Annotated in this window: 209 protein-coding genes, 1 tRNA gene, 3 rRNA genes and 3 pseudogenes (2 of these 216 only partly in view); 125 read left to right on the top strand and 91 right to left on the bottom strand. The window is 45.0% G+C overall.

Going from position 1 to position 230,686, the window contains the following annotated elements; genetic code table 11:
* Positions 1-348, bottom strand: partial view of a hypothetical protein gene (locus ACRRSW_RS22695; protein ID WP_432460540.1) — the 5' portion only. It extends 123 nt beyond the left edge of the window; only the first 348 of its 471 coding nucleotides appear in the window; its start codon is at positions 346-348; its stop codon lies beyond the left edge, outside the window.
* A 78-nt stretch (positions 349-426) separates the two neighbouring features.
* Positions 427-705, bottom strand: coding sequence for a hypothetical protein (locus ACRRSW_RS22690; protein ID WP_432460539.1), 279 nt, complete (start codon positions 703-705; stop codon positions 427-429).
* Between the two features lie 181 nt (positions 706-886).
* Between ACRRSW_RS22690 and ACRRSW_RS22685 the strand changes: the two genes are divergently transcribed.
* Both ACRRSW_RS22685 and ACRRSW_RS22680 read left to right on the top strand, forming a co-directional pair.
* The gene (locus tag ACRRSW_RS22685) at positions 887-2,584 is read left to right on the top strand and encodes a mechanosensitive ion channel domain-containing protein (protein WP_432460538.1); all 1,698 of its coding nucleotides are present in this window, start codon (positions 887-889) and stop codon (positions 2,582-2,584) included.
* Positions 2,585-2,800: 216 nt separating this feature from the next.
* Positions 2,801-3,487, top strand: coding sequence for a DUF2786 domain-containing protein (locus ACRRSW_RS22680; RefSeq protein ID WP_432455290.1), 687 nt, complete (start codon positions 2,801-2,803; stop codon positions 3,485-3,487).
* A 161-nt stretch (positions 3,488-3,648) separates the two neighbouring features.
* Here the strand turns inward: ACRRSW_RS22680 and pyk are convergent, their stop codons facing one another.
* Positions 3,649-5,085 (bottom strand): pyruvate kinase, encoded by a 1,437-nt coding sequence (gene pyk, locus ACRRSW_RS22675; RefSeq protein WP_432460537.1) that lies wholly within the window; start codon positions 5,083-5,085, stop codon positions 3,649-3,651.
* Positions 5,086-5,708: 623 nt separating this feature from the next.
* Here pyk and nadE point away from each other — a divergent pair.
* Positions 5,709-6,539 (top strand): ammonia-dependent NAD(+) synthetase, encoded by an 831-nt coding sequence (nadE, locus tag ACRRSW_RS22670; protein WP_432455292.1) that lies wholly within the window; start codon positions 5,709-5,711, stop codon positions 6,537-6,539.
* Between the two features lie 104 nt (positions 6,540-6,643).
* Complete coding sequence (locus ACRRSW_RS22665) at positions 6,644-7,264, top strand: trimeric intracellular cation channel family protein (protein WP_432460536.1); 621 nt, start codon at positions 6,644-6,646, stop codon at positions 7,262-7,264.
* 1,327 nt (positions 7,265-8,591) lie between these two features.
* Here the strand turns inward: ACRRSW_RS22665 and ACRRSW_RS22660 are convergent.
* Positions 8,592-9,950 (bottom strand): MATE family efflux transporter, encoded by a 1,359-nt coding sequence (locus tag ACRRSW_RS22660; RefSeq protein WP_432460535.1) that lies wholly within the window; start codon positions 9,948-9,950, stop codon positions 8,592-8,594.
* A 168-nt stretch (positions 9,951-10,118) separates the two neighbouring features.
* Between ACRRSW_RS22660 and ACRRSW_RS22655 the strand changes: the two genes are divergently transcribed.
* The 3 genes from ACRRSW_RS22655 (at position 10,119) to glgX (ending at position 13,770) form a co-directional block, all read left to right on the top strand.
* Positions 10,119-11,240: a 1-acyl-sn-glycerol-3-phosphate acyltransferase gene (locus tag ACRRSW_RS22655; RefSeq protein ID WP_432455295.1), complete on the top strand. Its 1,122-nt coding sequence runs from the start codon at positions 10,119-10,121 to the stop codon at positions 11,238-11,240.
* Between the two features lie 79 nt (positions 11,241-11,319).
* Positions 11,320-11,502 carry a hypothetical protein gene (locus ACRRSW_RS22650; protein WP_432455296.1) on the top strand — a complete coding sequence of 61 codons (183 nt, stop codon included), beginning with the start codon at positions 11,320-11,322 and terminating at the stop codon, positions 11,500-11,502.
* 177 nt (positions 11,503-11,679) lie between these two features.
* Complete coding sequence (glgX, locus tag ACRRSW_RS22645) at positions 11,680-13,770, top strand: glycogen debranching protein GlgX (protein WP_432460534.1); 2,091 nt, start codon at positions 11,680-11,682, stop codon at positions 13,768-13,770.
* Here glgX and ACRRSW_RS22640 read toward each other — a convergent pair.
* The 4 genes from ACRRSW_RS22640 to pgi all read right to left on the bottom strand — a co-directional run bounded on the left by ACRRSW_RS22640 (position 13,767) and on the right by pgi (position 19,450).
* The gene (locus tag ACRRSW_RS22640) at positions 13,767-13,904 is read right to left on the bottom strand and encodes a hypothetical protein (protein WP_432455299.1); all 138 of its coding nucleotides are present in this window, start codon (positions 13,902-13,904) and stop codon (positions 13,767-13,769) included. The genes glgX and ACRRSW_RS22640 overlap by 4 nt on opposite strands.
* Positions 13,905-14,077: 173 nt before the next feature.
* Positions 14,078-16,420 (bottom strand): DNA polymerase II, encoded by a 2,343-nt coding sequence (locus ACRRSW_RS22635; protein ID WP_432460533.1) that lies wholly within the window; start codon positions 16,418-16,420, stop codon positions 14,078-14,080.
* 152 nt (positions 16,421-16,572) lie between these two features.
* Positions 16,573-17,655 carry an acyltransferase family protein gene (locus ACRRSW_RS22630; protein WP_432455301.1) on the bottom strand — a complete coding sequence of 361 codons (1,083 nt, stop codon included), beginning with the start codon at positions 17,653-17,655 and terminating at the stop codon, positions 16,573-16,575.
* A 142-nt stretch (positions 17,656-17,797) separates the two neighbouring features.
* Positions 17,798-19,450, bottom strand: a complete 1,653-nt coding sequence (gene pgi, locus ACRRSW_RS22625) for a glucose-6-phosphate isomerase (protein WP_432455302.1) — start codon at positions 19,448-19,450, stop codon at positions 17,798-17,800.
* A gap of 288 nt (positions 19,451-19,738) precedes the next feature.
* Here pgi and ACRRSW_RS22620 point away from each other — a divergent pair, with 288 nt between their 5' ends.
* The 8 genes from ACRRSW_RS22620 (at position 19,739) to ACRRSW_RS22585 (ending at position 27,206) form a co-directional block, all read left to right on the top strand.
* Positions 19,739-20,887: a diguanylate cyclase gene (locus ACRRSW_RS22620; RefSeq protein ID WP_432455303.1), complete on the top strand. Its 1,149-nt coding sequence runs from the start codon at positions 19,739-19,741 to the stop codon at positions 20,885-20,887.
* Between the two features lie 2 nt (positions 20,888-20,889).
* Positions 20,890-21,156 carry a YihD family protein gene (locus ACRRSW_RS22615; protein WP_432456120.1) on the top strand — a complete coding sequence of 89 codons (267 nt, stop codon included), beginning with the start codon at positions 20,890-20,892 and terminating at the stop codon, positions 21,154-21,156.
* Between the two features lie 81 nt (positions 21,157-21,237).
* Positions 21,238-22,653 carry a cytochrome c oxidase accessory protein CcoG gene (gene ccoG / locus ACRRSW_RS22610; RefSeq protein WP_432460532.1) on the top strand — a complete coding sequence of 472 codons (1,416 nt, stop codon included), beginning with the start codon at positions 21,238-21,240 and terminating at the stop codon, positions 22,651-22,653.
* A 6-nt stretch (positions 22,654-22,659) separates the two neighbouring features.
* Positions 22,660-23,055: an MAPEG family protein gene (locus ACRRSW_RS22605; protein WP_432460531.1), complete on the top strand. Its 396-nt coding sequence runs from the start codon at positions 22,660-22,662 to the stop codon at positions 23,053-23,055.
* 80 nt (positions 23,056-23,135) lie between these two features.
* Positions 23,136-24,107, top strand: a complete 972-nt coding sequence (locus tag ACRRSW_RS22600; protein ID WP_432460530.1) for a serine/threonine protein kinase — start codon at positions 23,136-23,138, stop codon at positions 24,105-24,107.
* Between the two features lies 1 nt (position 24,108).
* A complete protein-coding gene (locus ACRRSW_RS22595) occupies positions 24,109-24,582 on the top strand; it encodes a CYTH domain-containing protein (RefSeq protein ID WP_432460529.1) in 474 nt (157 codons plus the stop codon).
* 108 nt (positions 24,583-24,690) lie between these two features.
* Positions 24,691-26,352 carry an AMP-binding protein gene (locus ACRRSW_RS22590; protein ID WP_432460528.1) on the top strand — a complete coding sequence of 554 codons (1,662 nt, stop codon included), beginning with the start codon at positions 24,691-24,693 and terminating at the stop codon, positions 26,350-26,352.
* Positions 26,353-26,597: 245 nt separating this feature from the next.
* Positions 26,598-27,206, top strand: coding sequence for a thiol:disulfide interchange protein DsbA/DsbL (locus tag ACRRSW_RS22585; protein ID WP_432455309.1), 609 nt, complete (start codon positions 26,598-26,600; stop codon positions 27,204-27,206).
* Between the two features lie 177 nt (positions 27,207-27,383).
* Here the strand turns inward: ACRRSW_RS22585 and ACRRSW_RS22580 are convergent, their stop codons facing one another.
* Positions 27,384-28,115, bottom strand: coding sequence for a substrate-binding periplasmic protein (locus tag ACRRSW_RS22580; protein ID WP_432460527.1), 732 nt, complete (start codon positions 28,113-28,115; stop codon positions 27,384-27,386).
* Positions 28,103-29,779 carry an ABC transporter substrate-binding protein gene (locus ACRRSW_RS22575; protein WP_432460526.1) on the bottom strand — a complete coding sequence of 559 codons (1,677 nt, stop codon included), beginning with the start codon at positions 29,777-29,779 and terminating at the stop codon, positions 28,103-28,105. The genes ACRRSW_RS22580 and ACRRSW_RS22575 overlap by 13 nt, the downstream gene beginning before the upstream one ends.
* Positions 29,780-30,195: 416 nt before the next feature.
* On the opposite strand from ACRRSW_RS22575, the gene ACRRSW_RS22570 reads away from it, so the two are divergent.
* Positions 30,196-30,630 (top strand): HIT domain-containing protein, encoded by a 435-nt coding sequence (locus ACRRSW_RS22570; protein WP_432460525.1) that lies wholly within the window; start codon positions 30,196-30,198, stop codon positions 30,628-30,630.
* A gap of 35 nt (positions 30,631-30,665) precedes the next feature.
* Positions 30,666-30,905: a hypothetical protein gene (locus ACRRSW_RS22565; RefSeq protein WP_432455313.1), complete on the top strand. Its 240-nt coding sequence runs from the start codon at positions 30,666-30,668 to the stop codon at positions 30,903-30,905.
* Positions 30,906-31,006: 101 nt separating this feature from the next.
* Here the strand turns inward: ACRRSW_RS22565 and trmH are convergent, their stop codons facing one another.
* The 4 genes from trmH to gmk form a co-directional block, all read right to left on the bottom strand.
* The gene (gene trmH / locus ACRRSW_RS22560) at positions 31,007-31,723 is read right to left on the bottom strand and encodes a tRNA (guanosine(18)-2'-O)-methyltransferase TrmH (RefSeq protein WP_432455314.1); all 717 of its coding nucleotides are present in this window, start codon (positions 31,721-31,723) and stop codon (positions 31,007-31,009) included.
* Positions 31,724-31,738: 15 nt separating this feature from the next.
* The gene (gene spoT / locus ACRRSW_RS22555; protein WP_432460524.1) at positions 31,739-33,850 is read right to left on the bottom strand and encodes a bifunctional GTP diphosphokinase/guanosine-3',5'-bis pyrophosphate 3'-pyrophosphohydrolase; all 2,112 of its coding nucleotides are present in this window, start codon (positions 33,848-33,850) and stop codon (positions 31,739-31,741) included.
* 107 nt (positions 33,851-33,957) lie between these two features.
* Positions 33,958-34,233 (bottom strand): DNA-directed RNA polymerase subunit omega, encoded by a 276-nt coding sequence (rpoZ, locus tag ACRRSW_RS22550; protein ID WP_432455316.1) that lies wholly within the window; start codon positions 34,231-34,233, stop codon positions 33,958-33,960.
* A gap of 83 nt (positions 34,234-34,316) precedes the next feature.
* Positions 34,317-34,943 (bottom strand): guanylate kinase, encoded by a 627-nt coding sequence (gmk, locus tag ACRRSW_RS22545; protein WP_432455317.1) that lies wholly within the window; start codon positions 34,941-34,943, stop codon positions 34,317-34,319.
* Between the two features lie 232 nt (positions 34,944-35,175).
* On the opposite strand from gmk, the gene ppk2 reads away from it, so the two are divergent.
* Both ppk2 and ung read left to right on the top strand, forming a co-directional pair.
* Positions 35,176-35,955: a polyphosphate kinase 2 gene (gene ppk2 / locus ACRRSW_RS22540; protein WP_432455318.1), complete on the top strand. Its 780-nt coding sequence runs from the start codon at positions 35,176-35,178 to the stop codon at positions 35,953-35,955.
* Positions 35,956-36,028: 73 nt separating this feature from the next.
* Entirely contained in the window at positions 36,029-36,697 is a 669-nt protein-coding gene (gene ung / locus ACRRSW_RS22535; protein ID WP_432455319.1) for a uracil-DNA glycosylase, read from the top strand.
* A gap of 62 nt (positions 36,698-36,759) precedes the next feature.
* On the opposite strand, the gene ACRRSW_RS22530 is transcribed toward ung, so the two are convergent.
* From ACRRSW_RS22530 to ACRRSW_RS22515, 4 genes are all read right to left on the bottom strand, one after another.
* Positions 36,760-37,245, bottom strand: a complete 486-nt coding sequence (locus ACRRSW_RS22530; protein WP_432460523.1) for an LEA type 2 family protein — start codon at positions 37,243-37,245, stop codon at positions 36,760-36,762.
* Between the two features lie 169 nt (positions 37,246-37,414).
* Positions 37,415-37,873 (bottom strand): NfeD family protein, encoded by a 459-nt coding sequence (locus ACRRSW_RS22525; RefSeq protein WP_432460522.1) that lies wholly within the window; start codon positions 37,871-37,873, stop codon positions 37,415-37,417.
* Positions 37,874-37,876: 3 nt separating this feature from the next.
* Positions 37,877-38,812 carry an SPFH domain-containing protein gene (locus ACRRSW_RS22520; RefSeq protein WP_432460521.1) on the bottom strand — a complete coding sequence of 312 codons (936 nt, stop codon included), beginning with the start codon at positions 38,810-38,812 and terminating at the stop codon, positions 37,877-37,879.
* A gap of 210 nt (positions 38,813-39,022) precedes the next feature.
* Positions 39,023-39,967: a LysR family transcriptional regulator gene (locus ACRRSW_RS22515; protein WP_432460520.1), complete on the bottom strand. Its 945-nt coding sequence runs from the start codon at positions 39,965-39,967 to the stop codon at positions 39,023-39,025.
* Positions 39,968-40,124: 157 nt separating this feature from the next.
* Here ACRRSW_RS22515 and ACRRSW_RS22510 point away from each other — a divergent pair, with 157 nt between their 5' ends.
* The 5 genes from ACRRSW_RS22510 (at position 40,125) to ACRRSW_RS22490 (ending at position 44,092) form a co-directional block, all read left to right on the top strand.
* Positions 40,125-40,508, top strand: coding sequence for a DoxX family protein (locus ACRRSW_RS22510; RefSeq protein WP_432455324.1), 384 nt, complete (start codon positions 40,125-40,127; stop codon positions 40,506-40,508).
* Positions 40,509-40,569: 61 nt separating this feature from the next.
* Complete coding sequence (locus tag ACRRSW_RS22505) at positions 40,570-41,409, top strand: pirin family protein (protein ID WP_432460519.1); 840 nt, start codon at positions 40,570-40,572, stop codon at positions 41,407-41,409.
* Positions 41,410-41,431: 22 nt separating this feature from the next.
* Positions 41,432-42,421: a glutathione S-transferase family protein gene (locus ACRRSW_RS22500; protein WP_432460518.1), complete on the top strand. Its 990-nt coding sequence runs from the start codon at positions 41,432-41,434 to the stop codon at positions 42,419-42,421.
* Positions 42,422-42,491: 70 nt separating this feature from the next.
* Positions 42,492-43,487, top strand: coding sequence for an ABC transporter substrate-binding protein (locus tag ACRRSW_RS22495; RefSeq protein ID WP_432460517.1), 996 nt, complete (start codon positions 42,492-42,494; stop codon positions 43,485-43,487).
* Positions 43,488-43,594: 107 nt separating this feature from the next.
* Complete coding sequence (locus ACRRSW_RS22490) at positions 43,595-44,092, top strand: DUF1456 family protein (protein ID WP_432460516.1); 498 nt, start codon at positions 43,595-43,597, stop codon at positions 44,090-44,092.
* A 67-nt stretch (positions 44,093-44,159) separates the two neighbouring features.
* Here ACRRSW_RS22490 and ACRRSW_RS22485 read toward each other — a convergent pair whose 3' ends face one another.
* Positions 44,160-45,521 (bottom strand): MFS transporter, encoded by a 1,362-nt coding sequence (locus tag ACRRSW_RS22485; RefSeq protein WP_432455329.1) that lies wholly within the window; start codon positions 45,519-45,521, stop codon positions 44,160-44,162.
* Positions 45,522-45,959: 438 nt separating this feature from the next.
* On the opposite strand from ACRRSW_RS22485, the gene ACRRSW_RS22480 reads away from it, so the two are divergent.
* Positions 45,960-46,724, top strand: a complete 765-nt coding sequence (locus tag ACRRSW_RS22480) for a DeoR/GlpR family DNA-binding transcription regulator (RefSeq protein ID WP_432455330.1) — start codon at positions 45,960-45,962, stop codon at positions 46,722-46,724.
* Positions 46,725-46,746: 22 nt separating this feature from the next.
* A complete protein-coding gene (glmS, locus tag ACRRSW_RS22475; protein ID WP_432455331.1) occupies positions 46,747-48,579 on the top strand; it encodes a glutamine--fructose-6-phosphate transaminase (isomerizing) in 1,833 nt (610 codons plus the stop codon).
* A gap of 398 nt (positions 48,580-48,977) precedes the next feature.
* Here the strand turns inward: glmS and ACRRSW_RS22470 are convergent, their stop codons facing one another.
* Positions 48,978-49,238 carry a tyrosine-type recombinase/integrase gene (locus tag ACRRSW_RS22470; RefSeq protein WP_432456121.1) on the bottom strand — a complete coding sequence of 87 codons (261 nt, stop codon included), beginning with the start codon at positions 49,236-49,238 and terminating at the stop codon, positions 48,978-48,980.
* Positions 49,239-49,281: 43 nt separating this feature from the next.
* Entirely contained in the window at positions 49,282-49,617 is a 336-nt protein-coding gene (locus tag ACRRSW_RS22465; protein WP_432455332.1) for a phage integrase N-terminal SAM-like domain-containing protein, read from the bottom strand.
* A gap of 254 nt (positions 49,618-49,871) precedes the next feature.
* Here ACRRSW_RS22465 and ACRRSW_RS22460 point away from each other — a divergent pair, with 254 nt between their 5' ends.
* The 3 genes from ACRRSW_RS22460 to ACRRSW_RS22450 all read left to right on the top strand — a co-directional run bounded on the left by ACRRSW_RS22460 (position 49,872) and on the right by ACRRSW_RS22450 (position 51,596).
* Complete coding sequence (locus ACRRSW_RS22460; protein ID WP_432455333.1) at positions 49,872-50,540, top strand: hypothetical protein; 669 nt, start codon at positions 49,872-49,874, stop codon at positions 50,538-50,540.
* Positions 50,541-50,660: 120 nt separating this feature from the next.
* Complete coding sequence (locus ACRRSW_RS22455; RefSeq protein WP_432460515.1) at positions 50,661-51,077, top strand: hypothetical protein; 417 nt, start codon at positions 50,661-50,663, stop codon at positions 51,075-51,077.
* Between the two features lie 123 nt (positions 51,078-51,200).
* Positions 51,201-51,596, top strand: coding sequence for a hypothetical protein (locus ACRRSW_RS22450; RefSeq protein WP_432460514.1), 396 nt, complete (start codon positions 51,201-51,203; stop codon positions 51,594-51,596).
* A 1,424-nt stretch (positions 51,597-53,020) separates the two neighbouring features.
* Here ACRRSW_RS22450 and ACRRSW_RS22445 read toward each other — a convergent pair.
* Positions 53,021-54,175 (bottom strand): IS110 family transposase, encoded by a 1,155-nt coding sequence (locus ACRRSW_RS22445; RefSeq protein ID WP_432455334.1) that lies wholly within the window; start codon positions 54,173-54,175, stop codon positions 53,021-53,023.
* Between the two features lie 124 nt (positions 54,176-54,299).
* On the opposite strand from ACRRSW_RS22445, the gene ACRRSW_RS22440 reads away from it, so the two are divergent.
* Positions 54,300-54,695 carry a DUF3465 domain-containing protein gene (locus ACRRSW_RS22440; protein ID WP_432455335.1) on the top strand — a complete coding sequence of 132 codons (396 nt, stop codon included), beginning with the start codon at positions 54,300-54,302 and terminating at the stop codon, positions 54,693-54,695.
* A 36-nt stretch (positions 54,696-54,731) separates the two neighbouring features.
* Here ACRRSW_RS22440 and ACRRSW_RS22435 read toward each other — a convergent pair whose 3' ends face one another.
* Positions 54,732-55,682, bottom strand: coding sequence for an IS110 family transposase (locus ACRRSW_RS22435; RefSeq protein WP_432460513.1), 951 nt, complete (start codon positions 55,680-55,682; stop codon positions 54,732-54,734).
* An 882-nt stretch (positions 55,683-56,564) separates the two neighbouring features.
* On the opposite strand from ACRRSW_RS22435, the gene ACRRSW_RS22430 reads away from it, so the two are divergent.
* The 8 genes from ACRRSW_RS22430 (at position 56,565) to ACRRSW_RS22395 (ending at position 65,043) form a co-directional block, all read left to right on the top strand.
* Positions 56,565-57,302, top strand: coding sequence for a glucose 1-dehydrogenase (locus tag ACRRSW_RS22430; RefSeq protein WP_432455336.1), 738 nt, complete (start codon positions 56,565-56,567; stop codon positions 57,300-57,302).
* A gap of 230 nt (positions 57,303-57,532) precedes the next feature.
* Positions 57,533-58,687: an MFS transporter gene (locus ACRRSW_RS22425; RefSeq protein WP_439037768.1), complete on the top strand. Its 1,155-nt coding sequence runs from the start codon at positions 57,533-57,535 to the stop codon at positions 58,685-58,687.
* A 136-nt stretch (positions 58,688-58,823) separates the two neighbouring features.
* Positions 58,824-59,030: a hypothetical protein gene (locus ACRRSW_RS22420; protein WP_432460511.1), complete on the top strand. Its 207-nt coding sequence runs from the start codon at positions 58,824-58,826 to the stop codon at positions 59,028-59,030.
* A gap of 227 nt (positions 59,031-59,257) precedes the next feature.
* On the top strand, positions 59,258-59,608 hold the full coding sequence (locus ACRRSW_RS22415) for a hypothetical protein (protein ID WP_432460510.1): 351 nt from the start codon (positions 59,258-59,260) through the stop codon (positions 59,606-59,608).
* A gap of 152 nt (positions 59,609-59,760) precedes the next feature.
* Positions 59,761-60,549, top strand: a complete 789-nt coding sequence (locus ACRRSW_RS22410; RefSeq protein ID WP_432460509.1) for a DUF2971 domain-containing protein — start codon at positions 59,761-59,763, stop codon at positions 60,547-60,549.
* Between the two features lie 167 nt (positions 60,550-60,716).
* Positions 60,717-61,295 (top strand): HD domain-containing protein, encoded by a 579-nt coding sequence (locus ACRRSW_RS22405; protein WP_432460508.1) that lies wholly within the window; start codon positions 60,717-60,719, stop codon positions 61,293-61,295.
* Between the two features lie 964 nt (positions 61,296-62,259).
* Positions 62,260-63,615 (top strand): GGDEF domain-containing protein, encoded by a 1,356-nt coding sequence (locus ACRRSW_RS22400; protein ID WP_432455343.1) that lies wholly within the window; start codon positions 62,260-62,262, stop codon positions 63,613-63,615.
* A 69-nt stretch (positions 63,616-63,684) separates the two neighbouring features.
* Positions 63,685-65,043, top strand: a complete 1,359-nt coding sequence (locus tag ACRRSW_RS22395) for a GGDEF domain-containing protein (protein ID WP_432460507.1) — start codon at positions 63,685-63,687, stop codon at positions 65,041-65,043.
* 32 nt (positions 65,044-65,075) lie between these two features.
* Here the strand turns inward: ACRRSW_RS22395 and ACRRSW_RS22390 are convergent, their stop codons facing one another.
* The 3 genes from ACRRSW_RS22390 to ACRRSW_RS22380 form a co-directional block, all read right to left on the bottom strand.
* Entirely contained in the window at positions 65,076-65,609 is a 534-nt protein-coding gene (locus tag ACRRSW_RS22390) for an MltR family transcriptional regulator (protein ID WP_432455345.1), read from the bottom strand.
* 304 nt (positions 65,610-65,913) lie between these two features.
* Positions 65,914-67,074 (bottom strand): mannitol-1-phosphate 5-dehydrogenase, encoded by a 1,161-nt coding sequence (locus ACRRSW_RS22385; protein ID WP_432460506.1) that lies wholly within the window; start codon positions 67,072-67,074, stop codon positions 65,914-65,916.
* A 59-nt stretch (positions 67,075-67,133) separates the two neighbouring features.
* On the bottom strand, positions 67,134-69,089 hold the full coding sequence (locus tag ACRRSW_RS22380) for a PTS mannitol transporter subunit IICBA (RefSeq protein WP_432455347.1): 1,956 nt from the start codon (positions 69,087-69,089) through the stop codon (positions 67,134-67,136).
* Positions 69,090-69,738: 649 nt separating this feature from the next.
* Between ACRRSW_RS22380 and ACRRSW_RS22375 the strand changes: the two genes are divergently transcribed.
* The gene (locus ACRRSW_RS22375) at positions 69,739-70,575 is read left to right on the top strand and encodes a mechanosensitive ion channel family protein (RefSeq protein ID WP_432455348.1); all 837 of its coding nucleotides are present in this window, start codon (positions 69,739-69,741) and stop codon (positions 70,573-70,575) included.
* Between the two features lie 135 nt (positions 70,576-70,710).
* On the opposite strand, the gene ACRRSW_RS22370 is transcribed toward ACRRSW_RS22375, so the two are convergent.
* Both ACRRSW_RS22370 and ACRRSW_RS22365 read right to left on the bottom strand, forming a co-directional pair.
* The gene (locus tag ACRRSW_RS22370; protein WP_432460505.1) at positions 70,711-72,825 is read right to left on the bottom strand and encodes a methyl-accepting chemotaxis protein; all 2,115 of its coding nucleotides are present in this window, start codon (positions 72,823-72,825) and stop codon (positions 70,711-70,713) included.
* A 169-nt stretch (positions 72,826-72,994) separates the two neighbouring features.
* Entirely contained in the window at positions 72,995-73,978 is a 984-nt protein-coding gene (locus tag ACRRSW_RS22365; protein WP_432460504.1) for an SLAC1 anion channel family protein, read from the bottom strand.
* Between the two features lie 576 nt (positions 73,979-74,554).
* Between ACRRSW_RS22365 and ACRRSW_RS22360 the strand changes: the two genes are divergently transcribed.
* Positions 74,555-76,117, top strand: a complete 1,563-nt coding sequence (locus ACRRSW_RS22360; protein WP_432460503.1) for a M14 family zinc carboxypeptidase — start codon at positions 74,555-74,557, stop codon at positions 76,115-76,117.
* A gap of 198 nt (positions 76,118-76,315) precedes the next feature.
* The gene (locus tag ACRRSW_RS22355) at positions 76,316-77,476 is read left to right on the top strand and encodes an endonuclease/exonuclease/phosphatase family protein (RefSeq protein ID WP_432460502.1); all 1,161 of its coding nucleotides are present in this window, start codon (positions 76,316-76,318) and stop codon (positions 77,474-77,476) included.
* A 147-nt stretch (positions 77,477-77,623) separates the two neighbouring features.
* On the opposite strand, the gene ACRRSW_RS22350 is transcribed toward ACRRSW_RS22355, so the two are convergent.
* From ACRRSW_RS22350 to uxaC, 3 genes are read right to left on the bottom strand one after another with little or no spacing between them, the layout of a single operon-like run.
* Positions 77,624-79,123, bottom strand: coding sequence for a UxaA family hydrolase (locus ACRRSW_RS22350; RefSeq protein WP_432460501.1), 1,500 nt, complete (start codon positions 79,121-79,123; stop codon positions 77,624-77,626).
* Entirely contained in the window at positions 79,116-80,573 is a 1,458-nt protein-coding gene (locus ACRRSW_RS22345; RefSeq protein ID WP_432460500.1) for a tagaturonate reductase, read from the bottom strand. Before ACRRSW_RS22345 ends, ACRRSW_RS22350 begins: the two co-directional genes overlap by 8 nt.
* Entirely contained in the window at positions 80,573-81,988 is a 1,416-nt protein-coding gene (gene uxaC / locus ACRRSW_RS22340) for a glucuronate isomerase (RefSeq protein ID WP_432455355.1), read from the bottom strand. Before uxaC ends, ACRRSW_RS22345 begins: the two co-directional genes overlap by 1 nt.
* 546 nt (positions 81,989-82,534) lie before the next feature.
* Here uxaC and exuR point away from each other — a divergent pair.
* The 6 genes from exuR to uxuA all read left to right on the top strand — a co-directional run bounded on the left by exuR (position 82,535) and on the right by uxuA (position 89,518).
* Complete coding sequence (gene exuR, locus ACRRSW_RS22335; RefSeq protein WP_432455357.1) at positions 82,535-83,308, top strand: transcriptional regulator ExuR; 774 nt, start codon at positions 82,535-82,537, stop codon at positions 83,306-83,308.
* Between the two features lie 560 nt (positions 83,309-83,868).
* Positions 83,869-84,399, top strand: coding sequence for a TRAP transporter small permease (locus ACRRSW_RS22330; protein WP_432460499.1), 531 nt, complete (start codon positions 83,869-83,871; stop codon positions 84,397-84,399).
* Between the two features lie 44 nt (positions 84,400-84,443).
* The gene (locus ACRRSW_RS22325) at positions 84,444-85,757 is read left to right on the top strand and encodes a TRAP transporter large permease (protein WP_432456122.1); all 1,314 of its coding nucleotides are present in this window, start codon (positions 84,444-84,446) and stop codon (positions 85,755-85,757) included.
* Positions 85,758-85,784: 27 nt separating this feature from the next.
* Complete coding sequence (locus ACRRSW_RS22320) at positions 85,785-86,750, top strand: TRAP transporter substrate-binding protein (protein ID WP_432455360.1); 966 nt, start codon at positions 85,785-85,787, stop codon at positions 86,748-86,750.
* Positions 86,751-86,882: 132 nt separating this feature from the next.
* Complete coding sequence (locus tag ACRRSW_RS22315) at positions 86,883-88,376, top strand: mannitol dehydrogenase family protein (RefSeq protein WP_432460498.1); 1,494 nt, start codon at positions 86,883-86,885, stop codon at positions 88,374-88,376.
* A gap of 77 nt (positions 88,377-88,453) precedes the next feature.
* Positions 88,454-89,518 carry a mannonate dehydratase gene (gene uxuA / locus ACRRSW_RS22310; protein WP_432460497.1) on the top strand — a complete coding sequence of 355 codons (1,065 nt, stop codon included), beginning with the start codon at positions 88,454-88,456 and terminating at the stop codon, positions 89,516-89,518.
* An 81-nt stretch (positions 89,519-89,599) separates the two neighbouring features.
* Here uxuA and ACRRSW_RS22305 read toward each other — a convergent pair whose 3' ends face one another.
* The 3 genes from ACRRSW_RS22305 to ACRRSW_RS22295 form a co-directional block, all read right to left on the bottom strand.
* Positions 89,600-89,956 carry a DUF6172 family protein gene (locus tag ACRRSW_RS22305; protein WP_432455365.1) on the bottom strand — a complete coding sequence of 119 codons (357 nt, stop codon included), beginning with the start codon at positions 89,954-89,956 and terminating at the stop codon, positions 89,600-89,602.
* Between the two features lie 190 nt (positions 89,957-90,146).
* Positions 90,147-90,626, bottom strand: a complete 480-nt coding sequence (locus ACRRSW_RS22300; RefSeq protein WP_432460496.1) for a DUF4234 domain-containing protein — start codon at positions 90,624-90,626, stop codon at positions 90,147-90,149.
* A gap of 345 nt (positions 90,627-90,971) precedes the next feature.
* Positions 90,972-91,934, bottom strand: coding sequence for a MerR family transcriptional regulator (locus ACRRSW_RS22295; RefSeq protein WP_432460495.1), 963 nt, complete (start codon positions 91,932-91,934; stop codon positions 90,972-90,974).
* A gap of 386 nt (positions 91,935-92,320) precedes the next feature.
* Here ACRRSW_RS22295 and ACRRSW_RS22290 point away from each other — a divergent pair, with 386 nt between their 5' ends.
* From ACRRSW_RS22290 to ACRRSW_RS22260, 7 genes are all read left to right on the top strand, one after another.
* Entirely contained in the window at positions 92,321-92,593 is a 273-nt protein-coding gene (locus tag ACRRSW_RS22290; protein ID WP_432455370.1) for a type II toxin-antitoxin system HigB family toxin, read from the top strand.
* Between the two features lie 49 nt (positions 92,594-92,642).
* The gene (locus ACRRSW_RS22285) at positions 92,643-93,065 is read left to right on the top strand and encodes a helix-turn-helix domain-containing protein (RefSeq protein ID WP_432455371.1); all 423 of its coding nucleotides are present in this window, start codon (positions 92,643-92,645) and stop codon (positions 93,063-93,065) included.
* A gap of 437 nt (positions 93,066-93,502) precedes the next feature.
* Positions 93,503-93,793, top strand: coding sequence for a helix-turn-helix domain-containing protein (locus ACRRSW_RS22280; protein WP_432460494.1), 291 nt, complete (start codon positions 93,503-93,505; stop codon positions 93,791-93,793).
* Positions 93,783-95,108: a type II toxin-antitoxin system HipA family toxin gene (locus ACRRSW_RS22275; protein ID WP_432460493.1), complete on the top strand. Its 1,326-nt coding sequence runs from the start codon at positions 93,783-93,785 to the stop codon at positions 95,106-95,108. The genes ACRRSW_RS22280 and ACRRSW_RS22275 overlap by 11 nt, the downstream gene beginning before the upstream one ends.
* Positions 95,109-95,180: 72 nt before the next feature.
* Entirely contained in the window at positions 95,181-96,185 is a 1,005-nt protein-coding gene (locus ACRRSW_RS22270) for a YecA family protein (RefSeq protein WP_432460492.1), read from the top strand.
* Positions 96,186-96,195: 10 nt separating this feature from the next.
* A complete protein-coding gene (locus tag ACRRSW_RS22265) occupies positions 96,196-97,314 on the top strand; it encodes a hypothetical protein (protein WP_432460491.1) in 1,119 nt (372 codons plus the stop codon).
* A 342-nt stretch (positions 97,315-97,656) separates the two neighbouring features.
* Complete coding sequence (locus ACRRSW_RS22260) at positions 97,657-97,953, top strand: transcriptional regulator (RefSeq protein ID WP_432460490.1); 297 nt, start codon at positions 97,657-97,659, stop codon at positions 97,951-97,953.
* A 331-nt stretch (positions 97,954-98,284) separates the two neighbouring features.
* Here ACRRSW_RS22260 and fic read toward each other — a convergent pair whose 3' ends face one another.
* The 3 genes and pseudogenes from fic to radC (ACRRSW_RS22245) all read right to left on the bottom strand — a co-directional run bounded on the left by fic (position 98,285) and on the right by radC (ACRRSW_RS22245) (position 101,622).
* Positions 98,285-99,388 (bottom strand): protein adenylyltransferase Fic, encoded by a 1,104-nt coding sequence (gene fic, locus ACRRSW_RS22255; RefSeq protein ID WP_432460489.1) that lies wholly within the window; start codon positions 99,386-99,388, stop codon positions 98,285-98,287.
* 632 nt (positions 99,389-100,020) lie between these two features.
* Positions 100,021-100,938, bottom strand: a pseudogene (gene istA, locus ACRRSW_RS22250) (IS21 family transposase); the annotation flags it as partial.
* Between the two features lie 210 nt (positions 100,939-101,148).
* On the bottom strand, positions 101,149-101,622 hold the full coding sequence (gene radC / locus ACRRSW_RS22245) for a RadC family protein (RefSeq protein ID WP_136996110.1): 474 nt from the start codon (positions 101,620-101,622) through the stop codon (positions 101,149-101,151).
* A gap of 207 nt (positions 101,623-101,829) precedes the next feature.
* On the opposite strand from radC (ACRRSW_RS22245), the gene ACRRSW_RS22240 reads away from it, so the two are divergent.
* Together ACRRSW_RS22240 and ACRRSW_RS22235 are read left to right on the top strand one after the other, a co-directional pair.
* A complete protein-coding gene (locus ACRRSW_RS22240; protein WP_432460488.1) occupies positions 101,830-103,404 on the top strand; it encodes a DUF262 domain-containing protein in 1,575 nt (524 codons plus the stop codon).
* Between the two features lies 1 nt (position 103,405).
* On the top strand, positions 103,406-103,897 hold the full coding sequence (locus ACRRSW_RS22235) for a HEPN domain-containing protein (RefSeq protein WP_432460487.1): 492 nt from the start codon (positions 103,406-103,408) through the stop codon (positions 103,895-103,897).
* Positions 103,898-103,930: 33 nt separating this feature from the next.
* Here the strand turns inward: ACRRSW_RS22235 and ACRRSW_RS22230 are convergent, their stop codons facing one another.
* The 3 genes and pseudogenes from ACRRSW_RS22230 to ACRRSW_RS22220 all read right to left on the bottom strand — a co-directional run bounded on the left by ACRRSW_RS22230 (position 103,931) and on the right by ACRRSW_RS22220 (position 107,308).
* Positions 103,931-105,517, bottom strand: a complete 1,587-nt coding sequence (locus ACRRSW_RS22230; RefSeq protein WP_432460486.1) for a DNA cytosine methyltransferase — start codon at positions 105,515-105,517, stop codon at positions 103,931-103,933.
* 148 nt (positions 105,518-105,665) lie between these two features.
* Positions 105,666-106,169: pseudogene (locus ACRRSW_RS22225) on the bottom strand (site-specific integrase); the annotation flags it as partial.
* Positions 106,170-106,447: 278 nt separating this feature from the next.
* Positions 106,448-107,308, bottom strand: coding sequence for a YicC/YloC family endoribonuclease (locus tag ACRRSW_RS22220; protein ID WP_432460485.1), 861 nt, complete (start codon positions 107,306-107,308; stop codon positions 106,448-106,450).
* A gap of 125 nt (positions 107,309-107,433) precedes the next feature.
* Here ACRRSW_RS22220 and rph point away from each other — a divergent pair, with 125 nt between their 5' ends.
* Positions 107,434-108,150, top strand: a complete 717-nt coding sequence (gene rph, locus ACRRSW_RS22215) for a ribonuclease PH (protein ID WP_432460484.1) — start codon at positions 107,434-107,436, stop codon at positions 108,148-108,150.
* Between the two features lie 14 nt (positions 108,151-108,164).
* Positions 108,165-108,809 carry an orotate phosphoribosyltransferase gene (gene pyrE / locus ACRRSW_RS22210; RefSeq protein ID WP_432456123.1) on the top strand — a complete coding sequence of 215 codons (645 nt, stop codon included), beginning with the start codon at positions 108,165-108,167 and terminating at the stop codon, positions 108,807-108,809.
* Positions 108,810-108,872: 63 nt separating this feature from the next.
* On the opposite strand, the gene ACRRSW_RS22205 is transcribed toward pyrE, so the two are convergent.
* Positions 108,873-109,541, bottom strand: coding sequence for a potassium channel family protein (locus ACRRSW_RS22205; RefSeq protein ID WP_432455383.1), 669 nt, complete (start codon positions 109,539-109,541; stop codon positions 108,873-108,875).
* A gap of 209 nt (positions 109,542-109,750) precedes the next feature.
* On the opposite strand from ACRRSW_RS22205, the gene ACRRSW_RS22200 reads away from it, so the two are divergent.
* Entirely contained in the window at positions 109,751-110,206 is a 456-nt protein-coding gene (locus ACRRSW_RS22200; RefSeq protein ID WP_432455385.1) for a hypothetical protein, read from the top strand.
* A 63-nt stretch (positions 110,207-110,269) separates the two neighbouring features.
* On the opposite strand, the gene mscS is transcribed toward ACRRSW_RS22200, so the two are convergent.
* The 4 genes from mscS to coaBC form a co-directional block, all read right to left on the bottom strand.
* Positions 110,270-111,100: a small-conductance mechanosensitive channel MscS gene (gene mscS, locus ACRRSW_RS22195; RefSeq protein ID WP_432460483.1), complete on the bottom strand. Its 831-nt coding sequence runs from the start codon at positions 111,098-111,100 to the stop codon at positions 110,270-110,272.
* A gap of 294 nt (positions 111,101-111,394) precedes the next feature.
* Entirely contained in the window at positions 111,395-111,988 is a 594-nt protein-coding gene (gene slmA, locus ACRRSW_RS22190) for a nucleoid occlusion factor SlmA (protein ID WP_432455387.1), read from the bottom strand.
* A gap of 50 nt (positions 111,989-112,038) precedes the next feature.
* On the bottom strand, positions 112,039-112,494 hold the full coding sequence (gene dut, locus ACRRSW_RS22185; RefSeq protein WP_432455388.1) for a dUTP diphosphatase: 456 nt from the start codon (positions 112,492-112,494) through the stop codon (positions 112,039-112,041).
* Between the two features lie 5 nt (positions 112,495-112,499).
* A complete protein-coding gene (gene coaBC / locus ACRRSW_RS22180) occupies positions 112,500-113,765 on the bottom strand; it encodes a bifunctional phosphopantothenoylcysteine decarboxylase/phosphopantothenate--cysteine ligase CoaBC (protein WP_432460482.1) in 1,266 nt (421 codons plus the stop codon).
* Between the two features lie 77 nt (positions 113,766-113,842).
* Between coaBC and radC (ACRRSW_RS22175) the strand changes: the two genes are divergently transcribed.
* The 5 genes from radC (ACRRSW_RS22175) (at position 113,843) to mutM (ending at position 116,476) form a co-directional block, all read left to right on the top strand.
* Positions 113,843-114,517: a RadC family protein gene (radC, locus tag ACRRSW_RS22175; RefSeq protein ID WP_432455389.1), complete on the top strand. Its 675-nt coding sequence runs from the start codon at positions 113,843-113,845 to the stop codon at positions 114,515-114,517.
* A 133-nt stretch (positions 114,518-114,650) separates the two neighbouring features.
* The gene (gene rpmB, locus ACRRSW_RS22170; protein ID WP_432455390.1) at positions 114,651-114,887 is read left to right on the top strand and encodes a 50S ribosomal protein L28; all 237 of its coding nucleotides are present in this window, start codon (positions 114,651-114,653) and stop codon (positions 114,885-114,887) included.
* Between the two features lie 23 nt (positions 114,888-114,910).
* The gene (gene rpmG, locus ACRRSW_RS22165) at positions 114,911-115,066 is read left to right on the top strand and encodes a 50S ribosomal protein L33 (protein ID WP_285762680.1); all 156 of its coding nucleotides are present in this window, start codon (positions 114,911-114,913) and stop codon (positions 115,064-115,066) included.
* Between the two features lie 136 nt (positions 115,067-115,202).
* Positions 115,203-115,664: a hypothetical protein gene (locus ACRRSW_RS22160; protein ID WP_432460481.1), complete on the top strand. Its 462-nt coding sequence runs from the start codon at positions 115,203-115,205 to the stop codon at positions 115,662-115,664.
* The gene (gene mutM, locus ACRRSW_RS22155; protein ID WP_432460480.1) at positions 115,664-116,476 is read left to right on the top strand and encodes a bifunctional DNA-formamidopyrimidine glycosylase/DNA-(apurinic or apyrimidinic site) lyase; all 813 of its coding nucleotides are present in this window, start codon (positions 115,664-115,666) and stop codon (positions 116,474-116,476) included. The genes ACRRSW_RS22160 and mutM overlap by 1 nt, the downstream gene beginning before the upstream one ends.
* A gap of 37 nt (positions 116,477-116,513) precedes the next feature.
* On the opposite strand, the gene coaD is transcribed toward mutM, so the two are convergent.
* Positions 116,514-116,999 (bottom strand): pantetheine-phosphate adenylyltransferase, encoded by a 486-nt coding sequence (gene coaD / locus ACRRSW_RS22150; protein WP_432455393.1) that lies wholly within the window; start codon positions 116,997-116,999, stop codon positions 116,514-116,516.
* A gap of 121 nt (positions 117,000-117,120) precedes the next feature.
* Here coaD and ACRRSW_RS22145 point away from each other — a divergent pair, with 121 nt between their 5' ends.
* On the top strand, positions 117,121-118,164 hold the full coding sequence (locus tag ACRRSW_RS22145) for a glycosyltransferase family 9 protein (RefSeq protein WP_432455394.1): 1,044 nt from the start codon (positions 117,121-117,123) through the stop codon (positions 118,162-118,164).
* Entirely contained in the window at positions 118,161-119,234 is a 1,074-nt protein-coding gene (locus tag ACRRSW_RS22140) for a glycosyltransferase family 9 protein (RefSeq protein ID WP_432455395.1), read from the top strand. Before ACRRSW_RS22145 ends, ACRRSW_RS22140 begins: the two co-directional genes overlap by 4 nt.
* Before the next feature lie 2 nt (positions 119,235-119,236).
* On the opposite strand, the gene ACRRSW_RS22135 is transcribed toward ACRRSW_RS22140, so the two are convergent.
* Together ACRRSW_RS22135 and ACRRSW_RS22130 are read right to left on the bottom strand one after the other, a co-directional pair.
* A complete protein-coding gene (locus ACRRSW_RS22135) occupies positions 119,237-120,016 on the bottom strand; it encodes a glycosyltransferase family 2 protein (protein WP_432455396.1) in 780 nt (259 codons plus the stop codon).
* Positions 120,013-121,059 carry a glycosyltransferase family 9 protein gene (locus ACRRSW_RS22130; RefSeq protein WP_432460479.1) on the bottom strand — a complete coding sequence of 349 codons (1,047 nt, stop codon included), beginning with the start codon at positions 121,057-121,059 and terminating at the stop codon, positions 120,013-120,015. Before ACRRSW_RS22130 ends, ACRRSW_RS22135 begins: the two co-directional genes overlap by 4 nt.
* A gap of 89 nt (positions 121,060-121,148) precedes the next feature.
* Here ACRRSW_RS22130 and ACRRSW_RS22125 point away from each other — a divergent pair, with 89 nt between their 5' ends.
* On the top strand, positions 121,149-121,868 hold the full coding sequence (locus ACRRSW_RS22125; RefSeq protein WP_432460478.1) for a 3-deoxy-D-manno-octulosonic acid kinase: 720 nt from the start codon (positions 121,149-121,151) through the stop codon (positions 121,866-121,868).
* Here ACRRSW_RS22125 and waaA read toward each other — a convergent pair.
* From waaA to rfaD, 4 genes are read right to left on the bottom strand one after another with little or no spacing between them, the layout of a single operon-like run.
* The gene (gene waaA, locus ACRRSW_RS22120; RefSeq protein WP_432455399.1) at positions 121,865-123,121 is read right to left on the bottom strand and encodes a lipid IV(A) 3-deoxy-D-manno-octulosonic acid transferase; all 1,257 of its coding nucleotides are present in this window, start codon (positions 123,119-123,121) and stop codon (positions 121,865-121,867) included. The genes ACRRSW_RS22125 and waaA overlap by 4 nt on opposite strands.
* Positions 123,122-123,132: 11 nt before the next feature.
* Positions 123,133-124,176, bottom strand: a complete 1,044-nt coding sequence (locus ACRRSW_RS22115) for a glycosyltransferase family 9 protein (protein WP_432455400.1) — start codon at positions 124,174-124,176, stop codon at positions 123,133-123,135.
* Between the two features lie 13 nt (positions 124,177-124,189).
* Complete coding sequence (gene waaF, locus ACRRSW_RS22110; protein WP_432455401.1) at positions 124,190-125,227, bottom strand: lipopolysaccharide heptosyltransferase II; 1,038 nt, start codon at positions 125,225-125,227, stop codon at positions 124,190-124,192.
* A 43-nt stretch (positions 125,228-125,270) separates the two neighbouring features.
* Positions 125,271-126,227, bottom strand: a complete 957-nt coding sequence (rfaD, locus tag ACRRSW_RS22105) for an ADP-glyceromanno-heptose 6-epimerase (protein WP_432455402.1) — start codon at positions 126,225-126,227, stop codon at positions 125,271-125,273.
* Positions 126,228-126,383: 156 nt separating this feature from the next.
* On the opposite strand from rfaD, the gene ACRRSW_RS22100 reads away from it, so the two are divergent.
* The 3 genes from ACRRSW_RS22100 to tdh all read left to right on the top strand — a co-directional run bounded on the left by ACRRSW_RS22100 (position 126,384) and on the right by tdh (position 129,332).
* Positions 126,384-127,028, top strand: coding sequence for a TetR/AcrR family transcriptional regulator (locus tag ACRRSW_RS22100; RefSeq protein WP_432455403.1), 645 nt, complete (start codon positions 126,384-126,386; stop codon positions 127,026-127,028).
* A gap of 82 nt (positions 127,029-127,110) precedes the next feature.
* A complete protein-coding gene (locus ACRRSW_RS22095) occupies positions 127,111-128,304 on the top strand; it encodes a glycine C-acetyltransferase (RefSeq protein WP_432455404.1) in 1,194 nt (397 codons plus the stop codon).
* A gap of 2 nt (positions 128,305-128,306) precedes the next feature.
* Positions 128,307-129,332 carry an L-threonine 3-dehydrogenase gene (gene tdh / locus ACRRSW_RS22090; RefSeq protein ID WP_432456125.1) on the top strand — a complete coding sequence of 342 codons (1,026 nt, stop codon included), beginning with the start codon at positions 128,307-128,309 and terminating at the stop codon, positions 129,330-129,332.
* A 32-nt stretch (positions 129,333-129,364) separates the two neighbouring features.
* Here the strand turns inward: tdh and ACRRSW_RS22085 are convergent, their stop codons facing one another.
* From ACRRSW_RS22085 to ACRRSW_RS22055, 7 genes are read right to left on the bottom strand one after another with little or no spacing between them, the layout of a single operon-like run.
* Positions 129,365-130,246: a methionyl-tRNA formyltransferase gene (locus ACRRSW_RS22085; protein ID WP_432455405.1), complete on the bottom strand. Its 882-nt coding sequence runs from the start codon at positions 130,244-130,246 to the stop codon at positions 129,365-129,367.
* Complete coding sequence (gene rffA, locus ACRRSW_RS22080; protein WP_432455406.1) at positions 130,243-131,385, bottom strand: dTDP-4-amino-4,6-dideoxygalactose transaminase; 1,143 nt, start codon at positions 131,383-131,385, stop codon at positions 130,243-130,245. The genes ACRRSW_RS22085 and rffA overlap by 4 nt, the downstream gene beginning before the upstream one ends.
* Positions 131,386-131,436: 51 nt before the next feature.
* Entirely contained in the window at positions 131,437-132,351 is a 915-nt protein-coding gene (locus ACRRSW_RS22075) for a hypothetical protein (RefSeq protein ID WP_432460477.1), read from the bottom strand.
* Positions 132,352-132,353: 2 nt separating this feature from the next.
* A complete protein-coding gene (locus ACRRSW_RS22070; RefSeq protein ID WP_432455408.1) occupies positions 132,354-133,157 on the bottom strand; it encodes a hypothetical protein in 804 nt (267 codons plus the stop codon).
* A complete protein-coding gene (locus ACRRSW_RS22065; RefSeq protein ID WP_432455409.1) occupies positions 133,154-134,014 on the bottom strand; it encodes a glycosyltransferase in 861 nt (286 codons plus the stop codon). The genes ACRRSW_RS22070 and ACRRSW_RS22065 overlap by 4 nt, the downstream gene beginning before the upstream one ends.
* Positions 134,011-134,925 carry a glycosyltransferase family 2 protein gene (locus ACRRSW_RS22060; protein ID WP_432460476.1) on the bottom strand — a complete coding sequence of 305 codons (915 nt, stop codon included), beginning with the start codon at positions 134,923-134,925 and terminating at the stop codon, positions 134,011-134,013. Before ACRRSW_RS22060 ends, ACRRSW_RS22065 begins: the two co-directional genes overlap by 4 nt.
* A gap of 32 nt (positions 134,926-134,957) precedes the next feature.
* A complete protein-coding gene (locus ACRRSW_RS22055; RefSeq protein ID WP_432455411.1) occupies positions 134,958-136,760 on the bottom strand; it encodes a polysaccharide deacetylase family protein in 1,803 nt (600 codons plus the stop codon).
* 133 nt (positions 136,761-136,893) lie between these two features.
* On the opposite strand from ACRRSW_RS22055, the gene ACRRSW_RS22050 reads away from it, so the two are divergent.
* Together ACRRSW_RS22050 and ACRRSW_RS22045 are read left to right on the top strand one after the other, a co-directional pair.
* Entirely contained in the window at positions 136,894-140,055 is a 3,162-nt protein-coding gene (locus ACRRSW_RS22050; RefSeq protein WP_432455412.1) for an ABC transporter substrate binding protein, read from the top strand.
* Positions 140,056-140,223: 168 nt separating this feature from the next.
* Positions 140,224-140,868, top strand: a pseudogene (locus tag ACRRSW_RS22045) (class I SAM-dependent methyltransferase); the annotation flags it as partial.
* A 385-nt stretch (positions 140,869-141,253) separates the two neighbouring features.
* Here the strand turns inward: ACRRSW_RS22045 and ACRRSW_RS22040 are convergent.
* From ACRRSW_RS22040 to ACRRSW_RS22000, 9 genes are all read right to left on the bottom strand, one after another.
* A complete protein-coding gene (locus ACRRSW_RS22040; RefSeq protein WP_432460474.1) occupies positions 141,254-141,694 on the bottom strand; it encodes a GNAT family N-acetyltransferase in 441 nt (146 codons plus the stop codon).
* Positions 141,695-142,002: 308 nt separating this feature from the next.
* Positions 142,003-143,649 (bottom strand): diguanylate cyclase domain-containing protein, encoded by a 1,647-nt coding sequence (locus ACRRSW_RS22035; protein WP_432460473.1) that lies wholly within the window; start codon positions 143,647-143,649, stop codon positions 142,003-142,005.
* A 164-nt stretch (positions 143,650-143,813) separates the two neighbouring features.
* Positions 143,814-145,286 carry a dihydrolipoyl dehydrogenase gene (locus ACRRSW_RS22030; protein WP_432460472.1) on the bottom strand — a complete coding sequence of 491 codons (1,473 nt, stop codon included), beginning with the start codon at positions 145,284-145,286 and terminating at the stop codon, positions 143,814-143,816.
* 72 nt (positions 145,287-145,358) lie between these two features.
* Positions 145,359-146,087, bottom strand: coding sequence for a glutathione peroxidase (locus ACRRSW_RS22025; protein ID WP_432455416.1), 729 nt, complete (start codon positions 146,085-146,087; stop codon positions 145,359-145,361).
* A 483-nt stretch (positions 146,088-146,570) separates the two neighbouring features.
* Positions 146,571-147,428, bottom strand: a complete 858-nt coding sequence (locus ACRRSW_RS22020; RefSeq protein ID WP_432455417.1) for an ABC transporter permease — start codon at positions 147,426-147,428, stop codon at positions 146,571-146,573.
* 3 nt (positions 147,429-147,431) lie between these two features.
* A complete protein-coding gene (locus tag ACRRSW_RS22015) occupies positions 147,432-148,673 on the bottom strand; it encodes an ABC transporter permease (RefSeq protein WP_432455418.1) in 1,242 nt (413 codons plus the stop codon).
* A 52-nt stretch (positions 148,674-148,725) separates the two neighbouring features.
* Positions 148,726-149,772 (bottom strand): ABC transporter substrate-binding protein, encoded by a 1,047-nt coding sequence (locus tag ACRRSW_RS22010; RefSeq protein WP_432455419.1) that lies wholly within the window; start codon positions 149,770-149,772, stop codon positions 148,726-148,728.
* A gap of 23 nt (positions 149,773-149,795) precedes the next feature.
* On the bottom strand, positions 149,796-150,905 hold the full coding sequence (locus ACRRSW_RS22005; RefSeq protein WP_432455420.1) for an ABC transporter ATP-binding protein: 1,110 nt from the start codon (positions 150,903-150,905) through the stop codon (positions 149,796-149,798).
* A 446-nt stretch (positions 150,906-151,351) separates the two neighbouring features.
* Complete coding sequence (locus ACRRSW_RS22000; RefSeq protein WP_432455421.1) at positions 151,352-152,251, bottom strand: LysR family transcriptional regulator; 900 nt, start codon at positions 152,249-152,251, stop codon at positions 151,352-151,354.
* Positions 152,252-152,380: 129 nt separating this feature from the next.
* Between ACRRSW_RS22000 and ACRRSW_RS21995 the strand changes: the two genes are divergently transcribed.
* Positions 152,381-153,376: an NADP-dependent oxidoreductase gene (locus tag ACRRSW_RS21995; protein WP_432460471.1), complete on the top strand. Its 996-nt coding sequence runs from the start codon at positions 152,381-152,383 to the stop codon at positions 153,374-153,376.
* Between the two features lie 111 nt (positions 153,377-153,487).
* On the opposite strand, the gene ACRRSW_RS21990 is transcribed toward ACRRSW_RS21995, so the two are convergent.
* A complete protein-coding gene (locus ACRRSW_RS21990; protein ID WP_432460470.1) occupies positions 153,488-154,108 on the bottom strand; it encodes a glutathione S-transferase family protein in 621 nt (206 codons plus the stop codon).
* Positions 154,109-154,212: 104 nt separating this feature from the next.
* Here ACRRSW_RS21990 and ACRRSW_RS21985 point away from each other — a divergent pair, with 104 nt between their 5' ends.
* The 9 genes from ACRRSW_RS21985 to ACRRSW_RS21945 all read left to right on the top strand — a co-directional run bounded on the left by ACRRSW_RS21985 (position 154,213) and on the right by ACRRSW_RS21945 (position 161,209).
* On the top strand, positions 154,213-155,061 hold the full coding sequence (locus tag ACRRSW_RS21985; protein WP_432460469.1) for a LysR substrate-binding domain-containing protein: 849 nt from the start codon (positions 154,213-154,215) through the stop codon (positions 155,059-155,061).
* Between the two features lie 59 nt (positions 155,062-155,120).
* Positions 155,121-156,068: a chemotaxis protein gene (locus tag ACRRSW_RS21980; RefSeq protein ID WP_432460468.1), complete on the top strand. Its 948-nt coding sequence runs from the start codon at positions 155,121-155,123 to the stop codon at positions 156,066-156,068.
* 103 nt (positions 156,069-156,171) lie between these two features.
* The gene (locus tag ACRRSW_RS21975) at positions 156,172-156,888 is read left to right on the top strand and encodes a substrate-binding periplasmic protein (RefSeq protein ID WP_432460467.1); all 717 of its coding nucleotides are present in this window, start codon (positions 156,172-156,174) and stop codon (positions 156,886-156,888) included.
* A gap of 69 nt (positions 156,889-156,957) precedes the next feature.
* Positions 156,958-157,779, top strand: a complete 822-nt coding sequence (locus tag ACRRSW_RS21970; RefSeq protein WP_432455427.1) for a DUF2797 domain-containing protein — start codon at positions 156,958-156,960, stop codon at positions 157,777-157,779.
* 35 nt (positions 157,780-157,814) lie between these two features.
* Positions 157,815-158,105 carry a hypothetical protein gene (locus tag ACRRSW_RS21965; protein WP_432460466.1) on the top strand — a complete coding sequence of 97 codons (291 nt, stop codon included), beginning with the start codon at positions 157,815-157,817 and terminating at the stop codon, positions 158,103-158,105.
* 40 nt (positions 158,106-158,145) lie between these two features.
* On the top strand, positions 158,146-158,784 hold the full coding sequence (locus ACRRSW_RS21960) for a ZrgA family zinc uptake protein (RefSeq protein ID WP_432460465.1): 639 nt from the start codon (positions 158,146-158,148) through the stop codon (positions 158,782-158,784).
* Position 158,785: 1 nt separating this feature from the next.
* Positions 158,786-159,502, top strand: a complete 717-nt coding sequence (locus ACRRSW_RS21955) for an ABC transporter ATP-binding protein (protein ID WP_432455430.1) — start codon at positions 158,786-158,788, stop codon at positions 159,500-159,502.
* Positions 159,489-160,715 carry an ABC transporter permease gene (locus ACRRSW_RS21950; RefSeq protein WP_432455431.1) on the top strand — a complete coding sequence of 409 codons (1,227 nt, stop codon included), beginning with the start codon at positions 159,489-159,491 and terminating at the stop codon, positions 160,713-160,715. Before ACRRSW_RS21955 ends, ACRRSW_RS21950 begins: the two co-directional genes overlap by 14 nt.
* A gap of 14 nt (positions 160,716-160,729) precedes the next feature.
* Positions 160,730-161,209, top strand: coding sequence for a DUF3299 domain-containing protein (locus ACRRSW_RS21945; protein WP_432460464.1), 480 nt, complete (start codon positions 160,730-160,732; stop codon positions 161,207-161,209).
* Here ACRRSW_RS21945 and ACRRSW_RS21940 read toward each other — a convergent pair.
* Positions 161,206-161,451 carry a DUF6868 family protein gene (locus ACRRSW_RS21940; protein ID WP_432460463.1) on the bottom strand — a complete coding sequence of 82 codons (246 nt, stop codon included), beginning with the start codon at positions 161,449-161,451 and terminating at the stop codon, positions 161,206-161,208. The two genes, ACRRSW_RS21945 and ACRRSW_RS21940, sit on opposite strands and share 4 nt — an antisense overlap.
* Before the next feature lie 244 nt (positions 161,452-161,695).
* Positions 161,696-162,703 carry a DUF2914 domain-containing protein gene (locus tag ACRRSW_RS21935; protein WP_432460462.1) on the bottom strand — a complete coding sequence of 336 codons (1,008 nt, stop codon included), beginning with the start codon at positions 162,701-162,703 and terminating at the stop codon, positions 161,696-161,698.
* Between the two features lie 367 nt (positions 162,704-163,070).
* Between ACRRSW_RS21935 and ACRRSW_RS21930 the strand changes: the two genes are divergently transcribed.
* The 3 genes from ACRRSW_RS21930 to ACRRSW_RS21920 all read left to right on the top strand — a co-directional run bounded on the left by ACRRSW_RS21930 (position 163,071) and on the right by ACRRSW_RS21920 (position 165,742).
* A complete protein-coding gene (locus ACRRSW_RS21930; RefSeq protein ID WP_439037767.1) occupies positions 163,071-163,538 on the top strand; it encodes a hypothetical protein in 468 nt (155 codons plus the stop codon).
* A gap of 165 nt (positions 163,539-163,703) precedes the next feature.
* A complete protein-coding gene (locus ACRRSW_RS21925; protein WP_432460460.1) occupies positions 163,704-164,450 on the top strand; it encodes a gamma-glutamyl-gamma-aminobutyrate hydrolase family protein in 747 nt (248 codons plus the stop codon).
* Between the two features lie 14 nt (positions 164,451-164,464).
* Entirely contained in the window at positions 164,465-165,742 is a 1,278-nt protein-coding gene (locus ACRRSW_RS21920) for an NAD(P)/FAD-dependent oxidoreductase (protein WP_432460459.1), read from the top strand.
* A gap of 143 nt (positions 165,743-165,885) precedes the next feature.
* Here ACRRSW_RS21920 and ACRRSW_RS21915 read toward each other — a convergent pair whose 3' ends face one another.
* Positions 165,886-166,896 (bottom strand): substrate-binding domain-containing protein, encoded by a 1,011-nt coding sequence (locus ACRRSW_RS21915; RefSeq protein ID WP_432455438.1) that lies wholly within the window; start codon positions 166,894-166,896, stop codon positions 165,886-165,888.
* A gap of 451 nt (positions 166,897-167,347) precedes the next feature.
* On the opposite strand from ACRRSW_RS21915, the gene hemB reads away from it, so the two are divergent.
* The 3 genes from hemB to ACRRSW_RS21900 are packed head-to-tail and all read left to right on the top strand — an operon-like array spanning position 167,348 to position 169,669.
* A complete protein-coding gene (gene hemB / locus ACRRSW_RS21910; protein ID WP_439022904.1) occupies positions 167,348-168,316 on the top strand; it encodes a porphobilinogen synthase in 969 nt (322 codons plus the stop codon).
* 46 nt (positions 168,317-168,362) lie between these two features.
* The gene (locus tag ACRRSW_RS21905; RefSeq protein ID WP_432460458.1) at positions 168,363-168,599 is read left to right on the top strand and encodes a hypothetical protein; all 237 of its coding nucleotides are present in this window, start codon (positions 168,363-168,365) and stop codon (positions 168,597-168,599) included.
* Positions 168,569-169,669, top strand: coding sequence for a hypothetical protein (locus ACRRSW_RS21900; RefSeq protein ID WP_432460457.1), 1,101 nt, complete (start codon positions 168,569-168,571; stop codon positions 169,667-169,669). The genes ACRRSW_RS21905 and ACRRSW_RS21900 overlap by 31 nt, the downstream gene beginning before the upstream one ends.
* Here ACRRSW_RS21900 and ACRRSW_RS21895 read toward each other — a convergent pair.
* From ACRRSW_RS21895 to rhlB, 5 genes are all read right to left on the bottom strand, one after another.
* Positions 169,666-170,565, bottom strand: a complete 900-nt coding sequence (locus ACRRSW_RS21895; protein WP_432460456.1) for an EamA family transporter — start codon at positions 170,563-170,565, stop codon at positions 169,666-169,668. The two genes, ACRRSW_RS21900 and ACRRSW_RS21895, sit on opposite strands and share 4 nt — an antisense overlap.
* A gap of 88 nt (positions 170,566-170,653) precedes the next feature.
* Positions 170,654-171,730: a 5-(carboxyamino)imidazole ribonucleotide synthase gene (gene purK / locus ACRRSW_RS21890; RefSeq protein ID WP_432460455.1), complete on the bottom strand. Its 1,077-nt coding sequence runs from the start codon at positions 171,728-171,730 to the stop codon at positions 170,654-170,656.
* Between the two features lie 13 nt (positions 171,731-171,743).
* A complete protein-coding gene (gene purE / locus ACRRSW_RS21885; RefSeq protein ID WP_432460454.1) occupies positions 171,744-172,241 on the bottom strand; it encodes a 5-(carboxyamino)imidazole ribonucleotide mutase in 498 nt (165 codons plus the stop codon).
* A 391-nt stretch (positions 172,242-172,632) separates the two neighbouring features.
* Positions 172,633-174,126: a guanosine-5'-triphosphate,3'-diphosphate diphosphatase gene (gppA, locus tag ACRRSW_RS21880; RefSeq protein WP_432460453.1), complete on the bottom strand. Its 1,494-nt coding sequence runs from the start codon at positions 174,124-174,126 to the stop codon at positions 172,633-172,635.
* A gap of 14 nt (positions 174,127-174,140) precedes the next feature.
* On the bottom strand, positions 174,141-175,436 hold the full coding sequence (rhlB, locus tag ACRRSW_RS21875; protein ID WP_432455445.1) for an ATP-dependent RNA helicase RhlB: 1,296 nt from the start codon (positions 175,434-175,436) through the stop codon (positions 174,141-174,143).
* A 194-nt stretch (positions 175,437-175,630) separates the two neighbouring features.
* On the opposite strand from rhlB, the gene trxA reads away from it, so the two are divergent.
* The 5 genes from trxA to fre all read left to right on the top strand — a co-directional run bounded on the left by trxA (position 175,631) and on the right by fre (position 180,804).
* Positions 175,631-175,957, top strand: coding sequence for a thioredoxin TrxA (trxA, locus tag ACRRSW_RS21870; protein ID WP_432455446.1), 327 nt, complete (start codon positions 175,631-175,633; stop codon positions 175,955-175,957).
* 200 nt (positions 175,958-176,157) lie between these two features.
* A complete protein-coding gene (rho, locus tag ACRRSW_RS21865; protein ID WP_432455447.1) occupies positions 176,158-177,423 on the top strand; it encodes a transcription termination factor Rho in 1,266 nt (421 codons plus the stop codon).
* Between the two features lie 38 nt (positions 177,424-177,461).
* Positions 177,462-178,364, top strand: a complete 903-nt coding sequence (locus ACRRSW_RS21860; RefSeq protein WP_432460452.1) for a hypothetical protein — start codon at positions 177,462-177,464, stop codon at positions 178,362-178,364.
* A gap of 36 nt (positions 178,365-178,400) precedes the next feature.
* Positions 178,401-179,867 carry a 4-hydroxy-3-polyprenylbenzoate decarboxylase gene (gene ubiD, locus ACRRSW_RS21855; RefSeq protein ID WP_432455449.1) on the top strand — a complete coding sequence of 489 codons (1,467 nt, stop codon included), beginning with the start codon at positions 178,401-178,403 and terminating at the stop codon, positions 179,865-179,867.
* Positions 179,868-180,108: 241 nt separating this feature from the next.
* Positions 180,109-180,804 (top strand): NAD(P)H-flavin reductase, encoded by a 696-nt coding sequence (gene fre, locus ACRRSW_RS21850; protein WP_432455450.1) that lies wholly within the window; start codon positions 180,109-180,111, stop codon positions 180,802-180,804.
* A 54-nt stretch (positions 180,805-180,858) separates the two neighbouring features.
* Here fre and ACRRSW_RS21845 read toward each other — a convergent pair whose 3' ends face one another.
* From ACRRSW_RS21845 to hemC, 4 genes are read right to left on the bottom strand one after another with little or no spacing between them, the layout of a single operon-like run.
* Entirely contained in the window at positions 180,859-182,028 is a 1,170-nt protein-coding gene (locus ACRRSW_RS21845; RefSeq protein ID WP_432460451.1) for a heme biosynthesis HemY N-terminal domain-containing protein, read from the bottom strand.
* The gene (locus ACRRSW_RS21840) at positions 182,028-183,191 is read right to left on the bottom strand and encodes a uroporphyrinogen-III C-methyltransferase (protein WP_432460450.1); all 1,164 of its coding nucleotides are present in this window, start codon (positions 183,189-183,191) and stop codon (positions 182,028-182,030) included. The genes ACRRSW_RS21845 and ACRRSW_RS21840 overlap by 1 nt, the downstream gene beginning before the upstream one ends.
* A complete protein-coding gene (locus ACRRSW_RS21835) occupies positions 183,178-183,948 on the bottom strand; it encodes a uroporphyrinogen-III synthase (RefSeq protein WP_432455453.1) in 771 nt (256 codons plus the stop codon). Before ACRRSW_RS21835 ends, ACRRSW_RS21840 begins: the two co-directional genes overlap by 14 nt.
* A gap of 6 nt (positions 183,949-183,954) precedes the next feature.
* Positions 183,955-184,884: a hydroxymethylbilane synthase gene (hemC, locus tag ACRRSW_RS21830; protein ID WP_432460449.1), complete on the bottom strand. Its 930-nt coding sequence runs from the start codon at positions 184,882-184,884 to the stop codon at positions 183,955-183,957.
* A gap of 250 nt (positions 184,885-185,134) precedes the next feature.
* Between hemC and ACRRSW_RS21825 the strand changes: the two genes are divergently transcribed.
* Positions 185,135-187,609 carry a class I adenylate cyclase gene (locus ACRRSW_RS21825; protein ID WP_432460448.1) on the top strand — a complete coding sequence of 825 codons (2,475 nt, stop codon included), beginning with the start codon at positions 185,135-185,137 and terminating at the stop codon, positions 187,607-187,609.
* Positions 187,610-187,658: 49 nt separating this feature from the next.
* Here ACRRSW_RS21825 and cyaY read toward each other — a convergent pair whose 3' ends face one another.
* The gene (gene cyaY, locus ACRRSW_RS21820) at positions 187,659-187,976 is read right to left on the bottom strand and encodes an iron donor protein CyaY (protein WP_432456128.1); all 318 of its coding nucleotides are present in this window, start codon (positions 187,974-187,976) and stop codon (positions 187,659-187,661) included.
* 79 nt (positions 187,977-188,055) lie between these two features.
* On the opposite strand from cyaY, the gene lptM reads away from it, so the two are divergent.
* The 7 genes from lptM to uvrD are packed head-to-tail and all read left to right on the top strand — an operon-like array spanning position 188,056 to position 194,842.
* Positions 188,056-188,193: an LPS translocon maturation chaperone LptM gene (lptM, locus tag ACRRSW_RS21815; RefSeq protein WP_432455455.1), complete on the top strand. Its 138-nt coding sequence runs from the start codon at positions 188,056-188,058 to the stop codon at positions 188,191-188,193.
* Positions 188,194-188,220: 27 nt separating this feature from the next.
* Positions 188,221-189,474: a diaminopimelate decarboxylase gene (lysA, locus tag ACRRSW_RS21810; protein ID WP_432460447.1), complete on the top strand. Its 1,254-nt coding sequence runs from the start codon at positions 188,221-188,223 to the stop codon at positions 189,472-189,474.
* Between the two features lie 4 nt (positions 189,475-189,478).
* A complete protein-coding gene (gene dapF, locus ACRRSW_RS21805) occupies positions 189,479-190,309 on the top strand; it encodes a diaminopimelate epimerase (RefSeq protein ID WP_432455457.1) in 831 nt (276 codons plus the stop codon).
* The gene (locus tag ACRRSW_RS21800) at positions 190,306-191,010 is read left to right on the top strand and encodes a DUF484 family protein (RefSeq protein WP_432455458.1); all 705 of its coding nucleotides are present in this window, start codon (positions 190,306-190,308) and stop codon (positions 191,008-191,010) included. The genes dapF and ACRRSW_RS21800 overlap by 4 nt, the downstream gene beginning before the upstream one ends.
* A gap of 8 nt (positions 191,011-191,018) precedes the next feature.
* Positions 191,019-191,912, top strand: coding sequence for a tyrosine recombinase XerC (gene xerC / locus ACRRSW_RS21795; RefSeq protein WP_432460446.1), 894 nt, complete (start codon positions 191,019-191,021; stop codon positions 191,910-191,912).
* Between the two features lie 14 nt (positions 191,913-191,926).
* Positions 191,927-192,634, top strand: a complete 708-nt coding sequence (locus ACRRSW_RS21790) for an HAD-IA family hydrolase (RefSeq protein ID WP_432460445.1) — start codon at positions 191,927-191,929, stop codon at positions 192,632-192,634.
* A 33-nt stretch (positions 192,635-192,667) separates the two neighbouring features.
* A complete protein-coding gene (uvrD, locus tag ACRRSW_RS21785) occupies positions 192,668-194,842 on the top strand; it encodes a DNA helicase II (RefSeq protein ID WP_432460444.1) in 2,175 nt (724 codons plus the stop codon).
* 19 nt (positions 194,843-194,861) lie between these two features.
* On the opposite strand, the gene rarD is transcribed toward uvrD, so the two are convergent.
* The 3 genes from rarD to ACRRSW_RS21770 all read right to left on the bottom strand — a co-directional run bounded on the left by rarD (position 194,862) and on the right by ACRRSW_RS21770 (position 197,164).
* Positions 194,862-195,728: an EamA family transporter RarD gene (gene rarD / locus ACRRSW_RS21780; RefSeq protein ID WP_432460443.1), complete on the bottom strand. Its 867-nt coding sequence runs from the start codon at positions 195,726-195,728 to the stop codon at positions 194,862-194,864.
* Between the two features lie 122 nt (positions 195,729-195,850).
* Positions 195,851-196,462 (bottom strand): AbiTii domain-containing protein, encoded by a 612-nt coding sequence (locus ACRRSW_RS21775; RefSeq protein ID WP_432455463.1) that lies wholly within the window; start codon positions 196,460-196,462, stop codon positions 195,851-195,853.
* 237 nt (positions 196,463-196,699) lie between these two features.
* Complete coding sequence (locus tag ACRRSW_RS21770) at positions 196,700-197,164, bottom strand: thioesterase family protein (RefSeq protein ID WP_432455464.1); 465 nt, start codon at positions 197,162-197,164, stop codon at positions 196,700-196,702.
* A 142-nt stretch (positions 197,165-197,306) separates the two neighbouring features.
* Here ACRRSW_RS21770 and recQ point away from each other — a divergent pair, with 142 nt between their 5' ends.
* The 4 genes from recQ to polA all read left to right on the top strand — a co-directional run bounded on the left by recQ (position 197,307) and on the right by polA (position 203,987).
* On the top strand, positions 197,307-199,094 hold the full coding sequence (gene recQ / locus ACRRSW_RS21765) for a DNA helicase RecQ (protein WP_432460442.1): 1,788 nt from the start codon (positions 197,307-197,309) through the stop codon (positions 199,092-199,094).
* A gap of 30 nt (positions 199,095-199,124) precedes the next feature.
* Entirely contained in the window at positions 199,125-200,546 is a 1,422-nt protein-coding gene (locus ACRRSW_RS21760) for a protein adenylyltransferase SelO (protein ID WP_432460441.1), read from the top strand.
* Positions 200,534-200,842, top strand: coding sequence for a DUF3630 family protein (locus tag ACRRSW_RS21755; protein WP_432460440.1), 309 nt, complete (start codon positions 200,534-200,536; stop codon positions 200,840-200,842). Before ACRRSW_RS21760 ends, ACRRSW_RS21755 begins: the two co-directional genes overlap by 13 nt.
* A 385-nt stretch (positions 200,843-201,227) precedes the next feature.
* A complete protein-coding gene (gene polA, locus ACRRSW_RS21750; protein ID WP_432460439.1) occupies positions 201,228-203,987 on the top strand; it encodes a DNA polymerase I in 2,760 nt (919 codons plus the stop codon).
* A 789-nt stretch (positions 203,988-204,776) separates the two neighbouring features.
* Here polA and yihA read toward each other — a convergent pair.
* Positions 204,777-205,397: a ribosome biogenesis GTP-binding protein YihA/YsxC gene (gene yihA, locus ACRRSW_RS21745; RefSeq protein ID WP_432460438.1), complete on the bottom strand. Its 621-nt coding sequence runs from the start codon at positions 205,395-205,397 to the stop codon at positions 204,777-204,779.
* A gap of 144 nt (positions 205,398-205,541) precedes the next feature.
* On the opposite strand from yihA, the gene ACRRSW_RS21740 reads away from it, so the two are divergent.
* The 5 genes from ACRRSW_RS21740 (at position 205,542) to hemN (ending at position 209,271) form a co-directional block, all read left to right on the top strand.
* On the top strand, positions 205,542-206,153 hold the full coding sequence (locus tag ACRRSW_RS21740; RefSeq protein WP_432455470.1) for a c-type cytochrome: 612 nt from the start codon (positions 205,542-205,544) through the stop codon (positions 206,151-206,153).
* A gap of 108 nt (positions 206,154-206,261) precedes the next feature.
* Positions 206,262-206,894, top strand: coding sequence for a class I SAM-dependent methyltransferase (locus ACRRSW_RS21735; RefSeq protein ID WP_432455471.1), 633 nt, complete (start codon positions 206,262-206,264; stop codon positions 206,892-206,894).
* A 12-nt stretch (positions 206,895-206,906) separates the two neighbouring features.
* Complete coding sequence (gene yihI / locus ACRRSW_RS21730; RefSeq protein ID WP_432460437.1) at positions 206,907-207,434, top strand: Der GTPase-activating protein YihI; 528 nt, start codon at positions 206,907-206,909, stop codon at positions 207,432-207,434.
* A 5-nt stretch (positions 207,435-207,439) separates the two neighbouring features.
* Positions 207,440-207,886 carry a DUF2489 domain-containing protein gene (locus ACRRSW_RS21725; protein WP_432460436.1) on the top strand — a complete coding sequence of 149 codons (447 nt, stop codon included), beginning with the start codon at positions 207,440-207,442 and terminating at the stop codon, positions 207,884-207,886.
* An 11-nt stretch (positions 207,887-207,897) separates the two neighbouring features.
* Complete coding sequence (gene hemN / locus ACRRSW_RS21720; protein WP_432460435.1) at positions 207,898-209,271, top strand: oxygen-independent coproporphyrinogen III oxidase; 1,374 nt, start codon at positions 207,898-207,900, stop codon at positions 209,269-209,271.
* Positions 209,272-209,322: 51 nt separating this feature from the next.
* Here the strand turns inward: hemN and znuA are convergent, their stop codons facing one another.
* The gene (znuA, locus tag ACRRSW_RS21715; RefSeq protein ID WP_432455475.1) at positions 209,323-210,213 is read right to left on the bottom strand and encodes a zinc ABC transporter substrate-binding protein ZnuA; all 891 of its coding nucleotides are present in this window, start codon (positions 210,211-210,213) and stop codon (positions 209,323-209,325) included.
* Between the two features lie 121 nt (positions 210,214-210,334).
* Here znuA and znuC point away from each other — a divergent pair, with 121 nt between their 5' ends.
* From znuC to aroE, 6 genes are all read left to right on the top strand, one after another.
* Positions 210,335-211,084: a zinc ABC transporter ATP-binding protein ZnuC gene (gene znuC / locus ACRRSW_RS21710; RefSeq protein WP_432455476.1), complete on the top strand. Its 750-nt coding sequence runs from the start codon at positions 210,335-210,337 to the stop codon at positions 211,082-211,084.
* A 3-nt stretch (positions 211,085-211,087) separates the two neighbouring features.
* Complete coding sequence (znuB, locus tag ACRRSW_RS21705) at positions 211,088-211,876, top strand: zinc ABC transporter permease subunit ZnuB (RefSeq protein WP_432455477.1); 789 nt, start codon at positions 211,088-211,090, stop codon at positions 211,874-211,876.
* Positions 211,876-212,457: a Sua5/YciO/YrdC/YwlC family protein gene (locus ACRRSW_RS21700; protein ID WP_432455478.1), complete on the top strand. Its 582-nt coding sequence runs from the start codon at positions 211,876-211,878 to the stop codon at positions 212,455-212,457. The genes znuB and ACRRSW_RS21700 overlap by 1 nt, the downstream gene beginning before the upstream one ends.
* A gap of 20 nt (positions 212,458-212,477) precedes the next feature.
* A complete protein-coding gene (gene hemF / locus ACRRSW_RS21695) occupies positions 212,478-213,416 on the top strand; it encodes an oxygen-dependent coproporphyrinogen oxidase (RefSeq protein WP_432455479.1) in 939 nt (312 codons plus the stop codon).
* 123 nt (positions 213,417-213,539) lie between these two features.
* The gene (maoP, locus tag ACRRSW_RS21690) at positions 213,540-213,926 is read left to right on the top strand and encodes a DUF413 domain-containing protein (protein WP_432460434.1); all 387 of its coding nucleotides are present in this window, start codon (positions 213,540-213,542) and stop codon (positions 213,924-213,926) included.
* A 108-nt stretch (positions 213,927-214,034) separates the two neighbouring features.
* Positions 214,035-214,853, top strand: a complete 819-nt coding sequence (aroE, locus tag ACRRSW_RS21685) for a shikimate dehydrogenase (protein WP_432455481.1) — start codon at positions 214,035-214,037, stop codon at positions 214,851-214,853.
* Positions 214,854-214,886: 33 nt separating this feature from the next.
* Here aroE and ACRRSW_RS21680 read toward each other — a convergent pair whose 3' ends face one another.
* Entirely contained in the window at positions 214,887-215,336 is a 450-nt protein-coding gene (locus ACRRSW_RS21680) for a GNAT family N-acetyltransferase (RefSeq protein ID WP_432460433.1), read from the bottom strand.
* Between the two features lie 90 nt (positions 215,337-215,426).
* Between ACRRSW_RS21680 and ACRRSW_RS21675 the strand changes: the two genes are divergently transcribed.
* On the top strand, positions 215,427-215,687 hold the full coding sequence (locus ACRRSW_RS21675) for a DUF1488 domain-containing protein (protein WP_432460432.1): 261 nt from the start codon (positions 215,427-215,429) through the stop codon (positions 215,685-215,687).
* 66 nt (positions 215,688-215,753) lie between these two features.
* On the opposite strand, the gene ACRRSW_RS21670 is transcribed toward ACRRSW_RS21675, so the two are convergent.
* The gene (locus ACRRSW_RS21670) at positions 215,754-216,284 is read right to left on the bottom strand and encodes a gamma carbonic anhydrase family protein (protein ID WP_432460431.1); all 531 of its coding nucleotides are present in this window, start codon (positions 216,282-216,284) and stop codon (positions 215,754-215,756) included.
* Positions 216,285-216,933: 649 nt separating this feature from the next.
* Between ACRRSW_RS21670 and ACRRSW_RS21665 the strand changes: the two genes are divergently transcribed.
* From ACRRSW_RS21665 to rrf, 4 genes are all read left to right on the top strand, one after another.
* Positions 216,934-218,476 (top strand): 16S ribosomal RNA (locus tag ACRRSW_RS21665).
* Positions 218,477-218,581: 105 nt separating this feature from the next.
* Positions 218,582-218,657: transfer RNA gene (locus ACRRSW_RS21660), tRNA-Glu, on the top strand.
* A gap of 242 nt (positions 218,658-218,899) precedes the next feature.
* Positions 218,900-221,787, top strand: a 23S ribosomal RNA gene (locus tag ACRRSW_RS21655).
* A gap of 110 nt (positions 221,788-221,897) precedes the next feature.
* Positions 221,898-222,013: ribosomal RNA gene (gene rrf / locus ACRRSW_RS21650) — 5S ribosomal RNA — on the top strand.
* The 16S, 23S and 5S rRNA genes sit together here with 1 tRNA gene alongside, the layout of an rRNA operon.
* A 266-nt stretch (positions 222,014-222,279) precedes the next feature.
* Here the strand turns inward: rrf and ACRRSW_RS21645 are convergent.
* Positions 222,280-223,893 (bottom strand): methyl-accepting chemotaxis protein, encoded by a 1,614-nt coding sequence (locus ACRRSW_RS21645; protein WP_432455485.1) that lies wholly within the window; start codon positions 223,891-223,893, stop codon positions 222,280-222,282.
* Between the two features lie 1,103 nt (positions 223,894-224,996).
* On the opposite strand from ACRRSW_RS21645, the gene ACRRSW_RS21640 reads away from it, so the two are divergent.
* From ACRRSW_RS21640 to ACRRSW_RS21625, 4 genes are all read left to right on the top strand, one after another.
* Positions 224,997-225,755 carry a flagellar basal body L-ring protein FlgH gene (locus ACRRSW_RS21640; protein ID WP_432455486.1) on the top strand — a complete coding sequence of 253 codons (759 nt, stop codon included), beginning with the start codon at positions 224,997-224,999 and terminating at the stop codon, positions 225,753-225,755.
* 7 nt (positions 225,756-225,762) lie between these two features.
* Positions 225,763-226,977 carry a flagellar assembly protein T N-terminal domain-containing protein gene (locus ACRRSW_RS21635; RefSeq protein WP_432460430.1) on the top strand — a complete coding sequence of 405 codons (1,215 nt, stop codon included), beginning with the start codon at positions 225,763-225,765 and terminating at the stop codon, positions 226,975-226,977.
* 13 nt (positions 226,978-226,990) lie between these two features.
* Positions 226,991-227,713, top strand: coding sequence for a hypothetical protein (locus ACRRSW_RS21630; protein ID WP_432460429.1), 723 nt, complete (start codon positions 226,991-226,993; stop codon positions 227,711-227,713).
* A gap of 285 nt (positions 227,714-227,998) precedes the next feature.
* Entirely contained in the window at positions 227,999-230,581 is a 2,583-nt protein-coding gene (locus ACRRSW_RS21625; protein ID WP_432460428.1) for a S8 family peptidase, read from the top strand.
* A gap of 57 nt (positions 230,582-230,638) precedes the next feature.
* Here ACRRSW_RS21625 and ACRRSW_RS21620 read toward each other — a convergent pair whose 3' ends face one another.
* Positions 230,639-230,686 carry the end of a hypothetical protein gene (locus tag ACRRSW_RS21620; protein WP_432460427.1) on the bottom strand. Its footprint extends 459 nt past the window's final position, so the window shows 48 of its 507 coding nt (coding positions 460-507); its start codon lies beyond the right edge, outside the window; it ends in the stop codon at positions 230,639-230,641.

Genomic DNA, 230,686 nt, shown 5'->3' with positions numbered 1-230,686 from the left:
CTGGTAACTAATGGAGGCATTCAGATCGGCTAAATAACCCTTCACTTGGTCAATTTTTAGATAAAAAAATTGACTATGAGCATTCAGTGTCCAATCGTCGGTTAATTGATAATGGGTCCATAAGCCGATATCAGGTAGCGGTGCGGTGGCCGATTCATCAACCACTTCACCTTTGGTCGCGGTTGAATTACAAATAATATTCCCTGCATTATTGACACAAGCTGAGATATCGCCGCTAAAGCCCATTTCAATAAACATCACATGCAAACCAAGTGAGCCACCAATTTCAGTTTTAGCATTTTGATAAAATGAATAGCCATAACCAGCACTCAGAATATCAATATCCATCCGGGTATTTAGATTTGCGCCAGCGATTACGCCAGAATCGGGATGATTCGGTAAGGTAAACCCAAAATTGGTTTTGCTCTATGCGCTTCGATGTATACGACGCCAATCGGCGTAGACGTGGTGGCGTTGATTAAATTTGTAACCCAGCTCGAAAAAGGGTAACAACAGATGTTTTTCTAGCTGTAAACTATCTTCAAAATCTAAGGTAATATCTTGGTTATCGAAGCTTTTAGTTGTGACTGATGAGTCTGTTTGTGACCAAAACGCTCCAGTTTTGAAGGTCCATTCTCCAGCACTGAGCGGAAAACTGACTAAACTCACTAACCAAAGTTTACTTAGCCAACGCGCTATATTCATATACTGTCCTTAGTTGAGTGCTCTGTGATATCCGTAATCATGATTGTAAACCGAGCCATGTCCTATTCATTGTTGCTTATGATTTAGGATTAAGCGGCCCCTTTAGATCATAAAACATAATTTAATTATGAGTTGTTGGCTTATTTTTTATAGTTGTTTGTAGTTTATTTAGGAGGCAGAGATGAAAACGGAATTTGTTCGGTGGTATCAGAGTTTGATGAAGTGGGCTTTACTATTTTTTTCGAGCGCTGTTTTTTGCTTGCATGCGGCTGATTCCGGCAGCGACCAAGCGCAGCTATTGTTGGAAAAATATCAGCGTCAACAGCAGCGGATTGAAAAGATACAAGCCAATAGAAATACGGTCTCTGCTATCGAGCAAGCGGCCATCGATTATCGTTTAGTTGAGCGTCATTTAAGTTCCTTTGAAACGATTAATCAGCTCACCCAATACTTAATTAAACAACAAGCTCTGGGTTTGACGGAACCTGCTATAAACCATCAAGTTAAGCAAATTATCATCGATAATTATCAAAGTTTAATTCAGAGGATCGAGCAACAGCAGCAGTTGTTCAATAAAGCCTACGCACAACAACCTTCGGATAATATTAAGTCTTTTCAGTTATATATTGATTACTTGAATCGATCTGATGTGATTTTTTCGGCCTTGGTACAGCAAATTAATAATCTCCAAGCCCTTGGTTTTGAGGTAACGGATCAAAATCATCATCTGATCGATTTGCTTTATCTGCGGGCTGAATCATTTTCTGGGATGGTTGGCTTACTCGAAAATAAAACCAGGGAGCTTAGTCAATTTATTAAATTGACTCCCAATGATCAAGCACTAAAAGACCAATTAGCCGTGGTCAAAGAGCAATTATCGGTCGCAGGGTTAAGCTTCAAATTAACCGTTGAATTACTCACTCAGCTTGGTTTTAATACCGGATTTTATCAACAGACATTGCTTAAATTAGGTGGGCAAATCACCACCGATGTGTTGGATATCAACGTATTGAACGGTATTGCTAAACGTTGGGTCGTTCGACTTAGTGAGTATTTTGTTGAGCACGGCGGAGAGTGGATCTTCAAAATATTTTTGTTGTTACTCATTTATTTTGTATTTCGTGCTCTTGCTCGTTTAACCCGTAAGTTACTGATTAAAAGTTTAGATTCTTCCAAGCTACGGTTATCTTCGTTGATGAAAGAGATGATAGTGTCCTCGGTGACTCGGGTCGTGGTTATTGTTGGAATTTTATTTGCTTTGGCCCAAGTTGGTATATCACTGGCACCGGTTTTAGCGGGGTTAGGCGTCGCTGGTTTCATTATTGGGTTTGCCTTGCAAGATACCTTGAGTAATTTTGCCGCTGGGATGATGATTCTTATTTATCGTCCCTATGATGTGGGCGATATGGTGGAAGTGGGCGGTGGCGTCTTTGGCAAAGTGAAAAGTATGAATTTAGTTTCGACCACTATTTTAACCATCGATAACCAAACCTTAGTGATCCCAAATGGTAAAATTTGGGGGGATGTGATTAAAAATGTAACTGCACAAAAACTGCGTCGCGTTGATTTAGTTTTTGGGATTGGCTATAGCGATGATATCGATAAAACGGAAGCCGTGTTGAATGAATTATTAGCCAAGCACCCATTGGTGTTAGCCGAACCTGCTCCTATGGTTAAACTACATATTTTAAATGAATCTTCGGTAGATTTTATCGTGCGTCCTTGGGTAAAAACCGATGATTATTGGAACGTTTATTGGGATATTACTCGACAAGTGAAAATGCGCTTCGATCAAGATGGTATCTCGATCCCTTTCCCACAGCGCGATGTTCATGTTTATTCTACAGGCAATGGTGGTGAGGGACATTCGAATGGATAAGTGCCTCGTTTGCTTCTAAAGCGAGCTGTATTCGACGCTGGCACGACTGGAAAGTGACCCATTGCATTGCCAGAGGGTTTTCTTTTCGGTGTTTCAAGTGGAAAATTGAGTCTAAATTCTAAACGAAGCGCTGGCTCTGGGCTCGGTATTACTGGAAAATTTGGCTAAAACCAGTAAAATGACGCTTCATTTTTGAACAGAGGTTGTAGCAATTTCGTGAGTCGTCAACGAGCCCTAGAAAAAATTGCAAAGTGCTTAGAGTTGGGTAACTCCTCTAATGTTCATGAGGCTGCTCAAGCGATCCGTATGGCGCATCGCTTAATGCTTAAACACGGCTTAGAGCAAGCCGATATTGATTTAATTCAAATGGGGAAAACCTCTACTCAAACCTTGTTACCCGCCAATGTAAACGAAAATATCTTACGCATTATTCGTGGTATTAACTCACGTTTTGGTGTGGAAGCGGTACTGGTTAATCATAAAGGTTTAAAAAGAGCTGAATTTGTTGGCATGGCCGAGCGTGCCGTATTTGCCGCCTTTGCATTTGATATTGTTTATCGAGAAATGAACCAACAGGTGGGTTCATTTCGAAATAGCTTTGCCGGTTCCGGTACCGATAATGTCACTGTGGCACGACGGGTTACTTCTTTTACTGCCGGTTGGTTGGAGGGGGCTTTAGAAAAACTCCCCGATCTAACAAGCGATGGACGCAATGAACATATGGATGACTACTTGGATGAGATGTTTGAGAAGTTAGACCGTGAAACCTTTAAGGCGAAAATTAAGGCCTCAATGGGTCAGCTTACCCCAGATTTTCAAACCGGGATCACCAAGGGACGCAAACTATCTGTGAATCGTCCTGTGGAAGGTACTCGAGCAAGTCCGCAGTTAAACCACAATTAATATTCATTGATACGCACACATTGGGTATTTTTGCTGTTTCGGATGTGATCCTGTATTGCTTTAGTGATTTAAATTGATCTTCGTTTGAATGCTCTGGTCATTATTTTTCGATAGTTAGCTCGGTGTATACACCGAGCTAACTAAGCGCTCATGTTTAGCGCTTAACCGACTTTTAATATCTTACTGGTATTGGTATGCCCGGTTTGGTCGAATACATCACCATGGGTCAAAATCACTAAATCACCTTTATTCAAATAGCCTTGTTGTTTCAACAAATTAATCGCGCTATGTGATACTTGGATGATATCGTGGTTGGTTTCGTCGAAGTAAATCGGGTATACGCCTCGGTATAAGGCGCAACGACTCAAGGTTGCTTGGTGGCGAGATAAAGAAAAAATGGGTAAGCCACTACTGAGGCGAGACATTAATAAAGGCGTGCTGCCTGATTCGGTGAGTGCAATAATGGCGGTCATACCTTGCATGTGATTGGCCGCAAACATGGTACTCATCGCCACTGTTTCCGAAATACTCTCAAAGGTTTCATTGATTCGATATTTGGATACGTTAATGCTGCGTTGTTTTTCAGCACCTAGGCAAACCGAAGCCATGGCCTGGACGGTTTCTACAGGGTATTGGCCAGCGGCTGTTTCGCCGGATAACATCACCGCATCGGTACCGTCCAATACTGCGTTGGCTACATCCATGACCTCAGCGCGAGTTGGCATCGGCGCACTAATCATTGATTCCATCATCTGAGTTGCGGTAATCACCGCGCGATTGTATTTTCGAGTCAGACGAATAAGAGTCTTTTGCACTCCCACTAATTCGGCATCGCCAATTTCAACACCGAGATCGCCACGAGCTACCATCACTGCGTCGGAAGCGGTAATGATATCGATCATCGCTTCTTCGGTGGCAACTGTTTCTGCTCGTTCAACTTTTGCCACTAGTTTTGTTGCGAGTCCGGCTTGTTGAGTCAGACGTCTGGCATAGTGCATATCTTCACCGCTATTTGGGAAGGATACAGCTAAATAGTCGACATTGATTTTGGCTGCGGTGAGGATATCGGCTTTGTCTTTATCGGTTAAGGCTGCGGCAGATAAACCACCACCGAGTTTATTAATCCCTTTGTTGTTGGATAAAAATCCGCCAATGGTCACTTCGGTGGTGACTTTATTGCCTTCTACGGCGGTGACTCTCAATTGAATTCTACCGTCATCAAGTAACAGGGTATCGCCAGGGGCCACGTCTTTAGGCAAGTATTTATAATCGAGGCCAACTTGTTGTTGATCTCCCAAGCCTTTTGCTAAATCACTATCGAGTAAAAAGCTATCCCCAACTTGCAATTTAACCTTACCTTCTTTAAAGGTGGATACGCGTATTTTGGGACCTTGTAGGTCACCCAAAATAGCCACGTGTAGTTTATGTTTGGCTGCAAGTTCTCTGACCTTATTGGCGCGAGCGATATGGTCGTCGGCGCTGCCGTGAGAAAAGTTGAGTCGCACCATATTTGCGCCGCTGAGCAGCAGTTGTTCTAAAATGTCGTCTTTATCGGTGGCTGGGCCTAAAGTTGTCACAATTTTGGTGCGTCGTAGCATAGTTTTATCCTTAAAATGAAATATTCAATCAGAAGCTGTCGCTCCTTGGCGCCAATTGATTTATATCCAACAGCTAGGGAAAATAAATTCTAGAGACTCTAGATGAATATTTGACAACTTATCTGAAAAAATAATGCGCATCTTTAGCGCTAAAATTCCCATTTTGGGTTGCTCACTCAAATAGAAAAACTAAAGTTATTCTCTTTCCTTGCCAAATGGCTCTGTTGTTTGACCAATAGCATACCTTAGATGGCTAGAGGCGGTTCTTTTGTGAGCTACTTTTTCGAGAAAAAAGCATTTTTATCGTGGCGAGAGGTGTCTCGCTTAGAGTGCTAAGCAGATACCTCTAATCAACGGTAAAACGCTTCTAGTCAAATTGTTTAGGCAGTATTTGTGGTGCATTACTGCAGTGTATTGTTATGAGCTATACCGCTAGCGATATTTCACATGACTTGCCTAAATGAGTCACAAACAGCTGTAAAAGTCATCACCAAAGATTAACAGCCCCTAATTATATTAATCTGTTTAGTGATTAATTGTATGTAAATCAGCTTGTCTCTTGGTTTTTTTTTATCTCTCAAGTACATTGCCTGATGAGGATTACATTTGTTGTGGGGGATGAGATGAAACAAGCAATATTAGCGGAGATGAAGGTTCTACCTGAAATTGACCCGGGGTTTGAAGTAAAACGTCGCATAGACTTTATCAAACAGTGTTTACAACAGGCGAACTTAAAAACCTTAATCTTAGGTATTAGTGGTGGTGTTGATTCTACGACCACCGGACGGCTCGCTCAGTTGGCTGTAGAACAGCTTAATCAAGAGCACTCGACTCAAGACTATCGTTTCATTGCGATGCGCCTCCCTTATGGAGAGCAGAAAGATGAAGCAGATGCGCAATTAGCTTTAGATTTTATTAAACCCTCCTATATCGTGACCACAAATATTAAAGATGGCACCGAAGGGGCACACTCAAGCGCACTGTTAGGTTTGCAGAACGCGGGTTTAGCCTTACCGCAACAAGCTGGGATCGATTTTGCTAAGGGCAACGTAAAGGCGCGGATGCGAATGATTGCTCAGTATGAAATTGCGGGACTAACTGGTGCATTGGTGATTGGTACCGATCACTCGGCTGAGAATATTACCGGTTTTTACACTAAGCATGGGGATGGTGCCTGCGATTTAACGCCTATCTTTGGTTTAAATAAGCGTCAGGTTCGCCAAGTGGCGAGTTACTTGGGTGCGCCAGAGAAGTTGATTGGTAAAGCGCCAACAGCTGATTTAGAGGAAGATCGCCCGCAGCTGCCAGATGAAGTGGCGCTTGGTTTAACTTACGATCAAATTGATGACTTTTTAGAAGGTAAATTGGTTGATGCTGGGGTAGAAGAAAAATTAATAGGTATTTATTTACGGACCCAACATAAACGGCAAGCCATTCCGACTATTTATGATTGATTTATTTACCGGACCCACCCGGGTTCGGTGTTGTTTGATCGGTCTCTTATATTGTTCAGCAAACATGTTGCCTCATTGCAGCCTATTTTTTTGAGGAGCCGACATTGGGCAACACCATTATTTTTAGTCTCGATCTTTTTGGTACGGCGGTATTCGCCATTTCTGGGGTATTGATCGCTAGTCGGCGACGTATGGATCTATTTGGAGCCCTAGTACTTGCCTGCGTGACCGCGATTGGTGGGGGCACCATTCGTGATATGGCATTAGGAGCTAGCCCAGTTTTTTGGGTGGAAAATGGTTTATATTTGTGGGTGATCTTAGCGGCTAGTCTGGGGGCAATTGTTTTGCTCAATAATTTTCCTAGTCCTCCTCGTTGGTTATTACCAGTTGCCGATGCTATTGGTATGGCTGTATTTATGGCTATTGGTGCGAATAAGGCCTTACAAATGGGCGCTCCGGTGATTGTTTCGATCACTATGGGGGTGATTACGGCCTGTGGTGGGGGGATGATCCGTGATGTACTGGCCAACCAGGTTCCTTTAGTACTGCAGCGCGAGATCTATGCAACGGCTTGTATTGTCGGGGGTTGTGTGTGGGCGATTACAGAGAACTTAGGTTTTTCCACGACCATTGCAACTAGCAGTTGTATTATTAGTGCTTTAGTCATCCGTTTAGTTGCAATTCGTTATCATCTATCTTTACCTAAGCTTTCAAAAAATCGTTAGCTTAGTCTAAAGACTGCACTCTTTGTGAGAGATCTCTTACAAGGTTGTAAGTTAAAGGCAGTAAATCTTGCAGATAGATAATAACAATATCCATATATATCAATTGCTTATTTATTTTTGATGCTGTTTATGTAAAAAAAGATGAGTTTTTTTTGTTCTGGAGCTTTTTCTCAAGTATTAATGCCGTATAGTTAGTTCTGCACGGAGGCACTGACGTTTATCAGGATGAGAAACGTAGCAGGAGCTGAAAGGACAACTACAGGATGTAGTAAGGGACACCTCCTAGGAAGGAGACGTGCAACTGGTATGGACAACCGGTTATGCCAATGAAGGCTAAAGGACAGCTCAAAGGATTTGAGAAAAGGACAACTACAGGATGTAGTAAAACAGTCAAAAAGGATTGCAGGGAGCAATTACCCGTTCACGGATTTGAGCGATATGACTACTAGGGGCGACACGTAAGTGTCGCCCCGACTTTTTAGGCCAGCTTAATGCTGGTTTTTTTGTGACTACAATTTATGCTATGCCAATCTGATTCATTATATGACCAACTTATTGTGTCGTATAAATCTGCCGATAAATAGGCATGAAGTGCAGTAACTAGTGGCTCTAATTACCAGATAACGCTGTTAGCGGTGATTTAGGTTTATGTCGTCTACCAACAGCGTTTTTTTTATTCCTCTTCGCTTTTATCTTGAACAAACATTAGTAAGCCAAAATTAAGGTTTCTAGGCTTGACGATAAGCCCCGAGGTGCTGTGAGAGATCGACTACGCTTGAGCGCTGATATGGCTGCTCTATATTGCGTAAAAATTATTTAAATGCTTTAAATTCAAATAATTAATTAAATTCGATGATTCTTGATTGAATCAATTCAAAAATTATTTCACGGGCTCATCTAGGTTTTATTGAACCAAAGCGTAAAGTAGCTCATACAAGGACGGGCAGGGAAAGCAGCCAAAGCATGAAGCTAGCGGCATTATAGGAACGCTTAGGATGAGCGGCTTGTCAGGATCGATGAGCTAGGGATGTGAGCACAGGAGTGCGATTAGCCTTGGTGACACAAGAGCTTAAGGATGATTTTCAGGACACCTCCAGGATGGAGCGAGCAACCGCTTAGGATGAGCAGTTAGGCCACAGAAGGCTAAAGGATAGCGCTAGGGAAGGAGCAAGGGGAAACACTAAGGAATGGTGTGCTACAGTCAAAAGGATTGCAGGGAGCGATTAACGTTCATGGATTTGAGCGATATGACTAGCTTAAGGGCGATACTTCGGTATCGCCCTTAATTTTTTATTCGATTAAACATCATGAGATCGATGTTGTCTTTTTAATGCTGGGCTTGCCACCAACTTGCTTTTTTCATGAGGTAGGTCAATAGAATTAAACTGCAGAGGCCAGCCACCGTATGGGCGACAATGATTGCTAAGAAGATCACTTGACTGTTCGCAGCTAAGGCGCCTAGGTAAATGGCTGGCAACATAAAGACAAACAAACGAATGAGGTTAATCATCACTGCCATCATCGGTAGAGCCAAGGCGTTGAGTGTTTGTGCGAGTAATAAGGGAACCGCCATCATTCCGTAGCAAAAAGGCACCAGTTGTAGGTAATATTGGCTTAATCTGGCGACTTCGAGATCTTGATTGAAACTGCGACTGATCAGCGGTGCCAGGTAATACATGAGTATGGCTAACAGTAATTGCCAAATAACCGCTAAACGAATGGCTTGATGCACAATTTGCTGCGCTCGATTTAAGTTCCCTGCCCCGACATTTTGTCCCACGAGCATTGGGATCACTGAGTTTATCGCCATCACTCCGATAAATAGTAAGGCTTCTACTCGTGTGGCAAAGCCATAAGCGGCCACGGTTGCGGTTCCGGCGGTTGCCAATATAGCCATTGTAATGGTGGTGGCGATAGGGGTGAGCAATTGGGAAAATACAGCCGGTATTGCAATACTTAATAGTTTGTTCCAAGAGTTCATTAACTGCTGAAGGGAACAGGTTTCAAATTTGAGCAGTTGTAGTTTGTATTTGAGTAAGTAAATCGCCATGCAAAAAGTGAGTAGCCAAGCGATGGCGGTCGCTAATGCCGCACCTTTCACACCTAAAGTGGGTATCGGGCCCCAACCAAATATTAGAATTGGGTCTAAAAGACCATTCATTATCCCGGCGACTAGCATCATGAGGCTTGGCGTTTTGCTATCGCCACTGGCTCGGATTGCACTGTTGCCGACCATGGGGATAACTAATAGAGGGATCGAAAGGTACCAGATCTGCATATATTGTTCGATATAGGGCATAACTGGTAATTCCGCACCGAGGGATAAAAATAATCGTTCAATATTGAAATAGCCTAAAGCGGCTAGGGTAGTAATTAATAGTAAACTAAACAATAAACTATGGCTGGTTAATTGGGCCGCTTGTTGTTTTTTCTCGGCCCCTAATAGTCGTCCAACATGAGACGAAAGGGCGATGCCTAAGCCCATGGCGATGCTGGTAATTGCAAAGGTTATAGGGAAAGTAAAAGAGACTCCTGCCAGCGGATCTGTGCCCAACATAGCGACAAAAAATGTGTCGACTAAATTAAAAAAAATGATCGAAAAGATGCCCACTAAACTGGGGAGGGCTTTATGAATAATGAGAGGCGTGATGGGGGCATCAAGCAATTGTTGGCGTTGTTGTTCCATTCACATTGGATTGGGAAAACTTGTTATCAGTATACTTGGCAAATAAGCACAGTGAAAGTCGCAGGATAGCGCTTGAAACAACTGTGAGCTGCTTGTTTTTTAACCGCTTCGGTTGTTTTTAGGGTGGGAAAGCGGTAAATTGCGCCTTCCTAAATTGCGAGAGAAGTTATGTCTGAGTTTGACAGTATTCGCCCTTATCAAGATTCTGAAGTAGAACAAATACTTAAACGTCTTATCAATGATCCTGAATTGATTACTACACTGATTAAATTTCGCTTTGCCAAGGCGAAGGGCGTTTTTCTTTGGCTGACTTCTTTTATTTTGCGAAAGATACTTAAATTTAAGGTCAGGAATATTCGCTCGGTATATGATTTTCAAGTGATGGTTGAAACTTATATGGCGCATATGATCAAAACTACCACCAGTCAATTGAGCTCTAGCGGCTTGGATCATTTAGATTTAACTAAACCACATCTATTTATTTCTAATCATCGGGATATCGCACTGGATTCGGCATTTATTAATTACATCTTACATAATAATGGCCAAGATACCGTGCAAAATGCCATCGGTGATAATTTGTTAACCAAGCCTTGGGTTTCTGACCTGATGCGTTTAAATCGTAGTTTTATTGTTAAACGTTCGGCGACCACAAAACGTGAAAAATTAGAGAACTCAAAACAGCTATCCGCCTATATTCAGCACACCTTAAGTCATACTAGTGATCACATATGGATTGCGCAACGTGAAGGACGAGCCAAAGACGGTTTAGATGTGACTAATTCAGCATTAATTTCTATGTTGGCCTTAAATAAACCGAAACAACAAAGTTTTGCGGATTACATCAATCAGTTAAACATTGTGCCCGTTTCTATTTCCTATGAATTTGACCCCTGTGACGTGGCCAAGGCAAATGAACTGGTTTCACAAAATCAGCATGGCGAATATTTAAAACAAGAACATGAAGATATTTCGAGTATTTCTCGAGGGATTGTTGGTCAAAAAGGCCGGGTGCATGTGCATTTTTCCGAGACCTTGCAAGGGGAGTTTGAGTCGGCAAAACAAGTTGCTCAAGCCTTAGATAAGGCCATTATTGGTAACTATCAATTGATGCCGACTAACTGGCTTGCTCTGGGTGATGCTATACCTGAAGACGTTTCCGCGAATGAGTTGGCAGAAGCGAAGCGCTATTTTGAGGCGAAGTCTCGCGATATTAGTGCAGAGGTCCAAACTCAGTTGTATGCCATGTATGCAAATCCAGTCAAAGCTAGAATGCAACTATATGATTAATAATCAAATTTTTATAAAATAATACAATTGGCACTTTAGCTGCATACCCCCTTATAGGTATTATTTAAAAGGGTATGTTATGTTCCGTAGTAAAACTAGCCAAACCATCGCAAACGTTTTAGCCAATGGCGATAAACTTGAGCAATTGCTTTCTTTGATGTTGCCCGATGAAGTTTCGGAATTGGATCAACTTGGTTCGCAACATTGTCGTAGAAAGCGTCAATGTGGTGGTCGTTCACATTCTATATCGGCAAAGTTCTGAGCTATAACAAAAGTTGGACCTAATCACGAAGTTACCTATTCGCACGACTGAGGCTTAATTAGTCGATCTATCTGTGCTGTCTAAAGTTCTGATGCTGCTAAACTATACTGAAGAGCCAATTATAGGCTCGTCATCTCAGGTTATTTGCATTTAAACTTTAATAAGACAGCACAAATTATGGATCTAAATATACAAGCGGGGAGCTCATTTCCTCTGGGTGCCAGTTACAAAGGCACTGGCGTTAATTTCAGTATTTTTTCAAAAAGCGCAACGGCAGTTAATCTATTACTATTTAAAGAGATTAATTCACGTAAACCGTTCGCGAATATCCCACTAAACCCAACTATTAATCGTACCGATCATTATTGGCATATTTATGTTGAAGACCTTGATGTCGGGACTCTTTATGGCTTTCAGGTCGATGGTCCATGGTTACCGGAACTCGGCTTACGTTTTGATCCAAGTAAGGTTTTATTGGATCCCTATGCCAAGGTGACCCACTTTCCGGATAATTATTTACGTTTGGTGGCTGCGCGCCATGGCCACAATAATGTTGATCAGTGCATTAAAGGGGCGGTGGTTGATTTGCGTGGCTTTGATTGGCAAGGCACTCAGCCAATTAAGCGTTCATTGCAAGATACCATTATTTATGAACTACATGTTGCTGGTTTTACCAAGCATCCTTCTTCGGGGGTAGCGGCCCATAAACGTGGCACCTATGCGGGAGTTATCGAAAAAATCCCATATTTAAAGGCGCTTGGCATTACCGCTGTTGAGCTGATGCCTGTGCAACAATTTGATTTGCAAGATGCTCCGCTGGGTAAGCAAAACTATTGGGGTTATAGTCCCATCGCTTTCTTTTCTCCGCATAATGCTTATAGCTCAGATAAAAGTGTTTGTGGCGCTTTTAATGAATTCCGGATCATGGTGCGAGAGCTCCACAAAGCTGGCATCGAGGTGATTCTGGATGTGGTCTTTAATCATACCGCAGAGGGAGGGCATGATGGCCCAACCTTGAGTTTAAAAGGCTTACAAAATGATAGTTACTACATGCTGCAGCCAGAGAAACGTTGGTATGGAAATTACTCTGGATGTGGCAATACTTGTAATGCAAATCATTCGGTCATGCGCAGGATGATCCGTGACTCGTTGCGTTTTTGGGTCAATGATATGCATGTTGATGGTTTTCGTTTTGATTTGGCCTCGGTATTGGCTCGAGATTCACAGGGAAATGTGATGAAAGAGCCGCCTTTATTGTGGTCGATTGATTCAGATCCCTCGCTTGCTGGCACTAAAATTATCGCAGAGGCTTGGGATGCCGCGGGACTGTATCAAGTGGGTGAATTTGTTGGTGATCGTTGGAATGAATGGAATGGTCAGTTTCGCGATGATGTTCGAGCCTTCTTCCGTGGCGATCGTGCTGTTGTGAGTAAGTTCTCTGGTCGTTTATTAGGTAGTCCTGATATTTACTATAAAGATCATCATTCACCTCAGCGTTCCGTGAACTTAGTCACCGCACATGATGGTTTTACCCTCAATGATTTAGTCAGTTATAACGAAAAGCACAATTTAGAAAATGGGGAGAATAATCGAGACGGTGATAATCATAATGTGAGCTATAACCATGGGGTAGAGGGGCCAACTTTAAATCCCAAGATTAATCAATTACGTGAACAGCAAATGAAGAATTTCTTTACCACCTTGCTGTTATCTCTAGGAACGCCAATGATCACTATGGGTGATGAGGTGAAGCGTAGTCAGAATGGGAATAACAATGCTTACTGCCAAGATAATGAAATCTCTTGGTTTGATTGGAATCTGGTGGATGAAAACAGTGATCTCCTAAATTTTGTGCAAAATTTAATTAAATTACGCTGTTACGATGACGTGTTAGAGGAAAAAATCCACCTCAGTTTATCGGATGTGATCCATGATGCGAACATTGAATGGCATGGTGTGCAACAAGCTGAACCGGATTGGTCTGAAGATAGCCATTCTATCGCGGTGACCTTCTTAGACCCTTATTCAAAAGATCGTATGTATATGGTGTTTAATGCTTACTGGGAAGACTTAGAGTTTGTGGCTCCCGATATTGAAGGGTATTGGGTGATGTTAGTCGATACAGCGGCTAAACCGCCTAACGATATTTACGATTTTAAATCGGCTCCAATGTTACAAAATTCTTCGTTTAAAGTGGCGGCTCACTCGGTAAAAGTGTTTGTGGCGAATCCACAAATTGATAAACGTATTGAAAATTGCTTTGTTTAACTAGAGGTCGTTTGCTGAGATGCAGCAATAGTCAGCTGAGTTAAAAAACACGAGGGGGAGTGTTGGTCGTGAAATACACTCCCCAGCATCACCATTAATACCAATATACGAATACTCATAGAAAAAATAGCCACTAGTTTTACCTCTTTAGTTTGCCCTTCCCTATGGCCTCAGATGATTTAAGTCTTTAGTTATTGGAAGGGTAAACTAAGTAAAAGTTTCAAGTAGTTGATATTTTTTGGGTTTATATTTAATTACTGTGATGTTTCCCTAATTCTCAGGGCAAAGGTCTCAGCAGCTTCCAAGCTTAAAACAAGCCCAGTTGAGCACTAATTATTTGCTCAAAATCTAAGTTAATGAAAGGTAATATTGCATCAGCAATGGGTTGCAATTGCTTATCTAAGTAATGTTGATAATCGATTTGACTGCGGCAATAAGCAACAGGTTCAGGCCCATTTACGGTCATCCAATAATTAATAGTCCCTTTATTTTGATATTGCTGTGGTTTACCTAAAGCCTGATTATGTTGGTCGGCGAGGCGTGCAGCCCGAACCTGTGGTGGCACGTTTTTTACGTACTCATCGAGCTTGCGGCGTAAGCGCTTGTGGTAGATCAGTTGTGGGTCGTATTCACCCGCTAACAGCTTAGCGACGGTATCTAGAACAAATTGGCGTGGGTCTTGGTCGGAGAATAGCCGCTCTAACAATCCCGTTTGAAAAATCTTCGCCAGTTCGCTCCAGTCAGAACGTACCGTTTCTAGTCCTTTAATCACCATTTGGTTGTGCGCAGTTAAACCCGCATAGCGTTTTTTACTGCCAGTTTCTGAGCCGCGTATAGTCGGCATTAAGAAGCGTGAAAAGTGAGTTTCAAATTCAATTTCTAGGTAGCTCTCTAGCTGCATTTCTTGGCTGAGCTTATTGCGCCAAAAAAGGTTGATTTCTTTGGCTAGTTGTTGACCAATGGCACTCGCTTGTTCTGGACTTAGTTCTTGATTGAGCCAGACAAAGGTAGAGTCGGTATCACCATAAATCACTTGGTAGCCGTGTTCGGTGATCCAGTCTGCGGTTTGTTGCATCAGCTGGTGGCCGCGCATGGTAATTGAGCTTGCCAAGCGGGGATCGTGAAAGCGACAACCGGTAGAGCCAAGCACTCCATAGAAGCTATTCATCAAAATTTTGATCGCCTGCGAACGGGCTTTGTCTTGATTCGCTTTGGCTTGATCGCGCTGTAACCACAGCTGATTAATAATATCGGGTAAGAAATGTTTGTCGCGGCTAAATACGCCGCCTCTAAAGCCCTCAATGGCATTGTCTGGGCTTGCTAGGCCTTCAATTAAGCCTAAGGGATCAATTTTAAAAGTGCGAATAATAGAGGGGTAGAGGCTCTTAAAATCGAGTACCAGTACATTTTTATATAGCCCAGGCTTAGAGTTCATCACAAAGCCGCCAGGGCTGTCGGCGACAAAGTCATGGCTTAAGTTAGGCGCGATATAACCCGCGCGATGCAGCTTGGGTAAGTAAACATTGGTGAAAGCTGCAACACTACCGCCACTTCTATCCAGCATTAAACCGGTGAGTTGTGCGCGTAAGCAAAGAAATTCAAGGAGTTGGGTATGCTTGAAAATATCGAGTACTAACTTACAGTCTTCTAAATTGTAAGCGGCTAGCTGTGGCTTATCATGGGCAAAATTGTGGTTTATTTCGGCCATTCTATCTTCAACTTCGGCTACCAATTTGCCTCGGTTTAATAGCTGCCGAGCCACATTTTCTAGGCTAAAGCTATCAAAGTGGTAGGTCGCTGATTTTAGCGAGTCGATGCCATCGATCACCACTCGCCCGGGGATACTAATAAAACCGATGTGAGGCATATCGTGACGTTCACGCCATCTGGCAATGCCATGATGGCGACCAATGGCCAATTTAATCCCATGCACGGCAGCGCGTTTAACCAGCAGTCGAAAATCAAAATTGATGACATTCCAACCAATGATGATGTCTGGGTCGAGGTTTTGAAACTCTACTTCTAATTGTTTTAATAGTGCGTACTCATTGGCTAGCCAAGTGATTGGCGTGTCGGCGGCTTGCTCTGGGCCGATCATCAGTACCCGTTGGTAGTTGTCACTATATAAACCAATTGAATATAGCTGACCTTTTTCACTGCACTCAATATCTAGCGATAATACCGACAGTTGGGGCGTATATTGCGCCGCTTTAATTTTTGCCTGCTGCAAGGCGGGGTAACGAGAGTCATGACTCTGCAGGCCAGTAAACAGCATGCTGCCATAACAAAAGCGTTCCGTGAGAAAACGCTCATGCAGTTTTATATCGCTCTCAAAACAGCTTAATCCTGCCTGTTTTAACTGTTGCGCAGCTTGGCTGTGGTTTTTGATACTAGAAAAATAGAGTGCGCTTACCGGCTGGTGTTGGAAGGTTTTTAGGGACACCGAAGCATGACGGTTTAGCTGTGATCCCAGCAGGGCGAGCACCGCATTTAACTGATGGTTGAGAACAAAAAAAACTGGCTGTTGATCATCTATCTCGAGGCAAATAGCACCTTGTTCGCTGGCCAACCACAGCTGAATATGAGCCTGACCTTGACGGTCATAGCTATTGGCTGTGAGTAGAAATCCTTGAATTGCTTGGCTGGTCACGATTGGCTCGGTCTATATTATAGGTTTAGCGGCGAATGTACTAAAGGAACTTAGCATACAACTAATTGCTTTAGCCAATGGCTATTTCTAGAGTGTTTCGTGCTTCGTTGGATTCGCTTGAACAATAATGGAATGAATAAAATTAATCTGCTTTAGGACGACGGCTGGTATAAATGTCTCTTGAGTGCCAAAGCGGGTTTTTCTATGTAATTCCAAGAGCAATAAGCGAGTAGCAGGGTTAAACAGAAAGCCATCACAAACATATGAATCGCTGTCACTTTCGGGATTGTGGTGGCTATCAGTTGCTGTATTGGCCATGCATAAATGTACATGCCGTAAGAATAGTCGCCCAAGTGATTGTAATGCAGAATTTTTCCTTTAGGTAGATAAGCAAAACACATGATTAAGTAGGGAGTGATGATTAGGTAGCTAATAAAAAACAAACTCTGGTTGAGGCTGAAGAATGCCAACAGCAGTATCAGTATGGCGGCTAACATGCCTTTGTAGTTGATGCCAATCCAAGCCCTAAAAACGTAGAGATTACCGCCGATAAAGAAGGCGCTCGCGAAACGATAGAATTTACTATAAAACCAATGCGGCTCGCGACCACTTAGCTGGTCATGAATAAATAACATTAGGCAGATAAGGGCGGTGAGGACGATCACTGTCGGTAGCCAGTTTACGGCAACTTTTAGTTTTCTAGCAAACTGATAAGTCACTCCAAACCCAGTTAATATTAAATACATCTTTAGTTCCCATGGCAGGGTCCATAGCGAACCATTCACACTGCGGTTGTAGGGAGCACTGGTAAATACATCGGGTAGCATTTGGTAGTCGCCAACAATAATAGAGCTATTGTAGATCAGAAAATTTTGGGTCTCGTTATGGCTCAAATATTGGCCTAGGCTTAATTTAGAAAGTTGTAAACCGAGTAAGCAACAAAAAATAACAGAGGTGATCAGTGCAGGGTAGATCCTGAGGCATCGGGATAATACAAAAATAGTTAAAGATCTTGCGGTAAGTAAACTTTTACAAACTAGCAAACCACTGGTAATGAAGAAAATATCCACCGCAATATAGCCTAAGGATAAGCCTAGATATTGGGCGATGGGCTCACTGTGTTCATTACCTGTCGCCAAGCAAAAGCTGTGGCTGTATACCACTAAACATGCCGCTAACATCCTTATTAGCTTGAAGTTATTATCTTTGGTTTTCAGTAATTCTTGTAGCTGCATTGATTGGCCAATATTTATATTTTGAGTATAGGCTTGTTTATATTAGTTGATTATTTATTGCTCGTTGTTGGAATGGTGGGCATAAAAAAAAGCTGGCCTGGGCCAGCTCTTTGCATTTAGTTTTACGTTTAAAAGCTAAAGTTTAGCTCCAGGCTTTAAAGGTATTAATTAAGCCGTTGGTTGAACTGTCGTGAGCGGTGACGGCTTGCTGGCTTTTTAGTTCGGGCAAAATTTGGTTGGCCAACTGTTTGCCAAGCTCTACGCCCCACTGGTCGAAGCTAAAGATGTTCCAGATAACGCCTTGTACGAAGATTTTGTGCTCGTACATCGCAACCAGTGCACCTAAAGAGTAAGGGGTGATTTTCTTAAGCAAAATAGAGTTGGTTGGTTTGTTACCAGTGAATACTTTAAACGGTGCCAGTTCAGCAATTTCTTCAGCTGATTTACCTGCGGCCACTAACTCTGCTTCAACGGTATCGCGAGACTTACCAAAGGCTAAGGCTTCGGTTTGGGCAAAGAAGTTAGACATTAATTTCTGATGATGATCAGACAAAGGATTGTGGCTCACTGCTGGTGCGATAAAATCACATGGGATTAACTTGCTGCCTTGGTGAATTAATTGGTAGAAGGCGTGCTGACCGTTAGTTCCCGGCTCACCCCAAATAATTGGGCCGGTTTGGTAATCAACCGGGTTGCCATTACGGTCGACATTTTTACCGTTGGACTCCATGTCACCTTGTTGGAAGTAAGCTGCAAAGCGGTGCATGTATTGGTCGTAAGGCAGAATCGAAACGCTTTCCGCACCGAAGAAGTTATTGTACCAAATGCCAAGCAAGGCAAGGATTACCGGTAAGTTTTGTTCAAAATCGGTTTCAGCAAAGTGCTTGTCCATGGCATGCGCGCCTTCGAGCAATTCGATGAAGTTATCGTAACCTACCGTTAACGCGACTGATAAACCAATCGCCGACCAAGAAGAGTAACGACCGCCAACCCAATCCCAAAATTCAAACATGTTGTCGGTGTCGATACCAAATTCGGCAACTGCAGGGCCGTTGGTTGACAGGGCTGCAAAATGTTTAGCCACGTGGGCTTGATCGTTCGCCGCCGCTAGGAACCAATCGCGTGCGCTATGCGCATTAGTCATGGTTTCTTGGGTGGTAAAGGTTTTTGATGCCACTAGGAATAAGGTGGTTTCGGGGTCGACTTGTTTTAGAATTTCGGCAATATGAGTGCCATCTACATTCGAAACAAAGTAGGTTTTGATATGTTCAATTTTGTAAGCACCCAACGCTTCAGTAAGCATCACTGGACCCAAGTCTGAACCACCAATCCCAATATTTACAATGCTGCGAATGGCTTTGCCTGTATAACCTTTCCATTCACCGGAGTGGATTTTTTGACAGAAGCCTTGCATTTTTTCCAATACCGCATTAACCGCAGGCATGACGTCTTCGCCGTCTACGATGACCGGGGTATTGCTACGATTTCGTAAGGCGGTATGTAATACAGAACGCCCTTCTGTTTGGTTGATTTTCTCACCAGAGAACATTGCCTTAATCGCGCCATCGAGCTTGGTTTCTTTGGCGAGTGCAAACAGCTGCTGCATAGTGTCGTTAGTGATCAGGTTTTTCGAGTAATCGAGTAAAATTTGCTCGTTAAACGAAACTGAAAAACGCTTGAAACGCTCAGCGTCAGCGGCGAATAATTCGCTGAGTTGAACATCTTTCTGTGCCTCGAAATGCGCTTGTAGCGCTTTCCACGCTTGTGTATGAGTTGGATTGATATTGTCCAGCATTGACCTTGTTCCTTAGATACTTAACCTAATTGACCGAGTTGCAAGTTTATTGACCGTCACTTGCGGCTAGCACTTTACCCTTTCTGGGAAAAAAGACGCAAGCAATCAGATCAAAATACTATGAAAGCCTGTGTTTTGTATTTGCCAAATGTGGCACATTTATCGAAAATTCATTATTTTTTAAGTTTTTTGTCTAGTTTTTAACTCTTGTTTTGGTGTGCGGGCTGTTCGAGTTGTTGTTACAATGACCACAAATTGTTCACTAATGTTGCTAACAAGGATCGATGTTTGCGCAATGTACAGCTTCAAATAAAGTCTGATAATGCCCATTATTTACTGAATAGTGGTCGTTTGGTGGCATTAATGACCGCGCTGTATAGTTTGTTATGGTGGTGGCTATTTTCTCCTGATTATCGTTTTGTACCGGGTTTCATTTGGTTACTGTGCATGTTGCTTTTAGCGGCGGCATTTTATTTTTTCTTGCGCCTAAATCGTGACTTTTCGGCGCATTCAGCGCCTGCTTCACAGCTCGTTCGTTACTTTAGTTTGTCGACTAGTAGTGGGATCTTATGGGGGGTTGGTATCTTGCTATTTGCCCCAGACTTAGGTGGCGCAGAGCGCCTGTTGTTAATGATTTTACTCGGGTCACTGTTATCCTTGGTGGTGGTTCCCAATTTATTAAGCATTAGTAGCTTCAATGGTTTTTGTTTGCCCATTTTATTGGCGCTAACGGTAGTTTCGGTGGATCGTAGTCAAGTCGAATTGGTGGCCTGTTTAGTGCTGTGGCTGAGCTGGGTGCAGCTAAATTTAGTTTTGAAGCGTGCTGAAGCCTTGGTTCAGGCAAATTTTACCGAGGGTGCGCGAAATCGGCTTAAAGTTTTAGAGTTGGCCGATAGTCATGCCTTGATGCGTGAACAAAGCGAGCGAGATGCACTGACCGGTTTATATAATCGGGCGATATTTGAGCAATCCTTGGCTCAGCATTGGCGTTTAAGTGGCCGAGCTAAAACTTCCTTAAGTTTATTATTGATCGACGTTGATTTCTTTAAGCCATATAACGATCATTACGGGCACGTCGCTGGAGATCAGTGTTTAAGCTTGGTTGCGAGTTTGTTTACACAAGCCTTACAGCGTGAAGATGATATCGTTGCGCGCTATGGCGGCGAAGAGTTTGTAATGATCTTGCCCAATACCGATACTAAAGGCGCATTGCAAGTTGCGGAACGAATCAGAACACTACTTGCAGAGGCAAAGTTGCGGCACGAGTACTCCACGGTGGCTAGCTATGTGACCGTGAGCATTGGAATAGCCTGTCTTATTCCTGTGGCGCAACAGAATGCTAAAGACTTCGTAAACAAGGCTGATATAGCCCTATATAGAGCCAAGCAGTTAGGTAGAAACCAAGCTGTAGTGGCCGCTCGTGGAGAAATAGAATGAGTATGCAGTTACATCGTATTGAAGAGCTAATCGATTTACTCAAGCCGGTTTGGCGTCAACAGCCGGAGTTAAATTTAGTCGAAATGCTCACCCAAATCGCCGACCAAGCAGGGTTTAAACAACCTTTGAGTGAGTTAACTGACGATGTTTTAATTTATCAATTGAAAATGTTGAATCTAGCCAAGGATGAGATGATCCCTGGTCTAGCTAAAGATTGCGAAGATGATTTTAAAACTGCGTTACTAAAAGCTCGAGGTATTAAAGCTTAGTATTGCCCGCCAGTTTGTTAGGGCTTACTTGTTTTATAGGTAAGCCTGTAAACGATTGATGCCCCTCAAAAGGATTGAGTGATGAGTGAACGAATTCCCGTTAAAGACGTGAGTCCACCCGCTAGAAAAACAAATGCCAAGAAACGTGCGCCGGTCGATCGATACAACCCTCAAGAACAGATTTATGTACGTGAACAAAAAGGCTTGTTCCAACGTGTACGCAAATATATGGGGTGGTTATTTATTGCCGCTTTTGTGCTTGTGCCATTTATCCCCTACGGCGATCGCCAAGCGATTTTGTTTGATATCGCAGCTCGGCAATATCACTTTTTTAGTCTTACTCTGTGGCCGCAAGATTTATTGCTACTGGCTGGCTTTTTCATTATTGCCGCCTTCGCTCTATTTTTTATAACCACCTTCTTAGGGCGGGTTTGGTGTGGCTATCTTTGTCCGCAAACGGTGTGGACTTTTATTTTTATCTGGTTTGAAGAAAGAATTGAAGGCAGTGCTAATAAGCGGCGTAAGTTAGATCAATCTGCCTGGAATGTGAATAAAATTTGGCGTAAAACCGCTAAGCATGCCGCTTGGGGCGCTGTATCGGTGTTTACGGCACTATCTTTTGCCGCCTATTTTGTACCCGTTAAACAGTTGTGGTGGGATTTTTTTACGTTCAACGCAACCAGCGGCGTGACCTTCTCTATTATTTTCTTCGCGGTTGCCACTTACGCCAATGCAGGTTGGATGCGCACCATTGTATGTACTCATATGTGCCCCTATGCGCGTTTTCAATCAGCGATGTTTGATAAAGATACCTTCATCGTGGGTTACGATACTCAACGCGGCGAAACGCGAGGACCGCGTAAACGTAATGCCGATCCCAAAGCGCTTGGTTTAGGTGATTGTGTGGATTGTGATCTCTGCGTACAAGTCTGTCCCGCGGGGATCGATATTCGTGAAGGTTTGCAGTATGAGTGTATTAACTGTGGCGCTTGTATCGATGCTTGTGACCAAACCATGGAGCGTATGCACTATCCGAAAGGTTTGATCCGTTATACAACCGAACATAATTTAGCGGGTCAGAAAACCGCAATCCTGCGACCCAAACTGATTGGTTATGGAGTGGTTTTAACGGTGATGTTAGTCGCCTTTGTGATGACTTTGATTAATATTAAACCGATGCAACTGGATGTATTGCGTGATCGCTCATCTTTATACAATGAAAATGCCGAGGGCTTAATCGAAAATACTTACACCCTCAAGGTGATTAATAAGTCCTCTGAAGCGCAAGCGTTTCAGTTGAGTGTGCTCGGTCTAGAAGAGGTTGAATGGCTGGGTGCTCAGCAAGTAGAGGTTAAGGGTGGCGAAGTGCTTAATTTACCGGTAACTCTGGTGAGTGACCCTTATTTACTACCGCGACCGATCACCGATATTGAGTTTGTCATGCAAAGTAATGGCCAGCAGGTCACGCAACATAGTCGCTTCATTAGTGGTGGTTAACGTCGCATGAGCGTGGCGTTAAGCTGCTTGGCTTTACTGTTAATGCTGCCCTATTTATTGGCAGCATTTGGCTCTTGGATGCGTAAACGGCAGCTGGGACGAGTGGATAATCAGGACCCTCGCCAGCAAGCGCTACAATTGGATAAACGTGGGCAGCGGATCTACGCTGCCCAACAAAATTCCTGGGAAGCCTTAGTTTTATTCATCGCTGTTATCGTGATTGCTTACTTTTCTGGTTTAGATCCGCAATTGCTCGATGTGCCTGCCGTTGTATATTTGTTGGTCAGGATCTTACATCCCTTGGTTTATCTTTTGGGCCAAGCTTATTTGCGTTCAGCCTTAGCCGCGGTGGGCTGGTTAAGTTGTATTTACATTGTCGTTTTGGCTTTTCAGCAAAGCTAAGCCTCCTTGTCGGCTGGCTAGGCTGATCGTTTTACTGTTACACTGCGCGGATAACTTACCCATAGTGCTGAAGTCATTCTATGAGCGCCTTCCTATTTGCCGAATTGCATCCCGATCTAATTTTAGATGCCATTGAATCACAGGGGATCTACCCCAGTAGTGGTTTACTTGCCTTAAATTCCTATGAAAACCGGGTCTATCAGTTTATGGCTGAAGATGACTTGCGTTATGTGGTTAAATTTTATCGTCCTGAGCGTTGGAGCGAAGCACAGATTATCGAAGAGCATCTATTTAGTTTAGCGATGGCTGCGTCTGACATTCCTGTTGTTGCTCCGATTGTTCGCGATGGTCAAAGCTTGTTTGCGTATCAAGGTTGGTGGTTTGCCCTTTTTCTTAGTGTGGGTGGGCGAGGCTTTGAAGTGGATAATCTTGATCAACTGGAACGGGTTGGTCAATATTTGGGACGGATGCACCAACGTGTGGGGCGTCAGTTATTTGAACATCGTTTATCGATCAATACCGAAGAGATGTTAGAGCAACCTATTGCCTTGCTTAAGGATTGGTTACCTAAGGGCCTCGCCTTACCCTTTTTTACTATTGCCGAACAAGTTGCGGATGCGGCGAAAGTGGCCTACAAGCCCAATAAAATTATTCGCTTACATGGCGATTGTCACCCCAGTAATATTTTGTGGCGTGATGGGCCGATGCTGGTGGATTTGGATGACGCGCGTAATGGTCCAGCTGTGCAAGATATTTGGATGATGTTGGCGGGCGATGATAACGAGCGTCGTTTGCAATTAGAGGTTTTTCTTGAAGGTTATGAATCATTTTGTGAATTTGATAAGCGAGAGTTGGCGCTGATTGAGCCACTGCGGGCGATGCGGATGATCCATTATATGGGGTGGTTGGCACGTCGCTGGGAAGATCCTGCTTTTCAACGTGCCTTTCCTTGGTTTAATTCACAGCGTTATTGGGAAGATCAGATTCTGGCGCTTAAAGAGCAATTATCTGCCTTGCAGCAGCCGCCATTGTCATTAACGCCAGGGTATTAATATGAGCCTCGAAATTGAGCGTAAGTTTTTAGTGAAAAATATGGATTTTGTTGCCCAAGCGACAGCCTCTTTGCGGATAGTGCAGGCCTATCTCAACAGCGATAAGCAGCGTACGGTTCGGGTGCGGATCCAGGGAGAGCAGGGCTACTTAACGATTAAAGGCGTGAGTAATGCCGCTGGTTTGAGTCGTTTCGAATGGGAACAGCCTTTGGCTTTGGCCGACGCCGAGCAATTATTAAATTTGTGTGAGCAGGGGGCTATCGATAAGTTGCGTTATTTGGTACCAGTGGGTCAACATACCTATGAAGTAGATGTTTTTACTGGAAATAATCAGGGGCTGATCGTAGCAGAAGTTGAATTAAACAGCGAACAAGAGCATTTTGAAAAGCCCGATTGGTTAGCAGAAGAAGTCACCGGACAGCGGCAATATTACAATAGTATGTTAGCGAAAACGCCCTTTAAAACTTGGCTTTAAACCGAGTGTTTGTCACATTCCCTAGGCTAATATTTTGATTTAGCTGGCATCCTGTAGTTATCGATATAGGATTAACTGTAAAGGTTGGTTTTTTGTAAGGGGTTTGTTATGAAAAAGTTTGTGACACCAGTGGACGCTTTGATGCATTGGCAACGCATACAACCACAACAGGTCTATTTACGCCAGCCGATTGATGGTGTATTTCATGAAAAAACTTGGGCAATGGTGGCTCGTGAAGCTGGGCAAATTGCTCAAGGGCTGCGACAACAAAATTTAGCGCCGGGTGACAAAGTGGCGATTTTGGCCAAAAATAGCGCAGAATGGTTTATCGCTGATTTGGCTATTATCATGGCCGGTTGTATTAGTGTGCCTATTTATGCCACCGCCAGTGTCGATACCATCCGCTTTGTGTTGCAGCATAGTGAAGCAAAGTTATTGTTTGTTGGTAAGTTAGATGATTGGGATAAGCAAGCGGCCGCAATTCCTAATGGTTTAACTACGGTGGCAATGCCTTACCACACTATGGCTTGCGATATTCAATGGCAAGACTGGTTAGACCGTTTGTCGGCCATCGACAAACATCATCTTTGGTCGGCGCAAGACATTATGACCATTATTTATACCTCTGGTAGTACTGGTGAGCCGAAAGGTGCTGAAATTAGTTTTGCTGCTTATCGCTATGCCTGCGAGCGTCTGATTGTGGTATTAGAGGCCAATCGTGATGACCGGATGATTTCCTACCTCCCCTTAGCCCACATTACTGAGCGTGTTTATATACAAGGCACGAGTATTTTTAGCGGTCAACCTACGGTATCTTTTGTTGAATCGTTAGCCGCTTTTGCCGACAATTTACGCAGTGTTCAACCAACCTTATTTATTTCGGTACCGCGGCTATGGGCTCGTTTTCAGCAAGGCGTATTTGAAAAAATCCCCCCTAAGAAGCTTAAGTTGTTACTGACGGTTCCGCTGTTGTCGAGTTTGATCAAATTAAAAATAAGAAAGGCTTTGGGGTTGAATAAGGCGCGTATTTTAGGTTGTGGCAGCGCACCGATTGCCCCCGCCTTATTACACTGGTATCAAACGCTCGGTCTTAACATCTCAGAAGCGTGGGGGATGACCGAAAACTTAGCCTATGGCAGTTTAAATGTGCCTTTTAGAGCCGATAAGATAGGAACCATCGGTAAAGTTGGCCCTGGGGTAGAATTGAAGCTGTCCAATCAAGGTGAAATTCTGGTGAAAGGCAAAGCGATGATGCGAGGCTATTATAAACACCCAGAGTTGAGTGCCGAGGCGTTGGTCGATGGTTGGCTGCACACTGGTGATAAGGGAACCATCGATAGCGACGGTTATCTAAAAATTATAGGCCGGCTTAAAGAAAGTTTTAAAACGGCGAAAGGAAAGTATGTTGCGCCAGTTCCTATTGAACAGCGCCTTGCGGAAAATTCGATGATAGAACAGGTGTGTGTGGTTGGTAGTGCATTGACTCAGCCCTGCGCCTTAGTTGTGTTAGCTGCTGAGCTGAAGCAGCATTCGCAGCAGCAAATCGAAACCAGCTTAGGCCGTACACTAACTCAGGTAAATCAGCATCTGGAAAGCCATGCCAAGCTGTCTCATTTGATAGTGGTAGAGCAGGATTGGAATGTTGATAATGCCTTGCTCACGCCCACATTAAAAATTAGGCGCAGTGAAATTGAGCACTGTTATGCAAGCTTAATTCATCAGCCTGCAGAGGCTGAAGTGATGTTTGAAAACGGACACTGGTACACTTAAGTCGCGCGGGATTGTTGAGCGCTGCTATTCATCTTGTTGTAGGTTGTAGGCGTTAATGCTTACCTAGATAAACTTAAGTATTTGTTTTTATTTTTATTTTATATATAAATGGAAGCTAATGACTCTTATTATCATCCCTTCGCTCTCGCGGAGGGGGTGATAAAGTCATGGTAAAGCGATTGACCGAGTACTTGCTTATCTTTATGCTCGGTTTTTTATGGGTACATTGAAGGAATTTTAGATTGATGAAAAAAATACTGATTGCTCTCATGGCGCTGTTGGTTATACCGATGGCATTGGCGACAGACTTTAAGCAAGGCACACATTATGAAGTGATCAAGCAAACCGCCACCGCAAAGCCCGAAGTTATGGAGTTTTTCTCTTACTACTGTCCCCATTGTTATAAGTTTGAACCGGTAGCGAAAAGCATTCAATCCTCTTTGCCTGCTGGAGTTGCATTTAAGAAGAACCATGTGAGTTTTCTCGGTGGTAAAGTCATGGGCGAAGAAATGGTTCGTGCCTATGCTGTGGCAGAAATGCTAAATGTGGATTCGCAAGTAAGCAGCGCTATTTTTGATGCAATCCATGTTAAGCGCCAGCGTTTTTCTAGTCGTGATGATATTCGCGATATTTTTGTTGCTAATGGTGTGGATGCCAAGAAATTTGACAGTGCTGCCAACAGTTTTGTGGTCAATGGCATGGTGTCGCAGATGGATAAAAATACCATTAACTATAAAATTCGTGGGGTACCCGCTTTAGTGATTAATGGTAAATATCAAGTGAACACTGGATCGGTTAAATCTCTTGAAGAGCTCAATCAATTAGTGACTTACTTGGTTAACTTAAAAGTCTAATCCTTCACAATTCCTTATAAGAAAACAGTCTCTTTAGGCTGTTTTTTTGTTTGTCTTCATTGGCTAGATATTGATATGTATTATCGGTGCTAATTTCGCGCTTTTAGTACCAATCTAACTCATTATTTATTCATGTTGGCGGGCCTAAATCACCGCTAACTGCGCCCAATGGCTCTATCAATCTGTGTTTATCCCATATAGTCGTTGATAGTGCTGTATCAGTTTGTTTATCTCTCCGGAGCGTTGTAGTTGGTTTAACTGCTCTTGTAGGCGCTGCAATATAGCTGGATTACTTTGTTTATTACAGGCGATGGCTTCTAATGAGCTATAAAACTCAAATCCTTGCGGGTTAATATCTAAATTATTATTTTCCAGTATATAGGCGGTTAATAATGTATCACTGGCCCAGGCATCGATTCGTTCTCGGTGGAGTTTTTCGGCGCTGTTTAGGTTGGTTGTTGTTAAGTCTAGTTTCAAATTAAAACTACTTAAGTACTCGCTCACGCTACTACCGAGGTAGCTGCCTATTTTTATACCATTAAAATCAGCCAAACTACGTAAGTTTTTGGCATTCTTATGTCGTTGATACAGGGCGAAACGATTGGCGAATAGTGGACTTATCCAAGTAAATAAGCTTTCTCTTGATTCAGTTCGTTCAATCGTAAATACGCAGCTATTGGGGGAGTAGAGAGTGAGCTTGTAGGCTCGTTTAGGAGACAAAACCCTGAGTTGGAGATCGAGTCCACTTTTTTGTTTGAGTAATTGAAATATATCAATATTAAGCCCCGAGAGTTGTTGTTGCTCTTGAATTACATAGGGTGGGTTGACATGAGTATAAAAAATCAAGGGGCTGGCATTTGCGGTCAGTGCCATCAGCCCCAAATAAAGTGCGATGATTACTTTTTCCATGATTGTAACAAGTCTGAGTAGTTGATTGTTTTACCTTGCGGTTTTTCATTGCTCAGGGGCGGTTTAGGTGAACCGGGTTGATTTAACCAATACTGTTTATCTTCGATGGGATTGAGTTGAGGGTTGCATTGAGTTTGGCTGTGTTGATTGAGTTTTGCTAAACCCCTATCCATGTGTTCGGCGAGTTCATTCATGATGAGTGGAATGTTGGCTCCCGGTTGATTCACTCGACCAATGTATTGCCACCAAAGCTCCGATAAGCTTGGGTAGTGGGGGACATTAAAGCCCGTGGGAGTCCATTCGTTACGAGCCTCACTTTGGTAAAACTCGACTAAGCCTCCCAATTCTGCAGAGCGTGCGCTGAAATTGTCTGAGTTGACATCACTGAGTCGGATCGGCGTGAGGCCGACCATGGTTTTTTTCAGAGAGACGCTTTTAGCAACATTAAATTGAGCATACAGCCAAGCCGCTTGCTGTTTTTTTAAGCTTGTTGATTTTAATAAGGTCCAACCGCCCACGTCTTGATAACCCGATTTCATTCCCTGTTGCCAGTAAGCGCCGCGTGGTGCAGGTGCAACCCGCCAAAGCGGTAATCCTTGGGAGTCAGTCAATGGTAGGTTGGGATGGCTTAAATCGGGGATAAAGGCGGTATACCAAAATATCTGTTGGGCAATGTGTCCCTTTTTTAGTTCGGCTTGGGCTTGATATAAATCTAAATTGATAGCCTCAGGGGGGGCGAAACGTTTCAGCCAATCGGCATATTTTTCTATCGCGTAAATGGCCGCGGGTGAGTCGAGAGCCCCGCCTCGTTTTACAGTTGCGCCTACAGGGTGGCAATCTTGGTTACGGATCCCCCATTCATCGACTGGTAGACCGTTTGGTAGACCAACATCCCCCACCCCTGCCATCGATAACCAACTATCGGAGATCCGCCAACCCAATGAAGGGTCGTTTTTACCAAAGTCCATATGACCATATACTTTTTGTCCGTCAAGCTCTTTGACGTGAATGGTGAAAAACTCAGCGATGTCTTCATAAGCTGACCAGTTCTGAGGTACTGCCAGTGGATAGCCATATAGTTGAGCAAATCGTTGTTGCAGTTCTGGGCGCTCAAACCAGTCTTGTCGATACCAATAGAGGTTTGCAAATTGTTGATCCGGCAACTGTAATAAGTTGCCATATGGATCGGTGGTGAAGGCAAGTCCCATAAAGTCGCTTAAGTCTAAATTTGGCAGGGTAACGGCTTTGCCTTCTTCCTGCATAAAATGACTTAAATTGAGTATTTTATTGGAGCGGTAATGGCCACCAATGAGATCGCTGTCACTCACATAAATGTCGTAATGGTTGATGCCTAAATCGATTTGATTATGTAATTTTTTGACCACGTCATTTTCATTAATGACTTCATGGATCACCCTAATACCGGTGAGATCTTGAAATAATGGTGCGATAACGGTTGCTTCATACCAATGTGTGCTTATACGCTCGGTTGCAACACGAATGGTCATTCCCTGATAGGGTTTGGCGGCTTGTTTAAACCAGATTAATTCTTCGATTTGTTGCTGGCGACTGAGGGTTGACGGGCTAAATTCATCTAACCATGGATCCCATTCTTCGGCGAGACTCACGCTACTGAGAGCGCAGCACAATAGTATTGTTCGCATGTTATCCACCTATTGTTATATCCTCCTACTAAAAATAGCAGATGTTTAAAAGTTGAAGCCTAAGACTTTCTGGGATGAGCTGGGTTTTGAACTTGAATTCTGGATATTAGTGATTGATTTTTATATTAAATAACATAAGAACTCTACTTAAATCATGAGGCTTGTTGTGCCCATGCTTAAGTCGTTTGAATAGCGTTGTGGCCCCCTTAGGCTTTGTTTTTGGGTGCTCGTATCGAATGATTTATGTTCTAGTATAAAAGCGTAACAATGTGCTGAAGCTCGCCGTATAATCATTTTTTGATTGGTGTTTATTCCTTGGTTTCTGATGCTATGAGGGCGAGCGTAAGAATCGGCAAAGGTTTAAGCGCTGAAGGTTTGTATTGGTGAGCCTAAAAACCCACATCTTAGGAAATACGATGACTGATTTTGTGTTACATCCGCAATTGGCAAAAGACGGCATTTGGCTCGGCGATTTTGAACTATGCCGAGTATTATTAATCAATGATAGTCAATTTCCATGGCTAGTATTAGTACCAATGGAAGATGATATTGCTGATATTTACCAGTTGGATAATTGTCAACAAGCGCAGTTTTGGCGAGAATCTAAACGGGTTAGTGAAGCCTTAATGGACCTCTATCAAGGGGACAAATTAAATCTTGCTGCTTTGGGAAATGTGGTGCCGCAGCTACATGTGCATCATGTGGTGAGGTTTCATGATGATCCGTTGTGGCCGCAAGCCATTTGGGGACAATTGCCGCTCAAAGCCTACAGCCCTGAGCAGCGTGCGAAGCAGGTGAGCCAGATCCAACAGGCTCTGCAAGCGCATTGGCAGGTGGTCGCCGAATCATGATGTAACAATTGGACTTAAGCTAAATAGGATAAACAATGGAAGGTTTTTGGCGTTGGTTATTGATTATCATTGTGGTGATGTTATTGGTGCGTTGTGAAACTCATGCGTCTTTATATCAGGCAGAAAGCAATGGCATCCGATTAGAGATCCCTCGATTCTTAGCTACCCCGTTTGTTTGGGTGGATAAGCAAGTGGGCCAGCCGATGGTATGGGGTTATCATTTGCCTTGGGATGATGATTATCAATTTAAGCTATATTCGAGTGACAGCGAGTAGTCCTCACTTGAATAAGTGTAGCCTGGTGTTGCGATGTTAATAGCGGCCGATGGACTCATAGCCACTGACCAATAAGGTCAATGGCTGTTGATTGGCGAAGCTTATGACTCGTCGTCCAGATGATCCCAGGCTTCTTTGTTCATTTGTACCTTGGCCCACCAAGTATCATCGGCGGCAATTTGGCCATGTTCATCTATCTGTGGGATGGGTAAACCCTTGCGTTTGCAGACGTCGGCAAAAATCGGGTGGCCGCCTTCAAACATAATCCTGTTTTGCTCTTCTGGGCTGACCAAGCAAGGACCCTGATACATCCCCGCCAGTTGGCGTTGTCGCTGCGCTTCATAAAGAATCAGTGCACTAGCCACCGAAACATTCAGTGACTGCACCATCCCAACCATGGGGATAATAATGTCTTGATCGGCTAAGGCAAGCGCAGTATCAGAGATCCCGTATTTTTCCTGGCCCATTAAGATTGCGGTAGGTTTGGTATAGTCAATCTCACGAAAGTCTACCGCACTATCTGACAAATTAGTGGCTAAAATCTGCATGCCGCTGTTGCGTAACTGAGCCACTGCATCTTCGATCTTGTCGTGGTTATGCACTTTCACCCAGTTTTGACTGCCGGTGGCGGTGCCACGACGAAGTTCGTCTTTATAGTTTTCCCAAATGGCATGTACATGGTCGACACCCACGGCATCACAGGTACGCACAATCGCCGATAAGTTATGTGGCTTGTGTACGTTCTCCATACAAACGGTTAAGTCTGTTTGGCGGGCGTCTAACATAGCGCGAATGCGCTGATGGCGTTCAGGTGTCATTGGTTTCTCGTTTATTTAATTTCTTAAGCGAACCACCCGTAATACCTCTGGCATGACTCGGATTTTTCGCATGATGTTGGCTAGGTGGATACGGCTATGGGTGGTAATGAGCAAGTCGACGGTATAAACCCGTCCTTCTTTTTCTTCGGTGACAATGTTCACGATATTGGCACCAGTCGAGGCTACGACATTGGTTAAACTGGCTAGGATCCCTTGGTGATTAACCATGTCGATACGCATTTCGGTTTTGTATTCGCTGGTATTCTCGGCATCTTTTGACCAATCGACATTGATGTAGCGATCGGGCTCTTTTTGATAGCCGCTGATATTTTTACAGGATTCGAGATGCACCACTAAGCCTTTGCCTTGGCTTATATGTGCCACGACCGGATCGCCGGGAATAGGTCGACAGCAGTTGGCATAAGTGAGTAACAAACCCTCGGCGCCTTGAATCGCGATAATCCCTTTGCCCTTGTGTTGGCCAAGTTCTTCGGTATTGCCCAATAATCGTCTACCGACCACAATGCTCATGGCATTGCCTAAGCCGATTTCGGCTAACAGATCGTCGATAGACTCCGCTTTTAGATCTTGTAATACCTGCTCCAGGTGTGTCGGATCGATGTTGGCGAGTTTGGTACTGCCTAGCGCATGATTTAACAGGCGGCGGCCTAAACTAACCGATTCTTCGCGGCGTTGATTTTTTAACAATTGGCGAATTTTACCGCGTGCCTTACCGGTCACCACAAAGTTTAACCAGGCGGCATTGGGTCGAGCGCCCGGAGCGGTGATGACTTCGATGGTTTGACCATTACTTAAGGCTTTGCTAAGAGGGAAAGGGTGACGGTTTACCCTTGCGCCAACACAGGCGTGGCCGACATCGGTATGGACCGCATAGGCGAAGTCTACCGGAGTGGCGCCGGCTGGTAGTTCGATAATTTTCCCTTCTGGGGTAAAGACATAAATTTCATCGGGGAACAGATCGGTTTTCACATTTTCGATAAATTCGAAGGAGCTGCCAGCACTTTGCTGTAGTTCTAACAAGCTCTGCATCCAACGCTGGGCTCTAATTTGTGCGGTGGTGCCAGGGCTTTCGCCTGCTTGTTTGTATGTCCAGTGTGCGGCCACACCTTTATCGGCCATTTGGTCCATGTGCTCGGTACGAATTTGCACTTCGACAGGGACGCCGTGAGGGCCAACCAACGAGGTATGCAGGCTTTGATAGCCATTAGCCTTAGGAATCGCGACATAGTCTTTAAATCGGCCTGGGCGAGGTTTGTAGAGGCTATGGCTAATACCTAAGGCGCGATAACAGGTATCAAGTTGGTCAACGATGATTCGAAAGGCATAAATGTCCATCACTTCATGGAATTGAAGCTCTTTGCTGACCATCTTCTTATAGATGCTATAGAGGTTTTTTTCGCGGCCAGTCACCGATGCTTCGATCCCTGCATCTTCGATCCGCCCTTGTAGCTCTTGATGGATCCCGTTGATTAATTCTTTACGATTGCCACGGGCATTTTTTACACACTCTTTTAAGACGCGATAACGCATTGGATAGAGCGCTTCAAAACCGAGTTCTTCTAGTTCAGTTTTGATGCTGTGGATCCCCAACCGATTGGCGATGGGCGCGTAAATTTCGAGGGTTTCCCGGGCAATTCTGCGCCGTTTGTCTGGGCGCAGCGAACCCAAGGTTCGCATATTATGGGTGCGGTCGGCGAGCTTGATTAAAATCACCCGAATATCTTGAACCATCGCCATCATCATTTTGCGAAAGTTTTCGACTTGGGCTTCTTTTTTGTCGCGAAACTTAATTTTATCGAGCTTACTTACGCCCTCCACCAAGTCGGCAATTTCACTGCCAAACTGTTCACTGAGTTGTTCATAAGTTACCGGTGTATCTTCGATGGTGTCGTGCAATATCGCGGCCGCGAGGGTTTGATGGTCCATCCTCACCTCGGCTAAAATCCGCGCCACCGCTAGTGGGTGGGTAATATAAGGCTCTCCGCTAGAACGGAACTGGCCTTCATGGGCATCTCGACCTAATAAATAAGCATCACGTAACAGGATCACGTGTTCTTCACTTAAATAACTAGAAGCGACTTCGCGCAAGCTTTCGAATAAATACAAACAGTACCTCAGTAGCAGAGGATCGCAGTGATAGATATGATTGAATGAATTATGGGAGTTTTACCGTGCGGAGTAAACCCAGCACGGTAATTTTATAGCGGGAAGATCTAGATGCGTTTATCGGCGATAGCTGCAACAGCTGCCAATTCGGCTGCTTCACGTTCTTGACGTTCTTGACGGTCTTGAGCATCCATGGTTTCGGTGGTGATCAAACCTTCTTCAATTTCACGTAAAGCGATAACTGTGGGTTTGTCGTTATCTGCGTCAACTAGAGGCTCTTTACCTTCTACTGCGATCTGACGCGCGCGACGTGCGGCGATAAGGACAAGGTCAAAGCGGTTGCCGACTTGTTCTACTGCATCTTCTACTGTTACTCGTGCCATGCACAGCTCCGTTGATGTATGTTGACTAAAAATGACGCAAGATCCTAGCCGATCTTAGCAAGATTTGCTAGAACTTACGGTATTTATTTCGATAAAAGTTCATTTAGCAAGGCTTGGTGTTTTGCTGCTTGCTGTCGAGTTTGTAACCTTTGGCTCGTAATGATGGCGGTTAATTCACTGAGCGCCTCATCAAAATTGCCATTGATGATTAGATAATCGTATTCATCGTAGTGGGACATTTCGCTTTCGGCTTCATTCATTCGTTTTTTAATTACTTCAGGGCTGTCTTGGCCACGCATGTGCAAGCGGTTTTCCAGCTCCTCACGACTGGGAGGCAGAATAAATACCGATACCGCTTCTGGCATCATCATTTTCACTTGGCGAGCGCCCTGCCAATCGATATCTAAAAATACATCGATCCCTTCGGCGAGGGTTTGCTCAATGCTATGCCGAGAGGTTCCATAAAAGTTGCCAAATACTTCGGCGTATTCGAAGAAGGCTTGTTCATCGATGAGCTGTTTAAACTGATGATGGTCTACAAAATGGTAGTGATTACCATCGATCTCACCGGGACGGACCGATCGGGTGGTATGCGAGACAGACACTTGAGCGGGATAAGCGCGATGGCGCGAAAGATAAGCATTAATCATGCTTGATTTACCTGCGCCGCTGGGGGCCGATACGATATAAAGAGTGCCTGTGATTGCCATGCTGAGTTCTTAGCGAGTGTATAAAGGCGCCTAAGGTTACCATTTTAAGTTTTTTTTTAAAGTATTGTCAGTGAAAATTCATACCAAGTGCTCACTCTGCTGAACGGATTTACTAAGCTTAAATCGTTATGCTTAGCGTGAAGCATTATTAGTTTTACGATCTATTAATTTAACTCTTTGTATTTATTGATTTTATTTTCAATGCAGTTGAACAAACAAGGTGAGCGAGTCTATGGCTGATAAATTGAGTAAACGAGAGTATGAGCAGTGTTTAACCGAATTGCAGGTTGAGTTGGTGAAACTACAGCGCTGGATAGTGGAAACTGGCTTGAAAGTGGTGGTGATTTTTGAAGGTAGGGATGCGGCTGGTAAAGGGGGAGTGATTAAACGTATTGCGGAAAAGCTTAATCCTCGCGTTTGTCGGATTGCCGCCTTGCCTGCGCCGAGTGAGCGCGAGAAAACCCAATGGTATTTTCAGCGTTATGTGGCGCATTTGCCTGCGGCCGGAGAAATGGTGCTGTTTGATCGTTCTTGGTATAACCGTGCTGGCGTGGAAAAGGTGATGGGCTTTTGTGATGAGCTGCAACATCAAGATTTTCTTCGCGCCTGTCCTGAATTTGAACGGATGTTGATCCGCTCCGGTATTATTGTATTGAAGTATTGGTTTTCGGTTTCCGATGAAGAGCAAGAAAAGCGTTTTCTCGAGCGAATTAACAATCCCTTAAAACGCTGGAAATTTAGTCCGATGGATCTTGAGTCTCGCTCTCGTTGGGTGGCCTATTCTCAAGCCAAAGATGAAATGTTCGCGCATACCGATACCAAACATTCTCCGTGGTGGGTGGTGAATTCGGATGACAAGAAACGTGCGCGACTCAACTGTATTCGTCATCTGTTATCGCAAATTGATTATCAAGAGTTACCGCATCCAGCGATCGAATTACCGACGATTGATCGCCAAGGTTATGTCAGAGTGCCGTTGCATGAGCAAAGTTTTGTGCCGGAGTCTTATTAGCTGAAGCCCACAGCATATCGATCTGTTGGGCGATCAGTTATGATGTTGGCGTGTGACTAATAGAGAGCAAACCGTGACCAAAGCGTTGACATGGGACAGATTACTGGAGGCTGAGAAGCAACAAGCTTACTTTCAGACTCTGATGAAACGAATTAAAGATGAGCGTCAGGCTGGGAAGCTGATTTATCCTGCCGATACGCAGTTATTTGCCGCCTTTGAAGCGACGCCCTTGGCTAAACTAAAGGTGGTGATTTTGGGTCAAGATCCTTATCACGGGCCAGACCAAGCCCACGGTTTAAGTTTTAGTGTGCCGCCGGGCATTAAGATCCCGCCTTCTTTGCGTAATATCTATAAAGAATTGGCGACCGATATCAGTGGCTTTGAGATCCCCGAGCATGGCGACCTGCTGGCTTGGGCTGAACAAGGGGTATTGCTGCTAAATACCGTATTGAGTGTAGAACAGGGCAAGGCTCATTCTCATGCCAAATATGGTTGGGAGCAATTTACCGATACGGTGATCGCTCAAATTAATCAGCACTGTTCTGGTGTGGTCTTTTTATTGTGGGGCGCGCATGCACAACAAAAGGGGCGAGCCATCGATAACTCGCGGCATCATTGCTTAACGGCGGTGCACCCATCACCTTTGTCGGCGCACCGAGGATTTTTTGGCTGTCAACATTTCTCCCAAACCAATCGTTTACTGAGTGAGCAGGGGCAAAAGCCGATTAATTGGCAAGTTTAACTCAACGGTTCGGTGTTGCGTCGCAGCGCTAGCATCATTTTTAACGGTTGCGAGACATCGAGCTATAGGCTTGAGTTGAGAGTATCGCCGAGATCTTCCAATTTCAGTTTGCCCTCCTCATTGAGTGTAATGTCGGGCCAAAAGCTGCCGAGATCTAGTTTCACTTTGACCTGATATGCTAACTCCGGACGCGACTGTTGCATTAAGGAGCTAAGCAAGCGAAAACTGGCAATCAGGTTGGCTTGGGCGGGCAGGCTAAAATTTGCTTCTCCATAGCCGGGAACACTGGGTAAATCGCTGGTGGCACCGTTGACCACCTCATGGCCATTCAAGGATAAGGAATAGACGGCGCCAGCGAGGCTGAGGGCTTGTTGGTTGGGGTTGACCACCCGCAGATTAATCTTGAAATTAGGAGCCATACCATCACTGCTGACTGGTACAACCGAGACTAAATTAACCTTGGGCGCTTCGGTGGGGGCGATACTACTACAGCCGTTCAAAGCAATAATAAGCAATAAAACAGTGGGTTTAGTGAACAATTTAAGCATCCATTTTAGCCTACGAGAGTGAGCGGAGAACAGGCTTAAGTTAAGCATAATTGTTTGGGTTTTGCATGCTGAATCAAGCGCCTGTTCGCTAACAGAGCATTCTACTGAGAAGTGATGGCGTATACTGAAAGGGGCTGGTGAGAGCAATCGCTCTCACCAGTGAAAGCATTTAATCAACTGGCTTGACCCAAAAAGTTCCCACTTCCACTTTAATCACTTCTACTTCAGTATCGGCGGCAATGGCTTGTTCGCTTTTTAACACCCAGCTAATCCCTGAATGTTTATAGCTACTTTGACCGCGTCTATCGATGGCTTGCTCACAAAAGAAACGGTGACCGTCAAAGTCACTGCTTACTGTTTTATCATCGGAATGATTTTGTAGTTTGCGCATCGGTTTCCACAGCAAACCGGCTAATACGCTGCTGGCAATCGCATTCGACAGCAAGATGCTATTCCAGCTATCAGCCAGTATATCTAACCAAATCAAAGAGCCTGTCAGCACCAACGACAAACCAACAAAAAATAAAATAAAGGTGGCAAAGCCGATCAGGCCAACTTCAATGGTCAGCAAGATCAAGCCTAGCGCAACCATGGTTTGTGGAATGTGATTGGCAAACAGCTCAGTCATGATTTAACCTCGATTTAGGGTATTTAAAATACTAGTTGCCTGGGCGACTATAGAGCCTGCCTCACTGCTGCTATCAGGTAATAATACCACGGTTGATTCTTTGGCTATTGCCAATTTCGCTTCAATGGCTTTAGTCGCTAAGTCTAGTTGTACCGCTTTTTGGCCTTGTTCGGTTGCAGCAGAGGCACCAATGGTATTAATCGCCTGTGCTTGTGCGTCGGCAACCGCTATTAATGCTTGCGCTTCGCCTTGAGCTTTTAATACTTGTTCTTGTTTTTCAGCTTCGGCAGCTAAAACACGCGATTGTTTTTGACCTTCGGCAATATTAATCGCGGCGGCTTTTTCACCTTCCGATTCGAGAATTTTAGCGCGACGTTCACGTTCGGCACGCATTTGCGATTCCATCGCATCCATAATTGATGCTGGTGGCGTAATATCTTTAATTTCATAACGCATGACTGCGACGCCCCAAGAGGCGGATGCTTCATTGATTGAATTGACAATCTCTGCGTTGAGGGTGTCACGTTCCTCAAAGGTTTTATCCAATTCAATTTTACCGATTTCTGAGCGCATGGTGGTTTGTGCGAGCTGGGTAATTGCGAAAACATAGTCTTCTACACCATAGGTGGCTTTGTAAGGCTCAAGGACTCGAAAGTACAATACGCCGTCAACCGTGAGTGAAATATTATCTTTGGTAATCGCGGCTTGGCTCGGAATATCGAAGGCTTGTTCTTTTAGGGTTCGACGCGCTGCAACCTGATCGACCATCGGTAATAGAAAGTTCAGCCCGGCTTCTTTGGTGGATTGGTATTTACCGAAGCGCTCGACGACCCAGGCTTCATTTTGTGGCACAAATTTAATCGATGATTTCAGCACAAATAGTGCAAAAATCAGCAGCGCGACTTGAACAGTGAGAACATAATCAAAAACGATCGGCATATGACTTTCCTTAACGATGAGTTAAAAATGATGGATGCTGCGAAATAGTGGTTGAGCGGGCTAAGCTGAATTCAGCAAAATTTGGCTTGATTCGCCGTGCCTATTATAATTTTTAAGCTGCAAGATAAACATAAAATCTCTTGAGAATACAGCGCTTTTTGATAGTCATGTGATTAAATGAGTAAAGCTTGCTTCAAAGTTTGTCGAGACTCACGAATGTGGTTCTGCGGGCTGTTTTAAATGCTGAGCAATCGCCTGATCCCAGTAGGGGTTATTGCCAAAGCGCTGACATAAAAAATCAATTAGTAAGCGTGCTCGTTGTGATAAATAACGAGTATTCGGGTAGATAGCCCAGGCGTATAAACTTGGTGTTCGATATTGTGGCAATACTGGTACTAAGTCACCAGTGGCAATACTACGCCAGGCGATAAAACTAGGGCTAAAGCTAATTCCATGACCAGCAATACTCATGTCTTTTAAGAAGTCACCATTGTTCGCGGAGATATGCGGTTGATAATTCACCTGATGACGCAGTCCTTTGCTATCGAACAAAATAAAGTTGGTCGTGGGTAGATTGCTGTAATGCAATATTTGATGTTGCTTCAGATCTTCAGGGTGTTGGGGGGTGCCATGCCGCTGTAAATAGCTCGCTGAAGCAACCAGAAGGAAGTTGATTGGGGTGATTTTTCGTGCCTTGAGGCTCGAATCTTTTAGCTCGGCGATGCGCAATGCGAGGTCGATTCCTTCGGCGACTAAATCTTGTTGGCTATCGGTCAGGCTGATCTTTAACTGTAGCTGCGGGTGTAACTGCATAAAAGCATCGAAGGCCGAATTGAGATGACTGAGGCCAAATGACAAAGGAACGGCGACATGTAAGGAACCACTGAGTGCGGTATTTTGCTGGCTTGTTTGGTGATTGAGTTGGTTAATGTCATCCAGAATGGCGAGGCTGCGTTGGTAATAGCTTTGGCCATGATCATTTAGTTTTAAGTGGCGCGTACTACGCTGTATTAAGCTGATCCCCAAGCGTTGCTCTAACCCACTTAGGCGTCGACTAACCACAGACTTAGCCATTCCCAACTGCTCGGCGGCGCGAGTAATGCTACCGGCTTCTACCACCCGTACAAAAATCTGCATGTCTTCTAACTGGCCCATCTTTACCTCGCGAGTTGAACTTTTGAATCGTTCTATTGTTGCTATTATAGGAACAATAATTTGCTAAACACACTATTTATTGAACCAATATTGATGGTTATGCTGAGTCTAATAGTTGGGGAGACCCAGTCGATATCACATCAATTAGGAAATGAAGATGAAACAAATACAATTATTGGCTCAACCGCTTGGCCGTTTACTTTTAGCATTAATGTTTGTCCTTTCTGGTTTTGGAAAAATTGGCGCTTATGCTGGTACTCAAGGTTATATGGAGGCAATGGGAGTGCCGGGTGCTTTATTACCCTTAGTGATTGCCCTTGAATTGGTCGGTGGCTTGGCCATTGTTGTGGGCTGGAATACCCGTATCGTGGCCTTTTTGTTGGCAGGCTTTAGTGTCGTGGCGGCGCTGTTGTTCCACGGCAATGTTGATGACCAGATGCAGATGATTCTATTTATGAAAAATATTTCGGTTGCGGGCGGCTTTCTATTATTAGTTGCTCATGGTGCTGGTGCTTATTCCTTGGATAATCGAAAAGCATAGCGCTTGCTTGTGCTAAACAAACATCAATTGTGCTCAAGATTCTCAGTGCTAGGAGTTAAAAATGAAACATCGCCGAACCGTGATTAAGCGAGTGACAGGCCAAGCCACCCAGGATGGGGCTGGTGTTAAGTTAACTCGGATTCTTGGTAGTCAGCAATTACCCATGCTGGATCCCTTTTTAATGTTGGATTGTTTTGAGTCAGATCAGCCAGATGATTATTTGGCTGGTTTTCCCGAACACCCGCATCGTGGTTTTCAAACCGTCTCTTATATTCTTAATGGCAAAATGCGACATAAAGATAGCGTCGGTAATGAGGGGGTGATTGAAGCTGGTGGGGTGCAATGGATGAGTGCTGGCAGAGGGGTTATTCACTCCGAAATGCCAGAGCAGCAAGACGGCTTATTAAAGGGCTTTCAGCTTTGGATTAATTTGCCGGCCGCGCAGAAAATGTCGGCACCAAGCTATCAAGAGTTTAGTGCCGAGCAGATCCCGCAAAGCCGAGATTTACAAGGTAATCTGATTCGGGTCATTGCGGGTGAGTTGGCAGATGGTACTCAAGGCCCTGTGCAAGTGGTGCACCAAACGGCGACTTATTTGGATATTAGCATGGTGGCGGGCGGGCAGTTGCAGCTGGATTTGGTACAATCTCAACAAGCTTTTATCTACGTGATTGAAGGGCAACTTCAGGTGGCGGATGACCCAGAACCTTTAAATGCTTACCAGTTAGCGGTACTAGACTTTGGTGAGGCGTTGCAATTAAGCAGTCATTCAGCTTGTCGACTATTGTTAGTTGGTGCCGAGCCCTTGAACGAGCCTGTGGCCTGGGGAGGCCCGTTTGTGATGAATTCGCGTGAAGAAGTACTGCAGGCCTTCGACGATTTTCAAAATAATCGATTTTAAGCTTGAACAACGAGGAACGGGTATGGGTTTATTGGTTGACGGTGAATGGCAAGATCAGTGGTACGACACGGCGAAGCATCAAGGACGCTTTCAGCGCAGTGAAGCTCAGTTTCGCCATTGGGTTACCGCCGATGGTTCCGCAGGCCCGACAGGAGAGGCGGGTTTTAAAGCCGAAGTGGGCCGTTATCATTTGTATGTGTCTTTGGCTTGTCCTTGGGCGAATCGGACTTTAATTTTTCGTAACCTTAAGGGACTGGAAGAATTCATCGATTATTCGGTGGTACATTGGTACATGGCTGAAAATGGCTGGACCTTCGCTGAGGGCGAAGGGGTGGTGAAAGACCCGCTTCATCATGCTGAATTTATGCATCAAATCTATACCGCTGCCGCTCCAGATTACTCGGGGCGAGTCACCGTGCCAGTGCTCTGGGACAAACAGCGGCAAACCATAGTGTCTAATGAATCGGCGGACATTATTCGTATGTTTAATTCTGCTTTTGATTCACTCGGCGCTAAACCCGGTGATTACTATCCGCAAGCATTGCGCGAAGACATCGACGCACTTAATCTACGGATTTATGAGACGGTGAATAATGGCGTTTATCGGGCTGGTTTTGCCACCAGCCAAGCGGCTTACGAAGAGGCCGTGGTCCCCTTATTTGCAAGTTTAGACTTTTTAGAGCAGGTCTTGAGCGCTCAGCGTTATTTGTTGGGTTCTGAATTAACCGAGGCGGATTGGCGTTTATTTACCACCTTGATCCGCTTTGATGCGGTCTATGTCGGGCACTTTAAATGTAATTTAAGGCGCATAGCCGACTATCCTCATTTGCATGCTTACATGCTGGATTTGTATCAAATGGAAGGTATTCGTGAGACCATCAATTTAGCGCATATTAAGCAACACTATTATCAGAGTCATCGGATGATTAACCCAACAGGGGTGGTGCCGAAAGGACCTGATTTGGATTTAGACCAGCCGCATGGGCGAGAACAGCTAACGCTCATTCCGTGATATACCACTGAGGCGCTTGCAGGGGCATTGGTTATACTGTAAGCACTTCATCATTTAGTTAAGTTGGCTCGTGAACAAACTTTACGCTCGATTATTCTGCATCATGGCGCTATTTTGCTGTTGGACGATTCAAGCAAAACCAAAAATCTTGGTGATTGAAAGCTATCAGCAGCAAGAATTATGGGACAGCCAGTATATCGCGGGTTTGAAATCGCTGCTCGCAGCCGATTATCAGCTCGAATATTTTCAAATGAATACCAAAAATTTACCCGAAAAACAGCATCGCGGTCGAGGTGAAATCGCTTGGCAATATTATTTGGATGTGCGGCCTGAACTTGTCATTCTAGGTGATGATGAAGCCCTGCAATATCTGGGTCCTCGTTTTGCCAAAACAAAACTACCAGTGGTTTATTTGGGAATTAATCATAGCCCTCGTACCTACCATGTTGATCGGCGAGTGAATATCACTGGTGTATTAGAACGACCATTGCTTGAACCGTCGGTGGCAATGATTAGTCAGTTATTAGCCAGTAAAGCTAAGCGTGTATTATTATTGTTTGACGACAGTCACGCGTCAAAAATTATTCAGCAAGAGCTCTTTGCAAATCAAACAAGCATGCAGGTGGCGGGTGTCGAACTGGAATTGCGCTTGCTTAATCATTGGCAAGCTTGGCAAGCAAACGTTGAAAGCATGCAACAACAGGGCTTTGATGCGGTAATTTTTGGCTCGCTTGAGGGGATCCGTGATAGTGCCAATCAATATGTGACCACCGAACAAGTGTTAACTTGGTCAGTGGCTCATTCACCAGTGCCTCCCTTTAGTTTTTGGGATTTTGCCGTTGGTGAAAATAAAGCCATTGGCGGTCTGGTGGTGGATGGTTTTGAACAAGGGCGCTTAGCCGCGGGCTTAGCGAAAACAATACTTGAAGGAGAGCCTGTAGTTCCCCGCAGTTTAGGTCCACTTACGGCTGCCAAAGGACGTTATTTATTTAGTCGCTCACAGTTGGCTCGTTATCAAATTCAACTGCCTGAAACCATTGCGAGCAAGGCGAACTATGTTGACTAAACGCAATAATAAGCCTTGAGAGAGTATCTACTTTAACGTCATTGAAGTAGAATTCTGCTGATTTTTCGCCCTCGGCTTGCCGTTTTTGTTTGATTTAGGATGTTTACATGACTAATAACGATATTCTTCGTCGCCTTCGCTATTGTTTTAACTTGAATGATAACAAGATGATTGCCATTTTTGCTCAAGCGGATGTTGAAGTGAGTCGCGCCGAAGTGAGTGACTGGCTCAAGAAAGACGATGATCCGGCTTATAAAAATTGCACCGACAAAACCTTGGCAACGTTTCTGAATGGTTTTATTAACGAGCGACGGGGCAAGCGCGAAGGGGCTCAGCCAGAGCCTGAAAAACGTTTAAATAATAATCAGATATTGATGAAGCTAAAAATAGCTTTAAATTTAAAAGCGGAAGATATGTTAGCGGTATTAGGCTTAACTGGGTTTCAGTTGGGTAAACATGAATTGAGCGCCTTTTTCCGCAAGCCTGATCACAAACATTATCGTCTTTGTAAAGATCAGGTGATGCGCAATTTTTTACACGGTTTGCAGCTTAAATACCGAGCAGAGCCAGAGGAATTGCCAGATTTTGAATGGGATGCTGAATAGCTCATCCGGCATGTAAAAAGCCGAGCGCATGCTCGGCTTTTTGGTGTTTAATTAAACCTCACCCTGTTTAGGCTGGCTGTGCTGTTGCTGTGTTTGAGTCTGGTTCGCTGACTAAGCTGGGGTCATCTTGATCATTGATGGTGAGAGTGATTACAGCGGCGATAGCCATTGACGCGCCCCCTAATACCAAGGCCATCATCGAATCTCCGCCAAATATTTCACGAGTAATATAGCCTAGCAAGCCAGCGGCTAAAATTTGTGGGATAACGATGAAGAAGTTAAATACCCCCATGAAGAAACCCATTTTTTTGCTTGGTAATGAACCGGCTAAGATGGCATAAGGCATACAAAGAATGCTGGCCCAGGCGAAACCAATACCGACCATATTTAACAGTAACATCTTTGGATCGGCGATAAAGTGCATGCCAGCTAAACTAATACCACCAATCAATAAGCAAACGGCATGAACAAATTTTCGACTAGTTCGATGAGCCAACCAAGGCAGTGCAAAAGCGGCAAGGGCGCTAATACCGTTATACATCGCAAAACATAAGCCTACCCAGTCAGCTCCTTCGTTATATAAGCTTGAAGCAGTATCGTTGGTGCCGTAGATACTACTGGTGACTGCCGAGGTGGTATAGATCCACATTGCAAACAAGGCAAACCATGAGAAAAATTGAACGATAGCTAGGCGGCGCATGGTCGCTGGCATTTTTTTTAGGTCGGCGATAACGGTAGCGAATCCTGAACGATTCTCTGGTTCAGCTTCTTCTGGGGAGGGTTCAAAGCGTTCCATCTCTTGTGGGCTATATTCTTTGGTTTTAAACACCGTCCATAATACTGCACAAAGGAATACGGCTGCACCGGCATAAAATGAAATTTTAACCGAAGGCGGGATCATACCTTCTGGTGCGGTATTGGCGATACCAAGCCAATTCGACAGCATGTAAGGCATGGCTGAGGCAATTACTGAACCGACACCAATGAAGAAGGTTTGTACTGCAAAACCCTGGGTGCGCTGTTCCGAGGGGAGATTATCTGCGACTAAGGCACGGAAAGGTTCCATTGAAATATTGATTGACGCATCGAGGATCCACAACATGCCCGCTGCAATCCAAAGATGAGGAGAGTTGGGCATAACCAATAGCGCTATGGACGACATAATCGCACCCACCAAGAAATACGGACGGCGGCGACCTAGTCCGTTCCAGGTGCGGTCACTCATATAGCCAATAATAGGCTGGACCAATAAACCAGTCACTGGCGCTGCCAGCCACAAAATAGGTATTTGATCGATGCTTGCACCAAGCGTTTCGAAAATTCGACTGACATTGGCATTTTGTAAACCAAAGCCAAATTGAATACCAAGAAATCCGAAACTCATGTTCCAGATCTGCCAAAAACGTAATTTGGGTTTGTTTGTGTTCATCGCGATGCTTATTCGTTGGGGAGAGTTTATCTGACCTTGATGATCAGCCGCTTAATTGGGGTGATTTTCACAGTAAAAGCTTTTCTTTTCCACGATAACTGCGTGACACCGATCACAGTATTGCCTGAAAGCGTTACCAAGCTCACAAAAATGCTTATTTACGTTAGTGCTTGTTAAATTGCTGTATGGCGTGCGCAAATTTTTTGTGATCTTTGGATTGAAAAATAATCTTGGTTAGGGGATGTCTATGCCCGAGGTTCATTATTCTTGCTTGGGAATAGAGTCGCTGGACTGGTATTTACGGTCAGCCCAGCTACGCTTTTTATATGATTAAAGTTGCAGTTTTCGCAATCAAGCTTGTCTATATTTACGACAAGGGTTGATCTTAAGTTTCACTTAAATATAATATCTTTCGATTCGAAACTTAAGTCGAAAGATATGATCAAAAGAAATACTCAACAACGACGTCGTTTAATATTGGAAAGGCTGACCGAGCAAGGTGAGGTGAAGGTTGACGAACTTGCTCAGTTTTGTGCAACTTCAGAAGTGACCATCCGAAAAGATTTGGCGAGCTTAGAAGCAAATGGTTTGTTATTGCGACGCTACGGCGGTGCGGTACCGATCCCTAGCGAGTTAATTCATGAGCATGGTGATGAGCTAATTTCTGCTCAAAAACAAGCTATTGCTAAGTCTGCGGCGGGTTTAATTCGAGATCATAATCGTATCATTATCGATAGCGGTAGCACGACCGCTGCGCTGTTACCTGAGTTATCAGATAAAGAAGGTTTAGTGGTGATGACCAATTCTTTAAGCATTGCTGCTGCGCTGCGCGAGTTGGAAAACGAACCTACACTTTTGATGACCGGAGGAACTTGGGACCGTCATTCAGAGGCATTTCAAGGGCAGGTCGCGGAGCAGGTCTTAAGGGCCTACGATTTTGATCAATTGTTTATTGGTGCAGATGGGATCGACGTACTGCGGGGTTCAACTACCTTTAATGAGCTGGTGGGTCTTAGCCAAGTGATGGCAGAGGTTGCTCGTGAAGTCGTGGTCTTAGTCGAATCGAATAAAGTAGGCAGAAAAATTCACAATCTAGAGTTGGCTTGGTCAAATATTTCAACTTTAGTTACAGACAATCAGCTAGAAACCAAAGTTGCAGAGCAAATACGGGCTCAAGGCGTCAACTTGGTGATAGCACCATAGTATCTATCACAAGGACATAAATATGTGTGGAATTGTAGGAGCTGTTGCTCAACGAGATGTTGCCGATATTTTAGTGGAAGGTTTACGTCGTTTGGAATATCGCGGATATGATTCATCTGGTGTTGCAACGTTGACTCCCGATGGCGTATTAAGCCGAGTGCGCTGTTTAGGCAAGGTGCAAGAATTAGCCGATGCCTTAGTCAAATCCCCAGTATTGGGCGGCACTGGCATCGCTCATACCCGTTGGGCGACTCATGGCGAGCCAAGCGAACGCAATGCTCACCCGCATGTTTCATGTGAAACCATTGCGGTGGTACATAACGGTATTATTGAAAACCATGAGCCGCTGCGCGAACAACTCCAGGCGAAAGGCTATCTATTTTCTTCTGAAACGGATACCGAGGTGATTGCTCACCTAGTGGAGCATAAATTAAAGCATCACCAAAGTTTGTTAGAGGCGGTTCAGTCTGCAGTGGCGGAGCTGGAAGGCGCTTACGGGATGGTGATTATGGATAAACGCGACCCCTCTCGTTTGGTGGTCGCTCGTTCTGGCAGTCCTTTGGTGATTGGTTATGGGGTGGGTGAAAACTTTATTGCTTCCGATCAATTAGCCTTGTTACCCGTCACTCGCCGTTTTAGCTTCCTAGAAGAAGGTGATGTTGCCGAAGTGACACGTCATTCGGTGACTATTTTTGATGCCAATGGTCAATCGGTTGAGCGCGAAGTTACCGAGTCAACCGCGGCACACGATGCCGGTGATAAAGGTCAATACCGTCACTACATGCTTAAAGAAACTTATGAGCAACCGATTGCTATTCAGCGAACCTTAGAAGGTCGCTTAAAAGCGGGTAAGGTGCTCGACAGCGCCTTTGGTGAAAAAGCCGCTGCTATTTTGCCGAGCATTGAGCATGTGCAAATTATTGCCTGTGGAACCTCTTATAATTCGGGCATGGTGGCTCGTTATTGGTTTGAAGAGTTGGCTGGCATTCCTTGTAATGTTGAGATCGCTTCAGAGTTTCGTTATCGCAAGTCCTGCACTCCGAAAAATAGCTTGTTAGTCACTTTGTCGCAAAGTGGTGAAACGGCCGATACCTTAGCGGCGCTGCGTCTGGCGAAAGAGCAAGGCTATACCGCCAGCTTAACGATTTGTAATGTGGAAGGCTCATCATTAGTACGTGAATCCGACATGGCCTACATCATGAAAGCGGGTGCCGAAATTGGAGTCGCTTCCACTAAAGCCTTTACCGTGCAATTGGCGGGTTTATTGATGTTGGTAGCAGCCATTGGTCGTAATCAAGGGCTAAGTGCAGAAATGGAGCAGCGGATCGTGAGTGCTTTGTTGGCTTTACCCGCGAAAATCGAGCAAGCTTTAACTTTAGATGGTGCGATTGAAGAATTGGCCGAAGACTTTGCCGACAAACATCATAGTTTGTTCCTCGGCCGCGGAACTCAATATCCGATAGCCATGGAAGGTGCGTTGAAGTTAAAAGAAATTTCTTACATTCACGCCGAAGCATACGCGGCGGGTGAGCTTAAACACGGCCCCTTAGCCCTGATTGATGCAGAAATGCCAATTATTGTGGTGGCGCCGAACAATGAGTTATTAGAAAAACTTAAATCTAATGTTGAAGAAGTTCGGGCTCGAGGTGGCATTTTATATGTATTTGCCGATAAAGACGCTAAGTTTAGCAGCGATGAAACCATGCGGGTGATTAATGTGCCTCACGTTGATGAGCTGATCGCGCCTATTGTTTACACCATTCCGATGCAGCTCTTGTCTTATCATGTCGCATTGATTAAAGGCACCGATGTAGACCAACCACGTAACTTGGCCAAGTCGGTCACTGTGGAATAGCGACTCGGCGGTGATGGTTCAAGCTGTCGGCGGACCATAAAGTCTCGCACCAAGTATTAAAGTGTCATATTAAAATGGCAGCGCTCACGATGTGGACGTTGCCATTTCTAAAACGTTTTTGCCCCGTTCTGTGTTAGCAACGGGGTAAAAGCTTTCGCCTACGGCGACGTCATTAAGCTTCAACGAGCAAAGCTTAGCTAAGCAAAAAGAAAGCTCGCCCTGCATCTTCTTAAACCCTGCGTTGCTCATTCTCAAGGGCGTTGAAGTAAACACTACGCTCAAACAGACTTCAACTTTGCTCCCTTGTTCATTTGCGCGACTCGGCGAAGATGATGGGATTTAAAAGCGTAATCTTGGCTATCGAGAGTGTGAAAGATTTTTGTTTTTAGAATGGATGTCTAGTTTATTATTCGGGCTAACGCGTAAGGCATCGTCGTTCCAGCATAATGTAGACTCATATCGTGAGCAAAAACACTTTTGCTCAGGAGAATGTTATCGCGAAGCTTTGGGATCAAGTTAGGGGGTAACAAAGTCACGCGATCTTTATTTCCTTTGCCTTGCCGTACGGTGATTGTATTTTGATCAAAATCTAAGTCTTTAATCCGTAATCTCAAGCATTCACTGAGTCTTAGTCCCGAACCGTAAAGCAGTGAAGCCATGATCTGATAATCCGCGGGTAAATTCGCAATCACTTGGCTCACTTCAGCTCGAGTAAAAACTACGGGAATGTTGACTTGTTTTTTTCGCGCGTTTCGCCTGAATTCCAATCATTTCGATACGTAGTACTTTGTTATAGAGAAACATTAAGGCATTAAATGCGATGTTTTGAGTCGCCGGAGCGACTTGCCTATCGACCGCTAGATGAGTTAGAAATCGTTCAATATCAGCAGCTCCGAGCTTTGCTGGGTGCTGCTTGTGATTAAAATACAAAAAACGTTTTATCCAATGCCAATAGGTTTGCTCGGTGCGAATACTGTAATGGTGCTGATAAATCGTATTTCTAAATCGCTGCTGGAGCCGCAATGGTGTGTTTGACATGTTGCGCACTTTTGTCTGTATATATATACAGTATTTTTAGTTTCGTTTGCGTCATTTGTCAAAGTAATCAATGATAGAAATGGATCGATGATTGATTGATTCCGAGTAAAAAACTAAGGTAGACAATGGGTTAATATCAAATCATAAATTGATGAGCGAACGTGATGAAGATCATGTTTTTTGTGATAGGACGCGCGCTCATTGAATGGGATAGACCGCACGTGCGGCCTACTTAGCGTTATATGGATTTCAGAATGCACGAGTTCGAGTTTGGGTTATTAATATTAATACCTGCTTCTTTATTGAGTGGTCTTTTTTGCGCTAAATTAGCTTCAAATAAAGGTAAAAGTATATCAGTGTGGGCTTTCATAGGTTCTATTATGGGCCCTTTAGCAGTTCCTTTTGTCATCTTGCAAAAGAAAGGCTTATCTACACAGACAGATGAAAAAATAAAACGAGGTTTTGTATATAAATTATTACTTATAGATATCACTATTGTTTTTTTATTAGAGTTTTTTACTCTTTTTATTTTGTTTGCTGCAATTTTTACTGGTGAAATGTTTGTAGACCAACTAAGTCAGGTTCAGCTTGTTCAATTAGTTTTTTCTTTTCTCGTAGTGGTTTTTTCTATTATTGCTTTCCTTAATAGATTAAAAAATCCAGTCTTGTTCTTTTATATGGTTCTGTTTCTATATTCCTTTAACTATGCTTCTGGAGTTTTAAACTGGGAGCCGTCAACTTATGAAGCTGACAATTTAAAGTTGGCTATGAGTAAACTTATAATGTTATTTATTTCAATTAGATGTGTCTTTTGGCCACTATATGCCTATGTACAGCTCAAAAAACAAGGTGCTTCTTTAGCTCCTAAAGAGACTGAAATAAATAAACGACAAGATCCAGTTTTCTCAAGCATTGTGGAATAATCCATATAACAAGAAATTAAACAAGGACAAAAAACAGTTGGCTTTTGCTCCTTCGTCGCTTATTTTAGCCAACAAATTTTTGCCTGTTAATTAGGCGTTACAAGTCTTAAGTATTGAGCAATGATCGAAATTGAATTTGAAGAGCCAAAATTAGAAGCATGTGAGTGTTGTGGAAATACCACTACACGATTAACGCGCTTTGTATACCAAGACGGTGACGCTTTCGCTGTTTATTATGTGCTGTTCACTGACGGTCACGAGGATAAAGTTGCTTACTCCTTAATAGGCTTAGGTGAATGGGGCGAAGATGGTAGTCCAGAAATGCGTACAGCCTTTGCTGTCAATATCTGGGATAACGACAATAATTGGGCTGTAACTGTCACTGACAAAGATGAATCGCCTTGGAGCCATGTAGATTTCCTCGGTAATATTGTTAACCGTGAAGAGGCACTTCAGCATCCTTGGATCAAAGATGTTTACCACATTACTGACCATATCGTTGCTGAAGATAAGCCGGTAATAGAGTTCTTCGCATGACCCAACTTGTAACAAGCGGCTGCACCGGACAAATTTTCTCTGTCACCTTTTTTGCGTGGCAAAAAAGCCGCCATCAAAAATTTGCTCGGTGAGCCGGGCGTTAGCAGTCTCTGGGAGTCTGAGTTGAGTTTTAATATAAATGGAAGTGAGCCGGATATAATTGGAAAATTATGCCAAGGATTCTATTTGATTCAGCAGCAAGAGGCTGAGGTGGTGACAGACCCTGCGAACACAACATTTTTAAAGTTTGACGGTGAATGGGTGAAGTTGTGTTTTGATGGTGAAACCATTTTTTGGCGTGATACCGAGCTTCCAAGTGTTCCTGTAAATAATTGTTTTTCTAATTGCTTGCTCTTATTAAATTTAAATGAATTTGAAGGTGTAGTTGGTTTCGAAGTTAAAAGTATTTCATATGATAGTAATGGTGAATCAGTTTTTGCTTACATTACATTCTCCAGTGGAATAACACTAAAATTCGAATATCATGGCTACGATGACTACACGCAAGTCAACTGCTAATCGGGTAGCCGGAGGTATCTAACCTCCAGCCCCCACAACACCCTGCATGCGGCTCCGCACAGGGCGTTTCCTGAAAACGGTTAAAATACAACGGCCGATTAGCTCCTTTGCATTCCAATGATGGCTTCTGTTTTTGCGCCATGACTCCTCAGTCCGGTCGGATACGGAGACAATGAGCTGCACAGGCTCCTCATTGATTTTCAGGTTCAGGCCTTCACCGTGTCCCAACCATTACGATGGGCGTTGGGCTCTTTATCTAAAAACGCCGTCTGCTTAAATCGCCATGGAGTCAGTTAATCATTCACTATGCCACTACAGCTCCCCCACTCTTTATTTATAAGAAGTAGAACATGCACTTTCTCTTTTTTCTGCACTGCTGCATCATTTACGGTGGCCGTTAGATCACATGGCTTCGTTGTCTTGTGCCAACTCGCCTCCAGCCTACGCCTCATATGATGTTCTTGTTCATCAGCTCGCAGATTTGCGTCCGGCTTCCTTCAGACATTCCCTCGCGGCAATGCCCTTGCCATTCGCTAGTAGTTAGCGTTTAATAATCAGAATGTTATTAAACGGTGACCTTCCTACAGAGGACTTTCACCTCATTAGTTCATGCCCATGCTGGGCGTACACAAGGCATTTAAACGGAACTAAAACAGTGGGTTAGGTTTCGCTTCGCTACACATTTTAACCCACTATTTTAGTCCGCTTAATGCGGCGTTATAGGCCCAAGAATGATTAAGCCAGCACTTGCGATTATCGCTATTACTGTTTTGCTTGCATCTTGTGTAAGCCCTGAACAATTGGAGAGTCGTTACAATAGTCTCGGTAGCAAATGTGTATCCATCGGTAAAAGTATGAGCGCTGTTGAAAAGTGCATTGGCGTCGAGTTTCGTGAAAGCACATACCAAAATAAAATAGTGAGAGATCACCAGTCATGTAAGCCATATTGGGGGTTCCCATTTATGCAGTCTTGCGGTGGTATCAAAGTCATTTATGATCAAAACAAGGCCGTTACCAAGTGGCTAGCATGGGGGCAATTTGACGGTGTATAGCTATAACAAGTCAATCAAAGTTCGCCTTCGGCTGGACGCGCTAACGCGAGCCCTTTATTGAGGCGTTGATATGACCCCCACAGTCAATATAAAGCGCAGAAATTTCGACTCTTACATTTGAGAGCCTACTACTTGTTTTGGGTATAGTGTTACCGCATAGATGAAGCAAGTAACTTCGTTGGTTCTCATGCTGATATGCGTGGATTACTCACTATTTGATGAGTAGAGCCAACCTTACTTATTTCGTCGTGGCACCTGGCTTCAGTCTATGCTCGAGGTTCAATAAAGCCTGCGCTTTACTGCCATCCTAACGCCGTCGGTGGTTGTGCCACACCCGATGCTTCATCCAATGCGATAACACTAATTCTTGGCTCATGCGGGCAATCTCGAGATACGTGTTCTAGGGTCAACGATACTCACAACGACCTCTCTGGCGATTGTCCAGATATACGCGATCATTTCTCGAGCTATTGCTGCCACAACAATGTTTCGGTGCTTTCCTTGTTGGAGTAAACGTTGATAACGACGACATAATCGTTGTTGTGCGTGCCAAGCAATATCGACAACTTCTTTAGGTAGCCCTTCTTGTCGCCGTTGTAATTCAGTAGAAATATTAGCTTTGTGTTTATAGGAATGAGCGCCTTCAATGAGCAGGCGTCTTGCTCGACCATTCCCACATTTGGTTAGACTGCCTCGTCGTGTTTTATTTCCACTTGAGTTTTCACTCGGCACTAAACCGAGGTAAGCCATCAATTTTCTTGGGTGATCGAATCGTCTCAAGTCTCCAAGTTCTGCGATGGTTCCTAATGCGACGAGTAGACGAACCCCGCGCATGGCTTGAATCGCTTTCACAACGGGATAGTATCGCCAATTTTTAACTTGATGGAGCAGCTCATTGTCGAGACGTTGTAAGCGTTGAATTCTCTCGCTGATAGTCATGATCATTTCTTGTAAGACGCTCTGTTGGCTATGGTGTGGCAATATAAGCTCGGTTAACCAACGAAGGTGTTGTTTCGACCAATTGTCTTTCACCTTGGCTTGTATGTTGTTGCGTAGTAAGAATCCTTTGAGCTGAAACTTTGCATCTTTTAAATCTTTCATTGCAGTTTCTCTGGCTCTGGATAAGTCGCGTATCGCCTCGTCTTCTGCTTCAGGAACATAGATAGGAGTGAGTTCTTCTGCCTTGAAGTGTTTTGCAAGCTTGGCTGCATCACGCATGTCAGTCTTAATTCTATCTCCAGGTTTTTTAGGGATAAGTGATGGCGCAACGACGTAACAGCAATGCCCAAGACTTGTGAGCAGGCGATAGGTCCAATATCCACAAGGTCCTGCTTCGTAGACGAAATGTAACGTAGCTTTTGGATACTTGGATTGCAGTTGTTGAGCCAGTTTGATGAGCGCCGATTTGTTCGATTTAATCCGGCCTAAGTGCTCAGGTTTAGCCCCACGATGTTCTTGTAATACAGCCACTTGTATAAAGGACTTATGCGTATCTAAGCCAATAAAAATTATGTTATCGTTATTCATGCTAGCCTCCAGCTTTAGTTGTTAACACACTAAGTATGGCTCTGGCTTCGCGCTAACCCTCGACAATGGAGGCTAGCACCTCGTGGGGGTCATTATGTCTATAAAGCTGGGGAAGGTTTGGCATATGCGTAAATTATTTAAATCCATATTTGTCGTATTTGTTTTACTGCAATCTATTAATCTTGTTGAAGCTGCGTCAGTAAAATCAGCCTATGAAAACCATCAAAGCGATGTACAGGTTAAAGGAAGTGGGACGGTAATTCGTATATTAAAAGATGATAATGAAGGTTCGCGTCATCAAAAATTTATTCTAAAGTTGCCATCAGGCCAAACGATTCTAATTGCTCATAACATTGATCTTGCTCCCAGAATCGATTCAATATCTAAAGGTGATCAGGTTCAATTTTATGGTGAATATGAATGGAATGAAAAAGGTGGTGTAGTTCACTGGACTCATTATGACCCTAATGGTCGTCATGTTGACGGTTGGTTAAAGCATAATGGCAGTACGTATAAATAGCTTTATAACAAACGACTATGGTGTCAATAAGTTAGATTAAATTATTTTTGCATCCCATAAGGCGCCATCTCGTAGCATTGAGTTTAGGATGGTTACCATCTTTCTTAGGCATGCAATGATGGCTACTTTTTTAGGTTTCCCTTCAGCTAAAAGCCTCTGATATGTGCTCTTAAAAATGGGGTTACATTGGATGGCTGACATCATGGCCATGTATAACACGGTTCTTACTTGAGCTCGTCCCCCTTGAATTTTTCTGAGCCCTTTATAGCGGCCACTTTCTCGGTTCATTGGGGCCACTCCGACGAGAGATGAGGCTTGTTTATTGGTTATTAACCCTAACTCTGGAAGGTTACTAATGATAGACGCCGCTGCAATTTTCCCTATTCCTGGCATGCTTTGTAATATCTCATTCTTGGCTTGATACTCAGGGTTACTTTCAATTAGCTTGATAATCTTGCTTTCAATTTTCTCTATCTGATTTTTAAACGCAGTTAAAATAGGTTTAATCGTCAGAATGAGTTGCGAGGGCATAATTTTCATGCGATTTTTTTCCATTGTTTGCATCGAAAGAAGCTGGTTTCTTCGGATGACTAAATCTGCCATGAGTCGCATAGAATCTGGCTTTAGTGTCGTTAAATTGGGCTTTATAGCTTCGGCGTAGTGCGCGATAAGTTTTGCGTCAAGTTTGTCTGTTTTAGCCCTCTGCCCGATAGCGCCTGCAAAACGTCTTACATGAACAGGGTTGGCTATTACATACGGTAGTTTGGCATTGTGACAAGCTATAATAAAAGGCATTTCTAATCGACCTGTAGCTTCAATCACGACTCGTAATGGCGTGTGTTTTTGAATGATTTTTATGGCTTGCTTGATACCTTTATCATCGTTGGAGACAGTGAAGAAAATGTCGAGGGGTCTAATATAAACATCAAGTTGTTCTTTACCTGTATCGACACCGACGTTAATACATTTATTTGTTACTGTATTCATAATAAGCTGACTCTATATTGCGTAATACGGGTTCTAGACCCTGTAGACTATTCGAGTGTGGTGCTTGGAGTTCCACTTAATGCTCACGTTTGTTATCGGCCTTTGAAAGGAGCCTTAAGAATATCGAGCTATTAAATAGAAGCTTAAGTTGCTGCTTAAGCCTGAGTCTCACTTTACTCATATTTCTTAATAATTATCCATACAAATAAGAATAGGTGTCGCGTAGCCGCCACCTTATTCGGGTGTTGAACAAGCCCGATGCTCCTTTCTATAGTAAATAACGCTGTTGATGCTGGCGAGCCCAAGGCCTTGTTCGTTTTCCCAAGGCGAGTTTGGCTAAGACGGGGTGAATGGCGTTAAGCCCTGCCATTCTCCTTATACTGTTCGCCTTTTGGCTAGCTCGTTCGGCTAATGCCTGTGCAGTGCATGGGGGGTTGGCAACAAGGGTATGGCCGGGTCGCGCTGTGGTTGTCGGTTTGGAGCGCGGCGAGCGCGTAGCTGACACCTTGGTCTCCTTACAAAAGAATAAACTATTGAAACACTCACCCCAACTCGCTTGATTGCAGCTTTCAATGGCCGTTTTTATCACTTGTTCAATGTTTTGATTTTGTGCGATATACCTTTTGATACGCCAGTTGAGCAAAAGTGTGCATGTAACAGTCTGAAATAAAAAGTTTTATTTGGTGGTCAATATTTAAGCAGTATTTTTGGGCGCGGGGGATTTTGCGCATTCTGAGTGCTTTAGTCCAGAGGGTTAATAGGATTTTTTTTGGCGATATTTACTTAATCAAACCAAGCTAGCGTATTTACTTTATGAAATTTCCGATGGATGATGAGGGCATTCTCTACACCAGAGCGTAAAAATTCATAAGGAGTATTTGCATGAATAAAGTTGTCATTGTCACTGGCGGTGGTCGAGGAATTGGAGCGGCTACCTCAAAGTTATTGGCCGCAAAAGGATATCAAGTTTGTGTAAACTATCTTGCAAATGCTCAAGCTGCGGAAGCAGTGGTTTGTGAAATAAGAGAGTTAGGTGGTTCAGCATTTTCGTTTCAAGCGGATGTTTCCAATGAAAGTGATGTCATCTCTTTATTTGACGCAACGGAGAAAGCGTTTGGCCCTGTGACTCATTTAGTCAATAACGCAGGCGTTTTGTTTTCGCAAATGACTTTCTCTGAGATTGATCTAGAACGATTCAATAAAGTGATGATGTCTAATGTGACTAGCTGCTTTCTTTGTTCTCGTGAGTTTATTAGGCGCATAGACCCTATAGCGACAGGCTCTATCGTTAATGTTTCATCTGCCGCTTCTCGAAGTGGCGCTCCATTTGAGTACGTCGATTATGCGACATCGAAAGGTGCAATGGATTCTTTGACTAAAGGTCTTTCATTGGAACTAGCTCCAAAGGGGATCCGAGTTAATTCGGTAAGACCTGGTTTTATCTATACCGACATGCATGCCGATGGCGGTGAGCCAAATAGAGTTGAGCGTTTGTCTCCCCAGATTCCTTTGCAACGGGGTGGCACCCCTGATGAAGTCGCCAATGCAATTGTCTGGTTACTATCTGATGAAGCTTCTTATGTTACCGGTTCTTTTATCGATTTGGCTGGTGGGAGATAGCCAATAATCAAACATTAAGAGTGATTTCTAAGGCTTGGTGTCTCTGTTCAAGCTTGGGTTTTATGTTTTTGGTTCAATGATTTCGCTTCGACGCTAGCGGCGCTCACTTCTTCAGGTAAATTCAATTCATTGAGGGTTTTGTCATTCACAAGTTTTTATCTGCGATATCGATTTATCGCGGTTTACCGAAAAATATATATTACTTGGCGATAGCGAGGATGATTCTAGGAATGGGTAATTTCATTATTCCGTTTTTAGTCTTACTACTCACTGACAAGCTAGGTTATTCAGTCACAGTCGCAGGCTCCCTTGCGATGGGTGTTACAGGAACTTATCTTTTGGGTAGCTTTTTAGGTGGGAAGTTATCAGATATCCTGGGTCATAAACGGGTCATGGTTGTCGGTGAGTTGATAGGGGCTCTGCTACTTATTTACTGTGGTTTCGTTTCTGATTCTCCCGTTTTAGTCCCTGCATTTTTGTGCGGTGCTTACTTCTTTATTGGCTTGGCATTACCAGCCAGTAACGCTTTGGTTGCCGACCTTTCTCATGTTAAGAATCGTGATGCGGTGATGTCACTGAGCTACCTTGCATATAATTTTGGCTCTGCTTTAGGCCCTATCATCGCAGGGTACTTATTCTGGAAGCATACTGAGTGGATATTTTTTGGTAATGGTTTGGCTGCATTATTTGGCGTTTTGATTATTGCCATTTTTATTCAAGTGCAACCAGAAACGGAAGCGACAAACGAAAGTGAGTTAGAGCAAGCGGTTTCGGGCTCAGTTTGGACCGTTCTGCAAGCAAGACCACGACTATTATTTTTCACCTTTCTTTGCGGTCTGCTGTGTTACTCACTTAACCAAATGACGATGGCAAGCCCATTATATTTGAGTCATATTTTTGGAGAAACGGGCCCCGTTTTATTTGGACAGTTAATGACTTATGCGTGTGTATTGGTTGTACTTATTACCCCGCTATTAATGAAATTAACTTCCAGTAAGACAGAAACAATTAGCTTGGCATATGCAGGTTTAATGTTTGCATTCGGGTATTTGCTTGTCATGTTGTATCCAACAATTCCGATACACTTTTTAGCGTGGTTATTTTTATCCGCCGGAGAAGTTTTGCTGTCGACGAAAGAAGGGGTATATCTCGCGAATAACTCTCCATCTAGTCACCGGGGGAGAATTCAGGGGGTACTTGTGACGCTCAGAAATGTTTTGTTGATGCCAAGTTTTATTGTGATCGGCTATTTAATTGATAATTATGGTTATCGTTTTACTTGGTTCAGTGTGATCGCTATTTCTATATTTGCAGCGATTGGGTTTTGCTTTATGAATGCCAACAACAGCAAACAGGCATCGCTGGTTATTGAAAAATACTCATAACAAGGCAATAAAATGAGATGAATTTTACCAATAGCGGTCGGTATAACGAGTTAGCGGCATATCTACTGCATTAAATTATCAAGTGATTATCAGTCGATTTGTTGAATAGATGCATCATGTGCTAAGGAGGCATTCAGTGGTTGAAAGGGTTAATGACCAAGGTTTACCTCAAGTTGTAGGCCCTTATGTTGATGCGACTAAACATAATAAAACGTTTTATATATCGGGGCTTAGTATTTATGGAACTAAGGATCAATCATTTGATATGAGTGGGCAACGTTCGGACATTCTTGGTCAGGAGTCAGCGATCCTTGAGTATGAACGGCGGTCAAAAATTGATTGAGTAAAACTCACCATCCTGGTTCGCAAATTAGCTTGTTACCCTCAATTCGAGAACAACGATGTCACTTCTATGAAGGTTATCTGCCTGTTCTCTTGTGGGTTAATTCATCCCGACTTACAAATAGAAGTAGCGGCCGTCGTAGCGCTGTAGATAAGAACATAAAAAGATGCTTAACAGTGATGTGTCATGTTTGGTATTTTCGGTTTTAATTTACGTTAGGGACTTAATTGAAAACTATATATTGGAAGCGACTTCAAAAAATAGCTTCAATCTACATGATTATTGTTGCTGGTTTATTTGCGTTAGACTTGGCGATACTGGGTTTTGTTGAATATGGCGTGAAGACTACCGAATATGTCGGATGTTATGCCTATGACGCGATGCTTATTGGCTTCGAATGCCAAGGGTTTGTCGGCTTTAAGCTATTTGCACTGGCTCTAAATTTCCCTTGGTATCATTTATACATGCCGTTTTTGGTTATTTTTAAGCCGGTAGCGTTGTTAGCGGTGATCGCAATGTGGTTGCTTCCTGTCATATTTGTTATATCGACGGTTCAATTGGCGCGTCGCAGAACCTAGCGAGAGTGTTCAAAGGGAGGTAAATCTTTGGCTGTCGCTCATTGTTCGATGATGGCGTTTCATTATTTAAAATAACGTTTTGCTTCACTCCACAATGATTGCCAAGCATTTTTGTCTGCTTAAGTGGACGTTAATTTCTAAGGAAACACTGCGTGTTAATTCGATATCTCAGCAAAGAAAAATTTGAGTGGTTGCTCTCCGATTATGGTTTGTATATTGGGTCTGCTGCTGGTCAAAGTGATCCCAAAGAAGGTCTATATGATAGCTCGACAATCACTAAAGCAGTGAAACATAGAATGGGGGATATTAACCAAGATCTTTTTAGTCGCCTCGACGACCTGAATGAAAACCTAATGCAGCTAAATAGAAAAGATAACTATCTTTCATCTTGGTACGCCGGTGTAACTGAAACAGCAGAAATGTGGAATGAATATGGTTCTGATGGCGTTGCTCTCATTAGCGACGAGCTGCTTCTTATTCGTTTGCTACCGGAACCTATTACAAATGCTTCAAGTTTTTATGAGATAGCATATAGCGATCAGAAAAAATCAATTGCAATAAATGAACCTCTAAAGTTTAAAGAAGAAAAATATCGGCATGAAAAAGAGTTCAGGTTAGTTGTTGATATGAATCGGTATTCTAAGCTGACTGGATTTGATCGAGAGCAATTTGGGACTGTATACGCAGATGGCAAACCATCATATGAGAACGACTTATTCACGTGCTGTATGAGTGAACAAGGGAAGCAGCAAAGCCACTGCGTCATCAAAGCAAAGGGCGATGGTTATGTAATAGCCTATGACTTGAACCGAATAATCAAGCAGATAAGGTTGCATCCATCCGCCTCTAAAGACGATTTTTTAAAAGTTAAAGAACTCCTAAAACAGGCTCAATTAGATGTGACAGTCCAAGTCTCAACATTACGCACTATTGAAAGCTAAGTAAGAGGCTTCGCGGGCTGTGTTGTTCTTTCGATTCAGCAGACACTTTATTTAAGCAAGCTAAGGCCTTGATATACGCTTCCCCGTTATTTCGCAGCATATGGTCCCCGTCGCGTCATGAATAGTTACGAGAACACGGCTTTAGATTTTCCTTCCCGGAGTATGAGATGAGTGATATTCAAAAAGTACTGGACTTCATTGTCGAAATTGAAAAGTTAAAAGATGTACATCGAAAAACACGCCCCGTTGGTCTTGATCGATATGAAAACTCAGCTGAACATTCTTGGCATGTTTGTCTTGCGGCTTTAATGCTGAAAGATTCTGCGAATCAGCCTGTGAATATCGATCGTGTTATCAAGATGCTATTGATCCATGATTTGGGTGAAGTAGATGCCGGTGACACCATTATTTACGCAAGTGAAACGCCAGAACTCAAAAAGAAAGAACAAGCGGGTTTGGCGCGCATTTTTGCTTTGCTTCCTGAAGGACAAGCGGAACAATATTTATCTTTATGGCTTGAATTTGAAGCTGGGGAAACCGCCGATTCTAAATTTGCGAAAGCAATTGATCGTGTGCCACCGCTGCTTCATAACTTACACGGTGACGGACATAGTTGGAAAGAAAATAAGGTCCCTAAAGAAAAAGTTTTCGCTGTGAATCGCCGAATTGCCGAAGGGAGTCAGTCGCTTTGGTCATTACTCGAAAAGAAACTCAATCAAGCCGTGGAAGAGGGGATTTTAAAATAGCAATCAAACAAGATACTTGAGCGGAAAATACCATTGCCTTGATGCTGCAGATACTTTGTTTAAATAAAATGAGGTCTTCCCCGTGCATCCAGAGTGAGAGCGTGAGTGTTCATTTTGCATACAGTTTGATTTCAAACCAACCAGGTTTCGAAAACAGCACAATTAAAGCGACTGTTTAGTAACCAGCTCTCGTTTGATAATTAGTCAACATTTGATTGATAAATGTTCGCGATCTCGCCCTGCCCGTGCATCCCATGATCAGTGCTTATTGGTCTATAAGGACTTTCCAGCGTAGTGAGCCTCAGGGGTATTTGAACTCAGGACGAGCACTATAAGCTGAAACGTCTTACACATTTTTACTTGGCACTTATCCGCGATTGTGCACACCACTGCGCCAGCATTGAGGCGAAAACAGTGATCATAGCGATGGTCGGTGGAAAAAATATGCCCTGGTGCAATCCCAATCCCTTGCTTGCGTGCCATAATGAATAATTCTCTTACATTGAGCGACTACTGCGACGGTGGGTCGCGGCTGGCACCGAACTAGCCAGTTTAAATTACGCTGAGAGTTGGCTTGTTTGCTTCTTTAAGCAAATATCGCTTAAGCTTCCTTCCAAAGAGAAAAGTCGGAGTTACTTGTCTGCAATGACTTTGTGGCCCCTTAACGCGGCACTTCTTGGTGATCTTGTTGAGCCTTGTATTCCACAAAATTTGCTTTCATTAGCATTGAGTTGCTCAAAAAACCATCGTTGAGACGTTTCCCTCTTAAGGTCAACAAAAAGTCATCGAGGTGTAGAAGCTTATCTTTACAGTCTACACTGAAATATCTTACCGAGTTTGTGGGCATTTGTGGGGGGGTTTGGTGTAAAGTCGGCCTTTGCTTTTAGATGACCAAATAATAAAGCGCGTCATTTATGCGAATTTACCCTATTTATGCGCTCTTTTTAACGGAAATGCTTAAGTTATGTTGCCATTCAATTTTATCAACGCATCCATAAGTAAAAAGATTAGCAGCCTGTTTGCCTTGCTATTGTCGTTTTTACTGGTGGTGATTATTTATTCAATATATAAATTAAACCTGATTGATAGTGAAATGAAGGAAGTCGCTTATGTTGATATTCCTTTGAATGAAATTATGAGTGAAATTGAAATGTTGCAATTAGAGCAACATATTCTATTAGAGAAATTCGAGTTAAGAGAACAGCGTAAAAGTGAAGATTTTTCGATAGAGCAGCAGTTTACTTATCAAAAGAAGCAGTTTAAGTCCTTGTTGGATAAAGCGGTTAAGGTGATTGCCAACAGCTTGTCTACGCACGAAATAAGATACGATCTGATGGCCCATCAACAACTAATGGCGAAGATCGAGGTCTATCATCAAAAGAGTGATCTTTTTGAGCAGGTGTTGCAGTCGCTCTCATCCTCGCCGCTCCACAGTGCTGCAAAGTTGAAGCAGTTGGAAGATATGGCGAATGACTTAGAAGCCGGAGTGACGTCGATTTTAGAGCGGATTGAAACGATGACGCTTGAAGCCGGTCGTTATACCGAAAAACACGAACAAGAATTTAAATTAGTAAATGTTGCTTTAGGCTGTTGTGCGTTAATTTTGGGCCTTATTCTTACCACTTATATCATCAGACTATTCCACTATCGTATTGTTCGCATTAAGCAGCAAATACAGACTTTCGAATCATCTTTAAGTGATGAAGAACGTAGTCTAGAGAAAGAAGGGTTGCGTTCATCGCAGGATGAGTTGGTTGAGTTAGAGCAAGAGTTAAAGTTGATGATGCGGCGTTTAACTAAAGAAATCACCAATCGAGAGCAAGTTGAGCAACAGTTGCTTGTGTTGGCTACACAGGATAAGTTGACGGGTGCTTATAATCGACATAAATGGGATGAACAGCTACAGGTACAGCTCAATTTGGCAAAACGAGGTGGTCAATTTAGTTTGATCTTGTTGGATATCGATTTCTTTAAGTTGATTAATGATCAACATGGTCATCAAGTGGGCGATCAAGTGCTGATTCATATGGTGGCCGCGTTGAAGGAAAGACTTAGAAATGTGGATCAATTGTTTCGGCTGGGTGGCGAAGAATTTGCAATTCTATTGCCCCTACAAGATGCGGCAGCAGCGACCCATTTGGCTGAAGTATTAAGAGAGATGATAGAACAAATTAATCATGAAGACCTACCTCGCTATACCATTAGTATAGGGGTGACAGAGTATCTTAAGAATGACAATGAAGAGTCGATCATTAAACGAGTCGATAAAGCGCTGTATCGGGCCAAGTCAGAAGGTCGCAACCGCGTATACACCGACTAATATTGTACTAAGGAAAGGTTGAGCGTTCGTTTATTGTGATCGCTAGTTTTTATGGAAATAGATTAAGTGATGTTGTCATTCAAATTTTTAAACGCCTCTATTAGTAAGAAAGTGAGTAGCTTGTTTGTATTGTTGCTGTCATTTTTATTGGTGGTAATTATCTATTCAATTTATAAACTGAATATGATTGATAATGAGATGAAAGAGGTTGCCTATGTTGACATACCTCTAAGCCAAATTATGAATGAGATTGAGATGTTGCAGCTTGAGCAGCATATCTTATTAGAAAAATTTCGGCTAAAAGAACAAGCTAAAGAGAGTAAGCCTCCGAAAAATAAACAGTTTGCTTATCAAAAGCAGCAGTTGAGGCTGCTACTGGATAAAGCCGTTAAGGTGATTGCCGATAGCTTGTCTTCTCATGAGATTCGATATGATTTGAAATCTCATCAGCAAATTATGTTGGATATTGAGACTTATCATCAAAAAAGTAACGTTTTTGAACAACAGTTATTAGCAATGATATCGACAACGCACATCAGTGATGAGAAACAACGCCAATTGGAGCTCATGGCGAGTGAGTTGGAAGCCAGTGTCTCGGTTATTTTGCGACGGATTGAAACGTTAACACTGGAAGCGGGCCGTTACACCGAAAAACATGAACAAGAATTTAAGTTGGTTAATATTGCCTTGGGTTTCAGCGCCCTCATTTTAGGACTAATTCTCACCACTTATATTATCCGGATATTTGATTACCGTATCGTTCGGATCAAACAACAAATACGAGCCTTTGAATCGTCTTTTCGTGACGATAATTCGGGTTTAGAGGTGGGAGGGGCGGTTCGCTCTTCTCAGGATGAGCTGGTTGAGCTCGAGCAAGATTTAAAGTTGATGATGCGACGCCTAACCAAAGAGATCATCAATCGAGAGCAAGTGGAACAACAGCTGTTGGTGCTGGCAACACAAGATAAACTGACCGGTGCCTACAATCGGTATAAGTGGGACGAGCAGCTTACAATTCACCTCGATTTAGCGAGACGGGGTAGTAAATTTAGTTTGCTGTTGCTCGACATTGATCATTTTAAAGGTATCAATGACCAACATGGTCATCAGGTTGGCGATCAGATCCTGCAACATTTGGTCGCGACCTTTAAGGCTAGATTGAGAAGTGTCGACTTGCTGTTTCGGGTCGGCGGTGAAGAGTTTGCGATCCTGTTACCAATGCAAGGGGTCGCGGCTGCTAGTCAAGTTGCTGAGCAGTTGAGAAGAATAGTAGAACAGCTGACAAAATCTGATTTACCAACTTATACAATTAGCGTTGGCGTCACCGAGTTCTGTGATGACGATAGCGAGGAGTCGATGTTTAAACGTGCCGATCAGGCACTCTATTTAGCGAAATCTGGCGGCCGTAATCGCGTTCAAAGCGCTTAAAGTGAAACCGGTAGCCGAGGCGGAGCAAAGGGTTATAGTAAGGGGTTATCCGCATGAAGGGCACGGCAAATGGCGGCGACAACTAAGCTTAAGGTTGAGCGGACCACTTGCTCTTGTCTGGCTATTTGCATGCGGTAGAAGCTTAATTCGGCATCGTCTGCCGGAGGCGCGATATCTAGCTGGACCACGCCCATGTTTTTGACTTCGTGCAAGGTCTTAATTGGCTCTATAATTTCACTATCGGTGAAATGATACTCACTAGCCTCTTGATTTAGAAAATTTCTAAGTTGAATAAATTTATCGATATCTTGATAGATATCCTGCGAGATAATTCCTAAGGCGTACAGTAGTTTTAGGCGAACATCCAGTTCGCCTAAGGGACCACTATTATTTAATAGTGGTTCAACGGCATACTTAACGGCGTGGTCATCTTTACGAAACACGCGTTGCACTAAGTCTTCAATACTTGCTTCAAAAATATCTACTGAGCTAATGAAAAAGCTGCGCGGAGTTACAGCCTCACTCAGTTGCTCAATATTGTCTAATTCTTGCTGGTATTTATCCATAGTTTTGTCGTATTCACTCATTCAGTAATGGATGATATGGCCGCGAGGCTGTGGACCTTTGTTGTCTATTTATTAGACATAACAGCATCTTAATGCTGGCGAATCGTGTAAGACCTCGTTTCAGCGGCAAATACTGGCTAATTTTCCAGTCAAAGAAAAGTCTTAAAAGAATTTTAGCCGAACCTTTCGGGCAGGGTTTGTGGTTCATTGACGTTGCCTGTTCCGACAAAGAAATTTCATCGGATATACTTTGCTTCAATAAACCACCCTTGGCGGCCAAAATAATCACCAAGATTAATGCCTCCTAAACATATTGCTTTTGCAGTGCTAGATAAGTGGTTTCGATGTTATCGAGTATTGCATCATTTTCTCCTAAGCCGGTGTATTTTATCAAGCAAGCACGTACCCCATGTTGTTTTAAATAGTCCTGTAACTCCAGGGCTTGAGGGTCTGCAGGGTTGTCGTAAAACAGCGCCGCGGCAATCCCTTTGACTAAATACTGATTGTCTAGGTTATATTCCAGGGTTCCGAGTAGCGGTTTGAGTAGGCGATCGTTCGCGCCCAGTTTACGGATTGGTTGGCGGCCGACTCGTTCGATATCATCGACTAAAAAGGGATTAGCAAAACGCTCGATGATTTTATCAATGTAAGATTGGTGAAGTTGGCTATCAAAGCCATAGCGACGAATTAATACCGCTCCGCTTTGTTGCATCGCTGCCTTGACTTGCTGGCGAATGTCGGGATCTTCGATGGCTTCTCGGACGGTCTTATAACCCGCTAGAGCGCCTAGATAGGCAGTGATAATGTGTCCGGTATTTAAGGTAAATAATTTACGCTCTACAAATGCCATCAAGTTTGCGGTGGTTTCCATGCCTTCAATACTGGGAATATCGCCCTTAAACTGGGTTTCATCGACAATCCATTCACTAAAGGTTTCTACGGTGACATCGAGCGGGTCATCATTGGCCGCATCCGCCGGTGGTACGATTCGGTCAACCGCGGAATCAACAAAACCTATCTTGTCTTCGGCCAAGTCGTGATAGCTGGCCGCTAGGTATTTAAACACTTCTTGTTTTAAGTGGGTGGTACCTCGAACCATGTTCTCACAAGCGATAATATTGAGTGGTTTGAGGTTGTCTGCCTTAAATCTTGCTTCGATCCCTTGAGCGATAGTTTGCGCAATTTTATCTAAAATAGCTGGCCCCACAGCAGTGGTGACTAAGTCGGTGTAGGTCATTTGTTCGATCAAGGCTGCGCTATTTGAATTAACGGCGTTGATCCGAGTGACTTTTTCAATGTGACTGTCGCTACCAACAACCTTTACATTATAGGATTGCTGGTGGCTGAGTTGGTCGACTAGGGGTTTGTTGACGTCGGCGAAGGTAACATTGACATCGGCATCGGCCAAGACTTTACCAATAAATCCTCGACCGATATTTCCTGCGCCAAAATGTACTGCTTTCATATTGATTACCTCTAAAAATAGCGTTTAAGCCGAACCTGGTTCGGCTTGATGATGATCGTTTAAGCGGCTGATTTGCCAGCTAAGAGTGTTAATACATCTTGAACGTCTTGGGTGTTTGCCAGTTGTTCAATCGCATTGGGATCATCAAGTGCGTTGGTGATAGCGGTAATCACTTGGATGTGCTCGTCATTTTTTGCGGCGATAGCAATCACCAAGCGCGCAACATCATCCGGATCTTCACCAAAGCGAACGCCTTGGGGGTATTGGCATAGTGCTATGCCTGTTTTGAGCACCTTATCTTTGGCATCAACGGTACCATGGGGGACGGCGATCGACTCCCCTAAATAAGTCGAGACTAGTTTTTCACGTTCAAACATTGCAGCCACATAATCGGGCTCAACATATCCCGCTTTAACCAATTGCTCACCTGCGAATTGAATCGCTTGTTGTTTCGTGTGAGCTTGCAAACCGAGGTGAATGTCGCTGGCACTGAGTTGAAACACAGGAGTCGCTGGATCATAGACATCGTCGTTGGCAGCCAACGGGGACACTGCTGGAGACAGTGAGAGATAGCTGTCATCATTGGCGGCCGTCGGGGTATTGGCAGCCACCATGTTTGCGACAAGTTGATTGTAAAGTTCACTATCGAGAAAGTTGGTTAGTGAAATGTGATGCGCGTTTGGTGCATGCTGTTTTGCTCGTTCAGTTAAATCTTTATGAGTGATCACTATATCTACATCGCTGGGCAGGTTATTAATGGCGGTGTTGGTTACGCTGACGTCCAATTGGCTGGCAGCAAATTTCTTGCGTAATAAGCTGGCGCCCATTGCGCTTGAGCCCATGCCGGCATCACAAGCGACAATAATCTTTTTAACTTGCGACAGGTCGATGTTTACCGCGGGCTTGTTGGCGGTGATATTTGCTTTTGCTTCATTCTTCATCGATTGCATCTGTAAATGCGCTTTACTGAGTGAGTCGTCGTCATCATTGTTAGTATTTTTCTGCGTTTTAAGCAGCAGCGAAGCCACCGTAAAGGAAACGCCAGCGGAGGCAATGATCGAGCACAGTACGCCTATTATTGAGGCTTTAGGGGTCATCAATAATACTGCAAATATGGAGCCTGGCGAAGCGGGAGAGACTAAACCTGCATTAAACAGCGTAAGGGTAAATACGCCAGTCATGCCGCCAGCAATCACCGCTAAAATGAGCCGAGGATTCATTAGCACATAGGGAAAATAGATCTCATGGATGCCGCCAAAGAAATGAATGATCGACGCCCCTGCTGCTGATTGTTTTGCATTGCCTTGGCCAAAAGCCATATAAGCCAATAATAAGCCTAAACCTGGGCCAGGATTGGCTTCAATTAAGAAGAAGATTGATTTACCAGCTTCGCTGGCTTGTTGGATCCCTAAGGGAGAGAAAATACCGTGATTAATGGCATTGTTTAAGAAAAGAATTTTTGCCGGTTCTACAAAAATAGAGGTAAGAGGCAATAAACCAGCATCAACTAAAAAGCCTACGCCAGCAGCTAAACCAGTGGATAGGACTTTAACAAACGGCCCGATCATCAAATAAGCGAGGATCGCGCATAACATACCGATAATGCCTGCCGAGAAGTTATTCACCAGCATTTCGAAGCCGCTTTTAACTTTGCCCTCAACTGCGTCATCAAATTTTTTGATTGCCCAGCCACCCATTGGGCCGACGATCATCGCTCCCATAAACATTGGAATGTCGGTTCCAACAATGACCCCGAGAGTGGTCACCGCTCCAACCACCGCGCCACGTTCGCCGGCGACCAGTTTACCTCCGGTATAGCCAATTAATAATGGCAGCAGATAGGTGATCATCGGGCCAACTAAGCTGGCCAATTTTTCGTTTGGCAACCAACCAGTAGGAATGAATAGTGCGGTAATTACACCCCAGGCGATGAAAGCGCCGATGTTGGGCATAACCATGTTCGAGAGGAAGCGGCCAAAATTTTGTACCCTTACCTTTGCGTCTGGTGATAACATAACAAACTCCGTTTGATGCTTTGCTAGATTCTAGTGGACGGTTCGTCAAAACCGTTTGGTCTCTTGTTCAAGTCCAATCTACCACATTGGGGTGTATGCGAAGCTGATAACGGAGTTTTTGTGATTTAGTTCTTAATCTCGTAACATTTCCCTCAAAATTTAGTGATCCAGCTAAAGAAAATACACACTAAAAAAACCAAATTCCAACAAGGTTTAGCTTGTCAATAGTATTTAGCGTGATTAGTATCTCATTTTTCTTATCTGTGTGGTTTTGGTTTTGTGTGATCCAGATCGCTAATTGGTTAAAAAGCTAGCGCATTTTAATGAGCATAGGTGATTCTGCTCACGTTTTCTGTTGGTGTGTTAATGGCTTTGGGTCGAGTTTGGTTGCTTGTTAATAACCGTGGAGTTGCGGCTTGGCCATTTGCCTTTGAATGGAAGGTTGAAAGGGAACTATTTCGTTGACTCGGCTTTGCCGTTTTCAACGCAATTAAAATGTTTTTATTGGGAACAACATTGTCTGCAAAAGATAAACTGCTTTGCGTTGACGTATTTTTTGTTGTTCTGCGGAACGAAGCTATCGCTCAAATCAACTAAGCTTTGTAAAGTTACCTTATTCGTTTAAATGATTGCTCAGTAAGGAATATCGATGATTGACCAAGAACTAGCCCAACTTGAATCTGTGTATCAAACCATAATCGACTTTTTGGTGCGTTATAGCTTTCAGCTGGTTGGCGCCTTTATTATTTTGTTACTGGGTCTTTGGGTGGCCGGGAGGATCGGCAAGTATCTATTTAAGGCGCTTGAGTTAAAGGGCTTGGATATCACGCTCGCCCATTTTATCGCGAATCTCGTGAAGATCATGTTTGTTGCCATCACGGTGATGATTGCCTTAGGTAAGTTGGGGATTAGCATTACCCCTTTTGTGGCCGCGTTAGGTGCCGTTTCTCTTGGCGCAGGTTTGGCAATACAAGGAACCTTATCTAACTATGGTGCCGGTTTGGCGATTATTTTGACACGTCCCTTTGTGCTTAAAAATACCATTACCGTTAAAGGGTATACCGGTATCGTTGAAGAAATAAACTTGGCGACGACGGTGTTGATGAATGAGGACGATGAACGGATTACTATCCCTAATCGCCATATTGTGGGTGAAATACTCAAGAATACCAATCAGAGCAGCCTAGTAGAGGGCGAGGTTGGAGTTGCCTATGGCTGTGATCCGGAGCAGGCAATTGCATTAATAGAAGTGACTTTAATGGCCATCGCAGATGTACAGCAACAACCCGCGATGAAAGTTGGGATAGGAGCCTTTGCCGACAGTGGTATTACGATTTGTTATCGCTTTTGGGTGCCGACGCCACAATTTCATCAAACCAAGTTTGCCGCTAACTTAGCGGTGTTTAAGGCGCTGCAACAGGCTGGTATTGAGATCCCTTTTCCACAACGAGAAGTTCGTTTGCTTTCTACCAAGGATGCAGGTTAAACGCTTATGTCCTAGTTATGCTGGCAGGTATAAAGTCAGCTTGGGCTGAGGAATCGTGATTATCGAGTGAGTGAAAAGATGCAATACAATGCGACATGGCCGACGATGGCCAAGGTCGCATCGATTGTGGCTGATTTAGGTTTTGAGTTTGCTCAGTTGTTGATGTTGCTGAGAAACCAGATCGGCCAGGCTACTACTGCTTTGTTGGGCTTCATCGGCAAGGCGAGCCAGATCTGAAGCGGAATCCGAGATGCTGGTCATGTTTCGATTCACTTCTTCGGTGACCGCGCTTTGTTGTTCGGCTGCAGTTGCGATATGAGTGACTTGGCTTGAGACTTCTTCAATTTGGCTCACGATGGTATTGAGTGAATCTAGCGCCATTTCGGTTTGTCCAACCGCTAATTTAGCCCCTTCAGCGCCTTGTTCGATGATCTTCGACGCACTGTTGACTTCTTGTTGTAGCGAATCAATCAGTTTGCTGATTTCGTCGGTCGAGCTCTGGGTTTTTGAGGCCAGAGAGCGAACTTCATCGGCCACCACCGCAAAACCGCGGCCTTGCTCTCCAGCTCTAGCGGCTTCGATCGCTGCGTTTAAGGCGAGTAAGTTAGTTTGAGCGGCAATTGCGCTGATGACCTCCAAAATCTTACTAATATTGGTGCTACTATCGGCTACTTTAGCGACAGCCTGCCTAGCTAATTGTGACTCTTGTTCCATATTGTTTACATAGTTCATCGCCTGACTAAGACTGTCTTCGCCAGTTTTTACATTAGCGGTCATTGCGTCGGTTTCTGTGGCAGTTTGTTCTGAGGCTTTGGCAACTTGCAGGGCGGTTGAGCTCATTTGGTTAACTGCGGTCACGACACTTTCAATTTCTTGATGCTGACGATTAACATTATCACGGGTCTGCTCGGCAATATTGGCTGCGGTTTTACTTTCGTTCTGCGAGCGAGAGGCTAGATCTTTAAGTTCACTAATTAATAAGCGTAGTTTGGTAATGAAGCCGTTAATCCCACTGCCTAGAGCGATTAACTCGGCGTGAGATGCTACCGATATTGATTGCGTCAAATCGCCCTCGGCACTGGCGAGGTTTTCAACTCGACTCTGGATCATCTTGAGTGGTGCAATAATGGAGCGGATCACAATGCTAATGGTGGTAACTGCAATGACCGAGACAATGCCGCCCACAATCAGCAACAGGCTGCCTAAGGCGGTCTCCATATCATTCATGGCCTTATCCATTTCTATTGCGGCCTGCAGGGCGTCGGCTTTGGCCACTTCAATGATTAACGACCACTGAGCATCGGCGATAGGGATGCTGACAGGATAAGCGACAACGATGTGATCGTTGGTTTCTAGATAGGCGCCATTTTTGTCCAAATTTTGATATTGAGTGGCTAGGCTTGGGTCGATTGATTCCGCGAGGGGGCGGGCTAGTTTATTATAATGACTGGCCGCAACCACTAAACCCTTATCACTTAATAAAGTGACCTTGGCCTGACCTTGGTAGAGGCTATTTGATAATTCATTAATCAATTTTTGAAACACTGGTAGATTCAAATCTACCCCGACCACCCCTTTAAATTGCCGAGCGACGATCACGGGCACCGTTAACGAGGTCATGAGCTCCTCGTTACCGGGAGATATTTCATAGAGGTAGGGTTCCATTAAACACGGTTTTTTGCTGTCTTTGGCACATAAGTACCATTCGGCTTCTCGCAGGCCAAACTCATTCAGCGTAGTGACATATTTGGGAGCCGCATCGGTGACTTGATGGTGTTCTACACTGCCATCGTTGTTGCGGGTGTAATAGATTTCCAGGGTGCCTGTACCGGGGACACTGTGGCTAAACTTGCCAGTGTACTCCCGATCTCGACCATCGTAACCGTTGGCTTCAAATTGGGCATACATGGAGGATATTTGGCTGTTTTTTTGTAACACCGCAGCGACCGCCGTTTCGATGGTTTCTCTGCTGAGTGGTTGTTGTGCCGTGGTTTCGATTATTCCACTAAAGGAATATGGAATACGGTAGGCCTCATTGATAAATCCGGCAATTCGTTCCCCATACTCACCAGCTTCGGCGCTAAGTTTTTGTTGGGTTTCTTGTTGCAGGGCCGCTTGTACCTGCGCTGCTAATTGTGCATTTTTGCTGCTTAATGACCACCATAAGCTAGCAGATAAAACACTTACAATGATCAGAAACAGTGCAGAAGTGATCCAAAGTAATTTGGTCGATATTGATAATTGACGCATGTATTGATCCCAAGCCAAGATGTGATGGCGTATGAACATCATGAATGGATATACACTAAAAATAGCTTAGCTAAGCTAAATCTCTAGCTTATGAGCATTTTCTTTGCGATGAATGACCCGATAGCTAGGTGCAAAGCGTCTGCGATGAAGTGAATATCGCTTTTCGTGATTAGGGTTCTGGTTGGCAAAGTTCACGGTTCACGATTGCTTTTAAGGTGCGTAATACCAGCGCGAATAGCAGCAGTGATAAAGCGATGAGTAAACCGAGTGCTAATGCCGCTAAGCCTTGACTGTGGCTTAAGTGGGCCATTTTGCTGCTGGCGATGGTGAACGCGGCCAAGGGAAAAGCATAAGCCCATGAAGACATAAAGAAGGGTAAATGGATTAGTCGGTAAATATTGACGAACAGCAGTAGGCCAAAAAATAGCGCCACATAAAAGAGGATTCGGGCAAAGGTATCGAGGCCGTCAATTAAACTGGTGTAGGCCACAAAAGCAATTGAAGGCGGTGTTAGAAAAATAAATAGCATCGGCATTAATTGCTCCGATAAGGACTCATGAAAGAATAATCGGTGCAGAATAATGGTTAATAAGCTCAACCAAAACAATAAGCCAATGCTGAAAAAGAACCAACTGAGTTCAATGTAACCGAGGCTATTACCCGATATTGGCACAAACATATTACCCACCACCGGGATAAACCAGCTCGGATTGGCGTGTAACAAACAGTAATGGGAATGATTTATCCAACTGCTGACGATGTAAAGCGTCAAACCCAATTGAGTAACGGTACCCATGACCCATAGATTGGCAGATAAGCTGGGGTATTGATTCCAAATGACCGACAACAACAGCAAGCTAATCGAGAAGGCGGGGAAGAAATTGAGTTTTACGGGATGTCTTAGCTCGGCAAATACCTCTTCAGGAAAGTAGCGGAGTTTAATACAGTAGAGTAGCGTCATCACCAGCATCATCACCGAGCTAATCGTCCCTAATACCATCGCGATATGATCAGATATGCTTAGTGCAGATACTTTCCAAGATATGCTCCAGCCAGTAAAACCCATAATAATGGCGAAGAAAGAAATTGAAAAATAGCGGAATCGATGTTGCCAGGGGGAGGGCTGTGGTTTTGGTCGTGGTGTGGTGCTCATAGACGTTCTCATAGTTATGAATGGACGTTCATTGGACTTGTTGATTCTCGCTGGTTGGCGCACTTGCTGTTGGCATCATGTGAGTCGCGTTGCCGTTTTAAGTAAGTGTAGGCGTTGGTTAGCAAAAGTGAATTGGCTATCTTTAGCAAAGCCTAATTTATGTATTGGCTCCGATGCCGTTTTGAGCCTGAGCCGGTATCTATGGAAGGGCTGCCTGCGCTGAGCGTTAGCGTCTAGTTGAACTGAACTATCGTGATTGTTGGCAATGTGGATCGCTTATGTTGGCGGTAGATTGTCTTAATGAATACTCGATTGAACTCTAATTAATAAATGTTGTAATAATACTTGAGGCTTCTATTATTAGCAGTTAGTTATATTTTTGTTATTCATTCATCAAGTGCCTAAACGCCGTTTAGGCTGTGGCGAAGGTATTTTGAAGTTTGTTTGTCGAAGGGCGTGAAAACTATGTTTGCCTAGCTTATTAAGCGGTTATTGTGGTTGTGTTAACGCTGACTATCTTTGTACAAAATCAACTATAAATGTTGTTCGCCCTTGGTCATTTATCAAGGAAGAATTATGAATATATGTATTACAACAGGTATCAAACGGTACTTTAATTACCGGCTCCTATTTTTGAGTTTACTGCTTTGTATTCCGGTGAGCGCGCACGATTTTGGGAAGCACCGGGTTCATTCGCATGGCTTATGGGGGCTTTCGAGCTACCAGCAATTACGTCATCAAGTTATTTCTCTGCCTTTCTATGCGTTGCGACCGATGCGTGCTGGGCCATTGATCCGTCAGGCGCATCATTATGGGATCCTCGATATTGATGTTCCGTTACCGGCTGGCTTAGCCATTGATTATCAGGTCTGTGGCGAAGACTTACCAGACCCCAGTATTCGTCAGGCGGTGGCCTGCACCGTGAATGATGGAGGGCGCGGCAACACCGATCCCAATCAAGTAGGATTCTCGACTCAGGGACGAGAGCTGATGGCTTTGCGTTTAGGTAATCCAAATGGCTATCGAGTGATGGTGATTACTCAGCAACATGGGAATGAACCTGCGGCGACAGAAGCGGCCTTAAGTGTGGCGCGTTGGCTCGCTATGGGATTTGGTCAAAGTGTCCAACAAATCCTGCGGCGCCTCGATATTGTGATGTTATTACGCGCTAATCCCGATGGTGGGGAACCTGATCCGCGGGCTTGTGCGATTGATCCTGAGCCTGGGATGGTATTAGACAAAGATTGTGCGTTGACTCGACAGAATGTTGACCCCTCTGCGGGCGGGGCCTTCACTGAAAATTCCGAAGCTGATTTTGTGGGGGTGGTGGGTCGTGGTTATGATCTGAACCGTTACCACTATGCGGGTCTCGAACAACCGATCCGGCCAGTAGAAACACAAGCAATGGTCGCCGCTGTGTTGGCTTTTCGCCCGGAAGTTGTGCTTGATTTACATGGTGATTTGCAAAAAACCGATTGTCAGCTCGACATGAGCAGCATTCAAGCGGGTGCTGTGTTGGGTAGTTTGCCGACAGTGGCCTGTTTAGCTGAGGATGAGGCCGATGATTTTCGTTTACTTAGCCCCTATGCCGATGCCGAACCGGGGAGTGAGCATGAATTTGTGGTGCAGAGCTTGGCGGTTAATGTGATGGCGAAAATTGCCAGTGTATTTCAGGGATCGGTTGGTCGTTTTTCACAACTTCAATTGGATGCTGGGCATGTGAGCACTGGGGCTACGGGTCATTATCAACAACTGGGGGTTGCGGTTGCGGGTTGGGAAACGGTGAATTTTAGTAAAGATCTGCGCGCTGATGTGGTGGCGGTGGCCGCTGGTAAGCCAGTGATTGGGGTGAATCTTGGTTTACCTCAACCCGAATTATTGAAGAAACAGATTTGGCTCAACCGAATTGCCTTATTTGAAGCGCTGAGTAGCTTAGCCGAGTTTGCTCAGCAAGCACCGACCAGTGGTGGCGACTTTTGTGATTATCCACTCGCGCAGGGCTTAAGAGCCAACTTGCCCGCAAAATATTGGGGACCGCAGGCAACTGATGGTGAGAAGTTGATCCCGATTGCGCCGGGTATTGGATTGCCGCTCTACGTGAGTGGCAATTGTCCCGATAATCCAGAGTCAACCAAATAGCGATTTGCCAATTTGGGTCGCGACGCTCGATGATACAAAAGGCATCCTATGGATGCCTTTTTTCTTGAATCAGAGTTTAGTCAAGATGGCTTACTAGAATATTTTTGATTCTTATGTCAATGAATAATGAACCGCGCTGGACTATTCTCTGAGGAGACTGCAGCTCGTGTTTGTCGCTGCGTAATCGGAGGGACAGCCATGCCATACTATAAACCGTTGAAACAGTTACCCGAACCAGAACGAAAACGAATCGTGGCCGGTATTCAAGGTTTACGGCAGCAGTTTAAGGAGCAGGCGTTTCCTGAAAAGAAGACTGCAGAATCGTTGATCCTTGGCTCTTGGAATATTCGTAATTTTGATGATGACCGTTTTAACTATGGGCCTCGCTTGCAAGAATCCTTGTATTATCTGGCGGAAATCATCTCGCGCTTCGATGTGATTGCAGTGCAGGAGGTGTGTCAGGATCTGGCACCATTAGATGCTTTAATGGATATATTAGGTCGGCAATATCGTTATATTTTAACCGACGTAACCCATAGTAGCCTCGGTGGTAATAAGGAGCGTTTAGGCTTTATCTATGACAAGAACAAGGTGTTTTTTAAAGGGGTTGCCGGTGAATTAGTCCTTCCCGATAAAATGCTTATTAGTGATGCTTCAAATAAAAAACGGCAATTTTCTCGAACTCCCTTTGGTGCGCAGTTTCAATCGGGTTGGTTTAAGTTTTTATTTTCAACGGTACACATTTTCTATGGGAGTAACTCTCCTCGTTCACCTAGCTACGAGCGACGGGTTAAAGAGATCGCGGCGGTAGCTAAGTATTTGGCGAAACAGGCGAAAGTGAGTGACCTGAACCAAGTGCTGGTGGGCGACTTTAACATCAAGGCGCATGGGAGCGCTGGATTTAATGCTTTGCAGCAGAATGGTTTTACTATCGTAAAAAATCGCAAAGGCAGCAATCGTGATCAGACTAAATTTTACGATCAAATTTCATTTATCTCGCGCCGTGACGAGTTGCAATTGAAACAAGCCGAGCGTCAAGATCGGGTATTCCAATTCTTCGATAGTGTATTTCGCTTAAGTGATTTTAACCTGTATAAGCCGCTATTGAAGCAGCATATACAGACAAAACTGCAGCTCGCTAAGCAGCAAGTTGATTGCGCAAGCACCAATAAAAAGTTAAAAAAAGCCGAAGATAAGTTAGCGAGCCTTCAAGCGGTACTGGTCTCTGATGAGTCTTTATTTGACTACTATCAGGAATGGCGAACCTTCCAAATGAGTGACCATTTACCGCTCTGGGTAGAATTGGAAATTGATTTTTCAGATAAATATCTGGAGTACCTTAGTGATTACCAAGCATAGCAGCGCGTTTGCGGATGAGGGTTGCAGGGTGATGTTTTGTTTAAATGTTGGTCGAGGCGTCGCTTAGCGGGCCTTATCTCTTGAAGAGGGAGAGTCAGCACTATCACCGAGAGCGGTGATAGTGCTGTTTACTTTTTCGTGCGGCAGTTACAGAGTGACGCCGTTTTTCCAGATGGCTAACTCACGAATATCATTGTACTCATTTTTGGTGAGCTCGCCGCTCACCAATTTGGCTAAGTGATCTAAGAATCGGTCGAGTAGCTCTGGCATTAATAAGTTGTCGGTGATTAGAGCCCCAGCATTAAAGTCTATCCAGTGCGGTTTGCGGCTTGCTAAGTCACTGTTAGTGGCAATCTTCACCGTTGGCACAAAGCCTCCGTAAGGCGTGCCTCGTCCGGTGGTAAAGAGCACCATATGACAACCCGACGCACCTAAGGCGCTGGTGGCAATGGCGTCATTACCCGGCGCATTTAAGAGGTTAAGCCCCGGTTTACTGAGTTTTTCAGTGTAATCAATCACGTCAATCACCTGGCTAGAGCCAGCTTTTTGAGTACACCCCAAAGATTTATCTTCTAGGGTGGTGATCCCACCAGCTTTATTACCTGGAGATGGGTTTTCGTACACGGGTAAGTCGTGGCTGAGGTAGTACTCTTTAAAATTGTTCACCATGTCAACGATTTTATCGAAGACCACTTGGTCTTTAGCGCGATTCATCAAAATCGTTTCTGCGCCAAACATTTCAGGAACTTCGGTCAGCACCGTGGTGCCGCCATGCGCCACCATGGTGTCGGAGAATAAACCCAGCATTGGGTTGGCGGTAATTCCCGATAAGCCATCACTGCCGCCACATTCCAAGCCGAAGCGAACTTCAGAAAGCTTGCCGGGCTCGCGTCGGTCCTGCTGCATTTTATCAAACAGCCGTTGCAGATGAACCAGCCCTTGCTCCACTTCATCGTCGCTGTGCTGCGCCACCATAAACTCGATGCGTTCTGGATCGTGTGCTGCTAAGCCTTGCCTAAAGGGGACGATTTGATTGTTTTCACAACCAAGACCAATCACCAAAGTACCACCCGCATTGGGGTGCGTGGCCATGCTTTGTAACAATTTCTTGGTGGTTTGATGGTCATCGCCAAGTTGTGAGCAACCAAATTGATGGGTAAACACATGTACCCCATCGATCATCGAGGTGTCATTTTTAGCCAAAAATCGCTTGGCAATTTGCTGGGCGATGCCATTCACACAACCCACCGTTGGAATAATCCAAATTTCGTTGCGCACTGCGACTTCACCGTTGCTGCGACGATAGAGCTGTACTTCACGGTCGGGTTTGCTCAGTAATTCAACTGCTGCGCTTGGTGTATATTGGTAACTACTTTTATCATTTAAGTTCGTTTTGGCGTTATGGCTATGTATCCACTCACCGCAATTGATCGCCTCTGTCGCATGACCAAAAGGTTCACCGTACTTTACCAATAACCCATTGGGCGCAATTTCTGCAATGGCAACTTTATGGCCTTTGTCGATGTTTTGCTGTAGATAAACATGCTGGTCAGCAATGCTGATCTCGGTGCCTTTAAGCATTGGCTCCAAGGCAATAATCACGTTATCTCGTGGGTGTATTTGGATCCAAGTCTTCATTTTATCCATCCAACTCTTTACTGAGTGCTGCTGATGTTCCGGCAGTTAGCATCGCCGTTAAATAGGCGGTCACCTGTTGCGCGAATTGAGGCACTTGATTGAGATCTTGGCCCCAACTTTTTTCTTTCGCTAATACTTTGCTGACCAGTTCGGCTGCTGTACTTTGCCCCGAGTCAACGGCTTGCCATTGCTCACTAAACAAATCTAACCAATGTTGGTCGTCATTGAGTGGAATGCTTTGACCGTCACGAAGCCCGCGATAGAACAATAGCTGAGCAGCAAAAGCGAAACTCATTAACTTGGGCGCTTTACCGTTACGCTCGGCGTTGGTCAGCAATTGTGGCAGCAGGCGAGTTTGCCACTTGGTCATACTATTGAGTGCGATGGACGTGAGCTGATGTTGAATGTAAGGATTTTTAAAGCGATTGATAACCGCATCAGCAAAGGCTTGCAGCTCATCTTTTTCCAGTGATAAGGCTGGGATCACTTCTTCTGAGAGTAGCGATTCAACAAACTTGCTTAATTGTTGGTCTTGCATTGCTTCGCCAACCGTATCGATGCCACTCATGTAGGCAACTGGCACCATGGCGGTGTGGGCCCCATTCAGAATCGCAACCTTACGCTCTTTATAGGGTTTGATGTCATCCACAATTTTAATATTGAGTGCTTGCCCTTCAAGTTTTAAAGCTTCGGCTAGTGCTTGTGGTCCTTGGATCACAAACAGATGGAAGTACTCCGCGGTGACCATAAATTGGTCGTGATAACCCAATTTTTGTTCCAAGCTAGCTAGTTCGTCACGTGGATGACCCGTCACAATGCGATCAACCAAGGTGGAGCAAAAAGTATTTGCTTCATTCACCCAGCTGCTGAATTCGCTACCGAGATCCCATAACTCAATGTATTGATTAATTATTTCTTTTAGCTTATCGCCATTGTAGTCAATTAACTCACAAGGAATGATGAACAAGCCCTTGTCGCTTGCACCAGAAAACGCGAGGTAACGAGCGTGTAACCAGCAGGTGAGCTTCGCCGGGAAGGTGCTTGCCGGTGTATCGGTAAATTTATCTTGTTGGTTATAGGCAATCCCGGCTTCAGTGGTATTCGAAAAGATAAACTGAATATTGGGATCTTTGGCGAGTGCCAAATATTCATCGTAGTTTTGGTAAACCGATAATTCTTGATTCACCGAACTAATAATTCGGGTTTCTTCTACCGCTTGATTGTCTTCATTCAAACCGCGGATCACTGTGGTATAAAGGCCGTCTTGTTGGTTCAGTAGCGGTGGGAAATCGGTATCGATGGGGCGGACAATGGCAACGCCAGCATCGAGATCGGTTTGATGATTTAAAATATCTAATTGCCAATCAACAAAGGCCCGCAAGAAATTACCTTCTCCAAACTGAAGAACTCGGGTGGTGTATTGTTTAGCTTCAAATTGAGCGCGATTAAGGGTGTTCATTATTTCTCCAGATTCAAGTTGAAGTATTTATTAGCATTGTTGAAGCTGATGTCTTCAACCATTTTTGAGAGTAGTGCCATGTCGTGTGGGGCTTCGCCGTCGGCAACCCATTGGCCTAATAGGCGACAGACTAAGCGGCGGAAATATTCATGACGAGTATAAGAAACAAAGCTACGGCTGTCGGTTAGCATGCCTACAAAGCGACTGAGTAGGCCCAACTGAGAGAGCTGTTCCATTTGGCGTAACATGCCGTCTTTTTGGTCATTAAACCACCACCCAGAACCAAATTGGATCTTGCCTTCAATACCATCGCCCTGGAAGTTACCGCACATGGTAGCCAGAACTTCGTTATCGCGTGGGTTGAGGCAATATAAGATGGTTTTAGGTAAGGCATCTTCAAGCGCGAGAGCATTCATTAACTTTGATAATGGTGCTGCCACTAAGCCATCGTTGATGGAATCAAAACCTGTATCGGGACCAAGCAGTTGTAACATGCGTTGATTGTTATTGCGCAGGGCTCCGATGTGGTATTGCTGAACCCAGCCGCGACGCGCGTATTCTTTACCGAGGTAAACCAGCACTGCGGTTTTGAGTTGCGCAGCTTGTGTTGCCGAGACGGTTTTGTTATTCAGGCGGTTGGCTAAGATTTGATCAAGCTCTTGTTCACTTGCTTCTTCATATTCAACCGTGTCTAAAGCATGGTCTGCGATACTACAACCGTGAGCGGCAAAATGGTCAAGACGAATAAACAGCGCGTCACATAACTGATGAAAGCGAGAGATTTCGATATTGGTTAATTCGCCTAAGGTGGCGATATAACTTAGGTAATCTTCGGCATTAATATTAAAGGCTTTGTCTGGGCGCCAGCTGGGGAGCATTTTTACATGAAAGGATTTGTCGTCGGCAACTGCTTTGTGGGCGGCTAAATCATCAATAGGATCGTCGGTGGTGCCCACCATACGAACGTTCATTTTTTGCATAATGCTTCTTGCCGAAAATTCGGGAGTGGCTAGCATCGCATTACAATCATTCCAGATGCCCTCGGCACTTTCGGCGTTGAGGATCCGTTGGGTAATTCCAAAAGGTCGACGTAATTCTAGATGAGTCCAATGAAACAACGGATTACCAATGGTTTGAGGCACCGTTCTCGCCCAAGCCTGAAACTTTTCTTGGTCACTGGCGTCTCCAGTAATGAAGCGCTCGTCAATGCCGTTGGTTCGCATGGCTCGCCATTTGTAATGGTCGCCACGTAACCAAATGTCGGTGAGGTTATTAAAGCGGTAATCTTGAGAGATTTGTGTCGGGGGCAAATGACAGTGGTAATCAATGATTGGTTGCTGTGCTGCCACATTGTGGTAAAGCTCTTTAGCTACGTCTGTGGTCAGTAAGAAATCTTCGCTTAAAAATGTCGACATACAGGTTCTCTCAAATTTGGTTATTTTAACTCTCTTAAAATACACCCTATTCAACTGGTATAACAAATTTATCCCATCAAGAAAGTTTGATCTTGAGAGTTAGATCCCACTAATCGTGTTTGCGGCAAAATTACACTAGACCTTATTGACTTAAATAGTATTATTCATGAAAGTTATAAGTTAACTTTTTTGAAGTAAAAACAGTCACTTGTTTGTCACCCATTGTTTTTCATCAGTTGTTTTTGAGTATTTTGAGCGTTTTTTTTACTCTGTTAAGGGGGACTGAGCTAAAATTAATTGGTTAGACCGATTGTATTTGGGGTTTCGCTTTAGATTTTCGATTTGTGCCCTTTTCTGGAGCCAGATGGCTCAGGCTAAGCTCAGCCCCCTGTCTTGAGTCGGTTTAAGGTGATTTAGAATAAATGGGCTGAAGCGTGGTTTTAGTTTTTTTGAACCGCTGCAGGCATTGTCGCGATCAGGCTGTTTTGGTACGATAGCCTTGTCAATGTGGCTGTATCGGTCATTGTGCACATTTTGGGTAAATTGATGTCTGAATTTGAAATAAAACGTCTTTATCAGAAGATTGCCGCAGATTTAAAAGCGCAGTTAGTGAGTGGTAAATATAAGGTTGGTGAGCGTTTGCCTTCGGAGCGCGTGATCGGCGAAACCATGGAAGTGAGCCGTACGGTGGTGCGTGAGGCGATCATTATGCTGGAAATTGAAGGTTTTGTTGAAGTGCGTAAGGGCTCGGGCATTCACGTGATTGCCACGGACATGCCAAGCAATAACCAGAGTGCCGATAAAGCAAGTGAAACCTTATTGTTCTCCGGCCCTTTTGAACTGCTGCAGGCAAGGCAGCTATTAGAGAGCAATATCGCTGAGTTTGCTGCCTCTCAGGTGACCAAACAAGATATTATTGAGCTGAAAAAAATTCAGGCCAAAGCTCTAAAAGAAGATCGTCTCCGTGATTCTAAGTGGGATAAGCTATTTCATATTCAGATTGCCAAAGCGACGCAAAACTCAGTATTGCTGATTATGGTAGAGCAATTGTGGGAGCATCGAGAGCAGAATCCTTATTGGCTCAAATTACATGAGCACATTGATGAAAGTTGTCTTAATAGCTGGTGTTGTGATCATGAACAAATTCTAGATGCGCTGATCCGTAAAGACCCGCAAGCGGCTAAGTTAGCGATGTGGCAGCATCTTGAGAACACCAAGCAAATGTTATTTAACGCCACCATATTTGACGGTGATGACCGTTACTTATTCACTGATAATCCGGTGGTTGAGTTTCAACCGCTCAATATTGGTTTAGCCTAACAAAGCCGCTGCTATATTGGCGTCCAGATAGCTTGTGAGCTGTATCTCGGCTATATGTTTGTTGTTATTCCCCGTCTTTAATCAATCTACCGGGTTGCTCTTCTATTGTTTAAGTGAGTCTACATACAAGGAAGTATGTGGTTTTATTGGTGGCGAGTCGTTCTCTTGGCATGCGGGACTCTGTCTTGCTTGCAAAATAACAAAACTCAACTAAGTTTTACTAAGTCCTGCATCCATTTCTCTCCCATTTCGTGTATTTCATCGCAAAATTGATCATACCACTTTCCAAAATGAGACATAGACACTCTTCTATTTAGGGTAATTGGTATAACATGAGCGGGTATTGGAGTGACACGTCAAGTTTGTGAGTGGTGTTCTCCTATATGTAGTGATACCAATTATGACTCGCTGGGTCACAAATTTTGAAACTGTAGTTCAAATTTAACATTTGGTGTGAGCTTAAGCTCATATCCTCCCAGCGGTTTATGTTAGCTTTGCGGCTTTGGTGTTGAGTTTTTGAAGGAGTCTTGGCTATTTCTTCAAAATGGTAAGTAGGATACATGGAATTAACAATGATTATTTCTACCTTGAATCAGATCGTCAATCGCGTGTTGGCTACGGCTCTGATTATATTTATGGGGGCGATGATTTTAACGGTGGTTTGGCAAGTCTTTACCCGTTTTATTATCAACGATCCTTCAGTCTTTACCGATGAGTTATCTAGATACCTACTTATTTGGATAGGTATTTTAGGTGGGGCGTATACCTATTCAGTAAAACGGCACCTCGCTTTAGAATTAGTGATGCCGAAGTTGAATTTTAGAAATAGAAATTTACTGAGCATTTTTATTAATTTATTGGTGATAACCTTTTCATCGATTGCGCTTATCTATGGTGGCAGCATGGTTGTGGCAACAACCTTACAGCATCATCAAATATCGCCTGGACTCGCTATTGGTGGAAATCATCTACTTATCGGCTACGTATACGTGGTATTGCCTTTGTCCGGTGTTCTTATTAACTATTACGGTTTGTTAGATATATTTGCTTCTATCGCGAATATCGCCTCTGGCAAGAAAGGTGATAAGTAATGACTTTAATTGATCTTATTTTCACTCAAGAATATATCAGCGTTATGCCTGATTATCTTTTTGACCTATTGCCTATTATTGTCTTGTTTGGCACCTTGGCTATCTTTCTTATCATCGGTATGCCAATTGCCTTCGCGATTGGTAGTGCTGCATTATTGACGATTTTTCTCGATTTCCCTATCGATAAAGCCTCGATACTCGTCTCGCAGCAGTTAGCAAATGGTTTAAATAGCTTTGGTTTATTAGCCTTACCGTTCTTTATTGTGGCCGGTAATTTAATGAACCGGGGAGGTTTAGCGGTACGCTTAATTAACTTTGCGATGTTACTTGGTGGTCGCTTACCAGGCTCTTTATCCCATGTGAATGTGATTGCCAACATGATGTTTGGTTCTTTGTCTGGCTCTGCAGCGGCAGCTGCCGCGGCTGTTGGTGGCATCATGGGGCCAATGCAGAAAGAGCATAAGTATCCGCGGGCATTTTCGACAGCTGTGAACGTGGCGTCATGCCCGACTGGCTTGTTAATTCCGCCGTCAAACATTCTTATTCTGTATGCACTTGTGAGCAGTACTTCTGTTCAATACCTATTTATTGCCGGATATGTCCCAGGTTTACTCATGGGCTTAGGTATCATCCTTGGTATCTTCATCTTGGGTAAACGAAATGGTATTCCTCAAGAAAAAATTGTTCAAACCGAAAAAACTTCTAAAGTTATTCTCGATGCATTGCCGAGCTTATTCTTAGTCGTGATTATTATGGGCGGTATCTTGGGTGGTGCTTTCACCGCGACCGAAGCTTCAGCCATCGCGGTGGTTTACAGCTTGATCCTCGGTTTTGCTTATCGTGAATTAAAAGTTAAAGACTTACCTTCAATCTTAATTGATAGCGTGTTAACCACTTCGATTGTATTACTGATGATTGCAACTTCTTCGGCCATGTCGTGGGGAATGGCGAATGCAGACATTCCAACTGCGATTGCTGAGTTTGTGTTGAATTACTCGACCAATCCAATTGTGATTATGTTGCTCATGAACTTGATTTTACTGGTTGTGGGCACGTTCATGGATATGTCACCAGCGGTATTGATTTTTACCCCGATATTCTTACCGATAGCGGTGCTATTAGGCGTGGATCCAATTCACTTCGGTATTATCTTGGTATTCAATCTATGTATCGGTATTTGTACACCTCCAGTGGGTACAGCTCTATTTGTAGGCTGTAGTGTATCTGGAAATAAACTGGGAGAAGTGGTGCCTAAGTTACTGCCCCTTTTCTTAATTATGGTAATAACACTCGGATTGATAGTGGTATTTCCTTCACTAACCATGTGGCTGCCTCACTTGGCAGGATATAAATCCTAATAATAAATTGATTAAGGACGTGAAATTATGAAATTTAAAAAACTCTTACTGGCTGGTGTGATTGCAGGGATGTCTTGTAGCTCGGCTGTATATGCAAAAACTTTGAAATTGGCTCACGCATTACCAACTGAGCACCCTGTTCACCAATCTTTGGATTGGTTCGCGAAAAGTGTGACCAAAGATAGTGACTTGCGAGTGAAGGTTTATCCAAATGGAACCTTAGGGAATGAAACAGCGTTATTGCAAATGGTCCAAAATGGCACCATTGCATTTACCAAAGTAAGTGCTGCGCCACTAGAGTCTTTCTCAAAGGCTTACAAAATTTTGTCATTGCCTTATTTATATCGTGATCTTGACCATTACAACAAAGTGTTAAATGGACCAATTGGCCAAGGTATTTTAGCTTCTTCTCGTGACCAAGGTTTTGTTGGTTTAGCGTTCTTAGATGCTGGTGCTCGTAGCTTCTACACAGATAAAGCGATTGTGACTCCTGCAGACTTGAAAGGCATGAAGATTCGTGTGCAAAACTCACCATTAGCGATTGATATCATCAAAGCGCTAGGTGCGACGCCGGTGCCACTTCCTTATGGTGAGTTGTACTCTGCTTTACAACAAGGTGTGGTTGATGGTGCGGAAAACAACATTCCGTCTTACTACTCTTCACGTCACTTTGAAGTGAAAAAAGTTTACTCTTACGACCGTCACACCATGGTGCCTGACGTATTGGTTATTTCTACCAGTGTATGGGATAGCTTGTCAAAAGCAGAGCAAGAAGCAGTACGTAAAGATGCGCAAGCCACAGTTGCAGTGCAAGAGAAAAACTGGAGCGATTACGTTGCTAAAGCTCGCACTGACTTAGAATCACAAGGGATTACCTTTGTTGAGAGTGATACTCCTGCATTCCAAAAAGCGGTTCAATCAGTTTATGAGAAATTTAAAACTGAAAACCCAGAGCTTGTTGGTATGTTGAATGATATTCAAAACACCAAATAATGATTTAGGCTTTTTTAGCTAAATTACTTCGAAGCAATACTCAACACTGCGCTTGGGTATTGCTTTATTTGTTTATATACGGACCTAAGCCAGCAAAGCTTTGCCTTTAACGCTGCTACTATTGAGGTTTTAATGAAACTAAATAAAAGCTCTATGCCGAGCGCGAACGCAGCAAGTAAACCTACGGAACAGAGCATGAATGCTGGGGTGGGCATGGTTCATCTTGGTTTTGGCGCATTTCATCGAGCCCACCAAGCTTTAATCACGGATACTTTGCTCAAAGAGCATGGTGGCGATTGGAAAATTGTTGGGGTGTGTAATTGGGGAGCGGCAGGTCAGTCAATCGAACAAACTGGCCTTGAAGCCAGCTTCGCTAACCAAGATAATCTTTATACCGTAGCGGTCGGCCAAGACGAGACACTTTCGCTGGCGATTGTTGGTGCGGTAGAACAAGTACTTTTTAGTAACCAAGTGGATGCGATCCTTGGTTATATGACTCAGCCTTCGGTGAAGGTGGTGAGTTTAACGATTACCGAAAAAGGCTATTGTCATCATCCTGCGACGGGGCGTTTGAATCTAGAGCATCCACAGATCCAGCATGATTTGGCGCATCTAGATGAACCGCATACCGCGATTGGCTTTTTAGTGGCAGCACTCAAAAAACGCCGTGAAGATAAAATTGCGCCTTTTACTCCCTTATCTTGCGATAACTTGCCGCACAACGGTGTGGTGTTGCAAAATATCATATTAGATTTTGCCAAGCAGCTGGACCCAAAACTCCATGATTGGATCGCCGCCGAGGTGAGTTTCCCGTCAACCATGGTTGACCGTATCGTGCCGCAAACCAGCGCCGCAGATCAGCTGCGTGTTAATCAGGCTCTCGGCCTTGAAGACCAGCAATCGCTGGTTACCGAACCCTTCTTACAGTGGGTGATTGAAGACAAGTTCTGTAATGAAAGACCCGCTTGGGAAAAAACCTCAATCGACAATATTATTATTACCGATGACGTGACGCCCTTCGAGAAGATGAAGCTGCGCTTACTGAATGGCACCCATTCGGCCATGGCTTATCTTGGTTATTTGGCGGGTTATCAAACCATTAACCAAACCATTCAAGATGAGGCTTATGAACGCTTCATTCGTTACTTAATGGATATTGAAATCAGCCCATCGCTGAACGTTGAGGGGATCAATCTTGGGCATTACAAAGACTCACTGATCGCCCGTTATAAAAATAGCGCCTTAAAACACCGTACTTGGCAAATTGCCATGGATGGTTCGCAAAAGATCCCGCCACGTTTCTTACAAACGATTGCCTATGGCTTACAGCACAATATTGAGACTCCGGGTTTGTATTTGGCTTTGGCCGCTTGGATGAAGTATACCCGAGGGGTGGATGAACGTGGTGCCGTGATTGATGTTCGTGACCCCATGGCAGAACAGTTTGCCGACATTTGGCTGACCAATGAATCGGTCGAAGAAGTGGTCGAGGCGTTTTTGCAGTTAAGTGCAATTTTTCCACCTAAATTGGCCAAACAAGCCGCCTTTAAGGCGAACTTACTGCATGCATTAGAGTTGCTCCTTGAAAAAGGCGCTAAGCAGTCAGTCTACGATTTTAAATGTTAGCTTGTTGAATTGATGAGCTAAATAACGATTAAGGTTTGATCTACGCGAGTGAATTAAACCTGTCAGGAATATTCGCAATGAAAATGACATTTAGATGGTACGGTGAGGGCAACGATCAAATCACCCTTGACCAAATTAAGCAAATCCCTGGTGTGGAAGGCATCGTTTGGTCTTTACACGACATGCCTGCGGGGGTGTTGTGGGACGAGCAGCGGATTGCTGAAGTTGAACAGCAGATCAAAAAATCTGGCTTTAATATCGATGTGGTTGAAAGTGTCAATGTGCATGAAGATATTAAGTTGGGGCTAGAGAGCCGTGACCAATACATCGAAAACTACAAACAAACCCTGCGAGCGCTGGGCCGATTTGGTGTGAAGGTGGTGTGTTACAACTTTATGCCGGTGTTTGACTGGACTCGTACCGAGCTTTATAAAAGCTTACCTGATGGCTCGAATGCCTTATTCTTTGAGAAAAGTAAGATTAGCGAAATTGACCCCATCGAGCTGATTGAAACGATTTCTAAAAATACCGACGTGACCATGCCGGGCTGGGAGCCAGAACGCTTAGCCAATTTAAAAGAAACCTTTAAGCTATATCAAGATTTTACGGCGGAAGATCTCTGGAAAAACTTGCAGTACTTCCTTGAGCAAATTATTCCGGTGGCGGAAGAATGTGGTATCAAGATGGCGATCCATCCCGACGACCCGGCCTTCCCGATCTTTGGTTTACCGCGAATTATTATTAATAAAGAAAACATCCAACGTTTTCTAGGCTTGGTGGACAATCCTTATAACGGCTTAACCCTGTGCTCTGGTTCTTTAGGATCGGTGAACAATGATATTCCTGATCTAATCGATACTTTCCACGAGCGGATCCACTTCATGCATATTCGTAATGTGAAGCGCTTCGACAATGGTGACTTTATCGAAAGTTCTCACCGCGCCTGCGATGGTTCGATTGATATTGTACAAGTGGTGAAAATGCTCTACAAACATAACTATCAGGGTTATGTGCGTCCGGACCATGGTCGACATATTTGGGGAGAAGAAAAGTGGGCTCGCCCTGGTTATGGTTTGTATGACCGTGCCCTCGGCATCATGTATATCAATGGCTTATGGGACGCGTTAAACCACGAGACTTAAACGCGCGCTACTCTGTTCTGAACAAGGCCTTAATGGAGCTCCCATTAAGGCTTTTTATTGGAGAGTGCGCTAGCAGCATCTTTATCTTTCGGCTTCATCTTCTTTTGTTTCTTGTGCGACTTCTTCTGCAGCCTCATCGGTTTCGCTGAACAAGGGTTTTGGTGGACGTTGTGCGCCTCTGGCGATAATTTCTAGGTAGAATGAAGGCAGTTGCTGCTGCTCTGCTTTATCCATGCAGGCATTAATTTGCGAAACATGAATTACCTCTGCCTCGGCTTCATTGATGCCGTATTTGCAATCAAAATCCCAAAAGTCATCACCCGCTGGCAAGGTTTTACCCTTCTCTCGCTTAATGTACTTTTTAGCATCATGTTTTGCGGCTTCAATAATGCGTGCCAGATTACGTTTGGGGTGACTTAACAGATAGGTTTTTTTCATGACAATCCTAGGACGTGAGCTTCAGGCTCGGGGGCAGATACTGTAATGATTCTAGGCTATAGCGCAAGGTTTAATCGAGTTTAGTTTAAAAGTAGCGCTTAATTTGCAAGGGCCGCCTCACGGATTCACGATGGGGTAAGCATTGCGAACCAGTGAAGGGCTGGTATTGTTGCTCTGTCTTAGCTGGTGTTTATCGATCTTCGGGGGGCGCAGCTGTATCTTGGTCTGCGCGTACCCACAAACAGACGTGATTGAGTCGATAGTTGATATAGAACGAGTTAAACACAAAGCACCAGAAACCATAGAACCAAAACTGGTGATCTGTTTTTGCAAAGTCGAAGGTAAGGTTGATGCGGTTGCGCACTTTAAAGGCCCAAACAACGACTAAAATGAAACCTAGCCAGTTAAGCAGTGCATCGGCCAAAACAAAGATAGGCTGATCCTTAAACCAAATCTCTTTGACTAGGCTCAATGGGCCGAGCCAGCACAACACAAACAGAGTTTCGACCAGAGTGTTATGAATGGCGGGCAAGTTATTGTCTAGTTGGTTCACTTTGTGGCTTAAGGCTTTGATGTAGTAGCCCGAATAAACCCCTAAAGTAATCGCAGAATAGAAAAATAAGCGCCATGTACTGATCATTTGCAGTTTTAAAAAATCATCTTTGGTCACAAACAATTCCTATCTAAATAAAGCGGTTAAATGATGCAAGTCATCTTAGAGTGACAGCTTGTGAGCTTAAAGTTTAACTATTTGGAAGTAAATGGAAAGATTGCATGTTTGAAGAGCGCGCTGCGTATTCTGCTGTTAGCGCTAAGAAATAGCAGTTTGAAGGATTTTATCGAGTAGAGTTTGCCGATTTTCTAGTGTTCTTTTTAATAGCCATCTGCCAACGCAGAAAGGCGCGCTTATTTATATGGGTATCATGGTGTCCAATTTTATAGGGATTGGCTGGAAATGGATATCATAGGGTCTGTTCTTTCCAGCCGTGCAGGGTTTGCTATAAAGGGCGTCGCATTACGCTCCTTTCTGTAGCACAAACATGTGGTAAGCAAACTCGCTTAAGTAGCGCTCATAAATCGTAATCTCTCGCTCTATATCGGCAATGGCCGCTGAGTCCGGCAGGCTCGATTTGAGTTGCGCAACACGCGCTTTAAGTGGTTGGTAATAATTGAGCCAGGCTTGTTCACTTAGGGTGAAATGGTCAATTACTTCAAAGCCTGCTTGGCGCATTTGCGCCAAGCGTTTTGGTACTCTTTGCATATCGGGGTATTCTTGTTGCCAGAATGCCAAGGCCTCAGGGCTTGGGTTGTCGGTTAACCAAACCAAGTCACTGAGTACCATACAGCCATTCTCTGTAAGTAACGGTCGCCACTGTGTTAACGCTTGTTCGACCCCCATAATGTAAGCCGAGCCCTCTGACCAAACACAATCAAAGCTCGAAGCTGAAAACGGCAGTTCGGTCATGCTGGCGCAGCTCAGGGTAACCCGCGAGCCTAATTGTTGCTCAGCAAGGCGCTCGCCAAGTTCATCGAGGGCGCTTTGTTCGTTATCTACCGCGACAATCTGTGCGTTGGTATGTTGCTCTAATAACCGGGTAGAAAAGCCTTTACCACAGCCAATATCAATGATGCTTTGCGGCTCGATGGGGAGTGATAACAAAGCCTTAAGCGAGTCATCATCGGTACCGGGCCCCCAGTGCTCTAAATTTTGGAACACCGTCATAAAGTCGGCCATGTATTGCTCGTGTGCGTTCATATCTTTTGACAACCATTTCAAATGCAAAGCCTGTTTTTCATTAAAGCCTTGCTGCCTTAACCAATCCAGATGAGCATCTGGCGCTAGTTGATTGGTCTGTTGATGCCAAGCTCGCAGTGAACCTTCACCCAGTAGGGCCGCTAATAAGCCTCGTGCTTGCTGCTTTTGAGTGATGTCTTCATCCAACTGGCGTAAGCGTTGCTCCAACCGCGAGCGTTCCACCTTGGCTTCTAAGCAGGCCTTATAAAATGGGTCAGAGTCATTTTAAAATCACTAGCGCCTTTTAGTGCCTCACTCATTCACCTATAAGTGACGATTTAAGGGTAGTCTGAATTCCTAGCAAGTGAATACTTAAGCCTCAAAACACTAAATCACCACCCTTTTTAGTTTGAATAATTCGCTTAATCTAGGTTTGGATCTGAATGTAGATTTAAATAATAAACCCTTTGTAAACCAAAAGCTTGCAACGCTAATTATCTTTGCTGCTCATTGTTAACCACCACTAGTTACTTTGCTTCAAATTTGAATAATTTCTTGATGTTCACATATGGTGAACTAAACTTGGCTTAGGTATAGTGTTCACATATAGTGAACAGGCTGGATAGTACATGCACGTTATAAGTAAGCAACCTTTTGAAAATGCGAAAAAACGCTATCCAAACGATTCCGATGCACTAGATGCAACGTACAAGGTGTTAAAAGAGAGTAAAGCAAAAAGCCCGGATGAGCTACGAAAAGTATTTCCCTCATTAGACAACTTTAAATATGTTGATAAGTGGTGGGTGATTGATATTGGTGGTAACAACCTTAGGCTTATTGCATTTATCGAATTTGTAGGAAGTCGATGCTTCATTAAGAACATTGTCAGCCATGCCGAGTAAGACTGCATTACAAAGCAATACCGTGAAAAGAAGCTGAAAAGGTAACCCTATGTTAGATATCGCAGTTTTAGACAAAGTCGCTAACCAACTGAGCCAAGTCATGCCTTGGGTGAGTGGTATCTCTTCACCAGAGCAATATCAAGAGCTGATTGCCACGATGGAAGTACTTATCGAAGATTATGATGCTCATCAGCCAGTGATCGACTTGATGTTTCCGGTGATTGAAAGGTATGAAGCAGAAGCGGAACAGTTTAGTGAATTTAATCAAGCTATCGAAAAACTAGAGCCCGGCATCGCCATGCTAAGAGTTATCATCGATCAGCATCAATTGACCTTAAGTGACTTGAAAGAAGAGATTGGTGCAAAATCGACGGTATCAATGATCTTGAATGGGAAGCGCTCTCTAACACTCAACCACATTAAGGCACTATCGGCGCGTTTTGGTGTGCCAGCTTCATTGTTTATCGGTTAGTGGCCGTTTGAAGAGTATAAAAGGGGTCAGAGTCATTTTAAAATCACTAGCGATTTTTAGTACCTCACTCATTCGCCTATAGGTGACGATTTAAGGGTAGTTTGAATTCCTGGCAAGTGAATACTTAAGCCTCAAAACACTAAATCACCACCCTTTTTAGTTTGAATAATTCGCTTAATCTAGGTTTGGATCTTCTCATTGATTAATAATTTAAAATCAAACAACCATCAATTTAACCACTTGTAATTCGCCTCTTAGATACAAGCCTATTAGGCGATGAATTACGTTAACTCAACCTCTTGCCTAACGCAAAGTATCAGCTTTTACTATCCTTCTCCAGTCATGTGATTATCATCCATATTTTTATGGATATTACTGTATCCATAAATAAGAAGGTATAGCTATAATAGACATTATTGTATCCGATAAGGCTGCGTATGAACTTTTCACTTTTAGATGACACCGATGTAAGTCAAGCTTTTGCTACTCATCTGCGGGGCTTACGCAAACAAGAGAAGCTATCGCGAGAGGCACTGGCCCAGCGCAGTTGTGTCCCTGCTTCGACCATAAAAAAGTTTGAGCTCACCGGGCAAATATCATTTCGTCAGCTGCTGCTTTTGTGGCAGTCGTTGGATTCACTAGACAGGCTTTATCAATTAACACAAGCAACGGTTGACCGTAGCGCTTTACCGACCAGTATAGAAGAGGTGCTTAAAGATGAGCTTTAAATCCATTCAAAAGTTGAATGTGGAGCGCACTCTCACAACGGGCGAAACTGTATTGGTGGGTATATTAGCGCAAAATCGCCAAGGTGTTTTCTTTCAGTACGATGAAAGTTATCTAAGCAGGTTTGGCAATTTATCTCCTTTTACGCTTCAAGGTGATACGCGATTACAGCAAGCACCGAAAGAGCCTCACCAAGGCATTCACGGCGTGTTTGGTGATAGTCTTCCCGATGGTTGGGGGTTGCTGTTGCAAGATCGTGTGTTTCGCCAACAAGGTATAATACCTGCACAAGTAACAGCAATGGATAGACTGGCGTTTGTTGGCCAGCAAGGAATGGGGGCATTGTCTTTTACCCCTGTATCTGAGTTCTCATTCGATCAGCGAACAGATATTGATTTAGCAACACTGGGCTTAGAAGCGCAAACCTTATTTGACCAGTCCACTCTTGACTACAAAGAGACTGACGATTTAGACGGTAGCACTCAGCAAGTGTTAGCCGCATTAGTCGCTGGTGGTAGTTCGGGTGGGGCAAGACCAAAAGCGCAAATTTATATGCCTGCTGGAGACGCGACGCAATGCCGCACCTATGCACAGCCTCGTGATGAAGCATGGTTAGTTAAGTTTACTTCGAAGAACTTAGCCTTGGGCCATGAAGAAGGTTTATGTGAAGCGGCCTATTTACAAATGGCTGAGCTGGCAAAATGTCAGCCACCGACTTGGCAGTTAATTGAAGCGCCAGCAAGTAGCGGCGCTAAAGCATGGCTTGCGTTAAAGCGTTTCGATTATTTACCCGCGCAGGAGAAGGCTGGGCGTTTACATATGCACAGTGCTTGCGGCTTATTGGATGCCGACTTTCGAAGCCCGAGCTTAGACTACAGCGATCTAATTAAAGCCAGTCGTCAACTGTGTAAGTCACCTGCTGCCGGGCAACTTCAATTTCGACGCGCAATGTTTAACTTATTGGCCGCGAACCAAGACGATCACAGTAAAAATTGGGGCTTTTTACAAGCCGATGATGGCAGTTGGCAACTCGCACCATTTTACGATGTAACCTTTAGCCCTCACCCTTTTAATGAACATGCCACCGCCTTTGCCGGGTACGGAAAAGCGCCACCACTCAAAGTGATGCAAAAGCTAGCGGCCAGTGCTGGCTTGGCTAATTGGAAGGAAGCGCAGCAATGTATTCAAGAGGTAGTGGATGCCATTAGTCTGTTTAGGCAGCTTGCTGAGCCACACGGGGTGAGTAAGACCACTGTGTTAGCGATAGAAAAAACACTCGCAGAGCGTAAGCAAGAAAATTCGGCACTTTTAGCTTGAGATGATGTTGGTTTGAGGTGACGTTTTTTAACGTGACGTAGCATTAAGATAAATAAGACGAGTAAGTAAAGCATGAAACCAGGTCGAAATGAACCTTGCCCTTGTGGCAGCGGTAAAAAATACAAACGTTGCTGCATGAACAGTCTCTCTAAGCAGCACGCATCTATGCTGGATGATATTGAGCAAGTAGTCGCAATGAACCCTAACTTGTCTTTAGAAGAACTCAATATCGTTGCAGAACAAAAAATGAAGGCGGCTAATGAACGGCCTCATCCTGACTTTTGTGGCCTTTCGCCAACACAAATGAGTAATTGGTTATATGCGCCTTTCAGTGAGTTGGAAGGGGTACTAATACACACGCTAGACGACCTTAAGGCCTGTCCTGTGATGCGTTACTTAACATTGATATTAGATGAAGCGATGCAAAACGATGGCTCGTTTAAAGCCACCACCAAAGGCAACTTGCCAACAAAAGTCGTTAAACAAGCCAGTGAATTGTTGCCAGAGTTTGCCGTTGCTCAATTCGAACGTGACATCAGTATCAGCGAGTTTGCGGGCAGTAACGAAGATAAGTTTAATGCATTGCATTACACCCGAGTGCTAGCAGAGATTGCAGGTATCATCTATCGTCGAAGTGGGCGCTATCATGTTAAAAAAGCAGCTCAAAAGCAGTACCTAACGCATGGTATACAGGCGTTCTTTATCCCCATGCTCGAAGCGGCAAGCTCTCAGTACAATTGGGGCTACCTAGATGGCTGGGAGCACGATATTGACCTAAGAACCTTCTGGTTGTTTATGCTGTGGCGAATACAAAGCCACAACAGTTTGGAGCAGCTTGTTAAAGAGGTGATGACAGCTTTTCCTGATTTGCAACAGGCTTTCTCTACGGATGATTACTTCTCGCCAGAAAGAAACTTAAGCATGCTCATTGAAAATCGGTTTATTGAGCGATTTTTACAGTTTTGGGGATTTATTATCATCGATCCGAGATGTTATTTAAACGGTGAACTTGTCGCCAGAGTGGTTCAGGTTCAGCCTTTGTTAAAGCAAACCTTTCAATTCACCATCAATTCATAAAAAGGTCATCGTGAGCGAATATCAATACTATCGATTTGAGTGTCTGGATGGGCACTTAGACAGTAAAGCGCTCCAAGCGCTCAACGTTATTTCAAGCCGTGCCAACATCACGGCAAGGTCTTTTCAAGTACATTATAACTACAGTGATTTAAAAGCAGAGCCGAATGAGCTGATGCTAAAGTACTTTGATATCGGTTTTTATTACGCCGACTGGGGCTCTATCTATGTTTACATTAAACTGCCCGCAGGGACGATACGGGATGCGATGTTTGAGTTTTCAAGCGACGAACTTTATCTTCATCAAACTGACGAGTGGCAACTACTTGTTTTCTCCATTGAGGAGTATTACGAGTATTTTGATGATGAAAGTGCAGAAGATTTTTTCCAACATTTAGCAGGCTTACGCAGTGAGTTAATTCAAGGTGATTGGCGTCTTTTGTATTTTATGTGGCTTAAAGAGTTTGACTCGAATAGCGAACTTGAAGCAATACCTTTAATTCAGTTCGATTTTCAGAATATCAATGAGGGATTATTGGCTTTTGCTGCACTTTACACTATCCCTTTCACTCTGGTTAAAGCGCTTTCTATGATGCTTAAGGCTAAGCCAAGTCACCAAGCCAAACAAAGCCAGTTTCAGTTGGACACATGGCTAAATAATCTCACAGAGGCAGACAAAAACGCGTTAATAAGCGCAATATTTGAACAAGGCCAGTTAACCCGTCACCAAGCCTTAGCCATGACGCGAAAAGAATCTGCCAATAACGATGAAAGCTATCAGTATTGGTTAACGCCCGACGTAATTGCCCCTTATATTGAACAAGCAAAAAACCAATTACAGCAAGAACAAGCCGAAGCATTCGCTAAAAAATTAGCTATCGAAAAAGCGGAAAAAGAAAAAGCGCAGACAGAGATTTATCGCCAGCGTGAGCACTACTGGCAGCAAGTACAAGAGCAAGCGAATCGAACCTGCGCCAGTGGTTACGATGAGGCTTCACGCTATCTGCATCAACTGTTCGAAGCCCACCAGTTTAAAGCGGATGAAGCGGCGTTTGAGCAACGCTTTAAGCGCTTTGTTGTGGCGAATAATAGCCGTAAAGCGCTGTTAAACCGGTTAAGTGATTTACTTTAAACGATCAGGTTATAGAACGGTCATAGAGTGTTAGAAAAACTCGCTCAGCATGGATTACCTGAAAGGTTGTATGCCCACCTTTAGGTCTACAGATTGTTACCCATAAAGTAAGGTTGAGTAGACCTCGGGATCCTAGTTAAGGTTTTTCTACCATCTCACACTTTTACGCGCATAAAAGTGTGGAATTTAGGATTTTTACGCGCATAAAAGTGTCGTTTGGTGGCTTTTGGTATTCAGGGCCTCGTATCATCGCCTTAGCCATCGCGCAAACTAAACCTAAAAGTAGGATATTAATCCAATTGTGGTCATTAAAATAGGAATACAGTCCCATTGGTTGCTGCTATGGCTAAGCGTGATTTACACAATGTGCTGTTTCCAAAGCAGCGTAAAACCCTGACTCATTTTGGTGAAGACTTGTTGTTGGCGATGAAACGACGTGGTTTTACAAAAAAGCTGCTGTGTGAGCGCACTGGCTTTGATCAGAAAACCGTGAACAAAGTCTTCGCTGGTGATCTGGGCGTTTCCATAGGCACTTACTTAAAGGTAATGGCGGTACTTGGTATGGAGAGCAACTTTGCGGAAATGGCCGCTCACGACGAAAAACACTTATTCTATGTTTTGGATCTGCTCATTGAGTAGCGACCTAGACCCTAACAAACTCTATAACTTACCGAAAATAAACCGTTCAAAAATGCCTGTTTGCCCACCACTTGCCTCTGGATTTTACTAAATCTTAGTGGTTAGCAATGGAAAAACAGTGCCGTTTTTATGCTGCTGTTAATGTTAAAACATAGCAGTTTTGAAAGGCTTTATCGAGCACGATTTCCGTCAACATAGCTTGGCCATTTTTCGCTTGTTCTATGTGACATGGGTGTTAGTCAGGCAGAAAAACTCTGCCCACATTTTGGATCGGACCTATTCTCCTCGCCATCTGTCCTACTTTGCGGGAGACGGAAGGACATTTTTACGCTCAAAAAGCGTTGAGACTATTACTATCTTTTGTCATTAACGTCATCAATCGAGGGTGTACAAATAATTTTTCCTTACCGGAATTTATTTCTTGCAGCACACCAATATCCGCTAACTGCTTTAAATACGTTGAAGCAGTTTGGCGTTTTGCAATGTCACGTTCAACTAGATTATTGATACGGCAGTAGGGTTGTTCAAAAATAAGCTGAACAAGCTCATAGCTATATATTTTAGGTAGCTGTGCTTTTATGTAATCGGTTGTACTTTCCATAAGTGCCCTAATCGCTGTGATTTTATCACTAGTCCAAATGGCAGTTTGCTCGACACCTTTTAGCATAAATAACAGCCAATCTTCCCAATTCTGATCTTTGGTCACTTGGTTCAATAGGCGATAATAGTCTTGTTTGTTATGAACGATGAAACGGCTTAAGTACAAAATAGGTAGCGTTAAAAGACCGCATTCAATAAGGTACAAAACATTTAAAATACGTCCTGTTCGACCATTCCCATCATAAAATGGGTGTATAGCTTCAAATTGATAATGGCTAACAGCCATCTTTATTAATGGATCTATATCATCGTCATCATGAAGAAATCGCTCCCAGTTAGTTAACAAGTCGCGGATAACGTTCTCTCCCGCAGGCGGGGTATAGATAATTTCTCCAGTCGTCTGGTTGCCTATAAAAGTCCCCGGTACTTTACGAATATCCATTTCGGAGTGCTTTAACGTACTACATACTTCAATGGTAGTCGCTGTGCAAAGCGGCTTTCTTTCAAGTTGTATATAACCTTGATATAACGCTGTTCTGTAGCGTAAAGCTTCCTTTGTTGCATGATCAGCGCCTTTATCTTCTAGCGCATACTGAAAAAGCTTATCGGTAGTGGTGACAATATTTTCAATTTCTGAACTGTCTTTTGCTTCCAGCAAAGGCAATAAGTTAATTAGCATGCTTTGGTTAGGTATGAGTTCCCCTGCCTTTTTTAATTCTGCTACAGCGGCGCGTGCAGAAATACAGGCTTTCAGAACGGCCTTCGTTTCTATGGAATTTAGATTTGGCGGCAATGTGGGTAATTGGTTGTAAGGTTGCTCTGCTTGCCAGGTCATGTTTAAATTTCCAGTTTATATCGACATAAATGAACTACTGGGTCAGTTTATGTCGATTAGATCGACATATCAATTTTATATGTCGATTTTTTGCTATTTTTTCGACATGACTTTCTTGTATGTCGATACACTCGACATATCAAGACTTAATCAATACGACTCACCAAAACTGAGTTTTGGGTAGGACGTTTCAAAGTAATACGCCATCCCTTGGGCATCTGGGGCGGTATGGGCAAAGCCTTAATTCACGCCATTTAGCCAGACACCAACCCTGCCCACATGGCATTAATTACTTGGGCACTATGTAAAAACTGGGCAGGTCGTTACTGGTACACTCAAAAAGCTGCACTATCTGGGCATGCAGTATGCCGTATCTGCGACCAAGCTAAGTTGGACTTTATCCAACTGCGGGCGTAAATCTGGATCTAGGTACCTTTATGCAATTGCGGCCAACGCATCAGCACAGCCATCAATGGCGAACACAACGGGAAACGTAGTGGCTGTAAGGTGTGTTCGACTAGCTCACTTGTGAGCGCCTTGACCGAGCATAGCGGAGCCTCCCCTCAAAAGTAATTAAGATAATTGATGAGTGATCGCCAATTGGGAGGGATGTCTAGTTATTTTATTGGTGCACTTGTATTCGGCAATGGTAAAAGCGAGAAGCGTTCTTTCTCGAGTAAAACCTGAGGTTTGGTATTTGTCGTGCCATGTATTCTTTGGTGTGCAACGACTTCAAGCCATGCGCTAATGTGACCGTTAGCGACATCGACGGTAAGATCAAGACCATGTTGTTTTAACGTTGCCGCTAGCGGTGTAATAAAACTGCTTTTTAGGTAGGAGTTAAAGCGTTCCACTTTTCTTTTCGTTTTCGCTCGATAGGGCCGACAGGCTTTTGGCTTAAAACCGTATTTCTTAGCAGTAGCAAGTAATTGTGGGTTCCAGCGATGCTCACCTTCACTATAAGCGTCTCTCTCGATCATGATGGCTTTAGCGTTATCGAACAATGCCTCCTTAGGGAAGCCACCAAAAAACTCAAACGCCGCTTCAAGCCCTTGAATCCAATCTTCCTGACGTTCTCGCTCAGAGAAAAGGACGAACGTAGCTCGACTGTAACCCAGTGTCGCCACAAACGCTTTTAGTCGTTTACCATTACGGGTTATGGTCGTAAAGTCGACTTGCATCTGTTGGCCTGGTTCAGTTTCAAAGCGAACAATAGGATCATAATTAGGCTTGGGTTTATATTGCACAACATGCTCTTTGAGCATGGTAATTCCACCTTCATATCCCAATGCTTGAATTTCACGCAATAGCACTGTGGCAGGGATCCAATGTGGTTTAGCCGCTTCAATACGTTCGAGTAAATAAGTTTTATATGGGGCGATTTTACGCGGCTTTTTATCCCGAGGGGAATAAGTCGGCGTTGCTGCTTTTGTTCGTAAATAGTGCCTCACCGTATTTCTTGATATTCCAAGCTCCTTGGCGATACGGCGGATACTGTACCCTTGTCGATATAACACGTGAATTTCCACTAGTTGCTCCTGATTAATCATAGTCCGCCGCTTCATCATTTAAACGTACGAACATTGTGCCTCAGGTGGATCGATTTTCAGTCGGCGTTAGTGGGTCATTTTTACATCGGCGGTAACAGCAGTTCAGTACCAGTCGCTCTGCATGCTCAGGTAGTGTATGACCAGTAAGAAGACTTTCTAGTGACGAGAGCAGTGCATCATTGATACTGATGTCACCATAGTGTTGTTCAATCATAACCAGCCTCGCTCAGCGAACGAGGTGCAGGTTTCGCCCGTTACGATATGGTCCAATACGCGCACATCCACCAGCGCTAAGGCGTCTTTGAGTCTTTCGGTTATACGTCTATCCGCTTGTGAGGGGGTAGAGTCACCAGAAGGGTGGTTGTGAGCCATAATCACTGCTGCTGCATTCACTTCTAACACAGCTTTTACTACTTCTCTTGGGTAGACACTGGCGGCATCGACGGTGCCATGAAAGAGCTCTTTAAACTCAATTAGTCGGTTTTGGTTATCCAGCAGCAGTAAAGCAAACACTTCACGTTCATAGCTGCCGAGTTTGCAGCGTACATACTCTTTGGTCGCATCTGGGCTAATTAAGGCATCACCACGTACGTAGCGCGTGGCGAGTATCTCAGCGGCATGCTCTAGGATTTCATTCTCTTGATAGCGCTGTTGTTTTTTGTAATCAGAATTTTGGGTATTCATTTCAGACTCCTGTCGGATTCAATGATGGGTATTCACATTGATGACATATGCCTGAAGATTTTTTGGTTTGAGATGAACGAGAGTAGTATTGATGGTAACTTATTGTAAATAAATGCCCATATTGAAAAGGTACAAGCAATATGGAACTTAAAGTAATCAATATGAACAGTGATCAAGGAATTTTGGTCTTTATTTGGGTTGAAGAAAATGAATATAAGAGAGTTAACATCATCTGAGTTAGAGAAGACGCAGGCTTTAAGTGAGTTAGGAATTGAATTTGAATTGCTTTATGTCACGGAAACAGGACTAACGAAAAGTATTTTAGATGCAACGTCACCAATCATCGAATTGTTAAAGAATAAGCAGATTCATGATTATGATGCACAATTACCTGGCTCTGAATACAAGGTTATGCTTCCGTGTATTGTTTTGAGCAATGGAAATCTTGAAGAAACAAAGACTTCTTTATATAAAGCGAATACTAGAGGGGATAGTCGATTTTGGCCTGGGCGTTTTAGCCGTTTGGCGTCTGATGGGCAAGCATTTGCTGTATTTATTGAAAATAGTAATATTATACTTTTGAACTTATCTGATAGTCATCCATTGGATACGTCTGATGGTTCTTACTTTTCCGAAATCGTAAATAGAATTGACGTTGACTCCAATGAGCTTGTAGGAACTGTTGGGGTTGGGGAAGATACTAAAGTTGAGAATGATGAAAGTAGTGAAAGTGATCTACCATCACGATTTGAAGTTTCAAGTTATGGTTGGGACAGTGATGTTGAAGGACTTGTGAAACGGCTAAATCGGGGGGATATCAAACTGCCAGGTTTCCAACGAGGTTTTGTCTGGAGTTTAACTGAGCAATCGAGATTTATTGAATCTTTAATTCTTGGTTTGCCTGTCCCAAATATCTTTTTAGCTCAGGATCGTGACTCAAAAACGTTGAACATCATTGACGGACAGCAGAGATTAAAAACACTTCAAAGATATTTAGCAGGAGAGTTCTCGATTTCGAATAGTAAAAAAATTCATGAGGATCTTCGGGGTTGTTATTTCAATTCTGATGTTGCGAAGTCTCCCAAATCAAAAGTATTGGATGATGCTGATGTTAGAACATTAAGTGACTCAGTGCTTCACAGTATTGTTATTCGTCCAGACCCATCGGCGGATAGCCTCCACTATGGGAATGAGTATAACAATGCAGTGATACAAATTTTTAGAAGACTTAATACAAGTGGAAAACCGCTCCAACCTCAAGAAGTGAGGTCGTGTATTTTTTATGGCTCATTTGATGACCTTCTACATAAACTGAATGATATGCCTAGTTGGAGAGCGTTGTTTGGTCCTAAACATAGCCGTTATAAAGATGTTGAAGCAATCTTGAGGTTTATGGCTCTTTACGAAGACCATTGCAATTACAAAGCTCCGATGCCTAGTTTTCTAGATAAATTTATGGAAAAAAACAGAAACATACCACAGGAAAGCTTGAGTGATCTTGAAAGTCTATTTGAACAAATAACCATTATTCTAAGCGACTTTGATTCGAAGATTTTTAAAACGGGAGGTACTTTCCTTTTATCAAAATTTGACTCTGTAATGGTTGGAGTGGCGAAAGCACTTAAAAGTGGAGTGACTTTAGATGAAGATGGTTTAGCTGGACATTTAGAACAGTTATTCACAGATCAACAATATATCAATGCAACAGATGAGTTTATTAATGATACAGAAAATGTAATTGGTAGGATTGATATTGCAATGAAGATATTCTCTGGGGAGTAGTATGTCACGTCATTCTCGCCATAATAGCCACGATAAATATAGAAGTAGAATTGATAGTTTACTTAAGTCATATGTGGCAGAAGATAGCAGTCCTGAAGCTCAAGCTCATAACGCTAAGTATTTAGCGGTCTTAGTATCAGGATACTTAGAGCAAGCTGTAAAAGAGTTGTTGCTGCAATATGCAGCACAAGGCTCAAGGAGGCAGATATCTAGATATGTCGAAGAAACCTGGCCTATTTCAAAAAATATGAATACTGAAAATATTAAAACTATTCTAGGTCAGTTTAATTCCAATTGGAGCGATAACTTTTTGGAGTGGCTAAAAGATAAAGATGATAGGAAAAATGATATAAATTCAGTAGTTAGCTGGAGAAATAGCATTGCTCATGGGCAAGAGTCTAAAACGAATGGTGTTACTCTTGTTTCCGTCCGTAGAGCTTTTTCTACTATTAGTGAGCTAGTCTCGTTTATCGATACCCTAATTAAGTCATGATCAATTAGGGTTGTCTCGACCGAAGCATTTACATCATCGACTCTTTGATGTAAATGTTTGCTTTTGTATTATTTTGGAAATAACGTTACCTAATTTTAGTCCTAATAGTGGAGGAACAGCATTACCAACTTGAGTATATTGAGGTACTTCACTGCGTCTCATAGTTCCCCCTGTAGTTACTTTTGAGCGAAATGTAAATGCATCAGGAAAGGACTGGATTCTAGCCATTTCTCGAACTGTTAAGGTTCGTAGTTCGTTACAATCGTAATGGCATGCATCGTCAGGTATAGACAAAGCCGCAGGGGCTGGTTGATTTTCATCTAGTGCGCGCTGACTTCGTTTTTTTGTCGAGTGTTCTTTCAGGTAACTAATAAAGTCTTCTTTTGCTCTAAAATTTACGTATTCACCTTCTGGAGATACAAATTTATGTGGTTTCAATTCTTTCCAAACTGTATTGTTAAGATGGACTGATCCACCTTTTAAAATGTCAATAACTTGCTTTCTTGCTTCTTGACTGCTTTCTTGAAGTACTTGATAAACCCGAAACCTTCTCTTAACTCGATCGCTATTTTTTCTTGGTAAGTGATTAGATATAAGAGTCGCTTTACCTAAAACATCTGCAAAACTGTCATTTAATGTATTGATAAATTTTGATTTGTTATTTTTATGAGTAAAGCATAAATCATGAATAGCCATTTTCACAGACACCTCTGTACTGCCAACAAGAGGTGCAAGAAATGAATTTCTAAATAACTCTAGATCTTTATCAATGTTAACGTCATAACAGTGATAGTCTTGTATATTGACGTTTTTACCGCCTCTAATACCTTTAAATAGATCTGCGCAAGGGGTAAGTAGTTTGGTTTCATACTCGTTCAAAGACGTAGATATACTTGTATAAATATCCTCTCTAATTGCGAGCATTATGAAACGAGGCCTATTTTGAGGGACACCTACTAATCGTGCATTTATATGTAGACACAATGGTATGTAACCTTGTTTCGCAAAGGTTTTAGCTACTTCAAACCAAGCATAGTATTTTACGCCATCTTCATTAAAAGGTCTTAGTATACCAGAAACGTTTTCGAGAATTACCAGCTTAGGTTTCACCATACCTACAAATTTCGCGAACTCCCAAGGTAATAAATTTTTATCACAGTCTTTTTTTCTTAGTCCTGCCAAACTAAAACTCTGACAAGGTGGTCCTCCGGATACAAGATCGATACCATTGTTTCCGAACCCACTTTTTATATCTTCAAGCAGTTTAGGTTCAGACTCTAACAATTGATTTAGGTGAATGACATTCCCGACCAAAAGGCTTCCTTGTAGTTTTTGGTATTCGTTAGGCATGTCTGTATGCCCTGCACCTAGATCTGGATACTCAAAGGGGTTTTCTCTAAGTCGGTTGCTTAAGTCTGGATATTGACTACTAAGCCAAAAGGTTTTCTTGCTTTTTTTTTCTTGCTTCGAAAGTGAATATAGGTCTTCGCCTAATAAATTATATGCAAACGTTTCGGCTGCCATTGGCGATAGCTCATTAGCTAATGTAAGCTCAAGCCCAGCTCTAGCTAAGCCTAAAGATAATCCGCCACATCCCGAAAACAGCTCAATATGATTCAAATTTATACTCACTTATATAATATTTAGATCTAAATTCTAAAACATTAGGTTTTAAAGGTCCAGGATATTTTCGAAGATTATTCGAAACCCGTTTAAATCCTCTCGTATTCAGTTCAGCTTTAATAACAACTGCCAAGAGTTTGATCGCCTAAACAGACCAGACACTGTCTTTTACTAGCTCAGTGACTTTCTCAAGTGCCTCTCTACGCTCCTCAAGATAATCATAACGGTCATAGATACCTTCAACACCTTTCAACTTGTGATTTAAACAGCGCTCCGCGATATGGCTAGGAACTTTTACCGAAGCGAGTAGGCTACGGCAGGTACGGCGTAGATCGTGAACCGCAAAGTATTTGATATCGCCCATTTTATTTTGTGGTTGTACCTTACGACCGGGCTCTCGTCCGAATAACTTTGAAATAGCTCTGTTCAATGTGTCTTTGCCCATGTGCGGTACTTTACTTTTCCTTCTATTAGGAAAGACGTAATCTGAACCACAAGCACGTACCAGTAGTTCTTGAAACCATAGTACGCAAGACTGAGGAAGAGGAATTGTAAAACCTGTACCTGATTTACTTCTCTCCGCTGGTAAATGCCATAAAGCGTTATCAAGGTCGAACTCAGTCCACTTCGCCTCGGTTAGTTCAGATTTCATCTGAAACGGTAGTTTATTACTGTATTTGGATTAGATATAACACCAAATCGGAAGTCGTCTACTGCTTTTTGTGAACGCAAAGCAAATAATAGGAAGTTTGCTACCGAATTATTCTTCAATGTTTACGGAAGTTGCAGGTTTGTGGAGTCGGTTTTTTACTCGGCAGGGCAAGTTGAGGGTAGTGATATTCGCTAAGTGTTAATGTGTTGGCCTAAACACGTGCTGTCTTAAGCCAACAAATTACACAGGGGCGAACTTGAGCTTTAAATAAGCGGCTACTCTAAGTTCTGGATCTGCTCGCGCATCTGCTCAATTAATACCTTAAGCTCTACCGCAGCTTGGGTGATCTCGGCGTTAATCGATTTAGAGGCGAGGGTGTTGGCTTCGCGGTTAAACTCTTGCATCATAAAATCGAGGCGTCGGCCACAGGCGCCACCCTTTTTAAGGATTTTTTGGGTTTCGCTTACGTGGGAGTCGAGGCGGTCCAGCTCTTCGGCGACGTCTATCTTCTGCGCGACCATGATCATTTCTAGTTCAATACGCTGCGGCTCTAGCTCGTCTTTTACTTCGGCGAGGCGGGTTTTTAAGCGGTCACGCTGCCATTGCATTACGGCGGGCATTTGCTCGCGTACAAAGGCCACTTGCTGGGTAATTTTATCGAGGCGGCTGGTGATCATGGTGGCGGTGTTGGCACCTTCGCTGGCGCGGCTTTCAATAAAGGCTTCTAGGGCCACTAACCAGCCCGCTAAAAGTTCTTTGCTAATGGCGTCGGCGTCTTGCTCTGGGGTTTCCATCACGCCCGGCCAGCGCAGTATGTCGACGGGGTTAATTTGTCCGCCAGCTTGTTGCTGTACCCATTCGGCATTTTTGATGAGCTGTTCGGCGAGGGCTTGGTTAAGCTGCAGTTCGCCACGGCTAGCCTGGTCGGCGTCGAAGCGCAGGTTACATTCAACTTTGCCACGTTGTAGGGCTTTTCTGATCTTATCTCGCAATACCGGCTCTAGGGCGCGAAACTGCTCTGGCATGCGCCAGTAGGTTTCTAAATAACGTTGGTTTACGCTGCGAATTTCCCATGTGGCACTGCCCCAATCGGCTTTAAGTTGGTGGCGTGCGTAGCCTGTCATGCTGTGGATCATAGTTGAATATCCTCAAAAAATTTGCTCGATTATAGCGGCTATTCGCAGGTTCGTCAGTCTGGGCGTGACCAAGTGCGACAAAAGCCTATATAATAGCCGCGAATTTTCTATTAAAGGTTACTAGCATGCGTCCTAACGGAAGAGCTGTCGAACAAATGCGTCCAATCACCATTACTCGAAACTATACGGCTCATGCCGAGGGATCGGTATTGGTTGAGTTTGGCGATACCAAAGTATTATGTACTGCCTCGGTAGACGATGGTGTACCACGCTTTTTAAAAGGTAAGGGCCAGGGTTGGATTACGGCGGAATACGGCATGTTACCTCGTTCTACCCATAGCCGTATGGGTCGTGAAGCGGCGCGTGGCAAGCAGAGTGGCCGTACTCAAGAAATCCAACGTTTAATTGGTCGCTCGTTGCGTGCTGCGGTTGATTTGAGCGCGCTGGGTGAATATACCATTGTGGTGGATTGTGATGTGATTCAAGCCGACGGTGGCACCCGTACTGCGGCGATTACCGGTGCTTGCGTGGCGCTACAAGATGCCATCTGGTGGATGATTGAGCAGAAAAAATTGAAAGTTAGCCCATTGAAGCAGCTGATTGCTGCGGTTTCGGTGGGAGTGGTTGGTGGTGAGGTTGTCTGCGACCTTGAGTACACCGAAGACAGCGTTGCTGAGACCGACATGAACGTGGTGATGTGTGAAGACGGCAACATGATTGAAGTGCAAGGCACGGCCGAGGGCGCGCCATTTAGCCATCAAGAGCTATTAGACATGCTGGCCTTTGCTAAACAAGGTATTGCCCAAATTAATGCGGCCCAACGTGAAGCCCTTGCGGGTTAATTTGAGAGAGAATGATGAAAGCTTATCAACGCGAGTTTATTGAATTTGCTTTAGCCAAAGGCGTACTAAAGTTTGGCGAATTTACCTTAAAGTCGGGCCGAACCAGCCCTTACTTTTTTAACGCGGGTTTGTTTAATACTGGCCGTGATTTAAACCGTTTAGGTAAGTTTTACGCCGCCGCGCTGCAAGACTCAAACATTGAGTACGACTTAGTGTTTGGCCCTGCGTACAAGGGGATCCCCATTGCCACCACTACCGTGGTGGCCTTAGACGAGCATTACCAAAAGGATGTGCCTTACTGCTTTAACCGTAAAGAAGCTAAAACCCACGGTGAAGGTGGTAGCTTGGTGGGCTCTGAGCTGGCAGGCAAGGTGATGCTGGTGGATGATGTGATTACCGCAGGCACCGCGATTCGCGAGTCGATGGACATTATTAATGCCCATGATGCGGAGTTAGCTGGTGTGCTAATTGCGCTGGATCGCCAAGAGAAAGGTAAAGGTGAGTTGTCGGCGATTCAAGAAGTAGAGCGTGACTACAATGCCACGGTGATTTCTATTGTTAAGCTGGCAGATTTAATCACTTATTTAGAAGAGCAAGGCGATAATCAAACTGCGTTGGCGGCGGTGAGTGCTTACCGTGAGCAATACGGGATCGCTTAAGCAAGCGGACTGTTGCGCGTTCAGTTGAATAAAAGGTGACCATTGGGTCGCCTTTTTTGTTGCTTAGCGTTCGCGCTTAGACATGCGAGCGCCCACTAGGCTTGCCACTAATATTGCCATATAAAATACCCCGAAAATGGCTTCGCTGAAGGTAAAGAAGCGAGTAATTGGCACCTTGGGGGTGATCTCGCCGTAGCCCAAAGTGGTGAGCGTGACAAAGCTGAAGTAGATGAAAGCGTTTATCTGGCTGCTCCAATGCTCTGCGGAAACGCCGCTAAAGGCTTCGGGGAGGTAGCTGTTTAAGATGGTATAGAGGTGGGCCCAGCCTAAACCGACCAGCAGGAAAATACAGATAGCGCCTACCAGCTTATTGGTGTCGATTTCGCCCGTGAATAAGACCTGCTTAAGTGCGGTCCAAGTGCTGATCACTAGATAACAAAATACAAAGCCGAGATAGATACCCGCTAAGCTTTCGGCTTCAAACCACAAATTAAAAATGGCGATTAATGTGGTTGCGAGTAAAAATCCTAAGCCGATGGCAAACCAAAGTTTTTTGCCCTTGGCTTGCCATACGCCTGCGGCGAGCACTAACACCATGGCGGCCTGCAGAAACTTAAAGCCGTCTCCTTGCCAAAATTGGTCAACACAGGCGGCTAAAAAAATGTAGCCAATCAAGGCCAGAGTTAAAAAAATAAAATTATTTTTCTCGCTCCAAATCAGCAGTTTTTTCATTTTATAACCTAGTATGAATCCTTGAATCATGAGGCCTATTTTAGCATTCGCCTCGGTTTCAGCGCTGTTAAAAATTGCTGGTGACTCACAAGATAAAGTGAAGTGCTTCAATGAAGTTGATATACATCAAGCCATAATCGCTTAGCCAAAGCAGATTTTTTAGGCACACTCTACTATAAAGAGAGAGACGATTAGTGGGAGTGCTCATCATGCGATTTAATCAGTTAAGACTATTGCTCGAACATTTTGTGAATTGTCGAGAAGAGATGCGGGTGGTTTATCGACGCTTAGAAATGAATGCGGATGCGGAACGCGTGAGAATGCTGTTAAATTATTTACAACATCAAGAAAAAGAAAATACCGCTCATGTAAAAGATTTTATTAGTCAGGCGAAACCTGAGTTATTAGATACCTGGACCGATATTCGAGCCGAGCACGACTTGGTGGATAAAATGGCCAAGGTGAGCTTGCCTGCGAACATGAGCAGTGATGATGTGATGAGTCTGGCCTTGGATTTAAGTGAGCAGTCTTTAGACTTGCTCAGGCAGGCGAAGGATGGTTTTAGCATGCTGGCAGAGCAGCAATTTTTAGCCAACTTGATCGAGCATCAAGAGAAGCGTCAGCAACAAATGGTGCATGCCACTCATCGTTTGGATGATATTTAAATTGCTATTCAATAAAAAAGCACAGCCTAGTGGCTGTGCTTTTGTTGTTTTAAGAAGCCGAATTTAGCTGGCGACTTTTTCTAAGTGCACATCCATTTGTGGGAATGGAATTTCGATACCCGCTTCGTCTAGGGCATTCTTGATGTTTTCCATCAAGTCGAAACGTGCTGGCCAGTAATCTGCAGAATTTACCCAAGGGCGAACCACAAAGTTCACCGAGCTGTCTGCCAGCTCTAATACCGCAACGGTAATATCAGGATCTTTCAATACCCGGCTATCGGCTTCACATACGGCGCGCAATACTTGTTTGGTTTTGGCCAAGTCGGCTGCGTAGCTGACGCCAACCACCAAGTCGACACGACGCGTTGGGTGAGTCGAGTAGTTAACAATATTGCCGCCTAAAACTGCCGAGTTAGGCACCACAATTTGTTTGTTGTCTGGGGTTTTTAATACCGTGGTAAAAATTTGCACCGAGGCTACCGAGCCAGCAGTACCTGCAATTTCTACGAAGTCACCGGCTTTGAATGGGCGAAAACCAATAATCAGTACGCCTGCCGCAAAGTTAGAGAGTGAACCTTGTAGCGCTAAACCAACTGCTAAGCCTGCGGCACCGATAATCGCGACAAACGAGGCTGTTTGAATGCCAATGCGTGACAGTGCAGCAATAATCACAAAGGCGATAATGGTGTATTTCACCATGGAGCCGACAAAGTGGCTGATGGTGTTATCTAATTTGCGTGCATTCATTAGTTTCTCGATGCTTGCCGCGAGAATTCGCGCGACCAACATACCCACAATCAGAATAATGATTGCCGCAGCAATATTGATGGCGTATTGAACTAGCATTTCTTGGTTGTTTTCGAACCAATTGGTTCCTTGATGAAGTACATCCATGTGTTGAGACCCGTGATGAATTAAAGTTGTTACAAATTTAGCAGTTTTTTCATGACAAACAAGATTATGTTTCGTTTAGTTTTTACGAAGTGCTGCAGGTTTTTGCCCGGATTGAAATCCGCTGCTAAGCACTTTGCTTCGTAGCGCGTTGCTGCAGTCTGCAAAGCCACTTGTCTAGTTTGATGGTGGGGAGTTAATTTATGGTGAGCGCGCGGTGTATGAAAGCCGAGCGAGAGTTTGGGCAGACCCTCACTTCTCGCGAAAATTTGTCGGCTTCATCTGGGAATTAAAGATCTAAGCGCGCATCAGTTGTTGCTTTAGAAAGCCCCAGTGGATGTCAAATTGTTCGGTGGGGGCGAGTTTAAATTCACTACGTACATATTGGCTAATGCGCCCTTCGCTATAGGCGAGGAGTAAGGTGGCAAGGCTGTTTTCTTCAATTAAGAAGCCCTGTCCTTCTCGCAGTCGCCGCTCTCGTAGCACTTGCTTCAGCTGAACTTCTATTTTGTCAAACAGCACACTCACTCGGGCACGTAAACGCTCGTGTTCGCCCTGTAAGGCATCACCAGTAAGAATGCGGCTTAAACCGGGGTTACGTTCAGCAAACCCCAGCAGTAGCATCAGGATGTGCTGACAGCGATTTAGGGTATCTTTTTGCTCTTCTTGAATCAGATTGATCCGAGACAATAAGGTTTCTTCAATAAATTCTATCAAACCTTCAAACATGCGTGCTTTGCTTGGAAAGTGTCGATAGAGTGCGGCTTCTGAAACACCGACTTCTTTGGCTAAATTCGCGGTGGTAATCCGTTGGCCATGGCTGGTCTCTAACATTCTTGCCAAGGCTTGGAGGATCTGTTCGCGGCGATTGCTTTTTGGTTTTCCCGCCATTGTTATAATTATCCTTTTATTATTTATTAGCGTACTGCATCTGAACCAATTTAATGTTTACCTGAATGGCCAAACCCACCTTCTCCGCGTTGGCTTGCATCGAAGTCTTCCACAATCTCGAAGCTGGCTTGCACCACGGGGACAAAGACCAGCTGGGCGATCCGCTCACCGGGTTCGATGGTGAAAGTGCTTTGTCCGCGATTCCAGCAAGACACCATCAACTGCCCTTGGTAATCGGAGTCGATTAAACCCACCAGATTGCCTAAGACGATGCCGTGTTTATGGCCTAAGCCGGAACGTGGCAAGATGGTGGCCGCTAAGCCGGGATCGGCAATATGAATTGCCAAACCAGTAGGAATTAGCTCTGTTTGACCAGGGGCTAGTTCTAGGGCTTGATCCAGACAGGCCCGCAGATCCATGCCTGCCGAGCCGGGAGTCGCGTATTCAGGCAGCGGAAACGTACTGCCAATTCGAGGGTCTAGTATTTTAAGTGCTATTTGTTTCATGCTTATTATTTTATTTGTTGTAAAGAGTAGTGCTCGGCGATCAACGCGAGTAGTTGTTCGGCCAATAAGGTCTTGTCAGCGAGGTCTAATTGCTGTTGTCCATTTGGCCAAAATACCGTTAAGGCATTCTGTTCACTATTAAAGCCCTGTTCGGGATTAGATACGTCGTTGGCCGCAATCATATCTAAGTTTTTGCGCTTTAATTTGTCTTTAGCGTAACTGGCGACATCTTGGGTTTCGGCGGCGAAGCCTACCGTAAACGGCTTCTCTTTTTGGCCGGCGATGGTGGCCACAATGTCTGGATTTTTAACCAGCTGTAGCTGCAGTTGTTGGTCGTCAGTTTTTTTGATCTTTTGTTCGGCAACGGTAGCCACTCGATAATCAGCGACTGCTGCGCAAGCGATGAAGATGTCGCTGCTCGCGGTCTCAGCTAAGGCCGCTTCGAGCATTTGCTGAGCGCTTTCTACGGCGACTTTGCGTACCCCTGCTGGGGTGGCTAAGTTGACTGGCCCGGCGATCAAGCTGACTTCGGCACCTAGTTGTTGAGCGGCTCGCGCTAAAGCAAAGCCCATTTTTCCTGAGCTATGATTACTGATATAACGCACCGGATCAATGGCCTCACGGGTTGGCCCGGCGGTAATCACAACTCTTCGCCCAGCTAAACTTTGCGGCTGGTCTAAGGCCGCGAAATGTTGCTGAATATGTGTTAGCAGTTGAGCTGGTTCAAGCATTCTGCCTGGCCCTACATCGCCACAGGCTTGTTCGCCTTGAGCAGGCCCCCAGATAGGGACGCCGCGTTGCCGAAGGACCGCTAGGTTTGCTTGAGTGGCCGCTGCGAGATACATTTGTTGATTCATGGCTGGCGCGAGGGCGACTGGTGCGCTGGTGGCTTGTAATAAGGTACTCACCAAATCATCGGCGATGCCATGGCAAAACTTTGCAATCACATTGGCTGTGCCGGGGGCCACCAATACTAAATCCGGCCACTTGGCGTAGGCAATGTGGCCCATAGAGCCTTCTTGACTTGGGTCAACCACTTTAAGGCCGACCGCTTCGCCAGAGACAGCTTGCAAAGTTAAGGGAGTGATAAAGTGGGTGGCGTGTTCGGTCATCACTACTTTGACTTGCGCGCCTTGGTCTTTTAAGCGCCGCACCAACTCTGGTATTTTATAGGCTGCAATCCCACCAGAGATTGCGAGCAGAATTTTCTTTCCCGTTAACATGCTGATACCGAAATAATAATCACCGTCTAGTATCGGCAAGCCTACCATAAAACTTAAGTTCTCCGCATAGACAAGACTGCAGATTCGGCTACCTTTATTATATTGACTTTTTTGTAATTAAAATAATGGCTATATCTGATTGGCCTGCCGAGCAGCGGCCTAGAGAAAAATTATTGGCGCAAGGCGCAGCGAGTTTAAGTGACGCAGAGTTATTAGCCATTTTTTTGCGGATTGGTTGCGCTGGAATGGATGCGGTGAGTTTAGCGCAGCATTTACTCCAACAATTTGGTTCGTTACGGGCGATTTTGTCGGCGGATCAGGCAACTTTTTGTGCCGAGCGAGGCATGGGAAGCGCAAAATATGCACAATTACGTGCAACAATTGAAATGAGCCGTCGTTATTTGTTGGCTGAGATCAGTGAAAAAAGTGTGCTGGATAGCGCTGAATCGGCCAAAAATTACCTTTCTATGGAATTATCTCACCAACAACGTGAAGTATTTGCAATATTGCTATTGGATAATCAGCATCGAGTGTTACAATTCGCGCCGTTATTTTTCGGAACGATTGATGCTGCCAGTGTTTATCCACGGGTAGTGGTACAGCGTGTATTAGAAAAAAATGCCGCTGCGGTAATATTTGCCCATAACCATCCTTCGGGTGTGGCCGAACCAAGTTTGGCCGATAGGCAAATTACTACTAAATTAATCAAGGCCTTAGCACTGATTGATGTGCGAGTTTTAGACCATGTTGTTGTCGGCTGTGGAGAGACAATGTCTTTCGCCGAGCGAGGTTGGATCTGATCTTTGTTCAATTTTTAGTTGATCTAGGGTTCTATTTCCTGTATAAAATGCGGCCTTTCTGTCGTCCCGGGCGACGGCCTAACGGGGCATGAACAGATGCTCGAGCAGAAGTATTTATTTGGAGAAGACTGACATGTCTAGAGTATGCCAAGTTACTGGTAAGAAGCCAGCTGTTGGTAACAACGTATCGCACGCAAAAAACCGCACTCGTCGTCGTTTTTTGCCTAACCTTCAATCTCACCGTTTTTGGGTAGAGAGTGAAAAACGTTTTGTTAAATTACGTGTATCGACTAAAGGTATGCGCATCATCGACAAAAAAGGTATCGACGCTATTTTAGCCGAGATGCGTGGTCGTGGTGAGAAGGTATAAGGAACTAAAAAATGGCTAAAGGTATTCGCGAGAAAATTCGTTTGAACTCATCAGCTGGCACTGGTCACTTCTATACCACTGATAAGAACAAACGTAACATGCCTGAAAAAATGGAAATCAAAAAATTTGATCCCGTTGTTCGTAAGCACGTTATGTACAAAGAAGGCAAAATCAAATAGATTTTGGCTTTGATGTAAAGAAGCTCAGCTTAGGCTGGGCTTTTTTTTGGCTTTTTTTCGCCCCGCTGAATGAGTCAGAGGGTTTACTCGTGAATTACTTCCCGCTTATGATGAATGGATAAAAGGGAGATATCCGATGAAAATGAGCCGCCGAGGCTGGAATAACATTATTATCTTTGCCGTTGCGGCGATGATTTTGGTGTTTAAGTATGTCGAGATTAACGATAAGCCGGTGAGTGTTGAGGCAAATGCAGCTCAGCAGCTGTTGCCTGTTGGCGCCACGATTTTGCGGATAGAGCTGCCAGATTTGCTAATTGAACGCTTAGGCACCGAATGGCGCAGTAAGCCCGTAATTGACCACCCTATTGCGGTGGTTGATGCATGGCTGCATGTGCAACTCGAACCTTGGCCAAACGCCGTAGGCGGTGCGGCTCGGAGTCACATTATTCAAGTTTATTTGGCTAATTTAGCGAGTCCTTTACAACTCACCTTGTTTGAATTGGGCGATCAACGGATGATCACCAATTGGCAGGGGCAGTTATTTCAACTTGATCAAGCCAGCTACAGTGCCTTGTTCCCTCATTTAAGTGAAAGCTGATGCCTGAGTTACCCGAGGTAGAGACCAGCCGCCGCGGCATTAGTCCACACTTGCTGCAGCAAACGATTAGCGCGATTGTGGTTCGCCAGCCGCAGTTACGTTGGCCAGTACCCGAATTGATCCAGTGTAATGTGGGTTTGTCCGTGTTAAGCATTCGCCGCCGAGCCAAGTATCTGCTGATTGAAACCGAAGCGGGCTACATTATCATTCATCTGGGGATGTCGGGCAGCCTAAGGGTACTGGAACAAGCGGTTGCAGCGGGAAAACATGATCACCTCGATATGCAATTTGCCAATGGAAAGGTGCTGCGTTTTAATGATCCTCGACGGTTTGGCTGCGTATTGTTTACTCCGCTTCCTTTAGAGGAGCATCAGTTGTTCGTAAACTTAGGCCCGGAACCTTTAGAAGAGGATTTCTCGAGTGCTTATTTAATTGCTAAGGCGGCAACACGTAGTGTGGCGATTAAGCAGTTTATTATGGATAACAAGGTGGTGGTGGGCGTGGGGAATATCTATGCCAATGAAGCCCTATTTCGAACCGGGATCCATCCCAAACGCGCCGCCAACAAGGTTAGTAAAGTTCGTTTAAAACAACTGACCGAAAATATTAAACAAGTATTAGCCGAGGCCATTGAGCAAGGCGGCACCAGCTTAAAAGATTTTACCAATGTGGATGGTAAGCCAGGCTATTTTAAACAAACTTTGGCGGTATATGGCCGTGAAGGTGAGTGCTGTGATTGCTGTGGTGAGCTGATTAAGGCACTACGAATAGGGCAGCGTAATACTTTTTTCTGCCCACATTGCCAGCGCTAATTGAAGTTAAGCAGCAAGCGATGCTGCCCTTCGGTGGTTAATTAGTTGCAAGCTTTTGGGCCACGGCTTCGGCGACATGCGGCGCAACAAAGCGGTTGATATCGCCGCCATGTTTAGCGACTTCTTTAATCAAGCTGGAAGAGATGAAGGAGACGCCTTCGCCAGGCGTTAAAAAAACACTTTCCAGGTTGGGATCTAGCTGTCGATTCATGTCGGCTAGTTGTAATTCGTATTCAAAGTCAGAACCGGTGCGCAGGCCTCGTAACAGGACGCTGGCATTTTGTTGTTTCGCTAAGTTAACTAATAGGCCTGTAAAACCAATCACTTCAATGTTGCTGCTTGTGCCGATGCTTTGCTCAAGTAATTGAACCCGCTCGGTTAAGCTGAACAGCGGTTGTTTACTTGGGCTGGCAGCAACCGCGACGATAACTTTGTCGAACATGCGAGCGGCTCGTTGAATGAGATCGCTATGGCCGTGAGTCACGGGATCGAAGGTGCCGGGGTAAATAACTCGAGTAGTCATGAATATCTGCTAATGATAAATGTTAGCGGGATTATAACCTGCTCACAGGGCTGGGGGAAAATTCTTGAGCCTGTCATAAAGATTCGTCACAATGCGCAAGCTTGAAGATAAAGGTTAAATAATGCAAAAGTTGTTGGTGGTACGAAATGACAAAATTGGTGATTTTATGCTGGCTTGGCCCAGTTTTGCCATGTTGAAATTGTCGATGCCTAATTGTGAAATTACGGCCTTGGTGCCGAACTATACCGCGCCTTTGGCGGAATTATGCCCTTGGATCGACAAGGTGATCATTGATTGCGGTAGCACCGCAAATTCGGCGGCTCAAGCGAGTTTGCTTAAGCAGGTGAAACAGCAAAAATTCGACGGTTATTTGTGTTTATTTTCTAATCTTCGCAATGCTTGGCTTGGTTTTCGTGCCAAGATCTCAAACCGTTGTGCTCCGGCGACTAAGTTGGCGCAATTCCTTTATACTCAGCGCGTGGTACAGCGCCGTTCTCGCTCGCTAAAACCCGAGTATCAGTATAATCTGGATTTGACCAAGGCATTTCTAGAGCAGCATGGCTATTCTGCGCAACAGCCTTCGGGGCCATATCTGCAGTTCGCGACTGAAGTATTAACACAGCGCAAACAGCAGCTATTTGCTGATAAAGACTCACTGGTGATGGTACATATTGGCAGCGGTGGGTCGGCTAATAACCTTAGTTTAGAGCAGTATGTGAGTTTGATTGATTGTTTGGCGAAACTCAATGCAGAATTGTATTTTGTGATCACCGCAGGCCCTGGCGAATTGGTAGCAGCGCAAGAGTTGGTGAGTGAGCTGGAACATTTAGACGTGGCATATTGTTTGTACTTCTCTGAAGATGGATTAGCGGCTTTTTGTGAAGTATTAGCCTGTGCAGACTTGTTTATTGCTGGCTCTACAGGCCCTTTACATATTGCCGGTGCCATTGATGTGCCCACCGCAGGTTTTTTTCCAAATCGAACCAGCGCCACTCCGTTACGCTGGCGTCCGCCTAATAGTGAAGGACGCCACCTATGTTTTTCTCCGCCAGAAGGAGAGTTAACCCAAGAAGATATGAGTTTGATTAATGTGAGTGATTCAGCCCTAAAAATTAATCGTTGGTGGCGTAAGCTGCAGTTATCGCAAGGTGTTAGGCTATCATGAGCCTAATCAAGCGGATTCGCACTGCTTTACGTCAATTTGATAGTAAACGGCGTGAGCGCTCCATTGGCCTTGAAGTCGCCTTTTTAAAGTTACTCGGGGGGCGTAAGGGTCGATTAACTGAACGCCTCCAGAAGTCACAAATTAAACGGGTATTGATTATTCGAAATAACAAGCGCATTGGGAATATGTTCTTCTTATTGCCTTTTGTTAATTATGTTCAAGCCTTGTACCCAGACGCAGAAGTTGAGTTATTACTCAGTGACCCTTGGCAGGGGAAAGTCTTTGAAAACCTGGGATTAAAAAATATTCATTTCTCGCAATTTGGTCTAAAAACCATTCCCGCCTTTATTCGCTCCATACATCAACTACGAAAACATTCTTATGATTTAATTTTGTTGCCTTACGGCGGCTCCAGCGACCGGATTGTTGCGGCCTTAACGGAAGGGAAGAATGTGCATGCTTTTGACGGTCCGGCCGATGCTGCGGTATGCAGTCATACGGTTAAGTACCAACATAAATACTCGCACTATGCTTTGGGATGTTTGGAGCTATTAGAGTATTTAGGTTTACCCCCGGTAGCACACGCCAGTGCGTGCCTAAAGCTCAGTCATAGCGAGCAACAGTATGCGGCAGAGCAACTTAAGCAAATGCTCGGTGAACATCATCATAAGCCTTGCCTTGCCTATTTTAGAGGGGCGCGTGGTAGCAAAATAGTTGACGATGAAAAATGGCAGGTATTGTTGGCTAAGTTTAAACAATACTACGCGGGTGAATTAAATGTGATTGAAATTTTGAGCCCTGATATTGCGGAGCCTTTGAGCCACACTCATTTTACTTATCTGAATCGTGACTTACGGCAACTGGCTGCATTTTTACAGCAAGTTTCCTTATTCATTTGTGGCGATACTGGCCCTTTACATCTGGCCAGCGCTGCTGGTGCGCGTTGTGTTGGTTTGTTTACCATGACCAATGTGATGCAATATGGCTGCTTGGGTGAGCATGTTGTGAATATTTGCGATTTAGATGCGCTGCAGCCCCAACCCGTGCTGAGGCAGCTAGGCTTGAGTTAAGCTTATTTACGATAGTGGTGATCATGTTGCCTTGCCCACAGGTCGGCATATTTTACGAAAGTAGAGTGGGCCGACAGGAGTGCAATTAATAAACCTTGTTTCCCGTCTAAAAAGCCACGTTTGAGTAGGTACATTTTGGTGAAGCAACCGAGCGCGTGTAATAAGCCTTGGCCGAGAGATGCTTTTTTACCTTTGGCTTCTCGCTGGTCGGCCCATGCCTTAGCGTAACCCGCCGATTTTACCAAGTAGTGTTCAAGATTTCGGTAGGAATAATGCAGGATATCACCGTCTAATTCGGCGATCTGGCAGTTCGCAGGAACAATCACCGATTCATGCACTAGATTATCGTTGTATTGGGTTAAATGACGTGGATAAAGTCGAATATGTCGGTAATACCAGCCCGAATGTTTAAGAAACCGACCAAATACCCAAGTGAGTTCATTTAAGTTGAATACAGTATGGCTGGGAGGAGCGTTTAGCATATTTTCAATGCTGCTACGTAAGGTCGAATCGATACGTTCATCGGCATCTACTGCTAAGATCCAATCGCCGGTGGCGTAGCTTTGAGCGAGCTGTTTTTGTTTGCCAAAGCCAGGCCATTCATGATTGCTATACACGTCTTGAGTATATTGCTTTGCCAGTTCAATCGTGCCATCGTTGCTGCCTGAATCAAGCACCACTATTTGGTCAACCCAAGTTAAACTTTCCAGACAATCCTTTAAGCTTTCTTGTTCATTTTTAGTAATGATAATTGCCGATATGGTAGCTCTTGCTTGACTCATGATAGCTGCTCTTTTTCTAATATTTCAAACATATGAATAACTGATTCTAGTGTGATCTGTTGCATTGCATTGGGATCTTTTACGCGGCTGCGCCAGTTAAGCTGCGCAACGGACTTGCCTTGCTCTTGTTCAATACACTGTTGCCAAACACTCACCACGTAGTTGCGATAGTGATAAGGCCCGGTGCGTTGCGGGTTGTGATGTGCATACAGGCCGAGCACTGGGGTATTCACCGCCACTGCCATATGAGCGGGACCCGTATCGGGAGAAACTAGCAGTGTTGCTTCGGCCACCAAGGCCCACAATTCGAGCAAGGATGTTTGCCCACAAAGATTATTGAGTTGCCCTTGGCTGGCGAGGTTCACTTGTTCGGCTAAAGTCATCTCCTGGGGGGCGGGACTGCCGATTAAACTGACTTTGTAGCCTTTGGCTTGGGCAAATTGGGCGAATGCCGCATAACCTTCAATAGTCCAGTTTTTATAGGGTTTACTGGCCGCGGGGCAAATTAATAGATGTCGCCCTTCCCCCAGTAAGTGCTTGGCTTTATTGTGTAATGTAGCACTTAATGGGACGTGCCAACGGGGCGACTGAGCTTGGATATCGAGTTGATTTAAGAATTGTAAAAATCCGTCTAACACGTGGGGCGAGGGGGCTTTGGCTATTTTTTCATTAGTGAATATCCATTGACCATCTTTGGCGCGACTGCGATCGAAACCGATCCGACGTTTTGCGTTAATGCAACAACTCACAAGGCTGGCTCGTAGGGCAGCCTGCATATGTAAAAGAACATCAAATTGTGTATCGCGTAGTTGTTTTCTGAGTTGGATTAGTCCTTTAATACCCTGTTTTTTATCATAAATAATAATATTTATGTTATCGAAAAGTGCTAACATTTGCGCTTCGGCTTTACCGCAAACCCAGGTGATTTGTGCTTGTGGCCAAGCTTGCTGCAGTTGCTGTACGACTGCTAATGCATTGCAAACATCACCGATTGCCGAAAGGCGTAAGATACAAACTTTTTGTGCGGGTTGAATTGAGTTCATCTTGGCTAAGCTGGCGAATTTTCTTAAGTATTATGCTTTTTGCAGCCTGCGATGTAAAATCGCCCAGATATATTCCATAAGCGATAGTTATGCAGATAGAAAAGCAACGCACAAATGAAGGATGGTTGTTCTACAACCCCGCTGAATGGCAAGAGGTAAGTGACGTTTACTTTGAAGCACGCCATTGGCAACAAAATCGAGCGGTGGTTGGACAAGCCATGGGCCGTGGTAAGACTTTGTTTTTTCGTTATCTCCATCGGGAGTTTGTATTGCGCCATTACCATCGAGGTGGCCTCGTCTCCAAGGTGAGTAATGATCGTTACTTTTATGTTAGTTTGAAGCGTAGCCGAGTGTGGCGAGAGTTTGTGTTATTGATGCAATTGCAAACGTTGGGATTGCCCGCACCAACGCCGATTGCTGGACGTATTAAACGACAGGGGTTCAGTTTTCAAGCCGACTTGATTATAGAACGGATCCATGGCGCTCGAGATCTGGCCCAGCTATTGAGTGAGAAACGTTTGCCAGTTTCTTTATGGCGTCAAATGGGGGAAACCATTGCCGCGTTTCATAAGGCGGGAGTGAATCACGCCGATCTAAATCTACGTAATATCATGATTGATACCAATGGCAAAGTGTGGCTGATCGACTTCGATAATGGGGCGATTTGCCGTCCTCGTAAACGCTGGCGGCAAGAAAATATAACCCGGCTACTCCGCTCCTTGGTGAAAGAACAAGCCAAGCCAGGCTATTGTCATTGGTTAGAATCTGATTGGCTAAACTTAGTGGATGCATACCAAAAAGCGCTTTAAAGTGTTTTGAGTGCCTTTAAACTTCGCTGGAGTGCGCCTTGGTTTTGTTTGACCACCGTTAAGCCTGCAGCCCCCGCCTCTGCGGCCAGCTGTGGCTGACTCAGCCATTGGTTTAGCCAAGTTGCCAGTTGGCTGCTATCGGCGCTTAGTTTCAGCGCCCCACAACTTTGTAGCTGTTGGCTGATGTCGGAGAAGTTGAAATCAAATTCTCCGGCAATGCAAGGGAGGCTCATGGCCGCCGCCTCCAAATAATTGTGCCCGCCAATGGGAACCAGTGAGCCTCCTACAAAGGCGATATCTGCGCAGCCGTACATCAACATCATTTCTCCCATGCTATCGGCTAAATATACCTGTTGTTGCGGTTCGACATGATTGTGTTTACTGCGTCGAGCAAATTTGACCTGTTGTTGATTTAATAACTCGGCCACTTGCTCGAAGCGCTCGGGGTGACGAGGTACCAAAATAAGTAGACTCGTGGGGTGTTGCTGCTGCACTTGTTGCATGATCTCAAGCACCCGCTCGTCTTCTCCCTTATGGGTGCTGGCTGCTATCCACACTGGGCGTTGGCCAAATAGCTGCGCACGTAACTGGATGGCTTGTGCTTGAATGTGCTGACAATCGGGTAAATCGTATTTAATCGAACCTGTGACCACCAGCTTTGCCGCATCGACGCCAAGTTGATTGAAGCGCTGTGCATCGTCTTGATGTTGCGCTAACACCAGTTTGAGTTTGGCGAACAGCGGCCGAGAGAATGCAGATAATTTTTGATAACGGCGACAGGATCGTTGGGACATGCGGGCGTTTATTAGGGCCACCGGGATGTTTTTGGCGTGGCATAGGCTAAGCCAGTTGGGCCATAACTCGGTTTCCATGATCCACAGCTGCTTAGGCTGGTATTTCGCCAAAAACAAGGTAATACAGGGCCAAAGGTCAAAGGGCGCATAACGGTGAGTCACCAGCTCTGAGAGCCGCTGCTGTGCTTGCTTAGCACCCGTGGCGGTGGTGGTGGTGAGTAAAATGTTCAGCTGTGGTTGCTGCTGTTTTAGCTGCTGAATAAAAGGGGTGGCGGCAATCACCTCGCCCACCGATACGGTATGCAACCACAGGTCGACCTGAGCGATTTTTTTACCTAAACCAAAGTGTTCTGGCCAGCGTTTACCCACCACTGGTTTACCTCGTTTTGGCCAATACAATTTATACATGGCGAAAGGTAAAAATATTAGTAATAGTAGCTGATATAAACCACCAAGCATGATTGTGCCTTTTATTGCTCACTCATTGAAGCGTGAAGATATTTGTTGATGGTATGCTTAACTAACTCTGGAGTGAGTTGGTTCATACATTCATTATTCGTACATTGACGCTGGATATCGGTGCCATAACAAGGCTGACAATCCAAATTGGATAGCAGTATCTGCGAATGATTATCTTGGGTTTGATAGGGACCGGTACTATCTGGATCGGTTGGGCCGATCAGTGCAATGTTTGGTGTTTGTACCGCGGATGCGATATGAGTCGGGCCCGAATCGGTGGTGACGGCTACCACTGCATGTTCTATGAGCGCGACTAACTCACTGAGATTGGTTTTGCCTGCAAGGTTTAAGATTGACGAGCTTTTAGGCAGATCCCAAAGTTCGATTTGCTGGCGGTCTGCCTGGCTCCCCAATAGCACGATCGTCTGACTGTTTGCGAATTCCTTAATCAGTTGAATCCAATGTGCTTCTGGCCATGCCCTGTGGTTGATTTTACTCTTTTTGGAATGGCTATTCCCTGGGCATAAGACGATGTAATGCTTCGGGAGTTTAAATTTAGCCTCAATTTTAGCAAGCGGCTCACCCATGATCCGTGGGCCAATGTCTGCAATATTCAGCTGATTAAGGCTGCTTGCTAAGGACTCATTCCTTAGCAAGGCGTAAAGAGGCTGTTTCATGGTTTCTACAGCGTGCGGTACCTTGTTGCTAGTTATCGGGTGATCGTTAATTTCGAGGCGGGCTCTGGTTTGTATGGCTTTTGCCAAAGCACAAAAGGTTGGGTGATGTTCTAGATTGACCACTAAATCATAAGGTTGTTGTTTGCTGTGACGAATGATCGCTTGCTTTTCTAAGCTTATAAAAATCGGCAGTTTACGGTGTTTTAGGCTAAAGCACTGAGTCACTCGCGGATCATGTTCAAATAAACCGATGGATTTGCTACTGACTATCCAATCAAAACTCGCTTGAGGGTATGCCTGATGAAGTACCTCCATCACGGCACTCGCAAAAATAGTATCGCCTAGCGCGCCTGAACGAATAATTAAAATTCGTAGCATAAGTTTCCTATGATCATGATGTTGTGAGTAAGTTATTGATGAGCAAGATAGCTCGCTCGGGCGCTAATTCGCTTAAGCATTTTAAATGGCCAAACTGACAGGTTTTCTTAAAGCAAGGGCGGCATTCGATATCGGTGTGTAAAATTTCTGCCGTATCTGTCAGTGGCGGGGTGTATTGTGGGGACGATGAGCCATACACTGCGATTAAGGGGAGCTTTAGCGCGGCGGCGATGTGCATTAGGCCGGAGTCGTTGCTAATGGCTAAGCTGGCCAGCGCCATTAAGTCGATTGCTTCGGCTAGTTTGGTTTTACCTGCGAGATTATAACAAGCGCTTTGCGAGGCTTCCGCTAAATGAGCGATGATTTGCTCGCCTACCGCTTGATCTTTATCCGAACCGAAAATCCACACTTGACCGTTACGTTGTTCAATCCAGTGCTGGGCAACTGTTGCATAATGTTGCTCTGGCCAGCGCTTGGCGGGGCCAAATTCTGCGCCGGGGCAAAGTGCCAAAATGGGTTGAGAGTCGCTTAAGTTTAATTGGCTGAGTGCCTGTTGCTGGTTGTTTGAGTTGGCGCTTAAGGCCGGATGCTGGTAGCTCGGAAGCTTAGCGGCAGAAGTCATCGTCTGCTTTGGGTAGGCCAAAGACACATAACGTTCCACCATGAGTGGGAAGGCTTGTTTATTGCTGCGCAGGTCGTTGAGTACACCATAACGGCTCTCTCCCTTCCAGCCGGTACGGCGTTTAATGCCTGCAAACCAAGGAACCAGTGCTGCTTTGAGCGAATTTGGTTGAGTGATGGCCCAATCATAGCCTTTAGCTTTGATGGCTCTGGCGAGCTTCCAGCGCACCGCGAGTTGCAGATCACCATGGCCCAGCGGCATCCGTAAGGCATTGTCTACCTCCGGCATGCGCTCCAACATCGGACGACACCAATCGGGGGCCAATACGTCTAATTGCGCCTGCGGGTGTAGTTGTTTTAAGCTTTTATATAAACTTTGTGACATCACCATGTCACCCACCCAAGACGGGCCGACCACCAATATCTTCATGTTTTACCTGAAGGGGCCTATCGCCCCTTTTGTCGCGGGAGATTTATTTATTCAACCAAGTCATGTATTCAGCAACGCCCTCGGCGACGGTTTTAAAATCTTCGCTATAACCTGCGGCGCGTAGCTTATCGATATTGGCTTGAGTAAAGCTCTGGTAGCGACCTTTGAGGTGGTCGGGGAAGGGAATGTATTCAATTTCACCTTTTTGGTGATGTTTAATCACCGCTTCGGCCACTGAACGGAACGGTTCCGCCTGACCTGTCCCCAAATTAAAAATACCGCTTTGTTCGGGATTTTGCCAAAACCATAAGTTAACTTTAGCTACATCGCCTACATACACAAAATCGCGGCTCTGTCCGCCGTTACCGTAACCATCATAGCCTTCAAATAGTTTGGGGTTTTGCCCATCGTTGACTTGGTTGTTCAGGTGGAAAGCCACACTGGCCATACTGCCTTTGTGTTGCTCTCGTGGGCCGTAAACATTGAAGTAACGAAAGCCAACCACTTGTGACTCTATCTCTGGTAGTAAACGGCGTACGTAATTGTCGAATTGCAGTTTTGAATAGCCGTAAACGTTGAGTGGGCCTTCGTATTGTTTTTCTTCGATGAAGGTTTCGGTATCACCGTAAGTGGCCGCCGATGAGGCATACAGGAAGGGAATACGACGTTCTAAACAATAATGAAGTAATTCTTTAGAGTACTCATAATTGTTTTCCATCATGTATTTGCCATCCCACTCGGTGGTGGCAGAGCAGGCACCTTCGTGGAATATGGCTTCGATCTCTTGGCCGTATTCCGCGCCAAGGTCTTCACCGGAGACGATACGAGCGATAAAATCATCTTTGTCGAGATAATCGGCGATATCCAGATCGACTAAGTTGACAAATTTGGTGCCGTCTTTTAGGTCGTCAACCACGATGATGTCGTTATGGCCTAGCTCATTTAAGCTCTTCACTATGTTGGCGCCAATAAAGCCAGCTCCGCCGGTTACAATAATCATAATTCTACCATTCTAAAATTTGCCATGAGTGCAAGGATTTTATGCTGTGATGCGCCGAATAGCAATTGCGTGACCAGTGGAAAACAGTGAATAAAAACTGGATTTTGGAGGCGTTTACAGGTATCACAATAATATAACTGGCAACGTAACAGCTAAATGAAAACCAAAGACAAAATTATTCATGCTTCTTTGAAGTTATTTAATGAGCGTGGCGAGCGCCAAGTGAGCACTAATCATATTGCTGCTGAGTTAGGCATTAGCCCGGGAAACCTGTATTACCATTTTAGTAATAAACAGGAGATTATTCGTAGCATTTTTGAGCTTTATGCTGAGCAGCTTGATAGTAGTTTTCGCCCGCATGCCGATCAACTATTAACGCTCGATCATGTGATGCAATATTTGGATGCAAGCTTTGAACTGATGTGGCGCTTCCGTTTTATGTACGCCAATTTATTAGAGTTATTGGCCCGAGATCCCTTGCTTGAAGCCAAATATCAGGCCTTACAAACCGAGCTGGAAAAATGGAGCCGGGATATACTGGTGCAGTTTCGAGATAGTCGCTTTATTACGGGCGATGATGCCAGCCTAGTCGAATTGGCGGATAGCATTAAATTCATCATTGGTGCTTGGATCGGCTACCAGAGTGCGCAACTAAAAGGCGGACTAATCACTAAACCGCGACTCTATGAGGGGGTGTTAAAAATACTGTTTATTCTACGACCTTATTTTACAGAACAGTCGATGAGTATTTATCAGCGATTGCACCAACACTATTCAGAGTGTGCACAGCGCAAAAAATAGCATTTTATTTAGAATATAAGCTGAATTTGCCAAACAAATCACTATAATTCAGCCAGAATTCTGGCTTTTAATTAGGTGTGTTATGACGGCTTCTTTTTCTTCTTATATTCAGCAGCAATTGCAACAAGTTAAAGACGATGGCCTGTACAAACAGGAACGGGTAATTAGTTCTCAGCAGCAAGCCAATATTACGGTGGCGCAGGGCCCAGTAATTAACTTCTGTGCCAACAACTATTTGGGTTTAGCAAACTCTCCAGCCTTGATTGAAGCCGCCAAAACGGGCCTAGATAGCCATGGCTTTGGCGCCGCTTCGGTGCGCTTTATTTGTGGCACCCAAGATATTCATAAACAGTTAGAACGGGGCTTGAGTGAATTCCTTGGGATGGAAGATACCATCCTTTACTCTTCTTGCTTTGATGCCAATGCAGGTTTGTTTGAAACTTTGTTAGGCCCTGAAGATGCGATTATCTCCGATGCGCTCAATCATGCATCGATCATTGATGGGGTGCGTTTATGTAAAGCGAAACGCTTCCGTTATGCCAATAATGATCTCACCGAATTAGAGCAATGCTTAAAGGATGCCGATGCCGCTGGTGCGCGCTTTAAGCTGATCGCCACCGATGGGGTGTTTTCTATGGATGGGGTAATTGCTAACCTGCCTGGCATTTGTGATTTAGCCGACAAATATAATGCGATGGTGATGGTGGATGATTCCCACGCGGTTGGTTTTGTTGGCGCAGGGGGGCGTGGCACCCATGAGTATCATCAGGTGATGGGTCGAGTGGATATTATTACCGGTACCTTGGGTAAAGCCATGGGCGGCGCATCGGGTGGTTTTACCGCAGCTAAAAAAGAAGTGATTGATTGGTTGCGCCAACGTTCACGCCCTTATTTATTTTCCAACTCACTGGCCCCAGCCATTGTGAGTGCTTCACTTAAAGTGCTGGAACTATTGGCCGAAGGCGATGCTTTGCGCAAACAGCTGTGGGACAACGTCGCGTATTTTAGAGAGGAAATGAGCAAGGCGGGTTTTGCGCTAGGTGGTGCCGACCATGCGATTATTCCGGTGATGTTGGGTGACGCCAAATTGGCGAGTTGCTTTGCTGATAAGTTGTTAGAGCGCGGCATTTACGTGATTGGTTTTTCCTTCCCGGTAGTGCCAAAAGGCCAAGCGCGGATCCGCACTCAGATTTCTGCTGCGCACACGCGCGAGCAGTTAGCACATGCAGTAGCAGCCTTCACTGAGGTGGGTAAAGAACTAGGAGTGATTGCATGACTATTAAGGCCTTAGCAAAACTGAAGGCGGAGCCCGGCATTTGGATGACCCAAGTGGAAATGCCAGAGCTTGGTCATAACGATCTGTTAATCAAAATCAATAAAACCGCTATTTGTGGTACCGATGTCCACATTTACAACTGGGATGAGTGGTCCCAAAAAACCATTCCTGTCCCCATGGTAATTGGCCATGAATATGCCGGAGAGGTGGTCGATATTGGTCAGGAAGTGCGTGGTTTTTCGGTTGGTGATCGGGTCTCCGGTGAGGGTCATATTACCTGTGGCCATTGCCGTAACTGTCGCGGTGGGCGTACTCATTTGTGTCGTAATACCGTCGGTGTGGGGGTGAACCGCACCGGTTGTTTCTCCGAATACTTAGTGATCCCTGCGGTGAATGCCTTTAAGTTACCCGATGAAATTAGCGATGACCTTGCCGCCATTTTTGACCCTTTTGGCAACGCGGTACACAGTGCTTTATCCTTTGATCTGGTGGGTGAAGATGTACTGATTACCGGCGCAGGCCCCATTGGGGTCATGGCCGCTGCGATTTGTAGACATGTTGGTGCGCGGCATGTGGTGGTGACCGATGTGAATGATTACCGCCTCGATTTAGCCAAGAAAATGGGCGCAACGCGAGTGGTGAACGTCGCTAAGCAAGCACTGAGTGATACCATGAGCGAACTTAAGATGACCGAAGGCTTTGATGTTGGCCTGGAAATGTCAGGCGTGCCGACTGCTTTTTGCTCGATGTTAGAGCTGATGAATCATGGCGGTAAAGTGGCGATGTTGGGGATCCCTCCCAGCGACATGAGCATCGATTGGAGCCAAGTGATTTTTAAAGGTCTGGTGATTAAAGGCATCTACGGGCGAGAGATGTTTGAAACGTGGTACAAAATGGCATCTTTGGTACAATCAGGTCTTGATTTAAGCCCTATCATTACTCACCATTATCATGTTGATGATTTTCAACAAGGCTTTGACGCGATGCGCTCTGGGCAAAGCGGCAAGGTGATTTTGGATTGGACTTGATGGAAGAGCCATCTTGCTCAAATGCTAGATGGCTATTTCTCATCTCCAAAGCGACTACGGAACTTTTCTAGAGGTACCAATGGCCTTTGGTCTTCGTAGTGGCCATTGATGATTTTAATTGCGCCATTTCCACAAAGAACAACAGGCTGGCCCGCTTTAATGAACATTACCTTGCCAGCGACTCTGTTTTCTACTTTAAAAGGCTCAACCACCTCGACGTCGGTGATGTGGCAAGGCTCGCCATTTATGGTTGTTTGAGCCCCCTTATAAGGATAACCAATAGCATCAACAAAACGTGCTATTTTTCTCGCATCGTCGCTCCAATTAATTTGATAATCACGTTCATCTCTCCACACACTGTAAGTCGCTAAGCTTGTGTCTTGAGCTTGATAACTTAGGTTTTCGTTCAGCATGCTAATTAAGACTCGATCTAGTAAGTCTTGGTAACATCGACTAACTAAAGTGATGGCCTGTTGAATTTTAATGGGGTAGCTAATGTGAACAGATTGCTGCCCTACAATATCACCTGCATCAAATTCTAGGTTAGCTTTTAATGCCGTGACACCAACTTCTGGCTCACCATTTATTAGCGCAGAAACTAAAGGATTAAACCCACGGTATTTAGGTAATAACGAGTCATGGAATACGATTAGTTCACAATCTAAATTTGTGAGCATCCATCTCCAGCCTATGGCTACAGCATACTCTGCTTGGTTGTCGTTGGGATAATCCTGTTTTAAGCAATAAGCTATATTGTGTTCTTCACAGTAGCTGACCATACCTTTTGAATAGTCGTTTTCTACTGACGGATCTTGACCAATAACAACAAGCGGATTAACGGTTTTGTTTAAGCGTTTTATTACAGGTAAGCAGTCATATGCTTTTTGTGTCATGAAGAAAAAAGTAATATTCATTTTTGTAGCCCAAAAAACTCCAGAACCGCATCGGATACGGTATTGGCAATGTCTTCATCGTAGGCTGAACATAAAGGCAATCTTAATAAGGTATCACTCACTTTTTCCGTGACTGGTAGCATGCCCTTTTTGTAGCCGAGAGATTCGCCCATAGGGGAAGAATGCAGTGGAACGTAATGAAACACTGCCATAATTCCCTTTTCTTTAAGGAAGGCAATTAAGCGTTGTCGAGTGTCCAAATCTTCTAACAGCAAGTAAAAGATATGCCCGTTATGGGTATTGTAGTTTGGAATGTTAGGCAACTTTGCCAAGCCTTGCTGCTCAAGTATGGCTAAGCGCTTGGAATAGCAATTGTAAACAGCCATTCTGCGTTGCTGTATTTCATTAAAGTTTTCTAATTGAGCAAATAAAAATGCAGCAGATAAATCAGATAATACGTAAGAAGAGCCTATAGATGTCCATGTATATTTGTCGACTTGGCCTCGGAAAAACTGTGCTCTGTTAGTACCTTTTTCACGAATAATTTCACTGGCTTCTTTGAGTTTATTTGTTTTACAAACTAAGGCTCCACCTTCTCCGCAAATAATATTTTTTGTCTCATGAAAACTAAAGGCGGCATAGTCTCCAAAAGTGCCTAATGCTTGCCCCTTATAACTAGAGCCTATTGCCTGTGCGGCATCTTCAATAACTGGAATATTTGCAGAGTGGCTAATTGACATTAATTGCTCCATATCACAGCTAATACCCGCATAGTGAACTGGAACTAATGCTTTTGTCGCCGATGAAATGAGGCTTTCAACATGGGCCAAATCTATATTTAAGGTGATAGGATCGATATCTGCAAAGATAGGCTTAGCGCCTCTGAGGCAAAAGGCATTCGCTGTCGATACAAAGGTATAGGAAGGCAGTATAAACTCGTCTTGACTAGAGAGCTTAAGCTCTAATGCGGCTATCTCCATGGCTGAAGTGCAGGATGTAGTTAGTAAAACGCTATTTTTAATAGATAATAGCTGATTTAAGCTATCCTCACAGCGCTTACCAAAAGGCCCATCGCCAGCCGAATAGCCTCCCATGACAGCTTGCGCTATGTAGTAGAGTTCTTTTCCTGAAATGTAAGGCGTATTAAACTTTATATCCATGGTGATGGTTTACCGTTAGTCGTCATATAAAAATGCCAAGACATTCGTCGCTTAAGCAAAAAAGTTTTGGGTCTCTAGTAAGAATTGTGAGACCAGCTTTTCAACGCCTCTTTCTTCGTTAAGAACCCTCGGCAATACTAAGTGGGCTGTTTCTTCAGCTTTGTGTATATTGTTAAAGCCATAGGCGAGGCCATATCTGTCTTCGGCCTTAGGGTACCATTGTTCTTCTGATACACCTTGGTCCGGTATAATGATTGATTGACAGCCACACAGTACGGCAAAAACAGAATAGGCAGTTAAGGTATCGTAGGAAATAAAGCTTTTAACAGACTTAAAAATGGCCGCAATTTCAGCGTTCGACTTATTGTCGATAAGAATCGAGTCGTTAAGATCATGCATCATTGCTTTGTTTGCACCTTTACGTAAACAGTATGCGGTGCCAGAGCGTACTTTAGCTGTTGATTCTGTATTGTAGTGCTCTAGAGGATAATGAATCACCTTTAACAGCAGTGATGATGTTAGCGAACTATCGACGATGAAATCTTTTATGCCGCTACTAAACTTGTAAATAAGCTCATTTCTACCGAAACAGAATTGACCCGTATGATAGCCAGGCTCATGCAGTAGCCAGCGAACGATATTTTTAGCTTGCAGAGGATTCCCTAATACAGTTTCAGGGTAAACCACGACGTAGTCGTCATTTAAAGCTGATAATTGCCCAGTATAGATGGGCGTTAAAAAGCTAGGATTGACTCTAAATTTCCGGTCTCTTTTATGGAAAAGAGAGTTGAAAATCTGCTTGGTAGGCTTTAAAAAGTGATATTTATTCGTTAATTCAGAATCAAAGCTAGGGAAGAGATAAGCTTTAAAGCCTAATTTGTTGATCACATGACAAAGCTTGTGAAGTACGATTGCGCCCCCCACGGTTTCGTCATATGACGGGGCAAATATTATAAATTTTCGCATGCTTAATTCCTGAATAGATTGGTTATTATCTCTATTCTTTTTCGAATGCTATAAAATAGATTTCTATTGAATATTCTATTTAAAGCACGATTGCTGGTTATTATCATTTTGGTGCAGGTACTTCTTATATACTTATTGCTTAATGCATTGGCATATTTATTGAGTAATGCACGCTTACTCTGTTCAAAGCTTTGCTCGATATTTCCGCCACTGTTATGGCGCAGATGAAAATCGATCACGTAGCTATTGTGGCCTAATATGTCAGCTAAGATACACATATCGGTGGCATACAAGTGAAACCCAGATAGGTCGCTAGAAACAGACAGTGCAGCATGTTTTCTTAATACTAAAAAGTTTTCATCTAAGCTTTTTACCTTGGCGGGGAATGGCCCCACATTTATGTTTTCTTCATGCGGGTCACTAATTCTCATGGCATAATTTTTAAAGTTGATATATCCCGCATTGCCACATATCCCCCAGTTAGGATCGATGGCATCAAGTTCTGCTATGCGCTGTTCTAAAACTGCTTTATCGTCAAAATCTAACAAGATGTCCTGATGGCAAATAATGATGTATTCGGCGTCGGCATGATTAATAAATTTTTTGACTGCCTGATAAGCATCCAATTTATTATGCGTACTATTGTCAGCAAAAATGAATTGAGAGTTTTGTGGGCTAAAACCAGCGCGAGCGAAGGAGTTTAGCATACCTTGGTATTCTGCGTGATCGGTGACAAGGGTGCATATAGCAAATTGGTGGCTATAGCTAACTTGGTCGATTTCCACTGGTGTGAATTGATGCGTCATGATTTATGCGTTTGATTTAAGTTTTCGTGAGTCTCAGAAAGATATTTATCGACACCATTTTTACAGTAGTAGCGCTTTTGGGCGGTATTTTGCTTGATGATCTGTAAGTTGGTGCTGACATCTGCGCGGCGTTCAACATGGTGAAGGTGATAAACGGGAATTACAAATTTAACACTTTTTTCGTGAATGCCCTTGCCATTAAAACGCCATCCCAGATCGTCATCTTCTCCTCCCACACCCGGCAAATCTTCATTATAGCCGTTTATTTTCAACATATCGGCTCTTGACACTGACCAGTTGCAACCTACGATCGTTAGGTATTTTTTTGCTTGGCGTTTGTGTAGCGTAGTTGAGCGAAAGCCAATCTCATAGTTTTTGGTGTGATCAAACACTAAGGGAAGTCCTAGCAGGGTATACACCAGCCGATTTTCAATCAGCTTTATTAATGAGGGGTTCTTCCTAAACCACCTGGACATTGTGGGGCCAAGATGCACGCGACGCCCAGTGCAGACGCGATTGTTTTCACGTTGATTCAAATGCTCGGCGACGTATTGGCTATGGGGCAGGCAATCGCCATCTAAAAACATCAAATACTCGGTTTTTGCTGCGGCGACCGCTCGGTTTACGGCTTTGGTCTTACGAAAACCTTTATCTTCTTGGGTGAGGTGATTGATGGCGAAAGGAAATGTGTGCTGAGCGAGGTATTCCCTTACGGCTTTACATTCACAGTCTTCAGCGATGATGACCTCAAAGCGTTGCTCGATTTGACGGCTTAAAGCGTATAAAATTGCATGGAGAGCCTCAACATCTTGATAAATCGAAATAATGACACTGGCTTTTAAGGTTGAGTGACTCATTGCATATCCTGACTTGATTGTTGGTATCGAAGAGATTCTGACTCCGGAGCCCCTTTAAGTAAGAAAGCTAGCAAGGGTTTTCTTTCTGGTTTTTTTAGTACTCGCTTACATTCCTTAATGATATATAAGGCCTTAATAATGATTTTTGATAAGCGTGAATAGTGTTTATCGAGTAGACGATAAAATGAGATATAGAACTCTTTTTCAATCGCAAGATCCCGTTCTGTGCTGCCGCCGCCGGAGTGGACCACCTTTGCCTCATTCAGTAAGTAGATGGCTTTGTTGGCATCACGTAGACGGATGGCAAAATCTTCTTCTTCGCAATACAAGAAATATTTGGTGTCGTAGCCACCCAGTTGCTCAAAGTCCTGGCGTCTGAAAAACATGGTGGCACCGCTGATCACCGGCACTTTAATCGGTTGTTGATGCTGCTGTTTGCGCTGAGGATAGTTGCTCGGCTGCAGTAGTCTTAATAGCGATGCTCCGAATAGTTTATTGGCGACGCTAGGGATGAACTCAAAAGAGGCTGTATGCTGATTGGTTTCGCTGAAGATGGTCGGACTGCAAAGGGCTACTTCTGGGTGGCTTTCCATGAAATGGTGTAATACATCTAAGCAGTGCGGACTGACCTGAGTATCATTATTGAGAAAAAATAAGTAGTCACCAGTGGCGTGAGGGTAACCAGACATGTTGCCCCCGGAAAAACCAAGATTAAGGGGATTGATGATGAGCTTTGCCCACGGATAAGCACCAATTTCTTGTTGTAAGTTTTCAAGTTGCTCAGCTTGAGAAGCATTGTCTACCACAATAACTTCAAAACTTACCTTGGGTTGAGAGTCTGCAATAGACTGCAAACACTCGAGTGTATGTCGGGTCGAATTGTAGTTAATCATCACAATCGAAATATTCATTGTTGAGTGACCTTAGATTTTCAATTGATTGCTTAACTCAAGTTCTTAGTTTGAGGTTTAGCCGCTTTTTTGATGGTGTAGTTGCCTTTAATTTTACGCCACAAACCGAACTTGGTGGTACTGGGGAACATCACGATTCGTCGAATCTGTTGTAAATCTTCATGTAGGGCTACCGGTCCAGAGTCGGTGGCGACAGTGTAGGTATAGCCCGCTTGTTTCGCCAGTCGTTTTGTTTGCTCGTTATGGTCGCCATAGGGGTAGGCAAAGCTATAAAGGGGGCGCTCAAGTAAGCTTTCGAGTTGTGCCTTGTTGTACGCGATCTCATGCTGTTGTTCGGCATGACTGAGACTGGCCAATTTGGGATGGTTCACGGTATGTCCGCCGATCTCAACATAACCGCTGCGGTCGATGTCGCGCAGTTGTTGTGGACTCATCAGTTCAAAGCGTTGGTCGGGCTTACTGGGATGTTCTACATCCCAGCGATTATGATCGGTGCCGGTGACAGCGTAGATCATTGCCTTAAATTGATACTTTTTGAGTAGTGGTAGTAATAAATCGTAGTTGTCTTTAAAACCATCGTCGAAGGTAAGAATGATGTAGCGTTTGCCGTGGTCGAAACGATGGTCTAAACCGATCTCATCTAATTGCTGGAAAGTGATCGGGCTTAAACCCATGCGCTGAATCGTTTGAAAGTGTTGCTCCAAACGCTCCAAAGTCACATAAGTGCCATACACCCCGTGTTGGCTTGGATCGTTGTGAATCACCCGGTGATACATGATGATCGGGATTTCTCGTTTCTTGGTGTATACATAAGCACTTTGATACAACTCAAGCAGTCGTTGAGTCATTTTCTCTAAGGAATATTGTTCGGTGATTATTTGGTAAACTTCTTCATCAACTTTGGGCTGTTTGAGCGCACTTCGTAGTTGCTTGGCTAATTGAGGGTAGTCGATATCGAGTTCGGTTTTCCCTCCGTCGGCAACATCACCAAAATTGCTGGCCATGGCCGATGCTAGATTGTCTACCGAGATTAAACCGATGGCATTTGCTTCGCCGACCGCAAAAACCGGTTTTTGGCACATTAAGGCTTCCATGGCCACCCGTCCTGCCCCGATGACTAAGTCTGCTTGGCTGATGGTTTGGCGAATATTGGCGCTATAGCCGCAAAATTTTACTTTAGTTTTAAATTTATCGAAGATTGGATCGATTTGACTACCGCTGATCACTTGAACTTGGTTTGCCGCTAAATCAATGCATTGTTCCAGTAGTTGATAGACCAATTGGCCCTTGGGGCCGGTTAAACGACCAATAATCTGAATTACCGGTTTGGCCCGGTGATTCGCTGCTAAGGGTTTGAATACTTGACTATCGACGCCATTGCGCAGCACGCTGACCTGTGACTCGGCGACACCCAAATCACGGACGATTTGTCGGGCGATATTTTCACACACCGCGACAGCATGATATCCCAAGGCATGGAACTTTTTGCGTGAGCGATGTACCGGCTGTCGTCCATGAACGGTGGTGATCATTGGCGTATTGGTGAGTCGGCAGGCAACATAAGCAGACCAACCCGAAGCGCGACTATGTGCGTGAACTAACTGTATTTTATATCTAAAAATTAAATAGATAAGATAAAATACATGCCATACTCTTCTAGGTAGACTGCGTTTATTGAAACGTAACTTGAAATACTGCCCTTGATGGGGAGAATTTAAGGTGTCAGAAACATAGAATACTTGATGCCCTCGTTGCGCTAGAGTATTACCAACTTGAGTTGCGTAGACTTCGGCTCCAGTCACTTCGAGCTGTGAAAGAGCCATCAAAATATTCATAAATGCGTGAAACCTTATGGTGAATTGACGCATATTCTACAGAACTGATTTGCTTACGCCTAGTGGCAGTATCAAAGGCTCTTTCTACGCCTAGTGAGTCAACCAAAACAGAGAAGGACGGTTGTTTATTTTTGTGAGTACGTTACTAAAACGAATAGGGTTGATAGCAAGGCCGAATCAACTTTGCTATGCGGCTGTGTTGAGTTTACTGCTTATTTCACAAGCTGCCTTGGCTCGGACTGAACGAGTATTATTACTGAATTCTTATCCGGCGGGTTTGCAGTGGGATGCAAGCTTTGAGCAAGGTTTGCGTGATCAATTAGCGGAACGTTCCATATGGTTTTTTAATCAGCGTGTAGAAGCGGAGCTGAATCCCAATCAATCTCCATACAGCGCAGCGCAGCTCAATATGCTTAAGCAAGTCATTCTTTATTATCAGTTTGATTTGGTTGTTAGTGTTGGTGAGCAAGCTTTAAAGTTGGCCTTAGCCTTACAAAACGAAGGTACGCTGCAAGCGCCATTGGTTGCCGCGGGTGCCGATTTGGTCGCCTACACCGGACCTCGTAAGGCGATGTTGACTGGGATCCACGAACAGCAAGCGGTACGTGAAAATCTATTGTTGATCAGGCAATTGCTCCCCGAACTTGAATCTTTGCACTTAGTGCTCGACAAAAGTGCCATTAGCCAACGTATTGCGGAACGTTTTAAGCGCTTAGCCGAACAATTTGGTATTACCTATACCATTTGGCAAGATATGGATTATGAGGAACTCAAAGCAAAAACCTCGCAGTTAACCCCTAAACATGCCCTGCTACTTGGGATGTTGCCGTCCTCGCTTACCGGAAACAGCAAACTTAGTCAGCAGAATCTGCAGGCTTTATCATTGGCTTCTCGGGCGCCTATTTTTAGTTTATGGGATTATGCGATTGGTGATGGCGTCGTTGGTGGAATGGTCACTTTACCAGATCAGCTCGGTGAAGCGGTTGGTGTGATGGTTGGACGAGCTTTACAAGGAAGTGATGTAAAAGAGATCCCGATTCGGGCTCGTAGTCCGCAGCTCTATCTTTTTGATTATGCGCAATTAACTCGTTGGCAGATGTCTAAATCGAATCTGGCAAGCGATGCAATTTTTATCAATCGACCCGCTTTCCAGGCTTGGTTACCACGTTATCAAGCGAGCGTTATTCTTAGTAGTGTGGTGTTGTTGCTGTTGCTGTTGCTGATTTGGGTGATGCGTCGCCGGCTCCAGAGTAAGCAATCTTTGCAGGCAAAGCAGCAGCAACTCTGCTCTGCATTTGTTAATACTGAGCAGGCTTGCGCTTTACTGGATGAGCACGGTGTCGTGCTCATGATGAATCCGGCATTGATGACTTTATTAGGTGAGAGAGCGAAGTATTTAGTGGGGAATCCCTTGCTCTCCAGCCAGTTTTGGCAGCATCAGCAGGCCCTAGCGCAACGTTTGCGAGAAGGCTTTGCTCAGTGTTTACAAGGCAATGTCGTTCATTTTAATGCAACTCTATTACTCGCCAGTGAAAACCTATTATACGATTTTGTGATTAGTCCTCAGTTTAAAGCGGCGCAGCAGGTCGAACAAATGGTCTTAGAGCTGAGAAGCCTTCATTTAATGGAGTTGCAATATCAGCAGCTCACTTCTAGTGAGCGTCATTATCGAGCGATGTTTGAGCATAACCCTGCGATGTTAATGCTGTTGAATCGTTTGGGGGTGATTGTTTTTTGTAACAGAATGCTTGCCGATCACTTAGGCTTTTCTCGCAAGCAATTAGAGTTGTCTCAATTACGTAGTTTGTATGGTGACGCCGATTTACAAACCTCATTGCTTCGCTATTTAGATGGGATTTCGGACCATATTCAGGTACGAGAAGTCCGCTATCGAACTCGAAATGAGCAAGGTTTGTGGTTTAAGGAATCCATCCTCAAAATAGCCAATGAAGATAGCTTTATTGTCTGTTGTGAGGATATTACCACCACTCGTGATCTGACTCAGAAACTTGATTATTACACCAACTATGATTCACTCACGGATGTTTATAACCGTACGTTTTTTGAACGCAGGTTAAGTACGTTGTTGCAGCAATCTGATTCGTGTCAACATGCACTATTGGTGATAGATTTAGCCCAGTTTAAAGTGATTAACGATACCTTCGGCCATAATTCTGGCGATCAGGCATTAAAACAGGTTGCTGGCGTACTGGAACAATTGCTGACAGGGTCAGCAATTGTGGCTCGCTTGGGCAGTGATGAGTTTGCTATTTTGCTTGAACAGACCGATCAGCAGAGCTGTCTCGATTTTGCTAACTTGTTGATTAAGAGCCTGAATGATACTCACTATGTGTGTGATGAGCGTATGTTTAGTTTTGGCTGTAGCATCGGTTTGACTTTATTTGGGCACTACCAAGCTTCTGCACAACAGATCTTAACTCAAGCAGATAAAGCCTGTTTTACCGCTAAGTCTTTAGGGCGCAACCGAGCTTACTTATATCAAATGGGTGACCAGATGTTGTTGGAGCGTCAAGGGCAGATGGAATGGGTCACGCGTATTCAAAAAGCCTTGCGAGAGGAGCGTTTTTTACTTTATGCCCAGCCGATTGTTCCGGTCTCAGCTGTTGATGAAGACTATCTACATTATGAAGTCTTAATTCGCATGATTGATGAAGATGGCCGAGTTGTGCCTCCGAGTGCGTTTTTACCCGCGGCTGAGAATTATAATCTAGCAGAACAAATAGACCGTTTGGTGATTGCGAAAAGTTTGCAATGGTTGGCGGTTAATCCTGGTCATCTCACTCGTTTAACGATGTGTTCGATGAACCTCTCGGGTCAGTCTTTAGGGAATCGCGAGTTTGTTGAGTGGTTACTAGCAACGTTGGAAGAGTGTGCTTTACCAATGAATAAACTGTGTTTTGAAACCACTGAAACGGTCGCTATTTCTAATTTTAATGTTGCGACAGAATTCTTCAATAAAGTTCGTCAGTTAGGTTGCAAAATTGCCCTGGATGATTTTGGCTCCGGTCTCTCTTCCTTCGGTTATTTAAAAAATCTGCCGATCGATTATCTAAAAATTGATGGTATTTTCATTCGCGATCTAGAAAACGATAGTATGGATGCAGCGATTGTTAAGAGTATTAATCAAGTTGCGCATGAGATGGGTAAAAAAACGATTGCTGAATTTGTTGAAAATGAAGCAATCAATCAAATCTTACTCGAGATTGGCGTGGACTATGCCCAAGGCTATCATTTTGGTCGGCCGGTGCCCATCGAGATGTTCGTGCTTAACTAAAATGACCATAAGGCTGTTAAACTAGGTCTATTGCCGAGTTTGGGAGAGTGTTAGGTGAGTCAAATTCAGCCTCGTATTTTTTGTGAAGCATCTGCTGATGGTGGATATGCTCAGCGTTTAATTGACGGTTTTAACTTACAAGTTTGTTCGCAACGACCAGAGCAGGGGTTTTGTTTGATCTTGGATCAACAGACCTTGTATTTACGCTGGTGTGATGAAGCCAAATTAGGAGACATTTCGGTCGATTTTTTGGCAGGGCGAGCGGCCCATCGTCGTCACTATGGCGGCGCCGAAGCCGTGAGTAAAGCTGTGGGCGTGAAGAAGGGGCTGCGGCCTACGGTGATTGATGCGACAGCGGGCTTAGGTCGGGATGCTTTTGTTTTGGCTAACTTAGGATGCCGAGTCACCATGGTTGAGCGCTCTCCTTGGGTTGCCGCTTTGCTGGCAGATGGCTTACGCAGAGCAAAAGCTGATCCTGAAATCGGCGCCTGGGTCGCAGAGCGGATGCAGTTGGTACACGCGAGTAGTATTGATGAGTTGCAACAACTTGGCCTAGAAGCCGAGGTGGTTTATCTTGATCCGATGTATCCCCATCGTAAAAAATCGGCGCAAGTTAAGAAAGAAATGCGAGTATTTCAGCAACTCGTTGGGGCCGATCTCGATGCCGATTTGTTGTTAGATCAAGCATTGGCGGTTGCCAGCAAGCGAGTGGTAGTGAAACGTCCGAGCTATGCGGAGCCTTTAGCGGGAAAGGCTAGCCATCATCAGCTAACAACCAAGACTCACCGTTTCGATATTTACGCTTTGGCCTAAGGGCAGAGGTCCATTTAGCTTGGCTGTAGCGATGGCTTACATGCTGCTTATTTATGACATTTATGCATTTTTAAATGTCATTTTGCTTGTTTTTTGGGAAGGGATGTTTCCAGTTGACGATGAGCTCAGTGCTCTTGAGTGCAAGGTTTGTACGGTTAATAGATATTAAATTAGCTTCATTGATCTAGGTCACTTTAATGGCAACTTTAAGTGAGCTTGATCTAGTTTCTTATGATTTTAGGGGAAAAAACTTGCATCAAGAAAACGCTATCATTACTCTAAATACATCGCGCTAAGGATTGGCGCGATAAAGAAATAAGATCTGACCTTTGTTGACCGACAGAAAATGGGAGAGGCTATTAGCTTCTCCTTTTTTTCGTCTTTTTTATGTGTTTGCCTCTTCAGTTCTTGCTGCAACAAGGTCGCGGGACATTTTAACGTAGGCAATTTGGTGCTTGTAGAATACTTCGCTGTCGACGTGAAAGCCTAAATTTTGATAAAAGGTGATGGCTGTATAGCGGGCGTCAAACCAAAACGTATCGGATTGCGCTTGGTTTTGTTGTTGTTCGATTAGGTAACGGAGCATGGTGCTTCCAAATCCGCGGTTTTGATATTGCTCTAAGCAAGCAAATTTACGTAAGCGAACTTCTCGTTGACTAACAAATAGCGAGGCTACAATGACTAATTTTTGTTCAAGCCAACCACCAAAGTGCAGCCCTTGTTGATCTTCGGCGACACGACAGAAGTTGATATCATGTTGAGGCCATAATACTTGCTGGCGAATGGCGAGCGTTTGTTCACTGGTAATCGTTTTAATTACAATCATCGTTTTAGTCGACTCAAATGAGTCCCCCTTAATTTTTCACTCATGATCTAATACTGTAGCTCTGGATCTCATTCAAGCTTATCAAGTCTCGATGGCTGGCGGGCCAAAACGATGCGGGTATAAATGCCTACCGCGTTGGCAATTATACGGCTTAATACTTGGTTCTGGTGAACCTTGTTTTCTCATGACTTTATTGATCAATCCGCTATTGGCAAGGATATCGCCGTTGCGTCGTTCATTGAATGGTTTGTCTGGTTTGCTTGCTGTGGCATCGATGACTCCTTTAAGCATATTAATGCGAGTAAGCTTTAAGGATAACTGGGAGCGACAACCAATTTGGCTTTGCTTTTACGCTGTGCTTTTTGTTGGTACATGGTCATATCGGCGCGATAAAAAAGTTGCTCGGCGTCGCGACAGCTATTGGTGTTGGCACAGCCAAAGCTTATCCCACTGTGTGCCGCACCATTGAGTTGAATAACCTTGTCTACGATACTGAGTTTCTCTTGAAGTTCGCTCGCAGAAAGCTGGCTGGAAAAAACCGCAAATTCATCTCCGCCGATCCTAAATAGTTCAACTCGATCAGTTAACACCATATTTAAAGCTTCGGCGGCCAGTTTGATTAAGCGATCTCCTTCTTGATGTCCAGATTGGTCATTCACAATTTTTAAATAATCGATATCAATGAGGGCTAGGCAGCAGTTTTGCTCGCCGGTAAATGTGAGTTGTTGACTCACATATTCGTTAAAGGCATAGCGATTTTGTAAGCCTGTTAAGGCGTCTAGTCTGGCTGCGTCACGCTCCAGGTTGAGTTGTTGGTTCACTTTCAATGACTCAAGCACTAAGCGTTTAAATTTATAGTGTAATGCCAGCGACATGCTTAAGCCGCTTAAGGTACAGCAAAGTAATAATAAAATATCGGTAGCGAGTAAGGTCGTGGTGTCTTTGGGGATCACTGATAACACGATTAGCAGTGCAGGTACGATTAATAATAGGGTTGGTAAAATGAATGATCTTGCCTGCTCAGAACCTTTTTGCCAACAGACCATCGCACTGACCAGCGTGAGCGTTATCCATAGTAGGATTAAGTTGAAAATGATCACGACGGTATAGTTCAGCCAAATTGTGGTGGCGGGGATTGCCAGTAGGCAAAGCGCGATTAAATACCGACTGATTAACCATAACCGCGGCGAGTATCGTTGGAGATCAAGAAAACGACTATAAAACAATACGCTGAAAACTGGAATTGTGAGCAGTGGTAACAATTGTATGCTCAGTGCTCGTAGATTAAATAAGTGAACGGTGACTTGAAAAACCAAGGCTAAAGAAATAGTTATCGCTAGCAAGTAAGCGCTAAAAAGGGCAAATACCTTGTCTTGCTGAACAATACTGACAGCGCAGTTATAGATTGCCAAAATCAGTAAGGCCCCTAAGCAGAGGGTAATTAAACTCGCCCGTTGGTGGTATAACTGGCCTAGTTCTGCTTTGGGCGCGAAATTAAGTTGCGGCTGCTCGGTATAATAGTGACTTGATACACGGGCGATGAGCCAATAACCTCCCAAAGTTGGCGTGTCAATATGTCGGGCATAGCTGAACAGATATTCGTAAGGGTGCAAATAGCCGCTGCTAAGATGGCGGAGCTGGTTACCTTCAGAGTAAAGATAATAATCTATATTCTCGATATTGGGACCATCGACGCTGGCGAGCCATTGATCTGCTTGCTGGATATTGAGTTGCTTAACTAACCAGTAGCTGCCACCCGTTAAGGCGACCCGATTCACCTCGGTTAAACTATCAAGCCAATGGGGAATATTTGCGTAGCGATGCGGCAATACTTGCTGATCTTCGGCAATATAAATATGTTGAGCACTGCTCTTGAGTGCTGTGGCAGCATTGGCGTAATCAAATAACAACACGATCACTAAACCCAACGTGGCGAATAGGCGAAAAATAGGCATAAATGTTTGCGTCGACGATCCCTGTACCAACAAAACTATAAGTAGCATAGAGCAAACAGCGCGAGATGGTAAGCCCTGATGCATATTGTGGCTATATAAACAAATTCTATTAACTTTTTTGTTGATAGAATTTGTTCAGTTTCGTTGCGGTGGTGGTTCGCGATTTAACTGCCTACGCCGCACTCCATACAGGCATCGATCATTTCTGGACCAAGGTGTAATTTGGCATTGAGGTCACGTAAGGCGGTGCGTAAACCTTCTTCGATGACCGGGTGATAGAAGGGCATGTCTAGCATCTGTGATACCGTCATTTTTGCTTGATGTGCCCAGGCGAGTAAATGCGCTAAGTGTTCAGCGTTGGGGCCGATGATTTCTGCGCCTAAAAAACGGCCAGTGCCTTGTTCACCATATAAGTGAGCGAGTCCCTGATTGACCAACATCACTCGGCTACGCCCTTGGTTTTCAAAGCTGACACTGCCGATCTCAAAGCAGCCGCAGTTACCCAAGCGTTGTTCAATATCGCGATAGCTTTCACCCACCATGGCGATTTGCGGATCGCTAAATACTGCTGCTATTGGACTACGACGTAAGCCTGCTCTGATATCTTTACCACGGCCTGCGTTATCGCCAGCAATTTTTCCTTGGTCTGCGGCCTCATGCAGCAGTGGAATTTGATTACTGGCATCACCCGCAATAAATATATTGCTAACAGAGGTCTGCAAAGTGTAGTGGTCGGCTACTGGGACGCCACGGGTATCCAATTCAATATCTAGTTTGTCCAAGCCCAGCTTATCGGTGTTGGGTCGGCGACCCGTCGCGGCGATTAAATAGTCGACCTCGGTCTCTACGCTTTGACCTTGTTGGTCTTGATAACGTAACTTTACTCCCTGCTCACTGCGTTCAATTAAGCTTACTTTTGCATCGCTATCTAAATAGAATTCATTACCATAAACTATATTCGCATACTCAGTGAGCGCGGGGTCGCTGAGCGGACCGACCGCACCACCAACACCGAACATGAGAACCTTTACTCCTAAGCGATGCAGCGCTTGGCCTAATTCTAAACCAATCACACCTGGGCCGAATACTGCCACTGATTTTGGGAGGCGGTCCCATTCAAAGATGTCATCATTAATTAGTAAACGATCGCCCAAGGCCTGCCATGCCGCCGGATAAGCGGGGCGAGAGCCGCTCGCGATAACAATTCGTTTGGCTTTAATAATCAGAGTGTCGCCGTTGCTATGGCTCACCCTCAGGTGATGTTGGTCGACAAATTCTGCATAGCCATCGATTTTGTGTTCCGCTTCGATGCCGTCGACCGATTCTAAGACAAAACTAACAAAGCGGTCTCGTTCGGCTTTTACTCTTTGCATGACGGCAAAACCATCGATCTTGGGTTTTCCTAAGTTGACGCCAAATTGGGCCGATTTGTGGTACTGGTGAGCATTTTCTGCGGCCGCGATTAATAATTTACTAGGCATGCAACCGACACGCGCGCAGGTCGTGCCGTAGGGACCAGCCTCAATCATCACTACCGAGCTGGTATGTTCTTTAGCGGCACGGTAGGCAGCTAGGCCAGCAGTACCTCCGCCGATAATGGCGACATCAACGGTTTTGTTGGGTTTTAATTGGGACATCTTCACGACCTATAAATCACTGATAATGGAAGAAAATGCAGACGAGTTACGAGACACGCCTGCGGATAAGGCTTAGGCCAAGTAGGCTTCTAACTCTTCGCTACCGCCAATGTGTTGGCCATCGACGAATATTTGTGGAACGGTGCTACGTCCACTGAGGGCCTTCAGACTAACGCTGGTCGCATCCGCGCCAAGTACCACTTCTTCATAGCTTAAGCCTTGTTGCTGCAAGAGCTGTTTAGCCTTGATGCAGAATGGACACCCCGGTTTGGTGATGATACTAATCGCCGCGGGTTTTTTGGCATCACAGTTAATGTAATGCAACATGGTATCGGCATCTGAGACTTCAAAGGGGTCGCCAGGAACGTCAGCTTCAATGAACATTTTTTCGATCACTCCATTCTTAACCAGCATTGAGTAGCGCCAGCTGCGTTGACCAAAACCGAGGGCTGTTTTGTCGACTAACATGCCCATGCCTGCACTGAATTCACCGTTGCCATCGGGAATGACGGTGATGTTTTCTGCTTCTTGGTCGGCTAACCAAGCATTCATCACAAAAGTATCGTTGACACTGAGGCAGATAATATCATCCACACCATTGTCTTTGAGTACACTCGCTAGCTCGTTGTAACGAGGTAGATGAGTTGAAGAACAAGTCGGGGTAAAGGCACCCGGTAAAGCGAATACCACCACTGTTTTATCTTTAAACAGTTGCTCGGTGCTAATGTCTACCCAAGCGTCGTTTTGACGGGTGTGAAAAGTAACGCTGGGAATAGTTTGGCCTTCGCGATTCTCTAACATGGGTCTCTCCAAATTTGATGAATAAGTGTGTTCGTTTGATAGGTTTAGTATCAAGCTTCAGGGTTAATAAGTAAAAACGATTAGATCTATCCTTATGATAGCTATTAGCTATCGTCTTGTGTTTGATTAATCAGCTTAACAAGTTTGTTTGTAGATACTTAGTTTTTGGGGAAATTATTTCAACTATCGAAGATGGTCAGGCGCGTTGATTTTTCGGCATTATTTTATCTAGTCATGCGGGCTGGTAGGACGCAGGCAACTGGTCATGAATGTTGTAAGTAACATTCATGACGAGCGGATTCTATTGATCGCTCAGAAGCAAGCCATCAAGCTTTTGTAGATGACTTTGCTCGATAAACGATGCCGTATCATTAGGATGAGCAAGTTGTACTTGAGATGAAAATTGCTGAGCAAGCCTTATCGAGTGTTCGATAAGGACGCCCCACCGAACAATGTGGTGGGGCGGAACCGAAGTAAAATGGCTTAGTTGTCTAAGTCACCGCTTTGAATACGTTCGCTGCGCGCGCGCAGGTATTCAATGGTGAACAGTAGCATCGCGGAAATAACAATCAACAAGGTTGCCACCGCGAGGATGGTTGGATTGATCTGTTCTCGCAGACCAGAAAACATTTGCCTTGGAATGGTGCGTTGCTCGGGGCCAGCTAAAAACAGGACCACGACCACTTCATCGAAGGAGGTGATGAAGGCGAACAAAGCACCCGAGATGACGCCAGGGCGGATCAGTGGCATGATGACTTTGAAGAAGGTAAACATAGGTTTGGCGCCTAAACCTAAAGACGCGTTCACTAGCGAATAATCAAAACCGGATAGGGCAGCGTTCACCGTAATCACCACAAAGGGCGTCCCCAAGGCTGCATGCGCCAAGATCACGCCCATATAGGAACCAGCCAGATTAAGCTGGCTATAGAAGAAGTACATGCCAGCCGCGGTGATGATCAGCGGCACAATCATTGGCGATAGTAAAATCGCCATCCAAAGTCGTTGCCAAGGCATCGCTGGATTACTTAAACCGATGGCGGCAAAAGTGCCTAATACGGTCGCGATAAGGGTGGCAAAAATACCGATCACAAAACTATTCTTAATCGCTAATAGCCATTTGTCATCGTGTAAAATCTCGGCGTACCACTTCAATGAATAGGCCTCGGGGTCGAGGGCTAACATGCCTTCAGTAAAGGTGAAAAAAGGCTCCACATTAAATGATAAGGGAATGATCACCATAATCGGCAACATTAAGAAAGCTAATACCAGCAGTGAGCTGAGACGCAGACCATAATGTGCCGAGATATGCCAAAAGGTAAAGTATTTCGGGTAACGACTCATAGTTTAGCCCAACTTAATGTTACTGACCCCGATCAGGCGGTCATAGATCCAATACAGCGCCAAAATTAACGCTAATAATAACGAGCCCAAGGCTGCGGCGAGTTCCCAGTTATTTGACGATTGCATATGGAAAGCAATGATATTGGAGATCATTTGTCCTTCGGTACCACCGACAATTGCAGGGGTAATGTAGTAGCCAATTGAAATGATAAATACCAGTAAGGCTCCCGCGCTGACTCCGGGCACGGTCATCGGTAAGTAAATTTTAATGAAAGCTGGTAGTGGTTTAGAGCCCAAAGAAAGCGCCGCTCTATAATAGCTTGGGTCAATATTTTTCATCACGCTATATAGAGGCAAAATCATAAAGGGCAGCAAGATATGAGTCATCGCTATGATTGTTGCTGATTGGGTATACAGCAACTCCAAGGGTTCATCGATAATGCCTAAAGTTTGTAGGATTGAGTTCAGTACCCCATTGGTTTGTAAAATCGCAATCCATGAGGTAGTACGCACTAATAGCGAGGTCCAAAATGGCAGGAGTACAAACACCATTAAGCGGTTGGCTATTTTACTGGGTGCATTGGCCAAGTAATAGGCCAAAGGATAGGCTAACAATGCTGTTAATAAGGTAATAATCAGCGAAATTTTTAGGCTTTTCCAATAAAGCTTTAGGTAAATCTGAGTGTCTCGTTGTGCAATTTCTCCCGCTGAGTCGCGTTTTAAGTCGAAAGCGGTGAGGTAGTAGCTGTCGGTAAAAGGTTGTCCGGCTTTTTTGACTGCTCGCCATAAATAAATATCGTGCCATTTTTTTGAACTGGATAATAGGAATTCGGCACCGTGCTGTTGCAGCTCACTCAAGTCTTTTTTCTTGAGTTTACGCGCGGTTGATTTAATTAAACTGGAGCTGCCGGGTTTAAGCCGATTGATTTCTTCCGCTAATTTTCCTGATAAGCGTTGATTGGCTAAGTCTTGTAATTCGATGGCAAATTGTTGGATGATTTCTGGCTTCGGTAATTCTTCACTGGTTTCATCCCAATGTTTCATCTCACTCAAGGTGAGTGGCACCAATTGGCTGACCGCAGGATGATAAACACTGCGATAGAGCATCGAAGCTATTGGTGCGATAAAGGTGATAAAGATAAATATTAATAAAGGCATGGTAAAGGCTAGCAACAAGCGTTTTTTACGCTTGAGCATTTTCTTACCGGCTAAGATCTCTTCCACGCTGAGACTGTTTGTTTCCATCTGTACCTCTATGATAAGAGACGAAGGCTAAAAGCCTTCGTCAATCTAGTGATTACTTCAACAGCCACTCATTGAATTTTTCGCCTAAAGACTCACCGTAGTCAGCCCAGAAATCGCCTGACGCTTTCAAACCTTCATCGAGGTGAGAAGAAGGTAGTTTAGGGATCACTGCCTTATCAACATAGGCATAAGAGGAGTTACGGGTTGGACCGTAGGCTACTTCTGGCATACCACTGAGCGGTTTAGAACTAGTGGCAAAACTCACGAAGTCTAGCGCGAGATCTTTTTTCTTGGTGCCTTTCACAATGGCCCAGACATCTAGATCGTAGAGGTGGCCATCCCAAACCATTTCAAAGGGTTTCCCTTCACTTTGAATGGCATCGAAGATCCGGCCATTTGCTGATTGCACCATGACCGCGCCGCCGTCATTGAGGAGTTGTGGCGCTTGTGACCAGCTGTCGAACCAGACGATATCATCGGCAATCGTTGCCAGTTTGGCGAAGGCTCTTGCTTGTCCTTCTTCAGTTTCTAGAACGTCGTAGACTTTGTCTTTAGGCACGCCATCGGCAATCAAAGCCCACTCAAGATTCACCTGAGGACGTTTACGTAGGGCGCGTTTACCTGGGAATTTCTTGGTATCAAATAAATCAGCGATGGTACTTGGTGTACCGCCCTTGATGGTGTCGTCACTGTAGGCGTAGAGTACGGTCCAAACAATGTTACCCACACCACACTCGTTGGCTAAGGCCGCTTTGCTAAAGTCTTGCGCTGCGGGTGTACCGTCATCACCTGGAGGGAGTTTGTCTTGAGGAATGACCTCTAATAAACCTTCGGAACAGGCTCGTTCTAAGTCGATCACTTCGATGTCGACAACATCCCAAAGGATATTACCACTTTCGACTTGGGCTTTAATTTCTGCAATACCACCCGAGTAGTTTTCAAATAATAGTTTGTTTCCAGTTTTAGCCATATAGGGGTCTAACATGTGCTTTTGCTGAGCGGCGCCATAGGCACCACCAAAAGACACCACAGTGAGTTGGTCTGCACTGGCAAACTGACAAACCGAAGCTAGCGCGAGTGCGGGGAGTAAACGTTTCATAGGTACTATCCTTTTACCATTCGTTAAGTGCTTGGGGGTGTATCAAAAGCTAAACCGTCATTGACCGACCAAGTGAGTTTGGTCATGCTGCCAGTCGCTATTTTGGGGGCGTCGTGATCATTCAATACTTTTACCATCAGCTCAGTTTTATCGCTGAGTTTGAAGAAGTAACGAATAAAGTCACCGACGTATAATAGGGTGATAAATTCAGCTTCAATGAGATTGTCGAATTGATGCTTCTCACTGAGGATGAATAGGTTTTCTGGGCGAACCGCGAGTATGCAATCTTCTCCAATTGCTGGGCAATCCATCGCTCTGCCTGAAACCACAGTACCATCACTTAGTTTTACTTTGGCTAAGTCTTGGCTGCGTTCTAACACGGTTCCTGCTAAGTGGTTATTTTCACCAATGAAGTCGGCAACAAAAGCGTTGCTAGGACGTTCATAAAGGATATCGGGAGAGGCACATTGTTGCACCACGCCATCGTTGAATACTGCAATGCGATCTGACATGGTGAGCGCTTCGGTTTGATCATGGGTGACATAGATTGCAGTAAAACCAATGGATTCGTGCAAACGCTTAATCTCAAACTGCATCTGCTCTCGTAGGTTTTTATCTAAGGCTCCTAAAGGTTCGTCCATTAAAACGATGGACGGTTCAAAAATTAGCGAGCGGGCCAAGGCTACTCGTTGTTTTTGACCTCCAGAAAGATGCCCTGGGTAGCGCTTACCAAAACTTTCTAGTTCAACCAACGCTAAAGAATCGGCCACCCGGCGCTTGATTTCTTCACTGGGTAATTTTCGCACCATCAAAGGATAGGCTAGATTTTCAGCAACGGTCATGTGAGGGAACAGTGCATAATGTTGAAACACCATGCCTATATTGCGATTGTAGGGGGCGACGTTGGTGATGGCTTCACCATTCACTAAAATTTGTCCACTGGTGACATCTTCAAAGCCAGCGAGCATCATTAAGCAGGTAGTTTTACCAGAGCCTGAGGGGCCTAGGAGGGTGACAAATTCACCTTTACGGATATCTAAATTAAAGTTTTTAACCACTAAACTACGTTGATCGTAGCTTTTTTTCACATCGACAAAGCGCACATATTGTTGGTCGTTGACCGGCTCGCTCATACACAGATCCTTTTGCTAAGAGCTTATTGCTTAGATAAAACCTATCAATCAAGCTTTACCCTTAACACAAGCGTAACAAATAATCGCCTAAATAAAAGTGCAAATTTTCGTCACTTGACTCTCAAAGTTGAAGTTTTTATCTGCATTTGAGTAAAAAGACAGTTAATTACTTTGTGTTATCTATTGATAGGCCAATACTAAACTTTTGTCCAGACGTGATTTATTTTTAGCGCCTAATAATTGTTCGAAATGAACACCTTTGAGAGGTGTTAGAAAGCTGTAAACGGGCTTGAATAAAGCCAATTTTAGTCATCAATGTTGACGGCGGAAATTTTTGGGCAGCGCCAGCGATTGATTGCTGCAGGACTGTTGATGATTCATGTCAATGAGGATACTTCATGGGCCTTGCTGGCTTCATCGATATAGTCACCCTAAATTAATCCTCTTTAGCGAAGATGATGAAGTAGGAAATCCACCGCAACTCGTATTTTAGGTATTTGATACTTAAGCCCTTGATATAACAAATATATACCGGTGGATTTAGCCGGAGTAAGACAAATTTTGGGGCCAACACTGAAGCTCATCAAGCTACCCTCAGCCAGTTGTTTGCTGATCCCCCATTCTGGCAATAGTGCAATACCTTCGCCTTGGATCGCCGCATTAACGATGCTTTTGCCATGATTGCTAATTAAGCGGATGGGGGGCTGCAATGTCTGCCACGCTTGCTGGGCGTCGATATACATCCAAGGGAGAACTCGCTCGGGGCTACGATAACGCAAACTAGGATGTTGGTTGAGATCTTGCGGGCTGGTGGGTTGACCTTTTGTGGCGAGGTAGTGTGGTGCTGCGCACAATACAAAATCATTATTCGACAGCTTTTTCGCGACAACCCGCTCGTCGGGGGCGAGACCACTGCGGATAGCAATATCTATCTGGTCGCGGCTTAAATTTGCTAATTGGTCGCTAAAGTGTAGATCCAGAATAATGTCGGGATAAAGTTGCGAGAACTTGCTTAATATTGGTGTTAAACACTGCTCACCGTAGCTCGGCATTGCACTAATGGATAGTAGGCCACTGGGATGCTGATTCTGTTGCTGGATCAGATCTTCGGCGTCATTCAGTTGCAGCAGGGCAGGTTTTATTTGTTGGTAATACAGCGCCCCCAATTCCGTCAGCTTTACTTGCCGGGTGCTACGCTGTAACAGCTGTTGCTGAAGCATGGCTTCTAAATCGCTAATTCGTCGAGAGACCGAAGAAGGGGGGACTGAGAAGGCCTCCGCTGTTTTGGTGAAACTGGTCGATTCGGCAATATGGGCGAAATACTGTAGTGCTCTGAGCTTATTCATTGGTTTATTGTTGTCGAAAAGACAATAAAGTTTAGCTTAAGTGGCTGTTTATTCCAATGCTAAGGATTATTTATAATCATTCTTGATAACAATATAGTATGAACGTCATTTATTCATTTAGGAGCTTTTATGACTAACTATCAGTCGATTCATTTGGTAAAACGTCCTTCTGCAACGATAGAAGCAAACTGTTTTGAGCTTCGCGAACATCAAGCTCAGCCGCTGCAAGCTGGCGAGTTTCGAGTCAAACAAACTCATATGTCTTTAGATCCTGCGATGCGTGGTTGGATGAGTGCCGATACTGAGAGTTACATTCCACCCGTTGGTTTGGGTGAGGTGATGCGTGCCAGTGGGATTGGTGAAGTGCTTGAGTCCTTGCACCCTGATTTTCCGGTGGGGGCGATGGTGATGGGTATGTTTGGCTGGACTGAACAGACGGTTAGTCAAGGCAAGGGGGTGAATATTATTCCTTCAGGTTTGTCGGCAGAAGCAGTATTAGCGGTATTAGCGCTGCCAGGGATGACCGCTGCGCAGGGTCTATTAGAAATTGCTAAGCCCAAGTCGGGAGAAACCCTATTAGTGAGCGGTGCTGCGGGCTCGGTGGGTTCATTGGTTGGGCAACTTGCTAAAGCCGAGGGTTTACGAGTGATAGGTGTTGCAGGTAGTGATGAAAAATGTCGTTGGTTAGTGGAAGATTTGGGCTTTGATGGCGCGATTAACTATAAAATCGAAGATGTTGCGCAACGGGTGGCTGCGTTAACGCCAGCCGGCGTTGATATTTATTTTGAAAATACCGGTGGCGCGATCCAACAAGCGGCAATGGATAACATGAATGCCTTCGGTAGAATCGTGGTTTGTGGGATGATCTCGGACTATAACGCAACAACCCCTTCAGCTGGCCCTAACTGGATGACGATTATTAAGAAGCGTTTAACCATTCAAGGTTTTACCATGCCCGATCATTTACATCGTGCACCGCAACTGATGCAACAGGTGGCTGGGTATTTACAAGCGGGCCAACTGCAATACCGAGTTCATGTATTAGAAGGTTTAGTTTCAGCTATCGATGGAATTAATTTGCTGTTTAATGGGGAAAACCAGGGCAAGCTGCTTGTGAAGTTGTGAAGTTGTGAAGTTGTGAAGTTGTGAAGTTGTGAAGTTGTGAAGGTGTGAAGTTGTGAAGTTGTGAAGTTGTGAGGGCGAAAGCAAAGCCGAGTGATCTCGGCTTTGCTTTACTTACGGCTTGAGTCGCGCAGAATCATCGGTGATGTCCACATAGTTTGTGGTTTGTGTAATGGCATAGCACCAAGCTTGAATCGCAGGAAAGGTGGACAAGTCAAATTCAGCTTCTTCGGCCACATGGGTATAAGCATATAGCGCGATGTCGGCGATGCTGAATTGCTCGCCCACAAAATAAGGGTGCTCGCTTAAGTGTTGCTCCATGACCTTTAAGGCGGCATAGCCTGCCGCTTTTTTATCGGCCCATTGTGCTTGGCGTTGTTGATTCATCCCTGCATGGCCTAACCAGAATCGCAACGTCGCGATATTTGGCTCATGGCTATATTGTTCAAAGTTCATCCAGCGTAGTACTTGGCTTTGCTGCCACAATTCCTCAGGCCAATAGGGTGTTCCTTGAGCAAGGTAATACAAGATGGCATTTGATTCGGTTAAACTGCGGCCATCGTCGAACTCTAACACTGGGATCTTACCGTTAGCGTTAAGTTTTAGAAATGCTTCGGTGTGGGTCTCCCCCTGTACAATGTCGTAGCACTTTAGTTGATAATCTTGGCCGAGCAGGCTCAGTAATAATCTAATTTTATAGCCATTTCCCGATGGCAAATAATCGTGCAATATCATGTTATTTCCTTGTTGTGTGGCTTAGGATGAGTGTCGCAAGTTGCTTGTGTAATGAATAACGATTATTTTTGATGGCACTGATAAATGCTGTTGATGGGTTGAAGATGGATATTGATGCGCTGCGTAGTTTAGTGGCAATCATGGACACTGGCAGTTTTACGCGAGCGGCCAGCCAGACTTTTCGTACGCAGTCGGCGATTAGTGCACAAATGAAAAAGCTGCAGCAAGAGAGTGATCGTCCTTTGTTTGAAAAAGAGGGCCGCGGCTTGGTTTTGACTCTCGCGGGGCAGGCCTTGGCCAGTTATGCTCGACGTATTGTCAGCTTGCACGATTTGGCGCTGAAGGAGCTAAAAGAACCGCAGACGCAGGTGGAATTACGATTGGGTTGTCCAGACGATTACAGCCGATCGGTGATGCCGTTACTGGTTCAGCTATTACAACAACAGATCCCTAATGTATGTTTACGTTTGAGTTCTGCCCCAAGTTATCGCTTACGCCAGCAGTTGGATCAGGGTGAACTGGATATAGCGGTGTTAACTCGTACGCCAAATAGCGATGAAGGTTATCTATTGCGTCATGATCAAGGAGTTTGGGTGAGTTCAGCTGAAATTAACCCTCATCTTCAAAGTCCCTTGGCGATAGCACTTTACGAAGCGGATTGTAAGTTTCATCGTAGTGCCATCGACGGTTTAGATAAGGCTGAGATACCCTATCGACTGATTGCAACTAGCGCCAATCACAGTGGTTTATATGGTTTGGTGGCGCAGGGGTTGGCAGTTGCAACGATGGCTCGTTCTAGCAAAGGAGATTTGTTAGAATTGTGCGCTAAAACAATGCCGTCATTACCAGCAATTGATATTGTAGTCGTTTGCGCTACTCAACCACACTTAGTTTGTAGTAACGCTATAATCAAACAAGTATGTGAGCAGTTTCGACTGGCCGACCAAGGTTGAATGGTCAGGCTCAGCGCTTAAATTTTATTGTTCATGAATCAAATTACGAAGGATGTCTTATGAGCAGCGCCACCAGTCAAACCCAAGGTTTGTTGCATTTTCGGTTGTCGTTAAATCAACTATTTGCAATTGGTACTTTGAAAGTGCGTGAGATCGTTCCCTATACACGTCTTACCGCCCTGCCACAGTCTCATCCATTTGTGTTGGGATCTGCTTCATTGCGCGGTCAAACCATCTCGGTGGTAGATATGGCGGCTGCAGTGGGGTATCGGCCAATTACCGAAGAAGAACGAGCCAGCTGCTCAATTATTATTACCGATGTGAGCCGCCAAACTATTGGCTTTTTAGTGCGCGGGATTGAACGTATTACCGAATGTCGCTGGCGTGACATTGATCCACCGCCTAGCACTTTAGGTAAAGATGCATTTGTAACAGGGGTCACTCGGGTCGATGATAAATTGGTTCAGTTGCTCGACATTGAGAAGCTGATTGCTACGGTGTTCCCTGATGATGAAGATCGGATCCGAGTTTCTGTGAGCTTACCTGATCAAGCCATCTTGAGTCAGTTGCGGATCTTATTGGTGGACGATTCTGCAACTGCGCGTAAGCAGCTGTCGAGCGCTTTGGATAGTATCGAAATTGACTACCAAATGGCCAGTGATGGCGCGACCGCGCTGAAGATGATGCAACAGGCAGCGGTAAGCAAACAAGCGATTGATATCCTAGTGAGTGATATTGAAATGCCGGGTTTAGATGGCTATGAATTAACCTTTGAAGTTCGCAGTGACCCACAAGTTGCCGATGCCTATATTATTTTGCATACTTCGTTGTCCAGTGAGATTAGTGTTGATCGTGCCCACCAAGTCGGTGCCGATGAGGCCTTAACTAAGTTTGATGCTGGTGAGCTTATTGATGCGATGTTACGCGGTGCTGATCGGGTCTCCGACGATGATACACCAAGTTCTTTGGCGAAAAAGAATGGGCTCCTTGAAGGCATGGGATTCTAAACCAAAGCTTACTAGACAGACTTAATCATAACCTTCATATTAAAGGGCGGTTTGCGGTTCCTTTGCTAAGCTAAATGAGAGAGCTTAGCTTAGCGAGGATGTGGTGCGGATCTTATTGATTCTGTTATGTTGCTGGTGGTCGGTGTCGCTGGGGGCGGTGCATTCAATTAATATTGCGACTGGTGAATGGACTAATTACGCCCATCGTGACGGCACGGGCTATTATTTTAGCTTATTACAACGAATTTTTCCGGATACATCGATATCCCCTCATTTTGTGCCTTTCCCTCGTAGCATTGCTTTATTAGATCATCAGCTTGTTGATATTGCTTTCGGTGGTTCCAGTGATGATTTTTCATCGGCCTATTGTTCTCTGTATGCGGTTGAAGTCGATCGAGTTGATATGCTGACAACATCACAATTTGCAGGCTCTTATCAAAGCAATCAGGACTTAGTGGGTAAAAAAGTGATCTCTCGTTTGGGTTACAATTGGGGGGAGCTATTACCTCGCGGGGTTATTTATCGAGAGTATTCTAATTTAGTTCAGATGCTAAATTTACTTAATTTGGGCCGAGTGGATGCCGTGATCGAGTATCGAGAAGACATAGAACTGCTATTGACCAAAATGCCAAAGCCTTCAAATTTTATTTTTATTGATAGTGTGTTAGAGAATAATTCTCAGTTTTGTTTTGTCGCGAATGAAAAAGGGCGTGACTTACTAAAACTTTTTGATTTAGGCATGAGTCAGTTGATAGCCAATGGAGAATTACGACAATTGATGATAGAGCTGCTCGGCAGTGATGAGAACTACCCTTACTAAGCTCGCTACACAAAGCCTTCACTTTGCATTACACTGCTCAACCTTTGAGCCAATCTGAGTACTTCTGAAATGCAGGGCCACTTATCAAAAATGCGCGGCGTATTGGCCGAGCAGATACAATATTATTTGCCGTTAGGCGAACAAGAATTACACCTAAATCCCCTGATTGGTAAGCCTCTCGCGTTTGAATTCACTGGGAAAATTCAGTGTCGAAATTGCGGAAAGGGCACTAAGAAGAGTTACTCGCAAGGCCACTGTTTTGTATGTATGCGTAAATTGGCCAGCTGTGACATGTGCATTATGAAGCCGGAAACTTGTCACTATGCTGCAGGGACTTGCCGTGAGCCGGAGTGGGGCGAAAATAATTGTATGATCCCGCACTATGTTTATTTAGCCAATACCTCTGGGCTGAAGGTGGGAATTACTCGGCATAATCAAATTCCCACACGTTGGATCGATCAAGGTGCGACTCAGGCTTTGGCTATTTTCCAAGTGGCGACTCGCCAGTTATCAGGTTTAGTGGAAGTTGAATTAGCCAAATTAGTGGCCGATAAAACCAATTGGCGTACGATGTTGAAAGGAAACGCGAGTCGATTAGACTTGTTTGCCGAACGAGAGCGTTTATTACCGCAGATTAGCAACGTTCTTAGCGACTTGGCCGAGCGTTATGGACTCGATTCAATCACCGCCTTGAATGACCAGCCGATGACGGAGTTAAGTTATCCGGTTGAACAATTCCCGAGTAAAATAAGCAGTTTTAACTTAGATAAAAATCCATTAGTTACAGGAATATTACAAGGAATTAAAGGTCAGTATTTAATCTTTAACAATGGCGTGATAAATATAAGAAAGTATAGTTCTTATGAAATTAAGCTTCTCGATGGCATTTAAGCTTGTCGAGAAGCGAAGGAATACAAGGTAGAGTGATGCGTATTCGTCATTGGCAGCAAAGGGTTTCTTGGCTACTGATCCTGTCAGTTTTTGCCTTTGCCTTCGTCTGGGGCGAACACCAAGTCGAGAAACTCAACCCGCATCATTCCGAGCATCACTGCCCGCTATGTTTTCACCTTGGCCAATTATCGACAGCGATTTGTTGTAGCGCTCTATTTATCGCCTTTGCGGTGGTTGGCATTGCTTATCAAACGGTAAACTATCGTTATACTTGGCTGCATACTCTACGCGCAATTGCGCGCGCGCCACCTGTTCCATGGTACTAATTTAATTACATTTATTTTTAGTTAACCATGGATATATACAATGAAATTAAGATCTGTTTTGTTAGCAGGCTTTGGCCTGTTGAGTGGCGTGACGTATGCGCAATCTGCCCACCAGCACGGTGTTGCGGAACTATTTTTTGCTGCCGGTGATGAAGAATTGGCGATTGAAATTCATTCGCCTGCGGATAATTTATTAGGTTTTGAGCACGCCCCTGTCACAGCGGCGGAACAACAGGCTTTAGCTGCGGCTAAGCTGCAAATTGAAAATGCTCCGCAGCTGTTCAGTTTTAATGGCGGCGACTGCGAATTAGAAAGCTTGAGTCAAGAGTGGGGGGCTTTGCAGCAAAGTGATCACGAGCACGAGCATGAAGCGGCAGATCATGATCATGAGCACGAACATGAAGCGGCGGATCATGAGCATGAACACGAGCATGAAGCAGCAGATCATGAGCACGAACATGAAGCAGCGGATCATGAGCATGACCACGAACACAGTGGTCATCAGGATGTGACTTTCAGTTATCATTTTCACTGTCACCAGTTATCGGAGTTGCAAAGCTTTAATTTGCACTGGTTTGAGCGCTTCCCTCGGATGCAAAAAATTCTGGTTCAAGGCGCTAGCGATCGCGGTCAAATTGCGATTGAGGTGACTGCAGAGCAACACAAGGTAGCCCTATAAGATGCCTGAATCTGCTTCTCTATTGTGTTTAGATGAGGTGGTATTTGCTTGGCCGGGTGAGACTCACCCGGCTATCCATATTCCCCATTTAAGCATTGCGCCTGCGAGTCATACCTTTATTCATGGGCCTAGCGGCTGTGGGAAATCGACCCTGCTGAGTTTGATTGCTGGGGTGATTAGCCCTCAACAAGGCCAGTTGCGATTTATGGGGCAAGACTGCGATAGCCTCAGTTCTGCGGGTCGAGATCAATTACGAGCTGATCATATCGGTTATGTGTTTCAGCAGTTCAATTTGTTGCCTTACTTATCAGTTTTGGAAAACGTAGCCTTAGCCTGCCAGTTTTCGAAGTTGCGCAAACAGCGCGCTTTAAGCCGTTCTTCCAGCGTTATCGAAGAAGCACGACGCTTATTGTCCCATCTGCAATTGCCCGACAAACAATTACATCAAGCGGTGGGGCAATTGAGTATCGGTCAGCAGCAACGGGTGGCAGCGGCACGAGCGATGATTGGTTCACCAGCCTTAATCATTGCCGATGAACCCACCTCGGCGCTTGATAAAGTGAATCGAGAACATTTCATGAACTTGTTGATGGCTGAGTTAGAGCACTGTGATAGCAGCCTGTTATTGGTGAGTCATGATCATGATTTAGCGCAGCGTTTTACTCAAGTCGTTGACTTGCCTGCGGTTAATTTAGGAGGTCGACATGAGTCTGCTTAATTTAGCTTGGCATAGCCTTTGGGCGAGGCGTGGGACGGTATTGCTGAGCTTGCTCACCATTGCCTTAAGTGTGGCCCTGTTGCTGGGGGTAGAGAATTTACGAACTCAGGCCAAGTCCAGCTTTGCATCGACCATCTCTGGCACCGACTTGATCGTGGGTGCTCGCAGTGGCCCCACCCAATTGTTGTTGTATTCGGTATTTCGTATTGGTAATGCTACCAATAATATATCTTGGCAAAGTTACTTAGATATCCAACAAAATGCCTCAGTCAAGTGGGCGATCCCCATCTCCCTGGGGGATTCCCACCGGGGCTATCGCGTGATGGGCACCAGTAATAGTTTTTTTGAACACTATCAATATGCCAATAAGCAAGCCTTGAAATTTAAGCAAGGCGGTGAATTGAGCAATACTTATGATGTGGTATTAGGGGCCGAGGTTGCTAGAAAGCTGGGGTATCGGCTGGGGGATAAAATTGTCGTCGCGCATGGCATTGCCGCGGTGAGTTTTGTGAATCACGAGCAATTTCCTTTTGTGGTGAGTGGCATTTTACAAGCCACGGGGACGCCAGTCGATCGCACCGTGATTACTTCTTTGGCTGGCATCGAAGCGATCCATTTGCCCGCGCAAAAACAGCCTTTTACCAAGCAACAACTAACGCCTTCCAGTATTACTGCGATGATGCTCGGCACCAAATCCAAGTTGCAAATATTTAGTCTGCAACGGCAAATTAATCAGTCGAAACAAGAGGCTTTACTCGCGATCTTGCCCGGTGTGGCTTTGCAAGAGTTATGGGGTATTTTAAGCATCGCCGAGACGGCCTTACTTGCGGTCTCGATTTGTGTGGTGATCACTGGCTTAATGAGCATGTTAACCACCTTGATGGTTAGTCTAAAAGAGCGCCGCCGTGAAATGGCGATCTTACGCTCGGTGGGCGCGAAGCCAAGGCATATTTTCACCTTATTATTGATCGAAGCGCTGTTACTGAGTGTGCTGGGGTCCTTGCTGGGTTTGGTAAGTATGTATGGATTATTAGCGCTGGCGAAGCCGATTTTACTCAATCAGTTTGGCTTTTATATGGTACTCAGCTGGCCGACTTTACAACAAGCTTACTTGTTGCTGCTAGTGATGGGAGTTGGTTTTATCGCTGGGCTGTTACCGGCATGGCGCGCTTATCGTTATTCACTCAGCGATGGCATGAGTATTAAAATTTAGTCAGGAGCAACAACATGAGAATATACCATTGGCTTATTGCTGGCCTGTTATTGAGTAGCGCTGCGTATGGCGAAGACATTGATGTCTGGGAGCAATTAATCCCCGAGAGTGAGCGACAAGCTGCTCCCGCAGCGATTGATCATAATGCGCCTTTAGATCAGCCGATTCAGCAGAACTTAAACGTGAGTGTGAATAAGGCCTTGGATGGCAAAACGCTGCGTATTCCAGGATTTATTGTGCCTTTAGAGAGTGATGGTGAGTTGATCAAGGCATTCTTATTGGTGCCTTATTTCGGCGCTTGTTTACATTATCCACCACCACCACCGAACCAGATTGTTTATGTCACTTACAAGCAAGGAGTGCAGCTGGAAGATATCTGGGATCCGGTGTGGGTCGAAGGTACCATTCATACCAAAATTCAGGATGTAGAAGGGGTGGCCACGGTCGGTTATTCGATCAGTGAGCCGCAATCGATAGTGCTGTATAGCGACTAATCTAAAACGATACCTAAGGCGATGTAAGGCACGATATAAAAGGCGATGATGGCGACTTTATAGAGTGCCAAGCCTAGGTAGTGAAAACGGTCAAATTTTTCGACACTAAGCTTAAACCACTTGGCATGCAGCTGATAAGTCCAATCGTGGGCGAGGGTTAAAAAAGCAAACCAATAAATAAGTACTGCGATGTTGATCACTGCACCCCAGCCGAGGGCACTACGTATGAGCGTTAGTTCCATTGTTCGTCCTGTCCGTTGACCCTGTTATTAATTTAATCAGCACTTTCAGGAAGTGCAAGCTTATAACAAATCCTTTTATGAACAGTTGCTTTAGCTCGCTTCAAAGGAAGACCAGAGTTTTTAGTTATTTTTCAATATTAACAAAGAGTTAATATGATAAGCATTGGCCTTCATTGATTCACTTTTGGTTTCAATCGAAGGATGCATTAAACCATCGAATGAATGTGGTCGATAGCTGGAGTGACTATGGTTCTACCATGAAGTCTTGTTCATAGAACAATTTCTGTTGTGCAAATACCACTACTTGCCATGGTCCCAGACTGAATGAGTCAAAGCGTTTACTGGCCTTGGTGCGCCAACGCTGTCCGCCAATGGCCAAGTTTACCGTGGCTTGCAATTGCTGCTGGTGATACCAGCGTACCTCAAGCGTTTGCCCTTGCATATTCAAGAGCTCCAGAAATAAGAAGATTTGTTGCTGCTGGGCCAGCGAGACGCCTTGCACTTGATCGATGGGCTCGCGAGCGCGGATGCCGCTGGTGAGTTGGCCGCGTTTGACTCGCACATCGACAGTCTGAGGGCTGGGTATTGGTACCTGGCTTGGACTCAGGTTTGCGTTAGCCATCGTTGGTGCAGACGGTGGGTTTGTCGGCTTGTGGCTTGGCGCTTGCTTTGCTTGCAGCGCTAAATCTGCGGTCTCGCTCGCTGGAGCCTCTGGCAAGGGGGGCATTAGTCCTGTTGCAGCAGACGGTTTGTCGGTTGCTCGCTGGCTGGTGCTTGGCTCTGGTGTTACAACGACTGGCAGAGCTGCGGCTTGCTGATGATTTAACTCGGTAAGGCTGACTGGGTTATCTGAATTTAATTTGAGTTGTGGTGAGACGCTTTCGACCTGAACCGACGCTTGTGGCGCGGATTCGGATGTTCGCTCAGTGAGGCTTGCTGCTGCGCTAACCTGCTGACTATTGGCTGAGGATAGTGGTGTGGCCGCTGACTTGAGATCTTGCTGGCTACCTTCTTGGTTTGGCCTTTGAATGAGTGCCGTGCTCGCCGCTCCGGCATGCGCCTCGGCCGCACGAGGCCAATATCGATAAATCAGCGTGCATATCAGTAGCAGCAGTGCCACCAGTACCACGAAGGCGGCGAATATCTTACGTAAATCGAAGGGCGGTTTGGGGGTCAGGACCTTGTGAGCTTGATTTTGAGCTGGCGTAGCCGAAGCGCCAATACTGATGGTGATACTGACTTGTTCTGTCATCGTTGAGAAGAGCCTCTTGCTCGTGGTATTTCGCCAGCTAATTCTACCTTGTAATGCTTTAGGTCGCTATTGATTGGCTCGCGGACTGTGTGATTAATAGCATGATTTTTGGCCTTAAGTGCAGGGCTTATGGATGCTTGGCCGCAGATCAATTGCGCTAAGGCCCAGCCATTAGGGATGACGGAGATATGCATTGAAGGACCAAATGTACCATGAAAAAAATATTCAGCTGACTGATGGGCTTAGGCCTGAACGCCTGTGCAAGTTTAAACCCTGCTCAACTTCTCTTACTGGCAACCGGTAGCGGGCACTTAGCAACTCAAAATTTGCGGGATGTAAGTGAGAGTGAAACCGAGGACTCTCGTACTTGGTGACGAGTTGCCAGTATGGTATTGACCGTTTAGGCGATGAATGGGTGACGCCCAATAAAGTTGATTATTTGGCGCGCAGCATTAGCCAACAATTGCCTGATAGCAAACAGTTAACCGTGACTCATTTTGTCACTTATCTAAATATGCAATATTGGCTCCGAGCGGGAAATATATTTCGCGGTCCGGTTTGGGAGTTGGTGGAATGTGATGAAAATACCGATGAATTTGTCAATTACACGCAAGCCGAGAACCCACAGCGGCAGCCGATTATTATCGGAACGCTTAAGGGGAATATTGACGGTGTCAGTTTTTCACAGCGAATGCTCGCTTTTCCTGAATGTCCCGATGGCGGCGATACTTGTGTTGGCTGGGATGCGCGCGCGTATGCGGTTAAAAAAGTCGTGCTGGGTTTAACTCACTCGGTTATTGAGGCGCATAAGCAGCAAGTCTCGTTGACGCCATAAGCCTAGATGCTGATGTTTGTTTTGAATGGCTGAGGGCTCAATTTCGTCTCAGCTGGAGCATGGAACTTTGCACGAAAAACTATCTTTGTTAAATATAATTTACATTTAATCTATTTCATGGCAGTTTGTACCTATATATTGAATGAATATTGAACGGGGTGCGCGGTGGGTGCGAATCAAAAACAAGCTTTAATCGGAGTAATTTGTTGCCATAAACAACAGGACGCCTATCAAATACAAAGCGTCAATGAGTTTTATCTAAATGCCTTAGCCGCGTATGGCGCGGGTGCAATTTTACTGCCCCATCATTTAAGTGCGTCGGCCTTAAATCGCGTGCTGAGTCAACTGGATGGGGTGTTGCTTACTGGTAGCCACTCTAATGTTGATCCGCAACTCTATGCGGCCAGCCATCATGAGCCAAGGCTCGACCCGGGGCGCGATCGTTTAGCCTTTGCTATTGTTGACTACTCTCGGCAGCAGGGCTTGCCAGTGTTTGGTATTTGTCGTGGCTTCCAAGAAATGAATGTTGCGCTGGGGGGAAGTTTGCATCACCAGGTCTACCTGCGGGAAGGGGCAATTGAGCATCGCGAGCCAGAAACTAAAGACTTCGCAGTGAAATATGCCAGCCAGCATCCCCTCAAATTAAATCCACAAGGTAAGCTGGCGCAATGGCTCGATACTGAGCAAATTGAGGTGAATTCTTTACATAATCAAGGTATTGACCAATTAGCCGAGGGTTTGCAGTTGGAGGCGATTGCTGAAGACGGTCTGATTGAAGCCTATTGCTTAACTGAGCATCCGTTTTTTTATGCGGTGCAATGGCATCCCGAGTGGCAAGCGGCACAAAACCCCTTGTCGCAGGTTCTATTTAGTCAGTTCGTCGCGGCAGCAGAACGGCATCAGCAAGCCTGATTTAAGGAGATCCTATGCAACAACATACCGATTCTTACTATGCAGCAACGGCGAATCATTCGCGCCAATTTGCTCAGTTACAGCGGGATATTCGCTGTGACGTTTGCATCATTGGTGCTGGATTTAGTGGCTTGTCTTCGGCCCTGCATCTTGCTGAGAAAGGCTTCCATGTGGTGGTGCTAGAAGCTGCTCGGGTCGGCTTTGGCGCGACTGGCCGTAATGGCGGACAAATTGTTAATAGTTATAGCCGCGATGTGGATGTCATTGAACAGCGCTATGATCAAAAAACCGCTCAGGCTCTGAATGAGATGATTTTTGAAGGCGGCGAAATTATTCGTTCCCGTATTCAGGACTACCAAATTGCCTGTGATTATCAACAAGGTGGGGTATTCGCGGCCTATAATGCCAAGCAATTGAGAGGCTTAATTGAACAAAAAGCCAATTGGGAACGCTTTGGTAACCATCAACTGGAACTCCTAGATAAAGCGCAGTTAGCTCAGGTGGTGGGGACCGAGGCCTATGTGGGCGGTTTATTAGACAGGAAGGGCGGGCATATTCATCCTTTGAATCTTGCCTTAGGTGAGGCTGAAGCCCTATTAAGTTTGGGCGGTGAAATATACGAGCAGTCGCCAGTAATATCTTATCAAAGGGGTGAAGTTACTAAGGTGTTGACCACACATGGCAGCGTGAGTGCCAATTATCTGTTATTTGCGGGCAATGCTTACCTCGGGGAATTAGAGCCTAAACTCAGTGATAAGGCGATCCGGTGTGGCACTCAGGTGGTGGCGACTGAACCGCTGAGTGAAGCGCAGTGTCAGCAATTACTACCGCAAAATTACTGCGTGGAAGACTGCAATTATTTGTTGGATTATTATCGGCTGACCGCCGACCGACGCTTATTGTTTGGTGGCGGTGTGGTATATGGTGCCAAGCCTTTGGCCTCTATCGAGCGGCAAATTCGGCCCAAGTTTGAAGCTTTATTTCCGCAGTTGCACGGGCTTAAAATTGACTATGCGTGGACCGGTAACTTCTTACTGACCTATTCACGGATGCCACAATTTGGTCGCTTAGACAGCAATATTTATTATCTACAGGGTTACAGTGGCCATGGCCTGAGTTGTACCCACTTAGCGGGTAAACTATTGGCAGAAGTGTTGAGCGAACAAGCGCAGCGTTTTGATGTGTTCGCCTCGCTGAGCCACTACCGTTTTCCTGGTGGACGTCATTTACAGGTACCGTTTACCGCCTTGGGCGCGGTTTACTATAATCTGCGTGACAAATTAGGGATCTAAGCGTGGTTAGCCTGCACTGTTTTCTTGGCGGTCGTCACTTATTGGTGAAGGCTGCCGTTTACTGCCTTCGCCAGGGTTTACTATCATCTGCGAGAAAATTAGGGATTTAAGCGTGGTTAGCCACGTTAGTTGCCGAGTTTGAGCTAAGTTTGGTTTGTCCGGGGTGGCGCAACCGAGTCTCGTTTGACGAGGGTTGGTACGTACTTGTGTAAGTCTGCGACATTCTCGCCATTGGCCAACGCTAGCGACATTTCGGCCGCTTCCATTGCCATCATCTCGATCGGATAGCGCATGGTAGTAAGCTTGGGGCGTAGATAGCGGGACAGTAAGACATCATCGAAACCAATCACCGATATATCCTCGGGGACTCGATAGCCGTTATCGCATAATACGCTGATCACGCCCGAAGCCATCGCATCGTTATAGACGATCACGGCGCTCAAATCTAAACCACGAGCTAACAGGTTCTGAGCGGCGATTTCACCGCCAATTTCATTGGGTTCTGCCGTGGCAATTGCATGCTCTGCTAAGGGCGTGTTGCTTTCGGCAAGAATACTTTTTACCCCTTCAAGACGAAGTCGAGGATCTTCAATATCGTAGTTACTGCTGATACAGGCGATATTGCGATGACCCAAAGACAATAAATGACGTGCCGCAGCTTCACCGCCAGCCTGATTGTCTAACCAGACACAGCGATGGGCAATTTCTGGAATGAATCGGTTAATCAGTACCATTGCGGGAATAGCGTTGGCGTAGTCGATGAGCGTTTGGTTACTCAAGGCCTTGGCATGAACCACCAATGCTTGGCAACGCTGTTCTAAAAGCGTTTCGATGGCCTGCTTCTCGGTCTCGGCACTGACTAAACCATTGCTGATCAACAGTTGGATGTTATGGTTACGGGTGATTTTTTCTACGCCACCAGCCAAGGTAGCAAAAAATGGATCGGTTAATTCACTAAAGACCAAACCTAGTGTGGGGTTGGTTTGGGTGACTAGCGCTCGGGCATTGGCATTGGGTCGATAGCCTAATTCGAGCATCACTTTTTTTACTAACTCACGATTTTTGGCGCTCACCTTGGGTCCATTGTTGACCACCCGTGAAACCGTGGCAACAGAAACACCGGCTGCGGCGGCGACGTCTTTAATAGTGGCCATTTGTACTCCAAAAATAACTGAATAACGAAGGCTGCTCTTCGTTACAAAGCATCGCCAAATACCAAATATAAGTCGTAGCTGCTCATATTTGCGGTCAATTTAGCAAATTATTCTTTTTAGTGGAAACGTTTTCCCAATAGTTCGCGATCAGGATCTGCAATTCACTCGCGGGTGTGTCGATTTAGTGAACCATTTTTATTATTGTATATCTTAATTAAGGTCGGTGTAGGATGTGTGACCCGCACCACTTCGATTCAGATTGATCGAGTAAACTGCGCAGGATGGTCGATTTATCTTTCTTGAAGACGTTTGCTATTGCTGGCTCAGCATTGCTGATTGTAAATGCAATCCATACTTGCCGAACGGCTAAGTTGGGCTTAAAGTAACGCTTGATCATCAGAGCAAATAGGAGTGCTGAGTGAGCGTATCAAGAGTCTTTCCCGCTACCCGGATGCGTCGTCTTCGACGCCATGAATTTTCCCGCCGTTTAGTGGCAGAAAATCAACTAACGGTTGATGATTTGATTTACCCGATGTTTGTTATCGAGGGTGAAAATCAAACCGAGGCGGTGGCGTCGATGCCCGGCGTACAGCGATTTACGATTGATTTATTATTAAAAGAGGCCGAGCAGCTGGTGGCTCTGGGGGTGCCGATGGTAGCACTATTTCCGGTGATGCCACTGGCGCAGAAGTCGCTGCTGGCGGAGCAGGCTTATGCCGAAGATGGCATAGCGCAACGAGCGATTGTCGCCTTGAAGGCGGCCTTTCCCGAGCTGGGAGTGATGGTCGATGTGGCGCTTGATCCGTTTACCACTCATGGCCAAGACGGGATCATTGATTCGCAGGGCTATGTGCAAAATGACATTACCACTGAAGTTTTAGTCAAGCAGGCGCTTTCCCACGCCGCCGCGGGGGCTGATGTGGTGGCACCTTCGGATATGATGGATGGACGAATTGGGGCAATCCGCGAAGCCTTGGAAGAAGCGGGTTACCACAACACCATGATCATGGCTTATTCTGCTAAATATGCCTCGGGTTACTATGGCCCGTTCCGCGATGCACTCGGTAGCGCCAGCAACTTAAAAGGTGGTAATAAGAAGACCTATCAAATGGATCCCGCCAATACTCAGGAAGCCTTGCACGAAGTGGCGCTGGATATCGAGGAAGGTGCCGACATGGTGATAGTGAAGCCGGGCATGCCCTATCTTGATGTGGTGCGTCAGGTGAAGGATACTTTTTCGCTGCCCACCTTTGCTTATCAGGTGAGTGGTGAATACGCCATGCATAAGGCTGCTTTTGCCAATGGCTGGTTGGAGGAGCGTCCAGTGGTTTTGGAATCTTTGCTGGCCTTTAAGCGCGCTGGTGCCGATGGTATTTTGACTTATTTTGCCAAAGATGTGGCCCAATGGTTAGCCGAATAGGCTGCCGCAGCCCAGCTTTTACCTTGGGCAAAGCTGGGTAGCTTAAATGACCGTCTTGGCGAAGCTGCTGGCCTGGGGATTAAGCTTATTGCTGCTGGTAGCGTTGAGTGGTTTGCTTGGCTTGAAGTTGGCCCTGTCAACACTGGCTAGCATTCCTGCTCCACCAGCGCCGAGCCCACAGCAAGTGGCGGATGTTAAGCATTTATTGCAAGAGAATATGCAGCGACTCGGCGATGCCAGCCAGTTGATATTTTGTTATCTTCACAGCAACTGCAGGCGCTAAGCCGATTAAGCTCACGTGCTTTTAGCCAGATCAATGTTGAGACACAACTTCAAGCAGAACAATTGCGACTGCGGGCAACGATTACTCTACCCGCACAGTGGTTTGGCCGTTATTTGAATCTTCAAGTTAGTCTGCTCCCATCCAGCCAAGGTTTGCAATTGGCTGAGCTAACTCTAGGGGACTTAAGCTTGCCTGCACAGCCAGTGTTTGTGGCTTTATTGTGGCTAAGTGAGCGCTACTTTCCTGAGCTGCCTTTGAAGGCGCTAGTCAGTCACATGAGTGTCCCGCAGGTTGATCAGCAAACATTGCGCTTACAGGTGACTGCACAGGCGAATGTTCGCCAAACGCTCATCAAGGCCTATCAATCATTCAGTCAATGGCAACAACCACAAACCATTGGCCTGCCAATTGCCTACTACTATCATAAGTTGGCCTTGTTAGGTCAGCAGTATGCGGGGCAGATGGAGGTTTCATTGTTTGATTATCTCTATCCTTTAAGCTTTGACGTCGCCTTGCGCGGGCAGAGAGGTTCGCTATTAGTCGAGCAACAAGCGATGATTTGGGCGGTAAGCCTGTTTTTTAGTGAAGGAAGCTTGCGAAGTTTATTGCTGAAACGTTTTTCGCTTGAGCTGCCGTTTGTGCCTGCGCCCAGTAATGTTCGTTTAGCGGGACGCCGTGATTTGCTATTGCACTTTAGCTATTCGGCAGGCCTGCGGATGGCGGCAGAGCAAGGTTTTAGTGCCTCGATAGGGGAATTTAAAGAGCTATTTGATTCTGTGGCTGGTGGCAGTGGCTTTAGTTTTGCTGATTTGGCGGCCGATTTTACCGGCATTCAGTTTGCGCAAACGGCTACCAGCTTAGCCAAGACTCAAGCATTTTTGCAGGCAATGCGCCAAGCCAGCGCCGAGCAAGATTTATTTCCTCGGGTCGATGACTTAAGCGAGGGACTCAGCGAACAACAATTCCTGAAAATTTATCAGTCGAGTGATTCTGCACTATATCAGCAGCAGGTATTTTTTATTCGGCAGCGGATCGCCCATTTGCCGGTGTTTTCGGTAGCCAATCACTAGCCAAAAATCAGTAAACTACTGCCTACCACACACAGTGCGGCGCTCGCCCATGCCGAATAGGTGGGGGCGTGTTTGGTGTAGATCCAGAGTAGCGGCAAGACTAAGATTGGCGAGCTGGAGGACAAGAGCGCCACCACAGAAACATCGCCATTGCGTAGCGCAAACAGCATCAGGGTCATGCCTACCGCCATGGCGAGAAAACCATTGCTGGCAATCATCATAAATAATCTTGGGGTGAGTGGCTTATGGGCGCGCGCCAGTTTATGGGCTGCAAAGTATAACAACATATGCGCAGTAAAAGCGCTGAGCATCCGTAGCGTTGAGGCGGCGATGGGGTCGACCGGATGGGCCGCGTTGGCGCTTAATAGCGGCTTTAGCATCACGGTGCCGATGCTTTGACAAAGCGCCGCACTCAAACCCAGCAATAGCGCGATACTCACCGGACCATTGATCTTTTCCCAGCTATGTTGATTGGCTTTACGGCCGAAGCTTACCGCCAGAATAACCCCGAGAAATAAACTTGCAGCTCCCACTAAGGGCCAACCCGATAGCTGTTCGTTAAATAAGTAAACTCCTAAGAAAGCGGAAAAAGCGGCATGGCAGGCAAATAATAGGCTGGCCCGACGCGGCCCGAGTCGATTCATACAGGCAAACAGGGCGGTGTCACCAACAAATACCCCAATAAATCCCGAGAGGGCAAACAAGGCTGCTTGTTCGAAGCTGATGTTCTGCCAGTTGTTATTAACTAAAGTTGCACTGGCCAACATTAGGCTGACTAAACCCATCCGCCAGCGACTATAGGCGAAGGCGCCAAGTTGACGGCTGGGAGTGACCGAAATTAAGCTGGTGAGGGCCCATAGGGCCGCTGCTAATAGCGCGAGCCATTCGTAGCTCAAGGAGCTTACTCCAGAAATCTTGTAATATTCAATGAACCCAAGCCTTGTGGCGAAGCTGCTAGCGCAGCCACAAGGCTTAGTTCGTGCTTTAGTCGAGGTGACCGATTAACCAGGCGATGGCATCACTATAGACCGGGCTCATCAGCGGTTGTAGTTGGGCGAGGCTGTTGAGTAGCTGCTGGCGCTCGGCGATACTGATGTTGATATGGCCGACTTTTCGTCCGGGACGAACCTCTTTGCCATACCAGAATATTTCTACGCCCGGTACGCTGAGCCAGCGTTGGTCATAGTCGACACCGATTAGGTTAAGCATCACGCTTTGAGTTTTCACCAACGGCTGCACTAAGGGTAAGTTGGCGACAGCACGCAAATGCGCTTCAAACTGGCTTAAGCTTGCCCCTGCCTGGGTCCAATGGCCGCTGTTGTGTACCCGCGGCGCAATTTCGTTGATTAACAGTTGTTGTCCCACTTGGAAGCATTCCATGGTCATTACGCCAACATAATTTAAGGCTTCCATGAGCTTGCCCAGCATCGCTTCGGCTTGGCTTTGCAGCGGTGCTTTACTGGCGACAGGTGAAACGGTGGCTAATAAAATGCCTTGATGATGCTGATTAATCGCTAGTGGGTAGAAGGCCGTCTCGCCGTTGGCATGACGCATGCCGATTAATGAGACTTCTTCTTCGAAATTGATTGCCTGTTCGGCAATACAATGATCTAACCAAGTTTGCGGAATCGCGCGTTGCTCAGCGTTGCCTTGTTGTTTTAACCAATGTTGGCCTTTTCCATCATAACCACCTGAGCGCTGTTTGAGTAACACTCGTTCGCCTAATTCAGCGAACAGTTGCTCGGCACTATGCTGTGTTTTCACATCGACCCAAGGCGCGGTCGCCAAAGAGAGCGAATCGAGTAGACGTTTCTGGCTGGCTCGGTCGGCTAATTGCGCCAGAGCGGGGCCATTTAAAAATCGTGGATGTTGGGTGAGTTGTTCGGTGGCAGGCGTGACAGGCCAATGTTCCCGCTCAACGGTGACCACGTCGTCATCGCCAATGGCAAATTGCTCAAGCTCGTCGGTCTCCACCGGACGAACTTCCAGACAAAGTGGTTGGGCGGCATGTTTGAGCATGGCGCCAAGTTGGCCTGCGCCGAGGATCCAAATTTTGTTCATTCTGTTAACCTAACTACTCGGCGATACGTGGGTCGGGGTGCGCCAATACCGATTCGGTTTGCGCGGTGCGGAATGCTTCGATGCGTTGCGCTAGTTGAGGATCGGTGGTTGCTAAAATTTGGGCAGCCAAGAGACCTGCGTTATAGGCTCCTGCGGTACCGATAGCTAAGGTGCCAACGGCGACGCCCTTAGGCATTTGAGCGATTGACAGCAGGCTATCCATACCGCTAAGCGCCTTACTTTGTACGGGCACACCAAGTACTGGAAGACGGGTTTTGGAAGCGATCATGCCGGGCAAGTGCGCTGCTCCGCCTGCCCCACCGATGATGACGCGAATACCCCGTTCAGCTGCATTGGCTGAAAAACTCATTAATTTGTCGGGAGTGCGGTGCGCTGAAACCACTTCCACTTCAAATTCTACGCCTAGTTGGCTCAGTATTTCGGCGGCGTTTTCCATGGTTGGCCAATCACTTTTGGATCCCATGACGATGGCAACGAGTGGTTGTGGCATTGTATTCTCCTCGACTTAATAGCACAGTGGTAACACGTTTTTTGAGACAACGATCTAAATGTTGCTGGTTTGCGGCGCATAGTGCCAGCCTCATCGGCTTAGGTCAATATTAGCGCAGTACTTGTAGTGATATTCGTTGGGTAAAGAAGAATGTTTAGGTGAGCTTAGCTTTGCTGGCCATCTGATAGGATTGCCGGAGCACTAAAGCTTGAGTTGATCTCGGGATTCGGTCTTATGATTCCGCTATCTATAGTGCTGAGTAAATCGAGGGAAACCACGCTTCAGTCGGTGCTATTTTGCCGGTAGGCAAACAAGTAGAAGGGGCTTGCTTAAAATCAATGCTGGCTGCTTTTTAAGCACACTCAGCTTAACCTACAGCATGTAACGAATTTTAACAGAGCGCCTCAATCACCCGCAATGGATAACCAACTTCGCTTTGTACTTTGGCTTCTAGTTCTAGTTCTGCTGCGCGTAAGGGGTGTTGCTCACTCCAGGTGGGAGGAAAACAAAGTTGCCAGTCATTTTCATTCTGTAACAAGTTGATGTTTGGTACGCTACCTTCGGTGCGACGCATACAGACGATGATAGCGATCCGCAGCATGCGGGTTAATATCAGGGCTTCTGGTTTTTCTAAAGCATGTTGTTGGCTTAATAGCTGGGCTTGCCACTGACCTCGCTGATTGAGCATTAGGCTGGAGACAAAATGCTTTTGAGCGCTTGTAAAGCCGGGTAAATCAGAATGATCGATAATATAAGCTGCATGCTCGGGGGCTTTTTTAAATTCGATATTCAAGCCAACCTCATGAAACATAGCTGCCCACTTTAATAAGCTTAAAGCTCGATCGCTGAGACGAGGAGTAACTTGTTGGCAAAGCGTAATCGCACAATGAGCGACTCGCTCTGCTTGTTGTACATCGATGTGATGGCGTTTGATGAAGCTTTCAGCGGTGCGTGCGCGGACGCTACTGGTTTCTTGTTGACTCAGTAGACCATAGACTAAACCCTCGCGTAGTGCGCCGCCCGCGAGGGTGAGTCCTTCAATTTGCAAGCTTTCGAACAAGGCGATTAAAATTGCTAATCCAGATGCAAATACTGGTTTACGTTCTTCGTTGAGCCCCTCGATATTGAGTGTTTCAAGTTTGCCACAAGCGATCACTTGTTGTTGAATCGCTTTCAGTTTGGGATAGGTGATCCGTTCATCGAGGCCTTGAGCGGTGATAATTTCTAATACGGCTTGAATGGTGCCAGAGGCTCCTAAAGCGCTTTTCCAACCGAGACGTCGATAATCACTGAGTACCGGCTCAATCACTGCTTTGGCTGCTTCAATGGCTTGGGCGAAGTTATCCTCACTGAGTGAGTCTGAAAAATAACGCTTCAGCCAGGTGACACAGCCCATATCGAGGCTATTTAATAGCCGAGTTTCGCTTTGTTCACCAATCACTAATTCGGTACTTGCCCCCCCAATATCGATCACCAAACGTTTACCATGGCCGCCGCTGGTGTGAGCCACTCCACGGTAAATGATTTTGGCTTCGGTTTCACCGCTAATGATATTGATTTTATTTGCGAGTATTTTTTCTGCTTGAGTTAAAAATACTTGGGCGTTGACGGCCTTACGCAGGGCTGCGGTGGCCACAATTTTGATCTGCTGTTCGGGGATATCGCGTAATTGCTCAGAAAATAAACTCAGGCATTGCCAACCGCGGACCATCGCTGCCTGATCGAGTTGATTATTTTTATCTAAGCCTTCAGCGAGTCGAACCTTTCGCTTAACCTTGGCAATGGTCTGTACGCAGCCACTGAGCTCCCGCACGATTAACATGTGGAAGCTGTTAGAACCTAAATCAATGGCTGCATAGAGGGGCGAAGATTTTGACTCGTTCATCCTTGAGCGCTCAGTTATGAGTGGCGACTGCGTCTTGGTTTGGAGTGGCCGCTACTGCTACTTCGATTACTTCCCCGTGCACCGCCGCGACTATTGACACTTTTAGGTCGATGAACTCGCTGGGCTCGCGGTAAATCGCGTAGTAATGCTTCACTGTCATATTGACTCAATGGCACCGGATGTTTGATGTACTCTTCGATCGCCGGTAAGTTGAAAACATATTCTTCACAGGCTAGGCTAATCGCGTGACCACTTAAACCGGCACGCCCAGTTCGACCAATGCGGTGAACGTAATCTTCTGCGTCGTCGGGAAGGTCGTAATTAAATACGTGGGTTACCGAGGGAATATGTAGGCCTCGTGCGGCGACATCGGTGGCAACTAAGATGTCTAATTTACCATCGGTAAATTGTTCGAGTATTTGTACCCGCTTACGCTGTGGTACATCTCCGGTTAACAAACCAACGCGGTGTTGGTCGGCAACCAAGTGTCCCCAAATGTCTTCGCAGCGGTGTTTGGTATTGGCGAAAATAATCGCCCGTTCAGGCCATTCTTCTTCGATTAAGGTTTGTAGTAATGCCATTTTGTCGTCATTGGACGGGTAAAACAGCTCTTCCTGGATGCGTACGCCAGTCATTTGTTCTGGCTCTACAATCACGTGTTCCGGTTCGTTCATGTGTTCAAAGGCAAGCTCTTTCACTTTAAATGAAAGGGTTGCCGAAAACAGCATGTTCAGGCGCAGCTTGGGTTCTGGCATGCGGCGCATTAAATAACGAATATCTTTAATGAAACCGAGATCGAACATGCGGTCGGCTTCGTCTAGTACCATGGCTTGTAGACTATTGAGGCTAAAGGCACCCTGTTTGAAATAGTCAATCATCCGACCGGTGGTGCCGATCAGGATATCAACGCCTTCATCAAGGGTTGCCCGTTGGCTGGCATAACCTTCACCCCCATACACTAAACCCAATTTTAAGCCAGTTGCTTTGGCTAATAAACGGGCATCGTTGTGAATTTGAATTGCTAATTCACGGGTGGGCGCTAAGATTAAGGCGCGTGGTTGATTTTGTTGGCGACCTTCAGGCACTGGCGTGGTTAGCAAGTGGTTAAAGGTGGCAACTAAAAAGGCTAAGGTTTTCCCCGTACCGGTTTGTGCTTGGCCAGCAATATCCTTGCCTTTCAGCAGGATCGGTAGACTTTGCGCTTGGATAGGGGTGCAATTGTGATAGCCGTGCTGTTCTAAGGCTTCTAATACCCCAGCGTCTAGCTCTAAGTCGGCGAATCGTAGTTCAGTTAAGTGTGCTTTGCTCATGGCGTAAGCATATCACAGCTATCTGGCACTACCAGCACCACATTTACTTTTATTGTGCTGGTGATTTACTTATGTTAATTGGTAGTAGCTTAGATTGCCTTGGAATGAGCTTGGGCTTGCATTCATTAGTCGGATCATTTCAAATAGTCGGGTACATTATCTATATAGATAGCAGAGAATATTTGGAGTAATACATGAGCGACAAATTAGTTCAGCTGAGTGACGATAGTTTCGAGGCAGACGTACTAAATGCAAGCACACCTGTATTAGTAGACTTTTGGGCTGAATGGTGTGGACCGTGCAAAATGATTGCACCGATCCTCGATGAAGTTGCTGAAGAATACGCAGGCAAAGTTACCGTAGGTAAGTTGAATATTGATCAAAATGCGGCGACTCCGCCCAAGTTTGGTATTCGCGGGATCCCTACTTTATTGTTATTTAAAGATGGCAAAGTGGCTGCAACTAAAGTTGGTGCGCTGTCTAAAGCACAATTAACAGCGTTTTTAGACGAAAACCTGTAGTAACTATGTGAGCAGGTCGACATTCGTTGCCTGCTTTTGCTGGATCTTTCTTCACAATAGTGCTAATTTTACTTTCGAATTTTCCTACGCCTGTTATTTAAGGCTATCTCTTGGCCGACTGAACAGTCGAGTAAGCATCTCTACTATATCTAACTCACTCTGCCGTCAGTCTATTTCGACAAAACTGAATACTCACCATTATGAATTTAACTGAGCTAAAAAATACCCCGGTCCATGAACTGATTACGCTAGGCGAATCGATGGGCTTAGAAAATCTGGCCCGTCTGCGTAAGCAAGATATTATCTTCTCGATCCTCAAGGCTCACGCGAAAAGCGGGGAAGCCATTTTTGGACATGGTGTTCTCGAAATTCTGCAGGATGGCTTTGGCTTTTTGCGCAGTGCAGACAGTTCTTACCTGGCTGGCCCTGATGATATTTACGTTTCGCCTAGCCAAATTCGCCGTTTTAACCTGCGAACTGGTGATACCGTGGAAGGTAAGATTCGACCGCCGAAAGAAGGTGAGCGTTATTTTGCTTTGCTAAAGATTGGTCAAGTAAACCACGATAAACCTGAAAACTCTCGTAACAAAATCCTCTTTGAAAACCTTACGCCTTTACATGCCACTAAACGGATGCGCATGGAACGCGGTAATGGTTCCACAGAAGATATTACTGCACGAGTTTTAGATTTGGCCTCGCCGATAGGGAAAGGGCAACGTGGTTTGATTGTTGCGCCTCCTAAAGCGGGTAAAACCATGTTGCTGCAAAATATTGCACAAAATGTGGCTTTTAATCATCCCGAGTGTGAGCTGATTGTGTTGTTGATCGATGAGCGTCCAGAAGAAGTTACCGAGATGCGACGCTTGGTTCGCGGAGAAGTGATTGCTTCTACCTTTGATGAACCTGCAAGCCGTCATGTACAGGTTGCCGATATGGTGATTGAGAAAGCCAAGCGTTTGGTTGAGCACAAGAAAGACGTGATTATTCTGCTTGATTCTATCACTCGTTTAGCGCGAGCCTACAATACCGTGATTCCTTCTTCAGGCAAGGTACTTACCGGTGGTGTGGATGCCAACGCGCTCCATCGTCCGAAGCGCTTCTTTGGTGCTGCGCGTAACGTTGAAGAAGGTGGCAGCTTAACTATTATTGCCACCGCCCTGGTTGATACCGGCTCAAAAATGGATGAAGTCATCTACGAAGAGTTTAAGGGTACCGGTAATATGGAATTACACTTAAGCCGTAAGATTGCCGAAAAACGTGTTTATCCAGCGATTGATATCAATCGTTCTGGTACTCGTCGTGAAGAGTTACTTGCCAGTGGTGATGAACTGCAGAAGATGTGGATCCTACGGAAGATTGTGCATCCAATGGACGAAACAGGCGCGATGGAGTTCTTGATTGATAAGCTCTCAATGTCTAAGACTAATGATGAGTTTTTCGATGCGATGAAAGCCCAGAAAAAATAGGCGTAAACTGGCCGCCACCGCGGCCAGTTTCATTTCCGATGATAAAACGCTTACTGTTTGTTTTAATCCTTAGTTACCCGCTACTTGCCCATGCCGAACAGCAAGGTCCGAATCCTCCTTCTTCAGCTATTCACCCTCAAGTACCGTTAACTATTTTACTTCGAAGCGTTGATGCTTTGATGCAAAATCAGCCCGCTTGGGTGATTGATTTATTACCTCAATTACTTCCTGAACATCGTGAAGCTTTATTGTATGAAAGCTTGCGTTATTTACATCAAAACCACCATGTACCCAATCAAACCTTAAAAAATTGGTTATTAAAGCTTGCTGCGGAGCGCCCGTTGACTCGAGAATCGGCGGTGATTGATGGTTACGAGGTGATTCGACCGACTTATGATTACCCAGCACTAGCGCGTAGTCTTATTTTGAATCAGCTCTCCGCTGAGCGTTCACAATTCTACTTAAGTGAGTTATTACACGATCAATTTCAATGGTCTTTGGTATTCCGTAAGAACAATCCATTGTTGCTGGAACAGCAATTAGATTTGATCCGTGCCTTATCCCAGTTGGATGCTCCACAATTACGGCATGTTCGCAAAACGATGCCCAGCCAGTTGTATTTTCCGGATAATCACGTGGTGGTTGCTTTGGCCGTTGGTTCCGGTTCTAGTCAAGCGATTCGCGAGGTGCTAGGTTTACCGATGGATCAATACAGTGTGTCTTTATTAGAAAAGTTACGCACCCAATGGCCAGCGGAACAGGCTTTTGAGCTGTTGAAAGGTGCTGCCGAGAATCCTGAATTATTGTATTTCTCTTATAGTGCGATAGCTCGCTTAGGTCAGAATTACCCTCCAGCTGCGCAGTTCATTTTGACTCAGTATCGGGATCCTGAATATCAAGAACTCGCGGCAATGGTTATGATTGAAATGCAATCACAGTAGTGGGCCAGTTTTGGCTTGCATCACTAGGTTAATTGAATGAAATATAAAGATTTACGAGATTTTATTGGTTTGCTCGAGCAGCGCGGCGAGCTGAAACGGATTACCGTTGAAGTGTCGACTGAATTCGAAATGACCGAAATTTGTGACCGTACCTTAAAAGCCGGCGGTCCAGCCTTGTTATTTGAAAATGTGAAGGGCCATAGTATGCCGGTATTAGGCAATCTATTTGGTACTCCGGAGCGGGTTGCTTTAGGCATGGGGCAAGAGTCGGTATCAGCCTTGCGTGAAGTGGGAACCTGGCTGTCTTATTTGAAAGAACCTGAGCCACCTAAAGGGCTGAAAGAACTTTGGGAAAAGTTGCCGATTTTTAAGCAAGTACTCAACATGCCCACCAAGAAGCTACGCAGCGCACCTTGTCAGGAAGTGGTCTGGAGTGGCGATGAGGTTGATTTAGATAAATTGCCGATCCAACATTGTTGGCCGGGCGATGTGGCACCTTTGGTTACCTGGGGTTTAACCATTACCCGCGGCCCCTATAAAAAACGACAAAATCTGGGTATCTATCGTCAGCAAAAGTTAGCCAAAAATAAGTTGATTATGCGTTGGCTTTCTCATCGCGGAGGCGCTATCGATTTTCGTGAGTTTCAAGAACTGAATCCGGGCAAGCCCTATCCGGTGGCAGTTGCCTTGGGAGCCGATCCGGCGACGATTTTAGGTGCTGTGACACCGGTACCGGATACGCTTTCAGAATATGCTTTTGCGGGTTTATTACGTGGTAGTCGAACCGAAACAGTGCAATGTATTAGTAATGACTTAGAGGTGCCCGCGAGTGCAGAGATTGTTTTAGAAGGCTACCTGATGCCGGGGGACAATGCACTAGAAGGGCCCTATGGTGACCATACTGGTTATTACAATGAAGTGGATGAGTTTCCGGTGTTCACCATCACCCACATCACCATGCGTCAGGAGCCGATCTATCATAGTACCTACACTGGACGCCCGCCAGATGAGCCCGCTGTACTTGGGCTCGCCTTGAACGAAGTGTTTGTGCCGATTTTACAAAAGCAATTTCCAGAGATTGTTGATTTCTACCTTCCGCCAGAAGGTTGCTCCTACCGTATGGCAGTGATTACCATTAAGAAACAGTATCCGGGGCATGCCAAACGAGTGATGTTAGGGGTATGGTCTTATTTGCGTCAATTCATGTACACCAAGTTTGTAATTGTTTGTGATGATGATGTGAACGCACGCTGCTGGCAGGATGTGATTTGGGCGATCACTACGCGCATGGACCCGAGTCGCGATACCACTTTGATCGATCACACGCCTATTGATTATTTAGATTTTGCTTCGCCCATCTCCGGTTTAGGATCAAAAATGGGTCTCGATGCGACCAATAAATGGCCCGGTGAAACAACTCGAGAGTGGGGGGAAGTAATTGAAATGACGCCAGAAGTGAAACAGCGCGTGGATAGTATTTGGCAACAATTAGGCATAGACTAATTGTTAAATATACGGACACTACATTGATGGCGTAAAGGGTTATACTGAGTCATTGCAAATTAATTTCCTGCCTGCTTAAATTTTGCAGCCAACCCGTCATTGACTTGCTTAGCTTCGGTTGTCGTACTAAACGTTTCCGTTTAGTACCCAGGGGAAGGGGATTTATATCTGTTAGGCTAACCGGTTGTATCGTTGGTGAAGTAGGCGATACATGAGATCGAGAAGATTAAAAGGGGAAAATATGAAGCGCATTAGCTGTAAGGTTGCATCGGTGGCACCGATTTTAGATGACATTTTTAATGTCGAATTACATCCAGAAGAATCGCAAAGTTTTATCGCTGGTCAGTACTTACAAATTGTGATGGCGGAAGATGATAAGCGACCCTTTTCATTAGCCAGTTCGCCAGAGCAGAGTGAAGTGTATGAGCTACACATCGGTGCGCCTGAAGGAAACCCTTACGCCCGACAAGTCATCGATAAGCTCAAAAGCAGTGGTGAAATAGAAATTGAAATGCCCTTTGGGCATGCTGGTTTCGATGATAATTGCCAACGTCCGGTCTTGATCATGGTTGGCGGAACGGGCTTCTCCTATGCGAAGTCTATTATTGAGCATCTGATCGACAGTGAGCAAGAGCGGCAAATTTACTTATATTGGGGCGGCCGCAATTTAGGGGGGCTGTACTTACATGAGTTGGCTTATCAGTGGGCAGAATTAGATCAGGTGACCTTTGTGCCGGTATTAGAGCATGCTGTGCCACAATGGACCGGAAAAAAAGGCCTGGTGCACCAAGCTGTTTTAGAAGACTTTTCGGATATGAGCAATTTAGAAGTGTATATTGCTGGCCGTTTTGAAATGGCCGATGTAGCCCGGAGCGCCTTTGTTGAACAAGGCTTACCCTTGGCACAATTGCATGGCGATGCCTACGAATTTATTTAGTGGTTTGTTGGGCATAAGCGGCGAGCACATGCTCGCCTTTTTGGGTTGACGGAACTACATCGTCAAGGCTTGACGATAGTAATCCATCGCTTGTTGCGGCTCTTCCAGTTGTCGATAGCTTTCGGCGAGGCCTTGGTAAGATTCGCGACTGGCGACAATATTAATACTTTGCTCAAAGTAATCTTTCGCTTCAGGCCATTGTTGTTGCTGCAGATATAATTGTGCGATCAAGTTTAATAAGGCTGCGTTATTTGGCGATTTACGTAATAAGCCTTTCAGTTGCTGTAATAGCGGATAAGGGTCGCTGAGCTGTAATTTTGCTGCGACTGCGAGTAGCTCGGGATCGTGATGTTTGTTGAGTAAGTCACCGAGTAATTGGTAAGCCGCAGCGCTATCGCCGGATAAGACTAAAGCTTGGCAGGCAGCAGCAGCAATCGTCATCGATTTTTTTTGTTTACGTGGCATTGCATTCCAATATGCGGCCACTTTATCGGCGCCTTGGGTATTGGCGAGCTCTAGAAATAGAGCCTGATAACTACGTGATAATTCAACTTGGTAATGCGAGTCTTCAAGCAACTGGGCCTTATATGCGATAGGAAGCAATTCAACATAAGCTTGCCACTGATCTAATTCGGGTAAAATCTGCAATAGCATGCGTCTTACTGGAGCCTGTTTACGACTTTCGGCAGGGAGCTGTTCAATGCTATTCAGCGCCGCGCTAAAGTTCTGTTGTTTAATTTGTAAACGGGCTTGGGTGATCAGGACCGCGCTATCATTGTTGGTCATGCGGGTGGCTTGCTCCAAGTACTGATCGCGTTTCTTATCTTGTCCTTGTTCTTGTGCCGCTTCTGCGGCTGTTAGATAATTCAACGCTGGAGTGCTGCTATAAGTGGCCGCTTTACTGACCAATTTTTCGGCGTGCTGATAGTCGCCGCGCATCATTGCTAACATGCCTTGCTGAGTATGACTAATCGCTTTTTGTTTGCGTCGATCGCCCCACCAGTTAGTACTGCGAGAAAAGCTTAGCCATAGCCAGCGAAGTAGCCAAATTGTGAATAATAAAATACAGAAACAGATAAAGCTGACAAATAGTGCACTGGTTACCGACATCTCAACGGTGTAGCTATCAAAAGCGATTAGTACATAGCCTTTGTTGCCCGCAAGTTGTGGCCCCAGAGCTAAACCTAAGGCTAAGCAGGTCAATAAAATCAGAACTTTAAACATTATTCAGCTCCTTCTGCTAGAGAAGGCTGTAGCCGTTGTTGGCGATCTTTAATGGCTTGTTCTGCGGCATCTAAACTGGATAATTTTTCCGGTAACTGATCCACAATATCCAGCCCTTGTAAGCGCTTCAAATCAACCAACATGGCCTGGGCTTGTTGGTTTTGCATGAAGTAGTTGCCGACCCATTGTGCAGTGCGTTGTAACTTGGCCTTAAACAACTCTCCTTGTCCTCGGAATAAGGCCTGTTCGGCCTGCTGTAATTGTAACTTAAGATTTTCTTTCAGGTACCATGCGTGTTTGGGTTCGATGAGCGCTTCGACTTGACCATCGCGACGACGCACAGTGATGAAATTTTCGCTGAATTTACGCCAACTTTTAGCTAGATTGTCACGCCAGTCAGTACTATCACTGCTGAGCTGATTATTTTGTTCTTGCAGCGCAGCGGGTAACTCGATTTCAGCCAACTGTAAGGTCTCGGTTTGTTGCAGTAGACTTTCTAAGGTAAAAGCAATGCCCTCTTTATCGACCAATGGAATTGCTTTGAGCGCTTGCACATCATTGTTTATCGCGCGGCGCAGAGCTAACAGGTGAGGATCGTTGGCATGGTTGACACTACTATCAGCTTCGATAAGAAGTGCGATGGCGGTGCTGGGATCATGTTCCAGCCATAGTTTATAGGCCGCCAGTTGTAATAGATAATTCGCTTCGTTGAGTCGCCAGTGATTGGCATCTTTAATGTTGAGCAAGGCCAGTTGATGTTCAATGGTTTTACGATGTTGTTCAGTGAGTTCCAACTGGGTTTTTAGGCTCACCAAAGACTGTTGCTGGCTGCCATATTGTTGCTTCAATGTTTCAAATTGACTGCTGTTGGTTGCGACGGCACTGACTAAACTTTGCTCTTTGGCTGAGAGGCTAGTTTTTAAGAGTTGTATTTGGCTATCTGCGTGTTGTAACTGTTGTTGAGTTTGCCAATAAACACCCGCGCTTAGGCCGATGCTGATCAGGATCGCCGCGATGGCCAATAGCTTGGTTGATTTATTGTTCGGCGTTGCTTGGCTGGTTGTTTTAGGCATTTTTTCCGCCGCCGTTTGCTTGGCGTGTTTCACTGTATCGCTAGGGGATGGAACCTGATTTTGGTTCTCTGATTGTTTATCTTTGGTCATTTTCATTCCTTGCAGATGGCAGTATTTGCTTTAAAGCTTCGATACATGCTTTATCCGATGCGCCGTCGCACAGTACAATGTGCATAAAACCCAAACTTTGAGCGTATTTAAGCAAGCGTTGACTTGGGACTAATAAATGGCACTCTCGCAGCCACTCAAGTTGCTCTGCTTTACTCATAAGGGTAGTCAGATGTTTCAATATTTCACCACTAGTAGCAACAATAGTGTTGATCTGCAAGCGCCATTGTTCAAGTTGTTGCTGTGGATAAGTGATTAATTTTCGTTGATAACAACTCAAATAAGTGACTTTAACACCTCGGGTTTGGAGCTGTTGCGCGAGCCAATCTCGTCCTTGCTGGCCGCGCAAAATGGTCGCTTGATCTAATCCGGGAAATTGCTGTTCGATGAGTTGTAGCATGCCTTCACTATCTTGGCGACTTGGCACTGATGCCTTCACCCCATATTGTTGCCAGCATTCCGCAGTGGCTTTGCCCACGGCTAAGTATTGTAATGATCTTGGCCAGCTTAATTGTTGTTGTTCTAACCATTGTTGACAGGCTTCTACCGCATATTGGCTGACAGCCACGATCAGCCCGTTCGGCGTTGTAGAGCTCAGTACTTGTTTTAGCCGCGCTAGCTCGGGGCTGCTAATAATTTCAACCATCGGTGCAGCGATGGCTGAAAAGCCATGTTCGCTGAGGGTTTCAACACAGCGTTGATTATGTGGCTGCGGCCGAGTAATGAGTAATGGCACCATCGTTCCTTATGGTTGATAGACGGCCCTTAAAATAGCAGCGGCACCAGCATCGAGTAATTGCTCGGCAAGGGCTAGACCGAGTTGCTCAGCTTCGCTAGCTTTGCCTCGAAGTTCTTTTTCTATGATCTCAGAACCGTCAATAGCACCAACTAAACCACGGATATATAATTGTCCATCTGCCAACTCCGCGTAGCAACCAATAGGGACTTGGCAACCGCCTTCTAGGCGTCGATTCATCGCTCGCTCTGCTTCGACACGGAGGGCCGTTTCGGGATGATTGAGGGGAGCCAACAAGTCTAGCAATTCACGATCATTACTGCGACATTCGATGCCTACAGCCCCTTGCCCTCCAGCTGGGAGTATTTGCTCTGGTTCAATATACGCCTGGATCCGTTCTACCATTTTGAGTCGTAATAGTCCCGCGCTAGCAAGAATGATAGCGTCAAACTCACCCGCATCTAATTTCGCTAAACGAGTATTCACGTTACCACGTAAGTCTTTAATGATGAGGTCTGGACGTTGCGCCTTCAGTTGACATTGGCGGCGTAGACTGGAGGTACCGACGATCGCGCCTTTAGGTAAAGCATCGATATTGGTAAAGTGGTTGCTAACAAAGGCATCTCGAGGATCTTCTCGTTGACAAATACAGTGCAGACCTAAGCCTTCAGGAAATTCCATGGGGACATCTTTCATCGAATGTACCGCAATGTCCGCAAGGCCTTCTACCATAGCCACTTCCAATTCTTTAATAAACAGCCCTTTGCCACCGATTTTAGCCAGAGGGGTGTCAAGGATCTTGTCGCCTCGGGTGCTCATGGGTACAAGTTCTACTTGCAGCGTAGGGTGATGGCGTTCCAACTCAGCTTTTACAAAGTGGGCTTGCCACATCGCGAGAGGACTCTTGCGAGTCGCGATTCTGACTATTTTCACAAACACTTACCTCATTATTTTAGCTGACGATAGTATCACCACTTAAGCATCTGCCCAAGTCGCCTTTAGCATCAATATCTACCAATAACCGCAGGGTTCAGCATAAAATTAGCAATGCGTAATATATGTCATGATAAACGCACACAAATTGTGCGTTTATGTTTACCGCTATTATACTAACTGTTAAGATGATCACACTTTATTGTGCCTATATTTCATCTAATAATTATTCATTAATCGATAGGTAAATTTTACTTTGCAAGACACCATTGCCTCTCTCTTAGAGAAGGTTACCCGATCTAATCAGCATCGTAAGCAGCTGGCACTCCAGACTATGCCTGCTGCCGCGCAGCAGATATTTGAACTGTTGCCGTTAATGCTGCATTACTCGGATCCTTGCATACCGGGCTATATTGAAGGTGAAGTGCCGAGTGGTATCTGTCAATTTGAGTCGAGCGCTCGCCATTTTATTTATCTCCAGCAACATTTCCTTTGTCGACCGGCAGAACCCCAACAACATGAAATTTTGGGTATTTACTCCATGGGTAGCACCGCTACGGTGGGCCAAACAGAATCCAGTGATTTAGATATTTGGGTGTGCCATGCACATCAGTTGGCGAGTGAGCGAGTTCGTTTATTGGCGGAGAAGTGCAGTCAAATATCGGCTTGGGCTGCGCATCAAGGGGTTGAGCTTAACTTTTTCATGGTGAAGGACAATCAGTTTAAAACTGGTTCGATTAGTGAGTTATCCAAGGATAATTGTGGTAGCGCCCAGCACTTGTTATTACTCGACGAATTTTATCGCACGGCTCTGCCCTTGGCGGGGAAGCAATTAGTCTGGTTTGCTGTGCCATGTGATATCGAGCAAAGTTACGACAGTTTCGTACAACAGCAATTTGAGAGCGGTGTATTTAACCATCAACAATGGTTGGATTTGGGTGGCTTAGATACCATTCCTGCCGAAGAGTATTTTGGTTCAGGCTTGTGGCAGTTATACAAGGGGATCGACTCTCCTTATAAAGCCGTATTAAAAACCTTATTGATGGAAGCTTATTCCGCAGACTATCCAAGACCAAGCTTGTTGGCTGTTGAAGCGAAATGCTTGATGCAACACTGCAAAGCATTTGTTCTAGAACATGACGCTTATTACTTGATGCTGAATAAGGTGACTAATTATTTAGAGTCGATTGAAGATGAGGCCCGTCTTGATTTAGTACGGCGCTGTTTCTATCTAAAAAACAGTGAATGTAATCCTTTACCGAGCGCTCTCATGGATGTGAGCTCGTTGACTTGGCAGCAGCGTTTTATGGCCCAGCTGGTCAAACAATGGGCTTGGTCTCAGCAAAAAATTGAACATCTTAATTTACGTCGTGCCTGGAAGGTGCAAGATGTAAGACAGGCGCACAGCGAGTTGCTGGATGCTTTAATGCTGAGTTATCGTAACTTGATTCGTTTTGCGCGACGTAATGACATTAGTGAGTCGATTAACCCCGAAGATATCGGCATTCTGTCACGTAAGCTGTATGCTGCCTTTGAAAGTTTACCGGGCAAAGTTACTCTCATTAATCCGCAAATTTCTCCCGACCTCTCTGAAGCTAACCTTAGTTTTATCCACGTGCCCAAGGGGCATAGTTGTGCGGAAGGTTGGTATTTGTATAAACAGCCGCTGCAGGGACTCGCTATTGTCGGTCAGGCGTCGCTAGAGCATGCCAGTTATATTTCTAAACTGGTGGCATGGAGCTATTTTAACCAACTGAAAACTGATCAAACGGAATTGAGTTTACATCAGCTTGAAGGCGATTTAACGCTGGATACATTAACCAGTTTTGCTTATGACTTACGCCGAGCTTTTCCGGTGAATGTTGAAGCTGCTAGTAATTTAGCACTGACTCGTCCCTGTGAAATCCGTCACTTAGGGGTGTTTATTAATCTGGAGAAAGACCCCACTGCGAATTGGGGCGGCAAGGTAATTGAGTTTGATGCGACCGCCACCGATGTGTTCAGTTTTGGCCGAGACTCAGATTGTTTGGTGGGCTCGGTTGATTTGGTTTATCGCAATACTTGGAACGAAATCCGAACCCTACACTTTGTTGGTGATAGTGCCGTGGTCGATGCCTTGACTACCGTGTTAGGTAAAATGCATCGTGATGCAAATATCCCCGAGCACATCGACGTATTTTGTTACAGCGCCAACCTACGAGAGCAAATTGGTAGTAATTTTAAACAGCTATTAGTGGAAAGTATTAAGAGCCGTTTGCAACCGCAGGATAAACGGATTGTTAAAACGATTGTGTTAGGAAACGAAAAGTACGGTTTATTTATTGAAGATCGCGGAGTCTCGGTTAAAAAATTGGAAAACGGGGTCGAGTTTTATCGTCAGCTGTCGAATAACAAGCTCCAACGTCTTCCGCTGCAGTTAAATGCCGGTAATACTAAGAAAGTACCGAACGTCGTAGAAGCCCACGCCAGTGAAGGTTTAGTGCAATACTTTTTCGAAAATCTGGATGTTGGTTTTAATATCTATATTGTTGATGAGCATAACCAAATAGAAATGTACCAAGACTTTGAAGGCAGCAAGGAAGAGTTGATCCAAGGGATTAATCGTTTCTATACTTCTTCGCGTGAGCAATACGGGACTCGCCATGAGGTTGTCAATTTTAACTTGCCACAGTTCTACGACATCGTCATGGTCAATGAACAATGGCAAGTTGCATCTTATCGGAGCAATTAACTCTCCGGCTTGGATGGCTAGCCGCGTTTTTGACAGCGGCCGCTAAGCCTTAAAAGCTGAGTTGCTCACCACTTTGTTTGGCAATCGACTCAACTAAAAACGACCAAAACTCCACACCACTCCGATTACAAATCCACTGTTGCTCTGTTTCGCGCCATTCAAAATGGTAACCGCCAAACTTGGTGGCTAACCATAGTTGATGTAGAGGTTCTTGTTTGTTAATCACCATTTTACTGCGATTTTCAAACTCTAGGTTGAGTACTCCACCGTTAATATCACACTCAATATCGAAGTTATCGCTATCCATGGTCTGCTCGATGCGCTCAAAGGCCTCATCGACTCGTTGGTGATACTGGCTATCATTCATCACTATCGTCTGTCCTATTGCTTTTCTTGCTTCGAATGCGGATTATAGAGGGCATTCAAAAAAGAATCATGGCTTTATCATGAATAAACTGGCAATTGCTGTAATTTTGCTGAGCATCGGGCTTAGCGGTTGCGGTCAAAAAGGACCGTTAACGCATCCGCAAACGGTAGACGAGACGACGCCGAATACCGTCGAGCAAGCAACACCAGCAGACTAAACACTGCAACACAATAAGGACAGATCATTGGATTTTTTTAGTTATCAAAACGAGCAATTAACAGCTGAACAATGCTCGGTAGCTGATTTAGCAGAACATTATGGGACGCCACTTTATGTTTATTCGCGGGCGACGATTGAACGTCATTGGCAAGCCTTTGATAAGGCTGCTGGTGAACGGCCTCATTTGATTTGCTATGCAGTAAAGGCTAATTCTAATTTAGCAGTGTTGAACTTGATGGCTCGGATGGGGTCTGGCTTTGATATCGTTTCCGGTGGCGAGTTAGCTCGGGTTATCGAAGCCGGTGGTGACCCAAGTAAGGTAGTCTTTTCTGGCGTAGGAAAAACCGAGCAAGAAATTACGGACGCGCTGGAACATGGTATTTACTGTTTTAATGTTGAATCTGAGCCTGAGTTAGCTCGGATCAGCAAGGTTGCTCAGCGCTTGGGTAAAGTGGCACCCATTTCTTTACGGATTAATCCCGATATCGATGCTGGGACTCACCCTTATATTTCTACCGGTTTAAAAGAAAATAAATTTGGGATTGCCATTGAGCAAGCACCTCAGGCCTATGCTTATGCGGCAAGCTTGCCTGCGTTAAATGTGGTGGGTGTGGATTGCCATATTGGTTCTCAGTTAACTGAAATCTCACCTTTTGTAGAAGCTATCGATAAGTTGTTGGCATTGATCGACAGCTTGGCTGAGCAAGGTATTGTGATTGAGCACCTCGATGTTGGTGGCGGTTTAGGTGTCAATTATGATGATGAAACGCCCCCAGAGCCAGCCGCTTACGCCAGTGCTTTGGTTGAACGTCTTGGCGAACGTCAGCTAAAATTACTATTTGAACCGGGTCGTGCGATTATGGCCAATGCTGGTATTTTGGTGTCGAAGGTTGAATTCTTGAAAATGGCGGCTAGTAAAAATTTTGCGATTATTGATGCCGCAATGAACGACTTAATTCGTCCATCTTTATATAGTGCTTGGCAGCGGATAGTGCCAGTGCTGCAACGTCCGGGCCTAAGCAGCGTTTGTTATGATGTGGTTGGACCCGTTTGTGAAACCGGTGATTTTCTTGGCAAAGAAAGAGAGTTAGCCATTGAAGCGGGTGACTATATTGCGGTGCGCTCTGCAGGAGCTTATGGCTTTACCATGAGTTCAAATTATAATTCGCGTTGTCGGGCAGCAGAGGTGATGGTTGATGGTGAGCAATCCCATTTGATACGTGAGCGTGAGGCTCTGGTATCTCTTTGGGCTGGTGAATCACTGTTGCCTGAAGGATAAGCGAATGTTAGTCAACTTCACTAAAATGCAAGGTTTGGGGAATGATTTTGTGGTGATCGACAATGTCACTCAAAACGTTTTTTTTAATCAAGATGTTATTAGTCGCTTGGCCGACCGTAACTTTGGGATTGGTTTTGACCAGTTCTTAGTGGTTGAGCCTCCCTATGATCCTGACTTGGATTTTCATTATCGCATTTTTAATGCCGATGGCAGTGAAGTTGAACAATGTGGCAATGGGGCGCGTTGTTTTGCTCGTTTTGTGGTGAGCAAAGGCCTGACGAATAAACGTAGTATTGGGGTGAGCACGAAGTCGGGTAAGATCATTCTTCATGTGGAAGCTGATGGGCAGGTGACGGTCAATATGGGTGAGCCGATATTGGAACCTAGTCAAGTGCCATTTAAAGCCAAGAAGGCCGAGAAAACCTATATTTTACGTGATCAACAGCAAACCGTATTTGCTGGCGTGGTGTCTATGGGTAATCCGCATTGCGTGATTGAAGTGGATGACATTGAACAAGCGCCCTTAGACACGCTGGGTCGGCGCATGGAGAGTCATGAGCGCTTCCCGCAGAAAGTGAATGTCGGTTTTAGTCAAATTATCGATGAGAACAACATTAAACTGCGAGTCTTTGAACGTGGCGTTGGCGAAACGCTAGCCTGTGGTACAGGTGCCTGTGCGGCGATGGTTGTGGGACGTTTACAGGGGAAATTAGCTGACACGGTGAATGTCGATCTTCCTGGGGGGCGTTTACGTATTCATTGGCAGGGAGAGGGTAAACCAGTCAAGATGACCGGGCCCGCAGTGATGGTGTTTGATGGTCAGGTGCATATATGAGTGAGTTCGATCTTTCACAACCGCTATTGATTGACGAAAGTTTAGTGGTGGAATTCCTGCTCGACAATCCCGATTTTTTCGTCCGTCATCCCAGCTTAGTCAAACAATTACGCTTACCGCATAAAGAAAAAGGGGCGGTGTCTCTGGTCGAATTACAGGTACAACGCTTACGCGATAAAGTCTTGGATTTAGAGCAGGAAATCACCGATTTAATGGCGGTGGCGAGTCTCAACGAACGGATTTTTCATGTTTATGTCGATCTGTTGCCCGACTTGATGGCTTGCGATTCCTTTGCTGAGTTACAGCATCGCTTAAGTCGTGCTTTAGTTGATGATCTTGGGGTGGAAAGTGTTTCACTACGTTTAAGTCAACAGCGTTTCTCTTTGGATGAATTACCCGCTGAATATGGCATTGAACAGGAACAGATTGAACGAGTCCGGGTTACTAGACTGACTCAACATCCCCATTATTTTGGTCGTTTGACGCAGGGAGAGTTGCAGTTATTGTTTGATGAGAGCGAGGATATAGCCTCGGTGGCGCTGATGCCATTGGGTCACAATGCTGAGTTGGGGTTCTTTATTGCTGCCAGTCGCGATGCTGATCACTATATCGCGGGTATGGATAGTTTGTTACTCACTCAATTATGCCAGGTGATTGCCAGTTTGTTGCAGCGCTTAGTTCCGTTGCAGCAAGTGGAGTAAGTATCGATATGCAGGATGATATCAGCGCTTTTCTTCGCCATCTTGAGGTGGAGCGCCGCTATAGCCCTGCGACTATTAGTAGTTATCAGCGTAGTCTACTGCAGCAGCTTAAATTGATACAAAATTTGGGTTGTCCCTCGTGGCAAACGGTGGATGGTAAAATTATTCGTGCTGTTTTACTGAAATTGAAGTCCTCTGGTCTTTCCGCACGTTCTATGGCCAATAAACTATCGGCCTTGCGTAGCTTCTTTCACTACCTCTTACAGCAACATAAAGTCGATTTGAATCCGGTGGTTGGTATCTCTGCGCCGAAACAGGGGAAGCCCTTACCGAAAAACCTCGATGTGGATTCGCTCACTCAACTATTATCGATGAAAGGCGACGATTTGGTCAGTTGTCGCGATTTGGCGATGATGGAACTGCTCTATGCGAGCGGGATCCGTTTGGCCGAATTAGTTAATTTAAACATTGGCGACGTTGATTTTAAGCAACGCCAGCTATTCGTGACGGGCAAGGGCAATAAACAGCGCTTAGTGCCTTTTGGTGGCAAGGCCGAGCAGGCACTGAAACAGTGGTTACGTCAACGGCGCTTGTTGGTCATGGATGAAGAAGAGCCGGCTTTGTTTGTGAGTGTTCGTCAACAACGGATTGGGCATCGTACAGTACAAAAGCGTTTGCAGCATTGGGCGCAACAAATGCAGTTAAGCAGTACCCTCCATCCGCATAAGTTACGCCATTCCTTCGCGACGCATTTATTAGAAAGCAGCGGTGATTTAAGAGTGGTTCAAGAGTTGCTGGGCCATGCCAATTTGTCCACCACCCAAGTGTATACTCATTTGGACTTTGCTCATTTAGCGAGTAGTTATGATGCCGCTCACCCTCGCGCCAAACGCAAATCTTAAGTGAGAGAGAGGCGATGATTTTTTACCGTAGTTGGTCCCCTGTTCAGGCCTTGTCTTTCGATCTGGACGATACACTTTATCTCAATGGGCCGCATATCCAACGCGCTGAACAATGGTTGATGGCTTATCTTAAAGCGCAGGTTCATGCCACGGCTCATTTAACGACGGGCCAATGGCAGCAATACAGGCGCCGGGTGCTAAAAGACGCGCCTCACTTAATGGAAGATGTCAGCGCTTGCCGTAAAGCTTGGTTATGCTTGGCTTTTCAGGAGCACGGACTCAGTTTGAGGGAGGCCGAGTTGTTAAGTGAACAAATTTTTCAGCAGTTTTTAGCGGTGCGCAGTGATTTTGTGGTACCGCATGACAATCTTGTTTTATTGCAGCGTTTGGCTAAACGTTACCGCTTAGTGGCTATCACCAATGGAAATGTTGATATCGAGCGGATTGGTTTAGCGGCGGTATTTGAAGTGACCCTGAAAGCGGGCTCAGGCCTTCGAGCCAAACCTGCATTGGATATGTATCAGCGCGCGAGTCAGCTTTTACAACTCAAGCCGAGCCAAATTGCCCATGTGGGTGATCATGCTGTCACCGATGTTGTTGGCGCAGTACAGGCTGGTTATCGTTCGATTTGGCTCAATCAAGCGGGTCAAGCATCAAGCCGATTGAGTACTTTACCGGATATCGAGGTAAGCCAACTGGCACAACTGCAACACCTGTTATAATATACAGGTGTTTTTCCCCCTAAAGAGAGCACCATGGATATTTCTGAGCTGTTAGACGGCCTCAATGATAAGCAGCGCGAAGCCGTCGCTGCTGCCCCAAGTAATATGCTAATTCTGGCAGGCGCTGGCAGCGGTAAGACTCGTGTATTGGTGCATCGCATTGCCTGGCTGATGCAGGTCGAGAATGTATCTCCTTTGTCTATTCTATCGGTAACTTTTACCAATAAGGCGGCAGCTGAAATGCGTTCGCGGGTGGAGAGTCTGGTGGGCAGTCGCTTCCAAGGTATGTGGTTGGGAACCTTTCATTCCTTGGCACACCGCTTGTTACGTGCTCATTATCGTGATGCAAATTTGCCTGACGATTTTCAAATCATCGATTCTGATGATCAATACCGTTTATTGCGGCGCTTGATTAAAGCGATGAACTTAGATGAAAAACAATGGCCAGCCAAGCAAATTCAATGGTATATCAACGGACGTAAAGATGAGGGGCAGCGCCCCGAGCATGTGGATTACAGTCATAATCCCATTGAGCGTCAATATCTTGAAATCTATAAGGCCTATCAGCAGGCCTGTGATCGCTCGGGTTTAGTCGATTTTGCCGAGCTCTTGTTGCGTGCTCATGAGTTATGGTTGAAACAACCGCATATCTTACAGCACTATCAGCAGCGCTTCCGGCATATCTTGGTGGACGAATTCCAAGATACCAACACCATACAATACGCTTGGTTACGGCTGTTAGTCACCGATGCCAATCACATCACTATTGTGGGGGATGATGATCAATCGATTTATGGTTGGCGCGGAGCGAAGATTGAAAATATTCAGCGTTTCGAAATGGAAGTGCCGCAAGTTAATACCATACGTTTGGAACAAAACTATCGTAGTAGCGCCAATATTCTGAAAGCTTCGAATCAACTGATTGAAAACAATCAGGGACGGATGGGCAAGAGTCTGTGGACCGAAGATAAAGAAGGCGAACTGATCTCCATCTATACCGCCTTCAACGATATTGATGAAGCTCGTTTTGTGGTGGCTCGGATCCAGCAGCGCGTCGAAGAACATGGCGTCAGTTTATCTGACTGTGCGATTTTATATCGTAATAATGCCCAGTCTCGGGTACTTGAAGATGCCTTAATGCAGGAGCGCTTAGCTTACCGGATTTATGGTGGTTTACGCTTCTTCGAACGTCAGGAAATTAAGGATGCGCTGGCTTATTTACGTTTACTCAGTAACCCTCATGATGACGCCTCCTTTGAGCGGGTCGTAAATACGCCGACCCGTGGCATTGGCCAGCGTACCATCGAGTTATTGCGTCAGGCTGCTCGGGAACAGCAGTTGAGTTTATGGCAAGCGGTGGATTATTGTTTGCAACAAAACGCGCTGTCGGGCAGAGCGGCGAATGCAGTGAAACAATTTGTTCAATTGTTGGAGCAACTCAAGCTGCAAACCCAAGAAATGTTGTTGAGCGAGCAAACCAACTATGTGATCAAAGGCTCCGGTTTGTTGGCGATGTATCAAGCGGAGAAAGGCGAAAAGGCCCAAGCACGGGTCGAAAACTTAGACGAACTGGTGACCGCGACTCAGCAATTTACTCAGATGGAAGCTGACCAAGATCTTTCTCCATTGGTGGCATTTTTGTCGCATGCAGCACTAGAGGCTGGTGATAATCAGGCCGAGGCCGACGAAGCGGCGGTGCAGCTAATGACACTGCATAGCGCTAAGGGCTTAGAGTTTCCCATGGTGTTTTTAGTGGGAATGGAAGAAGGCATGTTTCCTAGCCAGCAATCGGCTGAAGAGTCGGGGCGTCTCGAAGAAGAACGACGGCTTTGTTATGTTGGGATGACTCGGGCCATGGTCAAACTCTATCTTTGTCATGCCGAAAGTCGTCGGCTATGGGGGAAAGAGGTGTTCCATCCACCGTCGCGATTCTTGCGTGAGCTGCCGGGTGATTGTGTTGATGAGGTGCGTTTAAATACCGCCGTGAGTCGACCCGTGCCGCAAGGGCGTTTTTCTCATCAGTTACAGCAAGCGGCGTTTGATGACAGTGGCTTTAACCTTGGTCAGCGAGTTTCCCACCCTAAATTTGGTGCTGGCATCGTGCTAAATTACGAAGGTTCTGGGCAACAGAGCCGGGTTCAGGTGCAGTTTGAAGAAGCCGGGGCGAAGTGGTTAGTATTAGCCTATGCAAGGTTGGAGGCCATTTAGTCGCTGCTTTAAAAACAAGCTAAGTGGCCGTTTTGGGTTTACGGCGTTGGCGCAATGCGTCCCAAGTGAAAATTGCTAAACCTAGCCAAATAAAGCTAAAAGTTAATAGTTTCATCGGTTCTAATGGTTCCTCATAAATACTGGTCGCTAGGATAAACATCAATGAGGGACCGATATACTGAAAGAAGCCGATGGTGGATAAGCGCAGCCGAGTCGCGGCTGCCACAAAGCACAGTAGTGGTAGGGTGGTGACCACACCTGCGCTGAGTAACAGCACATTTAGTGTGCTGCTGTTGTTGGTAAAATGGCTCGTGCTGGAGTCAGCAAGAATAAATAAGTAAGTCAGTGCCAACGGCACTAACCACAAAGTTTCGACAAACAGACCCGGCAGTGCTGCTAGGTTAATTTGTTTACGTAATAAGCCATAAATACTAAAGCTTATGGCAAGGCTCAATGCTATCCACGGTAGTGAGCCGTAACTCAGCAGCTGGATCAACACCCCAATGAGTGCCAATACGATCGCCACCCACTGAGCGCTGCGAAAACGCTCGCCCAAAAATAGCATGCCCAGCAGCACATTAAATAGCGGGTTAATGTAATAGCCCAAGCTTGCATCTAACATCCGATTATTATTGATCGACCAAATGAAAATTAGCCAGTTTCCGCCAATTAACAGCGAAGTGAGTGCTAAGACCGAAAGCTGTTTAGGATGTTTGAGTACTGCTCTTACTGCCCGCCACTGCTTACTAAAAGTGAGCAATAAGGCGACAAATAGGCAAGACCAAATAATCCGATGAGCTAAGATTTCGTAGGCGGGTACTTCGGTAAGGCTCTTAAAATAGACGGGTGCAATGCCCCACATGATGTAAGCGCCAAGCGCAAACATAACACCATGTTTAGTGGATTGAATTGGCATAAAATTAGGTAAACAAGAGAAAAGGCAAGTTAGTGTAGCAGGGGCTTAGGTTGGTCACCATATTTTCAATGGTAGCTTTTGCATTCAGTCATTTAATCGCCTTGTATTGTCGAAGGTGCGTGGCAGTCGGTATACAATTTTTGCCATGTATCTCGTAAGTTATTCTCTTGTTCACATAATTGTTTAATCTCATTTAACAGTGGTTTTTGTTCAGGACAGTCGCTCAATTGGATTAGGTGCAACAAATGGCCGAGGACACCATTGATCAGCCGCTCCTGTAAGGGCTTGTGATAGCTTTGCCAAGCTCTTACACAACGGTAACCAGGGATAATGCCTTCCGCATAATTCGCGAGTATCAGAGTTGGCCAAGCTCGCTGGGTTTCTTCTTGATTGTTTAAACACTGGCTGAGTGCTGGTTGAATGTGTAAATAGCGTAATCGACAGCGATCCCGTTCATTCAGACAGTCGTCATGGATCTGTTCAAAGTGTTGTAAGCTTTGTTGCGCTTTTTCGAATATGCCAAATTGTTTGCATTCTACGATGCGGTAATCAGGGAAATGAGCGAAATCACCATAGCCATTTAGCTCATGCTCGCTCCATTGTGCTAAGTCATCAATATTGAGCGTGCGGGCCTGCTGCAGTGCTGTTTGTAAAACAGCTTCCAGTAAAGTGATCAACTTTGGAGAACAACTTACCGCACTCATCGCTATTCTAGCCCACCTTATGAAGTCTATCCTTAGTTACAGTATAGCTCCAACTGAGAAAATTCAGCGAAGTGAACTGAATAATTATCAATATTTTGTAATGGCGGTGAATTTTTATCGATTAATCTTGGTGGAAATAAAAGCCGTGTAATCACAGTGACACTATCGCGTAGGGTGAACAGAACAACTACCGCTCACCGAAATCGGAATATCAGTTTCTTAGAGTGTTTTCTTTATTTAACCAACCATATAGGTGCCAGTACCAAAGGCGATATGGGTGCCGAGTTGATTATGTAATTCCATACGGGTGACAGTGACTTTATTCCCTGAGCGGATCACTTCTGCCGAGGCGTAAAATAGTTCGCCGACACCAGGACGTAGGTAATCGATGCGCAGATCGATGGTGCCGGTTTTACTTAGTTGCTCCGAGAGTTGTTGACTGCTTAAGTCGGCGAGACGTTCCAGTGCTGCAGCCGCAGCCGTCATTCCTCCGGCAACATCTAAAATAGTCGCGGTGACCCCGCCATGTAAAATGCCATGAATGGGATTACCGACCAATTTGGGGGACATGGGTAATTTAAGTTTCACGCCAGTGGCGCTGTATTCGAGTAATTCAATTCCAAGCAGTTGATTAAATGGCATCCGATTGATGAAAGTGTCGGCTATCGCTTGTCGCCATTTATGTTGTCGAGAGCTGCTCATGATCCGTCCTAGAGAATTTAAACGCACGTTTGAATACTGTAAAGCTTTAAAAGAATAAAGGCAAACCAAGACAAGACCCTTAGGCTTGATTACAATGACCGACTGATTGTTTCTCGACTGAATTTAGGGATCCTTACCTTTCATGCAACGCGCTCAAAAAATTCTACAAGATGTGTTTGGTTTTGCCGAATTTAGAGCCGGACAAGCGGCGGTGATCGAGCGTTTGCTGAATCATCGAGATTGCTTAGCTATTATGCCCACCGGTGGTGGTAAGTCATTGTGTTATCAAATACCTGCCTTAGTGAAACCGGGTTTAACCGTGGTGATTTCCCCTTTGATTTCCTTGATGAAGGATCAGGTTGATAGCTTGTTGCACAATGGGGTAAATGCGGCTTATCTAAACTCCAGTTTAGCCCGAGAGCAACAATATGAGATTTATCGCCGCTTACAACAGGGTGAGTTGAAGCTACTATATATTTCACCCGAGCGTTTGATTAATGGTGACTTCATCGAACGCCTGCAGCAATGGTCTTTAGCCATGTTTGCCATCGATGAAGCCCATTGTATTTCCCAATGGGGGCATGATTTTAGGCCGGAATACAGTGCGCTGGGTTGCTTAAAGGAAAGTTTTCCGAATGTGCCGATCGTGGCTTTAACCGCGACCGCCGACGATACGACTCGTTTAGATATTTTGCAGCGTTTGAATTTGACTGAGGCTTTCACGCATATTTCCAGCTTCGACCGACCGAATATTCGTTATACCTTGCAGGAAAAGTATCGCCCCTGGCAGCAGTTGAGTGATTATGTGAAACGTCGCCGAGAAGACAGCGGCATTGTCTACTGTAGTAGCCGCAAACGGGTGGAAGAGTTGGCTCTCAAACTCGGCGCTGAGGGTTTGCGTTGTGCGGCTTATCATGCCGGTTTGCCAATCGAGCAGCGTCAGCTGGTGCAAGAGCAATTCCAACGTGACGAATTAGAAGTCGTGGTGGCCACGGTTGCCTTTGGTATGGGGATTGATAAGCCCAATGTACGTTATGTATTTCATTACGACATCCCACGTAATATTGAAGCTTATTATCAGGAAACTGGTCGTGCGGGGCGTGATGGTACCGAAGCTGAAGCGGTGTTTTTATACGATCCGGCTGATGCCAATTGGGTGCGGCGGATGATTGAAGAAAACGACAATGAACAGCAACGCCGAGTAGAGAGTCACAAGTTTAACGCTATTGTGGCTTTTGCCGAGGCGCAAACTTGTCGTCGCCAGGTATTACTCAATTATTTTGGTGAGTACTTAGCCAAGCCTTGTGGTAACTGCGATATTTGTCTCGATCCGCCGAAACAATATGATGGCTTAGAAGATGCGCAGAAGGCGCTTTCCTGTGTGTATCGTTTGGGTCAGCGCTTTGGGATTGGTTATGTTATCGAAGTGTTACGTGGTAGCATGAGCCAACGTGTTTTAGAGCAGGGTCATGATAAGCTTTCGACTCATGGGATTGGTAAACAGTCTGGGCATGAACATTGGATGAGTGTCTTGCGCCAATTGATCCATCTCGGTTTGTTACAGCAAAATATTGCTCGTAGTTCGGTACTGCAATTGACCGAAGCCGCTCGACCCTTTTTAAAGGGGGAGCAAGGCTTATCTTTGGCGGTTCCGCGCCTAAATACCACCAAACAAAGTAAAAAAAATGCGGCCTATGGGGTTTATGATAAACGTTTGTTCGCTTTGTTACGTAATTTAAGAAAGCGTTTAGCCGATCAAGAATCGGTACCGCCGTTTGTGGTGTTTAATGATGCGACTTTGATCGAAATGGCCCAGCGTCTGCCGCAGACACAGCATGAGATGTTAAGCATCAGTGGTGTAGGCTTAAAAAAATTGGAGCGCTATGGCCATCAATTCTTAGCGCTGATTGGCCAATACCAGCCGGGGTAAGTCCGTGCAAAGTCATAGAGAAGGAGCTATATGGAGTTTGTAAATCGCTTTGCCCAAGCGCTTCCCGAGCTATGCCATCAGCAACAGCCAACAGCTTTGAGTGAGCCAGAGATGGTGATCGTTAGTCAACAGAGTTGCCAGTTGTTAGCTTTGGATGCGAACTTTATGGCTAGTGAACAGGGTTTGGGATTAACGGCAGGACAATTACTGGTTGACGGGATGGACCCGGTTTCTACGGTGTATGCGGGCCATCAGTTCGGGGGGTATTCTCCACAATTGGGTGATGGTCGCGCTTTATTATTGGGTGAATTGAAAACGCCACAGGGAGAGCACTGGGAGCTGCAACTGAAGGGCTCGGGTTTAACCCCTTTCTCACGACAAGGTGATGGCAAAGCGGTATTGCGTTCCAGTATCCGCGAGTTTTTGGCCAGTGAAGCCATGGCGGCCTTGGGGATCGCCACCACCCGAGCGCTAAGCCTCGGAGTTGGTGGAGGCGAAGTGCGCCGAGAGCGTTTGGAAAAAGAAGCTATGTTGCTGCGCTTCGCGCCTAGTCATATTCGCTTTGGTCATTTTGAATACCTTTATTATCAGCAGCAATCCGGCCTACTCAAACGTCTGATCGACTTTTGTTTAGAGCATTATTTTAGTGATTGTTTAAAGCAGTCTAATCCAGTGTTGGCGATGTTGCAGCAGGTGGTTGATAGCACTGCTCTAATGATCGCTAAATGGCAGGCTGAAGGTTTTTGTCATGGCGTGATGAATACCGATAACATGTCGATCTTGGGTTTAACCATCGATTATGGTCCTTACGGTTTTCTGGATGATTTTAATCCGCGGCATATTTGTAATCACAGTGATCATCATGGCCGTTATGCCTTCGATCAGCAGCCTGCGGTAGGCTTGTGGAACTTGCAGCGTTTAGCTCAAGCCTTGTCGGATTATGTTCCCAGTCACCAAAGTGAGGCTCTGTGGTTACGTTATCAGCGAGTGATTAATCAACATTATCAGATGTTTATGCTCAATAAGTTGGGTTTGTCAAAGTGGCAAGATCAAGACGAATCTTTGCTTTCCGGTGTGCTCAGTTTAATGGCGCAGCAAGGTTTGGATTATCATTCCAGTTTACGCAGTTTAGCCCAACCGATGGCTGAGTTGCCAGCTTTACTGGGCGAACCTTGGCAAGCTTGGTTAGCGACTTATCGGGCGCGCTGCGCCGAGGCGGAGCGAGACGAAACACAGCGCTGTGAGGCTATCCAACAACATGTGCCTTTATATGTATTGCGTAATTATCTCGCGCAACAAGCGATCACAGCTGCCGAAGCTGGAGATTATTCGGAGTTGCAAACGCTGCATCAAATCTTAAGCCAACCCTTTAATCCTCAGAAAAACGCCGAGCGTTTTGCAGCCCCGCCACCACATTGGGGGAAGTGTCTGGAAATCTCATGCAGCAGTTGATCAAGGCATACCAGATACTGAGTGAACATGGTGCGATTAATCTGCAACATCAGCTAACTGAGCAGAACTTCATGGCTTTTGCTCGTCAATTTATTGAACAGCAGGGATGGGCTGAGTCGTTTAACGAACAGGGTGCCGATTGGCAAGTACTAGGGTTTTATCTTGAACAGCAATTGTGGTGGTGGCGCTATGATCTTTTGAGTGACAGTTGTTGGTTTGAATGCGCCAATTTATCGCAATTTTCCGCAAGTTGCGCACCATTATTGGTCGCCTTAGAGCATGCCAACTTAACTTAAAAAAATAATATTTTTAGCTGGTCAAATTGTGATCTAATCCAAGGTTTGCCCGAGAGTAATCTTCTATATTTACCCACCTGCCTAGCTTAGCTTGTTTAATTATTGCTCAGTTAGTTTGCAAAAACAGCGTCATGGAATGATGTTTTCCACATTAGGAAAAGTATTCACCGCTCCAGATCTTCCTGTTTGTTTTTACATAACCTGTTGTTAATAGTGGTTTATTTTTATAACCTTTATCTTGCTTCTATTTTTGCGAGAGAATTATTGCTGTTTGTCAACAGACTTATCCACAATTTATTCTCTGGCTAAGGGCTTAGCTCTGGTGCATTTTAGGTGGCTGTGGCATCATCGTGCGCAATTAAAAATTGAACTATGGATCAAGCTTATGGCGACCCTCCCTGAGCAGCCTCTGGTATTAGTAGATGGCTCTTCTTATTTGTACCGTGCATATTATTCACCCCCTCATCTGACGAACTCTAAAGGTGAAGCAACCGGCGCGGTCTATGGTGTGATTAATATGCTGCGTAGCTTGCTGAGGCAGTTTCAGCCTGAACACATCGTGGTGGTTTTTGACGCTAAGGGTAAGACTTTTCGCGATGAGATCTATAGCGACTATAAAGCAAATCGCCCATCAATGCCTGACGATTTACGTAGCCAAATTGAGCCGTTACATGCGGTGATTAAAGCTATGGGTTTGCCTCTTTTGGCGATTTCTGGGGTGGAAGCAGACGATGTCATTGGAACCTTAGCCAAACAGGCCTCCGCTGAAAACAAAGCCGTATTGATTAGTACCGGTGATAAAGATATGGCTCAGCTGGTCGATCAAAATATCACTCTGATTAATACCATGACCGATACTGTGATGGATCGAGAGGGAGTGATTGAAAAATTTGGAGTCGCGCCAGAGCTCATTATCGACTATTTGGCGCTGATGGGCGATAAAGTCGATAACATTCCCGGTTTACCTGGGGTTGGCGAGAAAACCGCGCTGGCCATGTTACAAGGCATTGGCGGTGTCGAAGCTTTGCTAGCTGACCCAGACGCGGTGGCCCCCTTAGGTTTTAGGGGCTCTAAAAGCATGCCCAAAAAACTGCGCGAGCATGCTGAAGAGGCGCGTTTATCTTATTTATTGGCAACCATTAAGTGCGATGTTGAGGTTGGCTTCAGCATGGATGATATGAGTCGCAGCCCGGAAGATAAAGATGCGCTGATTGCTCTATTTGGCCAGCTAGAATTTAAACGTTGGCTTAGTGAAGTTTTAGATAAAGACAGTGCTGGCTCTGGGGTGGCTCAAGCGAGTGATGTGGCAAACCAAGCGGTGGTAAAGCCTCTTACTGGGGATTATCAAACCATTCTCAGTGAACAGCAGTTTAGTGATTGGCTGAGCAAGCTGGAACAGGCCGAGCTGATTTCGCTTGATACCGAGACTACCTCACTCAATTATATGCAGGCAGAACTGGTTGGTTTATCGTTTGCGGTGGAAGCAGGCTGTGCTGCATATTTACCTTTGGCCCACGACTACTTAGATGCACCGGCGCAATTGGATCGTGGCTGGGTATTGGCCCAGTTAAAACCTTTATTGGAAGATCCCAATAAATCTAAAGTTGGGCAAAATTTAAAATATGATGCCAGTGTTTTGGCCCGCTACGACATCAATTTACAGGGGATCCGGTTCGACACGATGTTGGAATCCTATGTGCTCAACAGCACCATTACTCGCCACGATATGGACTCCTTATCGTTGCAATACTTGCAGCATAAAACCATTAAGTTTGAAGATATTGCTGGTAAAGGTGCCAAACAACTAACCTTCAACCAGATTGAATTAGATGTGGCTGCTCCCTATGCCGCCGAAGATGCCGATATTACCTTGCGTCTGCATCAGGCTTTATGGCCCCAGTTAGAGCAGTTACCAAAGTTGAAGCAGTTGTTTGAGGAAGTGGAAGTTCCCCTGGTGTCGATTCTTTCACAAACCGAGCGGCAAGGGGTGCGGATTGATAGCGCGCTTTTGGCCAAGCACAGTTTATCACTGGCTGCGCGCATTGATAGTCTCGAAAAGCAGGCTCATGACTTGGCTGGGGAAGCGTTTAATCTAGGGTCTCCGAAGCAATTACAAACCATCCTATTCGACAAGATGCAGTTACCGGTGGTGAAGAAAACCCCCAAAGGTGCGCCCTCAACCGCCGAAGAGGTATTGCAGGAACTGGCGCTGGACTATGCACTACCCAAGGTTATTTTGGAATATCGTAGCTTGTCCAAATTGAAGTCCACTTACACCGACAAACTACCAAAAATGGTGGAACCAAGTACCGGTCGTGTGCACACTTCTTATCATCAAGCAGTAACGGCCACTGGACGTTTCTCATCCACCGACCCTAATTTACAGAATATTCCGATCCGTCATGAAGAGGGGCGTAAAGTTCGTCAGGCTTTTATCCCTGCCGAGGGTTATAAGCTGGTGGCTATCGATTATTCGCAAATTGAGCTGCGAATTATGGCCCATCTTTCTCAAGATAAAGGTTTACTCAAGGCCTTTGCTGCCGGCGAAGATATTCACCGGGCGACTGCGGCCGAAGTTTTCGGTAAGGCTTTGGAATCGGTCAGTGCCGATGAACGACGCAGTGCTAAAGCAATTAATTTTGGGTTGATTTATGGCATGAGTGCTTTTGGTCTCGCCAAGCAACTCGGGATTGCTCGCGGTGATGCGCAAGCCTATATGGACCGCTATTTCGAGCGTTATCCTGGAGTACTGGTCTATATGGATACCACCCGTGATTTCTGCCAAGCGCATGGTTATGTCGAAACCCTATTTGGTCGACGTTTATACCTGCCTGAAATTAACTCGCGTAACGGTATGCGTAAGAAGGCTGCTGAGCGAGCCGCTGTGAATGCACCGATGCAAGGCACCGCCGCTGACATTATTAAAAAGGCAATGATAGCGGTCGCCCAGTGGTTAACAACTCAAGCGAGCGAACATTGCAAAATGTTGATGCAGGTTCATGATGAATTGGTATTCGAGGTTCTAGAAAGTGAATTGGAGCGGGTCGTTCCGAAGTTAACCCAGTTAATGGAGCAGGCGGTGACCCTCGACTTACCTTTGATTGCCGAAGCGGGGGTGGGGGATAATTGGGATGAAGCACACTAAATTATAGAAATATTTGATCAAGGAGGCCTAGGCCTCCTTTTTTTTGAAATTTGGCGGCATTGATTTTTGTAATTCAGAAAACGTTTTCAGGTAATTAAATCACTTCTATTTGTGTAAATGTGAAATTTCATTACAAAAAGTGCTTTATTTTTCGGCGGTATTGCTCTAGAGTAATAGTCGTAGGGTACAGAGGTAAGATGTTCTATCTTTCAGACCTTTATTTCACGTAGTTGAAAAAGGCTATTTTGCCGCCTCGACAGTTTATGTCGAGGCGTTTTTTTATCTAAAACGTGAACCGACCTCAGATTTTTACCATTTATTCTTTTATTCCCATTGTTTGTTTATAAATTCCTTATTATTCGTTGCTAAATTACATATTTGCTTGAGTTTTTGCTGATGGCATGAAACTGCTGATTTATAAAATTAAGTGGTCGTTGTGATGTATTGGCGACAAATGGATGTTTATCTCTGGCTACTCAGAGGGTTAAAAAGAAAGAAATGGAAAGTTTTTATGAATTAGTGTGAACTTATTATTTTTGGCGCAGTCTTAATTTATGCAATTGGAATAGTGCTTTCAGTTTTTAAGAATTCTTTTCTTAGTATGCCTCATCAGATGATGGGGCTTTTTTTTTGAGCGAAATTTGATGCTGTAGATTTTTGCTGGCTGCTTGTTCGTCGCGAATAAATGAAGATAGGCCGCCAGTCTTAGAGCTATTGGCCTATCTCGTATCTGATTGTTGGGTATAAGACGAACCCTACTGAAGCGTCAATAAAGGTGCCTGAGTATTTTTATTCGGCTTGTTCTTGGCTATGTTGGTCGAACCAAGTCACTAGGCTGTTTTGCAGTAAATCTAGACCCTGTTTTTTCAGAGAAGAAAAAGCTTCCACACGCACCTCTCCACCAAACTCTGCTGCGAGTGCTCGGCCTTGTAATACCGCTGTTTTGCGTGCACCTTGTTTGAGTTTGTCTGATTTGGTTAAGAGTGCGAGTACCGGAATGTTAGACTCAACAGCCCATTGTATTAAGCTGCGGTCGGTATCTTTGAAGGGATGGCGAATATCCATTAATACCACGATCCCTTTCAGGCTTTGCCGTTCTTGCAAATACTCAGACAAAGAATTTTGCCATTGTCTCTTCACTTCTTCGGGCACTTGGGCAAATCCATAGCCAGGTAAATCGATTAAACGAACGCCTTCACTCAGTTCAAATACATTGATGAGTTGGGTTCGTCCAGGGGTTTTACTGGTTCGGGCTAAGCTTTTTTGTCGGGAGAGGGCATTCAGCGCACTGGATTTCCCCGCATTGGAGCGGCCAGCAAAGGCGATTTCAATTCCGCTGTCCTCAGGCATTGCCTGAATGTTAGGAGCGCTGGTAATGAAGTGGGTGTTTTGAAAATGATATTGCGCCATGGTTAAGTTAAGCTCTCACAGGAATTTGGGGTAATACATTACGTTTTTGGTAAAATTGTGTAAAATATGCCGTTACTGGGCTAGCTAAGTGTATCACGGGCGCCAGTGTGTGTGGTTTGGAATAATACTAATAAATGGAATGTCATGAAAAAACTTACCTTAGTGTTAATGTTAGTGGCGGGTGTAGCCAGTCCGGTATGGGCAAAGGGAGATGCTACGGCTGGGGAGCAAAAGGCTGCGACCTGTAAAGCTTGTCATAATGATCAGGGCGAGGCCTTAGGCTACCCCAAATTAGAAGGCCAGCACGCTGGATACATTGTGAAGCAGTTAGAAAACTTTAAGGCTGCGGCAACTGGTGGAGAAGGGCGTAGTAACCCGGTGATGGGTGGTATGGCGATGCCGCTTTCAGAGCAAGATATGCAAGATTTGGCCGCTTACTTCTCGAGCCAGCCGATGAGCCCCAATACCACAGCTCCAGAATATGTGGATGCTGGTAAAAAGCTATATATGGGAGGTGATTTGGAGCGTGGTATTACAGCCTGTACGGCCTGTCACGGTCCTCGTGGTGTTGGTCATGACTTAGCTAAGTTTCCGCGTATCTCATCACAATATGCGACTTACTTGAAGACCCAGTTAGAAAGTTTCCGAAGTGGTACGCGTAATAACGACCCGAATGGTATGATGCGTGATATCGCAGCCAAACTGACGGATAAAGATATCGAAATTTTGTCGCAATATCTGGGTGGTTTGCACTAATCCCACAAGGAGTAGCTGGCGCTACTCCGTTCTTCCTGATTTATTATTCGCCATCTTAATTCTAAGTGTTACACTTGCGCCCCTAAAAAATAGGCGAGGTGTTAAGCGGTGAAATGTCCACTCTGCAGTGCTGTTTCTGCGAACGATTTTTATCGTGATAAACGCCGCCAATATTGGCATTGCTCACGTTGTGATCTCATTTTTGTCGATCCTAATGATCACTTAAGTCCTTTGGCGGAAAAAGCTCAGTATGACTTGCATCATAACGATCCTCAGGATGCTGGATATTTATCTTTTTTGCGGCGAGTGAGTGAGCCAGTTATTGCGGCCTTAGATGACTCGGCCGTCGGGCTAGATTTTGGCTGTGGGCCGGGTCCGGCTCTATCGTTATTGTTGGCGCAGGCGGGTCATCACTTACTCAACTATGATCCTATATACTATCCAGAGGCACAGTATTTACAGCAACGTTATCGCTTTGTGACCTGTACCGAAGTTGTTGAACATTTCAATTTTCCAGCAAGTGCTTGGAAACAACTGCTGTCGTTAGTGGATAAACCGGGATTGTTAGCGGTAATGACAAAACGTCATTGGGGAACCGAGGTGTTCCCGCAGTGGCATTACAAGAATGATCCCACGCACCTTGCGTTTTATAGTGATAATACGTTGTGCTGGTTGGCGGAACACTATCAGTTTCAATTGCAAATAGTCGGCCCAGATGTGGCCCTATTTCAGACCGTTTAAAAGGTAAAGAAGATGGCTAGAGGTAAAAAAAATCGTAAAGGCGGCTTAATTGGGATGCGTAAAGATCCTGACTTTAAAGCTAAGCGTGTGGCTGTTCCCGATCGGGTCACCATTGGTAAGGGTAAGGCTTCTGGGAGTCGTCAGCAGATCGCTGAGGTGAGCAGTCATCAAAGTCAAGCGGTCGAAAAGCAAGACGCACGGCTTGGCAGTAAGACACCAGTCGCCTTAGGTGTTGAGGCTCCTCAGGCGCGTAAGCCGGCTGCGAAACCTACCAAGAAAAAAGTGGTTTTAAGCCCAGAAAAAGAATTGGCAAACTTAGAAGCGGATCCCCGCTTAGAAAGCCTCATCGATATCTTGGATGAGGGGGGGAGTATTAGTAAACAAGATCAGCAGTGGCTTGATTTACAGCTGGCTCGCCATGCTGAATTATTGGCCGAATTGGGTCTGGTTGAAGATGCCGAAGAGGCGGACGCTTTAGACGAAGATGAGCAGTTATGGCGTTCGCTAAATAGCGCGTCCTTGGATCAATATAAGGATTAACAACGATGTTTTGGCTGTTGCTGATTGCGGCGCTTATTATTGTGGCCTTGGCGGTGTATGCCGCTTTGTTGGTTGGACGTTTATTTGGTCAAAATAAAGTGATTAAACAAGCCGTTGTTAAACGCAACCAACGCTTATTGAGCGATATTAGTTATATTGCAATCGCGATGCAGCAGCAACGCTGTGGCTTATCGGAAGGCGTAATTCGTCTGTGTAATCTGTTAGTGGCGCTGCAAACGCCTAAGCTGATCGATTGGTCGCAGCGCTTTCCTGCGGTGTTTCAATTGTATGATGCGATCAATGAGTTACCCACTCATGAGGCTCGAAATCGCTTACCTTTGCCGCAGCGCAAACGTCAAGATCAGCATCGCGAAGCTCACGAACAAGCTTTAGAGCAACAGATCTTACAAGAAGCTAAAGTAATCGCCCAACTTAACATAGATGCGCTCTAGGAGAAGATCGGATGGCCATATTAGGTGTTGACTGGGATCAGTCACTCATTGAAAAGTATAATTATTCTGGGCCGCGTTATACCTCTTATCCTACGGCCTTAGAGTTTAGTGAAGACTTCGCAGAGGCACAGTTTAATATTGCCTGCGAAAAGTTTCCAAATCGAAATTTATCACTCTATTTACATATCCCGTTCTGCCATAAGCTTTGTTATTACTGTGGTTGTAATAAGCTGATTACTCGCCACCAACATAAGGCTGATATTTATCTCGATTATTTAGAGCAAGAGATTTTGCTACGCGCACCACGTTTCCAACAGCGTTTGGTGAGTCAAATGCATTGGGGAGGAGGTACGCCGACCTATCTTCAAGCTGAACAATTGAAACGCTTGACGGCCATCTTACATAAACAGTTTCAATTTGCTGAAGACGCTGAAATTAGCATTGAAGTTGATCCTCGGGAAATCGAACTGTCGACCATTGATTTACTCGCTGAACTAGGTTTTAACCGGATTAGCTTAGGCGTGCAAGACTTCAATAAGCAAGTACAGCAAGCGGTGAATCGAGAGCAAGATGAGCATTTTATTTTTGCCTTAGTGGCGCGTGCTAAACAGCTTGGTTTTCGTTCGGTTAATATTGATTTAATTTATGGCTTACCCCATCAGACTCGCCACAGTTTTAATCAGACTTTAGCGCGGGTGATCGAGTTAGATCCCGACCGTTTATCGGTATTTAACTATGCGCATCTGCCGAGTCGTTTTGCGGCCCAAAGAAAGATCGATGAAACGGCACTTCCGAGTAGTGATGAGCGTTTAGGTATTTTACGTGACAGTATTGAGTTTCTTGTAAAGCATGGTTATCAATTTATTGGAATGGATCATTTTGCCAAGCCTGATGATGAGCTGGCAATCGCTCAGAGCAAAGGTAATTTACATCGTAACTTTCAAGGTTATACGACCCAAGGCGAAGCTGATTTATTGGGTTTAGGCGTTTCTTCGATTTCAATGTTAGGGGATGCTTACAGCCAAAATCAAAAAGAGTTGAAGACTTACTACGCTCAAATGGATCGTTTAGGCCATGCTCAGTGGAAAGGTATTGCTTTGACGCAAGATGATTTGATCCGTCGCGAGTTGATTAAAAAACTGATTTGTAATTTTAAATTGGATTTTGCTGAGATTGAGCGACTGTTTGATTTGAAGTTTGAGCAGTATTTTGCAGAAGACTTGAAGTTATTGCAGGGATTTTTGGATGATGATTTAGTACAGCTAAATGGACAAATCTTAGTCGTTACCGATAAGGGGCGCTTATTAATTCGAAATATTTGTATGTGTTTTGATGTCTACTTCCGCAGTCAGGCACGGCGCCAGCAGTTTTCTCGAGTGATATAAATAGCGATTTGAATCAAAAAGGAGCCGAGACTCCTTTTTGATTCTGGCAAATTACGCTTGTTCGCTGCTTAAGCAATTGCGGTATGCATCGGCCATATTTTGCAGTAATTGAAAGTAGCTCTGGGCGTTTGGTACAACGGCGATGCCTAAGGGATCCAACAGGCCGATCTTTGCACCGCTATCTTCGCTAATAGTATGCAGTAGCGCACCATCAAATTGCGGCTCGGCAAAAATACACTGAGCTGAACCTTGCTCTAGATTTTGGCGTATATATTGTAGCGTTTTGGCACCGGGTCTACGTTGTGGGTTAATGGTGAACTCTCCTAAACGGTTTAATTTAAACTGTCGCTCGAAGTAACTGTAGCCATCGTGAAACACAAAGTAACCCTGTTGCTTGACGGGCCTTAGCTGCTGGTCAATTTTCTTGTTGAGCTGATCTAAGCGTTGGTTAAAGCGCTGTAATTGCTGCTGCAGATGGATACGTTGCTCAGGATTGAATTTGATCAGTTGTTCAGTTATTGCTTTTGCTATGACGCGACTTTCGGCGGGGCCAAGCCAAATATGTGGGTCAACCTCATGGTGATGTTCCGCGTGTTGATGCTGTTGGTGGGCCTTTTCACCACTAATTAGTTGTAAATCCTTTAGTTCAAGTAATGCCAGTTGAGCACGTTGGGTCTGGCTCAGCGGTTTACTTAAGAAAGGTTCCAGTTCGTCGCCCACCCATATCACTAAGTCGGCTTGACGGATCCGTCTTACATCCGAGGGACGTAATGCGTAGTCATGTGGTGACACGTTAGGGCTAATTAAATACTCTACTGTCTGTTCGCCTTCGGTCAGGCTACTAATCAATAGTTGCAAGGGTTTAATACTGACTAAAATATTCGCGTTGGTTGCCCATGTGGGCGTGGCGATTAACAATAAAGCAAAGATCAGTTTACGCATGTAGGCTATTCGAGATGATTTAGTAAAATAATACGATAGTGTAACATCTAGTGTAGAATAGCGCGCCCTTGATGAAACCCCATTGGGGTTTTACGTTAGATTTAATCATAGGATTTTGGTATTGACCACCTTACTTTCATTAAGCAATGTATGCGTTAGTTTTGATCAGCGGCTGGTATTAGATCATGTCTCGCTGGAGCTCAATCGCGGCCAGATTACGACGCTGATTGGTCCAAATGGCGCCGGTAAAAGTACGCTGGTGAAAGTGATTTTAGGTTTGTTGCGGGCCGATTCTGGCAATATAACTAAAGCGACTAAGTTGCGCATTGGGTATGTACCGCAAAAGATTAATCTTGATGAATCCTTTCCGTTAACGGTTGAGCGCTTTTTAAAATTGGCTCGACATTATTCTAAACAAGATTTGAGTCGAGTCATTCGACAGTTGGGTATTGATGGTTTGTTGACCCGACAAATTGTTCGTTTGTCGGGCGGTGAGTTACAACGGGTATTGTTGGCGCGCGCGCTGTTAGGCGAACCACAATTGTTGGTATTGGATGAACCCGTACAAGGGGTTGATATTAGTGGGCAAATTGAACTCTATCAGTTGATTGCTGATATCGCACAACAAATTAACTGTGGTGTATTGCTGGTGTCGCATGATCTACATTTAGTGATGGCCGGAACTGACCATGTGATTTGCTTAAATCACCATGTTTGTTGTCATGGAGAGCCGGAAAGTGTCGCTCAACATCCCGAGTTTGCCCGCTTATTTGCCCACAATGAACGCCAGCAATTGGCCGTTTATACTCATCATCATGTGTGTGATGAACAAGATCATCAGCACCACGCATCGACCGAAGAGAATAGTTAAACCATGGACGATTTTTTAATTAATGCCCTGCTCGCAGGCTTAGGTATTGCGGTATTAGCAGGCCCTTTAGGCTCGTTTATGGTGTGGCGCAGACTTGCTTATTTTGGTGATACTTTAGCGCATGCTTCTCTGTTGGGTTTGGCTTTAGGTCTATGGTTGCAGATTAATCCGGTCTTCGCGGTGGTGATTAGCGGAGTGACATTGGCGATTATCTTATTATCCTTGCAGCGCTACAAGCAACTCGCCAGTGATACTTTGCTGGGTATTATGGCGCATTCGGCATTATCTTTGGGCTTAGTCGTGGTGGCTTTGATGGATAATGTGCGAGTCGATTTAATGGCCTATTTGTTCGGTGATTTGCTTGCGGTCACCCACCAAGATTTATTATGGATTTGGGGTGGCGGCGCGTTAGTTCTTGCGCTGTTACTCAGTCAGTGGAACAACTTATTGTCGGCGACGGTGAATGAGCAAATAGCTGAAGTAGAAGGTGTTAATATCGGATTAATGCGGGCTTTATTATTGCTGTTGTTAGCGTTGGTCATTGCCATTGCGATGAAGATCGTTGGTGCTCTAATTATTAGCTCTTTGTTGTTGATTCCGGCTGCTACGGCAAGACGTTTAAGTCGCTCTCCCGAGCAAATGGCGCTCTTAGCTATCTTGTTTGGGGCGATTTCAGTGCTGTTTGGCTTATGTTTATCTTGGTATCAAGATACCCCAGCAGGGCCTTCGGTGGTGGTTTGCGCCGCCTTACAATTTTTATTAATTCATAGCCTAGTGAAAGTAAAAGAGTAATGACAACAGAACCCCTACTTCCAGCAGCCATCAGTTTCGATGTCAACCAAGCTGTGCTCGCCCTACAGCAAGGCGCTGTGATTGCTTATCCTACCGAAGCGGTGTTTGGTTTGGGGTGCGATCCCGATAATCAAGTCGCAGTACAGAAAATTTTAGAGATTAAGTGTCGACCTGTTGAGAAGGGCCTTATTTTGTTGGCTGCTAGCTTAGCGCCTTTGTTACCCTATATTGACTACGCAGGGCTAAGCTCGTCACAGCGGCAGAAGTTGTTAAGCCGACAGGCTCGCCCTACGACTTGGTTGGTCCCGGTATCGGACAAGACACCTGCTTGGATCTGTGGACAATTTAATACGGTCGCGGTGCGGATAACTCGTCATCCAGTGGTTGAAAGCTTATGCCAGCAATGGGGCAAGCCTCTGGTCTCAACTTCAGCCAACTATAGTGGTGAACCTCCTGCCTTAACAGCGGTTAATGCGGCTCATTTACAAGGTGTTGATTTGGTCTTAGATGGTGCCTTAGGCGGTGCTGAACAAACGAGCCAAATTTTAGACATTAAAACTGGTGCGCTGTTACGCCCTTAGGACTCGTGTAAGGAAGTACGATGCAAGATGTGAATATTGAAGCGGTACGTCAGTTTCTGCTGCAACTACAACAAACTATATGTCAACAATTAGAGTTGCAAGATGGTGAGGCTGTTTTCCTTCACGATGATTGGCAACGCGATCCAGCTGAACATCAAGGCTTAACGGGGGAGGGTCGAACTCGCGTATTGAGTGACGGTGCGGTGTTTGAGCAAGCAGGCGTTAACTTTTCTCATGTTTGTGGGCAACAAATGCCAGCTTCGGCCACTGCCCAGCGGCCAGAACTGGCGGGTCGACACTTTGAGGCGATGGGGGTTTCGTTAGTCATTCACCCGAACAACCCCATGTTGCCCACTTCTCATGCCAACGTACGCTTTTTTGTTGCTGAAAAAGAGGGCGAGGCGCCGATCTGGTGGTTTGGTGGTGGTTTTGATTTAACGCCTTACTATGGTTTCGATGAAGACTGTATTAGCTGGCACCAAACAGCGGCGGATTTGTGCCAACCCTTTGGGGATGATGTTTATCCGAAATATAAGGCTTGGTGTGATCGTTATTTCTTTTTGAAACATCGAAATGAAACACGTGGAATTGGCGGTTTGTTTTTTGATGACTTAAATACTCCCAGCTTTGAGCAAAGTTTTGCCTTTACTCGAGCGGTCGGCGAAGGATTTCTCAAGGCTTATTTGCCGATAGTTGAGCGTCGTAAAGCGCTTCCATTTACTGAACAACAACGAGATTTCCAGCTGTATCGACGGGGACGCTATGTTGAGTTTAACTTAGTCTATGATCGTGGCACTTTGTTTGGCTTGCAATCGGGGGGCCGTACTGAATCCATTTTGATGTCTTTACCGCCTTTGGTTCGATGGCGTTACAACTGGCAGCCTTCGCCGGGGAGTGCTGAACAGCAATTATACCAACGTTATTTGGTTGCCAGAGATTGGCTCAGACTAAAAGCATAATTTATCTTAAAAAAATGATTTAAATTCTTGCAAGAATGCCGACTTTAGATTAATTATTTTAACTGTTGGGTGGTCCCCATCAAGTTAACTTTAATGATTTTTTTATTAGTTGGATTTTAAGCTATGAATGGATCGTTTTTAGCAAAACGTCGATTTTCAGATGATAAACATTTTCGCCGTGGTTTTTCTCGTAGTGGTGCTTTTACCATTAAAGAAGCTGAGTTGTTAGAGCGTTGTGGTTACGCTTTCAAAGAGTTGGATGAGTCTCTTCGGGAACCACAAGACGAAGTTGAACAAGCCTTTATCGCGGTATGTCGTAGCGAAGCTGAGCCGGAAACAGCAGAGCAAAAACTATGGTTGAAGTATAAAAAGCTTACTGGGCGTAAAGCCTTTCATGGTTTAGTCAGTAATCCACCGAAAGCTCAGGCTAGAGTGGTAGATAGTGACGTTGACGATGGCGATGATGATGTGGAGGATGTTAGCACTGCCGATCTAGACGGTGAAGACTAAAATAAAGCAGCGTAAGCTGCTTTTTTTGTTATTTTAAACCATTGCACTTTGGCATTTCTGTGTAGCCTTGTTAAGGTGCAATTATGTTTTCTTTAAGTAGCGTTCAACATGGATTTATACGCAGTATTTGGCAATCCAATCCGTCAGTCAAAATCTCCCTTCATTCATACTTTATTTGCTCAACAAACTCAGCAAGCTCTGGTTTATAAGGCGATTGAACCAGCCCTTGATGGTTTTGCCGTCGCGCTTCAGCAATTTTGGTTAGATGGCGGTAAAGGTTGCAATATCACGGCCCCTTTTAAGGAGCAAGCTTATCAAGCGGCTGAGCAATATTCCCAACGAGCCTTATTAGCGGGCGCGGTGAATACCCTTAAGCGGACCGACGATGGTGTGATTTTGGGAGATAATACCGATGGCGCGGGCTTGGTGGCGGATTTACTGTCCAACTTCGGTGAGCTCAAATATAAACGCATCTTATTGTTAGGCGCAGGTGGAGCGGCGCGTGGCGTGCTACATCCCTTGCTGTTAGAGCAACCCAATGAAGTGCTTATTGCTAACCGTACTTTGAGTAAGGCTGAAACTTTGGCGCAGCGCTTTGCGGAGTTTGGTGAAGTTCGGGCTTGCTCATTTGAGCAGCTCAGTGGGAAGTTTGATATTATCATTAATTCAACCTCAGCGGGTCTTGCTGGAGAGCTACCAGCGGTAAGCGCTGAGCTCATTCATTCCAAACTGTTGTGTTATGACATGACTTATTCTGCGCAAATGACTGCATTTAATGCTTGGGCGATTCGCCATGGCGCAGCTAAGGTGGTGGACGGTTTAGGCATGCTAGTGGGACAAGCCGCCGAGAGTTTTGTTATTTGGCGTGGTATCCGACCTGGAGCACGCCAAGTATTACGTGAACTTAGACGAAATTTAAGTTGTTAGTCAACGATAGGTGAGAACCAAGAAGAAAAACCACTAAGCGGTTGCGCTAAATTGCATACCGATGTGAGGAATATCATCTTCTAGATAGGGTTCGCTACAGATTTCAAAACCAAGTTTTTGATAGAAATCTTCCAAATAGCGTTGCGCCGAAATAGCAATCTGCGCTTGTGGCCAACGCTGCTGACAAAAATCAATCGCTTGTTGCATCAATTGCTGCCCTAGGCCGTCCCCTCGGGCAGAGGCTGCGATGACCACTCGGCCAATACTAGCCGTTAATGGGCTAGGCTCAAATACTCGAGCATAACAAAGTAACTGTTGCTGGGGGGTGCTGCCCAATAGGTGCCAAGCTTCCGGATCTTTGCCATCGGCGTCTTGATAGGGACAATTTTGTTCGACCACAAACACCGACTCTCTGAGCTCCAGTACCTGATAGAGTTGCTGATTAGTTAATTGTTCGAAGCTCAGCCATTGCCATCTAATCATTTAATATTCACTTGCAGTTTGTGTTAACAATGACAACACTTTAAAACAAATCGATAAAACAAGACAAGTGTTACTAGGAGTAAGCGATTTATGAATCAAGCAATTATTATTAGTGATGACCAGCACTGGCAGTCGGTCAATCAGCGAGTAGAGTTTACGGCTCAAGTGATGGGGGCGAAGATAATGTGCGCGGTGCGTAAAAGTACTTTAGAGCACCTGGTCGGTTTACCCTTGAATAATGATGCGAAAATGTTGGAGGCTTATCACAGTGTTCAGTTTGATATTGAAGATCTGCTAGAGCAGAAATTACAACAAGAAGATTTCGAACCCAACGGCGACCTTGTTATTTAGCCTGAGCTCGGGATTGTTCGCTGTGTACAATCATGCAACGTCTCCCAAGCTTAGGATCCGTTAAGTTTAACTCTCAAGATATTGCTGTTTTAAGCGTACGTAGTTTTGTGCGGATTCGCCTAAAAAAGCTTTCTCTTTTTCACTCAGGGGGCGAGCTTGTTTGGCTGGACTTCCCATATAAAGATAACCAGAGCTTAAACGTTTATTTGGCGGGACTAAACTGCCGGCACCGATCATTACCTCGTCTTCTACTACGACCCCATCTAATACGATGGCACCCATCCCAACTAATACTCGATTACCAATAGTACAACCATGTAACATTGCTTTATGGCCTACTGTGACATCTTCTCCGATGAGTAGAGGGAAACCATCGGGTGGGTTCTCAGTTTTTCGGGTGACATGTAAAACACTGCCATCCTGTATATTCGAGCGAGCACCTATATGAATATGGTTCACATCACCTCGAGCGGCGACCAAGGGCCAGATACTTACGTCATCACCAAGTTTGATCTCACCATATAGGACAGCGCTAGGATCGACCCAGACTTCTTTGCCGAGAATCGGGCTATAGCCTGAAAAGGATTTAATGGTCATTGCAATCTCCACTCATTGTTGCCATTACGATTGGCTCCCAGCTTACGTTATCCCTCGTTGAATACAAAGTGTTGCACTGTATCAGAAAGGAAATTTAAGACTAATGGATGAGCGTCGCCAAGAAAGCCAATAGTGAATACCGATGTCGAAGTTAAGATAAACAGATATCACAGTATCTAATTGTAGTGTCCAAATTAGCTCATTTCGGCCTTCAAAGTATGAATAATAAGCTCTTCGTGCCTTTTTTCGCCATAAAGTCACATTTTTACGTTTTTATTCAAAAAACACTTGCGCTAAAAACTCGGATCCCTATAATGCGACTCCACTGACACGGCGGGCAGCACGCAATAGCGCAGCAGCAAGCGGTCAGGGTTGGTAAGGCCTGAGGCTTTATCAGCGGCGGTTAAACGCTTCAAACTTTCCTTAGAAAAGTTCTTCGGAAAAGATTGAAGAAAGCGGTTGACAGTCACCGAGGATGGCGTAGAATGCGCACCTCGCTTCGCAAGAAGCAACGCTCTTTAACAATTTATCAAGCAATCTGTGTGAGCACTCACAGAGCACTAAGCGAAAAAAATTAGCTTAAGTGGACTGGAGTGACACACTGTTTTAACAGTAATAATTTCAGTATTTACTTTGAGCGAAAGAACTTTGATTGAAGAGTTTGATCATGGCTCAGATTGAACGCTGGCGGCAGGCTTAACACATGCAAGTCGAGCGGTAACATTTCTAGCTTGCTAGAAGATGACGAGCGGCGGACGGGTGAGTAATGCTTGGGAATATGCCTTTACGTGGGGGACAACAGTTGGAAACGACTGCTAATACCGCATAATGTCTTCGGACCAAAGGAGGGGACTCTTCGGAGCCTTTCGCGTAGAGATTAGCCCAAGTGGGATTAGCTAGTTGGTGGGGTAATGGCTCACCAAGGCGACGATCCCTAGCTGGTTTGAGAGGATGATCAGCCACACTGGGACTGAGACACGGCCCAGACTCCTACGGGAGGCAGCAGTGGGGAATATTGCACAATGGGCGAAAGCCTGATGCAGCCATGCCGCGTGTGTGAAGAAGGCCTTCGGGTTGTAAAGCACTTTCAGTTGTGAGGAAGGCAATATGCTTAATACGTATATTGTTTGACGTTAGCGACAGAAGAAGGACCGGCTAACTCCGTGCCAGCAGCCGCGGTAATACGGAGGGTCCGAGCGTTAATCGGAATTACTGGGCGTAAAGCGTACGCAGGCGGCTTTTTAAGCCAGATGTGAAATCCCCGGGCTCAACCTGGGAATGGCATTTGGAACTGGGAAGCTAGAGTTTTGTAGAGGGTGGTAGAATTTCAGGTGTAGCGGTGAAATGCGTAGAGATCTGAAGGAATACCAGTGGCGAAGGCGGCCACCTGGACAAAAACTGACGCTCATGTACGAAAGCGTGGGGAGCAAACAGGATTAGATACCCTGGTAGTCCACGCCGTAAACGATGTCTACTAGTTGTCTGTGGGTTTAACCCGTGGGTAACGCAGCTAACGCATTAAGTAGACCGCCTGGGGAGTACGGCCGCAAGGTTAAAACTCAAATGAATTGACGGGGGCCCGCACAAGCGGTGGAGCATGTGGTTTAATTCGATGCAACGCGAAGAACCTTACCTGCCCTTGACATACTAAGAACTTTCCAGAGATGGATTGGTGCCTTCGGGAACTTAGATACAGGTGCTGCATGGCTGTCGTCAGCTCGTGTCGTGAGATGTTGGGTTAAGTCCCGCAACGAGCGCAACCCTTATCCTTATTTGCCAGCACGTGATGGTGGGAACTCTAGGGAGACTGCCGGTGATAAACCGGAGGAAGGTGGGGACGACGTCAAGTCATCATGGCCCTTACGGGCAGGGCTACACACGTGCTACAATGGCATGTACAGAGGGATGCGAACTCGCGAGAGCAAGCGGACCCCAGAAAGCATGTCGTAGTCCGGATCGGAGTCTGCAACTCGACTCCGTGAAGTCGGAATCGCTAGTAATCGTGGATCAGAATGCCACGGTGAATACGTTCCCGGGCCTTGTACACACCGCCCGTCACACCATGGGAGTGGGCTGCAAAAGAAGTGGGTAGTTTAACCTTCGGGAGGACGCTCACCACTTTGTGGTTCATGACTGGGGTGAAGTCGTAACAAGGTAGCCCTAGGGGAACCTGGGGCTGGATCACCTCCTTATTATGAACGTTTATGTTTTGTGACGTGTTCACACAGATTGCTTGATAGAAGATAAAGAGAGAAGTTCTAGTGTGGTTTAGAACCAACGAGAACAGCTAACGCAGTGTCCCGTTCGTCTAGAGGCCTAGGACACCGCCCTTTCACGGCGGTAACACGAGTTCAAATCTCGTACGGGATACCATTTCTCTCTTTGGCTTAAGAAAATAAAGCTAAGCATTATGTTGATACAGTGCTTAGCTTTGGTTTCTAAGAAGCCGAATGCTCTTTAACAATTTGGAAAAGCTGATAAAAAATATCTCAAAAATACGAGTTAAATAACAAGTGTTTTTGGTATTCAAAAAATAAGGTGATCGTACTCGAGTGGCAGGATTTATACAGCCTGACCATTCAAGTGATTTAAGCGACAACATTTAGGTGTTGTATGGTTAAGTGACTAAGCGTATACGGTGGATGCCTTGGCAGTCAGAGGCGATGAAGGACGTGTTAATCTGCGATAAGCCATGTTGAGTCGATAAAAGACGTAATAGACATGGATTTCCGAATGGGGAAACCCACTGCATTTTATGCAGTATCGTAACGTGAATACATAGCGTTGCGAGGCGAACCCGGGGAACTGAAACATCTAAGTACCCGGAGGAAAAGAAATCAACCGAGATTCTGGTAGTAGCGGCGAGCGAACCCGGATTAGCCCTTAAGCTTCTTATAATTTAGTGGAACAAGCTGGAAAGTTTGGCCGTAGCGGGTGATAGCCCCGTACACGAAAGGTGATTTGAAGTGAAAACGAGTAGGACGGCACACGTGATATGTTGTCTGAATATGGGGGGACCATCCTCCAAGGCTAAATACTCCTGACTGACCGATAGTGAACCAGTACCGTGAGGGAAAGGCGAAAAGAACCCCTGTGAGGGGAGTGAAATAGAACCTGAAACCGTATACGTACAAGCAGTGGGAGCCTCTTTGTGGGGTGACTGCGTACCTTTTGTATAATGGGTCAACGACTTAATTTCAGTAGCAAGGTTAAGCGAATAGCGGAGCCGTAGGGAAACCGAGTGTTAACTGCGCGCATAGTTGCTGGGATTAGACCCGAAACCCGGTGATCTAGCCATGGGCAGGTTGAAGATTGGGTAACACCAATTGGAGGACCGAACCGACTAATGTTGAAAAATTAGCGGATGACTTGTGGCTGGGGGTGAAAGGCCAATCAAACCGGGAGATAGCTGGTTCTCCTCGAAAGCTATTTAGGTAGCGCCTCGGACGAATACTAGTGGGGGTAGAGCACTGTTAAGGCTAGGGGGTCATCCCGACTTACCAACCCTTTGCAAACTCCGAATACCACTAAGTACTATCCGGGAGACACACGGCGGGTGCTAACGTCCGTCGTGAAAAGGGAAACAACCCAGACCGTCAGCTAAGGTCCCAAAGTCATAGCTAAGTGGGAAACGATGTGGGAAGGCTTAGACAGCCAGGATGTTGGCTTAGAAGCAGCCATCATTTAAAGAAAGCGTAATAGCTCACTGGTCGAGTCGGCCTGCGCGGAAGATGTAACGGGGCTAAGCTATGCACCGAAGCTACGGGTACTTGCTTTGCAAGTGCGGTAGAGGAGCGTTCTGTAAGCCGTTGAAGGTGAATCGTAAGGTTTGCTGGAGGTATCAGAAGTGCGAATGTTGACATGAGTAACGATAAAGGGGGTGAAAAGCCCCCTCGCCGAAAGACCAAGGTTTCCTGTTCAATGTTAATCAGAGCAGGGTGAGTCGGCCCCTAAGGCGAGACTGAAAAGTGTAGTCGATGGGAAACAGGTTAATATTCCTGTACTTCGTATAATTGCGATGGGAGGACGGAGAAGGCTAGGCCAGCGCGGCGTTTGGTTGTCCGCGTTTAAGGTTGTAGGCTGGACACTTAGGAAAATCCGGGTGTCTAAGGCTGAGGATTGATGACGAGTCACTAAGGTGATGAAGTGGTTGATGCCCTGCTTCCAGGAAAAGTCTCTAAGCTTCAGATTATACGAAACCGTACCCCAAACCGACACAGGTGGTTGGGTAGAGAATACCAAGGCGCTTGAGAGAACTCGGGTGAAGGAACTAGGCAAAATGGTACCGTAACTTCGGGAGAAGGTACGCTGCTGTTGGTGATGGGACTTGCTCCCTGAGCTGACGGCAGTCGCAGATACCAGTTGGCTGCAACTGTTTATTAAAAACACAGCACTGTGCTAAATCGAAAGATGACGTATACGGTGTGACGCCTGCCCGGTGCCGGAAGGTTAATTGATGTGGTTAGCGCAAGCGAAGCTATTGATCGAAGCCCCGGTAAACGGCGGCCGTAACTATAACGGTCCTAAGGTAGCGAAATTCCTTGTCGGGTAAGTTCCGACCTGCACGAATGGCGTAATGATGGCCAAGCTGTCTCCACCCGAGACTCAGTGAAATTGAAATTGCCGTGAAGATGCGGTGTACCCGCGGCTAGACGGAAAGACCCCGTGAACCTTTACTACAGCTTGACACTGAACATTGACCCTACATGTGTAGGATAGGTGGGAGGCTTTGAAGCGTTGTCGCTAGATGATGTGGAGCCGACCTTGAAATACCACCCTTGTAGTGTTGATGTTCTAACGTTGTCCCGTTATCCGGGATGCGGACAGTGTCTGGTGGGTAGTTTGACTGGGGCGGTCTCCTCCCAAAGAGTAACGGAGGAGCACGAAGGTTGGCTAAGTACGGTCGGACATCGTACGGTTAGTGCAATGGCATAAGCCAGCTTAACTGCGAGACAGACACGTCGAGCAGGTACGAAAGTAGGTCATAGTGATCCGGTGGTTCTGTATGGAAGGGCCATCGCTCAACGGATAAAAGGTACTCCGGGGATAACAGGCTGATACCGCCCAAGAGTTCATATCGACGGCGGTGTTTGGCACCTCGATGTCGGCTCATCACATCCTGGGGCTGAAGTCGGTCCCAAGGGTATGGCTGTTCGCCATTTAAAGTGGTACGCGAGCTGGGTTTAGAACGTCGTGAGACAGTTCGGTCCCTATCTGCCGTGGGCGTTTGAGAATTGAAGGGAGCTGCTCCTAGTACGAGAGGACCGGAGTGGACGAACCGCTGGTGTTTGGGTTGTTATGCCAATAGCATTGCCCAGTAGCTACGTTCGGAACTGATAACCGCTGAAAGCATCTAAGCGGGAAGCAGGCCTTGAGATTAATTCTCACTAGGACTTTAAGTCCTCTGAAGGGCCGTTGGAGACTACAACGTTGATAGGCAAGGTGTGTAAGTGCTGTGAGGCATTGAGCTAACTTGTACTAATTACCCGTGAGGCTTAACCATACAACACCTAAAGGGTGTTGCTTATAGATACTTTATTTTAGAACCAAGAGTGCTTGTTATGCTCGTGGGATATGTCAGTTTTTTCGAATGTTAAAGACAACAAGTTTTTGCCTGGTGGCAATAGCGTTGTGGAACCACCTGAACCCATGCCGAACTCAGAAGTGAAACGCAACTGCGCCGATGATAGTGTGGGGTCTCCCCATGTGAAAGTAGGTCACTGCCAGGCGCCTATTTTAAAAACCCAGCTATGTGCTGGGTTTTTTTATGTCTGAAATTGCCATGTAAAAGTAGGCTGGATATCGCCAGACACCTATTTAGAGAAAGCCTATCCTCACGGATAGGCTTTTTTATGCCTTACACATACGATGTTTCGCTAAAAACGACCTGTTGCGCGTTGCTAGCGCCTCCGTAGGTCGGAAGCGCTGCGGTTTAAGGTTTTAATGTGAAGCTCTATTTTTATTCAACAAAGCTTTGTTTGTCATGTATAGCCTGTCATTGAAGTTTAAAAAGCGATAATCTCTCATCCAATTGTTGTGACATACTGGCTAAGGTTTCGCTTTCTGAAGCAAGATAACCGGATGCTTGAGTCATTTCTAAGGCAGCGTCATTAATTCCTGACACATTACGATTCATATCTTCTGCAACCGCACTCTGTTCTTCGGCAGCCGTTGCGATTTGGGTCGATTGGTCACTTACATGTTCAATATGACTGACAATGGTTCCTAGATCGCTGCCGCAACTTTCTGCGGATTGAACGCTAACATGCGCTAAGTCTTTACTTTTTTGCATCACACTGGCGGTATCAACGGCGAGTTTTTGTAGGCGATTAATTGTGCTTTGGATCTCTTCGGTTGATTGATTAGTCCTTGCTGCTAAATTTCTAACTTCATCGGCGACGACCGCAAATCCTCGACCTTGTTCTCCGGCTCGAGCGGCTTCAATGGCAGCGTTTAATGCGAGCAAGTTGGTTTGTTCAGAAATACTACTGATCACTGAGGTGACATCACTGATCTCCATCACTCCTTCTTTTAACTTATTCACTTGATCGGTGGCCGATTCTAGTTCAACGGATAAAGTTTTAATGCTATCAACACTTAAACTTACGTCGTTATTACCAAGTTTTGCCTCTTTACTGGCATTAATTGTGTCAGTTGCAGTAGATTCAGCATAACCTGCCACTTCGGCAACGGTTGCCGACATTTGATTCATCGCTGTGGCTAGTTGGTTTAGTTGGTCTCGTTGATTGGTCACTGCTTGACTTGTTTCTTCTGCAGAAGAGGCGATGCGTGTTGCAGCATCTGCTAGTTGTTTCGCTGAGTTCACCGACTCAAGTAAAGCCTTACGAACCGAGCGAATACTTTCGTTAATTCGCATGGCAACAATACCAATTTCATCTTGGCCATGAACTGGAATTTTGGCCGTGAGATCGCCATCGGCGACTGATTTCATCGCTTGCTTAATGTCTTCAAGCGGTTTCACTACGGAAGAGCTAATGATATAACCCAACAGGATCATAATAACGATAATCAGCAAGGTGGCTCCCGCCATTTTTAACACCTGATTGTTCACTTCTTGAGCAATGTCGTCGGTTAGCATTCCTGCACCGACGATCCACCCCCAAGCTTGAAAATTTCGAAGATAGGCTATTTTATTCGAGGCTTGCATGTTGCCATTAGTCCAAGGGTAGGTAACGATGCCACCATTTGGCCTCTGCCCAGCATTAACCATGTCGTACCAATAGTGTTCTTTGGAGCCTTTGCTTGCGTCGCCCATTTGCTGACCAATCAGATCGGCCCGTATCGGATGAGCTAATATTCGGCGTGAAGTATCAATAATATATAGGTAGTTATTACCATCAAAACGAGTTGCTTCGATCAACTCCTTGGTTCGAGCTTGAGCTTCTTCTTTAGAATATCGTTGATTGAAGTCGGCTATTTGGCTGAGAGCCGCATTAACCACTGCCTTGAGGCGTGATTCTCGTTCAAAGGTTAAGTTACGGCTGAGGGTGTTTGCCGAAATTAGCGACAGGCTTATAAAGCCTATGATTGCGACACTAATAAGGATGCTAAGTTTAATACTGACTCTAATATCTTTAAGTTTTAACATTTGTCTATTACCATTTTGGCCCAGCAACGGTGTTACTTGGGGTCTAGTTACCAGTCATGCGATCAATTATTACCCTATGCTTGAATTATCATCATTGGATAAATTTGATCTTGTTAGTCTATGAAAAGCAATTCACCGTAATCGAGACGTACTTTCTTTCCTAGAAAAATTTAGTAGCTAAACCAATTTATGGGACATAGAAATCAACTTCGGTTTTTAAGGTTATAAAGTAAGCAACTCAACTTAATAGTAGTTTCCGCATTAATAGTTTCAAATTATTTGGCGATTTAATTTATAAGGTCTTTTGACATTAGTTGCTCGGCATATTGATCGAGTGCTTTAAGGGCTGGTTTATCTTTTGATTTGCTTCAGATCTAAAACTGGCTGGTGAACGCTATGAGCTTGAATAAATGGCGTCGATGGTCTTGGCATTTTCTGCTGCAAAAATATTCCTAAGTCATATCGATAAGAGTTTAATAAGCGGGCTCTTTTAGCGGGGGGTATCGAGTTTAGCAGTACAGTCTCTGAATCAAGAAGTAATCAAGCACTGTAAAAATAGTTTTGGAAGAACATCTGTTAAGAAGCCGTTATGTGTGGGAGGGGGACTACTTCGAATATTACATTATATGCTCTTGGATTGAACAATTCCTATTTATAAATCATAAGCTTATGGGAAATGTTTTTCCGCAGTTTCATTTTTTTATGACAATTTTTTGCCGTCCACAGGCAAGATTTGCCGATTCTACATGGATTTTACTGTTTAGTTAATAAACAACAGTCATATTGTTTATCGGCAGCGCTAAATAAAAATTTACATCAAATTTCAAAATTAACATAAAATGCTGAAATATATGAATTTAGTGGCATTTAATTTGCATTAAGTCATTGGTGAATGACCTAAGCGACGGATTGTTGTCGGTGATTACACGTTTGTGTCGATTAGATCTTCGTAAGGATGTGTTTCTAATGACGTTAGTGGCATTTGCTTTGCTATAAGTTGTTTATGTTTTATTTAAGCAGCTAATTAAAAGGGGCGTTCAGTCCTCTTCAGTAAAGTATATGAAAGAGTAATAAACGGAACTAGCGGAAGTGGGAATAGATCAATGATAACTAGGATGATGGTGATGTGCAGTATAGCCTTGTTAGCTGCATGTTCGACTATTAAAGAGGGCGTAGAAGATGTTGTGGAAAGCGTCCAAGAGCATGAAGACAGTAGTCAGCGACAAGTCACGGTGAGTACCGATCATCGTTCACCAATTCCAGATGACCCTTACTATGCGCCTATTGAACCCGGCCCTGCGGCGGCACCAGTGATTGTGACCGGCTCGATGTTTAACAGCAACACTTCGCGGAGTTTATATAGTTATACACCTCCTTTCGCTTTAGGCGATACCATCACCATTTTACTTGATGAGGAAGCTACTGCGACTAAGTCGGCTAGTTCAACTCTGGGGAAAGAAAATAGCTATAAGTTGGATCCGATTTCGGTACCTGGTGGCACCTTGACCATTAATGGTCGAGAAGTGCAACTAGAAATGAATCAGAAGCAAGATTTTGATGGTTCTTCAGACGCCAATCAACGACATCGTTTATCTGGGAGAATTACGGTATCGGTGGTCGACATTCTTAACAATGGCAATCTGGTGGTACGCGGAGAGAAGTGGCTGGTAATTAATAACGGGAAAGAGTATATGCGGTTTACCGGTATTGTTCGGCCTCTAGATGTTGCGGAAAATAATACGATCGGCTCTTATCAAGTGGCCGATGCACGGATCGAGTTTAGTGGTACTGGGGATCATGCCGACGTGCAAACTCAAGGTTGGTTGTCTTCGTTCCTAGGCGGAAGTATGTGGCCCTTATAGGAAGTTGATGATGCACCTATTGAGATTGATTTACTCTAGTGCTTTTTTGTATGCGCTATTGGTTGTTCCTTGTTACGGCGTGTGGCTGGAGGGAGAAGGACAGGCGCGGATTATTGATGGTCAAGTCGATACTGCTCGCCAGCAAGCGATCCAAGCTGCGTTGATCACATTAATGTATCGGGGTGGGGCGAGTGTTAAGTCTTTGCAGGTTGTTAAATCTGGAGTGCTGGAAACCGATGAACTAACGGTTCGCACTAATGGCGAAGTGTATGACATGAAGCTGTTAGTTGAGACGATCAAGGAAGACCAGATTATGGTGAAAGTCACGGCTGATATCTTTCCCCTTAATAGCTGTGAAAAGGACAGTTATGCGAAGACCTTATTTGTTGGTCCTTTTCAGCTACAAAAGCGTGAGCATGCTCAGTTGGGCGGAATTTATCGTACACCGGAAGAGGTATCACGAAGAGTTTTTCATCGTTTCAAGCAAAACAGCAAGCGGGTGGATGCGCGTCATTTAATGACTCAGCAAATTGCTTTGGATGGTCGTTACTCGCATGATTTAGAATCGCAAATGCTAACGTTCGCTCGTTCGTTATCGGAAAAATTCGATGTGCAATACATCCTGTTTGGTCAAATCGTCGATATGTCCAGTTATAACGAGACTTCCACCAATCTGCTGGGTATCAGTGATACGGTGAAACAACGAAACTTTCAGATGAAGTTGTTTGTGATTGATGGAATCAATGGAGAGACTGTTTTACGTAAAAATTATGGCTCGAATCGAGAGTGGCCGTTTGATGTCACTATGAAGTTTGATGTAACTGGTGAAACGTTTTGGTCTTCGGATTATGGCAAACTGATTGATTCCTATATAGATCAGTCAGTTCAAGATGTTGAAGATTCGTTGTATTGCCGACAAAGCCTCGCCAAAGTTGTTGGTATCTATAATGGTCAGGTTGTGATTAATATCGGACGAGTAAACGGCGTGCGTAAAGGGGATAAATTTGAACTGGTTCGTCAGCAATATCTGATGCATCTTGATGGTGGTTTAAAAGGCCCGATCTTTAATGCCGACAATACTCAACTCACGGTTGTATCGGTACAGTCAGATCGAGCCGTGTTAAGCACACAGCGCTACTCGGAAATGGCAAATATTCAAATTAGGGATGTGTTGGTCGCGGTTAATCAAGACCCTTTTGCCCTAGACGACTCAATTAATTAGCAAGGAAGATACAATGAGCAGCACTTATAACTCGACGCCACTCGCAACCCAAGATATCGCTTATAAACCTAAGCTTATCGAGGTAAACGCTCAACAGACCGCGGAAGAAAGTAGTAATGGTGGTTTTGCTGAAACCCTAAAGCAAGTGCTTCAGTTAGGTGATTCAAGTGCTACGGAGTCCTTAGGGCAAGCGGCTGATAAGCTCACCACCGAGGAGCAAACCGCAAAGGCTGAGCCGAAGGATCTAAGTCTTGAAGAATTGGCGCCTAAAGCTTTGGATTTAGGTTTAGGTTTAGCCTCTGGAAATCCTATCGCTGCGGGTTTAGCGGGAACTGATTTATTACAAAGTGGCTTAAAAACTGATATCGAAGCACAATTTACTCAACTCGGGCAAACGCTTGCGGCAGCTTTGGTTGCTGGTTTATCAGGTAACCCAATTGCCACGGCAGTGACATCAAGCGTGGAAAGTGTCGGCCAACAAACGGCCTTGGACCAAGTGAAAGCTATCGGAGAGCAGGCGCTTGGTGCAGAGTCCAAAATTTCAGGTGTCAGCGATTTAGTAGAGGCGGTCGGGTCTAAAATTGCAGGAGTGACCGAATCGGCTGAAGCGACTGAATCGAAAACCGCAGCCAACCTCACCGGGGCAATTAAAACCAAGGGAACAATTCCTCAAGCCATTCTCGATGCTCAAGCAGCCAAAATTAATCAACAAAAAGGTATAGAAGAGAATAGTTAATCGCTGGCTGTTCTTTGATTGAGAGGAGTCTTGGTATTTCACTTCTCTTCAATACCCGCTAATGTTGCTGCGTATTACATCGCTGAGTGAAAGCGCGTCAGTCGTTTTCAAGTGAGATCACCGCGCAGTAAGATTGGACTCATGACAATTCTTTACAATTTAATACCCTTTGTTTTACATAGCATAAATGTAAAAAATCTAAGTGATATTATATCTTCACATGTTCTTTTGATGAAGATTGAATATGATGGCATGAAGAATGTGTCGGTTTAGGTAAGGGAATATATGAAAATTATTGTGCTTTGGTTACTTGCATTAAGCTTGTTTGCCTGTGGTGGGGGTGGGGAGAGTAATGGTAGTAGTGACGGTAATGTCACAGAAGAACTCCCAAGCTATCTGCTTTCAGGGACCGCAAACGTATTATCGAATACTGTCATTGATAGTGATGTAAATGATTTCAATGCTCCTTATGTAACCAACAATACCAGCAGTACCGCGCAACAACTCCCACCGATTGCCGTAGTTAGTGGCTATTTAACGAGTGAAGCGACGGGGGTGGCCGATGATCGGTTTGCCGACGAGAATGATGATATTGATGTTTATAAAGTAGATTTAGAGCAGGGCCAGTCGATATTTTTAGAAATCGCCGACTGGCAACAGGGAAGCGCTGCGAATAGTGATTTTGATCTGGTTTTGTATCGAGTTAGTGATCTGAGCACGGAGGTGGCGAGCTCTATTGGCGTGAATCAAACTGAATACCTCAGTGTCGATGCAGCCGACAGCTACTATGTACTCGTGACCACTTATACGGATGCCAATCAAACTCTCTCTCGTGGTAATTATACTCTACGTTTGATTGCACAAAACCAGCAAAGTACGGCGGCTGGGCAGTACTTGAGCACCCAACAGGATTTTGTGAACGATCAAATCGTAGTCAAGCAAGCACAAACTTTGGCGCGTGCCATGACTGCCACCGATGATGAGTTATCGCTACTGAGCGCTGGCCCAACCATGAGCTTGTATCAGCAGCAGAGTGGTGCTCGGGTCCGCTCATTGGGGACTAGCACCAGCGCGCCTGAGGTGGCTGGATTTTCCGATAACGCTTCCGCCGAATATAGCGCGAAGAAACGCAGTTTGCTGAAAGTGAAGCAAATGGCCCATCGGCTGGGAAGTGATAAGGTGACGCCTAATTATCTTTATCGGCCCAGTGCATTATCTAACGATCCCTTAGTGGCTCGCCAATGGCATTATCAGCAAATTAATTTAGCGGCAGCTTGGCAAGCAATGCAAGGGCAAACCTTGAACGATGTTGTGGTGGCGGTAATCGACACTGGGATGTTCCAAAGTCATCCAGATTTGCAAGCTCAACTGAGCGATGACGGTGTCGATTTTATTCTTGATAGCGATATGTCTCTTGATGGCGATGGCATTGATAGTAACCCTGAAGACCCCGGCGACCAGAGCGGTACCAATGGTAGCTCATCTTGGCATGGCACCCACGTGGCAGGCACCATCGCGGCACAAACCGACAATGCGATAGGTGTTGCAGGTGTCGCTCCCAATGTGAAAATTATGAATTTACGGGCCTTGGGTTATGGTGGCGGAACGCTGTATGATATTTCTCAGGCGATTTTATATGCGGCGGGCCTGAGCAATGCCTCGGGTCTTTTGCCGAAACAAGCTGCCAGTGTCATTAATATGAGCCTAGGCGGAACCAGTAGTTCTTCAGTATTAAACGATGCCGTACAAGCTGCGGTGGCTCAGGGCGTTATTGTGGTCGCAGCAGCGGGTAACGAGAGCTCTTCCCAAGCAAGCTATCCTGCGGCCTTAGCCAATGTTATTGGTGTTAGTGCGGTGGACGCGAGCCAAACGATTACCTCTTATTCTAATTATGGCAGTTACATTGATATTGCTGCGCCGGGCGGCAATAGTAGCGTTGATTTAGATGGGGATGGTTATGGTGATGGGGTCTACAGTACTTATGTGAATCAAAGAGGCGCTAGTCTCACTGCAAGTTACCAATACTTAAATGGCACCAGCATGGCTAGTCCGCATGTTGCTGGGGTTGTTGCGCTGATGAAACAACTTAATCCCAACCTTAACACGGCAGATTTTTTGAACTTACTGGCCAGCGAGAGCCTCAGTGATGATATTGGTGCTGTGGGTCGAGATGATAAATATGGTTATGGCTTATTAAATGCCGAGAAGGCGGTGCAAAGTCAAATTGATAGCAGTGGTAATATCTCTAGTTATCTCCGTTTAAGCACTCGTCAGATTAGCCTCAGTTCTTCAGAAAGTTCTGCTGAATTCACTGTAACATTAGTGGGGAATAGCGGCCTGTCGGTACAAAGTGTGGCCAAAGACGCTGGGTGGTTAACCATTGACTCCAGCGAAGCCGATAGTAACGGCTTAGGTCGCTATGTGGTTGAAGTGAGTCGTACTGATTTGAGCGATGGTACTTATAGTACCACCATCACTCTAAGCGCTTCCGATGGTCGAGAATATCCAGTCAGCTTATCGATGACGGTGAGCAAACAGCAAGCCGATGATAGTGGTTTAGTTTATGTGTTTTTGGTTGATCCCGTGACAGAAAATCTAGCTTATCAACAGCAGGTGACAATGACTGGGGGAGTGTTCCCGTTTAGTTTTGCGCAAGTGAAGGCCGGTGAATATCGTCTTTATGTGACTTCTGATCTCGACAGGGACGAGAGTATTTGTGATGAAGGAGAGCTGTGTGGTGCTTACCCGGTGCGCAATGATATTACCTCCATCATCGTTGATGGAAATATCATTGGCTTGACCCTAGATATCGAACCCATTAGCTCACAGTTTAGCAGCGCACAAAATATCGCTATTTTAAAGGAATAATCGCGAGATATGACGTCGGGTATTGGCTGAAGTGGGAGAGTGCTTTTAGCCAATACCCTATGCTTTGCTGAGCATCCATAAGTTGATGCCGTAGAAGAAGATATG

The organism is Agarivorans sp. QJM3NY_25, from assembly GCF_050870875.2.
Lineage (GTDB): Bacteria > Pseudomonadota > Gammaproteobacteria > Enterobacterales > Celerinatantimonadaceae > Agarivorans.
Note: the sequence above shows the minus strand (reverse complement) of the source record. Positions and strands in the feature narration are given on the sequence as shown.

Excerpts from the sequence above, each read along its gene's own strand:
- ACRRSW_RS22220 (WP_432460485.1), bottom strand. The coding sequence starts at position 107,308 with ATGATCCACAGCATGACAGGCTACGCACGCCACCAACTTAAAGCCGAT.
- ACRRSW_RS22585 (WP_432455309.1), top strand. The coding sequence starts at position 26,598 with ATGAAAAAAATACTGATTGCTCTCATGGCGCTGTTGGTTATACCGATG.
- ACRRSW_RS21835 (WP_432455453.1), bottom strand. The coding sequence starts at position 183,948 with ATGGTGCCATTACTCATTACTCGGCCGCAGCCACATAATCAACGCTGT.
- ACRRSW_RS21640 (WP_432455486.1), top strand. The coding sequence starts at position 224,997 with ATGATAACTAGGATGATGGTGATGTGCAGTATAGCCTTGTTAGCTGCA.
- hemN (WP_432460435.1), top strand. The coding sequence starts at position 207,898 with ATGGCCATATTAGGTGTTGACTGGGATCAGTCACTCATTGAAAAGTAT.
- radC (WP_136996110.1), bottom strand. The coding sequence starts at position 101,622 with ATGAATACCCAAAATTCTGATTACAAAAAACAACAGCGCTATCAAGAG.
- ACRRSW_RS21945 (WP_432460464.1), top strand. The coding sequence starts at position 160,730 with ATGAGAATATACCATTGGCTTATTGCTGGCCTGTTATTGAGTAGCGCT.
- ACRRSW_RS21980 (WP_432460468.1), top strand. The coding sequence starts at position 155,121 with ATGAGCAGCGCCACCAGTCAAACCCAAGGTTTGTTGCATTTTCGGTTG.
- ACRRSW_RS22530 (WP_432460523.1), bottom strand. The coding sequence starts at position 37,245 with ATGCTTAAATTGTTCACTAAACCCACTGTTTTATTGCTTATTATTGCT.
- ACRRSW_RS22425 (WP_439037768.1), top strand. The coding sequence starts at position 57,533 with ATGGGTAATTTCATTATTCCGTTTTTAGTCTTACTACTCACTGACAAG.
- pgi (WP_432455302.1), bottom strand. The coding sequence starts at position 19,450 with ATGCTGGACAATATCAATCCAACTCATACACAAGCGTGGAAAGCGCTA.
- ACRRSW_RS22365 (WP_432460504.1), bottom strand. The coding sequence starts at position 73,978 with ATGAGCACCACACCACGACCAAAACCACAGCCCTCCCCCTGGCAACAT.
- ACRRSW_RS22040 (WP_432460474.1), bottom strand. The coding sequence starts at position 141,694 with ATGATTGTAATTAAAACGATTACCAGTGAACAAACGCTCGCCATTCGC.
- ACRRSW_RS22490 (WP_432460516.1), top strand. The coding sequence starts at position 43,595 with ATGACTAATAACGATATTCTTCGTCGCCTTCGCTATTGTTTTAACTTG.
- ACRRSW_RS22010 (WP_432455419.1), bottom strand. The coding sequence starts at position 149,772 with ATGAAACGTTTACTCCCCGCACTCGCGCTAGCTTCGGTTTGTCAGTTT.
- uxaC (WP_432455355.1), bottom strand. The coding sequence starts at position 81,988 with ATGTCGACATTTTTAAGCGAAGATTTCTTACTGACCACAGACGTAGCT.
- ACRRSW_RS22270 (WP_432460492.1), top strand. The coding sequence starts at position 95,181 with ATGAAACCAGGTCGAAATGAACCTTGCCCTTGTGGCAGCGGTAAAAAA.
- ACRRSW_RS21965 (WP_432460466.1), top strand. The coding sequence starts at position 157,815 with ATGCGTATTCGTCATTGGCAGCAAAGGGTTTCTTGGCTACTGATCCTG.
- trxA (WP_432455446.1), top strand. The coding sequence starts at position 175,631 with ATGAGCGACAAATTAGTTCAGCTGAGTGACGATAGTTTCGAGGCAGAC.
- ACRRSW_RS22260 (WP_432460490.1), top strand. The coding sequence starts at position 97,657 with ATGGCTAAGCGTGATTTACACAATGTGCTGTTTCCAAAGCAGCGTAAA.
- ACRRSW_RS22235 (WP_432460487.1), top strand. The coding sequence starts at position 103,406 with ATGTCACGTCATTCTCGCCATAATAGCCACGATAAATATAGAAGTAGA.
- ACRRSW_RS22280 (WP_432460494.1), top strand. The coding sequence starts at position 93,503 with ATGAACTTTTCACTTTTAGATGACACCGATGTAAGTCAAGCTTTTGCT.
- ACRRSW_RS21630 (WP_432460429.1), top strand. The coding sequence starts at position 226,991 with ATGAGCAGCACTTATAACTCGACGCCACTCGCAACCCAAGATATCGCT.
- ACRRSW_RS22205 (WP_432455383.1), bottom strand. The coding sequence starts at position 109,541 with ATGAAAAAACTGCTGATTTGGAGCGAGAAAAATAATTTTATTTTTTTA.
- ACRRSW_RS21770 (WP_432455464.1), bottom strand. The coding sequence starts at position 197,164 with ATGAGCAGCTCTCGACAACATAAATGGCGACAAGCGATAGCCGACACT.
- ACRRSW_RS22325 (WP_432456122.1), top strand. The coding sequence starts at position 84,444 with ATGCCTGATTATCTTTTTGACCTATTGCCTATTATTGTCTTGTTTGGC.
- waaA (WP_432455399.1), bottom strand. The coding sequence starts at position 123,121 with ATGCTTGGTGGTTTATATCAGCTACTATTACTAATATTTTTACCTTTC.
- trmH (WP_432455314.1), bottom strand. The coding sequence starts at position 31,723 with ATGACACCTGAACGCCATCAGCGCATTCGCGCTATGTTAGACGCCCGC.
- ubiD (WP_432455449.1), top strand. The coding sequence starts at position 178,401 with ATGAAATATAAAGATTTACGAGATTTTATTGGTTTGCTCGAGCAGCGC.
- polA (WP_432460439.1), top strand. The coding sequence starts at position 201,228 with ATGGCGACCCTCCCTGAGCAGCCTCTGGTATTAGTAGATGGCTCTTCT.
- ACRRSW_RS22130 (WP_432460479.1), bottom strand. The coding sequence starts at position 121,059 with ATGAACTCAATTCAACCCGCACAAAAAGTTTGTATCTTACGCCTTTCG.
- gppA (WP_432460453.1), bottom strand. The coding sequence starts at position 174,126 with ATGAACGAGTCAAAATCTTCGCCCCTCTATGCAGCCATTGATTTAGGT.
- ACRRSW_RS21625 (WP_432460428.1), top strand. The coding sequence starts at position 227,999 with ATGAAAATTATTGTGCTTTGGTTACTTGCATTAAGCTTGTTTGCCTGT.
- rhlB (WP_432455445.1), bottom strand. The coding sequence starts at position 175,436 with ATGAGCAAAGCACACTTAACTGAACTACGATTCGCCGACTTAGAGCTA.
- coaBC (WP_432460482.1), bottom strand. The coding sequence starts at position 113,765 with ATGGTAGGCTTGCCGATACTAGACGGTGATTATTATTTCGGTATCAGC.
- ACRRSW_RS21635 (WP_432460430.1), top strand. The coding sequence starts at position 225,763 with ATGATGCACCTATTGAGATTGATTTACTCTAGTGCTTTTTTGTATGCG.
- ACRRSW_RS21670 (WP_432460431.1), bottom strand. The coding sequence starts at position 216,284 with ATGACCATTAAATCCTTTTCAGGCTATAGCCCGATTCTCGGCAAAGAA.
- coaD (WP_432455393.1), bottom strand. The coding sequence starts at position 116,999 with ATGACTACTCGAGTTATTTACCCCGGCACCTTCGATCCCGTGACTCAC.
- ACRRSW_RS21995 (WP_432460471.1), top strand. The coding sequence starts at position 152,381 with ATGACTAACTATCAGTCGATTCATTTGGTAAAACGTCCTTCTGCAACG.
- ACRRSW_RS22480 (WP_432455330.1), top strand. The coding sequence starts at position 45,960 with ATGATCAAAAGAAATACTCAACAACGACGTCGTTTAATATTGGAAAGG.
- ACRRSW_RS22320 (WP_432455360.1), top strand. The coding sequence starts at position 85,785 with ATGAAATTTAAAAAACTCTTACTGGCTGGTGTGATTGCAGGGATGTCT.
- ACRRSW_RS22070 (WP_432455408.1), bottom strand. The coding sequence starts at position 133,157 with ATGACGCATCAATTCACACCAGTGGAAATCGACCAAGTTAGCTATAGC.
- ACRRSW_RS22455 (WP_432460515.1), top strand. The coding sequence starts at position 50,661 with ATGATCGAAATTGAATTTGAAGAGCCAAAATTAGAAGCATGTGAGTGT.
- yihI (WP_432460437.1), top strand. The coding sequence starts at position 206,907 with ATGGCTAGAGGTAAAAAAAATCGTAAAGGCGGCTTAATTGGGATGCGT.
- radC (WP_432455389.1), top strand. The coding sequence starts at position 113,843 with ATGGCTATATCTGATTGGCCTGCCGAGCAGCGGCCTAGAGAAAAATTA.
- ACRRSW_RS22485 (WP_432455329.1), bottom strand. The coding sequence starts at position 45,521 with ATGAACACAAACAAACCCAAATTACGTTTTTGGCAGATCTGGAACATG.
- gmk (WP_432455317.1), bottom strand. The coding sequence starts at position 34,943 with ATGGCAATCACAGGCACTCTTTATATCGTATCGGCCCCCAGCGGCGCA.
- xerC (WP_432460446.1), top strand. The coding sequence starts at position 191,019 with ATGCAGGATGATATCAGCGCTTTTCTTCGCCATCTTGAGGTGGAGCGC.
- ACRRSW_RS22435 (WP_432460513.1), bottom strand. The coding sequence starts at position 55,682 with ATGAATACAGTAACAAATAAATGTATTAACGTCGGTGTCGATACAGGT.
- ACRRSW_RS22145 (WP_432455394.1), top strand. The coding sequence starts at position 117,121 with ATGCAAAAGTTGTTGGTGGTACGAAATGACAAAATTGGTGATTTTATG.
- pyk (WP_432460537.1), bottom strand. The coding sequence starts at position 5,085 with ATGCTACGACGCACCAAAATTGTGACAACTTTAGGCCCAGCCACCGAT.
- ACRRSW_RS22345 (WP_432460500.1), bottom strand. The coding sequence starts at position 80,573 with ATGAACACCCTTAATCGCGCTCAATTTGAAGCTAAACAATACACCACC.
- ACRRSW_RS21840 (WP_432460450.1), bottom strand. The coding sequence starts at position 183,191 with ATGACCAAAGATAAACAATCAGAGAACCAAAATCAGGTTCCATCCCCT.
- fre (WP_432455450.1), top strand. The coding sequence starts at position 180,109 with ATGAAGCGCATTAGCTGTAAGGTTGCATCGGTGGCACCGATTTTAGAT.
- ACRRSW_RS22460 (WP_432455333.1), top strand. The coding sequence starts at position 49,872 with ATGCACGAGTTCGAGTTTGGGTTATTAATATTAATACCTGCTTCTTTA.
- ACRRSW_RS22605 (WP_432460531.1), top strand. The coding sequence starts at position 22,660 with ATGAGCGTGGCGTTAAGCTGCTTGGCTTTACTGTTAATGCTGCCCTAT.
- ACRRSW_RS21680 (WP_432460433.1), bottom strand. The coding sequence starts at position 215,336 with ATGATTAGATGGCAATGGCTGAGCTTCGAACAATTAACTAATCAGCAA.
- ACRRSW_RS22575 (WP_432460526.1), bottom strand. The coding sequence starts at position 29,779 with ATGCGAACAATACTATTGTGCTGCGCTCTCAGTAGCGTGAGTCTCGCC.
- hemB (WP_439022904.1), top strand. The coding sequence starts at position 167,348 with ATGCGTCGTCTTCGACGCCATGAATTTTCCCGCCGTTTAGTGGCAGAA.
- uxuA (WP_432460497.1), top strand. The coding sequence starts at position 88,454 with ATGAAAATGACATTTAGATGGTACGGTGAGGGCAACGATCAAATCACC.
- rpmB (WP_432455390.1), top strand. The coding sequence starts at position 114,651 with ATGTCTAGAGTATGCCAAGTTACTGGTAAGAAGCCAGCTGTTGGTAAC.
- ACRRSW_RS22030 (WP_432460472.1), bottom strand. The coding sequence starts at position 145,286 with ATGTCCCAATTAAAACCCAACAAAACCGTTGATGTCGCCATTATCGGC.
- ACRRSW_RS22505 (WP_432460519.1), top strand. The coding sequence starts at position 40,570 with ATGAAACATCGCCGAACCGTGATTAAGCGAGTGACAGGCCAAGCCACC.
- ACRRSW_RS22160 (WP_432460481.1), top strand. The coding sequence starts at position 115,203 with ATGAAAATGAGCCGCCGAGGCTGGAATAACATTATTATCTTTGCCGTT.
- ACRRSW_RS22025 (WP_432455416.1), bottom strand. The coding sequence starts at position 146,087 with ATGTTAGAGAATCGCGAAGGCCAAACTATTCCCAGCGTTACTTTTCAC.
- rarD (WP_432460443.1), bottom strand. The coding sequence starts at position 195,728 with ATGTTTGCGCTTGGCGCTTACATCATGTGGGGCATTGCACCCGTCTAT.
- pyrE (WP_432456123.1), top strand. The coding sequence starts at position 108,165 with ATGAAAGCTTATCAACGCGAGTTTATTGAATTTGCTTTAGCCAAAGGC.
- rfaD (WP_432455402.1), bottom strand. The coding sequence starts at position 126,227 with ATGATTATTGTAACCGGCGGAGCTGGCTTTATTGGCGCCAACATAGTG.
- ACRRSW_RS22380 (WP_432455347.1), bottom strand. The coding sequence starts at position 69,089 with ATGTTATCACCAGACGCAAAGGTAAGGGTACAAAATTTTGGCCGCTTC.
- ACRRSW_RS22470 (WP_432456121.1), bottom strand. The coding sequence starts at position 49,238 with ATGGCTTCACTGCTTTACGGTTCGGGACTAAGACTCAGTGAATGCTTG.
- ACRRSW_RS22115 (WP_432455400.1), bottom strand. The coding sequence starts at position 124,176 with ATGCTACGAATTTTAATTATTCGTTCAGGCGCGCTAGGCGATACTATT.
- ACRRSW_RS22355 (WP_432460502.1), top strand. The coding sequence starts at position 76,316 with ATGCCATACTATAAACCGTTGAAACAGTTACCCGAACCAGAACGAAAA.
- ACRRSW_RS22405 (WP_432460508.1), top strand. The coding sequence starts at position 60,717 with ATGAGTGATATTCAAAAAGTACTGGACTTCATTGTCGAAATTGAAAAG.
- ACRRSW_RS22655 (WP_432455295.1), top strand. The coding sequence starts at position 10,119 with ATGTCTGAGTTTGACAGTATTCGCCCTTATCAAGATTCTGAAGTAGAA.
- ACRRSW_RS22065 (WP_432455409.1), bottom strand. The coding sequence starts at position 134,014 with ATGAGTCACTCAACCTTAAAAGCCAGTGTCATTATTTCGATTTATCAA.
- ACRRSW_RS22035 (WP_432460473.1), bottom strand. The coding sequence starts at position 143,649 with ATGCCTATTTTTCGCCTATTCGCCACGTTGGGTTTAGTGATCGTGTTG.
- ACRRSW_RS22595 (WP_432460529.1), top strand. The coding sequence starts at position 24,109 with ATGAGCCTCGAAATTGAGCGTAAGTTTTTAGTGAAAAATATGGATTTT.
- ACRRSW_RS22565 (WP_432455313.1), top strand. The coding sequence starts at position 30,666 with ATGGAAGGTTTTTGGCGTTGGTTATTGATTATCATTGTGGTGATGTTA.
- ACRRSW_RS21970 (WP_432455427.1), top strand. The coding sequence starts at position 156,958 with ATGCAGGGCCACTTATCAAAAATGCGCGGCGTATTGGCCGAGCAGATA.
- znuA (WP_432455475.1), bottom strand. The coding sequence starts at position 210,213 with ATGCGTAAACTGATCTTTGCTTTATTGTTAATCGCCACGCCCACATGG.
- ppk2 (WP_432455318.1), top strand. The coding sequence starts at position 35,176 with ATGGCTGATAAATTGAGTAAACGAGAGTATGAGCAGTGTTTAACCGAA.
- ACRRSW_RS22140 (WP_432455395.1), top strand. The coding sequence starts at position 118,161 with ATGAGCCTAATCAAGCGGATTCGCACTGCTTTACGTCAATTTGATAGT.
- ccoG (WP_432460532.1), top strand. The coding sequence starts at position 21,238 with ATGAGTGAACGAATTCCCGTTAAAGACGTGAGTCCACCCGCTAGAAAA.
- ACRRSW_RS22375 (WP_432455348.1), top strand. The coding sequence starts at position 69,739 with ATGATTGACCAAGAACTAGCCCAACTTGAATCTGTGTATCAAACCATA.
- ACRRSW_RS22570 (WP_432460525.1), top strand. The coding sequence starts at position 30,196 with ATGACTGATTTTGTGTTACATCCGCAATTGGCAAAAGACGGCATTTGG.
- ACRRSW_RS22395 (WP_432460507.1), top strand. The coding sequence starts at position 63,685 with ATGTTGTCATTCAAATTTTTAAACGCCTCTATTAGTAAGAAAGTGAGT.
- ACRRSW_RS22100 (WP_432455403.1), top strand. The coding sequence starts at position 126,384 with ATGAAAACCAAAGACAAAATTATTCATGCTTCTTTGAAGTTATTTAAT.
- ACRRSW_RS22060 (WP_432460476.1), bottom strand. The coding sequence starts at position 134,925 with ATGAATATTTCGATTGTGATGATTAACTACAATTCGACCCGACATACA.
- ACRRSW_RS22200 (WP_432455385.1), top strand. The coding sequence starts at position 109,751 with ATGCGATTTAATCAGTTAAGACTATTGCTCGAACATTTTGTGAATTGT.
- ACRRSW_RS22520 (WP_432460521.1), bottom strand. The coding sequence starts at position 38,812 with ATGCCGATCGTTTTTGATTATGTTCTCACTGTTCAAGTCGCGCTGCTG.
- ACRRSW_RS22525 (WP_432460522.1), bottom strand. The coding sequence starts at position 37,873 with ATGACTGAGCTGTTTGCCAATCACATTCCACAAACCATGGTTGCGCTA.
- ACRRSW_RS22660 (WP_432460535.1), bottom strand. The coding sequence starts at position 9,950 with ATGGAACAACAACGCCAACAATTGCTTGATGCCCCCATCACGCCTCTC.
- ACRRSW_RS22020 (WP_432455417.1), bottom strand. The coding sequence starts at position 147,428 with ATGAGTCGTTACCCGAAATACTTTACCTTTTGGCATATCTCGGCACAT.
- ACRRSW_RS21960 (WP_432460465.1), top strand. The coding sequence starts at position 158,146 with ATGAAATTAAGATCTGTTTTGTTAGCAGGCTTTGGCCTGTTGAGTGGC.
- ACRRSW_RS21905 (WP_432460458.1), top strand. The coding sequence starts at position 168,363 with ATGACCGTCTTGGCGAAGCTGCTGGCCTGGGGATTAAGCTTATTGCTG.
- ACRRSW_RS21935 (WP_432460462.1), bottom strand. The coding sequence starts at position 162,703 with ATGACAGAACAAGTCAGTATCACCATCAGTATTGGCGCTTCGGCTACG.
- ACRRSW_RS22330 (WP_432460499.1), top strand. The coding sequence starts at position 83,869 with ATGGAATTAACAATGATTATTTCTACCTTGAATCAGATCGTCAATCGC.
- ACRRSW_RS22315 (WP_432460498.1), top strand. The coding sequence starts at position 86,883 with ATGAAACTAAATAAAAGCTCTATGCCGAGCGCGAACGCAGCAAGTAAA.
- dut (WP_432455388.1), bottom strand. The coding sequence starts at position 112,494 with ATGAAACAAATAGCACTTAAAATACTAGACCCTCGAATTGGCAGTACG.
- ACRRSW_RS22290 (WP_432455370.1), top strand. The coding sequence starts at position 92,321 with ATGCACGTTATAAGTAAGCAACCTTTTGAAAATGCGAAAAAACGCTAT.
- fic (WP_432460489.1), bottom strand. The coding sequence starts at position 99,388 with ATGACCTGGCAAGCAGAGCAACCTTACAACCAATTACCCACATTGCCG.
- ACRRSW_RS22440 (WP_432455335.1), top strand. The coding sequence starts at position 54,300 with ATGCGTAAATTATTTAAATCCATATTTGTCGTATTTGTTTTACTGCAA.
- rffA (WP_432455406.1), bottom strand. The coding sequence starts at position 131,385 with ATGGATATAAAGTTTAATACGCCTTACATTTCAGGAAAAGAACTCTAC.
- hemF (WP_432455479.1), top strand. The coding sequence starts at position 212,478 with ATGCAAGATGTGAATATTGAAGCGGTACGTCAGTTTCTGCTGCAACTA.
- ACRRSW_RS21985 (WP_432460469.1), top strand. The coding sequence starts at position 154,213 with ATGGATATTGATGCGCTGCGTAGTTTAGTGGCAATCATGGACACTGGC.
- ACRRSW_RS21860 (WP_432460452.1), top strand. The coding sequence starts at position 177,462 with ATGATAAAACGCTTACTGTTTGTTTTAATCCTTAGTTACCCGCTACTT.
- ACRRSW_RS22690 (WP_432460539.1), bottom strand. The coding sequence starts at position 705 with ATGAATATAGCGCGTTGGCTAAGTAAACTTTGGTTAGTGAGTTTAGTC.
- ACRRSW_RS22510 (WP_432455324.1), top strand. The coding sequence starts at position 40,125 with ATGAAACAAATACAATTATTGGCTCAACCGCTTGGCCGTTTACTTTTA.
- mutM (WP_432460480.1), top strand. The coding sequence starts at position 115,664 with ATGCCTGAGTTACCCGAGGTAGAGACCAGCCGCCGCGGCATTAGTCCA.
- ACRRSW_RS21790 (WP_432460445.1), top strand. The coding sequence starts at position 191,927 with ATGATTTTTTACCGTAGTTGGTCCCCTGTTCAGGCCTTGTCTTTCGAT.
- waaF (WP_432455401.1), bottom strand. The coding sequence starts at position 125,227 with ATGAAGATATTGGTGGTCGGCCCGTCTTGGGTGGGTGACATGGTGATG.
- ACRRSW_RS21755 (WP_432460440.1), top strand. The coding sequence starts at position 200,534 with ATGCAGCAGTTGATCAAGGCATACCAGATACTGAGTGAACATGGTGCG.
- ACRRSW_RS21915 (WP_432455438.1), bottom strand. The coding sequence starts at position 166,896 with ATGGCCACTATTAAAGACGTCGCCGCCGCAGCCGGTGTTTCTGTTGCC.
- ACRRSW_RS22685 (WP_432460538.1), top strand. The coding sequence starts at position 887 with ATGAAAACGGAATTTGTTCGGTGGTATCAGAGTTTGATGAAGTGGGCT.
- cyaY (WP_432456128.1), bottom strand. The coding sequence starts at position 187,976 with ATGAATGATAGCCAGTATCACCAACGAGTCGATGAGGCCTTTGAGCGC.
- ACRRSW_RS22445 (WP_432455334.1), bottom strand. The coding sequence starts at position 54,175 with ATGAATAACGATAACATAATTTTTATTGGCTTAGATACGCATAAGTCC.
- ACRRSW_RS22005 (WP_432455420.1), bottom strand. The coding sequence starts at position 150,905 with ATGAGCGAGCCGGTCAACGACCAACAATATGTGCGCTTTGTCGATGTG.
- ACRRSW_RS22015 (WP_432455418.1), bottom strand. The coding sequence starts at position 148,673 with ATGGAAACAAACAGTCTCAGCGTGGAAGAGATCTTAGCCGGTAAGAAA.
- ACRRSW_RS22095 (WP_432455404.1), top strand. The coding sequence starts at position 127,111 with ATGACGGCTTCTTTTTCTTCTTATATTCAGCAGCAATTGCAACAAGTT.
- ACRRSW_RS21800 (WP_432455458.1), top strand. The coding sequence starts at position 190,306 with ATGAGTGAGTTCGATCTTTCACAACCGCTATTGATTGACGAAAGTTTA.
- glgX (WP_432460534.1), top strand. The coding sequence starts at position 11,680 with ATGGATCTAAATATACAAGCGGGGAGCTCATTTCCTCTGGGTGCCAGT.
- ACRRSW_RS21955 (WP_432455430.1), top strand. The coding sequence starts at position 158,786 with ATGCCTGAATCTGCTTCTCTATTGTGTTTAGATGAGGTGGTATTTGCT.
- ACRRSW_RS22515 (WP_432460520.1), bottom strand. The coding sequence starts at position 39,967 with ATGGGCCAGTTAGAAGACATGCAGATTTTTGTACGGGTGGTAGAAGCC.
- ACRRSW_RS22360 (WP_432460503.1), top strand. The coding sequence starts at position 74,555 with ATGAATATATGTATTACAACAGGTATCAAACGGTACTTTAATTACCGG.
- ACRRSW_RS22370 (WP_432460505.1), bottom strand. The coding sequence starts at position 72,825 with ATGCGTCAATTATCAATATCGACCAAATTACTTTGGATCACTTCTGCA.
- ACRRSW_RS22385 (WP_432460506.1), bottom strand. The coding sequence starts at position 67,074 with ATGAAAGCAGTACATTTTGGCGCAGGAAATATCGGTCGAGGATTTATT.
- ACRRSW_RS21645 (WP_432455485.1), bottom strand. The coding sequence starts at position 223,893 with ATGTTAAAACTTAAAGATATTAGAGTCAGTATTAAACTTAGCATCCTT.
- ACRRSW_RS21950 (WP_432455431.1), top strand. The coding sequence starts at position 159,489 with ATGAGTCTGCTTAATTTAGCTTGGCATAGCCTTTGGGCGAGGCGTGGG.
- purE (WP_432460454.1), bottom strand. The coding sequence starts at position 172,241 with ATGCCACAACCACTCGTTGCCATCGTCATGGGATCCAAAAGTGATTGG.
- ACRRSW_RS21675 (WP_432460432.1), top strand. The coding sequence starts at position 215,427 with ATGAATCAAGCAATTATTATTAGTGATGACCAGCACTGGCAGTCGGTC.
- ACRRSW_RS22465 (WP_432455332.1), bottom strand. The coding sequence starts at position 49,617 with ATGTCAAACACACCATTGCGGCTCCAGCAGCGATTTAGAAATACGATT.
- lptM (WP_432455455.1), top strand. The coding sequence starts at position 188,056 with ATGAATAAACTGGCAATTGCTGTAATTTTGCTGAGCATCGGGCTTAGC.
- dapF (WP_432455457.1), top strand. The coding sequence starts at position 189,479 with ATGTTAGTCAACTTCACTAAAATGCAAGGTTTGGGGAATGATTTTGTG.
- ACRRSW_RS22240 (WP_432460488.1), top strand. The coding sequence starts at position 101,830 with ATGAATATAAGAGAGTTAACATCATCTGAGTTAGAGAAGACGCAGGCT.
- maoP (WP_432460434.1), top strand. The coding sequence starts at position 213,540 with ATGAATGGATCGTTTTTAGCAAAACGTCGATTTTCAGATGATAAACAT.
- ACRRSW_RS21760 (WP_432460441.1), top strand. The coding sequence starts at position 199,125 with ATGGAGTTTGTAAATCGCTTTGCCCAAGCGCTTCCCGAGCTATGCCAT.
- ACRRSW_RS21940 (WP_432460463.1), bottom strand. The coding sequence starts at position 161,451 with ATGGAACTAACGCTCATACGTAGTGCCCTCGGCTGGGGTGCAGTGATC.
- ACRRSW_RS22135 (WP_432455396.1), bottom strand. The coding sequence starts at position 120,016 with ATGAGTCAAGCAAGAGCTACCATATCGGCAATTATCATTACTAAAAAT.
- mscS (WP_432460483.1), bottom strand. The coding sequence starts at position 111,100 with ATGGATGTACTTCATCAAGGAACCAATTGGTTCGAAAACAACCAAGAA.
- recQ (WP_432460442.1), top strand. The coding sequence starts at position 197,307 with ATGCAACGCGCTCAAAAAATTCTACAAGATGTGTTTGGTTTTGCCGAA.
- ACRRSW_RS22075 (WP_432460477.1), bottom strand. The coding sequence starts at position 132,351 with ATGCGAAAATTTATAATATTTGCCCCGTCATATGACGAAACCGTGGGG.
- rph (WP_432460484.1), top strand. The coding sequence starts at position 107,434 with ATGCGTCCTAACGGAAGAGCTGTCGAACAAATGCGTCCAATCACCATT.
- purK (WP_432460455.1), bottom strand. The coding sequence starts at position 171,730 with ATGAACAAAATTTGGATCCTCGGCGCAGGCCAACTTGGCGCCATGCTC.
- yihA (WP_432460438.1), bottom strand. The coding sequence starts at position 205,397 with ATGGCGCAATATCATTTTCAAAACACCCACTTCATTACCAGCGCTCCT.
- ACRRSW_RS21775 (WP_432455463.1), bottom strand. The coding sequence starts at position 196,462 with ATGAGTGCGGTAAGTTGTTCTCCAAAGTTGATCACTTTACTGGAAGCT.
- ACRRSW_RS22600 (WP_432460530.1), top strand. The coding sequence starts at position 23,136 with ATGAGCGCCTTCCTATTTGCCGAATTGCATCCCGATCTAATTTTAGAT.
- ACRRSW_RS22500 (WP_432460518.1), top strand. The coding sequence starts at position 41,432 with ATGGGTTTATTGGTTGACGGTGAATGGCAAGATCAGTGGTACGACACG.
- rpoZ (WP_432455316.1), bottom strand. The coding sequence starts at position 34,233 with ATGGCACGAGTAACAGTAGAAGATGCAGTAGAACAAGTCGGCAACCGC.
- ACRRSW_RS22580 (WP_432460527.1), bottom strand. The coding sequence starts at position 28,115 with ATGGAAAAAGTAATCATCGCACTTTATTTGGGGCTGATGGCACTGACC.
- ACRRSW_RS22085 (WP_432455405.1), bottom strand. The coding sequence starts at position 130,246 with ATGAATATTACTTTTTTCTTCATGACACAAAAAGCATATGACTGCTTA.
- nadE (WP_432455292.1), top strand. The coding sequence starts at position 5,709 with ATGAAACAAGCAATATTAGCGGAGATGAAGGTTCTACCTGAAATTGAC.
- znuB (WP_432455477.1), top strand. The coding sequence starts at position 211,088 with ATGGACGATTTTTTAATTAATGCCCTGCTCGCAGGCTTAGGTATTGCG.
- ACRRSW_RS22615 (WP_432456120.1), top strand. The coding sequence starts at position 20,890 with ATGCAGTTACATCGTATTGAAGAGCTAATCGATTTACTCAAGCCGGTT.
- ACRRSW_RS21990 (WP_432460470.1), bottom strand. The coding sequence starts at position 154,108 with ATGATATTGCACGATTATTTGCCATCGGGAAATGGCTATAAAATTAGA.
- glmS (WP_432455331.1), top strand. The coding sequence starts at position 46,747 with ATGTGTGGAATTGTAGGAGCTGTTGCTCAACGAGATGTTGCCGATATT.
- ACRRSW_RS22390 (WP_432455345.1), bottom strand. The coding sequence starts at position 65,609 with ATGGATAAATACCAGCAAGAATTAGACAATATTGAGCAACTGAGTGAG.
- ACRRSW_RS22055 (WP_432455411.1), bottom strand. The coding sequence starts at position 136,760 with ATGAATATTTTGATGGCTCTTTCACAGCTCGAAGTGACTGGAGCCGAA.
- slmA (WP_432455387.1), bottom strand. The coding sequence starts at position 111,988 with ATGGCGGGAAAACCAAAAAGCAATCGCCGCGAACAGATCCTCCAAGCC.
- exuR (WP_432455357.1), top strand. The coding sequence starts at position 82,535 with ATGTCTGAATTTGAAATAAAACGTCTTTATCAGAAGATTGCCGCAGAT.
- ACRRSW_RS22350 (WP_432460501.1), bottom strand. The coding sequence starts at position 79,123 with ATGGATAAAATGAAGACTTGGATCCAAATACACCCACGAGATAACGTG.
- ACRRSW_RS21845 (WP_432460451.1), bottom strand. The coding sequence starts at position 182,028 with ATGTTTAAAGTTCTGATTTTATTGACCTGCTTAGCCTTAGGTTTAGCT.
- ACRRSW_RS21725 (WP_432460436.1), top strand. The coding sequence starts at position 207,440 with ATGTTTTGGCTGTTGCTGATTGCGGCGCTTATTATTGTGGCCTTGGCG.
- ACRRSW_RS22430 (WP_432455336.1), top strand. The coding sequence starts at position 56,565 with ATGAATAAAGTTGTCATTGTCACTGGCGGTGGTCGAGGAATTGGAGCG.
- ACRRSW_RS21700 (WP_432455478.1), top strand. The coding sequence starts at position 211,876 with ATGACAACAGAACCCCTACTTCCAGCAGCCATCAGTTTCGATGTCAAC.
- uvrD (WP_432460444.1), top strand. The coding sequence starts at position 192,668 with ATGGATATTTCTGAGCTGTTAGACGGCCTCAATGATAAGCAGCGCGAA.
- ACRRSW_RS22000 (WP_432455421.1), bottom strand. The coding sequence starts at position 152,251 with ATGAATAAGCTCAGAGCACTACAGTATTTCGCCCATATTGCCGAATCG.
- ACRRSW_RS22305 (WP_432455365.1), bottom strand. The coding sequence starts at position 89,956 with ATGAAAAAAACCTATCTGTTAAGTCACCCCAAACGTAATCTGGCACGC.
- ACRRSW_RS22400 (WP_432455343.1), top strand. The coding sequence starts at position 62,260 with ATGTTGCCATTCAATTTTATCAACGCATCCATAAGTAAAAAGATTAGC.
- rho (WP_432455447.1), top strand. The coding sequence starts at position 176,158 with ATGAATTTAACTGAGCTAAAAAATACCCCGGTCCATGAACTGATTACG.
- ACRRSW_RS21920 (WP_432460459.1), top strand. The coding sequence starts at position 164,465 with ATGCAACAACATACCGATTCTTACTATGCAGCAACGGCGAATCATTCG.
- ACRRSW_RS22650 (WP_432455296.1), top strand. The coding sequence starts at position 11,320 with ATGTTCCGTAGTAAAACTAGCCAAACCATCGCAAACGTTTTAGCCAAT.
- ACRRSW_RS22125 (WP_432460478.1), top strand. The coding sequence starts at position 121,149 with ATGCAGATAGAAAAGCAACGCACAAATGAAGGATGGTTGTTCTACAAC.
- aroE (WP_432455481.1), top strand. The coding sequence starts at position 214,035 with ATGGATTTATACGCAGTATTTGGCAATCCAATCCGTCAGTCAAAATCT.
- ACRRSW_RS22275 (WP_432460493.1), top strand. The coding sequence starts at position 93,783 with ATGAGCTTTAAATCCATTCAAAAGTTGAATGTGGAGCGCACTCTCACA.
- ACRRSW_RS22590 (WP_432460528.1), top strand. The coding sequence starts at position 24,691 with ATGAAAAAGTTTGTGACACCAGTGGACGCTTTGATGCATTGGCAACGC.
- ACRRSW_RS22285 (WP_432455371.1), top strand. The coding sequence starts at position 92,643 with ATGTTAGATATCGCAGTTTTAGACAAAGTCGCTAACCAACTGAGCCAA.
- ACRRSW_RS22630 (WP_432455301.1), bottom strand. The coding sequence starts at position 17,655 with ATGCAGCTACAAGAATTACTGAAAACCAAAGATAATAACTTCAAGCTA.
- ACRRSW_RS21740 (WP_432455470.1), top strand. The coding sequence starts at position 205,542 with ATGAAAAAACTTACCTTAGTGTTAATGTTAGTGGCGGGTGTAGCCAGT.